Origin of the sequence: Mycolicibacterium wolinskyi str. Jessa 2025 (assembly GCF_049241375.1) — a bacterium.
Lineage (GTDB): Bacteria > Actinomycetota > Actinomycetes > Mycobacteriales > Mycobacteriaceae > Mycobacterium > Mycobacterium wolinskyi.
The window spans coordinates 6,680,425-6,911,110 of sequence record NZ_CP185960.1 but is presented as its reverse complement, the minus strand read 5'-3'; the positions used below and the strand labels follow the sequence as shown (position 1 = coordinate 6,911,110).

208 protein-coding genes and 2 pseudogenes (2 of these 210 running past the window's edge) are annotated in these 230,686 nt (G+C 65.6%); 126 read left to right on the top strand and 84 right to left on the bottom strand.

Annotation, left to right across the window (positions count from 1 at the left end; genetic code table 11):
• On the bottom strand, window positions 1-10,558 hold the 5' portion of the coding sequence (locus ACOI2T_RS34170; protein WP_409506387.1) for an SDR family NAD(P)-dependent oxidoreductase. The gene continues 437 nt to the left of window position 1, outside the view; the window shows 10,558 of its 10,995 coding nt (coding positions 1-10,558); the start codon lies at window positions 10,556-10,558; its stop codon lies beyond the left edge, outside the window.
• 242 nt (window positions 10,559-10,800) lie between these two features.
• Here ACOI2T_RS34170 and ACOI2T_RS34165 point away from each other — a divergent pair, with 242 nt between their 5' ends.
• The 4 genes from ACOI2T_RS34165 (at window position 10,801) to ACOI2T_RS34150 (ending at window position 18,254) form a co-directional block, all read left to right on the top strand.
• The gene (locus tag ACOI2T_RS34165) at window positions 10,801-12,222 is read left to right on the top strand and encodes a condensation domain-containing protein (RefSeq protein ID WP_409506388.1); all 1,422 of its coding nucleotides are present in this window, start codon (window positions 10,801-10,803) and stop codon (window positions 12,220-12,222) included.
• A gap of 63 nt (window positions 12,223-12,285) precedes the next feature.
• Window positions 12,286-15,297 (top strand): MMPL/RND family transporter, encoded by a 3,012-nt coding sequence (locus tag ACOI2T_RS34160; RefSeq protein WP_409506389.1) that lies wholly within the window; start codon window positions 12,286-12,288, stop codon window positions 15,295-15,297.
• Between the two features lie 57 nt (window positions 15,298-15,354).
• On the top strand, window positions 15,355-16,503 hold the full coding sequence (gene pe, locus ACOI2T_RS34155; RefSeq protein WP_409506390.1) for an acyltransferase PE: 1,149 nt from the start codon (window positions 15,355-15,357) through the stop codon (window positions 16,501-16,503).
• A complete protein-coding gene (locus tag ACOI2T_RS34150) occupies window positions 16,503-18,254 on the top strand; it encodes an AMP-binding protein (RefSeq protein WP_409506391.1) in 1,752 nt (583 codons plus the stop codon). Before pe ends, ACOI2T_RS34150 begins: the two co-directional genes overlap by 1 nt.
• A gap of 6 nt (window positions 18,255-18,260) precedes the next feature.
• Here ACOI2T_RS34150 and ACOI2T_RS34145 read toward each other — a convergent pair whose 3' ends face one another.
• Window positions 18,261-18,914, bottom strand: a complete 654-nt coding sequence (locus ACOI2T_RS34145; RefSeq protein WP_409506415.1) for a GAP family protein — start codon at window positions 18,912-18,914, stop codon at window positions 18,261-18,263.
• A 101-nt stretch (window positions 18,915-19,015) separates the two neighbouring features.
• Between ACOI2T_RS34145 and ACOI2T_RS34140 the strand changes: the two genes are divergently transcribed.
• The gene (locus tag ACOI2T_RS34140) at window positions 19,016-19,501 is read left to right on the top strand and encodes a flavin reductase family protein (protein WP_409506392.1); all 486 of its coding nucleotides are present in this window, start codon (window positions 19,016-19,018) and stop codon (window positions 19,499-19,501) included.
• 12 nt (window positions 19,502-19,513) lie between these two features.
• Here the strand turns inward: ACOI2T_RS34140 and ACOI2T_RS34135 are convergent, their stop codons facing one another.
• The 5 genes from ACOI2T_RS34135 to ACOI2T_RS34115 form a co-directional block, all read right to left on the bottom strand.
• Window positions 19,514-19,675 (bottom strand): hypothetical protein, encoded by a 162-nt coding sequence (locus tag ACOI2T_RS34135; RefSeq protein WP_110883647.1) that lies wholly within the window; start codon window positions 19,673-19,675, stop codon window positions 19,514-19,516.
• A 290-nt stretch (window positions 19,676-19,965) separates the two neighbouring features.
• The gene (locus ACOI2T_RS34130) at window positions 19,966-20,715 is read right to left on the bottom strand and encodes a succinate dehydrogenase/fumarate reductase iron-sulfur subunit (protein ID WP_067848152.1); all 750 of its coding nucleotides are present in this window, start codon (window positions 20,713-20,715) and stop codon (window positions 19,966-19,968) included.
• A 1-nt stretch (window position 20,716) separates the two neighbouring features.
• A complete protein-coding gene (locus ACOI2T_RS34125; RefSeq protein ID WP_067848149.1) occupies window positions 20,717-22,627 on the bottom strand; it encodes a fumarate reductase/succinate dehydrogenase flavoprotein subunit in 1,911 nt (636 codons plus the stop codon).
• A 30-nt stretch (window positions 22,628-22,657) separates the two neighbouring features.
• A complete protein-coding gene (locus ACOI2T_RS34120; protein WP_067848146.1) occupies window positions 22,658-23,479 on the bottom strand; it encodes a succinate dehydrogenase subunit SdhC in 822 nt (273 codons plus the stop codon).
• A gap of 52 nt (window positions 23,480-23,531) precedes the next feature.
• Window positions 23,532-23,828, bottom strand: coding sequence for an Rv0250c family protein (locus ACOI2T_RS34115; protein WP_067848143.1), 297 nt, complete (start codon window positions 23,826-23,828; stop codon window positions 23,532-23,534).
• 111 nt (window positions 23,829-23,939) lie between these two features.
• Between ACOI2T_RS34115 and ACOI2T_RS34110 the strand changes: the two genes are divergently transcribed.
• Window positions 23,940-24,701, top strand: a complete 762-nt coding sequence (locus tag ACOI2T_RS34110; RefSeq protein ID WP_409506393.1) for an isocitrate lyase/PEP mutase family protein — start codon at window positions 23,940-23,942, stop codon at window positions 24,699-24,701.
• A gap of 85 nt (window positions 24,702-24,786) precedes the next feature.
• The gene (locus ACOI2T_RS34105; RefSeq protein WP_409506394.1) at window positions 24,787-25,290 is read left to right on the top strand and encodes a hypothetical protein; all 504 of its coding nucleotides are present in this window, start codon (window positions 24,787-24,789) and stop codon (window positions 25,288-25,290) included.
• Window positions 25,291-25,349: 59 nt separating this feature from the next.
• On the opposite strand, the gene ACOI2T_RS34100 is transcribed toward ACOI2T_RS34105, so the two are convergent.
• Window positions 25,350-26,258, bottom strand: coding sequence for a DMT family transporter (locus ACOI2T_RS34100; RefSeq protein WP_409506395.1), 909 nt, complete (start codon window positions 26,256-26,258; stop codon window positions 25,350-25,352).
• On the opposite strand from ACOI2T_RS34100, the gene ACOI2T_RS34095 reads away from it, so the two are divergent.
• The 3 genes from ACOI2T_RS34095 (at window position 26,257) to nirD (ending at window position 30,732) form a co-directional block, all read left to right on the top strand.
• Window positions 26,257-27,669: an aminotransferase-like domain-containing protein gene (locus tag ACOI2T_RS34095; protein WP_409506396.1), complete on the top strand. Its 1,413-nt coding sequence runs from the start codon at window positions 26,257-26,259 to the stop codon at window positions 27,667-27,669. The two genes, ACOI2T_RS34100 and ACOI2T_RS34095, sit on opposite strands and share 2 nt — an antisense overlap.
• 115 nt (window positions 27,670-27,784) lie before the next feature.
• Window positions 27,785-30,364, top strand: coding sequence for a nitrite reductase large subunit NirB (gene nirB, locus ACOI2T_RS34090; protein WP_409506397.1), 2,580 nt, complete (start codon window positions 27,785-27,787; stop codon window positions 30,362-30,364).
• A complete protein-coding gene (gene nirD / locus ACOI2T_RS34085) occupies window positions 30,361-30,732 on the top strand; it encodes a nitrite reductase small subunit NirD (protein ID WP_409506398.1) in 372 nt (123 codons plus the stop codon). Before nirB ends, nirD begins: the two co-directional genes overlap by 4 nt.
• On the opposite strand, the gene ACOI2T_RS34080 is transcribed toward nirD, so the two are convergent.
• The 11 genes from ACOI2T_RS34080 to ACOI2T_RS34030 form a co-directional block, all read right to left on the bottom strand.
• Window positions 30,733-30,963, bottom strand: a complete 231-nt coding sequence (locus ACOI2T_RS34080) for a Fur family transcriptional regulator (protein WP_409506399.1) — start codon at window positions 30,961-30,963, stop codon at window positions 30,733-30,735. It lies immediately after the preceding gene.
• A 681-nt stretch (window positions 30,964-31,644) separates the two neighbouring features.
• Entirely contained in the window at window positions 31,645-32,340 is a 696-nt protein-coding gene (locus ACOI2T_RS34075) for a sirohydrochlorin chelatase (RefSeq protein WP_409506400.1), read from the bottom strand.
• Complete coding sequence (locus ACOI2T_RS34070) at window positions 32,337-33,497, bottom strand: uroporphyrinogen-III synthase (RefSeq protein ID WP_409506401.1); 1,161 nt, start codon at window positions 33,495-33,497, stop codon at window positions 32,337-32,339. Before ACOI2T_RS34070 ends, ACOI2T_RS34075 begins: the two co-directional genes overlap by 4 nt.
• A gap of 34 nt (window positions 33,498-33,531) precedes the next feature.
• A complete protein-coding gene (locus ACOI2T_RS34065) occupies window positions 33,532-34,947 on the bottom strand; it encodes a nitrate/nitrite transporter (RefSeq protein WP_085146057.1) in 1,416 nt (471 codons plus the stop codon).
• A gap of 99 nt (window positions 34,948-35,046) precedes the next feature.
• Window positions 35,047-35,622, bottom strand: a complete 576-nt coding sequence (locus tag ACOI2T_RS34060; protein WP_067848111.1) for a GNAT family N-acetyltransferase — start codon at window positions 35,620-35,622, stop codon at window positions 35,047-35,049.
• Between the two features lie 9 nt (window positions 35,623-35,631).
• Complete coding sequence (locus ACOI2T_RS34055; RefSeq protein WP_409506402.1) at window positions 35,632-36,543, bottom strand: 5-oxoprolinase/urea amidolyase family protein; 912 nt, start codon at window positions 36,541-36,543, stop codon at window positions 35,632-35,634.
• A gap of 9 nt (window positions 36,544-36,552) precedes the next feature.
• Window positions 36,553-37,227 carry a 5-oxoprolinase subunit B family protein gene (locus ACOI2T_RS34050; RefSeq protein ID WP_409506403.1) on the bottom strand — a complete coding sequence of 225 codons (675 nt, stop codon included), beginning with the start codon at window positions 37,225-37,227 and terminating at the stop codon, window positions 36,553-36,555.
• 74 nt (window positions 37,228-37,301) lie between these two features.
• Window positions 37,302-37,985, bottom strand: a complete 684-nt coding sequence (locus ACOI2T_RS34045; protein ID WP_409506404.1) for a queuosine precursor transporter — start codon at window positions 37,983-37,985, stop codon at window positions 37,302-37,304.
• 446 nt (window positions 37,986-38,431) lie between these two features.
• Window positions 38,432-39,385, bottom strand: a complete 954-nt coding sequence (locus ACOI2T_RS34040; RefSeq protein WP_409506405.1) for an ABC transporter substrate-binding protein — start codon at window positions 39,383-39,385, stop codon at window positions 38,432-38,434.
• A 27-nt stretch (window positions 39,386-39,412) separates the two neighbouring features.
• A complete protein-coding gene (locus tag ACOI2T_RS34035; RefSeq protein ID WP_409506406.1) occupies window positions 39,413-40,117 on the bottom strand; it encodes a maleylpyruvate isomerase family mycothiol-dependent enzyme in 705 nt (234 codons plus the stop codon).
• 9 nt (window positions 40,118-40,126) lie between these two features.
• Window positions 40,127-40,729, bottom strand: a complete 603-nt coding sequence (locus ACOI2T_RS34030) for a TetR/AcrR family transcriptional regulator C-terminal domain-containing protein (protein WP_085146063.1) — start codon at window positions 40,727-40,729, stop codon at window positions 40,127-40,129.
• A gap of 90 nt (window positions 40,730-40,819) precedes the next feature.
• On the opposite strand from ACOI2T_RS34030, the gene ACOI2T_RS34025 reads away from it, so the two are divergent.
• The 4 genes from ACOI2T_RS34025 to ACOI2T_RS34010 are packed head-to-tail and all read left to right on the top strand — an operon-like array spanning window position 40,820 to window position 45,812.
• On the top strand, window positions 40,820-41,803 hold the full coding sequence (locus ACOI2T_RS34025) for a nitrilase-related carbon-nitrogen hydrolase (RefSeq protein WP_409506407.1): 984 nt from the start codon (window positions 40,820-40,822) through the stop codon (window positions 41,801-41,803).
• A complete protein-coding gene (locus tag ACOI2T_RS34020) occupies window positions 41,800-42,816 on the top strand; it encodes an agmatine deiminase family protein (protein ID WP_409506408.1) in 1,017 nt (338 codons plus the stop codon). Before ACOI2T_RS34025 ends, ACOI2T_RS34020 begins: the two co-directional genes overlap by 4 nt.
• 1 nt (window position 42,817) lies before the next feature.
• Window positions 42,818-44,458 (top strand): amidohydrolase, encoded by a 1,641-nt coding sequence (locus ACOI2T_RS34015; RefSeq protein ID WP_409506409.1) that lies wholly within the window; start codon window positions 42,818-42,820, stop codon window positions 44,456-44,458.
• Between the two features lie 10 nt (window positions 44,459-44,468).
• On the top strand, window positions 44,469-45,812 hold the full coding sequence (locus tag ACOI2T_RS34010) for an APC family permease (RefSeq protein WP_409506410.1): 1,344 nt from the start codon (window positions 44,469-44,471) through the stop codon (window positions 45,810-45,812).
• A 20-nt stretch (window positions 45,813-45,832) separates the two neighbouring features.
• On the opposite strand, the gene ACOI2T_RS34005 is transcribed toward ACOI2T_RS34010, so the two are convergent.
• Window positions 45,833-46,252 (bottom strand): organic hydroperoxide resistance protein, encoded by a 420-nt coding sequence (locus ACOI2T_RS34005; RefSeq protein WP_085146067.1) that lies wholly within the window; start codon window positions 46,250-46,252, stop codon window positions 45,833-45,835.
• A 117-nt stretch (window positions 46,253-46,369) separates the two neighbouring features.
• Here ACOI2T_RS34005 and ACOI2T_RS34000 point away from each other — a divergent pair, with 117 nt between their 5' ends.
• Complete coding sequence (locus ACOI2T_RS34000) at window positions 46,370-46,825, top strand: MarR family winged helix-turn-helix transcriptional regulator (protein ID WP_409506411.1); 456 nt, start codon at window positions 46,370-46,372, stop codon at window positions 46,823-46,825.
• Here ACOI2T_RS34000 and ACOI2T_RS33995 read toward each other — a convergent pair.
• From ACOI2T_RS33995 to ACOI2T_RS33985, 3 genes are all read right to left on the bottom strand, one after another.
• Window positions 46,812-48,767, bottom strand: a complete 1,956-nt coding sequence (locus ACOI2T_RS33995; RefSeq protein ID WP_409506412.1) for an MFS transporter — start codon at window positions 48,765-48,767, stop codon at window positions 46,812-46,814. The two genes, ACOI2T_RS34000 and ACOI2T_RS33995, sit on opposite strands and share 14 nt — an antisense overlap.
• A 177-nt stretch (window positions 48,768-48,944) precedes the next feature.
• Entirely contained in the window at window positions 48,945-49,970 is a 1,026-nt protein-coding gene (locus tag ACOI2T_RS33990) for an alcohol dehydrogenase catalytic domain-containing protein (protein WP_409506413.1), read from the bottom strand.
• Between the two features lie 2 nt (window positions 49,971-49,972).
• Complete coding sequence (locus ACOI2T_RS33985) at window positions 49,973-51,880, bottom strand: flavin-containing monooxygenase (protein ID WP_421875292.1); 1,908 nt, start codon at window positions 51,878-51,880, stop codon at window positions 49,973-49,975.
• Window positions 51,881-52,174: 294 nt separating this feature from the next.
• Between ACOI2T_RS33985 and ACOI2T_RS33980 the strand changes: the two genes are divergently transcribed.
• The 3 genes from ACOI2T_RS33980 (at window position 52,175) to ACOI2T_RS33970 (ending at window position 54,897) form a co-directional block, all read left to right on the top strand.
• Window positions 52,175-53,029, top strand: coding sequence for an alpha/beta fold hydrolase (locus tag ACOI2T_RS33980; RefSeq protein ID WP_409505260.1), 855 nt, complete (start codon window positions 52,175-52,177; stop codon window positions 53,027-53,029).
• Window positions 53,019-53,837 (top strand): methyltransferase domain-containing protein, encoded by an 819-nt coding sequence (locus ACOI2T_RS33975; protein ID WP_409505259.1) that lies wholly within the window; start codon window positions 53,019-53,021, stop codon window positions 53,835-53,837. The genes ACOI2T_RS33980 and ACOI2T_RS33975 overlap by 11 nt, the downstream gene beginning before the upstream one ends.
• A 376-nt stretch (window positions 53,838-54,213) precedes the next feature.
• Window positions 54,214-54,897, top strand: coding sequence for an HAD family hydrolase (locus tag ACOI2T_RS33970; protein WP_409505258.1), 684 nt, complete (start codon window positions 54,214-54,216; stop codon window positions 54,895-54,897).
• A gap of 11 nt (window positions 54,898-54,908) precedes the next feature.
• Here ACOI2T_RS33970 and ACOI2T_RS33965 read toward each other — a convergent pair whose 3' ends face one another.
• Window positions 54,909-55,976 (bottom strand): diaminopropionate ammonia-lyase, encoded by a 1,068-nt coding sequence (locus tag ACOI2T_RS33965; RefSeq protein ID WP_409505257.1) that lies wholly within the window; start codon window positions 55,974-55,976, stop codon window positions 54,909-54,911.
• A 107-nt stretch (window positions 55,977-56,083) separates the two neighbouring features.
• On the opposite strand from ACOI2T_RS33965, the gene ACOI2T_RS33960 reads away from it, so the two are divergent.
• The 11 genes from ACOI2T_RS33960 to ACOI2T_RS33910 all read left to right on the top strand — a co-directional run bounded on the left by ACOI2T_RS33960 (window position 56,084) and on the right by ACOI2T_RS33910 (window position 66,521).
• Window positions 56,084-56,998 (top strand): LysR family transcriptional regulator, encoded by a 915-nt coding sequence (locus ACOI2T_RS33960; protein ID WP_409505256.1) that lies wholly within the window; start codon window positions 56,084-56,086, stop codon window positions 56,996-56,998.
• A 76-nt stretch (window positions 56,999-57,074) separates the two neighbouring features.
• Window positions 57,075-57,836, top strand: a complete 762-nt coding sequence (locus ACOI2T_RS33955) for a LamB/YcsF family protein (protein ID WP_067848038.1) — start codon at window positions 57,075-57,077, stop codon at window positions 57,834-57,836.
• An 11-nt stretch (window positions 57,837-57,847) separates the two neighbouring features.
• Window positions 57,848-58,468, top strand: coding sequence for a 5-oxoprolinase subunit B family protein (locus ACOI2T_RS33950; protein ID WP_421875287.1), 621 nt, complete (start codon window positions 57,848-57,850; stop codon window positions 58,466-58,468).
• The gene (locus ACOI2T_RS33945; protein ID WP_409505254.1) at window positions 58,468-59,343 is read left to right on the top strand and encodes a 5-oxoprolinase subunit C family protein; all 876 of its coding nucleotides are present in this window, start codon (window positions 58,468-58,470) and stop codon (window positions 59,341-59,343) included. The genes ACOI2T_RS33950 and ACOI2T_RS33945 overlap by 1 nt, the downstream gene beginning before the upstream one ends.
• A 104-nt stretch (window positions 59,344-59,447) precedes the next feature.
• A complete protein-coding gene (locus ACOI2T_RS33940; RefSeq protein ID WP_084356568.1) occupies window positions 59,448-60,401 on the top strand; it encodes an LLM class flavin-dependent oxidoreductase in 954 nt (317 codons plus the stop codon).
• On the top strand, window positions 60,398-61,363 hold the full coding sequence (locus ACOI2T_RS33935; RefSeq protein ID WP_409505253.1) for a CoA transferase subunit A: 966 nt from the start codon (window positions 60,398-60,400) through the stop codon (window positions 61,361-61,363). The genes ACOI2T_RS33940 and ACOI2T_RS33935 overlap by 4 nt, the downstream gene beginning before the upstream one ends.
• On the top strand, window positions 61,360-62,175 hold the full coding sequence (locus ACOI2T_RS33930) for a CoA-transferase subunit beta (RefSeq protein ID WP_409505252.1): 816 nt from the start codon (window positions 61,360-61,362) through the stop codon (window positions 62,173-62,175). The genes ACOI2T_RS33935 and ACOI2T_RS33930 overlap by 4 nt, the downstream gene beginning before the upstream one ends.
• Window positions 62,172-63,068, top strand: a complete 897-nt coding sequence (locus ACOI2T_RS33925; RefSeq protein ID WP_409505251.1) for an FAD binding domain-containing protein — start codon at window positions 62,172-62,174, stop codon at window positions 63,066-63,068. The genes ACOI2T_RS33930 and ACOI2T_RS33925 overlap by 4 nt, the downstream gene beginning before the upstream one ends.
• Complete coding sequence (locus ACOI2T_RS33920) at window positions 63,065-63,559, top strand: (2Fe-2S)-binding protein (RefSeq protein WP_067848028.1); 495 nt, start codon at window positions 63,065-63,067, stop codon at window positions 63,557-63,559. The genes ACOI2T_RS33925 and ACOI2T_RS33920 overlap by 4 nt, the downstream gene beginning before the upstream one ends.
• Window positions 63,556-65,943 carry a xanthine dehydrogenase family protein molybdopterin-binding subunit gene (locus ACOI2T_RS33915; RefSeq protein ID WP_409505250.1) on the top strand — a complete coding sequence of 796 codons (2,388 nt, stop codon included), beginning with the start codon at window positions 63,556-63,558 and terminating at the stop codon, window positions 65,941-65,943. Before ACOI2T_RS33920 ends, ACOI2T_RS33915 begins: the two co-directional genes overlap by 4 nt.
• A complete protein-coding gene (locus ACOI2T_RS33910; protein WP_421875281.1) occupies window positions 65,940-66,521 on the top strand; it encodes an SRPBCC family protein in 582 nt (193 codons plus the stop codon). Before ACOI2T_RS33915 ends, ACOI2T_RS33910 begins: the two co-directional genes overlap by 4 nt.
• A 98-nt stretch (window positions 66,522-66,619) precedes the next feature.
• Here the strand turns inward: ACOI2T_RS33910 and ACOI2T_RS33905 are convergent, their stop codons facing one another.
• Complete coding sequence (locus ACOI2T_RS33905; RefSeq protein ID WP_165766030.1) at window positions 66,620-68,278, bottom strand: PucR family transcriptional regulator; 1,659 nt, start codon at window positions 68,276-68,278, stop codon at window positions 66,620-66,622.
• A gap of 140 nt (window positions 68,279-68,418) precedes the next feature.
• Between ACOI2T_RS33905 and npdG the strand changes: the two genes are divergently transcribed.
• Both npdG and ACOI2T_RS33895 read left to right on the top strand, forming a co-directional pair.
• Window positions 68,419-69,159 (top strand): NADPH-dependent F420 reductase, encoded by a 741-nt coding sequence (gene npdG, locus ACOI2T_RS33900; RefSeq protein WP_409505248.1) that lies wholly within the window; start codon window positions 68,419-68,421, stop codon window positions 69,157-69,159.
• A 200-nt stretch (window positions 69,160-69,359) separates the two neighbouring features.
• On the top strand, window positions 69,360-70,682 hold the full coding sequence (locus tag ACOI2T_RS33895) for an MFS transporter (protein WP_409505247.1): 1,323 nt from the start codon (window positions 69,360-69,362) through the stop codon (window positions 70,680-70,682).
• 74 nt (window positions 70,683-70,756) lie between these two features.
• On the opposite strand, the gene ACOI2T_RS33890 is transcribed toward ACOI2T_RS33895, so the two are convergent.
• Both ACOI2T_RS33890 and ACOI2T_RS33885 read right to left on the bottom strand, forming a co-directional pair.
• On the bottom strand, window positions 70,757-73,444 hold the full coding sequence (locus ACOI2T_RS33890) for a molybdopterin-dependent oxidoreductase (RefSeq protein WP_409505246.1): 2,688 nt from the start codon (window positions 73,442-73,444) through the stop codon (window positions 70,757-70,759).
• A complete protein-coding gene (locus tag ACOI2T_RS33885) occupies window positions 73,441-74,274 on the bottom strand; it encodes an FAD binding domain-containing protein (RefSeq protein ID WP_409505245.1) in 834 nt (277 codons plus the stop codon). Before ACOI2T_RS33885 ends, ACOI2T_RS33890 begins: the two co-directional genes overlap by 4 nt.
• A gap of 121 nt (window positions 74,275-74,395) precedes the next feature.
• On the opposite strand from ACOI2T_RS33885, the gene ACOI2T_RS33880 reads away from it, so the two are divergent.
• From ACOI2T_RS33880 to ACOI2T_RS33860, 5 genes are all read left to right on the top strand, one after another.
• On the top strand, window positions 74,396-76,300 hold the full coding sequence (locus ACOI2T_RS33880) for a PbuX/PucJ/PucK family nucleobase permease (protein ID WP_409505244.1): 1,905 nt from the start codon (window positions 74,396-74,398) through the stop codon (window positions 76,298-76,300).
• A gap of 65 nt (window positions 76,301-76,365) precedes the next feature.
• Window positions 76,366-76,818, top strand: a complete 453-nt coding sequence (uraD, locus tag ACOI2T_RS33875; RefSeq protein ID WP_421877468.1) for a 2-oxo-4-hydroxy-4-carboxy-5-ureidoimidazoline decarboxylase — start codon at window positions 76,366-76,368, stop codon at window positions 76,816-76,818.
• Window positions 76,815-77,138: a hydroxyisourate hydrolase gene (gene uraH / locus ACOI2T_RS33870; RefSeq protein ID WP_409505242.1), complete on the top strand. Its 324-nt coding sequence runs from the start codon at window positions 76,815-76,817 to the stop codon at window positions 77,136-77,138. The genes uraD and uraH overlap by 4 nt, the downstream gene beginning before the upstream one ends.
• A gap of 3 nt (window positions 77,139-77,141) precedes the next feature.
• A complete protein-coding gene (gene pucL / locus ACOI2T_RS33865) occupies window positions 77,142-78,041 on the top strand; it encodes a factor-independent urate hydroxylase (protein WP_409505241.1) in 900 nt (299 codons plus the stop codon).
• Between the two features lie 19 nt (window positions 78,042-78,060).
• Window positions 78,061-79,425 (top strand): guanine deaminase, encoded by a 1,365-nt coding sequence (locus ACOI2T_RS33860; protein WP_409505240.1) that lies wholly within the window; start codon window positions 78,061-78,063, stop codon window positions 79,423-79,425.
• Window positions 79,426-79,431: 6 nt separating this feature from the next.
• Here ACOI2T_RS33860 and ACOI2T_RS33855 read toward each other — a convergent pair whose 3' ends face one another.
• The gene (locus ACOI2T_RS33855; RefSeq protein WP_409505239.1) at window positions 79,432-80,943 is read right to left on the bottom strand and encodes a serine hydrolase domain-containing protein; all 1,512 of its coding nucleotides are present in this window, start codon (window positions 80,941-80,943) and stop codon (window positions 79,432-79,434) included.
• A 204-nt stretch (window positions 80,944-81,147) separates the two neighbouring features.
• On the opposite strand from ACOI2T_RS33855, the gene ACOI2T_RS33850 reads away from it, so the two are divergent.
• Complete coding sequence (locus ACOI2T_RS33850) at window positions 81,148-81,315, top strand: hypothetical protein (protein WP_409505238.1); 168 nt, start codon at window positions 81,148-81,150, stop codon at window positions 81,313-81,315.
• Between the two features lie 53 nt (window positions 81,316-81,368).
• Here the strand turns inward: ACOI2T_RS33850 and lysE are convergent, their stop codons facing one another.
• From lysE to ACOI2T_RS33815, 7 genes and pseudogenes are all read right to left on the bottom strand, one after another.
• Window positions 81,369-81,968: an L-lysine exporter gene (lysE, locus tag ACOI2T_RS33845; protein ID WP_409505237.1), complete on the bottom strand. Its 600-nt coding sequence runs from the start codon at window positions 81,966-81,968 to the stop codon at window positions 81,369-81,371.
• A 295-nt stretch (window positions 81,969-82,263) separates the two neighbouring features.
• Window positions 82,264-83,456, bottom strand: a pseudogene (locus tag ACOI2T_RS33840) (helix-turn-helix domain-containing protein).
• A 39-nt stretch (window positions 83,457-83,495) separates the two neighbouring features.
• Complete coding sequence (gene lpdA, locus ACOI2T_RS33835) at window positions 83,496-84,890, bottom strand: dihydrolipoyl dehydrogenase (protein ID WP_409505235.1); 1,395 nt, start codon at window positions 84,888-84,890, stop codon at window positions 83,496-83,498.
• An 11-nt stretch (window positions 84,891-84,901) separates the two neighbouring features.
• Window positions 84,902-86,422, bottom strand: a complete 1,521-nt coding sequence (locus tag ACOI2T_RS33830) for a dihydrolipoamide acetyltransferase family protein (RefSeq protein WP_409505234.1) — start codon at window positions 86,420-86,422, stop codon at window positions 84,902-84,904.
• Window positions 86,419-87,450 (bottom strand): alpha-ketoacid dehydrogenase subunit beta, encoded by a 1,032-nt coding sequence (locus tag ACOI2T_RS33825; protein ID WP_409505233.1) that lies wholly within the window; start codon window positions 87,448-87,450, stop codon window positions 86,419-86,421. Before ACOI2T_RS33825 ends, ACOI2T_RS33830 begins: the two co-directional genes overlap by 4 nt.
• A gap of 12 nt (window positions 87,451-87,462) precedes the next feature.
• A complete protein-coding gene (locus tag ACOI2T_RS33820) occupies window positions 87,463-88,425 on the bottom strand; it encodes a thiamine pyrophosphate-dependent dehydrogenase E1 component subunit alpha (protein ID WP_409505232.1) in 963 nt (320 codons plus the stop codon).
• Window positions 88,426-88,847: 422 nt separating this feature from the next.
• Window positions 88,848-89,447 carry a TetR/AcrR family transcriptional regulator gene (locus ACOI2T_RS33815; protein ID WP_409505231.1) on the bottom strand — a complete coding sequence of 200 codons (600 nt, stop codon included), beginning with the start codon at window positions 89,445-89,447 and terminating at the stop codon, window positions 88,848-88,850.
• Window positions 89,448-89,792: 345 nt separating this feature from the next.
• On the opposite strand from ACOI2T_RS33815, the gene ACOI2T_RS33810 reads away from it, so the two are divergent.
• The 15 genes from ACOI2T_RS33810 to ACOI2T_RS33740 all read left to right on the top strand — a co-directional run bounded on the left by ACOI2T_RS33810 (window position 89,793) and on the right by ACOI2T_RS33740 (window position 104,610).
• Window positions 89,793-90,977, top strand: a complete 1,185-nt coding sequence (locus ACOI2T_RS33810; RefSeq protein WP_421875272.1) for an LLM class flavin-dependent oxidoreductase — start codon at window positions 89,793-89,795, stop codon at window positions 90,975-90,977.
• Window positions 90,974-91,837 (top strand): enoyl-CoA hydratase/isomerase family protein, encoded by an 864-nt coding sequence (locus tag ACOI2T_RS33805; RefSeq protein ID WP_409505229.1) that lies wholly within the window; start codon window positions 90,974-90,976, stop codon window positions 91,835-91,837. The genes ACOI2T_RS33810 and ACOI2T_RS33805 overlap by 4 nt, the downstream gene beginning before the upstream one ends.
• 3 nt (window positions 91,838-91,840) lie before the next feature.
• Window positions 91,841-92,647: an enoyl-CoA hydratase/isomerase family protein gene (locus tag ACOI2T_RS33800; RefSeq protein WP_409505228.1), complete on the top strand. Its 807-nt coding sequence runs from the start codon at window positions 91,841-91,843 to the stop codon at window positions 92,645-92,647.
• Complete coding sequence (locus ACOI2T_RS33795) at window positions 92,641-93,507, top strand: branched-chain amino acid ABC transporter permease (RefSeq protein WP_421875268.1); 867 nt, start codon at window positions 92,641-92,643, stop codon at window positions 93,505-93,507. Before ACOI2T_RS33800 ends, ACOI2T_RS33795 begins: the two co-directional genes overlap by 7 nt.
• Complete coding sequence (locus ACOI2T_RS33790; protein ID WP_409505226.1) at window positions 93,504-94,493, top strand: branched-chain amino acid ABC transporter permease; 990 nt, start codon at window positions 93,504-93,506, stop codon at window positions 94,491-94,493. The genes ACOI2T_RS33795 and ACOI2T_RS33790 overlap by 4 nt, the downstream gene beginning before the upstream one ends.
• A 26-nt stretch (window positions 94,494-94,519) precedes the next feature.
• Window positions 94,520-95,278 carry an ABC transporter ATP-binding protein gene (locus ACOI2T_RS33785; RefSeq protein WP_409505225.1) on the top strand — a complete coding sequence of 253 codons (759 nt, stop codon included), beginning with the start codon at window positions 94,520-94,522 and terminating at the stop codon, window positions 95,276-95,278.
• Entirely contained in the window at window positions 95,265-95,984 is a 720-nt protein-coding gene (locus ACOI2T_RS33780) for an ABC transporter ATP-binding protein (protein WP_409505224.1), read from the top strand. The genes ACOI2T_RS33785 and ACOI2T_RS33780 overlap by 14 nt, the downstream gene beginning before the upstream one ends.
• 49 nt (window positions 95,985-96,033) lie before the next feature.
• Window positions 96,034-97,272: an ABC transporter substrate-binding protein gene (locus ACOI2T_RS33775; RefSeq protein WP_421875263.1), complete on the top strand. Its 1,239-nt coding sequence runs from the start codon at window positions 96,034-96,036 to the stop codon at window positions 97,270-97,272.
• 2 nt (window positions 97,273-97,274) lie between these two features.
• Window positions 97,275-99,182, top strand: a complete 1,908-nt coding sequence (locus ACOI2T_RS33770; RefSeq protein WP_409505222.1) for an AMP-dependent synthetase/ligase — start codon at window positions 97,275-97,277, stop codon at window positions 99,180-99,182.
• Between the two features lie 8 nt (window positions 99,183-99,190).
• Window positions 99,191-99,946, top strand: a complete 756-nt coding sequence (locus ACOI2T_RS33765; protein WP_409505221.1) for a creatininase family protein — start codon at window positions 99,191-99,193, stop codon at window positions 99,944-99,946.
• Window positions 99,947-99,971: 25 nt separating this feature from the next.
• A complete protein-coding gene (locus tag ACOI2T_RS33760) occupies window positions 99,972-100,493 on the top strand; it encodes a flavin reductase family protein (RefSeq protein WP_409505220.1) in 522 nt (173 codons plus the stop codon).
• Window positions 100,490-101,605, top strand: coding sequence for a 3,4-dihydroxy-2-butanone-4-phosphate synthase (locus tag ACOI2T_RS33755; protein ID WP_409505219.1), 1,116 nt, complete (start codon window positions 100,490-100,492; stop codon window positions 101,603-101,605). Before ACOI2T_RS33760 ends, ACOI2T_RS33755 begins: the two co-directional genes overlap by 4 nt.
• Window positions 101,606-101,644: 39 nt before the next feature.
• Entirely contained in the window at window positions 101,645-102,001 is a 357-nt protein-coding gene (locus ACOI2T_RS33750) for a VOC family protein (RefSeq protein ID WP_409505218.1), read from the top strand.
• Window positions 102,002-102,092: 91 nt separating this feature from the next.
• Entirely contained in the window at window positions 102,093-103,754 is a 1,662-nt protein-coding gene (locus ACOI2T_RS33745; RefSeq protein ID WP_409505270.1) for a long-chain fatty acid--CoA ligase, read from the top strand.
• A 40-nt stretch (window positions 103,755-103,794) separates the two neighbouring features.
• Window positions 103,795-104,610, top strand: a complete 816-nt coding sequence (locus tag ACOI2T_RS33740) for an SDR family oxidoreductase (RefSeq protein ID WP_409505217.1) — start codon at window positions 103,795-103,797, stop codon at window positions 104,608-104,610.
• Between the two features lie 454 nt (window positions 104,611-105,064).
• Here ACOI2T_RS33740 and ACOI2T_RS33735 read toward each other — a convergent pair whose 3' ends face one another.
• The 3 genes from ACOI2T_RS33735 to ACOI2T_RS33725 form a co-directional block, all read right to left on the bottom strand.
• The gene (locus ACOI2T_RS33735; protein WP_409505216.1) at window positions 105,065-105,919 is read right to left on the bottom strand and encodes an IclR family transcriptional regulator; all 855 of its coding nucleotides are present in this window, start codon (window positions 105,917-105,919) and stop codon (window positions 105,065-105,067) included.
• A 361-nt stretch (window positions 105,920-106,280) separates the two neighbouring features.
• A complete protein-coding gene (locus ACOI2T_RS33730) occupies window positions 106,281-107,342 on the bottom strand; it encodes a 2-oxo acid dehydrogenase subunit E2 (protein WP_409505215.1) in 1,062 nt (353 codons plus the stop codon).
• Entirely contained in the window at window positions 107,339-109,690 is a 2,352-nt protein-coding gene (locus ACOI2T_RS33725) for a thiamine pyrophosphate-binding protein (protein ID WP_409505214.1), read from the bottom strand. The genes ACOI2T_RS33730 and ACOI2T_RS33725 overlap by 4 nt, the downstream gene beginning before the upstream one ends.
• Before the next feature lie 267 nt (window positions 109,691-109,957).
• Here ACOI2T_RS33725 and ACOI2T_RS33720 point away from each other — a divergent pair, with 267 nt between their 5' ends.
• The 10 genes from ACOI2T_RS33720 to ACOI2T_RS33675 all read left to right on the top strand — a co-directional run bounded on the left by ACOI2T_RS33720 (window position 109,958) and on the right by ACOI2T_RS33675 (window position 118,781).
• Window positions 109,958-110,443: an Lrp/AsnC family transcriptional regulator gene (locus ACOI2T_RS33720; protein ID WP_409505213.1), complete on the top strand. Its 486-nt coding sequence runs from the start codon at window positions 109,958-109,960 to the stop codon at window positions 110,441-110,443.
• Window positions 110,444-110,630: 187 nt separating this feature from the next.
• Complete coding sequence (locus ACOI2T_RS33715; protein ID WP_165766040.1) at window positions 110,631-110,798, top strand: hypothetical protein; 168 nt, start codon at window positions 110,631-110,633, stop codon at window positions 110,796-110,798.
• A gap of 191 nt (window positions 110,799-110,989) precedes the next feature.
• Window positions 110,990-112,126 carry an FAD-dependent oxidoreductase gene (locus ACOI2T_RS33710; RefSeq protein WP_409505212.1) on the top strand — a complete coding sequence of 379 codons (1,137 nt, stop codon included), beginning with the start codon at window positions 110,990-110,992 and terminating at the stop codon, window positions 112,124-112,126.
• Between the two features lie 258 nt (window positions 112,127-112,384).
• Window positions 112,385-112,972: a type II toxin-antitoxin system RelB family anti-toxin gene (locus tag ACOI2T_RS33705; protein WP_409505211.1), complete on the top strand. Its 588-nt coding sequence runs from the start codon at window positions 112,385-112,387 to the stop codon at window positions 112,970-112,972.
• A 10-nt stretch (window positions 112,973-112,982) separates the two neighbouring features.
• Window positions 112,983-114,116 carry an ABC transporter substrate-binding protein gene (locus ACOI2T_RS33700; RefSeq protein WP_409505210.1) on the top strand — a complete coding sequence of 378 codons (1,134 nt, stop codon included), beginning with the start codon at window positions 112,983-112,985 and terminating at the stop codon, window positions 114,114-114,116.
• A gap of 14 nt (window positions 114,117-114,130) precedes the next feature.
• Window positions 114,131-115,030, top strand: a complete 900-nt coding sequence (locus ACOI2T_RS33695) for an ABC transporter permease (protein WP_409505209.1) — start codon at window positions 114,131-114,133, stop codon at window positions 115,028-115,030.
• Complete coding sequence (locus tag ACOI2T_RS33690) at window positions 115,027-115,827, top strand: ABC transporter permease (protein WP_067857929.1); 801 nt, start codon at window positions 115,027-115,029, stop codon at window positions 115,825-115,827. The genes ACOI2T_RS33695 and ACOI2T_RS33690 overlap by 4 nt, the downstream gene beginning before the upstream one ends.
• Window positions 115,817-116,950 (top strand): ABC transporter ATP-binding protein, encoded by a 1,134-nt coding sequence (locus tag ACOI2T_RS33685; RefSeq protein WP_409505208.1) that lies wholly within the window; start codon window positions 115,817-115,819, stop codon window positions 116,948-116,950. Before ACOI2T_RS33690 ends, ACOI2T_RS33685 begins: the two co-directional genes overlap by 11 nt.
• Before the next feature lie 30 nt (window positions 116,951-116,980).
• Window positions 116,981-118,396 carry an NAD(P)/FAD-dependent oxidoreductase gene (locus tag ACOI2T_RS33680; RefSeq protein WP_409505269.1) on the top strand — a complete coding sequence of 472 codons (1,416 nt, stop codon included), beginning with the start codon at window positions 116,981-116,983 and terminating at the stop codon, window positions 118,394-118,396.
• A gap of 28 nt (window positions 118,397-118,424) precedes the next feature.
• Complete coding sequence (locus tag ACOI2T_RS33675; protein ID WP_234791022.1) at window positions 118,425-118,781, top strand: cupin domain-containing protein; 357 nt, start codon at window positions 118,425-118,427, stop codon at window positions 118,779-118,781.
• Between the two features lie 27 nt (window positions 118,782-118,808).
• On the opposite strand, the gene ACOI2T_RS33670 is transcribed toward ACOI2T_RS33675, so the two are convergent.
• From ACOI2T_RS33670 to ACOI2T_RS33660, 3 genes are all read right to left on the bottom strand, one after another.
• Window positions 118,809-119,381 (bottom strand): Uma2 family endonuclease, encoded by a 573-nt coding sequence (locus ACOI2T_RS33670; RefSeq protein WP_067857920.1) that lies wholly within the window; start codon window positions 119,379-119,381, stop codon window positions 118,809-118,811.
• Window positions 119,382-119,471: 90 nt separating this feature from the next.
• Window positions 119,472-120,272, bottom strand: coding sequence for a bifunctional hydroxymethylpyrimidine kinase/phosphomethylpyrimidine kinase (thiD, locus tag ACOI2T_RS33665; protein ID WP_409505207.1), 801 nt, complete (start codon window positions 120,270-120,272; stop codon window positions 119,472-119,474).
• Between the two features lie 45 nt (window positions 120,273-120,317).
• Window positions 120,318-121,166, bottom strand: coding sequence for an alpha/beta fold hydrolase (locus ACOI2T_RS33660; RefSeq protein ID WP_409505206.1), 849 nt, complete (start codon window positions 121,164-121,166; stop codon window positions 120,318-120,320).
• Window positions 121,167-121,263: 97 nt separating this feature from the next.
• On the opposite strand from ACOI2T_RS33660, the gene ACOI2T_RS33655 reads away from it, so the two are divergent.
• The gene (locus ACOI2T_RS33655) at window positions 121,264-121,686 is read left to right on the top strand and encodes a winged helix-turn-helix transcriptional regulator (protein WP_067857912.1); all 423 of its coding nucleotides are present in this window, start codon (window positions 121,264-121,266) and stop codon (window positions 121,684-121,686) included.
• A pseudogene (locus tag ACOI2T_RS33650) lies at window positions 121,671-121,808 on the top strand (IMP dehydrogenase); the annotation flags it as partial. The gene ACOI2T_RS33655 and the pseudogene ACOI2T_RS33650, both read left to right, overlap by 16 nt.
• Here ACOI2T_RS33650 and ACOI2T_RS33645 read toward each other — a convergent pair.
• The 5 genes from ACOI2T_RS33645 to ACOI2T_RS33625 form a co-directional block, all read right to left on the bottom strand.
• Window positions 121,794-123,506 (bottom strand): glycosyltransferase family protein, encoded by a 1,713-nt coding sequence (locus tag ACOI2T_RS33645; RefSeq protein ID WP_409505205.1) that lies wholly within the window; start codon window positions 123,504-123,506, stop codon window positions 121,794-121,796. The pseudogene ACOI2T_RS33650 and the gene ACOI2T_RS33645 sit on opposite strands and share 15 nt — an antisense overlap.
• Window positions 123,430-125,349: a cellulose biosynthesis cyclic di-GMP-binding regulatory protein BcsB gene (locus ACOI2T_RS33640; protein WP_409505204.1), complete on the bottom strand. Its 1,920-nt coding sequence runs from the start codon at window positions 125,347-125,349 to the stop codon at window positions 123,430-123,432. The genes ACOI2T_RS33645 and ACOI2T_RS33640 overlap by 77 nt, the downstream gene beginning before the upstream one ends.
• 20 nt (window positions 125,350-125,369) lie before the next feature.
• Window positions 125,370-126,818 carry a glycosyltransferase family 2 protein gene (locus ACOI2T_RS33635; RefSeq protein ID WP_409505203.1) on the bottom strand — a complete coding sequence of 483 codons (1,449 nt, stop codon included), beginning with the start codon at window positions 126,816-126,818 and terminating at the stop codon, window positions 125,370-125,372.
• Window positions 126,815-128,260 carry a hypothetical protein gene (locus ACOI2T_RS33630; RefSeq protein ID WP_409505202.1) on the bottom strand — a complete coding sequence of 482 codons (1,446 nt, stop codon included), beginning with the start codon at window positions 128,258-128,260 and terminating at the stop codon, window positions 126,815-126,817. Before ACOI2T_RS33630 ends, ACOI2T_RS33635 begins: the two co-directional genes overlap by 4 nt.
• A gap of 571 nt (window positions 128,261-128,831) precedes the next feature.
• The gene (locus ACOI2T_RS33625; protein ID WP_409505201.1) at window positions 128,832-129,131 is read right to left on the bottom strand and encodes a hypothetical protein; all 300 of its coding nucleotides are present in this window, start codon (window positions 129,129-129,131) and stop codon (window positions 128,832-128,834) included.
• A 256-nt stretch (window positions 129,132-129,387) separates the two neighbouring features.
• Here ACOI2T_RS33625 and ripB point away from each other — a divergent pair, with 256 nt between their 5' ends.
• Entirely contained in the window at window positions 129,388-130,041 is a 654-nt protein-coding gene (ripB, locus tag ACOI2T_RS33620) for an NlpC/P60 family peptidoglycan endopeptidase RipB (protein WP_409505268.1), read from the top strand.
• On the opposite strand, the gene ACOI2T_RS33615 is transcribed toward ripB, so the two are convergent.
• Window positions 130,042-131,013, bottom strand: a complete 972-nt coding sequence (locus ACOI2T_RS33615; protein WP_409505200.1) for a L,D-transpeptidase — start codon at window positions 131,011-131,013, stop codon at window positions 130,042-130,044. It abuts the gene before it with no gap.
• Window positions 131,014-131,142: 129 nt separating this feature from the next.
• Between ACOI2T_RS33615 and ACOI2T_RS33610 the strand changes: the two genes are divergently transcribed.
• Genes ACOI2T_RS33610 through ACOI2T_RS33595 form a run of 4 tightly spaced genes read left to right on the top strand, consistent with a single transcriptional unit; the run spans window position 131,143 to window position 134,106 of the window.
• On the top strand, window positions 131,143-131,886 hold the full coding sequence (locus tag ACOI2T_RS33610) for a DsbA family protein (protein ID WP_409505199.1): 744 nt from the start codon (window positions 131,143-131,145) through the stop codon (window positions 131,884-131,886).
• Window positions 131,883-132,770, top strand: a complete 888-nt coding sequence (locus ACOI2T_RS33605) for a cytochrome c biogenesis CcdA family protein (protein ID WP_409505198.1) — start codon at window positions 131,883-131,885, stop codon at window positions 132,768-132,770. Before ACOI2T_RS33610 ends, ACOI2T_RS33605 begins: the two co-directional genes overlap by 4 nt.
• Before the next feature lie 32 nt (window positions 132,771-132,802).
• Window positions 132,803-133,177, top strand: coding sequence for a BlaI/MecI/CopY family transcriptional regulator (locus ACOI2T_RS33600; RefSeq protein ID WP_409505197.1), 375 nt, complete (start codon window positions 132,803-132,805; stop codon window positions 133,175-133,177).
• Window positions 133,174-134,106 (top strand): M56 family metallopeptidase, encoded by a 933-nt coding sequence (locus ACOI2T_RS33595; protein ID WP_409505196.1) that lies wholly within the window; start codon window positions 133,174-133,176, stop codon window positions 134,104-134,106. The genes ACOI2T_RS33600 and ACOI2T_RS33595 overlap by 4 nt, the downstream gene beginning before the upstream one ends.
• Before the next feature lie 9 nt (window positions 134,107-134,115).
• Here the strand turns inward: ACOI2T_RS33595 and ACOI2T_RS33590 are convergent, their stop codons facing one another.
• From ACOI2T_RS33590 to ACOI2T_RS33565, 6 genes are all read right to left on the bottom strand, one after another.
• Window positions 134,116-134,523, bottom strand: a complete 408-nt coding sequence (locus ACOI2T_RS33590) for a pyridoxamine 5'-phosphate oxidase family protein (protein ID WP_409505267.1) — start codon at window positions 134,521-134,523, stop codon at window positions 134,116-134,118.
• Between the two features lie 71 nt (window positions 134,524-134,594).
• Window positions 134,595-138,050: a protein kinase domain-containing protein gene (locus ACOI2T_RS33585; protein WP_421875246.1), complete on the bottom strand. Its 3,456-nt coding sequence runs from the start codon at window positions 138,048-138,050 to the stop codon at window positions 134,595-134,597.
• Window positions 138,051-138,143: 93 nt separating this feature from the next.
• Complete coding sequence (locus ACOI2T_RS33580; protein WP_409505194.1) at window positions 138,144-138,887, bottom strand: SDR family oxidoreductase; 744 nt, start codon at window positions 138,885-138,887, stop codon at window positions 138,144-138,146.
• Window positions 138,888-139,067: 180 nt separating this feature from the next.
• Window positions 139,068-139,268 (bottom strand): cytochrome c oxidase subunit II, encoded by a 201-nt coding sequence (locus tag ACOI2T_RS33575; protein WP_409505193.1) that lies wholly within the window; start codon window positions 139,266-139,268, stop codon window positions 139,068-139,070.
• 17 nt (window positions 139,269-139,285) lie between these two features.
• Window positions 139,286-140,497 (bottom strand): acyl-CoA dehydrogenase family protein, encoded by a 1,212-nt coding sequence (locus tag ACOI2T_RS33570; RefSeq protein WP_409505192.1) that lies wholly within the window; start codon window positions 140,495-140,497, stop codon window positions 139,286-139,288.
• 27 nt (window positions 140,498-140,524) lie between these two features.
• On the bottom strand, window positions 140,525-141,130 hold the full coding sequence (locus ACOI2T_RS33565; protein ID WP_067857867.1) for a TetR/AcrR family transcriptional regulator: 606 nt from the start codon (window positions 141,128-141,130) through the stop codon (window positions 140,525-140,527).
• Between the two features lie 305 nt (window positions 141,131-141,435).
• On the opposite strand from ACOI2T_RS33565, the gene ACOI2T_RS33560 reads away from it, so the two are divergent.
• The 14 genes from ACOI2T_RS33560 to ACOI2T_RS33495 are packed head-to-tail and all read left to right on the top strand — an operon-like array spanning window position 141,436 to window position 155,554.
• A complete protein-coding gene (locus ACOI2T_RS33560) occupies window positions 141,436-142,818 on the top strand; it encodes an MFS transporter (RefSeq protein WP_409505191.1) in 1,383 nt (460 codons plus the stop codon).
• Between the two features lie 29 nt (window positions 142,819-142,847).
• Window positions 142,848-144,074 (top strand): CaiB/BaiF CoA transferase family protein, encoded by a 1,227-nt coding sequence (locus tag ACOI2T_RS33555; RefSeq protein WP_409505190.1) that lies wholly within the window; start codon window positions 142,848-142,850, stop codon window positions 144,072-144,074.
• Complete coding sequence (locus ACOI2T_RS33550; RefSeq protein WP_409505189.1) at window positions 144,071-144,862, top strand: enoyl-CoA hydratase/isomerase family protein; 792 nt, start codon at window positions 144,071-144,073, stop codon at window positions 144,860-144,862. Before ACOI2T_RS33555 ends, ACOI2T_RS33550 begins: the two co-directional genes overlap by 4 nt.
• A complete protein-coding gene (locus ACOI2T_RS33545; protein ID WP_409505188.1) occupies window positions 144,859-146,082 on the top strand; it encodes an acyl-CoA dehydrogenase family protein in 1,224 nt (407 codons plus the stop codon). The genes ACOI2T_RS33550 and ACOI2T_RS33545 overlap by 4 nt, the downstream gene beginning before the upstream one ends.
• Window positions 146,079-146,831, top strand: a complete 753-nt coding sequence (locus ACOI2T_RS33540; protein ID WP_409505187.1) for an SDR family NAD(P)-dependent oxidoreductase — start codon at window positions 146,079-146,081, stop codon at window positions 146,829-146,831. The genes ACOI2T_RS33545 and ACOI2T_RS33540 overlap by 4 nt, the downstream gene beginning before the upstream one ends.
• Before the next feature lie 18 nt (window positions 146,832-146,849).
• Window positions 146,850-147,728: a 3-hydroxyacyl-CoA dehydrogenase family protein gene (locus tag ACOI2T_RS33535; RefSeq protein WP_409505186.1), complete on the top strand. Its 879-nt coding sequence runs from the start codon at window positions 146,850-146,852 to the stop codon at window positions 147,726-147,728.
• Between the two features lie 8 nt (window positions 147,729-147,736).
• Window positions 147,737-148,618, top strand: coding sequence for a 3-hydroxyacyl-CoA dehydrogenase family protein (locus ACOI2T_RS33530; RefSeq protein WP_409505185.1), 882 nt, complete (start codon window positions 147,737-147,739; stop codon window positions 148,616-148,618).
• Between the two features lies 1 nt (window position 148,619).
• On the top strand, window positions 148,620-149,396 hold the full coding sequence (locus tag ACOI2T_RS33525; protein WP_409505184.1) for an enoyl-CoA hydratase-related protein: 777 nt from the start codon (window positions 148,620-148,622) through the stop codon (window positions 149,394-149,396).
• A complete protein-coding gene (locus ACOI2T_RS33520) occupies window positions 149,393-150,448 on the top strand; it encodes an acyl-CoA dehydrogenase family protein (protein ID WP_409505183.1) in 1,056 nt (351 codons plus the stop codon). Before ACOI2T_RS33525 ends, ACOI2T_RS33520 begins: the two co-directional genes overlap by 4 nt.
• Window positions 150,449-150,457: 9 nt before the next feature.
• Entirely contained in the window at window positions 150,458-152,125 is a 1,668-nt protein-coding gene (locus ACOI2T_RS33515) for an AMP-binding protein (RefSeq protein WP_409505182.1), read from the top strand.
• Window positions 152,122-153,249 carry a CaiB/BaiF CoA transferase family protein gene (locus ACOI2T_RS33510; RefSeq protein WP_409505181.1) on the top strand — a complete coding sequence of 376 codons (1,128 nt, stop codon included), beginning with the start codon at window positions 152,122-152,124 and terminating at the stop codon, window positions 153,247-153,249. Before ACOI2T_RS33515 ends, ACOI2T_RS33510 begins: the two co-directional genes overlap by 4 nt.
• A 30-nt stretch (window positions 153,250-153,279) precedes the next feature.
• Window positions 153,280-154,263 (top strand): NADPH:quinone oxidoreductase family protein, encoded by a 984-nt coding sequence (locus tag ACOI2T_RS33505; protein ID WP_409505180.1) that lies wholly within the window; start codon window positions 153,280-153,282, stop codon window positions 154,261-154,263.
• Window positions 154,263-154,715 carry a MaoC/PaaZ C-terminal domain-containing protein gene (locus tag ACOI2T_RS33500; protein ID WP_409505179.1) on the top strand — a complete coding sequence of 151 codons (453 nt, stop codon included), beginning with the start codon at window positions 154,263-154,265 and terminating at the stop codon, window positions 154,713-154,715. Before ACOI2T_RS33505 ends, ACOI2T_RS33500 begins: the two co-directional genes overlap by 1 nt.
• The gene (locus ACOI2T_RS33495) at window positions 154,712-155,554 is read left to right on the top strand and encodes a 3-hydroxyacyl-CoA dehydrogenase family protein (RefSeq protein WP_409505178.1); all 843 of its coding nucleotides are present in this window, start codon (window positions 154,712-154,714) and stop codon (window positions 155,552-155,554) included. The genes ACOI2T_RS33500 and ACOI2T_RS33495 overlap by 4 nt, the downstream gene beginning before the upstream one ends.
• Window positions 155,555-155,558: 4 nt before the next feature.
• Here the strand turns inward: ACOI2T_RS33495 and ACOI2T_RS33490 are convergent, their stop codons facing one another.
• Window positions 155,559-156,248, bottom strand: a complete 690-nt coding sequence (locus tag ACOI2T_RS33490; RefSeq protein WP_409505177.1) for a histidine phosphatase family protein — start codon at window positions 156,246-156,248, stop codon at window positions 155,559-155,561.
• Between the two features lie 96 nt (window positions 156,249-156,344).
• Here ACOI2T_RS33490 and ACOI2T_RS33485 point away from each other — a divergent pair, with 96 nt between their 5' ends.
• Window positions 156,345-157,091 (top strand): FadR/GntR family transcriptional regulator, encoded by a 747-nt coding sequence (locus ACOI2T_RS33485; protein WP_067857824.1) that lies wholly within the window; start codon window positions 156,345-156,347, stop codon window positions 157,089-157,091.
• Window positions 157,092-157,104: 13 nt separating this feature from the next.
• Here the strand turns inward: ACOI2T_RS33485 and ACOI2T_RS33480 are convergent, their stop codons facing one another.
• From ACOI2T_RS33480 to ACOI2T_RS33460, 5 genes are read right to left on the bottom strand one after another with little or no spacing between them, the layout of a single operon-like run.
• Window positions 157,105-158,319, bottom strand: coding sequence for an MFS transporter (locus ACOI2T_RS33480; protein ID WP_409505176.1), 1,215 nt, complete (start codon window positions 158,317-158,319; stop codon window positions 157,105-157,107).
• Window positions 158,316-158,945, bottom strand: a complete 630-nt coding sequence (locus ACOI2T_RS33475) for a GntR family transcriptional regulator (RefSeq protein ID WP_409505175.1) — start codon at window positions 158,943-158,945, stop codon at window positions 158,316-158,318. Before ACOI2T_RS33475 ends, ACOI2T_RS33480 begins: the two co-directional genes overlap by 4 nt.
• Before the next feature lie 45 nt (window positions 158,946-158,990).
• A complete protein-coding gene (locus tag ACOI2T_RS33470; protein WP_067857816.1) occupies window positions 158,991-159,551 on the bottom strand; it encodes a type 1 glutamine amidotransferase domain-containing protein in 561 nt (186 codons plus the stop codon).
• A 54-nt stretch (window positions 159,552-159,605) separates the two neighbouring features.
• The gene (locus ACOI2T_RS33465; protein ID WP_067857813.1) at window positions 159,606-160,022 is read right to left on the bottom strand and encodes a DUF5313 domain-containing protein; all 417 of its coding nucleotides are present in this window, start codon (window positions 160,020-160,022) and stop codon (window positions 159,606-159,608) included.
• Window positions 160,023-160,041: 19 nt separating this feature from the next.
• On the bottom strand, window positions 160,042-160,533 hold the full coding sequence (locus ACOI2T_RS33460) for a MarR family winged helix-turn-helix transcriptional regulator (RefSeq protein ID WP_409505174.1): 492 nt from the start codon (window positions 160,531-160,533) through the stop codon (window positions 160,042-160,044).
• 106 nt (window positions 160,534-160,639) lie between these two features.
• Here ACOI2T_RS33460 and ACOI2T_RS33455 point away from each other — a divergent pair, with 106 nt between their 5' ends.
• A complete protein-coding gene (locus ACOI2T_RS33455; protein WP_067857808.1) occupies window positions 160,640-161,488 on the top strand; it encodes a class I SAM-dependent methyltransferase in 849 nt (282 codons plus the stop codon).
• A gap of 81 nt (window positions 161,489-161,569) precedes the next feature.
• Window positions 161,570-162,043, top strand: a complete 474-nt coding sequence (locus ACOI2T_RS33450) for a DUF4442 domain-containing protein (RefSeq protein WP_409505173.1) — start codon at window positions 161,570-161,572, stop codon at window positions 162,041-162,043.
• Here ACOI2T_RS33450 and crp read toward each other — a convergent pair.
• The 7 genes from crp to ACOI2T_RS33415 form a co-directional block, all read right to left on the bottom strand.
• A complete protein-coding gene (gene crp / locus ACOI2T_RS33445; RefSeq protein ID WP_067857802.1) occupies window positions 162,040-162,714 on the bottom strand; it encodes a cAMP-activated global transcriptional regulator CRP in 675 nt (224 codons plus the stop codon). The two genes, ACOI2T_RS33450 and crp, sit on opposite strands and share 4 nt — an antisense overlap.
• A 145-nt stretch (window positions 162,715-162,859) precedes the next feature.
• Complete coding sequence (locus ACOI2T_RS33440) at window positions 162,860-163,522, bottom strand: response regulator transcription factor (protein ID WP_409505172.1); 663 nt, start codon at window positions 163,520-163,522, stop codon at window positions 162,860-162,862.
• Entirely contained in the window at window positions 163,519-164,712 is a 1,194-nt protein-coding gene (locus ACOI2T_RS33435) for a sensor histidine kinase (RefSeq protein WP_409505171.1), read from the bottom strand. The genes ACOI2T_RS33440 and ACOI2T_RS33435 overlap by 4 nt, the downstream gene beginning before the upstream one ends.
• Before the next feature lie 77 nt (window positions 164,713-164,789).
• Complete coding sequence (locus ACOI2T_RS33430) at window positions 164,790-165,038, bottom strand: hypothetical protein (RefSeq protein ID WP_085146259.1); 249 nt, start codon at window positions 165,036-165,038, stop codon at window positions 164,790-164,792.
• A 123-nt stretch (window positions 165,039-165,161) separates the two neighbouring features.
• Window positions 165,162-166,295: an ABC transporter ATP-binding protein gene (locus ACOI2T_RS33425; RefSeq protein WP_409505170.1), complete on the bottom strand. Its 1,134-nt coding sequence runs from the start codon at window positions 166,293-166,295 to the stop codon at window positions 165,162-165,164.
• Window positions 166,296-166,325: 30 nt separating this feature from the next.
• On the bottom strand, window positions 166,326-168,125 hold the full coding sequence (locus tag ACOI2T_RS33420; protein WP_067857790.1) for an ABC transporter permease: 1,800 nt from the start codon (window positions 168,123-168,125) through the stop codon (window positions 166,326-166,328).
• A gap of 25 nt (window positions 168,126-168,150) precedes the next feature.
• Window positions 168,151-169,122, bottom strand: a complete 972-nt coding sequence (locus tag ACOI2T_RS33415; RefSeq protein WP_157894423.1) for an ABC transporter substrate-binding protein — start codon at window positions 169,120-169,122, stop codon at window positions 168,151-168,153.
• A gap of 10 nt (window positions 169,123-169,132) precedes the next feature.
• On the opposite strand from ACOI2T_RS33415, the gene ACOI2T_RS33410 reads away from it, so the two are divergent.
• The 21 genes from ACOI2T_RS33410 to ACOI2T_RS33310 all read left to right on the top strand — a co-directional run bounded on the left by ACOI2T_RS33410 (window position 169,133) and on the right by ACOI2T_RS33310 (window position 188,528).
• A complete protein-coding gene (locus tag ACOI2T_RS33410) occupies window positions 169,133-169,459 on the top strand; it encodes a hypothetical protein (protein ID WP_421875228.1) in 327 nt (108 codons plus the stop codon).
• On the top strand, window positions 169,453-170,466 hold the full coding sequence (locus tag ACOI2T_RS33405; RefSeq protein ID WP_421875225.1) for a PhnD/SsuA/transferrin family substrate-binding protein: 1,014 nt from the start codon (window positions 169,453-169,455) through the stop codon (window positions 170,464-170,466). The genes ACOI2T_RS33410 and ACOI2T_RS33405 overlap by 7 nt, the downstream gene beginning before the upstream one ends.
• A 6-nt stretch (window positions 170,467-170,472) precedes the next feature.
• Window positions 170,473-171,723 carry an MFS transporter gene (locus tag ACOI2T_RS33400; RefSeq protein ID WP_409505167.1) on the top strand — a complete coding sequence of 417 codons (1,251 nt, stop codon included), beginning with the start codon at window positions 170,473-170,475 and terminating at the stop codon, window positions 171,721-171,723.
• Window positions 171,724-171,777: 54 nt separating this feature from the next.
• Complete coding sequence (locus tag ACOI2T_RS33395) at window positions 171,778-173,547, top strand: thiamine pyrophosphate-binding protein (RefSeq protein WP_409505166.1); 1,770 nt, start codon at window positions 171,778-171,780, stop codon at window positions 173,545-173,547.
• On the top strand, window positions 173,544-174,983 hold the full coding sequence (locus tag ACOI2T_RS33390; RefSeq protein WP_409505165.1) for an aldehyde dehydrogenase family protein: 1,440 nt from the start codon (window positions 173,544-173,546) through the stop codon (window positions 174,981-174,983). The genes ACOI2T_RS33395 and ACOI2T_RS33390 overlap by 4 nt, the downstream gene beginning before the upstream one ends.
• Before the next feature lie 16 nt (window positions 174,984-174,999).
• Complete coding sequence (locus ACOI2T_RS33385; RefSeq protein ID WP_084356984.1) at window positions 175,000-175,878, top strand: MurR/RpiR family transcriptional regulator; 879 nt, start codon at window positions 175,000-175,002, stop codon at window positions 175,876-175,878.
• Complete coding sequence (locus tag ACOI2T_RS33380) at window positions 175,868-177,097, top strand: CaiB/BaiF CoA transferase family protein (protein ID WP_409505164.1); 1,230 nt, start codon at window positions 175,868-175,870, stop codon at window positions 177,095-177,097. The genes ACOI2T_RS33385 and ACOI2T_RS33380 overlap by 11 nt, the downstream gene beginning before the upstream one ends.
• On the top strand, window positions 177,094-178,302 hold the full coding sequence (locus tag ACOI2T_RS33375; RefSeq protein ID WP_409505163.1) for a CaiB/BaiF CoA transferase family protein: 1,209 nt from the start codon (window positions 177,094-177,096) through the stop codon (window positions 178,300-178,302). The genes ACOI2T_RS33380 and ACOI2T_RS33375 overlap by 4 nt, the downstream gene beginning before the upstream one ends.
• On the top strand, window positions 178,299-179,054 hold the full coding sequence (locus ACOI2T_RS33370) for an enoyl-CoA hydratase/isomerase family protein (RefSeq protein ID WP_409505162.1): 756 nt from the start codon (window positions 178,299-178,301) through the stop codon (window positions 179,052-179,054). The genes ACOI2T_RS33375 and ACOI2T_RS33370 overlap by 4 nt, the downstream gene beginning before the upstream one ends.
• 15 nt (window positions 179,055-179,069) lie before the next feature.
• A complete protein-coding gene (locus ACOI2T_RS33365; protein WP_409505161.1) occupies window positions 179,070-180,218 on the top strand; it encodes a thiolase family protein in 1,149 nt (382 codons plus the stop codon).
• Complete coding sequence (locus ACOI2T_RS33360; protein WP_409505160.1) at window positions 180,215-180,667, top strand: Zn-ribbon domain-containing OB-fold protein; 453 nt, start codon at window positions 180,215-180,217, stop codon at window positions 180,665-180,667. The genes ACOI2T_RS33365 and ACOI2T_RS33360 overlap by 4 nt, the downstream gene beginning before the upstream one ends.
• On the top strand, window positions 180,664-182,178 hold the full coding sequence (locus ACOI2T_RS33355; RefSeq protein ID WP_421875219.1) for a UbiD family decarboxylase: 1,515 nt from the start codon (window positions 180,664-180,666) through the stop codon (window positions 182,176-182,178). The genes ACOI2T_RS33360 and ACOI2T_RS33355 overlap by 4 nt, the downstream gene beginning before the upstream one ends.
• Window positions 182,175-183,092 (top strand): TIGR03619 family F420-dependent LLM class oxidoreductase, encoded by a 918-nt coding sequence (locus ACOI2T_RS33350; protein WP_409505158.1) that lies wholly within the window; start codon window positions 182,175-182,177, stop codon window positions 183,090-183,092. Before ACOI2T_RS33355 ends, ACOI2T_RS33350 begins: the two co-directional genes overlap by 4 nt.
• Complete coding sequence (locus ACOI2T_RS33345; RefSeq protein WP_409505157.1) at window positions 183,089-184,441, top strand: MmgE/PrpD family protein; 1,353 nt, start codon at window positions 183,089-183,091, stop codon at window positions 184,439-184,441. The genes ACOI2T_RS33350 and ACOI2T_RS33345 overlap by 4 nt, the downstream gene beginning before the upstream one ends.
• Window positions 184,419-184,895, top strand: coding sequence for a hypothetical protein (locus ACOI2T_RS33340; protein ID WP_409505156.1), 477 nt, complete (start codon window positions 184,419-184,421; stop codon window positions 184,893-184,895). Before ACOI2T_RS33345 ends, ACOI2T_RS33340 begins: the two co-directional genes overlap by 23 nt.
• Entirely contained in the window at window positions 184,892-185,485 is a 594-nt protein-coding gene (locus ACOI2T_RS33335) for a UbiX family flavin prenyltransferase (RefSeq protein ID WP_409505155.1), read from the top strand. Before ACOI2T_RS33340 ends, ACOI2T_RS33335 begins: the two co-directional genes overlap by 4 nt.
• Entirely contained in the window at window positions 185,482-186,456 is a 975-nt protein-coding gene (locus ACOI2T_RS33330; protein ID WP_409505154.1) for a TAXI family TRAP transporter solute-binding subunit, read from the top strand. Before ACOI2T_RS33335 ends, ACOI2T_RS33330 begins: the two co-directional genes overlap by 4 nt.
• Window positions 186,457-186,474: 18 nt before the next feature.
• Window positions 186,475-187,224, top strand: a complete 750-nt coding sequence (locus ACOI2T_RS33325) for an SDR family oxidoreductase (protein ID WP_409505153.1) — start codon at window positions 186,475-186,477, stop codon at window positions 187,222-187,224.
• Window positions 187,225-187,304: 80 nt separating this feature from the next.
• Entirely contained in the window at window positions 187,305-187,928 is a 624-nt protein-coding gene (locus tag ACOI2T_RS33320) for an FMN-binding negative transcriptional regulator (RefSeq protein WP_067857743.1), read from the top strand.
• 128 nt (window positions 187,929-188,056) lie between these two features.
• Entirely contained in the window at window positions 188,057-188,314 is a 258-nt protein-coding gene (locus ACOI2T_RS33315) for a hypothetical protein (RefSeq protein WP_409505152.1), read from the top strand.
• A gap of 31 nt (window positions 188,315-188,345) precedes the next feature.
• On the top strand, window positions 188,346-188,528 hold the full coding sequence (locus tag ACOI2T_RS33310; protein ID WP_409505151.1) for a hypothetical protein: 183 nt from the start codon (window positions 188,346-188,348) through the stop codon (window positions 188,526-188,528).
• Here ACOI2T_RS33310 and ACOI2T_RS33305 read toward each other — a convergent pair.
• Window positions 188,517-190,037 carry a gluzincin family metallopeptidase gene (locus tag ACOI2T_RS33305; RefSeq protein WP_409505150.1) on the bottom strand — a complete coding sequence of 507 codons (1,521 nt, stop codon included), beginning with the start codon at window positions 190,035-190,037 and terminating at the stop codon, window positions 188,517-188,519. The genes ACOI2T_RS33310 and ACOI2T_RS33305 overlap by 12 nt on opposite strands.
• Before the next feature lie 214 nt (window positions 190,038-190,251).
• On the opposite strand from ACOI2T_RS33305, the gene ACOI2T_RS33300 reads away from it, so the two are divergent.
• Both ACOI2T_RS33300 and ACOI2T_RS33295 read left to right on the top strand, forming a co-directional pair.
• Window positions 190,252-191,955: a YCF48-related protein gene (locus ACOI2T_RS33300; RefSeq protein ID WP_409505149.1), complete on the top strand. Its 1,704-nt coding sequence runs from the start codon at window positions 190,252-190,254 to the stop codon at window positions 191,953-191,955.
• Between the two features lie 9 nt (window positions 191,956-191,964).
• Window positions 191,965-193,320, top strand: a complete 1,356-nt coding sequence (locus ACOI2T_RS33295; RefSeq protein ID WP_409505148.1) for a ferritin-like domain-containing protein — start codon at window positions 191,965-191,967, stop codon at window positions 193,318-193,320.
• Between the two features lie 38 nt (window positions 193,321-193,358).
• On the opposite strand, the gene ACOI2T_RS33290 is transcribed toward ACOI2T_RS33295, so the two are convergent.
• Window positions 193,359-194,828, bottom strand: coding sequence for an amidase (locus ACOI2T_RS33290; protein ID WP_409505147.1), 1,470 nt, complete (start codon window positions 194,826-194,828; stop codon window positions 193,359-193,361).
• A 37-nt stretch (window positions 194,829-194,865) separates the two neighbouring features.
• On the bottom strand, window positions 194,866-195,858 hold the full coding sequence (locus ACOI2T_RS33285) for a LacI family DNA-binding transcriptional regulator (RefSeq protein ID WP_409505266.1): 993 nt from the start codon (window positions 195,856-195,858) through the stop codon (window positions 194,866-194,868).
• Between the two features lie 147 nt (window positions 195,859-196,005).
• Between ACOI2T_RS33285 and ACOI2T_RS33280 the strand changes: the two genes are divergently transcribed.
• From ACOI2T_RS33280 to ACOI2T_RS33270, 3 genes are read left to right on the top strand one after another with little or no spacing between them, the layout of a single operon-like run.
• Window positions 196,006-197,424, top strand: coding sequence for a sugar porter family MFS transporter (locus ACOI2T_RS33280; protein WP_409505146.1), 1,419 nt, complete (start codon window positions 196,006-196,008; stop codon window positions 197,422-197,424).
• 6 nt (window positions 197,425-197,430) lie between these two features.
• Entirely contained in the window at window positions 197,431-198,450 is a 1,020-nt protein-coding gene (locus ACOI2T_RS33275) for a Gfo/Idh/MocA family protein (protein ID WP_409505145.1), read from the top strand.
• Window position 198,451: 1 nt separating this feature from the next.
• Window positions 198,452-199,324, top strand: coding sequence for a sugar phosphate isomerase/epimerase family protein (locus tag ACOI2T_RS33270; RefSeq protein WP_409505144.1), 873 nt, complete (start codon window positions 198,452-198,454; stop codon window positions 199,322-199,324).
• Between the two features lie 106 nt (window positions 199,325-199,430).
• On the opposite strand, the gene ACOI2T_RS33265 is transcribed toward ACOI2T_RS33270, so the two are convergent.
• Window positions 199,431-200,054, bottom strand: a complete 624-nt coding sequence (locus ACOI2T_RS33265) for a DsbA family protein (protein WP_409505265.1) — start codon at window positions 200,052-200,054, stop codon at window positions 199,431-199,433.
• 208 nt (window positions 200,055-200,262) lie between these two features.
• Between ACOI2T_RS33265 and ACOI2T_RS33260 the strand changes: the two genes are divergently transcribed.
• Window positions 200,263-201,138 (top strand): LysR family transcriptional regulator ArgP, encoded by an 876-nt coding sequence (locus ACOI2T_RS33260; protein ID WP_409505143.1) that lies wholly within the window; start codon window positions 200,263-200,265, stop codon window positions 201,136-201,138.
• Here the strand turns inward: ACOI2T_RS33260 and ACOI2T_RS33255 are convergent.
• Window positions 201,135-204,455: an NAD-glutamate dehydrogenase domain-containing protein gene (locus tag ACOI2T_RS33255; protein ID WP_421875210.1), complete on the bottom strand. Its 3,321-nt coding sequence runs from the start codon at window positions 204,453-204,455 to the stop codon at window positions 201,135-201,137. The genes ACOI2T_RS33260 and ACOI2T_RS33255 overlap by 4 nt on opposite strands.
• A 383-nt stretch (window positions 204,456-204,838) precedes the next feature.
• On the opposite strand from ACOI2T_RS33255, the gene ACOI2T_RS33250 reads away from it, so the two are divergent.
• Together ACOI2T_RS33250 and ACOI2T_RS33245 are read left to right on the top strand one after the other, a co-directional pair.
• Window positions 204,839-206,302, top strand: coding sequence for a purine-cytosine permease family protein (locus ACOI2T_RS33250; RefSeq protein ID WP_409505142.1), 1,464 nt, complete (start codon window positions 204,839-204,841; stop codon window positions 206,300-206,302).
• A gap of 34 nt (window positions 206,303-206,336) precedes the next feature.
• Window positions 206,337-207,752, top strand: a complete 1,416-nt coding sequence (locus ACOI2T_RS33245) for an amidase (RefSeq protein WP_409505141.1) — start codon at window positions 206,337-206,339, stop codon at window positions 207,750-207,752.
• Between the two features lie 9 nt (window positions 207,753-207,761).
• Here the strand turns inward: ACOI2T_RS33245 and ACOI2T_RS33240 are convergent, their stop codons facing one another.
• Window positions 207,762-208,655 (bottom strand): LysR family transcriptional regulator, encoded by an 894-nt coding sequence (locus ACOI2T_RS33240; RefSeq protein ID WP_409505140.1) that lies wholly within the window; start codon window positions 208,653-208,655, stop codon window positions 207,762-207,764.
• 203 nt (window positions 208,656-208,858) lie between these two features.
• Between ACOI2T_RS33240 and ACOI2T_RS33235 the strand changes: the two genes are divergently transcribed.
• A complete protein-coding gene (locus ACOI2T_RS33235) occupies window positions 208,859-210,016 on the top strand; it encodes an iron-containing alcohol dehydrogenase (RefSeq protein WP_409505139.1) in 1,158 nt (385 codons plus the stop codon).
• Between the two features lie 30 nt (window positions 210,017-210,046).
• Here the strand turns inward: ACOI2T_RS33235 and ACOI2T_RS33230 are convergent, their stop codons facing one another.
• Both ACOI2T_RS33230 and ACOI2T_RS33225 read right to left on the bottom strand, forming a co-directional pair.
• The gene (locus tag ACOI2T_RS33230) at window positions 210,047-210,628 is read right to left on the bottom strand and encodes a TetR/AcrR family transcriptional regulator (protein WP_067858266.1); all 582 of its coding nucleotides are present in this window, start codon (window positions 210,626-210,628) and stop codon (window positions 210,047-210,049) included.
• Between the two features lie 13 nt (window positions 210,629-210,641).
• On the bottom strand, window positions 210,642-211,604 hold the full coding sequence (locus ACOI2T_RS33225) for an oxygenase MpaB family protein (protein ID WP_409505138.1): 963 nt from the start codon (window positions 211,602-211,604) through the stop codon (window positions 210,642-210,644).
• 92 nt (window positions 211,605-211,696) lie between these two features.
• Here ACOI2T_RS33225 and ACOI2T_RS33220 point away from each other — a divergent pair, with 92 nt between their 5' ends.
• The gene (locus ACOI2T_RS33220) at window positions 211,697-212,185 is read left to right on the top strand and encodes an OsmC family protein (protein ID WP_409505137.1); all 489 of its coding nucleotides are present in this window, start codon (window positions 211,697-211,699) and stop codon (window positions 212,183-212,185) included.
• A gap of 351 nt (window positions 212,186-212,536) precedes the next feature.
• On the top strand, window positions 212,537-213,037 hold the full coding sequence (locus ACOI2T_RS33215; protein WP_409505136.1) for a DUF5994 family protein: 501 nt from the start codon (window positions 212,537-212,539) through the stop codon (window positions 213,035-213,037).
• A gap of 60 nt (window positions 213,038-213,097) precedes the next feature.
• Here ACOI2T_RS33215 and ACOI2T_RS33210 read toward each other — a convergent pair whose 3' ends face one another.
• Both ACOI2T_RS33210 and ACOI2T_RS33205 read right to left on the bottom strand, forming a co-directional pair.
• Window positions 213,098-213,301 carry a cold-shock protein gene (locus ACOI2T_RS33210; RefSeq protein WP_067858278.1) on the bottom strand — a complete coding sequence of 68 codons (204 nt, stop codon included), beginning with the start codon at window positions 213,299-213,301 and terminating at the stop codon, window positions 213,098-213,100.
• Between the two features lie 129 nt (window positions 213,302-213,430).
• Entirely contained in the window at window positions 213,431-214,495 is a 1,065-nt protein-coding gene (locus ACOI2T_RS33205; RefSeq protein ID WP_409505135.1) for an NAD(P)H-dependent amine dehydrogenase family protein, read from the bottom strand.
• A 127-nt stretch (window positions 214,496-214,622) separates the two neighbouring features.
• On the opposite strand from ACOI2T_RS33205, the gene ACOI2T_RS33200 reads away from it, so the two are divergent.
• On the top strand, window positions 214,623-215,321 hold the full coding sequence (locus tag ACOI2T_RS33200) for a TetR/AcrR family transcriptional regulator (protein WP_234791037.1): 699 nt from the start codon (window positions 214,623-214,625) through the stop codon (window positions 215,319-215,321).
• A gap of 48 nt (window positions 215,322-215,369) precedes the next feature.
• Window positions 215,370-216,101, top strand: a complete 732-nt coding sequence (locus ACOI2T_RS33195) for a hypothetical protein (protein ID WP_067858423.1) — start codon at window positions 215,370-215,372, stop codon at window positions 216,099-216,101.
• On the opposite strand, the gene ACOI2T_RS33190 is transcribed toward ACOI2T_RS33195, so the two are convergent.
• Together ACOI2T_RS33190 and ACOI2T_RS33185 are read right to left on the bottom strand one after the other, a co-directional pair.
• Entirely contained in the window at window positions 216,098-217,051 is a 954-nt protein-coding gene (locus tag ACOI2T_RS33190) for a DUF808 domain-containing protein (RefSeq protein WP_067858285.1), read from the bottom strand. The genes ACOI2T_RS33195 and ACOI2T_RS33190 overlap by 4 nt on opposite strands.
• Before the next feature lie 59 nt (window positions 217,052-217,110).
• The gene (locus tag ACOI2T_RS33185; protein WP_409505134.1) at window positions 217,111-218,523 is read right to left on the bottom strand and encodes an NCS2 family permease; all 1,413 of its coding nucleotides are present in this window, start codon (window positions 218,521-218,523) and stop codon (window positions 217,111-217,113) included.
• A gap of 244 nt (window positions 218,524-218,767) precedes the next feature.
• On the opposite strand from ACOI2T_RS33185, the gene ACOI2T_RS33180 reads away from it, so the two are divergent.
• Complete coding sequence (locus ACOI2T_RS33180) at window positions 218,768-219,385, top strand: sigma-70 family RNA polymerase sigma factor (RefSeq protein ID WP_067858291.1); 618 nt, start codon at window positions 218,768-218,770, stop codon at window positions 219,383-219,385.
• An 18-nt stretch (window positions 219,386-219,403) separates the two neighbouring features.
• Here the strand turns inward: ACOI2T_RS33180 and ACOI2T_RS33175 are convergent, their stop codons facing one another.
• Window positions 219,404-220,006: a sigma-70 family RNA polymerase sigma factor gene (locus ACOI2T_RS33175; protein ID WP_409505133.1), complete on the bottom strand. Its 603-nt coding sequence runs from the start codon at window positions 220,004-220,006 to the stop codon at window positions 219,404-219,406.
• 325 nt (window positions 220,007-220,331) lie between these two features.
• Here ACOI2T_RS33175 and ACOI2T_RS33170 point away from each other — a divergent pair, with 325 nt between their 5' ends.
• Window positions 220,332-220,748, top strand: coding sequence for an MmpS family transport accessory protein (locus ACOI2T_RS33170; protein ID WP_409505132.1), 417 nt, complete (start codon window positions 220,332-220,334; stop codon window positions 220,746-220,748).
• Window positions 220,745-223,630, top strand: coding sequence for an MMPL/RND family transporter (locus ACOI2T_RS33165; RefSeq protein ID WP_409505131.1), 2,886 nt, complete (start codon window positions 220,745-220,747; stop codon window positions 223,628-223,630). The genes ACOI2T_RS33170 and ACOI2T_RS33165 overlap by 4 nt, the downstream gene beginning before the upstream one ends.
• 121 nt (window positions 223,631-223,751) lie before the next feature.
• Here the strand turns inward: ACOI2T_RS33165 and ACOI2T_RS33160 are convergent, their stop codons facing one another.
• The 4 genes from ACOI2T_RS33160 to ACOI2T_RS33145 are packed head-to-tail and all read right to left on the bottom strand — an operon-like array spanning window position 223,752 to window position 226,365.
• Window positions 223,752-224,072: a hypothetical protein gene (locus ACOI2T_RS33160; protein WP_409505130.1), complete on the bottom strand. Its 321-nt coding sequence runs from the start codon at window positions 224,070-224,072 to the stop codon at window positions 223,752-223,754.
• Between the two features lies 1 nt (window position 224,073).
• On the bottom strand, window positions 224,074-225,081 hold the full coding sequence (locus ACOI2T_RS33155) for a WD40 repeat domain-containing protein (protein WP_409505129.1): 1,008 nt from the start codon (window positions 225,079-225,081) through the stop codon (window positions 224,074-224,076).
• Window positions 225,078-226,073, bottom strand: coding sequence for a CobW family GTP-binding protein (locus ACOI2T_RS33150; RefSeq protein ID WP_085146286.1), 996 nt, complete (start codon window positions 226,071-226,073; stop codon window positions 225,078-225,080). Before ACOI2T_RS33150 ends, ACOI2T_RS33155 begins: the two co-directional genes overlap by 4 nt.
• A complete protein-coding gene (locus ACOI2T_RS33145) occupies window positions 226,057-226,365 on the bottom strand; it encodes a hypothetical protein (protein ID WP_409505128.1) in 309 nt (102 codons plus the stop codon). The genes ACOI2T_RS33150 and ACOI2T_RS33145 overlap by 17 nt, the downstream gene beginning before the upstream one ends.
• A 109-nt stretch (window positions 226,366-226,474) precedes the next feature.
• On the opposite strand from ACOI2T_RS33145, the gene ACOI2T_RS33140 reads away from it, so the two are divergent.
• The 3 genes from ACOI2T_RS33140 (at window position 226,475) to ACOI2T_RS33130 (ending at window position 229,364) form a co-directional block, all read left to right on the top strand.
• Window positions 226,475-227,614 (top strand): acyl-CoA dehydrogenase family protein, encoded by a 1,140-nt coding sequence (locus tag ACOI2T_RS33140; protein WP_409505127.1) that lies wholly within the window; start codon window positions 226,475-226,477, stop codon window positions 227,612-227,614.
• 108 nt (window positions 227,615-227,722) lie between these two features.
• The gene (locus tag ACOI2T_RS33135) at window positions 227,723-228,523 is read left to right on the top strand and encodes a carboxymuconolactone decarboxylase family protein (RefSeq protein WP_409505126.1); all 801 of its coding nucleotides are present in this window, start codon (window positions 227,723-227,725) and stop codon (window positions 228,521-228,523) included.
• Between the two features lie 43 nt (window positions 228,524-228,566).
• Window positions 228,567-229,364: an acyl-CoA thioesterase gene (locus ACOI2T_RS33130; protein ID WP_409505125.1), complete on the top strand. Its 798-nt coding sequence runs from the start codon at window positions 228,567-228,569 to the stop codon at window positions 229,362-229,364.
• Window positions 229,365-229,367: 3 nt separating this feature from the next.
• Here the strand turns inward: ACOI2T_RS33130 and ACOI2T_RS33125 are convergent, their stop codons facing one another.
• Window positions 229,368-230,686, bottom strand: the 3' portion of a protein-coding gene (locus tag ACOI2T_RS33125) for a PucR family transcriptional regulator (RefSeq protein ID WP_409505124.1). Its footprint extends 151 nt past the window's final position; 1,319 of the gene's 1,470 nt are visible here — the last part of the coding sequence; its start codon lies beyond the right edge, outside the window — the gene reads right to left on this strand; the stop codon is at window positions 229,368-229,370.

The following is a 230,686-nucleotide window of genomic DNA, read 5'->3' as shown; positions in this document are numbered from 1 at the left end:
GTGCGCTCAACGCGGCGGACGGTTCCAGTGGAATAAGGCCCTGCGCACTGATATTGGCGGTCGCGGCCTCCGACGACGCCATGCCGCCCTGCGCCCATGGGCCGAAGTTGACGCCCGTTGCGGGCAATCCTTGCGCCCTTCGCCGCGCGACGAGGCCGTCGAGCAGTGCGTTGGCCGCCGCATAGTTGGACTGACCGGGCGAACCGAACAGACTCGACACCGAGGACGAGACGATGAAGAAGTCCAGCTCGTCGTCGTTCGTCAACCGGTCGAGGTGCAGAGCTCCGAAGGCCTTGGGCGACAACGTGGTCCGGAACCGCTCGAGGTCCTGCTGACCCAACAACGCGTCGTCGAGCACACCGGCCAGATGAGCTATGCCTGCGAGCGGCGGCAACTCCCCGCGGATCCGCTCCAAAAGTTCGGCGACCTCGGACTCCTCGCCGACATCGGCGGTGAAGACGTGGATGCGGGTCTTGTAGCGGTCGGTGATCTCGTCGATGACCTGTTGCGTGTCGGCGTCAGCAGCACGCCGGCTCGTCAACACGATGTCACCGGCACCACGCTGCGCCAGGTACGACGCGGTGTGCAGGCCGATCGCGCCGAGCCCGCCGGTGATCAGGTAGCTCCGATCGGGCCGGGGCTGCAGTGGATTCGGGATCTGCACGACGATCTTGCCGATGTGCCGCGCCTGCTGCATGCGACGGAATGCGGTCCTCGCCTCGGTCAGCGGGTAGATCTCGGCGGGCAGTGGCTTCCACCCACCCCCGGCCAGTCCCTCCGACACCTCGGTGAGCAAGTCGCGAATACGGTCGGGTTCGGTGAACATCACCGTGTCCAGCGCGACGATCTCGTAGGCGACGTCGGGCCGGGCCTGCGCCATCTGCTCCGGTGACCAGATGTCGCGCTTGGCGATCTCGGCGAACCGTCCGTTCTGGGCGGTGGCCTTCAGCGTCGCCTCGATGAACCCCTCGCTCGTCAGGCTGTTCAGCACCACGTCCACGCCGGCGCCGTCGGTGTCGGCCAGTATCTGGTCGGCGAAATCCGTTGTGCGCGAGTCGTAGACGTACTTCACGCCAAGCGTGCGCAGCGTCGCCCGCTTGAACGTGCTGGCCGTGGCGAACACCTCGGCCCCGCATTGCTGGGCCATCTGGATGGCCGCCAGCCCCACACCGCCGCTCGCGGCGTGGATCAGCACCTTGTCGCCCGGCTTCAGTTGTGCCCAGTCGAACGCGAGCCGGACCGTCAACGCCGCCGCGGGAATGGTCGCGGCTTCGACCGCGCTCACCCCGTCCGGGATCGGCGCAAGGAACTGGGCGGGCACGTTGAACCGGCTGGAGAAGGCGCCCTGCATGGATCCGTAGACGCGCTGGCCCACTTCGACTCCGGTGACGCCCTCGCCCAATTGCGTGACGACGCCGGCGAAGTCACCGCCGATCGGGCCCGGGTCGCCGGGGTACAAGCCGAGGACGTTGAGCACGTCGCGGAAGTTCAGGCCGGCTGCTTCGACGCGGACCTGCACGTAGCCCTCGTCCGGTGGCGGCACGTCCTTCTCGGTGATCCGGAGGTTGTCGATCGCGCCGCGTTCGGTGGGCGCCAGGGCGTAGTCGCCGCCGCGTGGCACCGTGAGGTTGCCGCTGCGTGCCCACGGCAGCAGGCGCGAGGCGAGCAGCTTCCCTTGGCGCACCGCGAGTTCCGGTTCCTCCACCGGCGTGGCCAACAGATCGGCCAGCGCTCGTACGGCCTCGGGTGAGCCGTCGCAATCGACGAGCCTGGCGCGCAGCGCAGGTTCCTCGTTGATCGTGGTGCGGCCGAAACCCCACAGCGACGCCTGCACGGGGTCGACCGGCTCGCCCGACTCGGTGGCCACGGCACGTTCGGTGACGATCCACAGGCCGTTGGGAAGTTTCAGGCCGCCCTGCACGGTGTGCACGGCGTCGAGAAGGTTCGCGATCTCCGCTTCGAGCCGGGCCGCGGCCTCGGCGCTGGACTCCGCGGCGGCCGGACCGGCGGCCCGCCACACGACGCCGGCGAACGGCACACCACGTTCGGCGGCCTGAGCCAGCACCTGTCCCAGGGGCTCGGAATCGCCGCTCGGGTCGAATGGGATGCACCCCGGCACGTTCGCGGCCAGTTCGTCGAATCCGGCGATCAGCCAGGTGCCGCCGGGCGTCCCGGTCTCATCGGCCTGCGGCGGCGAAACCTCATGCCAGCCGAGGGTGTAGAGCAATCGCGTGGCATCGCCGCCGAGGCCGCGCAGCAACGCCTCGCGCGGTGCGCGTTTGACCGTGAACTCGCGGATGCCGCCCAGGTGACGGCCATCTCGGTCGAGGTAGTCGAGATCGAACACCTGAGTTTCGCTGTCGAGGGCGCTTTCATGCCAGCGTGCCCGACAGTAGAACCGCCGAGGCATCTTCTCCTTCAACGTCACCTGCCCGTACCGCAGCGGCAGGAACAGATCGTTGACGCCCTGCTCGGCCGCGAGAAGTGCGGGGAACGCGGGGAAGGCGACCCCGGTGCACAGGTCCATCAGCACCGGGTGCATCGGCTCCGACCCGAGTTGTTCGGCGAGTTCCTCCCCGACGAGGATGTCGCCGACGGCCTCGCCGTCACCGAGCCACAGCGACTTCAGCGAACCGGACCACGTTGGGCCCCAGGCCAGTTCCAAGTCGGCGAAGGTCTCGAACAGCTCCTGCGGACGCATGCGATTCATCCGCTCGATCGCTTCGTCGATCGGCGCCGCGTCCTCGGCTGCGGGCTCGTCGCCGTCGTCGGCGGCACCGCTCACGACGGTTCCCTCGGCGTTCAACGACCATTCGGCGCCGCGTTCGCCGTACGGACGGCTGTGCACCTGGAACTTCCACTCCCCGTCGTGCACGGGATGCAGCGTCAGCTGCACCTCACGAGACGCCTTCTCCGGCAGGATGATCGGCTCGTAGAAGAAGACGTCTCTGGCGTGCGCCGGGGTTCCGACCGCGGCCAGCGCCATGGCGGCATACGTCGCGCCGGGCACGACGACGGTGCCGTAGATGACGTGATCGGACAGCCACGGCTGCGACCTGACCGACAGTCTGCTGGTGTAGATCGAGTCGCCGGACGCCAGATCCTTGCCGCTGCCGAGGATTCCCGACCCGGCGGGGCCGTCGACCGTGATGGCCGCGGACTTGGGCCAGAAGCGGCGGCGCTGGAACGGATAGGTCGGCAACTCCAGCTTGCGGCCGGACCGGCGGTGCAACGCAGCGAAATCCGGTCGGTGACCGCCGACGTAGGCCGCGGCCAACGCATCGGCGATCTGGCGCCGATCGTCGATACCCTTGCGCAGCGAGACGATCGCCCGCGGCGCGGCCAGGTGCTCGGGCCAGACCTGCACGGCCGCCCCGGTCAGCACGGGTTGCGGACCGATCTCCATCAAGACCGAGCAGCCAAGCGCCGCCACGGTGCGCACGCTCTCCGCGAACTGGACCGGCTGGCGGGAATGACGCCGCCAGTATTGAGCGTCGATCGGGTTCTGGGCCGTGAGGACGGCGCCGGTGCGGTTGCAGACCAGCGGCAACGTGGGGGCATTGAACTGCAGCTGTGCTGCGAAGGATTCGAACTCGTCGAGCACCGGATCCAGCAATTCCGAGTGGAACGCGTGGCTGGTCTGCAGCCACGTGCAGCGGATGCCCTCGTCCTCGAACTTGGCGACTGCTCGTTCGAGGTCCTCGGCCGGGCCGGAGAGCACGGTGTTGGGTCCGTTGTAGGCACCGACCGACACACGCGGGAATTCGCCCGCGATCGTCTCGACGTGCTTGGCGTCGCTGAAGACCGCGACCATGCGCCCGCCGTCGGGGAGGCTGCCGAACAACCGGCCGCGCTCGGCGATCAGCCGTGCGCCGTCTTCGAGGCTGAACACTCCGGCCACGCATGCCGCCGCGTACTGGCCCACGCTGTGGCCCAGCACCACGTCGGGTTCGATACCCCAGGACTGCCACAGCCGGGCCAGGCCCATCTCGACGGCGAAGAGTGCCGGTTGCGCAAAGGACGTGTGCCGCAGGCGGTCTCCGAGCTCGCGATCGGTGGCGAACATCACGTCGAGCAACGGGTGGGGCAAGATGCCGTCGACCGCGTCGGCGCAGCGTTTCACGGTTTCGGCGAAAACCGGCTCGGCGTCGAACAACTCACGCGCCATCCCGGGATACTGGCTGCCCTGTCCGGTGAACAGCCACGCGGTCGTCGGGTGGTGTGTGTGCTCACCGCGCACGACACCGGGGCGCGTGCGGTTCTCGGCCAGATCGGCCAGTCCCTGACGTGCGCTCTCGATCGAGTCCACCACCAGTGCGGCGCGATGCTCGAAGTGCGAGCGGCCCGTGCCCGCGGTGCGGCAGATGTCGGCGAGGTCGACGTCCGGGTGGGTGCCGAGCCAGGCGCCATACCGCCGTGCCAGTTCGACGAGTGCTTCCGGTGACCGCCCGGACAGGGCGAGGACATGGACGGGAGCGTGGGCGTCGGGCTCCGTGGGCTCGGGGGTTGCCGCGTCGTCGGCGGCCGCCGGCGTCGGGGGCTCCTCGATCAGCACGTGCGCGTTGGTGCCGGTGAATCCGAAGGAGCTGACGCCCGCGCGCCGTGGTCTGCCGTTGGCCTGCCATGGAACGGCCTTGTCCAGCACGCGCACCGGCAGGGAATCCCACGGGATGTGCGGCGACGGATTGTCGAAGTGCAGGCTCTGTGGCAGCACCTCGTGCTGCAACGACAGCACGACCTTGATCAGACCTGCTGCGCCCGAAGCGGATTCGGTGTGACCGATGTTGGTCTTGACCGATCCCATGAGCAGTGGCCGGTCCGCGTCCCGCGCGTCGCCGTAGGCGGCCGCGGCCGCCTGAACCTCGATCGGGTCACCCAGCGGGGTGCCCGTCCCGTGTGCCTCGAGGTAATCGACATCGCCGCCGGTCCAACCCGCACGAGCCAACGTCGTCCCGATAAGGCGTTGCTGCGCACCACCATTGGGAACGGTCAACCCACTGGATGCGCCGTCCTGGTTGACCGCGCTCCCGGGGATGACCGCGCAGATACGGTCCCCGTCACGCTGTGCGTCGCTGAGCCGCTTGAGTACGAGAATGCCGCAGCCCTCACTGCGCACGTAGCCGTCCGCGGAGGCGTCGAACGTCTTGCAGCGTCCGACGGGGGAGAGCATTCGCGCGCGTGATGCGGCGACGACCGTCACCGGGCTCAGCAGGACGTTCACCCCGCCGGCCAAGGCCAGATCGCAATCGCCGGCGTGCAGTGCCTGGCAGGCCTGGTGGACCGCGACCAACGCCGAGCTGCACGCGGTGTCGACTGCCACTGCGGGGCCTTCGAAACCCAGCGCGAAGGCAACGCGCCCGGAGATGGCGTTGAGGGCGTTGCCGGTGATGAAGTACGGCTCGATCTTGTCGATGGATTCCGACGACAGCAGGTGCGCGTACTCATTGGCGGCCACGCCCGCGAAGATGCCGGTTCGGCTGCCGCGCAGTGCGGACGGCGCGTAGCCGGCCCTTTCCAGACCCTCCCACACTGTTTCGAGCATCAGCCGCTGCTGGGGTTCGATCCATACGGCCTCGCGCGGGGATATGCCGAAGAACTCCGGGTCGAATCCGTCTATACCGTCGAGGAATCCGCCGAAGCGCGTGTAGGTCTTGCCCGCGGTCTCCGGGTCGGGGTCGTAGAACTCGTCGATGTCGAAGCGATCTTCCGGAACCTCCCGGATCGCGTCGATACCGCCGGACAGCACCTCCCAGAAGGCTTCCGGGTTGGGTGCGCCGGGGAATCGGCATGACACCGCCACGACCGCGATCGGTTCGTCCGTGCGCGTCGCGGCTTCCGTGGCGGGTTTCTTCGCGGATGCCTGGTCGTTGAGGCCGAGCACCTCCCCGAGCAGGTAGTCGGCCACGTCGGAGATCCGGGGGTGATCCATCACCAGCGTGATGGGAATCTCGTGGCCCACACCCTGTTCGATGCGGCGCCGCAACTCGACGGCCATCAGCGAATCCATGCCGAGGTCGAAGAACCCGGCGTCCTCACGGATTTCCGCGTCATCGACCCGCGTCACCTCCGCCACCGCGGCACGCAGGTAATCGGTGAGAAGTTTCTTGCGTTGCTGCACCGGGGCATTGGTGAGCCGCTCGACCAGTTGGGTCTTACCCGAAGGGGTCGCGGTCGGCGCCGTGGGCGTCGACAGGGCGGGCACCTCGCGCTCCAACTCCGACAGGAACGCCCGTCGCCCCGCCTGCTGGTAGAGCGGCAGGAATCGGGCCCAGTCGATCCTGGCCACCACTCCTTGGACCGGACCGGCCGCCTCGGCGGCCGATACGACGTCCGCCAGGCCGGCAAGCGCATCGGCCGGAGCCAGTGTGCGAATCCCGCGCTGTTCCAGGCGCGCACGGGCCTCCGCGTCGGCCATACCGGCCGACCACGGACCGAAGTTGACGCTGATACCGGCGATACCCTGCTCACGCAGCCGCCAGGCCAGCCCGTCGAGGAACGCGTTCGCCGCACCGTACGCGGTCTGGCCGTATCCACCCCAGACCGAGGCGATCGACGAGGTGTTGATGAAGAAATCGAGCTTCAGGTCGGCGGCGGCCTCGCTCAAATGCCAGGCACCCCAGACCTTTCCGGCGAACACTCGATCCACCTCGGCTTGTTGCGAGTCGAAGTCGAGGTCGCCGAGCGGCGTGGTGCCGATCTCACCTGCGGCATGGACGATACCGGCAAGCGGCGGCAGCTCAGCCTGGATGGTGGTCAGCAGGCGCGCGACGTCGTGCGCGTCAGCGACATCGGCGGTGATCACCCGGAATTCGCAGTCGTACTGTGCGGCCAGCGCGTCGATGCGGTGTTGTGCGGTATCGCCGGGCGCGCGTCGGCTGGTCAAGACCACGTGCTTGGCACCGTGCCCGGCCAGGTATCCGGCGATCTCCCGACCGATCGAACCCAGGCCCCCGGTCACCAGGTAGGTTGCGTCATCGCGCAGTTCGAGCGGAGCGCCGGTCGGTTGGTCGCCTCGTCGGACCAGCCGGGGCACGTGGACCGCGCCATCGCGCACTGCGATCTGGTCTTCCCTGGCCGAGGCGCGCGGCGCCGAGATGGCATCGACGATCCGGGACCATTCGTCGGCCGTACCGCCGGAGAGATCGGCGAGTCCGCCCCATACCTGCGGAAGCTCGAGCGCTGCGGCCCGACCGAAGCCCCACAGGCAGCTCTGATCCGGTGACACGGTGTCGGTGTCGGTGACCCGCTGTCCGCCGCGGCTCACCATCCAGATCGGTGCGCTGACCTCTGCTGCGACGGTGGCGCGGAAGAGACGCCTTGTCCCGCCGAGGATTCGGTGCTGCATCCGCAGCAGCGATCGCATCGAGGGGACGGCCTTGGCGCTCTGGTCCGCATCGACAGCCGCGACATGCAGGATGCGCAGGCTCGCGCCGTCCGCCGCGGCGGTGCGCAGCGCGTCGGCGAGCCGATGCTCGTCGGCGTCTGATGCCGGCAAGCCGAGGAATCGATGCTGCTGACCGAGTGCGGTGAGCGTGTCGACCAACGGCTGCACCGCCGGGGACTCATCACCGACGATGATCCAGGTGGCTGTGGTGTCTGCGTCCATAGCGGTGCGCGGAGCCTGGGACTTCTCCCAACGGAACTCGTAGCGGTCGTCTGCGATGGATTGCGTTGTTCGTTGCCGATTGTGCTGTTGCGCAAGCTTTCTCAGCACGGCCAGGGTCTGGTGATCGCCGTCGGAACCGTCGAGCAGCGCCGCGAGTTCCTCGATCTTGCCGTCCTCGAGAAGCTGCACGGCCTGGGTGCGTGCGGCGACCGGTGCCTGCGGGGTGGCGCTGTCCCGATCGCCGTTTCGGTTGTCGGAGAACCAGTACTGGCGGCGCTCGAACGGATAGGTGGGCAGGTCGAGCTTTCGTGCGTGCGGCTGCCGGAAGGCAGCGAAGTCGGGCACGTGGCCCAAGACATACGCGTCGGCGACGGCTTCGATGATCTGCCGATGATCGGCGGTGTTGCGGCGCATCGACGTGATGGCGCGCGGCGCGGTGGCCGGGTCGGGCCACGCGCTCAGCGCGGTCGCCGTGAGCACCGGCCGCGGGCCGACCTCGATCAGCACCTTGCAGTTCAGCTCGGACAGGGTGCGCACGCTCTTGGCGAATTCGACCGGTTGGCGGGCATGACGGCGCCAGTAGGCACCATCGAGTTTCACACTCCTGCCGAGCGCGGCACCGGTGCGGTTGTCGATGAGAAGCCGTTGCGGCGCGTTGAACGTGAACTGCCCGGCGTACGCCTCGAATTCGTCGAGGATCGGGTCGAGCAGCGCGGAGTGGAACGCGTGGCTCGTGTCGAGCCAGTCGCACCGGATGCCGTCGGCGGCAAGTCCGGCGACGGCCTTCTCCAGGTCTGGTGCGGGGCCCGACAGCACGGTGTTGGCGCCGTTGTAGGCGGCGACGGAAAGCGCCGGGTACTCGTCGGTGAGGCTCTCGACCCGCTCGGCGGCCGCGAACACCGCGACCATCCGGCCACCCGCCGGCAGGCTGCCGAACAGCCTGCCGCGTTCGGCCATCAGCCGCGCGCCGTCCTCCAGGCTGAACACGTCGGCCACGCAGGCCGCCGAATACTGCCCGACGCTGTGGCCCAGCACCACGTCCGGATCGAAGCCCCACGACTGCCAGAGCCGCGCCAGGCCCATCTCCACCGCAAACAGGGCGGGCTGCGCGTAGGACGTTTGCCGCAGAGTCTCTTCGGCGTCTGCGCTGTCGAGATCGAAAATGACGTCCAGCAACGGTTTTTCGAGTACGCCATCGACCGCGGCCGCGCAGCGCTTCAGCGTCTCGGCGAACACCGGCTCGGTGTCGAACAATTCCCGTGCCATGCCGGGGTACTGGCTGCCCTGACCGGTGAACAGCCACGCCGTCTTCGGGGTGTCGTGGGATTCTCCGCGAACCAGGCCGGGTGCTGGGCGGTCGTCGGCGAGCGCGCCGAGCAGTTCGATCGCGGAATCTCGCGAATCGACCACCAGTGCGGCGCGGTGCTCGAGGTGTGCCCGTCCCACGCCGGCGGTGAAGCACACGTCCGCCAAGGTGGCCTGCGGGTGTGTGCGCAGCCAGTCCCGGTATTGCGCGGCGATCTGGACCAACGCGGCGGGCGTGCGCGCGGACAGCGGAAGGACACTGAACCGCGCAGCCGCGGCGGCATCCGGCGCGGGTTTCTCGGCCGGGTCCGGTTCCGCGGCAGGCGGTTCGGGAGCTTCCTCGATGATGACGTGTGCGTTCGTCCCAGCGAACCCGAATGAGCTGACACCCGCGATGCGGGGCCTGCCGTTGCGCGTCCACGGAACGGTCTCCTTCACCACCTCAACCGGCAGGCGGTCCCACGGGATGTGCGGAGACGGGTTCTCGAAGTTGAGGTGCTTCGGCAAAGTCTCGTTCTCGAGCGACAGGATGACCTTGATGACGCCTGCGATGCCCGCGGCTGCTTCGAGGTGTCCGATGTTCGTCTTCGCCGAGCCGATCAGCAGCGGTTGGCCGGGATCGCGTCCGGCGCCGAGCACCGCACCCGCGGCCTGGGCCTCGATCGGATCGCCCAGCGATGTCCCGGTGCCGTGCGCCTCCAGGTATGTGATGTCGCGAGGCTCCAGATCGGCACGTTTCAAGGCATCGGCGATAACCCGTTGCTGGGCAACACCATTCGGCACCGTCAGACCACCCGAGGCGCCGTCCTGGTTGATCGCGCTGCCGCGGATCACCGCCCGGATGCGGTCACCGTCGCGAACCGCGTCTTCGAAGCGCTTGACGACGATCACGCCGCATCCTTCGCCGCGCACGTAGCCGTCCGCCGCCGCGTCGAAAGTCTTGCACCGCCCGTCGGGCGCCAGCATGTGCGCGCTTGAGAACGTGATCATCGTGGCGGGGGTCAGCAGGACGTTCGCGCCACCGGCCAGCGCGAGGTCACACTCACCCAACTGCAGCGCCTGGCACGCCTGATGTATCGCCACGAGCGACGAGCTACAGGCCGTGTCGACGGCGACTGCAGGACCCTGCAGGCCCAGCCGGTAGCTGATCCGGCCGGCTGCGGCGGCATTCGAGGTGCCGATGGCCATGTAGGCCTCGATCTCGGGATAGGTCAGCTCGTCGGATGCCATGCCCAGGTAGTCGTGGGTCGCCAGACCGACGAAGACACCGGTGTTCGTGTTCGCGAGAGCTGTTGGCGCGGTACCCGAATGTTCCACCGCGCGCCACGCAGTCTCCAGCAAGATGCGGTGCTGCGGGTCCATGAGCCTGACCTCGCGTGTCGACATGCCGAAGAACGGCGCGTCGAATCCGGTCACGTCATCGACGAAACCCGCGCGACGGGTTACGACCTTGCCGGGCGCGCCGGGCTCCGGGTCGAAGAATTCATCGACGTCCCAGCGGTCATCGGGAATCTCCGACACCGCGTCGCGACCCTCGCGCAACACCTCCCAGAACCCATCGGCGTCCGGAGCGCCAGGAAAGCGCGCAGCGTAGCCGACGATGGCAAACTTTGGCGCCCGCCTGTTCGGATGTGCGGTGGAACCCATGCCGTTGTCCTCCTTGCATCGGCGGCCTCAAGTTGACTCCGCGATGACCCCGCGCGTCCCCCGAAGCGCGTGAAGATCGACCCGACGACACTATTGCACGCAGACCCGTCGCGTGTGGGGTTCGCTTCCTCGCGCGAGCCTCTGCGGTACCGCTGTGCGGGAACCGAGGGTACGTTGATGCCGCGGGGGGATCTGCCGGAATCGGCGACGGCTGTGTGGAGCGTACGTGGGAGGATCAGGTTTTGCGCATCGGGAAGATAACTGTTGGCGCACTTGATGAATGGTCGTTGAGTCCGGGTTCGGTCACGTCGTGGCACCCGACAGCGGCGGCTCAGGAAATCGCGAGCCGGGCTCCGGTCAGCTCCGTGCCGGTTAGCTACATGCAGAGCCAACATCTACGTAATTACCGTGATCGGAGTGCCGCGGGACTGAACTTCTCCCGGCAGATCATCGCGAGCTGTGAGGTGCCTGGGCAATGTGACATCGCGGCGATGGACCATGCCGTCAATGCGTACCTCCGTCGCCACGACACATTCCGCAGCTGGTTCGAAGAGACCGACTCTGGCAAATTCGTCAGGCATAGCATCGAGGATCCGGCTGATATTGAATTCGTGGCCGTCGATCACGGTCCCATGACGGTCGACGAAATACGCGAACACGTCGTCGCGATCCCCAATCCATTGGAATGGGGCTGCTTCACCTTCGGAATTATCCAGAACGACAATTTCTTTACATTCTTCGCGGCCATGGATCACGTGCACGGCGATGCGACGTTGATCGGCACGACGATGATGGAAGCCAATGGCATGTATTCGGCGCTGAGTGGCAGCGGTCAGGCCCTTTCCCTGCCCGATGCCGGTAGCTTCGACGATTTCTGTGTCCGCGAACGCGAATACGCTTCGGCGCTGACCCTGGATTCGCCCGGTGTGCGCGCATGGCTCGACTTCGCCGAGAACAACAGCGACGGCTTCCCGGAATTCCCGCTCCCCCTGGGTAACCCGCATGAGTCGACGCGAAGTGACATGACGTCAGAACTCCTGATGGACGCGGCCCAGACCGAACGGTTCGAATCAGCGTGCACGGCGGCAGGCGCACGCTTCGTCGGCGGCTTGTTCGCCTGTCTGGGCCTGGTGGAACATGAGTTCACCGGTGCACTCACGTATTACGGGCTCACCCCGCGGGATTCGCGCACAGCCGGTGACAATTTCATGACGCAGGGTTGGTTCACCGGCCTGATTCCGATCACCGTTCCGGTTGCCGCGACGTCTTTCGGTGAGGCCGCCTGGGCAGCGCAGTCCTGTTTCGATTCGAGCCTCGACATGGCGAGAGTTCCGTATTACCGCGTACTGGAGTTGGCGCCGTGGTTGAACTGGCCACGACCGAACTTCCCGGTGTCGAACTTCTTGCACGGCGGTGCGGCGCCGCTAAACGCCATCCTCACCGCGGCCGACATGGGCCTCGCGAACAACATCGGCATCTACCCGGACGGGCGGTTCTCCTACCAGCTGACGATCTACATCTTCCGCTACGGCGAAGGCACGGCCATGGCGATCATGCATCCGGACAACCCGATCGCGAGGAAATCGGTCACCCGATACCTGAACGCGATGAAGTCCGTGTCTTCGCGGGTTGCTGACGTCGGGCACTGGGGACGCGTCGCGTAGCGGGGAGCAAAACGATGGCGATGGATTTTCCGCGATGCACCCCGGCGCGAGGGTGAGGACGATATGCGACGGCTAGCTGATCTCGTGGTGCGATGGCCCTGGGCGGTAATCGGGGTGTGGGTCGCGATGCTGATCGCTCTGCCGCTGTCGTTTCCGTCGCTGGGCGAGATGGCCCAGAAACATCCTCTCGCCGTTCTTCCCGGCGATGCGCCGTCGAGCGTCACCGCGCAGAAGATGACCGAAGCCTTCCAGGAACCCGGCAACGACAACCTTCTCCTGGTCGCGCTGATCAATGAAAACGGGCTGGAACCCGCCGACGAGGCGGCCTACCGCAAACTCGTCGACGCTCTCCGCGACGATCAGGCGGACGTCGTGTCCGTGCAGGATTTCCTCAACACTCCACAACTGAGGCAATTCCTCACGAGCGAGGACAAGACGACATGGGTCTTGCCGGTGAGCCTCGAAGGCGAGCTCGGGACGCCGCGCGCGTTCGAGTCGTTCAACCGAGTGGCCGAAGTCGTCAAGACCAACACCGCGGGCAGCCCGCTGGAAGTGCACCTGACGGGTCCGGCGGCCACCGTCGCCGATCTCACCGTCGCAGGCGAGACGGACCGTCTGCCGATCGAGATCGCGATTGCGGTGCTCGTGCTCGGTGTGCTGTTGCTCGTCTACCGCAGTGTCGTCACGATGCTGTTGCCGTTGGTGACGATCGGGTCGTCGCTGCTGATCGCGCAGTCACTGGTGTCGGGCTTCTCCCAACTGACCGGCGCGGGAGTCTCCAACCAGTCGATTGTGTTCCTGAGCGCGATCATGGCCGGTGCGGGCACAGATTATGCGGTCTTCCTCATCAGCCGCTATCACGACTACCTGCGGATGGGCGCCGACTCCGATGAGGCGGTCAAGAAGGCGATGATGTCGATCGGGAAGGTGATCGCCGCATCCGCCGCCATGGTGGGCATCACCTTCCTCCTGCTGAGCTTCGCCAAGATGGGCGTGTTCAGAACGGTGGGCGTGTCGTCGGCGATCGGTATCGGCATCGCGTTCCTTGCCGGCGTGACGTTGCTGCCCGCGATCCTGACGCTGGCCGGACCGCGCGGATGGGTCAAGCCCCGGCGCGAACTGACCGCCGGCTTCTGGCGGCGGTCCGGGATCCGGATCGTTCGCCGCCCGGTGCCGCATCTTGCTGCCAGCCTGCTGGTGCTGGCACTGCTTGCCAGCTGCGCGATTTTCGCGGAGTACAACTACGACGACCGCAAGGTGGTGTCGCCGTCGGCGCCGAGCTCGATCGGATACGCCGCCGTGGAACGCCATTTCCCCATCGCACAGTCCATCCCCGAATACATCCTGATCCAGTCGCCGCACAGTCTGGTCAATCCCCGGTCCCTCGCCGATCTGGAGCAACTGGCCTCGCGTGTCGCGCAACTGCCGGACGTCGGTCTGGTCAGCGGCATCACCCGGCCCCTCGGGGAAGTGCCCGCCGAGTTCCGGGCCACGTTCCAGGCCGGCATCGTCGGTGACCGGCTGGCCGATGGCTCCGCCCAGATCGGCCAGCGCACCGGCGACCTCAACAGGCTGGCGGCCGGCGCCGACACGCTCGCCGACAGCCTGGCCGACGTCCGCGCCCAGATCAACCAGATCGCCCCCAGCCTCGCGAGCATGGTGAACGCGTTCTCCTCGGTTCGCACCGAATACGGCGGTGACAAGCTGGTGCGCGACGTCGAGACCGCGGCCAAGCTCGTGCAGAGCGTCAATGCGCTCGCCAATTCGATGGGCGTCAACTTCCGCGCGGTCAAGGACATGTTCGGTTGGATCGGCCCGGTCCTCACCGCGCTGCAAGGCAACGCGGTATGCGATGCCAATCCCTCCTGCCGCGACACCCGCATGCAGTTCCAGCGGCTGGTCGACGCGAACAACAACGGCAGCCTCGACCAGATCAACCAGCTCGCGCAAGAACTCCAGGGCGTTGATGACGCGCAGTCACTCAACTCGACGATGAAAAGCCTGAACACCGCCCTCGCCAGCGTCAACAAGGCCGTCAACGCCATGGGGCTGAACAAGCCCGGCGGCCCGCAGGCGGGCTTGAAGGACTTGCAGCAGGGCGCCAACCGCCTGGCCGGCGGCAGCCGGGAAGTGGCAGGCGGCGTCGACGAACTGGTCAAGCAGGTCAAGGTGATCGCGGCCGGGCTGAATGAGGCATCGGCGTTCCTGTTGACCATGCGGCACAACGCCGCGGATCCGTCGCAGGCCGGGTTCAACATTCCGCCGGAAGTGCTGGGTCTGGCCGACTTCCAGAAGGCTGCCTCGGCCTACGTGTCGCCGGACGGCCGCTCGGTGCGCTATCTGGTGCAAACCAAACTCAACCCGTTCAGCTCCGAGGCGATGGACCAGGTCAATCAGATCCAGGACATCGCCCGCGGGGCGCAGCCGAACACCACGCTGGCCGACGCCACGATTTCGATGGGCGGGTTCCCTGCGGCACTGCGTGACACCCGCGACTACTACCAGCAGGACATCCGGTTCATCATCGCCGCGACCCTCATCGTCGTCCTGCTGACAATGATGTTGCTGTTGCGGGCGGTCATCGCGCCGCTCTATCTCGTCGGTTCCGTGGTGGTCTCGTACTTCGCGGCGATCGGTATCGGGGTCCTGGTGTTTCAAGTCTTCCTCGGCGAGCAGCTGCATTGGAGCGTGCCTCCGCTGGCCTTCGTGGTCCTGGTCGCGGTGGGCGCCGACTACAACATGTTGCTGGTGTCGCGAATGCGCGACGAGTCTCCGAACAGCATGCGGTACGGCATCATTCGCACGCTCGGTTCGACGGGCGGTGTGATCACCGCGGCGGGGTTGATCTTCGCCGCGTCGATGGGTGGTCTGTTGTTCTCCAGCATCGGCATGGTGGTCCAAGGCGGATTCCTGATCGGCGTGGGCATTTTGCTGGACACATTCGTGGTGCGCACCATCACGGTGCCCGCCATCGCGACCCTCGTCGGTAAGGCGAACTGGTGGCCATCGAGGTTGGAGTCGCGGAAGCCCCGCGCACGGCCACCGGCCGAGAGTGCGTCGGCAGTTGCCGAGTGAGCGGGCACTCGTCATGTATGTGAAACTACGAACCGAAGCGGGCGATCAGGAGTGGCCATGAAGAAACTCCTTGCAGGACTTGCAGTGTTGATGACGACCAGCGTCAGCGGGGCGTTCGGCGTCCTTGGGACTGCGTCGGCCGACGAGACCCTGCTGCCCCCGCCACCGCCGCCTCCCGGCGGCCCGGCTGCCGGGACGCCGGAGAACCCAGGGACCGCGTACGCCTTGGGCGGCGCTCACGTCCTCGGGATTCCGTACGACGAGTACATCCGTATGACGGGCGAGCACTGGTTCCCCGGCATGAGGCGGACGAAGGTCGACTATCCGGCAGGTCAGGTTCAGGGGCACACCCTGGAACGGATATTCCCCGGTATCGGTGCGCTCGGAGAGCAGATCTATCCCGGCATCGGTCTCGACGGGCCGGACATCGGCGAGTCGGTCGACGAGGGGGAAGGAAACCTCGACGCAGCGATTCGCAACGGTGGCAAGGGAACAGCGATGGGGCTTTCCGAGGGAGCGCTCGTGGTCAACGCCGTGAAAGCGCGTCTGGCCAACGATCCGACCGCTCCGCCGCCGGATCAACTCAGCTTCGCGACGTTCGGTGATCCGATTGCCAAGCACCCGTTCGGCGAGAGTTTCCTGACCCAGAACTTTCCCGTCGGCAGCGTCGTGCCGTCTATGGACTACCGCATACCGCCTCCCGTGGAAAGCCAGTACCACACGGATCAATTCATCTCCGCCTACGACAGCATCGCCGACTGGCCGGACCGGCCCGACCACTGGATGAGCGTGATCAACTCGATCGCCGGGTTGGCCACCGGTCACACCGCGATCGCCTTCACCAATCCGAGCAATGTTCCGCCGCAGAACATCAGGACCACGGTCAACTCCAGGGGCGGGACGACGACGACGTACCTGGTTCCCGAGGAGCACCTGCCGCTGGTGCTGCCGTTCAAATACCTCGGCTACGACCAGGGCACGCTCAACAAGCTGGACGCGGTGCTGCTGCCCATGGTGGACGCGGGTTATTCGCGCAACGACAATCCGGCGACCGCACCGATCACGGTGGACCCGGTGAACGGCTTCGACCCGGCGGAGGTGACCGCACCGGCCAACGAGGCGACCTTCGGCGGCGGCACCGATCCGATGTCCGAGCTGGTCAACACCGCCCTGTCGCTGCTGAACCCGCAAGGGGGTGGCTCGTGATGTCCACCCAGTCAACGATTCTTTCGATGCTGCACGGGCGTGCCAGCCTGCGCCCCGACGGCGAGGCCTTCACGTTCACCGACTACACCCATGATCCGGACGGTGTCTCCGAGACCCTGACCTGGTCGCAGCTGTCTCGGCGAACGATGAACGTCGCACGCGAGATCAGTGCGCACGGTTCAGCCGGTGACCGGGCGGTGATCCTGGCGCCCCAGGGCCTCGAATACATCCTGGCGTTCCTGGGATCCATGCAGGCCGGACTCATCGCGGTTCCGCTGCCACTGCCTCATCGCGGCTCGAGTCACGACCGGGTGAGTGCGGTGTTCGCCGATACCGCGCCGTCGGTTGTTCTCACGACGTCCTCGGTCGCCCAGGATGTCGGCGACTATGTGGACCAGTCCCGCCTGGACACCGCACCGAAGATCGTCCAGATCGACTCGTTGGATCTCGATGCCCGAGACGGATCAGACGCTCCGAGTCTCGGCGTTGTCGAGTACCCGGATACGGCGTATCTGCAGTACAGCTCGGGTTCCACGCGGCTGCCGACCGGTGTGATGATCTCGCATCGCAACCTGCAGGCCAATTTCGAACAGTTGATGCGCTGCTTCTTCACGGATGCAGACCGGACGTCGACGGCGAACGCGACGATCGTGTCGTGGTTGCCATTCTACCACGACATGGGCCTCGTACTGGGTGTCTGCGCACCGATCCTGAGCGGCTATCGCGCCGTGTTGACGAGTCCCGTTGCGTTCCTGGAGAAGCCGGCCAGGTGGGTACGAGCGCTGGCCGAGAACCCCCATTCGTTCTCGGCAGCGCCCAATTTCGCCTTCGACCTCGCGGCTCGCAAGACCAGGGACGCGGATCTGGCCGGGCTCGACCTGGGCGGCGTGGTGGGCATCATCAACGGCGCCGAGCGGGTCGAACAGGCCACCTTGGAGCGTTTCGCAGATCGGTTCGCCCACTTCGATTTTCGGGACCACATGCTGCGTCCGTCGTACGGACTGGCTGAGGCGACGGTGTTCGTGGCCACCGGTACGTGGAGCGAGTCGTCGGACGTTGACAGCTTCGATGCCAACGAACTCTCTGCCGGCAGGGTCCGGCGGTGCGAATCCGGAACCGGCACTGCGCTGGTCAGATACAACCTGCCGCAGTCACCCATGGTGCGCATCGTCGACGTCGAGTCGCGCCGGGAATGCGTGCAGGACGTGGTCGGCGAGATCTGGGTCCACGGCGACAATGTCGCGGCCGGCTACTGGAGCCGCTCACCGGAGGAACAGCAGTGCTTCGGCGCCACACTCGTCGACCCCACGCCCGGCACGCCTGACGGATCCTGGCTGAAAACCGGTGACCTGGGCTTCATCTCGGATGGTGCGCTGTTCATCGTCGGGCGCATCAAGGATCTGCTGATCATCCGCGGACGGAATCACTACCCCGAGGACATCGAGGCCACGGTCCAACAGATCACCGGTGGCCGGGTTGCGGCGATCTCGGTACCGGTCAACAGCACCGAGAAGCTGGTGACCGTGGCCGAGGTGAAGAAGCGGGAAGAGTCGACCGTCGAGGCGGTGCACTGGCTCAAGGAGATCAAGAGCAATGTCACGTCCGCGATCTCCAACGCGCACGGGTTGAATCTCGGGGATCTCGTCCTCGTGTCTCCGGGATCGATTCCGACGACCACGAGTGGCAAGGTTCGGCGTGCTGCTTGCGTCGAGCAGTACCGGCAGGACGAATTCACCCGGTTGGACGCCTGAGCGCGCTCAGAGACCGGCGAACCCCACGGCGAGCAGTACCAAGCCGACCGCGGCCAGCAGGACGGCCACCCCGCGGCGGCGCCGTGCCTGCAGCCAGTCGTTCAGTGCCGACAGGGTCGCGCGGGTGCGGTCCGGCGCGATCAGGAATGAGATCAGCGGGATCTCGACGAGCCCGAACGCCACCACGTTGAACAGCAGCAACGCGCCGACCTGGGTCGCGGCCGCGGCACCGGACGCGACGATGAGCGCCAGCGCCGCGAGATAGTCGACCGACGGCAGCGCGATACCGAGGCCAGCCGCGCCCGCCGTCCACAGCGAACGGCCGTTGAGCAGTTGCCGGGCGCGCGTCGCGAGCAGCCCCGGTTCCCGGGGCCCGGGTTTGGGCTCCAACACACCCGCAGCGACCACCGCAGCGGTCACCAGCACCACCACGCCGACCACGATCTGCACCCGGGGCAGGGTGAAATGTGCCGACCCCAACGCGGGCCGCAGCAGGAACAGCACGATGACGCCCACCGCGGTGCCCATCGCGAACCCGCCTACGAGGAAGGTCAGTAGTTGCAACAGCGGACGGGGCCGGTTGAGCATCACGACGGTCATCCCGATCCGAAACGGTTCCAGGCTGACCGCAACGGCCATTGCGAGCAGCGGGATCCACATGATGCGGGTCAGGTTACCGGCAGCCGGGTCGGAGGCAGTTGCGTTCACAACGATTCCGAACCTGGCAGGCGCACACCCGCACGTGTGAAGATGGAGGTGCTATGAGCGCAACAGATCTGAGCCCGACATCGCTGCGTGAGGCGTTCGGCCACTTCCCGACCGGTGTCATCGCGATTGCGGCGGAGGTGGACGGCACCCTGGTCGGCCTCGCCGCCAGCACGTTCGTGCCGGTGTCCCTGGATCCGCCGCTGGTCTCGTTCTGCGTGCAGAACTCCTCGACCACGTGGCCCAAGCTCAAGGATCTGCCGTCGCTGGGTATCAGCGTCCTCGGCGAGTCTCACGACGCGGCCGCGCGCACTCTGGCCGCGAAGACGGGGGACCGGTTCGCCGGACTGGAGACCGAGTCACGCGAAAGCGGCGCCGTGTTCATCCACGGCACCAGTGTGTGGCTGGAGAGCGCAATCGAACAACTGGTGCCGGCCGGCGATCACACCATCGTCGTGCTGCGGGTCAGCGATATCACCGTGCACGACGATGTGGCACCAATCGTGTTCCACCGCAGCACGTTCCGCCGGCTCGGCGGTTAGCGCACCAGGCGGCTACGGACGCTGCGCGAGCTCTTCGCGATATCGGGCGATGCGCTCTTCGATCTCATTCGCATCAGCTGTGCGGCCCTCCTTGCGGGCCAACTGGGCCCGGGTCGACAACTCCCGGATCGCAGTGCGAATGTCGTTGACGCTGTGGGTATGTCCCATACTCATGAGCTGCCTTTCGACGGTGATTGGCTGCTGTGTCGAGCCTACGCGCGTCTCATACCCCAGTCCGCGAATGCGAAAACGACGGAGCATACCTTTCTGACGTTGTGAATACGGGGTTCGGCTCCGGGTTCGGCATTCTCTTCCATGCACTGTGCCGAACGTGCAGGCTTTTGCGCTCCCGAGCCGAGATCAGCACAACAGGTTGCACGCTCGTCACAGCAATCGACCCACCACATACCGACAGACTCTTCGCGCAAGCGCTCATCGGTGTTGTCTGCTCTTCGCGCAAGCGCTCATCGGCGGAACAGCTTGTTGCCCAACCAGACAATCGGGTCATACTTCCGGTCCACCACGCGCTCCTTCATCGGAATCAGCGCGTTGTCGGTGATCTTGATGTGCTCGGGGCACACCTCGGTGCAGCACTTCGTGATGTTGCAGAAGCCGAGCCCGAACTCGTCCTGAGCCATGTCCTTGCGGTCGAGCGTGTCGAGCGGGTGCATGTCGAGTTCGGCGACGCGCATCAGATACCGCGGGCCGGCGAATGCCTGCTTGTTCTCCTCGTGGTCGCGCACCACGTGGCAGGTGTTCTGGCACAGGTAGCACTCGATGCACTTGCGGAACTCCTGCGAGCGCTCCACATCCACCTGCTGCATGCGGTATTCACCGGGCTGCAGTTCCTTCGGCGGGGTGAACGACGGGATCTCGCGTGCCTTCTCGTAGTTGAAGGACACGTTTGTCACCAGATCCCGCATCACGGGGAACGCACGAAGCGGGGTCACGGTGACGGTCTCGGCCGGGTCGAACGTCGACATCCGCGTCATGCACATGAGCCGGGGCCGGCCGTTGACCTCAGCCGAGCACGACCCGCACTTGCCTGCCTTGCAGTTCCAGCGCACGGCCAGGTCCGGGGCCTGGGTGGCCTGCAGTCGGTGAATGATGTCGAGCACCACCTCGCCGTCGTTGACCTCGACGGTGAAGTCCTGCAGGCCGCCGCCGGTGTCGTCGCCGCGCCAGACTCGCAGACTTGCTTCATAGGCAGCCATCTCAGCCCTTCCGTTCCGGGTGCTCGGCCAGTTCGGCGTCGGTGTAGTACTTCTCCAGTTCGGAGAGCTCGAAACATCCGAGCAGGTCAGGCCGCATCGGAACCTGCGGCTCGGGCGTCACCGACACGTCGGGCACGACGGAATCGTCGTTGTCGACCGTCCGGCACACCAGCAGCGTGTTGCGCCACTTGGCGTCCATCTCCGGATAGTCGTCGCGGGTGTGCCCGCCCCGGCTCTCGGTGCGTTGCAGCGCCGCCTTGGCGACGCATTCGCTGACCAGCAGCATGTTGCGCATGTCGATCGCCAGGTGCCAGCCCGGGTTGAACACGCGGCCGCCCTCGACCGTGACGTTGGCGTAGCGGGCCTTGAGCTCGGCGAGCTTGGTCAGCGCCGCTTCGATCTCTTCTTCCTTGCGGATGATGCCCACGAGGTCGTTCATCGACTGCTGCAGTTCGGCGTGCAGGGTGTACGGGTTCTCGGGGTTGTCGTGCTTGTCGAACGGCGCCAGTGCCATGCGGGTCGCGTCCTCGACCGCGGCCTCGGTGACCTTCGGCCGGTCGGCCAGCGCGCGCACGTACTCGGAGGCACCCAGGCCGGCACGGCGGCCGAACACCAGCAGATCGGACAGGGAGTTGCCGCCCAGCCGGTTCGAGCCGTGCATGCCGCCGGAGCACTCGCCCGCCGCGAACAGGCCGGGCGTGGCGCCCGCGCCGGTGTCCGGATCGACCTCGATGCCGCCCATCACGTAGTGACAGGTCGGGCCGACTTCCATCTCATCCTTGGTGATGTCTACCTCGGCCAGCTCGATGAACTGGTGATACATCGACGGCAACCGGCGCTTGATCTCCTCGGGAGGCATGCGCGACGCGATGTCGAGGTAGACGCCGCCGTGTGGTGAGCCGCGGCCCGCCTTGACCTCTGAGTTGATGGCGCGGGCCACCTCATCGCGGGGGAGCAGGTCAGGGGTGCGCCGGGCCGAGTCGTTGTCCTTGAGCCACTGGTCGGCCTCCTCCTCGGTCTCGGCGTACTGGCCTTTGAACACCGAGGGGATGTAGTCGAACATGAAGCGCTTGCCCTCGGAGTTCTTCAGCACTCCACCGTCGCCGCGCACGCCCTCGGTCACGAGGATGCCCTTGACCGACAGCGGCCAGACCATGCCGGTCGGGTGGAACTGGATGAACTCCATGTTGATCAGACTCGAGCCGGCCCGCAGCGCCAGGGCATGCCCGTCACCGGTGTACTCCCAGGAGTTGGACGACACCTTGAACGACTTGCCGATGCCGCCGGTCGCCAGCACCACCGCGGGCGCCTCGAACAGCACGAAATTGCCCGTCTCGCGCCAATAACCGAACGCACCCGCGATGCGGTCGCCGTCCTTGATCAGCTCGGTGATCGAGCATTCGTGGAAGACCCGAATGCGCGCGTCGTAGTCGCCGAGTTCGCGCTTGTCCTCCTGCTGCAGCGAGACGATCTTCTGCTGCAGCGTGCGGATGATCTCCAGGCCCGTGCGGTCACCGACGTGGGCGAGCCGCGGGTAGGTGTGGCCGCCGAAGTTGCGCTGGCTGATCCGGCCGTCCTTCGTCCGGTCGAACAGCGCACCGTAGGTTTCGAGCTCCCACACCCGGTCGGGTGCCTCTTGCGCGTGCAACTCGGCCATTCGCCAGTTGTTGAGGAACTTGCCGCCGCGCATGGTGTCGCCGAAGTGCACCTGCCAGGAGTCCTTGGTGTTGACGTTGCGCATTGCCGCGGCGCAGCCGCCCTCGGCCATCACGGTGTGCGCCTTGCCGAACAGCGACTTCGTCACCACCGCGACCCGCAGACCCCGTTCACGCGCCTCGATCACCGCGCGCAAACCCGCCCCGCCGGCACCGATCACGACAACGTCGTAGGAGTGCCGTTCGAGTTCAACCATTAATCCTCACTTGCTCTTTGAGTGTTATTGCTAACCAATGAATCTCAGGTCGGAGATGGTTCCGCTCGCCACCAGCATGATGTAGAAGTCGGTGAGCACCAGGGTGCCGAGCGTGATCCAGGCGAACAGCATGTGCCGGGTGTTGAGCTTGCTCACCTGGGTCCACATCCAGTACCGGACAGGGTGTTTGGAGAAGTGCTTGAGCCGGCCGCCGGTGACGTGCCGGCACGAGTGGCACGACACGGTGTAGACCCAGAGCAGGATCACGTTGACGACGAGGATGACGTTGCCGAGGCCGAATCCGAATCCGCTGGGCGAGTGGAACGCGACGATCGCGTCGTAGGTGTTGACCAGCGAGACGAGGACGGCGGCGTAGAAGAAGTACCGGTGCGCATTCTGCAGGATGAGCGGAAAACGCGTCTCTCCGGTGTATTTCGCGTGCGGCTCGGCCACTGCGCAGGCGGTCGGCGACTGCCACACCGACCGGTAGTAGGCCTTGCGGTAGTAGTAGCACGTGAGCCGGAAGGCGAGCAGGAACGGCAGCGAGATGAACGCCATCGGGATGAACCACGGCAACTCGCCGACCCACTGCCCGAAGTGGCTCGACCCCGGCGCGCACGCCGTGCTCACGCACGGCGAGTAGAACGGGGTGAGGTAGTGGTAGTCCTCAACCCAGTAGGCACTGCCCCAGAAGGCCCGCACCGTGGCGTAGACGACGAACGCCGCGAGCCCCAGGTTGGTCAATAGTGGTGCTTGCCACCACCGATCGGTCCGAAGCGTGCGCTGTGGGATCTGGGCTCGTGTGGTCGAGAAGACCCCGGTAGCGCGACGGTCAGCGGTGGGTGCGCTCACGGTTCCCTTTCTGAGGTTCAGTTGTTGCGGTGGGCGTCAAACGCCCACGCGCTCATCGATATCCGCCGAGTCCTTCGTCGGCGACGTCCTGCCAGAAATCGCTTCCGTACTGGGTGTCGGGAATGGCGATTTTCTCGGCGCCCTGCCGCTGCCGGGTGACCCCGTGGCGCATCTCCAGCTCTTCGGCGTCGATGTCGAGTCGCTCTATGTCGTTGAGGATTCTTTCGGCATCATTGACGACGCGACGCATGGCCGGGGAATCCCCGTACTTCGAAGCAAGCGTGGTGACGCAACGACGCATATCGCCGATCAGATTGTGCAGTTCGGCGAATTCGGTGGTGCTGGACAAGTGACCTCCTTGGGCTGAAGGGTGTCATGGCTCACAGTACGACAACCAATGCTAGCCACGTCACCGAGTTGAGAGTGACACAGGTCACGTTGAGGAGTCGGAGGTTTTTGCATGTTGTCTCAACAGGTTTTGCAGGAGCGGGCGTCGGCGCTGCTGGCGCTGCACCGGCCGGGCAACCCCGGCGTCCTGCCCACCGTCTGGGACGCCTGGTCGGCCAATCTGGCCGTCGAGGCGGGCTTCGCCGCACTCACCGTGGGTAGCCACCCGGTGGCCGATTCAATCGGCAAGGCCGACGGCGAGGTGATGTCGTTCGACGACCTGCTCACGCGCGTTCGTCAGATCACCGACGCCGTGGATGTTCCCGTGTCCGTGGACGTCGAATCCGGTTACGGCGAGGCACCGGCCCGCATCATCGAGGGTTTGTTGGATGTCGGCGCGGTCGGCTTCAACCTCGAGGACACCGTGCACAAGGACGGCGGCCGGCTGCGTACCTCGGCCGAGCACGCCGCGTTGGTGGGTGAACTGCGTGCCGCGGCCGACGCCGCCGGAGTCCACGTCGTGATCAACGCACGTACCGACCTCTTCCTGCGCAATGACGGCGAGGACGCCGATCGCGTGGACCGCGCGATCGCGCGCCTGACCGAGGCGGCCGGCGCGGGCGCCGATTCGCTGTTCCCGGCCGGACTGAAGGATCCGGAAGGGTTGGCGCGCTTCACTTCTGCGGTACCACTGCCCGTCAGCGTGACCGTACCTCCGGACTCCGCCGATCGGACCGAGCTCGCGGCTCTCGGGGTCGGCCGCATCACCTTCGGGCCGTTTTTGCAGTGGGCGCTCACTGCCCAGGTCAAGGAGATCCTGTCGCGCTGGACCTAGCCCGGCGGGGGTAGCCGCGCCGGATGTGTCCTGCCCGTAAATAATGTGGCCGTGGGGGTCACGACGAACAGGCAGGACATACGCCATGGGTAGGCGCAGGAAATACGCAGCGACGATGGTGCCCGTGGTGGCGACCGCGGCGATGCTGAGCGGTATCGGCGCTCAGACCGCCGCGGCCTCGGGAATGACGATGGTGCCGCTCCAGAACGTCATCCGGCAGTGCGATTTCGTCATGGAGAACTTCCTCGTCGGCCACGGCAGCGGCACCGGTTCGGGATCCGTCGAGATCGGCGCGCCCGATTCCGGCACCGTGCGCGCCGACGTGCGTATGCAGACCGCGGATCCGAACACCGTCTACCAGGTACGGCTGATCCAGACGCCGCGGTCGTCGGCGGCCACGTGCAACGCCGGTGATCCCGGTGTCGCGACCGGGGTGTTGCACACCGACGGCGCGGGCACCGGTTTCACCACGGTCACGGGTCCCCGGCAGCAGGGTTCGACCGGCGCGTGGGTGGTCGTCGAGGGCCCGCCTGCGCCCGGCAAGGTGCGCGGTGAGGTCTACAGCACGACGCTGCTGGTGAATCTCTGATCGCCGGATAGCCGAAAGCCGGTGGAACCCTCAGGGTTTCACCGGCTTCGTTCGGCGGATCAGCCGAGCCTGATCCGAACTGCCAGCCCCGCGGATGCGATCACCGCGGCGCCGCCGAGCACGGTCACCCAGGTGAGACCCTCGTGCAGCATCAGCGCCGCCCAGCAGATGGTCATCACGGGCTGGACGAGTTGCACCTGGCTCACCTGGGCGATCGGACCGATGGCCAGGCCGCGGTACCACGCGAAGAAGCCGAGATACATGCTGACCGCGGCGAGGTAGGCGAACGCCGCCCACTGATTGGCGGTGGCGTGTGGCGGCTGCTGTATGACCGATACGGCGGTCAGCACGACCATGACCGGGGCTGCCACCACGAGCGCCCACGACACCGTCTGCCACGCGCCGAGTTCACGCGCGAGCAGCCCGCCCTCGGCGTAGCCGATGGCCGCCGCGACGACGGCTCCGAACAGCAGCAGGTCGGCCCAGCTCAGATGCCCGAAACCGCCGCCGTGGATCATCGCGAACACCACGGCGGCGACGGCGCCGATCCCGACCGTGACCCAGAACGCCAGCGGCGGACGTTCGCGCCCGCGGAGCACGGCCGCGACCGCGGTCGCCGCGGGCAGCAACGCGATGACCACGGCGCCGTGACTGGCGGGCACGGTCGTCAGCGCATAGGAGGTCAACAACGGGAAGCCCGCGACGATGCCGGCGGCGACGACGGCGAGCCGTATCCACTGCCTGCCGCGCGGCAGGGCCTGCCTGGTCAGGACGAGCGCGGTGGTGGCGAGCAGCGCGGCGACCACGGCGCGTCCGGCACCGATGAACAACGGTGACAAGCCGCCGACCGCGACGCGGGTGAACACCACGGTGAACGAGAAGGCCGTGACGCCGAGCAAACCCCACCAGAGACCGGCGTGCGATAGCGGTGACCGCGACTGGGTAGTAGCGCTACTCTGATCCAACATGGATAACGATAGCACTGAGCGGATCGTCACCGGTCTGCGGCAGTGGATCGCCACCGCACCGTCCGGTGCGCAACTGCCGTCGAACCGGGCGCTGGTGGCCCGGTACAACGCGAGCCCGGTCACGGTCGCCAAAGCGATGCGCACACTGCGTGGCCTCGGTTTGGTGGAAAGCCGGCCAGGTGTCGGCACGTTCGTGCGGGCCGTCCGTACCGCCCGCCCACCCGATTACGGTTGGCAGACGGCCGCGTTGCGATCTCCGCACGCCCGCATCCCGGCCCTGTCGACACCCCTGCGCAGCAGCGCCCCCGACGTCATCGGGCTGCACTCGGGCTACCCCGACCGCGAACTCCTGCCGCAACGCCTCGTGCGGGCCGCCGTCGCGCGGGCCGCGCGCGGCGACACCGCACTCAACCGATCGCCTGCGCCGGGCCTGCCGGAACTGCAGGCGTGGTTCGCGCAGGAGCTTGCCGAGGCGAGCCCGGCGAACGTCAGCGCACCGTCACCGCGCGACGTGATCGTCCTGCCCGGCAGCCAGAGCGGGCTCAGCTCGACGTTCCGTGCGTTGGTCGGGTTCGGACAACCGTTGCTCATCGAATCGCCCAGTTACTGGGGTGCGATTCTCGCGGCCGCACAAGCGGGGGTGCGGCTGGTTCCGGTGCCGAGCGGCACGAGCGGGCCCGATCCCGACGAGCTTGCCCGGGCCTTCGCCGAGACCGGCGCCAGGGTCTTCTACGCGCAACCCAACTTCGCGAATCCGACTGGCGCGCAATGGACCTCCGAGCGTGCCCAGCAGGTGCTCGACGTCGTGCGCAAGCACGGCGCGTTTCTCGTCGAGGACGACTGGGCGCACGATTTCGGTATCGACACGACCGCGCGGCCGGTTGCCGCGCACGACGACGGTGGTCATGTCATCTATCTGCGTTCGCTGACCAAGAGCGTGTCGCCGTCGATCCGGGTGGCGGCGATCATCGCCAGGGGACCCGCGCGCGAGCGCATCCTCGCCGATCGCGGCGCCGAGTCGATGTACGTCAGCGGGCTGTTGCAGGCCGCGGCACTCGACGTGGTGACGCAACCGGCCTGGCGCACCCATCTGCGTGATCTGGCCGAACAGCTGAAAGCCCGCCGCAATCTCCTGATCTCGTGCCTGGACGAACACGTCCGCGACGCGCACCTCGACCAGGTGCCCCGCGGTGGGCTGCACGTGTGGTTGCGGTTGCCCGATGCCACCGATCTCGAGCGCCTGGCCCGCGATTGCGAAGCCGACGGGGTGCTGGTCGCGCCGGGTTCGGAATGGTTCCCCGCCGAGCCGGCAGGCCCGTTCCTGCGCTTGAACTACTCGGGCCCGGATCCGGCCCGGTTCGACGAGGGTGCGCGCGTGATCGGGCAGGCCCTCGCACGCCAGCACGGCTAGCCGCACCTCACCGGCCCGCGACCTCACAGGTGCGTTCGGCAAACCGTGAGCACACCGTGATGGGCGCTTCACACAGCGCGACATTTCGGCAATATCGGCTTTTTAACCTCGCCGTATGCAGTCAACAAGAAACGTCGTCGTCGTGGGCCACGGCATGGTGGGCCACCGCTTCGTCGAGGCGTTGCGGGCCAGGGATGAGCAGGGCACCTGGCGGGTGACCGTCCTGTCCGAGGAGGCCGACGCCGCCTACGACCGCGTCGGGCTCACCGGCTACACCGAGCACTGGGACCGGGCCAGGTTGGCGCTTCCGGGCAACGACTATGCGGGCGACGACCGCGTCGAGTTGAGGCTCGGCAGCGCGGTGGTCGAGATCGACCGCGCCGCCAAGACGGTGCGCACCGCCGACGGCGACTCCATCGGATACGACACGCTGGTGCTGGCGACCGGTTCGTACGCGTTCGTGCCGCCCGTGCCGGGCCACGACCTGCCGCACTGCCACGTCTACCGGACCCTCGACGATCTTGATGCCATCCGCGCCGGAGCACTCGCCGCGGTCGACACCAAGACGCCGGTCGGCGTGGTGATCGGCGGCGGGCTGCTCGGCCTGGAAGCCGCCAACGCGTTGCGCGCGTTCGGGCTGACGACCCATGTGTTGGAGATGTCGCCGCACCTGATGGCGGCCCAGCTGGATCCGGCAGGCGGCGCACTGCTCAACCGGATGATCCGCGGTCTCGGTATCGAGGTGCACACCGGGGTCGGCACCGAGAGCATCCAGCCGGTCCAGCGGAACAAGCCGCTGCGCAAGTCCGACATCGACGACTCCGTGCGGCTTTCGCTCAATGACGGCAGCAGTATCGACGCCGGCGTGGTCGTCTTCGCCGCCGGTGTGCGCCCGCGCGACGAACTGGCCCGCCAGGCCGGTCTCGACATCGCCCAACGTGGCGGTGTGCTCACCGATCTGTCGTGTGTCACAAGCGATCCGAGTATCTACGCGATCGGTGAGGTGGCCGCGATCGAGGGCCGCTGCTACGGCCTGGTCGGCCCCGGCTACACGAGTGCCGAGGTCGTCGCCGACCGGCTGCTCGGCGGAGAGGCCGAATTCCCCGAGGCCGACATGTCCACCAAGCTCAAACTGCTCGGCGTCGATGTGGCGAGTTTCGGTGACGCCCAGGGGCGCACGCCCAACTGCCTGGACGTCGTGGTCAACGATCCGGTCAAGAAGACCTACGCCAAGCTGGTTCTCTCGGATGATGCCAAGACGCTTCTCGGCGGCATCCTGGTGGGCGACGCGTCGGCCTATGGCGTGCTGCGCCCGATGGTCGCGAGCGAGTTGCCCGGCGACCCACTGTCGTTGATCGCGCCGCCCGCTGAAGGTGGAGCCGGGGCGTCCGCTCTCGGCGTCGGCGCACTGCCCGATATCGCGCAGATCTGCTCGTGCAACAACGTGACCAAGGGTGACTTGAAGGAGGCGATCTGCGGGGGCTGCACCGATGTCGCCGGCCTGAAGAAGTGCACGCTGGCCGGCACATCCTGCGGATCCTGTGTGCCGCTGCTCAAGCAGTTGCTTGAGGCCGAGGGCGTCGAGCAGTCCAAGGCGCTGTGCGAGCACTTCACCCAATCCCGGGCCGAGCTGTTCGAGATCATCAGCGCCACCGAGATCCGCACGTTCTCCGGTCTGATCGAGCAGTTCGGTACCGGAAAAGGTTGCGACATCTGCAAACCCACGATCGCGTCGATCCTGGCCTCGACGAGTTCCGACCACATCCTGGATGGCGAGCAGGCCTCACTGCAGGACTCCAACGACCACTTCCTGGCCAACATCCAGAAGAACGGCAGCTACTCAGTGGTGCCGCGGTCGCCGGGCGGTGAGATCACCCCGGAACAGCTGATCCTGATCGGAGAGATCGCAAGGGATTTCGACCTTTACACCAAGATCACCGGCGGGCAGCGGATCGACATGTTCGGTGCTCGCGTCGAACAGCTACCGGAGATCTGGCGGCGGCTGGTCGAGGGCGGAATGGAGTCCGGCCACGCGTACGGCAAATCGCTGCGCACGGTGAAGAGTTGCGTGGGCAGTACGTGGTGCCGGTACGGCCAACAGGATTCGGTGAACATGGCCGTCGAGATCGAGAAGCGCTATCGGGGTCTGCGTGCGCCGCACAAGATCAAGATGGCCGTCTCGGGCTGTGCGCGCGAATGTGCCGAAGCGCAGAGCAAAGACGTCGGCATCATCGCCACCGAGCAGGGCTGGAACCTCTATGTGTGCGGCAACGGCGGAATGTCGCCGCGGCACGCGCAGTTACTGGCCGGCGACCTCGACGACGAGACGCTGATCCGCTACATCGACCGCTTCCTGATGTTCTACATCCGCACCGCGGATCGGCTGCAGCGCACCGCGCCGTGGTTGGAGGCCATGGATGGCGGGCTCGACCACCTGCGCGACGTCGTGTGCAACGACTCCCTCGGCCTGGCGTCGGAGTTCGAGGCGGCCATGGAGCGCCACGTCGCCGGCTATGCCTGCGAATGGAAGGGCGTGCTGGAGGATCCGGAGAAGCTCTCGCGTTTCGTGTCGTTCGTCAACGCGCCCGACGTGGCCGATCCGACCATCACGTTCACCGAGCGCGCCGGCCGCAAGGTGCCGGGCGCGACCGATATCGGGATGCCGAAGGTTCGCGGATTCCAGGAGGCGAAATGACATTGCTCGACGATCGTGAAGACTCCCATGCGCAAACCCTTTCGGAGTGGACGACAGCGTGCCGCTACGACTATCTGATGCCGTGCCGCGGCGTCGCGGTGTTGTTGCCGGACGGCTCTCAGGCGGCATTGTTCCGACTCGATGACGGTTCGTTGCACGCCGTGGGCAACATCGACCCGTTCTCGGGTGCGGCGGTGATGTCGCGCGGAATCGTCGGGGACCGGGGCGGCCGGGCAACCGTGCAGTCACCGATCAAGAAACAGGCGTTCGCGTTCGACGACGGCAGCTGCCTCGACGACGCGGCGGTGTCGATTCCCGTTTACCGAACCCGGGTCACATCCGCGGGAATCGTCCAGATCGCGGCTTGATCAGTCGGCGCGCGTCCAGTGGGCGTCGCGACCAGGAAGTTTGCGGCGGCGCACGTCGCCGCGCCGTTCGAGAACCGTCAGATTCCGGTACACCGCCTCGATCACGACGGGTTCCCGGAAGTGCTCGTGGATGTGGTCGCGCAACTGCGCGGTCGACATGGGTTTCTTGCTGCTTTCCAGGGCGCTGAGCAGGTTCTGACGCAGCCGCTCCGCAGGTGCTGAGTTAGGCACTGGCACAGCAGTTTTGGCCATTATCACGCGCTGCGCAGCCCGGTCTTGTCACCTGCAACCTACCCATACCCCCGCAAACTCCGGCCAATGATCGACATAACGATAGCTGAGTACAACTCGCATATTCACTCGGAGAGCCGCCACGCGCGCGTCAATAACTTGGGTTACAAAGTTAACCACCTGCACAGGCCGTGTTTTGATCGTGATCTTTGCCAAAGTGAACAACAGTTGAACAACGGTGGCGGTGCCGGGTGATGCCCAACTGGCTAACTAGAGATGTTCGCTGGAGATGTTTAGACTCGCACCCGAGGGGGAACCTTCGAACGGGGGTGATGAGTAATGCTCGGGCGGTCGATCCTGAATCTGCTGGGCGCGTCGGCAGTGCTCGGCGCGTTGGTTGCTGTGGCGCTGCCGCTTGGCCTGAACGCGGTCGATCGGACGGGGCAGCCCATCCCGTGTGGCAGCGCCTTCAGCCCCGATTACGAGGTCGCGGCCAAGCAGGATCTGCTCAACCTCGACCAGCACACCCTGGCGGGGCCGGCGTTCGCTATGAGTGACTACGTCGCGCAGTGTGCTGGATTGGTCACCGATCGCAGAAATGTCGCGCTGTCGGTCGGCGGCGGCGGTGCCGCGCTGTTGCTGACGGTGTTTGCTGTGCCCTACGCGGTCAAAATGGTGAGCTCACGCCGCGGCAGGAAGGCTGAGTACGCCCGCCCGGCGGAACCGGTTCGCGATCAGTCTGACCATGCCCGGATGGGTGCCCAGTGGGTCACTCACCAGGTCGGCACCGGAAGCACGCAGCCGATCCTGGAAAAGTCCGTCGGCGAGCAAATAGGAAGCAACAACTACGCGGCGCTCGCTGCGGCGGCGTTGCGCCGCGACGGCGTCGGCCACGCTGGGGGCGCCGGTGGCGGCGTAGGCCAGTTCTACGCGGTCGCCGGTAACGGCTGACAGCATCGCCGCGGTGCGGCGCAGATCGGACTGTGCGCTCGGGTCTGACGTTCCCGCCGCGGCCAGGATCACCGAATCCCCTGGGCGCCAGCCCGACTCGACCAGACGGTCGGCGATGACGCGCACGGTGCCAAGACAGGGGCCAAGCGGAGGCGTGACGCTGACCAGCGGATGCCCGCTGGCAGCGACGTGGGCGGGCACATCGACGCGGACGTGGTAGCCCGCGGCCAGGAACGCCGGAACCAGGACCGCGGGCCGGTCCGTCGGCAGCGTGGCGAGCACCTCTGCGGGGGTCGGCCCGAGCACGTCGACGAACGAGACGTGCACCCTGCGGTCGAGCAGCCCGGCCACCCGGTCGGCCAGATCGCCGATCATCGCGACGCCGCCGGGCTTGCGGGTTCCGTGTGCGACCAATACCAGGCTCATAGCGCCCGCGCCATATCTGTCATCTCGGCGTCGTCGACGGCCAGGCGGTAGCCCCGCTTCACCACAGTCGACACGATGTTCTTGTCGCCCAGGGCCGTTCGCAGCCGGAGCACGGCCGTCTCGACGGCGTGGGTGTCGGTTCCGCTGCCCGGCAGCGCCCCGAGCAGGTCGAACCGCGACACCACCGCACCCGGCCGATGTGCCAGCGCGCGGATGGTCGCCATGGCCGCCGGGGACAGCGACTTGACGACGCCGTCGACGAGCACGCATGTACCCCGGATCTCGAGCACATGGCCGGCCACCCGCACCGTGCGGGACTGCAGCAGCGGCAATTCGTCGGTGATGTGACGGGCGAGGGCGCCCAGTCGCATGCGTTCGGGCGCCGACGTCGGCACGCCGAGCCGAACCAGCGGGCGGGCGGTGACCGGGCCGACGCACATCGCGTGCACATCGGTGCGCAGGGCCGACACCACCCGGTCGGCGATCCCCATCTCGGTCGCCCGCATCAGGACCGACGCCACCGCGGGCGCCGAGGTGAAGCTGACGGCGTCGAAGCGGCGTTCGGCGATGCCGGCCACCAGTTGATCGAAGTCCCCGTCAGCGGGCGCGGGATGCCAGCGATACACCCGGATCGGCACCACCTCGGCGCCGGCCTCGCGTAGTTCGTCGAGGAATTCCGGGAACGGATCCCACTCGTCGGTGGCGCCGTGCAGCTGGACGGCGATGCGTTGGCCGGCGACGCCGTGCTCGACGAGATACCGCACGACCTCGCGCGAGGACTCCGACTCCGGTGACCATTCCTCGGGCAGCCCGGCTGCCCGCAGCGCGCCGGTGGCCTTCGGGCCGCGGGACACGATGCGGGCCTTACCGAGGGCGTCGGTCAACTCGTTCGCCAACCCCCAGCCGTCGGCCGCGGCGATCCAGCCCCGAAACCCGATGCCCGTCGTGGCGACCACGATGTCGGGCGGCAGGTCGATCAACGACTCTGTGTGCGAACGCAGTTCGTCGTCGTCGGGCAGCGGGACCATCGTGATGGCGGCTGCGCTCGTCACCGTCGCACCCCGCCTGCGGAGCAGCGCAGTCAGTTCGTCGGCACGGCGGGAAGAGGTCACCGCCACCCGAAAACCGGTGAGCGGTGCCCAGTCGGGCTCACTCATGGTTCCTGTGTATGCAGGCCGTGTTTCCAAGTCGTTACCCGGCGATTGCTGAGGCGTGTCGCTGCGATTCGTCCACTGTGACCTGGGTCGCAACCGGGCGACGGACGTAACGCACCCACGTGACCACCGACGCCAGCACGTAGAACGCCAGGAAGATCCAGAACGCCGCGGTGGCCGATCCGCTCGACAGGTAGGACTGCCGCAGCGCGAGGTTGATGCCGACGCCGCCCAGGGCGCCGATTGCACCCGCGAAGCCGATCAACGCGCCCGACATCGACAGCGACCACTTCTGCCGCTCTTCCTCGCTGACCTGCAGCGAGTGGCTGCGCGCCTCGAAGATGGACGGGATCATCTTGTACACCGAGCCGTTGCCCAGCCCGCTCAGCAGGAACAGGGCGATGAACCCGATCACGTAGCCGGCCATCATCAGGCCGGTCGCCGCGCCGGTGCTGTGGTCGTCGACCACGCTGATCGCGACCAGCAGGCCCGCGGCCAGGATCATGCCGCCGAACACCGCCAAAGTGACTCGGCCACCGCCGATCCGGTCGGCGAGCTTGCCGCCGTAAACCCGCGACAGCGATCCGAGCAGCGGCCCGATGAACGCGATCTGGGCGGCATGCAGCGAGGCCTGCGCCGGAGTCTGGCCGCCCGCGGCGAAGTTGATCTGCAGCACCTGGCCGAATGCGAACGCGAATCCGATGAACGAGCCGAACGTCCCGATGTAGAGCAACGAGATGACCCACGTATCCCGCTCGGAGAGAATGGCTTTCATCGCGCCGAGGTCGATCTTGTGCTGTTCGAGGTTGTCCATGTACAGCGCGGCGCCGATGCCTGCGACGGCCAGGGCCACGAGGTAGATCGCGCACACCCAGTACGGCGCCCGGTTGCCCGCGGTCGCGATCACGAGCAGGCCGACGAGCTGGATCATCGGCACGCCGATGTTGCCGCCGCCCGCGTTGAGCCCCAACGCCCAGCCTTTGAGCCGCTGCGGGTAGAAGGCGTTGATGTTGGTCATCGACGAGGCGAAGTTGCCCCCGCCGAAGCCCGCGAGCGCCGCGCACAGCAGGTACGGCCACAGCGGCAGGCCGGGGTTGGCCATCAGCACGAGGGTCATGGTGGTCGGCACCACCAGGACGAACGCCGAGAACACCGTCCAGTTGCGGCCACCGAAGGTGGCGGTGGCCAGCGTGTAGGGAATCCGCAGGCAGCCACCCACCAGCGTGGCGGTGGCGCCGAGCAGGAACTTGTCACCGGCGGAGAAGCCGTACACCGCCTCGGGCATGAACAGCACCATCACCGACCAGATGGACCAGATCGAGAAGCCGATGTGCTCTGCGAACACCGACCAGATCAAATTGCGACGCGCGACGAACTTGTTTCCGGCCTCCCACGCGACCGTGTCCTCGGGATCCCAGTTGGTGATGCGGTTCGACTTCAACAGATTGGGCATGAGGAAACGCTAGAAAGCGTTTATTGCCCGAAAGCTGCCCGCGGTGACTCGGCCGTGAACTTCCCCTCACCGGGTCATCACGTCGGGTGTGAGGCCGCTTTACCAGACGTCGCCGTCGCGCCAGTCGCACGCGATCGCCGCGGTGGTGTCCAATTCGATGCCCATCGGCAGCACGAACACCCCGCCGTCGTCCTCGGCGGTCCGAACCAGGCCCGAGGGCGCGAGCACCGACGTCGGCCCCTGCCATGGCAACCAGCCACGAGAGGTGTACATCTGCCGGCCGACGTCCGAGGCGCTCAGCGCGCCGAGCTGATAGGCCCCGCGCAGCACTTGTTCCAAGGCATCCATGACGGCGGTGCCCAGCCCCTGGCCGCGCCAGTCCTCGCGGACCGCCACGCCCTCGATGTAGCCGCATCGCAGGGCGATATCGCGGTACAGCATCCGGCGTTGAACAACGGCACCGTGCGCGATGAGCGCACCATGGTGGCAGATCAGCGCATGCATGCCGCCGAGCGAGTGTTCCCAGTCGGCATCCGTGAAATCACCGTCGAACGCGTCGATGACCATCTGGTGCGCGCCCTCGCGGGTCTCGTGGTCGAGGTCGGAGGTGTGGACCAGGCGTGCAGTATGGAGAACCCCGCGCACGTGAGGAGCGTAGGTATTCGGGGAGACCACACTCTTGTTTTACCAGCGCTCTGCGTAAGTGTCTTGACTAACCTCGAAAGGTTGACGCGGGTAGGCCCAGTGCAACCGGACCGTCTGTCCGGGACGCACCTGTCCCAGTTTGTCGATGTCCTCGTCGATGACGACACCGATCACGGGGTAACCGCCGGTGACCGGATGGTCCGGCCCCAGAATCACCGGAAAGCCGTTGGGCGGTACCTGAATTGCACCCCTGGTCGCCCCCTCGCTCGGCAGCTGCCGATCTGGCCACCGATAGTCCATCGGCATTCCCACCAGCCGCATGCCGACCCGGTCGCTGCGGTTGGTGACGAGCCAGTTGGTGCGAGTGAGGATGTCGGGGTCGACGAACCAGTCATCACGTGGCCCGGGCACCACCCGGAGTTCGACGATGTCCTCGCTGATCGCGGCCACCGGCGCCTGGTCGAGCTCGGGGAACTCATCGGTATGCTCACCGACCGGCAACACGTCGCCGGGGCGCAGCGGTGCCGGGCCGATCGCCGACATCACGTCGTAGCTGCGGGAGCCCAGAATGGGCTCGACGGCGATTCCGCCGCGCACCGCCAGGTAGCTGCGCAGGCCCGAGTGCGGGGCTCCCAGCGAGATGACCTGACCGTCGTGGACGTGATGAATGCTGTTGATGCCGAACGGAACTCCGTTCACCGCCGGATCGGTGTCCGCTCCGGTGACGGCGATCGCGACGTCGCCGCCCCGAACGCGGGCCGAAAACCCGCCGAACGTGACCTCGATCGTGGCGCGCTCACCGGGATTGGCGACGAGCCGGTTGGCCAACGTGTGCGACCGCCGGTCGGCTGCGCCGGAGCGGCTGACGCCCATGTGCGCCAAGCCGGGCCGGCCGAGGTCCTCGACCAACGCCAATGGTCCGGTGCGCAGGACTTCCAATGTGGTGGTCATCTGAGCCTCCTAACCGATCGCCCGGAACTGCACCCACATGCCGGGGGTGAGCAGCGCCGGGCTGTCTCGATTCACGTCGAACAGCACTGCGTCGGTGTGGCCGATCAGCTGCCAGCCGCCGGGCGACTTGCGCGGATAGATCCCGCTGAACTCACCAGCCAGGCCGACGGCTCCGGCGGGCACGTTGGTGCGCGGTTCGGCGCGGCGGGGAACCCGCAGCCGTTCGTCGCCGTCGACGAGGTAGGCGAAGCCGGGCGCGAACCCGCTGAAACCGACCCGCCACGGGCTCCCGGTGTGAGCCGCGATCACCTGTGCCGGCGTCAGCCCGGTCAGTTCCGCGACGTCATGCAGGTCGGCGCCGTCGTAGACCACGTCGATGGTGACGTCCACCCGGTCGCCCGCCGGTGGCCCGGCCAGTGCGCCCGGTTGTAGCTGCAGCTTGCTCAGCCGCTGCCGCGTCGGCGCCTGGTACCGGTGCCCGTCCAGCTTGATCAGGATCGTCCGGGAAGCCGGGACGATGTCCATCACCCCTGGCAGGCCGGCCTCCCGCAGCGTGTCCGTCCAGGCCAAAACCTCGGCGGTACTTGCGAACTCAAGCAGCAACGCCTGATCGCCATAGTCATGTGGAGTACCGGGGCCGGTTTCTGCACCCCGCGCGTCCATCAAATCCGATGCCACACTCATGGCATGAAACTACCCGCGAGTAGCTAATAACAACACGGGTTTGTGAAGGTTGCCAGAGCTGCCTTATCGAAGCCTCACACAGCGAGCTGATACGTGGGCTCACGGCGCTTGATGAAGGCGATCACGCGGTAGGTCACGGGGAGCAGGACGGCCTCGATCACAGTCTTGTAGATCCAGCCGATCGCGGCGTAGACCGCGAAGGACCCCATGTTGCCGAATCCGATGATCGGTGCGGCGATCGCGCAGAACACCAGCGTGTCGGCGAACTGCCCGACCACGGTCGACCCCAGCAGGCGCGCCCACAGGTGCCGCTCCTTGGTGCGCTGTTTGATCATCACCACGATCGCCGCGTTCACCAGCTGGCCGGAGAGGAACCCGGCCAGGCCTGCCGCGGCCAGGCCGGTGATCGACTCCACGGTGGTGGCCAGCGCGTCCTGGTTCGCATAGTCGGGTGCGGCGGGCAGGCGCACGGTGGTCCACAGCACCACCACCGCCAGGGCCTGCATGGCGAAACCGATGAGGATCGCCCGGCTCGCGGCCTTGAAGCCGTACACCTCACTCAGCACGTCGCCGATCACGTACGTGAGCGGGAAAACGATGAAGCCGCCGTCGGTGAGCAACGGGCCGAACGCGACGCCCTTGGTCGCCGCGACATTGGAGATCAGCACCAGGGCCGTGAACACCGCGACGAGCGTCGGATAGTAGGCCGAACCGATGATCGCCGTACCGCGGTGCTCGTGTTCCTGGGTGCTTGTCACCGGGCAATCTTGTCAGTCGACCGCGGACTCGGGCCAGCGCGGTGCTTGGCCTCGCCGGGCCTGCGCTACTGGCGTGCACGATGACGTCGCGTCGTCGCGCTGTCGGGGCCAGGTGCCATCCCGCCCGCATAGCAGCGACAATGTCGCTGAAAAGGCCTCGTGCGCAACACCATTCGCTTGAGTCCCACGCCGGCGATCGCACCTGTCACTCTGGCCCCGTCGGCCTCTTCGGTCACGCGATTTCCGCTGCCCACCTATCAGCGACAAAGTCGCGCGCATGCGGGCGCGTTACTGCAGAGGCCGATGCGGCGGGACGATGCTTGTGTGCTGCATGTGATTTGACCAGAGCGGCGGACGGTGCCAGTGGGGCAGGTGAGTCGGTTTCCGCGACTTTGTCGCTCGTAGCCGGGCGAACCCACACCACGTCCGCTCGCCGTGCCGGGCGGCTAACCCAGCACGCGCGAGAGCAGGGGCGGCAACTGGTCGGCGACGACGGGATACGACAGTGGCGACGCGAACGCGATCGCGCCGGCGAGCTCCTTCGTGGTGAAGATGTTGCGGTTACCCACGGTGGCCTTCAACTGCGCGATCGTGGGATCGGCGAGCAGGGCGTCGCGCTCCTGGTCGCTTTCGGTGGTCCAGATCAGTACATCGGCGGTGTCGAGCACGGATGCCCACTGATCGCGCGGTATGAGGGCGGGCACGTCGGGGGCGGTGAGGCCCATCTGTGTGAGGAACTCGGTGCGCCACCCGGGTGGCCGGGCCTGCAGGCTGTCGCGATACAGCGTGCCGCTCAGCAACACTGCCTTCTTTCCGGTGAACTGAGGGTTGTTGGACGCCACGGCCGTGAACTTGTCCTCGACGCCCTTGATGAGTCCCGACATCTCGTCGTTCTTGAACACGGCCTGGCCGATGGTCGTGGCCTGGTCTTTCCAGGGTTCGAAGAACGCGTCGCGTCCGGACTGCGCGATGGTCGGCGCGATCCCGGAGAGTTTGGCGTATGTGTCGGCATCCAGGCCGGCGTTGGTCGCGACGATCAGATCGGGTTTGAGCGCCGCGATCTGGTCGACCTGGACGCCGTCGGCGAGGCTCAGCACGGTCGGCTGAGCGCCTGCCAGTTTGGGCTGGGCCCACGGCCACACCGCGAACGGTTCACCACCGAACCAGTCGGTCACCGCGATCGGGACGACGCCGAGGGCGAGTAGATCGTCCTGCTCGGTGAACCCGGCACTGACGACCCGCTGCGGTGGCGCCGGGATCTTCGTCTCGCCGAAGATGTGCCGGACGGTCACCGACCCGTCTTTGGCGACTTCGCCCGGCTTTTGCGAACCACACGCGGCAACGAGCGCCACTCCGGCGGTGACCGCCAGAAACCCACGCCGTGACAAGGTTGTCGGCACTTCGCCAGATTAGCGGCAAACCCGACGCTAGGGCGTGAGCGCGTGTGCCAGCGCCGCCCGTGCCGCGCCGTCATCGCCGTCGATCTCCGACCTGTCGAGGAGGTTGATCCGTTTCCACAGGCCGAGGTAGAGCGTGGCGGCGTCGGAGGTCACCGTCGCGACCGGTTCCCCGTCTCCGAGGGTCCACTTGTCGCCAGTGTCGTTGGCGCAGAACTGGATCGGTGCGGCGATCGGCTCGGTGCGGCCGAATCGGACCTGGCGTGGATAGAACACCGACAGCACCTCGTCCACCCCGTCGGCGGCGAACGCCGGATCGAAGCGGAGTGGGTCGCTTCCCAAGGCAGTGATGAGGTCCACGCGATGTATCGCGTGCTCGTGCGCTTGGCGGCGGCCCCAGAACCCGGCCAGCCGGGGCGGCGGCCCGAAGTTCCAGCACGCTTCCTCGGGGCTGATGGCTCGCATCGCGGTCAGGTAATCCGGGATGCCGTCGACGAAATCGGCGACGGCCCGCGTCGGGTCGGCGGCCGGTTCACGCTCTTGCGCCACCTCGCGGGTGCGCAGGATCTCGCGGACCCAGCCCTCGACCGACCACAGATGGCCGAGCAGGTCGGCGACGGTCCATCCCGGGCACGTGGGAACCGGTCGGCCGAGGTCACCGCCCTCGGCCAGCGCGACTGCTTCTATCGCCATCAGGTCGGTTTGCAGCCGGCTCAGAAACTCATTGTGGTCCACCCGTGCAGATTACGGTTCGGCCAGTCCCCGTAGCAGCACGGCGAGGCCGAATTCGAACGCATCGTCGGCGCGCGCGGGCTTGGGCGCGCCGGTGGCCAACGCCGCCGCGAGCTCGGGCCCGACCTCGGCCCCGGATTCCCACGGTTCCTCCGGCGCGGCGAGGTCCAGCGCAGAGCCGAGGACATAATTGTCGAACATCGTGATGATCCGCAGGGTGTCGGCGGGATCGAAACCGGCCCGGGCCAGCGTGACGGCCAGTGCGTTGTACATCGTGAACGCCTGGGTGCTGTTCACGGCGTAGAGGGTGAGCAGCGGGATCAGCCGCGGATAGCGAGCAAAACTGCGCCGGTAAGAGCGCATGACGTCGGCCACGATGTCGGCCCAGGGCCGGTCGGCGTCGATATCGGGCAGATCCACGTCTGACATCGCGCGCTCGCGCAGGAGCTCGACGATCTGTTCACGCCCGGACACATGGTTGTACAGCGACGACGGGCTGACCTTGAGCTTGCGGGCCAGCTCCGGGATGGTGAACCCGCCCGTTGCGCTCACCAAATCCAATGCTGCAGAAGCAATCCGGTCTGACGACAGGATCGGTATCGACGGACGTCCCATGGCCGGTTCCCCCTAGTTTTCGTCCCACCGCTTTACAACACGGTGGTCCGCATCACACAATAAACGAACTGCATTCGTTTTAGGAGTCTGATGATCACCCTGACGGCCACCGCGCCCGAACCGCTGTCGCGTACCACTGCGTCTCAGCGGCCGCCGCTGCGAGTCGGGCTCGTGCAACACCGCTGGCGCCCGGACGCCGACGAGTTGGCCAAAGTGCTGCGTGACGGCATCGACCGCGCCGCGGGCGCGGGTGCCACCGCGGTGTTCCTGCCCGAGATCACGCTGCTGCGCTACCCGGCAGACACGCCGGCGGGCCCCAACCCGGGCGACCACGCCGAGGATCTGACCGGCGGGCCGACCTTCGCGCTCGCTGCCGAAGCCGCGCGCGCCAACGGCATCTTCGTGCATGCATCGCTGTACGAAAAGGCGCCCGCAGCAGGCGGTCTCGGCTACAACACGGCCATCCTGGTCTCGCCGTCCGGCGAACTCGTCGGACGCACGCGCAAGATGCACATCCCGATCTCGGCGGGCTACTACGAGGACACTTACTTCCGGCCCGGCCCAGCTGACGACAATCCGTACCCTGTCTACAACCCCGAGGGCCTGGGTGCCCGCCTCGGCATGCCGACCTGCTGGGACGAATGGTTCCCTGAGGTGGCGCGCAACTACTCGCTGGGTGGCGCGGAAATCGTCGTGTATCCGACCGCGATCGGCTCGGAGCCCGTGTTCCCCGCGTTCGACACCCAGCCGTTGTGGCAGCAGGTGATCGTGGCCAATGGAATCAGCAGCGGCCTGTTCATGGTGGTGCCCAACAGAACTGGCGACGAGGGCACGGTCTCCTTCTATGGGTCGTCGTTCATCTCCGACCCGTACGGCCGCGTCCTCGTGCAGGCACCGCGCGACGAGGAGGCGGTACTGGTCGCCGATCTCGACCTCGATCAGCGGCGGGACTGGCTCGAGCTGTTCCCGTTCCTGCTCACGCGCCGCCCCGACAGCTACGGACCGCTGACCGCACCGGTCGACCCGTCCCGTCCGTACGGCGCCGGCCATGCGGCCACCGCGGTCGTCAAATGACCCGATACGTCATGCCCGCCGAGGGCATGCCGCAGGATCGGGTGTGGATGGCCTTTCCCTGTGAGGGCTACTCCCTGGGTGACACCGAGCAGGAGCAGCACGAGGCACGGTCCACCTGGGCTGCGGTCGCACATGCGATTGCACAGTTCGAGCCGGTGACGATGCTCGTCGACCCCGCCGAGATGAACGCTGCGAAACAATATGTGTCCCAACAGGTCGAGCTGGTCGAAGCGCCACTGAACGACGCCTGGATGCGCGATATCGGCCCGACCTTCGTGCACGCCGCCGACGGTTCGGTGGCCGCGGTCGACTGGGTGTTCAACGGGTGGGGCGGCCAGGACTGGGCGCGCTGGGATCGCGACGCCAAGATCGGCGCCACCGTAGCGGAGCTGGCCGGGGTCGAGTTGGTGTCATCGCCCCTCGTCAACGAAGGCGGCGGTATCCAGGTCGATGGTGAGGGCACCGTACTCGTCACCGAGACTGTGCAATTGGATCCCGGCCGCAATCCGGTGGCCACCAAGGCCGGCGTCGAGGCGGAGTTGGCGCGCACCATCGGCGCGACCGATGTGGTGTGGTTACCGCGGGGGTTGACCCGCGACAGTCAGCGGTTCGGAACGCGTGGACACGTCGACATCGTCGCGGCCTTCACCCAGCCGGGCCGGCTTCTGCTGCACACTCAGCAGGACGAACAGCACCCGGACAGCGTGGTGTCCAAGGAGATTCGATCCGTTCTCGAGGACCGGTTCGACATCGTCGACATGCCGGCTCCCGCGACTCTCACCGACGCCGAGGGGTACGTCGATTACAGCTACATCAACCATCTGGTGGTCAACGGTGGCGTGATCGCCTGCAGTTTCGACGATCCGCGTGACGCCGACGCGGTGGCGATCCTGGCCGAGCAATATCCGGGCCGGGAAGTGGTCAGTGTCGACGCCCGCCCGCTGTTCGCGCGTGGTGGCGGAATCCACTGCATCACCCAACAACAACCATCCCCGATAACCACCCGGAGTTAGTGTGAACGCGCGTAATGTGCCGACCGTGCTCGACACGGCGGCCACCCTCTTTCATGGCGGAACCATCTGGACCCCCATGACGACGCCGACCGATGCGCTGTTGATCGCCGACGGCGTCGTACGGGCGGTCGGGGAACAGGCCAAGGCGCAGCACGCTGACAAGCAGGTCGATCTCGACGGCGGCTTCCTCATGCCGTCGTTCGGCGACGGGCACGCGCACCCACTGTATGGCGGTCTGGAATCGGCAGGCCCGCCGGTGCGGCAGTGCCAATCGATCGACGAAATAGTGCTGGCCGTCAAGGAATACGCCGCTGCCCACCCCGAGCAGGAGTGGATCGTCGGCGCGTCGTACGACGGAAGCCTGGCGCCCGGCGGCTTGTTCGACGCGCGGTGGCTCGACGCCGCCGTCCCGGATCGCCCGGTTGTGCTGCGGGCCTGGGACTATCACACGTTCTGGGTCAACTCGGTGGCGTTACAGCGGGCCGGCATCACGGCCGACACTCCCGAACCCGTGCTCGGCGAGATCCCGCGCCGCGAGGACGGCTCGCCGCTCGGCACGTTGCGCGAATGGGGTGCCACGGATCTGGTCGCGGCGGTGATGCCCGCCCGTGACGAGGCCGTGCGCGTCGGTGCTCTGGGTACTGCGGCCGACTATTACCTCGCCCACGGTGTGACGTGGGTGCAGGACGCCTGGGTCGAACCTGCCGACGTCGACACCTATGCCGCCGCGGCCCAGCAGGGTGCGCTGCGCATGCGGTTCAATCTGGCCTTCTATGCCGATCCGCGCCATTTCGATTCGCAGGTCGAGCAATACGCGGCGGCCAGGGACCGCGTACAGGCGGCCGGGTCGCCGCTGCTGACCGCGCACACGGTGAAGTTCTTCGCCGACGGCGTCGTGGAGAACGAGACCGGTGCCCTGCTGGCACCGTACTGTTCGGGCCTGCACAACCACGGCATGCAGTTGTGGGAGGGCGATTCGCTCGCCCAGGCGGCGCGCCGTGTCGATGAACTGGGCATGCAGATCCACATTCACGCGATCGGCGACGCCGCGGTGCGCCAGGCCCTGGATGCCATCGAATACGTTGTGCGGCAGAACGGTCCGCGTGACCGCCGCCCGGTCATCGCGCACGCGCAACTGGTGGATGACGACGACATCGGCCGGTTCGCCGAACTGGGCGTGATCCCGAACATGCAGCCGCTGTGGGCGCAGATGGATGCCTTGATGACGGTGCTCACCATCCCGCGCCTCGGGCCGGAACGGTCCGACAAGCAATACCGGATGCGCACGCTGGAGAACTCCGGCGCGGCACTGGCTTTCGGCTCGGACTGGCCGGTGTCGTCCGGTGCACCGCTCGACGGCATCGCCGTAGCGGTCTCCCGGCGTACGGCCGAAGGCGATCCGGCAGGTGGCTGGACGCCCGATGAGATCTTGCCGATCGAGCCTGCCCTCGCGTCCTACACCGGCGCGGTTGCGTTCCAGGCATTCGCCGAGGCGGACTGGGGACGGATCACGCCGGGCGCGAGTGCCGACCTGGTGTGGCTGGACCGTGACCCGCGCACCGTGTCCCCGCTGGAGTTGCCTGCGGTGCAGGTTCGTGCGACCTATTTGCAGGGCCGCCAGGTCTATTCGGCCGCGGATTGAGAGGAATGACATGTCGAACACCACGGAGGTGACCGAGGGGCAGTTGCGCCGGGCGCTCGGCCTGCCGTCATTGGTCTTGTTCGGTTTGGTGTACATGGTGCCGCTCACGGTGTTCACCACCTACGGCATCGTCACGCAGACCAGTGGCGGACGCCTTCCGCTCGCCTACCTGGTGACCTTGGCGGCGATGGTGTTCACCGCGCGCTCCTACGCCAGGATGGCCGTCGCGTATCCCGTTGCGGGGTCGGCATACACGTATACCCAGAAGTCCTTCGGCGCCCCGGTGGGTTTCCTCGCCGGCTGGTCGCTCATGCTGGACTATCTGTTCTTGCCGATGATCAACTACCTCGTCATCGGCATCTATCTGGAGGCCGCGTTCCCGGCCGTACCGGCGTGGATCTTCATCCTCATCGCGATCGCGATCGTGACGGTGCTCAACATCGTCGGCATCGTGTCGGTGGCCCGCGCCAACTTCGTCATCATCGCGATCCAGGCGATATTCATCGTCACGTTCCTGGTGCTGGCGTGCTCGAAGGTGTTCGGCCTCGGCACCGTTGACCTGGCCGCGCCGTTCACCGGTGACGGTACCGCGCCCGGGTTCAGCCCGATCTTCGCCGGTGCGGCGATCCTGTGCCTGTCGTTCCTGGGCTTCGACGCGGTGTCGACCCTGTCGGAAGAAGCCAAGGATCCCAAACGGACTGTCCCGCAGGCCATCATGATCGCCACCGTGGTGTCGGGCCTCATCTTCGTGGTGCTGTCCTACCTCGGGCAGCTCGTCTTCCCGTCCAACGAGTTCGCCGATGTGGATTCCGGATCCCTCGACGTGATGGTGACCGCAGGTGGGCAGTTCCTCGAAACCTTCTTTACCGCCGCATATGTGGCAGGCGCATTGGGATCCGCGATCACGTCGCAGGCCTCGGTGGCCCGCATTTTGTACGCGATGGGGCGCGACGGCATCCTGCCCCGATCGATCTTCGGCTACGTGTCACCGCGTTACTCGACTCCGGTGTACGCGATCCTCGTGGTGTCGGTGTTGTCGTTGCTCGCCATCGTGATCGATCTGGCCATCATGGCGTCGCTCGTCAGTTTCGGTGCGCTCGTGGCGTTCTCGGTCGTCAACTTGTCGGTCATCAAGCATTACTACGTCGACAACCACGAACGTGCGGGAGGCCAGGTGATCGGTAGTCTGGTGTTGCCGCTGATCGGATTCCTGTTGACCGTGTGGCTGTGGACGAGCCTGTCCGGTCTGGCGCTCATCATCGGTTTGTGTTGGCTGGCAGTGGGATTCGTGTGGCTGGCCGGGGTCACCCGCGGGTTCCAGCAACCGACCCCGGTGCTGGACATGAAGGAGTAGACCCCGGCCCGCTACGAGTGTCAGGCCACGTTCAGCGTGACGTCGACGTTGCCGCGGGTGGCCTTCGAGTAGGGGCACACCTGGTGTGCATCGTCGACGATCGCCTGCGCGGTCTCGCGATCGACGCCGGGGATGGTGACGTTGAGCCGCGCCTGAAGCGAGAACGCCCCGTCGGTGTTGAGAAGATCGACTTCGGCGTCGACGGCGGTGTCGGCGGGCAGCTTCACGTTGTGCTTACCGGCGGTCAAGCCCATGGCGCTGAGGAAGCACGCAGACCAGCCGGCGGCGAACAGCTGCTCCGGGTTGGTGCCCGAACCGTTTCCACCCGGCGGGGTCAACTGGATGTCGAGGTTGCCGTCCGAGCTGTAGGACTCGCCCTGACGTCCACCAGTGGTGTGGGTCTTGGCGGTGTAGACGACATTCTCGGTCTGTGTGGCCATGTTGGTCTCCTGTTCATCTTTTAGTCGGATCCGATTGAATCGGATGCGTTAGACATTAACACCGAAAACCGCGATGTCAATCCCATCCGATTGAATCGGATCCGATAGAATATGGGCGTGACAACCAAGAGCCCGCGCTTGGCCGACTTCATGTGCTTTGCGATCTATTCGGCGAACCTCGCCTACGGCAAGGCCTACAAGCCGATCCTCGAGCCCCGCGGCGTCACGTACACGCAGTACATCGTGTTGGTCGCCTTGTCCGAAGAGGATCACCAGACGGTCGGCAGCCTCGGCGAGAAACTGTTCCTGGAATCCAACACCTTGACCCCGATCCTCAAGAAGCTCGAATCGCTCGGTTATGTGACGCGCCAACGAGATCCGAAAGACGAACGCCAAGTCGTCATCAGCTTGACCGACGCCGGCCGCGCGCTTCGCGAAGAGGCCTTGGAGATGGACCTCGTCGCCGCGACCGGGCTCTCGCTCGACGAACTCAAGACCATGCAGCGCGGTGTCGCGGCGCTACGCGACAACCTGCGCAAGCACGTGCAGGAAGGTGCCGCTACTCCGGAATGACGAGAACGGGCGTGGTGGCGTGCGCGACGACGGCTGCCGCCACGCTGCCTTCGAGGTGTCCCAGCAGTCCGCTGCGTCGGTGCGGTCCGATCACGATGAGGCTCGCGTTGTGTTCGTCGGCTGCCTTGACGATGCCCTGCCACGTGGGCGCGCCTTCGACGGCAACACTGCGGGCCACGAATCCGGCCGCGCCCGCGAGTTCTGCTCCGTGCGCAGCCGTCCGCGCGGCAGCCTGCCGCACCTCGGTGGCCTTGTCGGCGTCGAAATGTGTTCCGCCGGTGGGGGTGAAGCCGACATCGACGGGCTGCCAGACACACACCACGACCGCGTCACGCCGAGGCGCGAGCTGCGCTGAAGCCTGTCTGATCGCACATGCGGCGCGTTCCGTTCCGTCGTAGGCGAACAGCACCGGCCCCGTCGAGGCCGACGTGGACCGGCGTTCCGGAACGAGGAGGGTTGCGGCCCGTTCGGCGGGAATCGTCGGCGCCGGCAGGCCCCGACGGATCCGCGCGAGAAGCGGCGGCGAGTACCACGCCGGCGACTCGCCGTCGAGGAAGCGATCGAGATCGGGCGTTTGGGGCCGCGCGCCGCTGAGCGCGTAGACCGCCACACCGAACAACGCGCCACCGACGGCCAAGCCGAACCCCACCCACAACGCATCCCCGGTACCTGCCGTGAGACCGCCCGACGCGTTGACGGCGAAATGCGCGAAGATCGGCGCGACCATGAACGCGGCCACCGCCCGCAGCAGCTCGATGATCGCGAAGACACGCTGAAGGCTGTTGGACTGCAGCGAGAATCCGGCGACGAACAATGCCGGTGCGACCGTGGCACCCAGCGCGAGGCCGGTGAGTGCGGACGCGATGAGTGCCAACGGTTGATTGGCGGGCAGCGCCAGCCGGAAGACGACGATCCCGGCGGCGAGCAGTGCCATGCCGACCAGCGGCAGATAGTGCATCGCACGTCGCGTGATGACGAAGCCGAAGACGAAGGCCATGACGATCGCGCCGCCGAGCTCGGGCAGATACAGCAATCCGACCTGCACCGGGCTGTAGGTCTGCAGGAACACCCCGGCCGTCAGCGCGGTCGCCGCCACCGAAGCCGCCGCGGCGAACAGGGCCACGCCGACACCGGCGACCGGGATGGCACTGGTGAGCATCGCCCGGATGGTCAGCAGCGGTCGGCGTGCCTTGAACTGGTAGACGATGAGAACCACGATCAGTGCCAGGCCGCCGAGCATCGGCACGGTGACCGCGGGGTCAGAGAAATTGTGGCTGGTCAGTTGTGAGGCACCGATGAAGGCCGCGGCGCAGCCGACCGAGGCCAGGCCGATCGCCGTCAGGTCACGCGGCGCGTCGAGATCGGCGGGCGGGGCGTCTTCGAACGTCAATGCCGCCATCACGAGCGCCAGAAGCGCGATCGCAGCCACCACCCAGAACAGCGGCCGCCACGAATTCGCTTCGGCCTGAACGCCGCCGATGAACGGGCCGAGGGCGACGGCCCCGAACACGCACATGTTCATGATGACGGCGGTGTGGCGAAGCTTGTCTCGCGGAAACCCGATGGTCAGCGGCGGTGCCGCGGCGATCAGCAGCATGCTGGTGGCCAGGCCCTGCAGTATGTGACCGCAGACGAACATGACGCCGTTCTGCGCCGACGCCGCGATCACCGAGCCGATGACGAGAACCACCGCATACAGCAACAGCATTCTGCGTTGCGGCAAGTGTTGGGCGAACTGGACGGCCAGCACCGTACCGACCGCATACGCGGCGTTGCCCAGACCGGAACTCAGGCTCATCGCCTGCTCCGACATGTGCAGTTGCTCGCAGATGATCGGTACCAGCGGGTCCAGCGCGGCGGATAACGCCAGGTAGGGGATCAATGCGAGGGTGACCATCGTGGCCACTGCGGGATAGCGACCGGCGAGGGGGCCTTGGCGCATCAGCTGCGCCCGGTGTGGGTGGGAAGGGGTGTGCGCACGTGTCCGTGAAACGACCAGTGGCGTGACCGCTATTCCATTTTTCGCGAGAACATTCCCAATGTGGGCACTGTCACGAAAAAGTGTCGGACAGTAGGCCTTTCAACAAGTTCACAGCGAACTGGTAGGAAACTGTACGGTTTACGGATTCAGTCGGACCTTGAGATGCTCGCCGGATCGTGACATGGCGGCTGTGTATCCGTCGGCGGCCTCGTCCAAAGGCAGTGTGTCGGTGAAAATCCCGTCGACATCCAGCCGGCCGGCCTGCAGCAGCGGAATCAACTCCGGCCACGTCTGCTGCACGGGCGCGGTCGTCATGCGGATGGTGAGGCTGCGCAGCAGGCACGCAAGGGCGGGTAGGGGGTAAGGCTGCAGGTCATGCACACCCACGATCGACACCGTGCCGCCCGTGCGCAGGGCATCCAGCGCGTCGTTGATCGACGTGTCGGTGCCGACGGCGTCGATGACCGCATCGACACCCAGCCCACCGGTGGCTTCTCGGATCGGCTGTGCGGATGGCGCCGTGATCCCTTTCGCGCCCCAAGCTTCTGCTCGCTTGCGCCGAGCCTCGACCGGGTCGACCGCGAAAACCGTTGCTGCACCGAGCGTCAACGCGCTGCGCAGCGCGCACATGCCCACTGCGCCCAATCCGATGACGGCCACCGTGCCGCCGATGGGGATGTCGGCTCGCTTCGCTGCGGCCCAACCGGTGGCCAGGTTGTCGGTGAGCAGCAGGGCCTGTTCGGTGTCGATGCCGTCGGGCATGGTCAGTAGCTGAAAGTCGGCAGCAGGCACCGCGAGTAGTTCTGCCTGTGCGCCGCCGAGGATCCCCGAGCCGAAGATCTGCGGGCCTTGCACACATTTGATCGGGTCGTGGGTCGCGCAGCCGGCACATCGGCCGCAACCGGCGACCGAGGACACCAGCACTCGGTCGCCCTTCTGGAATCTCGTTACCTCCGAGCCGGTTTCGACGACCGTACCGACGGCTTCGTGGCCGAGGGAGACCGGGTCGGCGATGGGGTAGTGGCCTTCGAGGAAGTGCAGGTCCGAACCGCAGATCGACGCGGCCTCCACTTGGACGATCGCGCCATCCGGACCGGGCAGCGTCGGGTCGGGCCGGGTGTCGACGTGGATCTCACCGGCGTTGTCGACGACGACCGCGCGCATCTTCAGGCCTCCATGATGAAGTCGGACCAGACGGGTTCGTCGATGGCGGAGCGGTATTCGCTGAGCCGCCACGGGCTGACGGTGTGAATCTCCCCGTCGGTGTTCTTGAAGTACGAGTGCTTGATCGACGGGTGTGCCCACACGGTCTTGCGGATCTCTTCTTGAGAACGCTTGTGCCAGGCCCTGGTCGGCTCATCGCGTGGTTCCATGGTTTTCAGCCCGTTGGTGACGAGATGTTCGAGGCACTGGTTGATGTAGCGCATCTGCAGTTCCGAGTTGAGGATGAGGCTGCCGCCGTGCGCCAGATGCGTGCCGGGGCCGTACGTCATGAAGAAGTTCGGGAAGCCCGGCACGGTGATGCCGCCATACGCGTAGGGGCGTTGTCCCCAGAGCTCACGCAGATCGATGTCGTCGCGGCCGGTGATGGTCATCGGGAACAGCACGTCGGTGGCGCGAAACCCGGTGGCGTACACGATGATGTCGACGTCGTAACGGGCGCCGTCTTCGGTGACGATGCCCGTCGGGGTGATGCGTTCGATCGGCGTGCGGATCAGGTCGACGTTGTCGCGCTTGAGGGTGCCGAGCCAGCTGCCGTTGTCTTGCAGGGTGCGCTTCCCGGTGGCCGGGTAGTCCGGCAATACTTTCGCCAACAGGTCGGCATCGTCGCCGACCTGGGTGGTGATCCAGTCGGTGAACATGATGCGCGCGACGGCGTTGATGTCGCTGACGGCGTTGCCCTGGTCGGTGTAGTAGGGGTCGACGCGTGCGGCGTCGAGACCTTTGTCGGCGCCCGGCCACAACAGCAGAAACCGGTACCAGCGGCCGTAATACGGCAGATGCTCCATTGCCCAACGGACGCCGTCGTGGACCGGCTCGTGGTACATCGGGTTCGGGAACATCCACTGGGCGGTGCGCTGGAACACCGTGAGGTGCTCGACTTTGTCGGTGATGGCCGGGGCGATCTGAAAGCCACTCGCCCCCGCGCCCACGAGGGCAACGCGCTTGCCGGTGACGTCGACGCTGTGGTCCCACGCGGCGGAGTGAAACGACGGGCCGTCAAACGTTGCCGCGCCGGGGAATTCGGGGATATGCGGGCGGTTGAGTTGGCCGACTGCGGTGATGACGGCGTTCGCGGTGTAGGTCTGGTCGTCGGTGGTCACCGTCCATGCATCGTCGTCCCAGCTGACCGAGCGGACTTCGGTATTCCATCGGATATGCGGCTCGAGCCCGTGGCGGTCGACGACGTCACGGAAGTACTGACGCAACTCGGGTTGCTCGGCGAAGAAGTGATCCCAATGGTTACTGGGTTCGAAGCTATAGCAATAGAAGTGGTTGGCCACGTCGACGCGGGCGCCCGGATAGCTGTTCTCCCACCATGTTCCGCCGGGACCGGCGTTCTTCTCCAGGATAGTGAACGGGATGCCGGCTTGCTTTAGCCGGACGCCGGCCAACACCCCTGATTCGCCGCAGCCGATCACGATCACGTGGAAGTCGTTTGCCTGCTCGGGGTCGAGTGCGTTCGGCCGGCGCGGGTCGACACCTTCGAGGTCGAGTTCCTCCAGAACCAATGGGAGATTGTCGTCATCGACCGGTTCACACGCCGCCCAGTCCAACATCTCTTTCACGAGTTCGGCCGGCAACGGATCTGGCACCGGACAGCCACGCTCTCGGTAGTCGGCGATCACCGGTAGTGCGGCCGCTCGGGCCCTGGCCTTGTCCTCTTCACTCATGAAGCCCTGGACCTCATTGAGGAACAGCCCGGCCTGCTTGAACTCCCGGATGAACCGCGGATCACCGGTGATGTGCACGAGCGAGAGCAGCAGCGTCGGGATGCTGACGTCCTGCAATGCCGCCTCGATGTCTGCATCCGACGTGGTGAACGGCTGGCCGACATGGAAACTCCGGGTCACAGCCGGTTACGCTACTCACCGTAGCGATATGTGACAAGGGTCTGAACTGGGATGGCCGCCGCGTGTTTATTGGCCGACCGACTTCGTGGAAGTGTTGACCTTGCCGTTGCGGCAGCTTCTAGCGTGGGAGGTCGACCGGAGTCAGGCGTCGGCGAGTTGAGTCGGATGAGCAGGTGACATGTATGTCGCGAGTGACGGCACATTATTTGCGTTTTCGCGAGGCGGTAATCAGCTGCGTCCTGCCCGTCCCGCTCCGAGTGCTATCGATGGTCGAACAGACGCTCGGAGCGGTTCATGGACATCGTTGAATACGATCAACTGCCGTCGCGACGCGTTGCGGTTGATGGCGGCGAGATGTTTTCGATCGATGCTGGCACCGGCCCAGTCGTTGTGCTGGTGCATGGCAGTCCGCTCTTCTCGCTGGAGTTCCGAGGGACCATCTCACGACTGCTGCCGGATTTTCGCGTCCTCGCACCCGATCTGCTGTCATTCGGTCAGTCGTCGGGGCCGTCGCACGGGGCCGACTTCGCCCAACAGGCTCGTGCGCTGCGAAGCTTCCTTGACGCGCTCACACTCGATCGCTTTCACTTCGTGGGCCATGACTGGGGTGGGCCTATCGGCCTTGCAGCGGCGGCCCGGCGGCCCACGCAGATCGACCGGTTGGTGCTGTTGAACACCACTGTGCGCGCGGACTTCCGACCACCGATGTACTGGCGGCCCCTGACCGCTCCGTACCTTGGCGAGGCGGCATTGGTGCCCGCCAACCTCTACTCCCGCGCTTTGCCGCTGTTCTTGCGAGCGGCGCACCGTGACAATGTTCTTCAAGCACGTTATCGGCAGCCGCTTGATGAGTTGGCCACCCGCCGAACGATTCTCAGGCTCGAGCGCCTCGAGGGTTATGTATCCGAATGCCGGCTGATCAAGCGGAGATTGCCGGAGATCGCTGGCCCAAAGTTGATCATCTGGGGCAAGCCGGAGCCCTACTTTCGCCGTGAGGGTCCGCGATTGCGTGCGTTCTTGCCGGAAGCACAGTTCATCTACTTGCCTGGCGCCGGTCACTTCGCGGCTGAAGACGCGCCGGATCGAGTCGCTGAGGAGATCCATGGGTTCCTCAAGTCACCGGATCACCAATCGTTGTGTGGCCAGTGACGAAGTCCTGCCGGAAATCGGGTCGATCGTCATCTGCCGGCCTGACAGGATGAGCGGCACCATGGACCTTCCCCGTATCTTCACCATCCGCGAGACCAGCCACCGCATTCACAACCCCATGACTGCCGCCAAGTTCGCCGCCTTGGGTGACGCGCTCCGCTTGCCTCCTGGTACACGCGTGCTTGACCTGGCCTGCGGCTCGGGCGAGATGTTGTGCACCTGGGCACGTGACTTGGGCTTTAGGGGCACAGGCGTGGACATCAGCACGGTCTTCATCGAGCAGGCTCGGGCCCGCGCGATGGAGCTCGGCGTCGCCGACCGGGTGGAGTTCGTCCACGGCGACGCCTCTGGTCATGTGGCAGACGAGCCGGTCGATCTAGCCGCTTGTGTCGGTGCCACCTGGATCGGCGACGGCGTCGCTGGAACGGCCGAGTTGCTGAGCCGCAACCTTCGCCCGGGAGGCATGATGCTTATAGGCGAGCCGTATTGGCGTCAGATCCCGCCGGATCTGAAGGCTGCGCAGGCCTGCCACGCCACCAGTCTGTCCGACTTCTTGCCGCTGCCCGAGCTCATCGAGAAGTTTGGCGACCTCGGCTACGACATCGTGGAAATGATGCTCGCCGACCAGGACAGCTGGGACCGGTACGTCGCGGCGCAGTGGCTCAACCTCCGTCGCTGGCTCGACGAGAACCCCGACGACGAACTGGCGCCCGAGGTACGAGACGAGCTCAGTTCCGAGCCTGCACGCTACGTACGCTACATGCGGGAGTTTCTCGGTTGGGGGATCTTCGCCCTGATGCAGCGATGACCTCGTAGTGAGGGTGCTGTAATAGGCTGTCGCACAATCGGTTATAAACCGCAAACCTATGACGTCCCGTAGAGACGCAAAGGCCTGCGCAGTCACCGTTGCCACGTCGCCGCTGAGCCCCGCGATCGGTGGGCCGCCACGTTGGTGAATGACGTTGGCGAGCACAACAACGTAGATGTCTGGTCCCGGGCGGTGGCGATATTCCATCCGTCACGGAGTTTGAGAACCGACAGCAGGTTCTCAGACTCGGTGTCATATGCTCCTTTGAGATGCACGTCGATGCGCTACATGACTCGAAGTTGAGACGACTTGGTTCGTCGCGGTATGGCATGCGCATGATCGCTCGCCGTATGGCCGTGTTACGGCAAGGATCGCGATGATCAAATACGTATTCTTCGACTTCTTCGGCACACTCGTCGACTACAACCCGTCGATCCATCCGGACTACAACGCGCCGTTGGCATTTGCGCGGCGTGCCGGGTCGGAGATCTCCGAGAGTGCTTCCAATGCATACTGGCAGATGGCGTGGGACGATCTCGATGCCGAGGCTGTAAGGTCAGGGCGAGAGTTCTCCATGTACCAAGTGGCGCAAAGGTATTGGCGTTCGATCGGATCGCCACCGCTTGTCGTGGGGGCCATCGACACGCTCATAGCCGAGTATCTCGACGCATGGACGGCGAATGTCTCGCCGGCGCCGCATGCGCTCGAGTGTGTCGCCGATCTGTCGTCTGATCATGCGCTGGCGATCGTCAGCAACACCCATCATCCGGATCTGGTTCCGCGCCTGGTGCGACAGTTTGGTCTACACACGTCCATCGACCGCATCGTCGCGTCGGTGAATGTTGGCTGGCGCAAGCCTCACCCGCTCATCTTCGAGGCTGCTCTGCGTGAAGTTGGTGCTGCTGCGCAAGAAGTCGCGTTTGTCGGCGACAACTGGGATGCCGACATCGAGGGTCCTCGACAGGCGGGAATGGCTGCCGTGTACGTGGGTCGTGCCACCGAACACCGGCCCAGCGCAACTCTCAAGGAACTGCCGGGCATTGTCAGGTCACTGACATGACGGCCCGATACTCAAACCGAAGCTGACTGTCCGGCCGCACTGGAGCCTTCGGTGTTGAGCAACAGGACCGTTGCATCAGTGCCCAGGCTAAGTCGCGAACGGGCGGGTTCGGCTGCCAAGCTCCGTAACGCGGCCAGGCTGGCGGCACCACACGGGCCGGCGTCGACACCGAGTTCGGCGAGCGTTGCCATGGCCTGTTCGGCTTGTCGGTCGTCGACCGCCACGGCACCGGCCAGACCCTTCTGGAGATCGGGCCACGCGAGGTAGGACGGTGTGCCGCAATTGAGTCCGGCCATGCTGGTCTGGCCGGTCGGCACCGACATGAGCGCACCCGCGGCCAGGCTTGCGCGCAGACAGTCGGCGACCATTGGTTCGACAGCGACAACCCGGCAGTGAGGGCGCGAACGGCCGAAGGTCACCGCGGCATGGGCGAGGGACCCGACACCGGCGGGCACGACGATGAGATCGACATCCGCGCCGACTGCTGCCACTTGATCAGCCGCTTCATCGAACAGAGTCGAATAGCCGTCGACGATCCACTGCGGGATGTCCTCGTAGCCGGGCCATGAGGTGTCTTGTACGAGCAGCGCGTCGGGGTCGGCGTCGGCCAGCGCGGCGGCCTGCCGGACGGCGTCGTCGTAGGCCACCTCGAGGACCCGGACATCGGCGCCTTCGGAACGGATCAGCTCGATGGCTCGCTCCGAAACACCTTGGGGCACAATGATCGTGGTCGGAATATTCAGGAGCGCGCCCATCCGGGCCACCGCGCGGCCGTGGTTGCCGTCGGTCGCGGTGATCAGGCGGGGCCGCGCGCGATCGGTCGACCGCAGCGCTCGATGGACGGCCCAGGACGCGCCGAGCATCTTGAACGCCGGAAGCCCGAGCCGCAGCGACTCGTCCTTGACCATCACCGCTGCCAAACCGAGCGCGCCCGCGACCGTCGGCAGCGGAACCAGCGGGGTCACCGCGTAGCCCGGCAGGGTCTCGTGGAACCGCCGGATCTCGTCGGTCTGCCGAGGTTCGGCGGTGCGGCCGGGGGACCAGCCGGGGTTGAGCAAGAACGATTCGGTCGTCAGCACGGAACACCTCCTGACCGGAACACTAGGCACTGCGGCGGCACGGCAACATCACCGATTCCTGCCGTCAATCCGGCAGCAGAACTGAAGTGTTTTCCTACAATCGGGTGATGTTGGACGTCCGGCGATTGCGTTTCCTCGTGGAGCTGAGCCAACGCGGCACGATCGCGGCGGTGGCCGATGCCCTGCACATGAGCCCGTCGGGGATCTCTCAGCAACTGTCCCTGCTCGAGCGTGAGGCCGGGGCGGCGCTGCTGGAGCGGATCGGTCGCGGAGTACGCCTCACCGAGGCGGGCAGGCGGCTTGCAGAGCGTGGCGCCGACATCCTGGCGGCGCTCGAAGTGGCGCACGCCGAGCTGCGCTCCGGTGAAGAGCCGCCGACGGGCACGTGCCGGGTGGCCGCGTTCGGGAGCGCGGCCCGCGCACTCGTCCCGGCTCTGCTGGAATGCCAGAAACGGCATGAGGGTCTGCGGGTCGAGCTCGTCGAGTCGGAGCCGGAGGTCGCGGTTCCGGCGCTGCTCAGCGGTGAATTCGATCTGGTGGTCAGCGAGGAGTACCCCGGCGGCGCCCCGTCGCTGCCCCGGCACGTGCACCGTGAAGTGCTGGCCGAGGACGCTCTGGAGATCGTGGTCGCGGCCGATCTGCTGAGGGGGCGCGACGTTGTGCAGGCGGGCAGCGCCCTGCCGTGGGCGCTGGAACCCGTCGGCGCCGCCTCCCGGGCCTGGTCGGTCCAGCACTGCCTTGGGCTCGGCTTTGCGCCGACCGTGCAGTTCGAGTCCTACGACCTCGACCTGCTCTTGCTGGTGGTTCGCCAGGGTGCTGCCGCAAGCATTCTGCCGCGTCTCGTCCTGCCGCCGCGGCGGGAGGGCACGGCCCTGGTCCGGCTCGAAACCGGATGGTCGCGCACCCTCGTCACGTTGGCGAGGCAGGCCAGAGCGGGTGACCCCTCGGTGCGAGCCGTCCGGCGGTCGCTACACGGCCGATTCGGCGAATCGGCAGTGTCGCTGACGAATGAGCGTCAGTGACCGAAGCTGTTCCTCACTCCGCGCGGCGGGAATACTCGGACCGAGACGATCTAGTCGAAGCAGGCAGGAGGAGCCCATGGCGCCACGAGTAGCGTTGACAACCGACATCGGTGAGGGGCTGGGCCGATGGAGCCTCGGCGACGACGATGCGTTGCTCGAGATCGTCACGAGCGCCAACATCGCGTGCGGATTTCACGGCGGTGATCCGGGCATCATGCGACGCACCTGTGCGATCTCGGTCAAGAACAACGTTGCGATCGGTGCGCAGGTGAGCTACCGCGACCTCCACGGCTTCGGTCGTCGCTACATCGCTGTCCCGGGTCCGGAGTTGCGTGACGATCTGCTGTACCAGATGGGCGCGTTGGAAGTCTTCGCCCGATTGGCCGGCGGCAAGGTCGACTACGTACGGGCCCACGGTGCACTCTGGAACGTCGCCACCAAGAACACCGAGCACGCGCAGGCCCTCGTCGACGCGACACTCGAATTCAACAGGGACCTACCGCTTCTCGCCGCCGTGGACACCGAGGTGTGGCGGCTCGGCACGGACGCCGGACTCCGGATGGTCGCGGAAGCGTTCGTAGACCGCGCCTATACGCCAGAGGGGCTGCTTCAGTCCCGCAGCGAGCCGAATGCACTGTTGACCGATGCCGACGCCGCCGCGGCGCGCGCCGTGCAGATGGTCACCGAGGGGCACCTGACCGCCAACGACGGCAGCGAGGTCAAGGTGACCGCCGACGCGCTGCTGGTGCACTGCGACACTCCCGGTGCTGTCGACATCGCGCGCAAGACCCGCGCCGCACTGGAGGCCGCGGGTGTCGAGCTGTATCCCATTCGGTGACAGCCGGTTCGGTGTCCGTGCCCCAATTGCGGCCGTGCGGTGAGGAGGCCTGGCTGCTCGACCTCGACGACAACCGGATGGTTCATCGGTGGGCGGCAGCCGTGCGACAGGCCGACCTGCCGGGCGTGCGAGAGGTCGTCCCGGGCCTGACCACGCTGCTCGTGACACTCGACCCCGAGTCGACGAACGCAACCGCGCTGCGGGCGGCGCTGGAAAATCTGCGACCCAGCCCCGAACAGGCTGATGACCGAGGGCATCACGTCATCGAAGTGCGTTACGACGGTGAGGATCTCGCCGAGGTGTCCCGCCTCACCGGGCTCACCGTCGCCGAGGTGGTGGAAGCGCACACCGGCACGCCGTGGCGCGTGGCGTTCTGTGGCTTCGCCCCCGGATTCTCCTACCTGGTCGGCGGTGACGCGCGTTTGCGGGTACCGCGCCGTGGCGAGGCACGTATCAGGGTGCCGGCAGGCGCGGTCGCGATCGCCGGCGCGTTCTCGTCGGTCTATCCCCGGGTGTCGCCCGGTGGGTGGCAACTGTTGGGGCACACCGATGCGGTTCTCTGGGACACCGCCGCCGAGCCGCCCGCAGTGCTGCGTCCCGGTGCGACCGTGCAGTTCCGCGACGTGGGCTGATGAGCGCGCTCACCGTCACATCCGTCGGCGTGCAGGCGCTGCTGCAGGACCGCGGGCGAAGCGGTTTCGCCCACCTGGGCGTGGGACAGTCGGGCGCCGCGGACCGCACCTCGTACGACCTCGCGAACCGCCTGGTCGGGAATCGGCCAGGCGCGCCCTGCATCGAGGTCACGCTGGGGCGCATGGCGTTCACCGTCGACGCGCCCGTGTTGATCGCGGTGACGGGCGCACACGTCGCCGTTGCCTGCGGTAATCGGCGGCACGGGCCGAACGCCGCATTCGCGGCGCGCCCCGGGGACACCATCACGCTCGGACCGGCCACCGAAGGGCTTCGCACGTACGTCGCCGTGCGCGGGGGGCTCGTCGGCCGGTGCGTGCTGGGATCGATGTCGTGGGACACCATGGCCAAACTCGGCACCCCGCCGCTGCGGGCAGGCGATGCCTTGCGCATCGGAGGTGCTGAGGACGACTGGCCCGCAACGGATTCGGCGCCGCTGCCGGCAATGGACACGCGATCGATGAAACTTCCGCTCATGCTCGGCCCGCGTGACGACTGGTTCTGTGACGTGACCCGGCTTGCCGACCATGAATTCACCGTCACCGCCGACGCCGATCGCGTCGGCATCCGCCTCGACGGTCCCGACATACCCAGATGCCGCAGCGGAGAACTCGCCAGCGAGGGTGTGGTGCTCGGCGCACTGCAAGTGCCGACCAAGGGACGGCCGACATTGTTCCTGGCGGATCGGCCGGTAACCGGCGGTTATCCGGTGCTTGGCGTCGTTCCGCGGGCGGGTGTTGACCTCGCCGCCCAAGCCGTCCCGGGGACGCGTATTCGGTTCATGCCATTCCGCGCGCAATTGAATGGCAATCGGTGACAAACATGGCTCGGTCGGTTGGCTAGCTCTGACATGGAACAGGGCAGGGGATTGGCATAACGTGGCGCCTCACAGCCCTCATCCGCAACAGAGAGGACGACGCCTTGCCCGCGACCTTCGGGTTGGCCATAGAGAATTTCACCTCGGCCGACAAAACCCCTCAGATCAACGAGTTGCTCAGTACGGCACGGCGCGCCGAACAACTCGGATTCACCTCACTGTGGGCCTGGGATCATCTGTTCCTCGGTAGCCGCCAGCCCTTTCCCCAGTTGGAAGCGCTCACGACGCTTGCGGTGCTGGCAAGTCACACGACCACCATCACGCTGGGCACCGGCGTGCTGGTGCTGCCGATCCGGGATCCGGCGCTGTTGGCCAAGACCGCCGCGACCATTCAAGCGGTGTCCGACGGCCGGCTGCGGCTCGGCATGGCGGCCGGCTGGTATGAGCGCGAATTCGATGCCACCGGAACGCCGTTCAAGAATCGCGGCAAGATCTTCGAGCGCAATCTCGAAGTCTGCATGAACCTGTGGACCCAAGACGAGGTGACGGGCACCTGGGACGACCTCTCGTTTCGCCGGGTCAAGATGTTGCCTCTGCCCAAACCGCGTCCCCAGGTTCTCATCGGCGGCTATGTCGACCGCGTGCTGAAGCGGGTCGCCACCCTCGGCGACGGCTGGCTGACCTACTTCTACACCGCAGAGGCGTTCGCCGAATCGTGGGCCAAGATTTCGCGGTTCGCCGAACAGGCCGGCCGAGATCCCGACCAGCTGCATTCGCTCAACCAGTTGCCGATCTGCATCGGCTCGTCGAAAGAACAGGCGCAGGCGCTGACCGGGCCGTGGCTGGCCTCGTACTTCGACACCCCGGAGTGGAGCAATGCCACGCCCGACAGCGCGATCTGCGGAACCCCCGAGGACTGCGCCGAACAGATCGCCGCCCATCTGGACGCCGGTGTGCGGGAGATCTGCCTCGTACCCCATGCCTACGACCCGGAGCAGGTCGAGCGATTCGCCGCCGAGGTGCGCCCGCTCCTGGGCAGTCTGGTGGGTGCGGCATGAGCGGCCGTCTGATGACGCCAGGCGCCATGGAGGCGCGCCTCGAACTCGAAGGGCTCACGCGCACAGCCGATGACAAGGTCACCACGGCATCCGATGCCGTGCGGCGGCTGGTCGACAACGATGCGGTGATCGGTGTCGGCGGCACTAACCACGCCCGCACCCCCATGGCGCTGCTGATCGAGATACTCCGCCAGGGGCGTTCAGGCCTGACGATGACCCGCCCGCTGTCGTGTTTCGAGGCCGAGCTCATGCTGGCCACGGGCACCGCCGAGCGAATAATGACCAGCTGGGTCGGTATCGGCCACGGGTGGGGCCTCGCGCCGGTCGTGCGTAACCTCGTCGAGCAGGGTCGCCAGGTCTTCGAGGAATGGAGCCATCTCGGTATCGGGTTGCGCTACAAGGCCGGAGCCATGGGTGTGCCGTATCTGCCCACCCTGAGCATGCTGGGCTCCGACATCGACGTACGGCTCCGCCTCGCGAAGGTCGACTGCCCCTACACCGGGCAGGTTCTCAACGCGGTGCCCAGCCTGAACCCCGATGTGGCGCTGATCCACGTCCAGCGCGCCGACGCGGCGGGAAACGCCCAGATCGACGGCTATCAACTGATGGACGCAGACCTGGCGCTGGCCGCACGCCGGGTCATCATCACCGCCGAGGAGATCGTCGCGACCGACGAGTTCCGTTGCGATCCCGGCCGCACGGTGATTCCCGGGTTCGCTGTCGACGCGGTCGTGCATCAGCCGATGGGTGCCTATCCGCATGAGTGCTACGGGCACTACGAGGCCGACCTCGACGAATTCACCGCGTATATGCAAGCTGTGAAGAGCGGCGGCATCGAGGGTGCCCGGGCTTACGTCGAGGCACTGACCGCCCACGCCGACCACGACGCGTATTTGGCCTCGATCGACCCCGATCGGCTCGCGGCCGCGCGACGTACCGCTGAGGAGATGCTGCCCCGATGACCGACTCCTTGACCCGCCCGGCGACCGGCGAACTGCGAGCCGAACAGCACCCCGACGCCCGGCCCGACGAGATCATGACGATCGCCGCGAGCCGGTTGCTCGAGGACGGCAAGGTGCTGTTCGCCGGGATCGGCCAGCCGCTCGTCGCCGCGGCGATCGCCAAGCGGCGCCAGGCACCCCACCTCACGGTGCTCCTCGAAGGCGGCATGATCGGCATCGAGCTGCTGGCCGGCGAACTGCCCGCGTCGACCAACGAGGTCCGCGCCGCGGTCGGCGCCCAGATGCTCACGACCGCGACGGACATCTTCCTGATGGCTCAGCGCGGATTCTTCGACTATGGCTTCATCGGCGTCGCGCAGGTGGACCGGTTCGGCAACGTCAACACCAGCATCGTCGGTGACCCCGAAAACCCGTCGGTGCGGCTGCCCGGTCCCGGCGGTGCCAACGACATCGCATCGATGTGTAACCAGGTCGTGGTCGTGACCCAACACGAGCCACGCCGCTTCGTCGAGAAGGTCGACTTCGTCACCAGTCCGGGCTTCCTGGCCGGTGGAACCAGCAGGCGCGACAGCGGATTGCTGTACGGCGGGCCGCGCTGGGTGGTCACCGACCTGGCGCTTCTCGACTTCGAGCCGGATTCCCGCCGCATGAGGGTACGCGGCCTGCAGGCCGGCGTCACACTCGAGCAAGTGCGCGCCGCAACGGGTTTCGAGTTGCTCGTCCACGACGAGATCGACGAGCTGCCGCCGGTAGACGATGCCGAACTCACGCTGCTGCGTCACCTCGTCAACGGTGGGGAGGCAGGCCGATGACGGTGCAGGAGACGATGCCGACAACCGCCGGGCGTACCCCGGCGAGCTGCTTCGAATATCAGCGGGCCGAATCGTGGTCCGACGCAATCGAACTGCTCGACCTGTGGGATGGCGAGGCCAAGATCCTGGCCGGCGGGCAGAGTCTGATCCCGATGCTGAACCTGCGCCTTGCCGCGCCTGGCGCGCTCATCGACGTCAACCCCATCCCGGCCGCCGCGCCCAGGGTCGACGGTGGGCACATGGTGATCGACGCCAACACCCGTCATCGCGAGCTGACGACCTCCGACGTCGTGCGCACGCATGCGCCACTGCTCGCGCACGCCGTGCAGTTCGTGGGCAATGTCCGGGTCCGCAACCGGGGCACGTTCGGCGGCACACTCGCTCACGCGGACCCGACCGGGGAGATCGCCGCGGTCACGATCGCCATGGGGGGTGAGATCGTCGTGCAGGGGCCGACGGGCACGCGCACCATCCCGGCTGACGAGTTCTTCCTCACGTACCTGACCACCGCGATGGAACCGAACGAGGTGATCGTCGGCGGGCGCATCCCGGTCGGGGCCAGCAGCCGCTGGGGTTTTCACGAAGTCGTCCGTCGCTATTCGGATTTCGCGACGGTCAGCGTCACGGTCATGGCACGCGCCGCCGCCGACGTTCGTGTGGTGCTTGGCGGCGTCGCGGTCCGGCCGTTGCTGGTCGACGGGGAATACCTCGTACCGGCGCTGTCGGACCCCGGCAACCCGGACCGGGCCCGCGAGAGTGCCGACGCGATCGCGGCCTCGCTCGACCCGGACACCGATCTGCATGCCACGGCCGAGTACCGACGCCGGCTCGTCGCCGTGCACACCCGCAGGCTCTTGGAACAGGTGCTCGCTGAGGAGGGCCGCACAGCATGATCCGTACGCAGGTGGTGCTCCGCGTGAACGACCGCGACCACGAGGTGTGGGTGCGCAACGACCGAACACTGCTCGACGTCCTGCACGACGACCTCGGTATGCCCGACGTGCGGTACGGCTGTGCCGAAGGTGTCTGCGGCACCTGCACGGTGCTGATGGACGGCGATCCGGTCAGCGCGTGCTGTGTCTATGCGGTCCAGGCGGAGGGCCACGACATCGTCACGTTGCGGGGATGGTCGGATCCCCAGGACGAACCGCATCCGCTGCAGAAGTGCTTCTTGGAGCGCGGGGCCTCGCAGTGCGGGTTCTGCACCCCTGGCATGTTGCTGACCGCGGCCACCTTGGCCGAACGCAATCCGGACGCATCGCGTGAGGAAATCCGCCACGAGCTGGTCGGCAATCTGTGCCGCTGCACGGGCTACCAGGCCATCGTCGACGCGGTCGAGGACTACCTGCACGCGCCGGCAGTAGAGAGGGGAGGCGCCCAGTGACGACCGTAGAACCGGGAACCACGCCGGACACGACCGAACCGCCCAGCGCCCCAGCCGAATTCGACCCGGACGCCGACTCGGGTCCGGAGCCCCGCGAGCGCGACTTCCGGGTCGTTGGACAGTCGCCCGCCCACCACGACTTCGTCAACAAGGTTCGCGGCACGCTGCTGTACGCCGCGGACTGGAACCTTCCCGGCATGATCCACGGCAAGGTCGTCCGATCCGATGTCGCACCCGCGAAGATCGTCAGAATCGACACCTCGGCCGCCGAGCGGCTCGAAGGGGTGGTGGCGGTGCTCACCGCTGCCGACGTGCCGCACAACGCCGTCGTCGAGCATGCCAGCGGGGGACTCGGTGAATTGACTGTCGAGCAGCCCGTACTCGCGCGCGATCGGGTCCGCTACGTCGGAGAGCCGGTCGCGGTGGTGGCCGCGACGGATCCGGAGACCGCAGCCGAGGCGGCCGACCTCGTGGAGGTCGAATACGAACCGCTACCTGGCGTCTACCGCCCCGAAGACGCACTGGCCGACGGCGCACCCCTCGTGCACGACGAAGGCAACGTCCTGGTCAACTGGCACCTGGACCGCGGCGACGTCGATGCGGCGTTTGCCGAGGCCGACGTCGTCGTCGACCACACCTACCGCAGCCAGCACGTCGAGCACGCGTACCTCGAAACCGAGGCAGGTGTCGGGTGGATCGAGAACGACGTTGTCACACTGCGTATCTCGACTCAGGTGATCGAGCACGCGGTCGAGATCGCGACGATCCTCGGGCTACCCCAGAGCCAGGTCCGCGTGATCGCCTCGTACATGGGCGGCGGCTTCGGCGGCAAAGAGGACATGACCGTCGAGCCCTACATCGCGCTGTTGGTCTGGCGGACCCGCAGGCCGGTGCGGATGATCTGGTCGCGCCAGGAATCGATCCTGGCCAGCACCAAACGCCATCCGTTCACCATGCACTACCGCACCGCGGCCACGAAGGACGGAAAGATCCTCGCGGTCGACGCCGACATCACCGGCGATGCGGGCGCCTACCCGTGCCTGAGCGCCCGCGTGCTGTTCGCCGGCGCGGCCCTGTCGCCCGGCCCGTACAAGGTTCCCGCGGTTCGCATCCGGTCGCGGGCCGTGTTCACCAACAACGTGCCCACCAGCGCTTTCCGCGGTTTCGGCGCCATGCAGGTGACCCTCGGCTACGAATCGCAGATGGACGCCCTGGCGGCCGAGCTGGGGCTCAGCCGCCAGGAGATCCGCGACCGCAACTACATCGAGAAAGGCGACCTCCTGGCCGGCGGCGAACCGATCACAACGGCCGTCGCGGTTCGCGAGACCCGGGACGCCGCACTCGAAATGCTCGGTGCGCCAAGCCGTCCCAGCGGACCCAACAAAGTCGTGGGGCAGGGCTTCGCATGCGGCATGCAACCGTACGGCCGCTCCATCTGGTTCCGCGATCATGCCGCGGCGTGGGTGACGCTGCAGGCCGACGGCACCTTGCTGATCCGCAGCGGCGTCACCGATCTCGGTGCCGGGCAGGCCGCGAGCCTGTGCCAGATAGCCTCGGAGATCCTCGGTGTCGCGCTGTCCGACATCAGCGTCTACATCGGGGACACGGCGCTGACTCCGCCCGCCGGTGGCACCTACGCCACCCGCCAGCTGTACATGTCGGGCAATGCGATCCTGCGGGCCGCCCGCAAGTTGCGCGACCAGTTGACTCCAGTCGCCGCAAAGGAACTCGGCGTTCCCGAAGATGCCCTGGTGTGGGTCGACGGCATGGTGCGCACCGAAGACGGAGCGACCGGCCTGAGCCTGCCGGAACTCGTGCGCGCCGCCAACGAGGCACGCGTCGACACCGCCGTCCTCAACACCTGGCGTGCCCGATCCGGTGGTTTCGATCCGCAGAAGGGTCAGGGGCACACCTACCCCGACTACACATTCGGCACCCACGCGGCCGAGGTGGAAGTCGATCTGGAAACCGGTGACGTTCGATTGCTCAAGTACGCCGCCTGTCACGATGTCGGACGAGCGATCAACCCGACCCGGGTCGAAGGCCAGATCATCGGCGGAGCCGCGCAAGGTATCGGCTATGCGCTCACCGAAGACTGCGTGACCGATGCCGGCCACCCGCTGTCGTCACTGTTCGCCGACTACCTGATCCCGACAGCGATGGATCTGCCCGATATTCGGGTGGCGATCATCGAAAGTGGCGAGGGCCGTGGACCGCTCAACGCGCGCGGTATCGGGGAACCTCCGATCGGACCGCCGGCGGCCACCATCGCCAGCGCCGTCGAGGCGGCCGTCGGCATCCGGCCCACCCAACTACCGATCACCGCGGAACGGGTCCTCGCGCTGCTCGACCAGCGGGACCTCGAAAGGGGAAAGAGCGCATGAAACTTCAGCATCGGACCGAGGTCGGCGCCCCGCCCGACGAGGTGTGGGCATTCCTTCAGGACACTCCCGGCGTCGTCGAGTGCATGCCGGGCGCTGAACTCGTCGACGATCTGGGCGACGACAGATACGAGGGCGTGCTGCGCGTGGCCATCGGGCCCCTGAAGATGAACTACGCGGGACGCGCATCGGTGATCGAGCGTGACCCCGCCGCGCGCAGGATAGTGCTCGACGCGTCCGGCCGCGACAAACGCGGATCCGGTTCGGTCGTGGCCCATGTCGCGCTGCAAGTCGAAGCGGCCGAGGCGGGCAGCCGCATCGATGTCGTCTCGGATATCGACCTCACCGGCCGAATCGCCTCGCTGGGCCGTGGAATTCGCGACGTGTCCAACCAGATGTTCGTCGACTTCGCCGGTGAGCTGGGCAGCCGTATCGAGCAACCGGGCCGCCGGCGCCGGTATCGGTCGGCGGCAGTGCGCAGCAGACCGCGGCCGCGACGTCGGTGGCCGCACCCACGTCACCCGCAGCCGCCAAGCACGGCGGCGGCGAAATCAAAGTGCTGCCGCTCATCTGGGCTGTGACGCGGGAACGTCTCGCCGACTTCCTGGAGCGGCTCAGCGCCCGCGTACGCCCGAACTGACTCAGCGGGCGGTTCACGAACGACCGAACGCCCGGTCCATCATTTCGACCGATTCGCCAGAATCTTCTGCATCTCGTTGATCTGCAATGCCACTCCGATTTGGATTGCCACCGGCGTGCTGGTGCTGAACGGGCCGAGGAGCCGTTCGAGTTTCGCGAGCCGGTACCGCAGCGTGTTGTAGTGGTAGTGGAGATGCCGTGCTGCCTCGGCCATATTCATGTTGTGTTCGATGAGCGTCTCCAAGGTCTGGAACATCTCGGACCGTTCGGGTTCGCTCATGCGAAGGACAGGTCCGAGTTTTTCCTCAGCGAATGCCCGTAGGTCATCGTCACTGACCTGCGCGAGCAAGCGGAACAGGCCCAACTCACCGTAGGCAGTGACCGCGCCGGCCCCCGAAACGCGCGGTCCGAGCCGCAGGGCTGTGCGTGCCTCCTGGTATGCGATCGAGACACCCGCCGGCCCAACGTAATTGCGGCTGACCCCGATTGCGTACTGACCATGTGTGAAGTGCGCGACTTCGTCTTGGATAGCGCGTGCGACGGTGATCGCGTCCTGGTCGGCGCCGATGACAGCGACCAGTTCGGAGCCAAGGCCCGCAGCGGCCGCCAATCGGTCTCTGCTGCGTACCGCGGAGGTCCAGAATTCGATGGCGCGATCGTCTGCCAGACGAGACAGGCGCTTATTTGCCCGAGATTCGTCAGTGGTGCCCTCCCTTCGGCCCACCAGGACGACGATGTCGCGTTCGAGGTCCCATCCGAAGCCAGAGCCCAACGAGGCGTATTCATCAGATTCGGATTCGCTGCCCGAGATCAGTTCGAACAGGGCGTTGGACGAGAAGCGGCGCTCGACTGCTCCCACCGCGAGGTCACGCGTGATCTCCAATGCAGCCACGATCGCTGCCTGTCCGACTGCCACCAAGGTGAATTCGCCGAACGATCGCTCCGCCTCAACGGCAACCACGAAGCCGTGGTGGAGTCGCCCGGCGCGAATCTCGCGCGACGCCCACCGCTTGCCGGTGCGCTTGTCGGTGTGCAGACCGGTCAAGCCCAGTCGTAACAAGTCGGCTGACGTCGTCTTCAGGAAGCGCAGATCCACCAGGGGGGCTTCATCCCCCGCCAGCGCGAGAACGGTGCCCTGATGATCAGTGATCACGACACTCGCTTCCCCGAGCAGACCGGACAAGCTGTTCGCCAACTCAGCGAGACCTCCACCGGACAGGGTGATCGCGAGAAAGGAGTGGTGAATCTCTTGTGCCTTCGCCAATGCCGAGGCTTGGCGGTTGACGATGATGGCGAACGCCCTGCTCAGGATGTCGTCGAAGCGGATGCGTTCCGGGATGACGACGAGGGGTAGGCCGAGACGGTCGGCGACGTCGATCATTCCCTGTCCTAGTTCGGGCATGTAGCGGTCGAGTTTTATGCCGATGCCTGCCAGACCCAGTTGGTGCAGGTCGGTCAACAGCTTGCCTTGATCCTCGTCATCACGCGGAAGCGGATAGCCGGTGGCGAGCAGGAACTCGTCCTGCCGAACCCACCTGCCGATATCGGGAACCGTCATCACGTTCACGGCACTGATCGCCCGGTCCAACCCGGAATGCCCCGCGATCAACTCGGCGCCGGCGAGTACTTCGTCGGCGAGCAACTCACCGAGAGTGAGAGTTTCGTTCGACCTCGGAGCCGCGGCATCTGGCGCGTTCATAGGCGGCAAGCGTAGCGCTGACCGACAACTATTGCGGTGATCTTTGGCATGAGTAGCCATGGGTCACCCGGGTCCCGAGTTTTTATGGTTTCCGTACCCGGGCCGGCCGGCTGTGGGCGGATCCGATGAGGAGGAGCACCGTGGCACCAAGTTCGAAATCTCCCGCAGCAACTCATGATGTGGTCAGCGAGACGGTGTCCATCCTGGGTGGAACCGGAAATCTGGGCTTCGGCCTTGCGCTACGACTCGGCGTCGTGGGGTACACGGTCTGCCTCGGCTCTCGCGATGCCGACCGCGCCCAGCGTGCTGCTGAGCTGGCCCACGAGCGCGTCGGCGGCGGCAAGTTCATCGGGTGCCGAAACGGCGAAGCAGTGGCGCGAGCCGATCGACTGGTCGTTGCGGCGGTACCGTTCGCCAGCCACGTCGCGATACTCAGAGGCGTCGCCGACCAGTGGCGTCCTGGTCAGGTGTTGCTCGACACGACGGTTCCACTTGCCACCGCCGTGGGCGGACGGCCTACACATCTGATCGACCCTTGGCACGGTTCCGCTGCCCAACAGGCCCGTTCGGCGATCGATGACCAGGTTGCGCTCGCGTCGGGTCTACACACGATAAGCGCGGCCGCGTTGCGCAACCTTGCCCGCCCCCTCGATCAGGACACGCTGATCTGCGGCGAGCCGGAGGCCAAGCAGGTGGCTGCCGCGGCGTTGGAGCGTATCGCGGGACTGCGTGTCGTCGACGCGGGATCGCTTGAGATGAGCCGTCTTCTTGAGGGGCTCACGCCCGTCCTGATCGGGATCAACATCCGGCACAAGACCCACGTCGGCATTCAGGTCACCCACCTCGGCACGAGCACCAAGCAGCAGGCCGCCCTGGCTTGATGCCGACGAACCTCGGCCACGCTCTTTCGGTGTCGGTATGTCTTCCCGGGAGGGTGTCATCGACTGCCAAAGATCTCCCGTCGAACTTGTCTCCTCGGGCCGTGTGCTTCCGAGGTCGTCACCCCTAGCGTGATTGATCTCACGCCTCAGCTCCGGTCACGTATTCCCCTCAGGTTTGAGGGCGGCAGAAAGGCTCCCCGATGCTCACGCCCGCAAAGAAGGCCACGCTCGGCAGTTTCGTCGGCACGACGATCGAATGGTACGACTTCTTCATCTACGGCACGGCCAGCGCGCTGATCTTCCGCCACGTGTTCTTTCCCTCTCATGACCCGCTGGTCGGCACCCTGCTCTCGTTCGCGACCTTCGGCGTCGCCTTCGTTGCCAGGCCGCTCGGCGGGCTCATCGTCGGCCATTTCGGCGACCGTGTCGGACGCCGGCCCATGCTTGTCATGACGCTCATCGTCATGGGCACGGCGACCGGCGCGATCGGCTTGCTGCCTACCTACGAGTCGATGGGGGTCATGGCTCCGTTGCTCCTCGTGTGTCTCCGTTTCGTGCAAGGACTTTCGGTCGGCGGTGAATACGGCGGGGCCGTTCTCATGACCGTCGAACATGCCCCTAAGCACCGACGTGGGCTGTATGGAAGCTGGGTCCAGGCGGGATCGCCGGCCGGCCAGATCATCGCCAACGGCGTCTTCCTGATCACCACGGGCATGATGTCGGAGGAACAACTTGTCGCGTGGGGCTGGCGCATCCCGTTCCTGGCGAGTTTTGCACTGGTCATCGTGGGTCTCGTCATTCGTCTACGCGTCGAAGAGAGCCCCGAGTTCAAGCGGCTGGAACGGCGTAACGAGAAGGAAGCCAGCCCGCTGATGAGCGTGCTGCGCCAATACCGCAAGCAAGTAATTCTGATGGCCGGTGCCTACCTTGTGCATGGCGTCGTGATCTACGGTGCCGCGGTCTACAGCCTCAGCTACGGAACAACCACTCTCGACTTCAGTTACAGCCAGATGCTGTTGCTGATCCTGCTGTGCCAAGTCGTCACGCTGATCCTGATTCCAACCTTCGCTCATTTGGCCGACCGCGTGGGCATCAAGAAGGTGTTCTTGATCGGGAACATCGGCATGGGCCTCATGGGCGTTCCGTGGGTGCTACTACTGGATACCGGCAATTTCGGCCTCGCGCTGCTGGGCTACTTGCTGATCTTCACTCCCTACGCCGCGACTTACGGAACCATGGCGGCCTTTTTCGCCAGCATCTACGACAGCCGGGTCGGATACTCGGGAATCTCTATGGGCTACCAGCTCGGCTCCATCTTCGGTAGCGGTTTCACCCCTCTGGCCGCAGCTGCGCTGATCGCCTCCACGGGCACTGTGCTCGCCTTCGCCGGTTACATCGCAGTGGCCGCAGCACTGTCAGTCGCCGCAACGATCTGGCTCACCGCATTCAAGGACGAGGAGTCGGACGAGACCCCGAGGCCCGCCACTCCCGCGGGCGAAGCGGCAGTGACGCACAGCAAGTGATCCACGGACTGTCGAAACTACCGACGGTTGGTTGAAATGGAATGCGTCGCAGTCAGATCCCTCGCATCTGTGTCTCAGGCATCACCGGGAGCGCAGTGCAATGCGCGCCAGATTCTTGCGGGTGTCATCGGCAGTTCCCGAGGGCGGATTCGGCAGGCGCGCGCGATCGCGTTCGCGAGTGCCGCGGCGACGGGGTTATACGGCGATTCACTCATCGACTTGGCCCCGAGCGGTCCTAGCTCGTCGTACGTGTCGGCGAAGTAGACCTCGGTGCGCGGTACGTCAGCCAATTGGGGGATGTGGTAGTTGCGGAGCGTTCGAGTGAGGACCGTGCCGTCGGTCCCGATGTGCATCTGCTCGTACAGTGCTGAGCCGATAGCCTGTGCCACACCACCTTCCACCTGGCCTCGGCACTGTTCGGGGTTGAGCACGACGCCGGCGTCGGCGGCCTGAACGGACTGCAGTATCCGCACCTCCCCGGTGTCGGGGTTGACCGCCACCCGGAAGGCGTGAACGTTGAACGCCACCGAGCGGGGCGTGCCGTCGTGGTGACCGGTCGCGGTCATCGGCAGCGCGAGCTCGGCGAACGGGACGAATCGGGTGGCGCACTGCACACCGTGGGGGCCCACCACGCACGATTGCGGGTCGGTTCCGGTGAGTTCGGCGGCCGCACGCTCGATCCCGGCGCGCAGGGTTTCGCAAGCGGCCAGCACCGCGCGGCCGGCCACGACGATGCCCGCGGAACCGAATGCTCCGGTGTCATAACCACATACGTCGGTGTCGGATTGCCGGATGTGGATCCGGTCGGTGGTGGAGTTCATCACGGTGGCGACGAGCTGTTGGTGCACCGTGGTGGTCCCATTGCCGAATTCTGCAGTGCCGAACGATAACTCGTACTGCCCGTCGGGGCGCAACGACAGTGCGGCTTCGGCGAAGTGCCCGCGTGGCGGAATGGTGGCGATCATGGCGATGGCCATACCCTCGCCGACCTGCCAGCCGACTGGTGCGCAGGCCTCGTTGCCGGCGGCAAGCGCGGTCTGGGCCAGATCGAGGCATTGGTCCAAGCCGTAGCTGCCGAATATCAGATCGTCCGATACATGCGCGTCCACCAGAACGTCGCCGGGCTTGACCACATTGCGGCGGCGCAGATCGAAGGGGTCGATGCCCAAGCGCTGTGCGAGCTCGTCCAGTGCGGATTCGACTGCGAAGATGACCTGTCCCAGGCCGTATCCGCGGAACGCACCGGATGGCAGGTTGTTGGTGTAGACCGCTTGTGCGTCGACGCGCTTGTTCGGGCAGCGGTACACCGAGATCGACTCGGCGCAGCCGTGAAACATGACGCCAGGACTGTGATTGCCGTACGCGCCCGCATCGACCAGTACGTCGATCGTCAACGCCGTCAGTGTGCCGGCGCCATCGGCCGCCGCGGTGACGTCCACTCGGAATGGGTGACGGCACGGTGCGACCGTGAACTCGTCGGATCTGCTGAATTCGTAGCGCACCGGCAGGCCGAGTCGCAGCACGGCCAGCCCGACGAGGTCTTCGGTCAGCATCTCTTGTTTGCCGCCGAAGCCACCGCCCACGCGCTTGGTGAACACGTGCACGGCGTCGCGTTCCAGGCCGAAGATGCGGCACAGTTCATCGCGGACCAGGAACGGCACCTGAGTGCTGGTGCGAATCACCAGCCGCCCGTCGTCGTCGCGCCATCCGGTACAGCCGTGGGTTTCCAAGTGCGCGTGCTGTACCCGTTGGGTGTGGTAACGGCCGCGCACGACGGTGTGTGCGGCGGCCAGGGCGCCTTCGACTTCGCCGACGCCGCCGTGCAGTTCGGCGACGATGTTGCGCGACGCGTCGGCGACGCGGGCCTCGGGTCCCTTGTCGGCGTGCAGCAGCGGAGCCCCGGCGGAACGAGCCAGCTCAGGATCGAACACCGCCGGTAGCGGCTCGTAGTCGACAATGATTGCGCGGCAAGCTTGTTCGGCGAGCGAGAGGCTGTCAGCGACGACGGCGGCCACCCGCTGGCCGACGAACCGGACTGTGCTGTCGAGAATGTAGGTGTCGTCAGGGTCGTCGTCGCGGATTTCGTGGCGGGCGGAGGAGAACGCGATGCGCGGCACATCGAGGTGGGTCAGTACGAGGCGTACGCCGGGAATCGACGCTGCGGCGCCGGTGTCGATGGCGGCGATGCGCGCGTGCGCCACCGGACTGCCCAGTACCGCCATGTGCAGCAAGCCGTGCGGCAGGTGGTCCATGGTGTACTGCTCGGTGCCGGTCACGACTCGCACGGCTGCCGGCGCGGCCACTGAATGTCCTGCACCGCCTGACTTTTCGACGTTGTTGGCGCCGGCCAGCGCGTCGGTGATCGCGCGGTAGCCGGTGCAGCGGCACAGATTGCCCTTGAGGTTCTCGGGCAGGTCGTCATGCTGTTGTTCGGTGAGAGTCGAGGCGGTGGTGATCATTCCCGCCGTGCAGAAGCCGCACTGGAACCCGGCCGCTTCGACGAATCGGCGCTGCAGGGGATGCAGGTCAAGTGCGGTGCCCAAACCGGCGACGGTGGTCACGCTGTGGCCGTCTGCGCGAAAGGCCGGGACAACACAGGAATGGACCGCGACGCCGTCGATCAGGACCGAGCATGCCCCACAATCTCCGGCGTCACATCCCTTTTTGACTTCGAAGTGGCCGTGGTCTCTCAGAAAAGTTCGCAGACACTGGCCCGCCCGGGGCACCCCGGGCATCACCTGGCCGTTGACCGTGACGCTCACGCCAGCTCCGAGTGGACCTGTTCGGCCAGCACCAGCGTCACTGCCCGCCGCCAGTCCGGATCTCCGTGTGCGTCCTCGGTCCACGCGTCGAGCGGAACCGACGCGTGTGCATCGTGCACCGAACGCAGGTCGGGTACCTCGGAAAACGTGAACACGTAGGGGCGCACGGTCGCCCCGGTCACCGAGAGTACGAACCGGCCACCGTCGGGTGCGGTGTCGCGGCGACCGATCACCACCACGCCGGAGCGGCCCAACGGAGACGGCGCGAGCTTGCGGTAGGCGGTGCGGCCACGCAACGCCGCGGCCGGCAGGTGCACGCAGCGCAGCACGTCCGTCGTGGCCAGTACGTTGGTGCCGACACCGGTGACGAGGTCTGCGACGGGCAGTCGGTAGTCGCTACCGTCGGCCCGCCACACCGTGGCCTCACCGTCCAGCGCGACGGCCAGCGAGATCATCGCCCCCGCCGGCAACGAAAGGCAGATGTTTCCACCGAACGTGGCGTGATGCCAGATCTTGAATGACGCCAGCAACGCAGTGCAACACTGACGTAACAACGGCGCGGCCGCCCAGTCCGGCCGATGGGCGCTCAGGCTGTCCGAAAGCTGCGACACCTCGGCCACGGTGCATGTCGCGGACAGCTCGATCCCGCTGTCGTGCAATGTGATCGGAGTCCAACCGAGCCCGGTGATGTCGACCAGCCGACGTAATTGCGGCTGGGGTTCGGAGAACAGCCAGGTGCCGCCGGCCAGTATGGCGTCACCCGTTGCGAGCGGCCACAACTCGTCGCGACGGGTCGGTCGGTCGACCACCTCGACGGTGTTGAGGTCCATTCACGGACGGTAATCAATGCGACCGTACCGTGCAGCGTGAACAGCGAACTCGCCAAGCGGTACTGCGACCGGCCCGGCCACTCGGCGTGCGAACTGCCACAAACTGCCCCATCCTTGGACGATGGCGGGACCGATCACCCAGAAGCGCAAGAAGCGTGTGCATCCGGTCGACGAGGTGCCACCGGTTCCCAAGCTCGCCACCTACGGCTTCCAGCACGTCGTGGCCTTCTACGCGGGTGCCGTGCTGGTGCCGATCCTCATCGCCAACGCCATCGACCTACCTACCGAAGACCTCGTCAAGCTGATCACGGCCGACCTGTTCACCTGCGGTATCGCATCGATCATCCAGGCGGTCGGGTTCTGGAAGATCGGCGTGCGACTGCCGTTGTTGCAGGGCGTGACGTTCGCCGGGGTGTCACCGATCATCGCCATCGGGCTGGCCCACGGCGGGGGCTCGGCGAGCCTGCTCTACGTCTACGGCGCTGTGATCGTCGCCGGGATCTTCACCTTCCTGATCGCCCCGGTCTTCATAAGGTTGCTGCGCTTCTTCCCACCTGTGGTCACGGGAACGTTGATCACCATCATCGGCCTCTGCCTGGTTCCGGTCGGCGCGCATGACGCCGTCACCAACCCGCACACCGGTGAGGTGGATCCTGGCAACCTGCGGTGGCTGCTGTACGCGCTGGGCACCATTGCCGTCATCGTCGCGATCCAGCGGGTGTTTCGTGGATTCCTGGCGACAATCGCCGTCCTACTCGGCCTGATCGCCGGCTGCGTGGTGGCATTCGTCCTGGGGGACATGAACTTCGACGACGTCAGACAGGCGTCGGCGGTGGGCTTCACCCAGCCGTTCCTGTTCGGATTGCCCAAATTCGACGTCGTTGCCTGTCTGACGATGATCATCGTGCTGATGATCACCGCCGTGGAGTCCACCGGAAGTACCTATGCCACGGGTGAAATCGTCGGCAAGCGCATCAAAGCGTCCGACATCGGCAATGTGCTGCGCGCCGACGGTCTGGCCACCGCGATCGGCGGTATCTTCAATTCCTTTCCTTACACCGCGTTTTCGGAGAACGTCGGCTTGGTGCGGCTGACGGGGGTCAAGAGCCGCTGGGTGGTGGCCGCCGCCGGCGCGATCATGATCCTGCTGGGCTTTCTGCCGAAGGTCGCCGCCGTGGTGTCCTCGATACCCCAACCCGTGTTGGGCGGGGCGGCGCTGACGCTGTTCGCGACGGTAGCGGTCGTCGGTATCCAGACGCTGGGCAAGGTGGACTTCACCGACCACCGCAACCTCATCATCGTCACCACCAGCCTGGCGCTGGCGCTGTGGGTGACGTCGTATCCCGATGTGGCCCAAGCACTGCCGGCCGGCATCGATCTGCTGTTCGGCAGCGGCATCAGCATCGGCGCAATCGCCGCGATCCTGCTCAACGTCGTGTTCTTCCACCTCGGTGGGCGCGGCGCCCCGGTGGCCGGCGGTGGAACGATAACCCTCGATGAAGTCAACACCATGACCGAGCACCGTTTCACCGAGGTATTCGGCGGTGTGGTGCAGAACGTCGAGTGGGTTCTCGACCGGGTATTCGAGCGCCGGCCGTTCACCGACACCAACGCGCTGCGAGAAGCCTTCCAAGACGCACTGCTCACCGGCTCCTCCGAACAACAACTGCAATTGATCCGGGCGTTTCCCGACCTCGGCGCAGAAGACGAAACCGGCCGGGCGCTGGCCGTCGACCACGTTGCGCTGTCCAATCTCGATGAGGATGACCACAACGACGTCGTCGCACTGGCCACCGCCTACCGCGAACATTTCGGATTCCCGCTGATCATCTGCGCCCGCGAGACTGAGCACTTCGACCGTGTCCTGCAGAACGGGTGGGCGCGGATGGACAACTCTCCGGGTGCGGAGAAGGCGTTCGCGCTGATCGAGATCGCCAAGATCGTCAACTACCGGTTCGGTGACCTGGTTGCCGACGCCAACCCGATCGCGGCGGCACGGTTCGGCCGCCTCGGCGATCTACGCTGACGGGCATGCCCACCCACCGTGCGCTCGGCATCGCCGGATTCAACCAGCTCAGCGACCGGCAACGCATGCATATGCTGTTCGAGGTGTGCACGTCGCCGATCTGGGCACGACGCGTGCTGGCGGGTACGCCGTTCCGGAACGTCGATGCGCTGCTGGACCGAGCCGACCGGGTCCTCGCCGAACTACCCGACGCCGAGATCGACGCCGCGCTCGACGGTCATCCCCGTATCGGCGGACGGGTCGACAACGCGTCGTCGGCGCGTGAACAGGCCGGGGTGGCAGACGCCGACGACGCAGTCCGCGCCGAACTGGCGGCGAAAAACCAGGCCTACGAAGACAAATTCGGTTACGTGTACCTGGTGTGCGCCAGCGGGCGCTCCGCGGAGGAACTTCTCGCCATCCTGACCGAGCGGCTGTGCAACGATCATGAGACCGAACGCCGGGTGATGCGCAGCGAGCTGGCCAAGATCAACCGACTCCGTCTACAACGTCTGTTCACCGAGGAGGCGACGACGTGACCCACATCAGCACCCACGTTCTCGACGCCGTCACCGGCCGACCGGCCGTCGGGGTGGCGGTGACACTGATTGGAGCCGACGGCGCCGTGCTGGCGCAGTCCGCCACCGACAGCGACGGAAGGATCGCCGACTTGTACAGCGGTCCGGTGCCCGATGTATGCCGGTTGTGTTTCGACACCGCCGCCTATTTCGCTGCGCACGGAGTCGACGCCCTCTACCCGGAAGTCGTGGTCGCCGTATCCATCGATGACGCCTCAGACAGGTATCACGTGCCACTGTTGTTGGCGCCCTTCGCCTATTCGACGTACCGAGGGAGCTGATTCATGTCGAATGTCATTCTGGGCAAACACCAGTACGGTAAGGCGGAGAACCGCGTGGTGCGGATCTACCGCGACAGGCCCCGCCACGAGATCCGCGACCTCAACGTATCGACCTGTCTGCGCGGCGATTTCAGCGCCGCCCACCTCACCGGTGATCAATCCCGGGTGCTACCCACCGACACACAGAAACAGACTGTGTACGCCTATGCCAAACAACCCGGTATATCGACCATCGAGGACTACGGCCTGGCGCTGGCCCGCCACTTCGTGAATGACGTCGAACCCGTCGATGCCGCCCGTATCGAGATCGACGAATACGCCTGGCAGCGAGTGGTTGTCGACGGCTCCGAGCACGACCACACCTGGATCCGCCGGGGGCAGGAGACGCGCACCGCAGCGGTGACCGTCGACGGTGACGGCGAATGGGTGATCGGCGGACTGAAAGATCTGGTCATCCTGAAGTCGACCGGCTCGGAGTTCGCCGGCTTCCTCACCGACGAGTACACGGTGCTCGAACCCACCCATGACCGCGTCATGGCGACTTCGCTGATCGCGCAATGGCGCTTCACCACCACCGATGTGGCCTGGGACGAGATGTATGACGGCGTCAAGGCCCGGCTGACCGAACAGTTCGCCGTCGTACACTCACTGGCGTTGCAGCAGAGCCTCTTTCACATGGGGAAGGCCGTGCTGGAGAGCTGTCCCGAGATCGCCGAAGTGCGGTTGTCGGCGCCCAACAAACACCACTTCGTCTACGACCTGACACCGTTCGGGCTGCAGAACAACAATGAGGTGTTCCACGCCGACGACCGCCCATACGGGCTCATCCAGGCCGCCGTCACGCGCGACGACGCCCCGCCACCTGGTCCGGCCTGGGATCTCCAGCAGGGCTGGCTGGCGTGACCAATACCGGGTGAACGGGATGACGCGGGCGTATCGCGGGCACCTGATGCACATCGGCGGCAACCCTGAGCTGGCCGACGTACGCGATTGCCTGGTCAGCGAGCCCGACGGCGTGGTGGTGGTCGACGACACCGGACGCATCACCTACAGCGGTGCGTACGCAGACCGGCCCGGCGATGACGCCGAAACTGTAGATTTCCGGCCCGCCTTCCTGCTACCCGGGTTCGTCGACACGCACATCCACTTCCCGCAGACTTACTGCACCGACGCCTACGGCGGCGGCCGGCTCCTGGATTGGTTGGCGCGCTGCGTATTTCCAGCCGAAGCCAAACTGGCCGACCCCGCCTACGCACAGCAGGCGGCGCGAGACTTCTGCCGCCGCCGAATCGGCGTCGGCACGACGACGGCACTGGTGTTCGGATCTGCTTTTCCCCACGCTCAGGATGCTCTGTTCACCGAGTCGATCCGGACCGGGTTGCGCACCATATCGGGCCGTGGCATCCAGACCGTGGGACCGCCGTCGGCCGGGCCGTTGCTCACCGACGAGACGACGGCGATCTCGTTGGCGGTGGCCGAAATCGACCGGTGGCACGGTGCCGACACCGGCGATCCGGTGACTGCACTCGTGCACGCCGCGGTGGTGCCACGGTTCGCCCTGTCGGTGACGGCGCAGACCCTCCACGCGCTCGGCGAGGTCTACGATTCGGTCCGCGATCAGGGCGTGTACTTCCACACTCACCTCAACGAGAACGTCGACGAGGTCGCGGCGGTACACGAAACCTACGGTGTACGAACCTATCTGGACACCTACGACGGCAGATTCGGTGAAGGCTCGACACCGGCGGGCAAGACGCTGCTGGGCCCACGCAGCGTGCTGGCACACGCGGTGCACTGCACCACCGACGAATTGGCCCGCATGGCCGACACCGCGACGTCGATCGCGCACTGTCCAACCTCCCAGCTGTTCCTCGGCAGCGGCGTCATGCCGTGGCGCTCCACGGTGCGCAGTCGGGTGAACGTGTCGCTGGGCACCGATGTGAGCGCCGGCGACGAGTGGCTGATGCCCCGTGTGCTCAACGACTGCTTCAAAGTGCACATGTCCGAGCCGGGAGACCATGCGGTTGCGCTGCATCCGGCCGAACTGTTGTTCACCGCGACGCTCGCCGGGGCGCGTGCGCTCGACCTGGAAGCGCGGATCGGCAACCTCGACGTAGGCAAGGAAGCCGACTTCGTGGTGGTCGACCCCCACCACCAGGAACTGCTGGCCGAAACACTGGCCCAGATCGAGGACGGCGACCGCGACCGACTGCTGTTCACGCTGTTGATGGGCATGAGAGACGACGCTGTTGTGCAGGTGTACGTCAAGGGCCGCAAGCTCGGTTGAGGTTGGCTACGTCCCATACAGATGCAGGGCCCGTGCGGTCACTGTCGCGATTTCGCCGCTCAGTCCCGCGATCGGTGGGCCGCCGCGTTGGTGGATGACGTTGGCGAGAACGACAACGTAGGTGTTTGATCCGGGGTCGATCCACAGCGTCACGCCGGTGAATCCGGTGTGGCCGAAGCTGCCGATCGGGAAGATCAGACCACGTGGTCGGGAATGCGCGGTGTCGATGTCCCAGCCGAAGCCGCGGAGATCTTGCCCGGCGATTGCAGGATAGTGCGGAGCAAGCAGGGGATCCGTTGTGTTGGGCGAGTTTTCGATCGCTTCGCGGGCGGCGTTGTTCGCGGCTGCCAGTTGCGCGGCGGTGCGTCCGGGTTGCTGTGGCGTCGTCATCAGTTCCAGGGTCGAGCGCGTCAGCGGGAACGCGCTCGGCCGGCCGGCGAGGCGATCGAGTAGAGCCTGCGCGAACAGGCCGACGTCGTGGACAGTCGAAAACACCCCGGCGCTTCCTGATATGCCACCCATGCGCCGGGCCGTCGGGTCATGGACCGTGCCGCGCAACAGGTGACCGAAATCGGGGTTGAGGCCCGGAGTGTCCCCGTCCACCGCGGTGGGGGCGACACGCGTCAAGAGCTCGGTATTCCAAGTGCCCGGCGGGCACTCGTCAACTTCGGGCGCGCCTGGATCGAGAGCGATCGCGGTTCCCCGGATCTGGTGTGGGCCACATGCTTTGGCCGCGGGCAGATAGTAGGTGTCGTTCATACCGAGGGGCTCAAAGACGTTGTGCCGTATGTAATCTTCCAACGGCTCGCCGGTGATCTTCTCGATCAGTGCGCCGAGAATGATGAAGTTGATGTCGGAGTAGTGGAACAGTTCGCCAGGGCCGAACACCACCCACGCGCCGAGTGCACGGCGAATGCCATCGACCATGTCGGCCTTGTCCAGTCCCCACGGCCCGTCGAGGCTCAGATCTCCTGCAATGCCCGACGTGTGAGTGAGCAACATGCGCAGCGTCACCTGTGCCCGGCGCGGATCGTCAGCCGGGTTGAAGTCGGGAAGGTAGGTCTGCACGGGTTCGTCGATCTGAACCTTGCCTTGTTCGTAGAGCTGCATGATGGCGGTGGCCGTCGTGAGGCTCTTCGTCAGCGAGGCCAGATCGAAGATCGTGTCCGCCGTCATCGGCTCGGCGGGCGCGGGCGTCCCGTCCAGTCCCGGTTCGTCGGCGAGCTTGCGCGAGCCGAACGCCTGACGGAAGACGATGTTGCCGGCGTGCCCGACCTGAACCACCGCACCCGGCAACCGATGTGCCGCAATCGCATCGTTCACGAGTTTGGCGACCGGCGAGAAGTCACCCATAGGAACGACGGGCGGTGTCGTCGTCACCGCTGCGGCAGGTGCCGTCATCGCCGGCGTCGTCGGGTCGGGCTGTGGCTGCGTGGCCTGTCCGCACGCGGCGAGCGTGAGAATGACGGCCGCAGCCGCGTAGACCCGGGCAGCACGTGATCGAGACACCGTCACCACCTAAACGTTAGCCGGGGCCCCCGACGGTCGCGCCCAGAATGTTCGGTTTCTGCCAGGTGGCGGTCAATTTCTGCCAGTGGAATTAACCGTGTTGGGCGGGCTGTTGTGGGTGTCAGACCGGGTAGGAATCCCCCGAACCGGTGGAGGAGACATCCGAACCGCGACATCTGCCACGGCTCGAATCTGAGACAGAAGGGCTTTGCCATGAAGAAGTTTGGATTTGCCGGCGCCATCGTTACCGGTTTTGCTGCCGCTCTGGTTGGTTTGGCGGCGCCGGCTGCTGCTGATGTGACCCATCATCAGTGGGTGCATGACATTCAGCATCAGGCCACGGTCGGTGACATCACGCCGACGTTCGGCAACGGCCGCTGACGCACGACGACACAGAGGCGGGGCACCTTGATCGGGTGCCCCGCCTTTGTTGTTCAGGAGAGGGCCATGCCGATGCCGAGGGCGATCATCATGACGGCGATGATGGCGTCGAGGATGCGCCAGGTCATGGGGGTGGCGAAGAGGCCGGCGAGGCGACGGGCACCGAGGCCGAGGCTGGTGAACCACAGTGCGCTTGCCGCGACCGCGCCGACGCCGAAAAGCCAACGCTGGCTGTGGTGTTCGTTGGCCAGGGTGCCGAGCAGTACGACGGTGTCGAGGTAGACGTGGGGGTTGAGCCAGGTGAGGGCCAGGCAGGTGATGAGGACTTCGGCGAGTCGGGCGGGGGAGCGTTCGGAGGGGTTGAGGGTTGAGGGGCGCCAAGCGCGGCGGGCGGCGAGCACGCCGTAGCCGATGAGGAATGCTGCGCCGCCGAACTTCGCGACCGTCACGGCGTCGGGGTGGGCGGTGATGAGTGCGCCGACGCCGGCGATGCCGGCAGCGATGAGGATGAGGTCAGAGATCGTGCAGACCGCGATGACCGGCACCACATGCTCACGGCGAATGCCTTGGCGCAGTACGAAGGCGTTCTGTGCGCCGATCGCGGCGATCAGCGCCATGGTCGTGAGGAAGCCGAGCAGCACGGGGGAGTTCACACCTCCGACGGTAAGTACGCCAGTCGTGCAAGTACAGCTAATGATTCTTCATTGGCATTAGAAGTATTAATGATTGGTTGCCGCTGTTCAGCATGACGTTTACAGGAGCTGAGCTGTCGTTTCTCAAACGAGATGTCACAGTCTCAGTATCTGTGTCAACTGGATGTCATTTCTGACATGGGTATGAGACGACGATCCGCGTTGGAAAGACGTGTTGCTTAGGGACAGTCCGCGAGTTCGGACGACTCGCCGCCCGCTCCGAGATGACGATCGACATCAGCGACTTGTCTCGGCCTCAGGCCGGCTCGAGGCCGGTGAGTACACGTACGACGACCTGGTCGGAGAATCGGTAGGGCTGCCCGGTGATGATGGCACCGAGACGTTTTCTCAGGCGTGAGATCTCCGAGCGAACGGCCACGGTGTGTTCGGTGTTGCCGTACAGCGCGATGCTGAGGTCGGTTGCGTTGACGCCCTGCCCAGTGTTTTGGGCGAGCATCCGCAGGATCTCGGCGTGGCGGGGGGAAAGTCCGCGTGTCCAGGTCACGTCGCCACGAATAGTGGCTCAGGTGTGTCGCCGAGGTCGAGCTCGAGTTCTACGTGCGCGTCGACCTGCTGCGGACGAAGGATCCAGCCGTGGCCAAGCGGTTCCGGGACCGTCAAGCCGAGCCCAGGAACGAATACGGCGGTGCCGGGTGACGGGGCTGCGATGCGCCCGGGATTCTCCAAACCTCGCGCGCAGGCGACCCAGCCGCGTTCGTCGACGACCAGGGCCGGGGCTGCGCCGGCGAGCAGGGCGGCGCTCTGCTCGCACAGGCGGTCCAGGCTTTCTCGATGCAGCCGCCACAAGGTGGCTTCGGCGAGCCTGGCGGCTGATTGCGCCAGCCCGGCCGTCGACGGATGCAACGTCATCGCGGGCCCACTGATGTCGATCACGCCGAGGATGTCTCCGGAGCGCGGATCGCGTACCGGTTCACCGATGCAGTACCAGCTGTGCTGGCGGCGGGCGTAATGCTCGGCGGAGAACAGCGTGATTCCGGTGTTCTCGATGAGGGCGGTGCCGATCGCGTTGGTGCCGACCTCGTTTTCTGCCCAGCTGGCGCCTTCCACGAAGCCGAGTTGATCGGCGGTGCGGCGGATGGTCTGTGCTCCTTCGCGCCAGAGAACGACTCCGTCGTTGTCTGCGATGACCACCACGAAGTCGGCAGAGGCGGCCGCGGACCCGAGGACCGCCCGCAGGTCGGGCAGCACCTTCCGCAAGTCGCTTCGGCTCCGCCGGTTCTCGACCTCGGACAAACTCACCGAGGTCGACCGCGCGCAGTCGTCAGGAGAAATGCCGTGTGTGCACAGCCGCTCCCAGGATCGGGCGACCAGCGGGCGCGGCTGCCGGGATGGCTGTTGGCCGGACAGCACCGCTTCGCGGATTTCACTCAGCAATCGAGCGTGCCGGACCAGATCGACGGACGCTCCTGTCGCTGCAGGGCGAGTCATGGTGTTCACAGTAGCTTGAACCTCCAGCAGTCCTCGCCCTCAGCTGTTGAGCGGTTTGCCGAGGGCCGCGAGCACGGATTCGTGCATGGCTTCCGAAAGCGTCGGATGGGCGAAAATCACGTCCGCGAGGTCATCAGCGGTGGCTTCGAGCGACGCGGTGATCCCAAAGCCCTGGATCAGCTCGGTGACGTCTGGGCCCACCATGTGTGCGCCGAGCAGGGCTCCGCTGTCGGCATCGAAGATCGTCTTGACGAAACCGTCGGCTTTCGCGATGGCCAGGGCCTTGCCCGAAGCCTGCAGGTCGAAGGTGCCGACCTGCAGGCGGCGTCCGGTTGACCTTGCCTGTTCTTCTGTCATCCCCAGGCTCGCCACCTGCGGGCGGGCATACGTGCAGGCGGGAACCAGGTTGGTGTCGAGCGGTCTCGTATGGGACATTCCCGCGATGTGCTCGACGCACAGCACCGCTTCGTGGCTCGCCTTGTGTGCCAGGCACGGCCCGCCCGCGACGTCGCCGATCGCGTACGTGCCGAATGCCGTTGTGCGACACCATTCATCGGTGACGATCGTGCCGCCTGACGTCTCGACGCCGATATCCTCGAGTCCCAGCCCTTCGATGTTGCCCTGGATTCCCGCCGCCACGAGAACCCGCTCGGCAATCACATTCTCGGGACCGCCGGGTGCGTCGATGGTGAGATCGACTCCGGTGTCGTGGATTGTCGCGGCCGTCACGCGAGATCCTGTGTAGACACCGATTCCGCGCTTCTCGAAGCGCCGTCTGACGAATTCGGATACGGCCGTATCCTCCGCGGGCATGATCCGCGGCGCCATCTCCACGATTCTCACGTCGGTGCCGAGGTCTCGGTAGAGACTGGCGAACTCGACCCCGATGGCTCCAGAGCCGACTACGACAAGCGAACGCGGCAACGTGGACGGCTGTAACGCATCGAAGTATGTCCAGATTCGTTCACCGTCGGGAGTGAGTCCGGGGACGGTGCGCGGCCTGGCGCCCGTTGCCAGGATCACGTGGTCGGCGCGGTAACGCTGGACGCCTGCGTCGGTGCTGACGTCGACGACGCCCTTGCCGGCCAGCCTGGCGGTACCGGTGATGACGGTGACGGCGTTCTTGCGCATCAGGTACTCGACTCCGCCTGAGAGTCGCGCCGAAACGTTGCGGCTGAACTGCACGAGCTTCGAGATGTCGAATTCGACTGCACCGATGGTGAATCCCACCTCGTGGGCATTGGCCAGGGCATGGGCGACATCGGCGCCGTGCAGCAACGCCTTGGTGGGAATGCAGCCCCAGTTCAGACAGATTCCGCCGAGACGGTCACGTTCGACGAGGGCGGTGTTGAGGCCCAGCTGGGCGGCCCGGATGGCGGCCACGTAGCCGCCGGGGCCGCCGCCGATCACCAGGACATCGAAGTTGTCGGTCATTTCGGAATCTCCTAAACCAACATCAGGGCGGGGGATTCGACGTAAGCCCGCAACTGCTGGAGGAACCTCGCTCCCGTGGCGCCGTCGATGACCCGGTGATCGCACGACAAGGTCACGGACATAATGGTTGTCGAAACAAGTTCGCCGCCGGCGATCTCCGGCCGATTGGTGGCGGTTCCGACGGCCAGGATCGCGCCCTGGGGCGGGTTGATGATCGCGTCGAACTCCCTGACGCCGAACATCCCCAAGTTCGACACAGTGAAGGTGCCCCCTTGGAATTCGTCGGGTTGTAAGGTGCCGGCTTTCGCCTTCGTCACCAATGTGGCTATCTCGGCCGATATTTGGGCAAGCGACCGTCCGTCGGCGCCGCGCACGATCGGTGTGATGAGCCCAGCGGAAAGAGCGACGGCGACAGAGACGTCCGCGGACGTGTAGCGCAGTACCGACTGCGCCTGCTCGTCGTACTGGATGTTGACATCGGGCACCTTGACCAGCGCCATGGCGCAGGCTTTGACGATGAAGTCGTTGACCGACAGTTTCACACCCGCGACGGTCGCGTTGATCTCGTCGCGCAGCCGCAGCAGGTCATCGATCTTGAGATCCACGGTCAGCCGGAAATGAGGAGCGTTGCGTTTCGATTCCTGCAGTCGTGAAGCTATCGCCCGCCGCATGGCAGACAGCGGAATCGTCTCGTGGTCGACGGCAGCGGTGGATGACGGCGCGTTCGGCGAGGCAGCGGGTTCGGGGCTGAATCGCCGCGCCGCGTCGCGTACGTCTGCTTCGCAGACCCGGCCCCGCGAACCCGTTGCGCGGCAGTCGTGCAGATTAACCCCGAGTTTCCCAGCCAGCCGACGCGCGACGGGAGTGGCGGCGACACCACGGTCGTCGCGGGTCGATCTACCCGGGATGCCACTGCGCACGGCCGGGGCCTTGGCGGCGACCGTCCCGCCCGCGTCGAGGATGGCCTGCTCGACGTCGGTGACCGAGATACGGCCGCCCCGCCCGGTGGGAGTGACGCGTGCCAGATCGATCGACAGCTCGTCGGCCAGGCGCAGGGCGTGACGGGTGGCGAACACGTCACCTTGGGTCTTGCCGTGCAGCACGTCGGGGACGACGGTGGCGCGACCAGCCGGCGTGGCCGGCGACGTCACCGGGGTTGCGACCGGTAGCGACTGCACGACAGGAGAAGTGGCGGTTGGGGCGGGCGCGAGTTGCGGTGCGGGTGACGCCTCGCCTGTCGTCTTTGCGAGGTCGGCGGCGAAGCTGTCAACCTCGGCATCGCTGACCGACATGGGCGCACAGATCGCGATGGGCGCGCTCACGGGGAGAGTGTCACCAGGTTTGGCGAGGATCCTTCGCAGCAGCCCGTCGAACGGGGCTTCAAGTTGATTGGTGATCTTGCTGGTCTCGATCTCGCACAACAAATCACCCTTGGTGAATGCGGTGCCCTCAGTGACGAGCCACTCCACGACGGTGCCTTCTTCCATCGAGAGTCCCCATTTCGGGATCTCGATGACGGCCAGGTCACTCATGCCGACACCGCCCGGCGGATGGCGTCCTCGACTCGGCTGACCGAGGGCAGCCACTCTTTCTCGAGCGCCGGTGAGAACGGCACAGGCGTATGCGGTGGTGTGACGAGCTCGATCGGCGCCTTGAGCGACCAAAAGGCCTTCGTTGTGATGAGTGCGGCCACATCGTGCCCAAACCCGCACCGCGCCGCGGACTCGTCGACGATGACCGCTCGGCCGGTCGACGCCACCGATTCCAGGATGCTCTCCTCGTCGAGCGGGGACACCGTGCGTGGATCGACCACCTCGACGGAGATACCCTCGGCGGCAAGGGTATCGGCAGCATTGTTGGCGACGTTCACCATCGCCGACAGGGCGATCACGGTGACGTCACTGCCCTCCCGGGTGTAGTTGGCGACACCGAGTGGGATGGTGTAGGACTCTTGCGGTACTTCGCCTTTCATGTCGTACAGCGTTTTGTGTTCGCAGAAGACGACCGGATCGTCATCACGAATCGACTGAATCAGAAGTCCTTTGGCGTCATAGGGATTCGAAGGCGCCACCACCTTGAGGCCCGGCACGGCGGCGAATACGTTGTAGGGCGACTGGGAGTGCTGCGCGGCTGCGGAGAATCCGGCACCGATCATGCCGCGCACCACCAGCGGTGTACGGGCCTTGCCGCCGAACATGTATCGGAACTTCGCGGCCTGGTTGTAGAGCGCGTCGTAGCAGACGCCGAAGAAGTCCATGAACATCAGTTCGGCAACCGGCCGCAGACCTGTCAACGCCGCACCAGCCGCCATGCCGATGATGGCCGATTCAGTGATGGGGGTGTCGATGACGCGTTCTGACCCGAACTCGCTCCACAGACCCTTGGTGACACCGAGAACGCCGCCGAACGCTTCGACCTTCTCGGTGGCCAGTGCCGGATTGCTGCCACCCTGGCCGCCGCGCAGATCCTCGCCGATCTGCACGACCGTCGGGTCACGTCGCATCTCCAGCGCCAGCGCGTCCTTGACTGCCTCGCGGTAGGTGATGTTCGAAAGGCTCATCGTGTTTCTCCCTCAGTACGCGACGTAGACGTCGGTGAGCAGGCTGGATACCGGCGGATAGGCGGCGGCGCGGGCCTCGGCCACGGCTGTGTCGACAAGCTCACGAGCTGCCCGGTCGATCTCGTCGAGTTCGTCAGCATCTATGGTCTTCGCGACCGATGCGCGGAACTTCTGCAGTGGGTCGTCGGTGGTGCGTAGCTCGGCGACTTGCTCGGGTGTCCGGTACAACTGGGCGTCGCCCTCGAAGTGGCCGTGGAATCGGTGCGCTACGGCCTCGATCGTGGAGGGGCCTCCGCCGCTTCGGGCACGCTGCACCGCCTCGCGGGTGGCGTCGTACACGGCGAAGAAGTCGGTCCCGTCCACGGTGGTTGCGGGCATGCCGAAGGACGCGGACCGCTGGGCGATGCTGGTCGTCCCGACGGCGTAATCGCGTCCGGTGGCCTCACCGTAGCCGTTGTTCTCGATCACGAAGACGATCGGCAGATCCAGCACGACCGCCATGTTCATGGCTTCGAACACAGTTCCCTGATTCGACCCGCCATCGCCGGTGAAACTTGCTGCCACACAGCCGTTTCCAAGATTTTTGGCGGTCAACGCGGCGCCGATCGCAAGAGACGGGGCGCCGCCGACGATCGCGTTCGCTCCCAGCATGCCGACGGACAGATCGGCGATGTGCATCGAGCCGCCCTTACCGTGACACAAGCCATCGTCTTTGCCGAAGATCTCGGCCATCATTGCCCGGATGTCGCAGCCCTTGGCGATACAGTGCCCGTGCCCGCGGTGCGTCGAGCCAATGTAGTCACGGTCACCGAGGTTTTCGCATACACCAACCGCGATCGCCTCTTGACCCGAGTACAGGTGGATGAATCCCGGAATATCGCCCGTTGCGTTCTCTTCGTGCAGGCGATCCTCGAATGCCCTGATCTCGGCCATCTTGCGATATGCGTGTAGCAACTCCGGCTTGGTCAACGCCATGTCTCTCCTTCGCAATTCGGCCAGAGCTGCTCTGGCCGGTGCCTCGATACCGACGCCGCGCGGTGGTTCTCGCCGGCGTCGGTCGCGGTCACAGATGCTATGGAGATGAGAGCGCGGTCACTACCGTTGCAAGAGATTGCAACGCGCGTCCAGAACCCATAGGCACTGGCTGGATGGTCGAGCTGTCACGTCGGGCCACCCCGCGAGCACGGACATCGACGCGGCCATCGCGCGCCGTCCCGGCAGCCGAGGGCGTTGATTGCCGCGATGAACGTCGTGGGCAGAGCAGCGCAAACCCCATGAAATGGAGCTGAGCTTAGGCATATGGGTTACCACGCCACCCCACCACGGCGAAAAGTGGAGCGCTATACCGAATTCCGGCAGCGAAATCTCTTAACACGAGCGCTTGGCTGGCCGGTATGTCATTCTTCGCTGGGTGAGGTGAGCGCCTTAATCGCTGCGGTCGACATCGTTTTGACGATCGATTCCTGGTCCAGGCCCTTGTTCAGCGTTGCCACCACATTGAGCATCGAGAACACTGCCTGGGTGAGCAGTCTCACTTCTGGTTCGGACAAGTCGGGCCGCAGTGCTGCGACGATCGAAATCCATTCCTCGGCATAGAGATTCATCTCGCGCCGGATACGGCGCCGGTCCTTCTCGGGCAACGCATGCTCGTTCTTCATGAAGATCAACGTCGTTGGAGCTGCGCCGATCACGCTTCTGATGTGGAAGTCGACGAGGATCTCCAGTGCGGCGCGTGGATCGGGCTCCGACTCCGCGGTTTCCCTGGCGAACTGATGCAGGGCGGCCAGGGGGCTCTCCACTACGGCGATCAAGAGAGCCTGTTTGTTCTCGAAGTGGTTGTAGAGACCCGGCCCGGAAATTCCGGCCGCGGTGCAGATCATGTCCACGGTGACTCCGTCGTAGGAGTTTCGCAGGAACAAGTCGGCGGCCACCTTGAGCAACACATCTCGGCGTGAGGTGCCGGTGGACGGCTCGTGCGCCGCATCGTCAGTGGTCATGGCCAACAACATAACCACGGTGGGTAGACGCCGCCGCAACCAGGAAGCGGTGGAGCAGTGCAGACCATGTAATAGCGGCGTTAGAACCGCTATGGCAGACGAAGCGAGGCAGCCACATTAATGACCATTAATATGTCGAAGAGCCCAGCTTCTGCTGGAGGGGTGTCGGAGAGATGACGAAGCGGTCGGGCGTGGCCGGTTAACAATGCGTTAAACAGCGCATATGCACCATCTGGACTGGGCTGATGGCTGGTTCGTTAGCTGGCGTTGACAACCGGCGTGATGCGCCTTACGTTAAGAAGCGTTCACCTAGTGGAAAGTGGTGTGAATATGCGGTTCATATTCATGAGCGAAGGCGAGACGGTCCCGGGGCATACCCATGAGCACCGCTACCGGGAGCTCGTGGACGAAGTCCTACTTGCCGAGGAGGTGGGGTTCGACGCGTTCGGGACATCCGAGCAGCACGTCGCGATCGGTACGGCGACCACCTCCGCACCCGAGGTCATCTACCCCTACCTGATGGCGCTGACCAAGCGCATCCGGTTCATGCACTTGGTCACTCTCTTGCCCACGCGCATCAACCATGCTCTTCGCGTCGCCGAAAGGTTGGCAACAGAAGACATCCTGTCCAGCGGCCGAGTGGAACTCGGAGTTGGGCGAGGGAACACGACACTTGCGCTGCGCGCCTTCGAAGTCGAGCCAAGCGAGAACAAGGCCCAGCTCATCGAAGGCCTGGAGGTCATTCGCCGGGCCCTGCACAATGACGTGTTCTCCTACGTCGGCGAACATTACAAGATCCCGCCACGAAGCCTCGTACCCAAGGCAATTCAACATCCGTATCCGCCCATCTCGATGGCTGCCGGAAGTCCCGAGTCGGTTCGCAAGGCCGCCGAGCTCGGCATCGGAGCGATCGTGGGTGGCTTCTACTTGGGCTTCGAGTTTGTCGAGAGCATGTTGCGCATCTACGACGAGGCCCTCGACGGCGCTACGCACTCCTATCCGCTCCAAGCGCAGAAGCTCGTCGCGGTCGGAGGCGGGATGCACTGTGCCGAGACGCGTGCGGAAGCCCTCAAGTGGGCACGGAATCTCAAGGAGACGGTGGCTCTTTCGACCGACGCGTATGAGCGCCTGTCCAAGTTGTCGGCCGACTACCAGTACATGGGTGCGGTGCGAAACGTCGACTTCGACGATGAGCGGTACATGTTCGAGGACTCGTCCGGGTTCATCGTGGGCGACCCGGATGACTGTGCGGCACAGGTGCAGCGGTTCGCCGACCTTGGCGCAGACGCGATCGTCATGAGAATCGACGGACTCCCGCACAAGGAACTGATGAAGTCGATCGAGCTCTTCGGCAAGTACGTCATCCCCAGGTTCAAGAACCCGCGGGCGGTGGTGCGGCCCGCTGACGCGATTCTGGCCGACATCCGCACGGCCCGGCCCGCTCATTATGCGGAGGTCGAAGCGTTCGAAGAGTCGAAATCCCAATCGAATTCCCACAAAAGTGTTGTCACAGTAGGAGAGACCCGATGAGCAAATTGGCCGCTGACGACGTTTTCAGCCGCTACCCCGAGGAAATCCTGATCGAGCGCAGACCCAACGGCGTACTGCTCATCACGATCAACCGACCCGACCGGCTCAACGCCTTGACGATGCCGATGTTCGATCATCTGTCGGACATCTGGGTGGACGTCGACCGAGACCCGGACACTCGGGTTGCCGTCATCACGGGGGCGGGCCGTGGCTTCTGCACGGGCATGGACGTACGCCAGCCGGAGCCCTCGCTGGACGAAGCGGTGGCGCTCATGGAGGGCGAGCGCAGGCGGATCACGGCCATCCTCAACATGGACAAGCCGCTCATCTCGGCGATCAACGGCCCGGCCGTCGGCTGGGGTTTGTCGATGGCGCTTCTGGCCGACATCAGCGTGGCTGCCGAGGATGCACTGCTTCGAGACGGACATACCCGCGTCGGTGTGGTCGCCGGCGACCATAGTTCGCTCATCTGGCCGTTGCTCGTGGGGATGGCCAAGACGAAGTATTACCAGTTGACTTCGGCGAGCATGACCGGCATCGAGGCCGAACGAATCGGCTTGGTGAGTCTCGCCGTGCCGAAGGAGAATGTGCTGGATCGCGCACTGGAGATCGCTGACGAACTCGCGCAGGGCTCGCAGCAGGCGATTCGCTGGACCAAGCGGTCGCTGAACACCGGATGGCTCACCAACGCCCTTCCGCAGCACGAGCTTTCCGCTGCTCTGGAGGTCATCGGCTTCGCGAGCGCAGACTATTTCGAGGCCCGGCAGGCCTTCCGCGAAGGCCGCCCGCCGGAGTTTCCGTCCGCACGCGGCGAAGGGCGTTCTGTGCTCGGACCGCGACCGGCGAACGCAGCCAGGTGACCGATGAGCGCACTCGCGACAGGCCAGTCCGCCACCCTCCGCACCACTGACCACGATGGCGTTCTGGTGGTCACGCTGGACAGGCCTCCGGCAAATGCGATGAACCGTGAGCTCATCCACGATCTCGCGGGCCTGTTCGCGGAACTCGGCGCCGGGCCCGACGCACCACCGATCGTGCTCACCGGTCAGGGTGAGCGGTTTTTCAGCGGCGGAGGCGACATCAAAGAGCTCGAAGGTGCGCATGCCGACGAAATCGCTTTCCGCATGCGGGAATTCCACGCATTGCTGGTCGCGATGGACCGCTACCCGCGGCCGATGGTCAGCGCGATCAACGGACATTGTGTTGGTGGCGGTATGGAGGTCGCGCTCTTCTCGGACAGTGTGTTGGCGGTCGACTCGGCGCGCTTCGGGTTTCCGGAGATCAATCACGGACTGCTGCCGGCGGACAAGGGAATCCAACGAGCCAACATGGTGCTCGGTGTGCGCGTCACCCGGCGAATCATCCTGTCCGGTGAGCTCTTCGACGCGCACCACGCTCAAGACATCGGCCTCGTCGACGAACTTGTCGCCGATCACAAAGCGCTGATTGCTAGGGCCGTCTCAACGGCGCGCGCCGCCGGCTCGAAGGCGCCCGTGCTTTATGGTGCCTTGAAGAGCAGCGTCAACGATCCGGACGATGTAACTGACGATGCGTCCCTTCAACGGACGCTGAAGGCCGCCGCCGACTACTTCGACGATCCGCTCGCACGCGAGCTGCGGCAACGATGGAGTGGCCGAAGGGCTTCCGCAGACAAGGCGCAGTCGTGTTGATCGTCGTCGTTGCCGGACTGGTCAGCGGCGCGGTTCTGCTGCTGGCCACGGTGGGCTTCGAACTGCTGCGCCGGGTCGAGGGTTTTCTGAACATCGCGCATCCGCAGCTGATCGTGCTCAGTGGCTTCAGCGCATACGGGTTCAACGTCTTGGTCGGGTTGCACTGGATCGTGTCGTGCGTCCTGGCGATCGTCGTCACGACATTGGTGGGAGTGGTGACTGCGAGAGCGATCTTCTGGCCGATGCGTCAACGCCCCCACTATATTCCGATGATCGCCTCGGTGGGCCTCGCATTCTTCCTGCACGCGATGATCGAGCTCTTCACCGGATTCGGCGTGAAAACGCTGGATGTGCCACTACAGAAGACCATCAGTGTCGGTGGTGTCGCGGTCGCAGGGGCCGACCAGATCGCTGTCATCGGCACCGCTGCATTAGTCGTTGTGGCATTGCACTTTTGGCTTTCGAAGTCCTACAGCGGCCGGGCGTTGCGGGCTATGGCGAACAATCAGGCGCTTGCACAGATTCGGGGGGTGAACACCTCGTATCTGCAGTACCTCACCTGGGCCGTCGCCAGCGCACTTGCGGCGCTGGCCGGGACTCTGATTGCGCTCACGGCACGCATCTATCCCGAACTCGGCTGGGATCAGGTACTGGTCATCTCCGCCGCCGCGATCATCGGCGGGCTCGGCAGCATTTACGGTGTGATGCTTGCCGCCATTCTGGTCGGTCTCACCTCAAGCTTGGCAACCTTGGCAATCCCTTCGGAGTACACCCAGATGGTGGTCTTCGCCGCCATAGCCCTGGTTGTCTTCGTCCGGCCCGAGGGCCTTTTCAGCGGTCCGAAGGAGCGTGTCGCGTGAGCACTCTGCTGATCGTCGGCGGGCTGGCCATCCTGATCGGTATCTATGCGGTCGCAGCTCTCGCGTTGAACTTGCAGTTCGGTTTCGGCGGAATGGTCAACTTCGGCGTGGCAGCATTCTTCGGAATCGGAGCGTACGCCTACGCGCTCACAGTGATGCCCGCCCAATCCGGTTCGTATACCTACATTCTCGGCCTGGGCCTGCCTTGGTGGGCCGGCACCATCATCGGTGGTCTGGCAGCCGCGCTTCTCGCTCTCGTCGTGGGATGCGGCCTGCTGAGGATCGGCGGCGAGTATCTCGCGGTAGTGTCCCTGGCATTGGCCGAGGTCATGCGTCAGCTCTTCATCAACCAGCCGGCGATCGCAAATGGTGCACGCGGTCTCCTGGATGCACCTGTGCCCAGTCTTGACAGCATTCCGGGCCGAGCCCAGTCACTGTATGTCGCGGCACTTGTGTTGGTGATACTCGGAATTAGTTTCCTTGTCTTCCGGCGTGTGACGCAATCCGCGTACGGTCGGAGCCTGCTCGCCGTCAACCAAAACGAAGCCGTTGCGCGCTCGCTCGGAGTGAACGTCTACGCGGTCAAACTCAAGGCCTTCGTGTTCGCCTCATTCTTCATGGGCCTGGCCGGAGTCATGTACGTCTGGTACTTGTCGATCCTCACGCCGACCTTCTTCAACGTGAACATCACCTTCACCGTCTTCATCGCATTGATCATCGGCGGGATCGGCAGCAACGCGGGTGCGGTGCTCGGCGCGGTGGTGCTTCTCGGCCTACGAGAGGGGCTCACCTACATCGAGGCCGGCTTCCTCACCTCTGAAGTCATGGCCAGTCTGCAGGATGCCCTGCAGGGACTGGTCCTGATCCTGATCCTGCTGTTCTGGCCGGGTGGTCTGTTCCGGCCGCGTTTGGCCAGCTACCCGAGACCCGGCACCACCAACCTGTCGGCACCTGTGCTGGCCACCACCGCGGCGGGAGGCCGATGATGCCCACCCCGGATCCCTTACTCGAAGTGTCCGCTCTGGTAAAGACTTTCGGCCAGTTACGGGCGCTCGACGGTGTAGCGATGAAGATCAGCCCGGGCGTGGTTACCGGCCTGATCGGCCCGAATGGCTCCGGGAAAACAACACTGTTCAACGCGATCTCCGGGTTTCTCCGGCCTGACATGGGCGCGGTGATCTTCAACGGCCGTGACATCACGGGTGCGCCGACGCATCGGCTTGCGCGGATGGGCCTCAAGCGGACATTCCAGAACACCGCCGATTTCACCGACATGTCGGTTCTGCAGAATCTGCTCACCTCGGCGCGCTCGGCGCCAGGTGAGCGTCTCTGGCGCCTCTTCGCGTCACCACGCGGTGTGGCTGCCGGTGAACGCATCCTGGTCGGACGTGCCTGGGATCTCCTGGACCGCATGGGACTGACCGAACTGGCGAACACTCGCGCAGGCGATCTGTCGATTGGGCAAGGGCGTCTGCTCCAGATCGCCCGTCTGCTCATGGAGCCGCCGTCGTTGCTGATGCTGGATGAGCCGTCATCTGGGCTCAACCCCGACGACCAGCATCGGCTGTCGATGACCGTGCGGGATCTGTGCACCGACGACAATATGACGGTCCTGGTGATCGAGCACAACATGTCGTTCATAAACGCGATCTCCGATGCGCTGTATGTCATGTACGACGGCCGGGTCATCGCGAACGGTCCGCCGGCCGAGGTCATCAGCAATCCCGTCGTTGTCGAGACCTATCTGGGAGCGCGCCATGCCACTGCTTGATGTCGAGAATCTGACCAGCGGATATGGTCGCAACAACATCATCCGGAGCGTCACCCTCAGCGCCGAACACGGGTCCATCACCGCCATCATCGGCCCCAACGGGGCGGGTAAGACGACACTCGTCCAGACCATCGCCGGAGTGGTCGATGCTCGCGGCGGGTCTGTAACGCTCGACGGGGAGAATCTCGAAGGGCTGTCCGCGCGCGAGCGGGCACGCCGCGGCCTTGGCTATACCCCTCAGTTACGCAACGTCTTTGGGGCATTGTCGGTTGAGGACAATCTCGAGGTTGTCACGCGCGCGATGCGCCTGCCACGTGAGCGGCTCGACGAGGTCTTCGAGACCTTTCCGATCCTTGCCGAGCGGCGCAAGCAACGAGCGGGAACACTCTCCGGAGGCCAGCGTCAGCAGCTCGCGATCGCCTCATCCTTGCTGATGCGACCACAACTGTTGATTCTCGATGAACCAACGACGGGTCTCGCTCCCCAGATTGTCGATTCACTGATCGAACAGATTTGTCGCATCGAGCGCGGTGGGACCGGTGTCCTCTGGGTGATCGAGGAACACCCGAGCCAGATTCTCCCCTTGTGCAAGAGAGTGTTCCTGATGGATTCAGGTCAGATCCGGCACGAGGCGAGCGGACCGGAGCTGTTGGCCGACCCGAACTTCGCCGAGATTTTCTTGGGCGCCCGAATTCCCACAGCCTGATTCGGTTCTGGTACAGGAGATTTGAGAGATGGACAGACTCGGTACGGCAGTGCGCAAGCTGTCGGCGATGGCCGTCGCAGTGGCTACGGGCGCAACGCTCGTCGGATGTGGTGAGGGCGACGGCACGGCAGTGATCGGTGTCGCCGCGCCGCTGTCCGGAGAAGCGGCGGTATGGGGCGGCCCCGTCGATTCGATTACCCGCGCGGTCGTGAACCATGTCAACGATCTTGGTGGCATCAACGGAACCAAACTGAAAGTAGTGAGCGAGGACGAAAAGTTCAACGCGGAGGACGGCGTCCGTGCCGTCACCAAGCTCATCAACAGTGACAACGCTCAGTTCATCGTCGGGCCGACATCGGCGACCTTCATGGCAACGCTCAATCAGGCGGAGCGAAGCGAAGTGGTGATCGCGTCACCTTATGCAGGCATGGTCGAATTCGACGCCCGAGCCAATCCATACACCTTCCGCACTGTCGGACCGGACACCTTCGACGGTCTGACGGTGGCGAAGAACATCTGGGATCAGGGTTTCAAGACTTTGTCGATTCTGTACGAGAACGTGGACTCTGCGCGTAGTACATCTAATTGGGTCGAGGACTTCTACACGAAGCTCGGCGGCAAGGTCGTCGCGAAGGTCGCGTTCAACGGTGGTCAAAGCTCTTACCTCCCAGAGGTCCGCAGCGCGTTCGAGCCCAAGCCCGACATGGTGTTCCTCGCGGGCTCTGTCGAGCCTGCCGTGCCGATCTTGCGTGAGTGGGCACGGTTGCGCCTTCCCGGCAATTGGTCGTTCATCTCCGAGCTGACCTACCCGGTCCTGATCAAGGAGGTGGGTGCTCAATACTTGGAAGGCGCGTTTGGTCAGACTCCCATGGCCGCCGATTCCCCGGCCATCGCGGGAATGCGGGAGCTGCTGACCGAAGAGTACGGAGAGCAAGAAGGCAACGAGATTGCCGAACAACCGACGGCCGGCCTCACCTACGACGCAATCGTCTCGGCGATCTTGGCGATGGCGGCCGGGGGAGAAGCCACCGGGGTCGCGATCGCCGAAAACTTGCACAAAGTCACCGATTCGGGCGGTAAGCCGGTCTACACGCTGGATGATGGTCTGGAACTACTGGCCAAAGGCGAGAAAATCGACTACCAGGGCGCATCCGGTCCGGTGGACTTCACTTCGACCAACACCGCGGCCCCTGATTATGGAGTTTTCCAGGTCATCGACGGCCAGTGGCAGGTCACCCGCCGCTATACCGGCACCGAACTCTATGACCTGGCTGAGGAATTGGGCTGAATATGAAGATGCAGAACTCAAGTGCGCCGACGTCGTCGGCGACCGGACCCGACGAGGTGCCAGTGCTGAGAACACTGGCGGGTTTCGAGGCAGTGAATCGAACTTTCGCACAGATGCTCTGCGACCGCGCCGAGCGCGAACCGGACGTGGTTGCGTATTGCAGCTGGGTGGACGGGGTCGCCCACCCGACCACCTGGAGGGAGTATCTCCAGCAGGTACGAGAGATCGCCCTTGGTCTACATGGCCTCGGCGCTGCGCCCGGTGACCGGGTGGCCATCGCGTCGGCGACCCGCCAGGAGTGGGTCATCGCCGCGCTGGGGATCCTCAGTCTTGGTGCGGTACCCGTGGGTGTGTATCCCACCAGCTCAGTCGCGGAAGTCAAACAGGCGCTGGAGAGTTCCGAGGCCACCATTGTTTTCGCAGAAACCGCAGCAGACGCCGCGAAGGTGGCCGCTGTAGCGCACGACTTGCCTCGACTGCGTGCGACGGTCGGTCTCGACACCGAACCCCAGGGGCTACCGGCGTCGGTACGGTCCGTGCACTGGAGCGAACTATGCGATCGCGGCCGATCCCTCGCCCTGGCAGAGCCGGAATTGTTTGCAACGCTGGTCGGGGCGGGCGACATCGACCAGCCAGCGGCTCTGTTCTATACATCGGGATCTACCGGTGCGCCGAAGGGTGTGATCCACACACATCGGACTCTGCAGTACTCCGTGCTGGCCTTCGCCATGTCGTACCCGGAGGTCGGCAGGGTCAGGCACGACCTCGTCGCGTTCCTTGGTCTCTCACACGTTGCGCCCGCGTTGATCGGGGTGTTCACCCCGATCATGACTCGCCTCGTCATTACCTATTGCACCATGGATCAACGGCTGGACGCGCTCGTCGGCGTGCGGCCGACAGCAGTCCTGTGGCCACCCCGGATGCACGAGAAGCTCGCCGGAGAACTGCTCCAGCAGCTCTCGGAGTCTGGTTTTGCCTTCCGCATGCAGTACGCGATAGCGATGCAGATCGCCCGCAGAGTAAGCGACATGCGCTGGAAGAATCGTGATGTCCCTTGGTATATCGCGCTTCTCTACAACGTCTGTCTCCGTCGCGTGTTCATTCCCCTGCGTGCCAAGGTCGGTATGGACCGCATCCGGGTCGGCTGGACTGCCTCGGGCAGCATGTCTCCCGAGGTGACAGCGTTGTGGCAGACATGGGGGCTTGACCTTCGCGAGCTTTTCGGCACAACAGAGACCTGTGGATCGGTTATCGCCCAGTGGGATCGGGCGTTCCCGGCGCCCGGAACGATCGGGAAATGCATGCCCGATCCACGGTGGGAAGCGCGGGTTTCCGGCGAGGGGGAGCTGCAGCTGCGCAGCCCATGCCTCTTCCGTGGTTACCTGAACGATCCCGAGGCGACTGCCGCTGCGATGGATGACGGCTGGTATCGCACAGGTGATCTGGTGGAGATGGCCCCCGACGGGGAAGTGCGGATCATCGGCAGGATCAAAGACATCATCAAGACCAGCGGAGGAAAAACCGTCAGCCCACAGCCAATCGAGCTTCGCCTCAAGGCCAGCCCGCACATCGATGAGGCGATCGTCGTGGGTGAGGGACGCAAGTATCTGACGGTGCTGGTCGGCCCGAGCGAAGAGGCACGGGCCATGACTACCGCTGAGCGGGATGCCGTGTTGACCGCGTGGATCGACGAAGTCAACTCCGAACTCTCAAGACCGTTGCAGTTGAAGAAGTTTCGTGTACTGCCACGACTGCTGTCGGCTGCCGAGGGTGAGTTGACGCTCAAAGGGACCATACGGCGCTCCGCAATCCTCGCGTCGTTCAGTGACCTCGTCGACGATATGTACGACGTTGGCGAACAGGGGGAGATTGCCCGCCAGGCTCGCTTCGCCGGCGGGAATCCGAGCTAGGGGAATCGATGGACGAGATTCGGTTCGAGTTCATGACAAGCGCCGAGATCACCGCGGCGGTCGCGGACGGAGCCCGCACAGCAGTCCTCCCACTGGGCGCGGTGGAACAGCACGGTCAGCACCTACCGCTGTCGATGGATGCCGACCATGCCGACGAGCTCGCGGTGCGGGTCGCGCGCCGTCTTGGGGGCGCGTTGGTTCTGCCGACGGTTCGCGTGGGATATTCACCGCACCACCTCGGCTTCACCGGCACCCTGTCGCTTCGCGCGTCCACGCTGGAGGCGGTCTGTCACGACTACTGCAGCCACCTCGCCGAACATGGATTCGAGCGAATCGTCATGTTCTCCGGGCACATCGGCAACCATCCCGTAATGCGCGACTTCGAGGTGCGACTCGCGGCAGCACTCGCGCCGCTGACGGTCATCGTCTTCTCCGATACCGAGGCCATATTGAACGCATGGCAACTGGCGGCCGAAAGCGTGGCGTCTCTGGGCGCCAACGTGGGCGGGCATGCTGACGTCGCAGAAACATCGGTGATGCTCGCATTGCATCCGCAGAAAGTCCGCCTCGACCGGTTCACCCGCGGCTACGCCGGCAAGGTGGACCAGCAGCTACTCGATCGCGCATTTCAAGACGGAATTGGAGCAGTGTCTCCCAACGGCGTTCTGGGAGACCCGGAAGGCGCGTCGGAATGGATTGGGGCGGCGTGCCTCGACGCGGTGACATCCCTCATCGCGGATTACGCCCGCGCCCGCGGCGCGTGACATCCACGAGAACGGAGTACAAGCGATGACCACCCTCGATCCCGTTTTGTCTGGGGACTCTGACCGGGATGTGTCGAAACTACGCAAACTTTACGGTCGCTATCCGACCGGCGTCGCCGCGGTGTGCGCACTGCGCGATGGACAACCGGTCGGGATTGTCGCCACTTCGTTCACACCGGTCTCCATCGATCCGGCGTTGGTGTCCATCTGCGTACAGCACACGTCAACGACCTGGCCGCTACTGGCTGACGGACGCCATCTCGGTGTCTCCGTCCTGGCGTCGCGGCACGAAGCCGCGTGTCGCCAGATTGCGTCCAAGAATGTGGATCGATTCGCCGGGGTCTCCTGGTTCGCCACTGAAACCGATGCGGTGCTGCTGACGGACGCCGCGGCGCACCTCGATTGCGAGATCTCCACGTCCATTTCTGCCGGCGACCACGACGTGGTCCTGCTCGAAGTCAAGGCGGCCGCGACGAACGAGGGCGTGCCGCCGCTTGTGTTCCACGACAGCAGTTTTCGAATGCTCGCGGTTGGCCACGACTCATGACAGCGCACAGTTGTGCGGCACGGCGATCTATCGATCGAGCCGTTGACGCCCTGCACGATGGCACTCCGATTCTCGTTCTCAGCGGGACCGACGACCGCGTCGTGGCCGATGTCTTGATCGCCGCTGCTCACGCCACACCGCATTGGACGGCATGGCTGGTGCGGTTCACCTCCGGGTTGATCTGCGCCGCCCTACCCGCACGTCGCGCAGCCGAACTCGATCTGCCAACCATGGCCCGCGGTGGCGACTCCGACGATGAAGCGCCGACGTTCGCGGTCGCAGTAGATGCCGCGTACGGGATCAGTACCGGTATCAGCGCGGCCGACCGCGCCCGTACCGCTCGCGTGCTGGCAAGCAACAGCTCCCGTCCCAGTGATCTAGTGCGGCCCGGTCATGTCCTCCCGGTGAAGACCGCCGGTTGCGGAGTTCTCACGCGCCAAAGGAGTGCCGAAGCGGCGGTGGATCTTTGTGTCATCGCTGGGCTTCCGCCGGTGGGTCTCACCGCTGCGCTGTTGGACGAGGACGGCGAGTTACCGCGGGAGCCCGCCATCCGTGCGTTCGCTCAGAGACACAATTTGCCGATGGTGCACATTGACAGTGTCGTTCACCACCGCCTTTATCACGGTGATGGCCGTTGTAAACGGGTTCTGCTCGTTCAGAATCGGGTGGACCAGTCTGCGGGTAAGCTTGTCCGGGCAGTCGATTTCGAAGACCAACTGACGGGCGCCCGGCATACGGTCTTCATCGGTGGCTCGACACCCGGGCCTGCGGATCCAGTGGTGTCTGTTGTCGTCGAATGTGTACATCACGACCCACAACTCGCCGCTGGTTGCAGTTGCAGACTCGAATTCGACAGGTGGCGTGGGCGTCTCGCAACAGACGGCGGAGTTGTCGTGTATCTACGGCACCCCATCACGTCTGCCCCGCGGTTGTCCGTGTCGGAATCAGAGTTGATTCACGGTTGCGTTACGGCAATGCTCATTGAGCTCGGTTTTACCGCAGTGACTTTGGCCGGCGCGGAGAACGTCCGTCGAGCGTCCGCGTGCGGCCTGACGGTGTCTGCGCTTCCCGCCGTACCGGAACCACGCGGACTCTCTGCCGTAGCGCTTTGATTTCATTGGCCCCTTACGGATTCGAAGGAACCTATGCAAATGGCACATGTCACCCGCGCGTCGATCGGCAATGTTATGTACCGGGTCGCCGATGTTGCGGCCGCCGCTGAGTTTTACCATCGAGCATTGACGCTGCCCGTCAAGTTCGTCGATGGGGTGCGGTTTGCGATGCTCGATGCCGGGACCCCCCTCGCGCTCGCCGGCCCAGGGGAGGATGTCGCAGGAACTTCGGTTGTCGCGTCTTTCAAGGTCATTGATGTAAACGCCTCCTTAGAAGCGATCCTGGGCGCCGGCGGGACATTGCGTGTCGCGCCCAGTGCGGGTCCGCACGAAACTCGAGCGGTGGCCGAGGATCCATGGGGCAACGCGTTTGTGCTCTACACCTCCCGGAGTTGAGAACGGGTCTTCATATCCGTGTGATTCACAGCCTGACTGTTACTTCGCGCGTACGGCGCGACAGATGATCGGAAAAACCACACCTATGACCATGCGCGCCACCATGCAGAACGTCCCGCTCACGCTGACCGCGATCCTGGACGGGATCGATGGAACCTTCGGTGATTCCGAGGTCATCACCTACACAGGTCCGAACACCGACGCACGCGTCGCCACATACGCTCAAGTCGCAACGCGTGCGGCTCAGCTGGCCAACGGGCTGGCTGCACTCGGCATCGGTGCCGGTGACCGGGTTGCGACCTTCATGTGGAACAACCAGCAGCACCTCGAGGCATACCTCGCCGCGCCATGTTCCGGCGCAGTCCTGCACACACTCAACATTCGCCTCACCGCTGAGCAACTCGGCTACATCGCCACCCACGCCGGCGACAGGATCATCATCGTCGACGCCAGTTTGCTCGACACGCTGCGGCCGGCGTTGCCACTGATGCCGGAACTGGCCGCTCTCGTCATTGCCGGTGGTCCGACCGACGCTCAACTCGCTGAGGTATCAGGTCTGGTACCCAACGTGGTGACCTACGAGCAACTCGTGGACAGTCAGTCCGCCAGCTTCGCGTGGCCGGCGCTCGACGAACACAGCGCAGCGGCAATGTGCTACACCAGTGGAACCACGGGGGATCCCAAAGGTGTTATCTACAGTCATCGGTCGGTCTATCTGCACGCCCTCGCCGTCTGCACGGCCAACGTTGCGGGTATCTCCTCTCGCGACCGGGTGCTTCCCATAGTGCCCATGTTTCACGTCAACGCGTGGGGCATTCCGTACGCGGCACTGATGGCCGGCGCAACACTGATATTGCCGCACCGCCACCTCAAACCCGACACGCTCGTGGACATGATCGGCACGCACGGCGCCACGCTGTCTGGTGGTGTCCCTACGGTTTTCAACGACATGCTGCAGTGGTTGCGCGACAACCCCGGCCATCGCATCGACTCGTTGCGTCGGGTGTTGTGTGGCGGCTCCGCGGTGCCGGCATCCCTGGTCGCCGCGTACCGTGACGAGTTCGCCGTACCACTGGTCCAAGCGTGGGGCATGACCGAGACCAGCCCGATCGTCACCATCGCCGACACTCCCGACGGTGTGCCGACTGCCGATCAGCAGCGAAAGCTCAACAGCACCGGCCGATTCCTGTTCGGCACCAAAGGACGCATCGTCGACGACGCGGGTACTGTTCTGCCCCGCGACGGCCAATCGGTCGGCGAAGTGCAAGTGCGTGGCCCATGGATCACCGGTAGCTACCACCGTGGCATCGATGCCGAGAACTTCTCTACCGACTCCGACGGGCAACTCTGGCTCCACACAGGCGACATCGGACACATCAGCGCGGACGGATACCTGACGCTCACGGACCGAGCCAAAGACGTCATCAAGTCCGGTGGCGAATGGATCAGTTCCGTTCACCTCGAGACCACTCTTGTCGGTCATCCCGATGTGGTCGAAGCTGCCGTCATCGGTGTACCTGACACCCGTTGGGATGAGCGACCACTCGCATTGGTGACACTGCGCCCCGGCTCCGCCTCGCGCGTCGAAGACCTCAAGGCCTGGCTCGGCGAGCGGGTGCAGCGATGGTGGCTGCCCGAGCGGTGGGCCGTGGTCGACACCATCGCGCGCACAGGCGTTGGCAAGTACGACAAGAAGCTGATGAGGCAGCGCTACCACTCCGGCGATATCTCCGTCACCGTGCTGCCCCGCTAGATAGCGAACACATGCCTGGTGTGACGGGAACGGGGTCAGAATGCAGATCGAGAACAAGGTTGCCGTCGTCACCGGCGGCGGATCAGGAATCGGCCGCGCACTGGCGATCGAGCTAGCCAGGAATGGAGTGCAGGTCGTGATCGGCGACCTCGATGAGCATAAAGCCACGGACGCTGCGAAGCGCATCGGTGACGCCGCAACGAGTGTTCAGGCGGATGCGTCGGCCGTTGACGGCATCACAAGCTTGATCGCTGGCGCCGAACGGCACTTCGGGCCCGTCGACCTCTTCGTCGCCAATGCCGGCATCATGGGCGCTGCAGGGCTCGGCGACTCCGGTGACTGGGACAAGATCCTTGCGATCAATCTGCGCGCTCATATCAATGCAGCGGAGCTGCTGCTGCCGGGATGGCTCACCCGGGGCAGCGGCTACTTCGTGTCGGTCGCATCGGCAGCCGGCCTGCTGACTCAGCTCGGTTCTGCTGGGTATGCCGTCACCAAGCACGCCGCGGTCGGATTCGCCGAATGGCTCGCAATCACACACGGCGAGGACGGAATAGGCGTGAGCTGTGTGTGTCCACTGGGAGTGGATACGCCCCTCCTTGACGCGGTGTGTTCCTCTCAGGGGCCCTCGAGTCAAATCGGCGCGCAATCGATTATCAAGTCCGGCAGGGTCATCAGCGCAGCGGAGGTTGCGGCGGAAACGATCGACGCCATACGAGAAGACCGCTTCATGGTTCTGCCGCACCCGCAGGTCCTGGACATGTTTCGCGGCAAGGGTGCGGACTATGACGGTTGGGTTGCGCGAATGCGTCGTGTGCAGCGTTCCCTGCGCCGCCATGTCACCGAACCCCAGTGAGGGTTAGCGAACGCGAAGTCCTCCTTGCCAGTTAATTCGACACGGGAACAATGGATTTCGTTGTGGCGGGCACCCTCGGCCATCTGCGTTGTGCCGATGCTGCGGTCAGACATGTTGGCGTACAAAGCACTCCAACCGGCCTCCGCGGAGACCGCGACGAAAACGGATCCGAAATAGTCGGACAACTGATGACGTGCCTCATATCTCACGGGCATTGTGGCTCCCGTCACTATCAATGGCCTTCCGGAGTGCCGGCGGGCCGGTACCTCGATGGGAGAACACTATGGGAGCGAACACTATTCGGCGCGTCATCGGAAGCGTCAAGACGCTGTCGGCTGTGATGGGTGCGGCAGCGGCTGTAGCGATGGGTGCGATGTCCTTCACTCATGGAAGTGACGTCACCGGCAGCAATGTCGCGCGCAACGATGATGCGCCGGTGACCACGGTGACGCGGTCAACGGGTCCGAGGGAGCTGGCAACCCCATTTGCCCGGCCGACCCACACCGCCACACCGTGTCCCGCGAGAGCCACCATGCCGTGCTGACAAGCGGTCTATGAGCGTTTCAGCACGGCGGAACCTCGTTCTGTATGACGAGGCTACGGCTGTCCGTCGGGCGATACGGCAGTATTCTTCACTCCGATTCAGCAGTCGTTCCGTCGGCACGCTGATCGACAAGGCTGCAATCGCCCGGTGGTCACGTTGATAAATGCCTACGGCAACGCACGACTGGCCCGGGAAGGTCTCACCGTACTCCATCGCAACGCCGTCGCGTCGAGCGGAGATAAGCTGGGCCCGAAAGATATTCACGTCATCCACCGATTTCTCCGTGAATTTTGGCAATCCGCTTCGTTCGATCCGTTCTTCTACCGTCGGCCACGGTAGCTGCGCCATGAGCAGTTTTCCGAGTGCCGAAGTGTGACCGGAGATATGGACTGCGTCAGTGACTATCGGCTCGGTGCCGTCCGTTGACGCGTTTGCGATACAGACGACACCTTGGCCGTCCCATACACCGATGGTGACCACAGCTGACAGCTGGTGGGCGAGCACCGCCACGCGGCGATTCGCGTTTGCGTCAAGGCAGCTGGAACTCATGAGCCGACGACTGATGTGCAGAACGCGCCAGCCGAGTCGATAGCGGTCGCCTGAAGTCTGTTGCAGCATACCAATCGCTGCGAGACTGGCCATGATGTCGAAGGTCGTCGACTTCGGCAGCTGCAGTCTTGCGGCAACCGCCGTCACACCCCACTCAGGTGTCTCAGCCGTGAAGAGATCGAGCACCTTTCCCGCGCGGTCGATAGTGTTCAGCACGTATGCGGCCTCTCGTGCGAGGGGGCATTGGGTTTCCGTTGTCAGGAGTTCGGCGGGTGACCGGCCGAACGAGTGCGCATTCGATCGGAAAGGCTCAGAGCGGCGAGTTTGGCTAAGCACAGCCCGATCACACGTTCTCGTTCAGATTCGCCCATTGCCGGGGGTGGTGCTTCCCGGACGAGTGCCAGCACTCGACGATAGAAAGTCGCCGGTGCCATGCCGAACTCCGGCAGAATGTACTCATCACCGTGATCGAATGGTCCCCACCGCGCCACAAACGACACCATACGGCTGTCTTCAGTAGGCCAGTTGCCGCTCGTAGCTCGTGACAGTGGAGGCCTTGGGGTTGAGGGTTCGTTGATCATCGAAGATCCGCGTCGTCGAAGCCTCGTTCGAGTCGCTCACGCACCGTGGCGAGGTAGCGCGCGGCGTCGGCGCCGTCGATGATCCGATGGTCGTAGGACAACGAAAGATAGGCCATTGAACTGGTTTTGACCAGGAGGTTGCCAAGCTCGTCGCGTGCAGGTACGAGTCGTTCGACCACTGTGCCGACACCCAGGATGGCCGACTGGGGTTGGTTGATGATCGGGGTGTCGAACAGCGCACCGCGGCTGCCGGTGTTGGTGATGGTGAAGGTTCCTCCGGACAGATCGTCAGGTCGTATCGTGCCAGATCGCACCGCCAGGGCCGATGTCGCGATTGCCTCTGCCAAGTCGGCCAACGTCAGTGATTCGGCATTGCGGATCACCGGCACCATCAGGCCCTTGTCGCTGTCCACGGCGAGCCCGAGATGGACGGCACTGTGGTAGGTGACTTCGGTGCAGTCGGCGTTCAGTGAGGAGTTGATAACCGGATGTGCGGCAAGGCCTTCCACAGCAGCGCGGACGACGAACGGCAGATACGACAGCTTATGACCGGTTCGGACGTGGAATTCCGCCTTGTTGCGGTTGCGCACCGCTGCGACATTGGTCAGGTCGACTTCGATCACGGTCGTCAACTGCGCCGATGTCTGCAGTGATGTGAGCATGCGTTGGGCGATTGTGCGCCGGATCCTCGGGAGCTTTTCGACTCGGCCCGTTGGTTTTTCGGCTGGCTGGGGTGTCGGCACCGGCTCGGCAGCCGCCGGAACGTTCTCCGGCTCAGGAGGCCCGTCCTCGATGGAAGCTGGTGCGGCCGCACTGATCACCGCAATGACGGCGCCGACCTCGACCACGGCGTCCTCCGGCTCGATGATCTGAGCCAGGATCCCGGCTGCGGGCGAACAGACTTCGGTGTCGACCTTGTCGGTGGCAACTTCGAGCAGGGGTTCGTCGTGCTGGATCTCATCGCCTACTGCCTTGAGCCAGCGGGTGATGGTGGCCTCGGTCACCGCCTCGCCGAGTGCAGGTAGCTCGACGCTGGTAGTGCTTGTGGTGGTGGTCATTTCACGTTCCGTTCGGTCAGGTCGAGCGCTGCGCTGACAATGCTGTCGGTGTCGATGCCGTGATACCGGTAGACGTCATCGAGCGAGCCGACCTGTCCGAAGCGACTCACCCCGAGAGCGGCTCCCGTCACATTGTTGATACCGGTGAGGAACGCCAACGTATGCGGGTGCCCGTCGAGCACTGTCACCATGGGGGCGGCTCGATCGGCCGGGAAAACCTGATCGAGAATCCACGATGGGCTCTCGGAAAGTCCTCGGCGAGATTGCAATCCGTCGAACAGCAGTCCGGGGCTGGTCACGCATATGACGTCGGCGGCGATGCCTTGCTCGGCCAGTCTATCGGCGGCATGCAGGGCTTCGGTGATCATCGCTCCCATGCCGACCACAGTGACTTGGGGTGTGCCACCTGCGCGGCGCAGCAGGTATGCACCGGCGACAACGTGTTTTCTCCGGCGTTCCCGGGCGGCGGGATCGTTGGGAACCGACGCCAAAGTTTGATCCACAGGCCGTGTGGACAGCCGCACATACGACGAGGAGCCGTCCGGCCGCCCCAACCGGCCGATGCATGAGAGCAACGTCCATTCGACATCGATGGCGAATGCCGGCTCGTAGCTGATGCAGCCGGGTTGCTCGAGTCCGATCGATGGTGTCTTGATGGATTGATGCGCACCGCCCTCGGCTGCGAGTGACACCCCAGATGGCGTCCCGACCAGAATCGACTGCCCGCCCGCATAAATGCCGTAGGACCACGGCTCGAGAGCCCGCTCCACAAACGGGTCGTAGACCACACCGATCGGAAAGAGGGGCTGGCCCCATCGGCTCCACGTCGCGCCGAGCTCACCGATCAGGCCGACGAGATTGGTCTCCGCGATGCCGAGTTCCATGTGCTGTCCCGTCGGTTTCTCCCGCCAGTGCATGATCGTCTCCGGGTCGTCGTCGAACCAGTTCCGACGTTCATTCGGTGACCACACGCCGACCTTGTTGAGCCAACCCGCCAGGTTCGTCGTCGAACTGACGTCGGGGCTCACAGTGACCACGCGCTTGGCTGCGTCAGGAGCTTGACGGCTCAGGTCGAGCAGAACCCGGCCAAGCGCGGCCTGGGTCGACGACGTGCCTGACGGCGTCCGACCCGTATCGACGGGAACGGCCGGGGGAGTCGACAGCGCCACCGGCTCACGCCGCAGCCTTTCGGCAGCCTTGGTGCAGAGCTCTGCGGGTGCGCTACCGGTGTCGAAACGTGACCAAGGATTGTTCGGGTCCATTCCGAGTTCGGTGGCGAACTGCTCGTACTGCTCGATCGTGAGCAGTGACGAGTGGTTCTGGGGGTGGCCCTGGGTGGGCAGTCGGTGGCCTTTGATGGTGTAGGCGATGATCACCGTCGGCCGGGTGTCATCGATTTGGGCGTAGGCGGCTCGCAGTGCGCCCAGATCGTGACCGCCCAGATTGCGGATCGCGGCCAGCAACGCGTCGTCCTCGAGGTTGCTGATCAGTGTGGAGATCTCGTCGGCACCTATTCCGTTGCCGGGCAGCCTGTCCCGTAGTTCTTCGGCTGAGCAGCGCAGCAGACGTTGGTATTCGGGGTTGGGCATCTCCAGGATGCGGGTGCGCAGTGCCGGCCCACCGCTCTGTGCGAACAGCGACTCGAGCTGGGCGCCGAACTTCACATTGATCACTTGCCACCCGGCGGCCGAGAACATCGACTCCAGCCTTCCGGCCGCGATGTTGGGCACGACGCGGTCGAGTGACTGGCGGTTGAGGTCGACAATCCAGACGATCTCCCCGAGTTCGGTAACGGAGTTGTCCAAGATGGCTTCCCACACCGCCCCTTCGTCAAGTTCGGCGTCACCTACCAACGAGTACTGACGACCTTTGCCCGCCGCGCCGATTTGTGTGTCGACGTAACGGCGCGCGATCGTGCCCCAGATCGGGGCAGTCGCGCCAATTCCCACCGAACCGGTCGAATAGTCAACGGGATCAGGGTCTTTCGATCGACTTGGATAAGACTGCAGACCGCCGAATTCCCGCAACGTGGTCAGGTACTTCTGATCGAGTTCGCCCAGCAGATAGTTGATGCTGTGCAGTACGGGGGAAGCATGCGGCTTCACCGAAACCCGATCGCCCGGTTGGAGCTGTTCGAACCACAGCGATGTCATGATCGATGTCATAGAGGCACACGAGGCCTGATGGCCGCCCACCTTCAGGCCCGTCGGGTTGGGCCGAACACGGTTGGCGTGGTGGATGATCGATGTCGACAGCCACAGCACGCGGTCCTCGATTTCGCGGAGGGCGGCGTCTGCTGACGTGTCGGCGACATGAGTCCATGCATCGACTGATTGCGAGCGGTCCATCGGTGGCTTCCTTGCTTGCGAGTTCTGAGATTGTTCGACCGGCCTTCGCCGTGCTCAGGTCGTGAACACGGCGAAGACCCGTCGTGGTACGCGGGCTCGGGTGAGAGCACAGGCGCTGCGGGGCGGGCTGACATGGCCGTCGGAGCTCTAAGGGGTGCAGAACTCACTATTAAGTCGAGCATCGAACTACACTTTGGACAAGTTCGAGCCGCTAGATTGGGCATTTTGCTCAGATGGCGGTCGGTCCATCGGTTGGAGGTTGTCATTTTGTCCACGGAAACCAGGGTCGACGCCCTTGACGCTCGGATCCTCAAGGCGCTCAACACGGATCCCCGGGCCACGGTGATCGCGTTGGCCGACAAGACACAGTTGTCGCGAAATACCGTCCAGGCACGCATCAACAAACTGGAACAGCTCGGCGTGCTGCGCTCGTTCGAGCGGCGTATCGACCCAGCCACCCTGGGCTACCCGTTGACCGCGTTCATCCTGACCCGCGTCACGCAGCGCAAGCTAGCGGACATAGCCCAGGCGCTGGAACAGGTTCCCGAGGTGATCGAAGTACAAGGGCTTGCAGGCGCAACCGATCTGCTGATCCACGTGGTGGCCCGCGAGGCCGATGACCTCTACCGAGTAGCAGGCCAGATACTCGACATCGACGGCGTCGAGCAGACGAACACATCGCTGGTCATGCGCAAGCTCGTCGACTTCCGGCTGACGCCGCTTCTGGAGAAGCTCGCTGAGACAGAAAAATAGGTACGTCTGGCCGACGTTTGAGTGTTCGGTTTCTGCCAGGTGGCGGTCAATTTCTGCCAGTGGAATTAACCGTGTTGGGTGGGCTGTTGTGGGTGTCAGACCGGGTAGGAATCCCCCGAACCGGTGGAGGAGACATCCGAACCGCGACATCTGCCACGGCTCGAATCTGAGACAGAAGGGCTTTGCCATGAAGAAGTTTGGATTTGCCGGCGCCATCGTTACCGGTTTCGCTGCCGCTCTGGTTGGTTTGGCTGCGCCGGCCCAGGCCGATGTGACCCATCATCAGTGGGTGCATGACATTCAGCATCAGGCCACGGTCGGTGACATCACGCCGACGTTCGGCAACGGCCGCTGACACGCGACGACACAGAGGCGGGGCACCCTTGATCGGGTGCCCCGCCTTTGTTGATCAGGAGAGGGCCATGCCACGCAAAGAACGAAACCCTTGCAACGCAACCGGTTCAGCGAGTGCGCGACGAACCCTCGTTGCCGTCGCCAACCGAGGTAGTGCAGTATCACGGGGTGCGGTCTGCGATGAAATGTGTGGTGATTGGTGCCGGAGCGTGGGGTCTGCCCACTGCCGCCGAGCTGGTGAGGCGGGGCCATCGGGTCACGCTCGTCGACCGGTATGGGCCACTCAACGCGGAGTCGTCGTCGTCTGGCCCGACGCGGCTGTGGCGGATCGCCGACCCCGATCCGGTGCGGGTGCGCATGGCATTGCGGGGCATCGAGTCGATGGAGCGTCTGGCCGAGCGATCGCAGTCAACGGTGTTCCTGAAGCGCGGATTGCTTTGGCGTGATGACGAATCCCTGCCGGGCCTGGTCGCCATGATGCAGCGGTTCGACGTCGACCACACGGTCGTCGACGACGGTGACGTCGCGACGTTCTTTCCCGGTCTGCGGCCGGATGGGCGAGCCGCGGTCTGGCAGCCTGCGGCCGGGGTGGTTCTCGCCGAAGAATCGCTGCGGGCTCAGGAGCGGTTGTTTCTGGCAGGCGGGGGTATGGAGTCGTTCGGTCGCACGGTGACGAGCATCGATGCGGGTGGTCGCGGTGTCCGGGTGCAGTTCGACGATCACACCGCAGAGAACGCCGACGTGGTGGTGGTCGCGGCCGGCCCGGGAACGCCCCGATTGCTCGAGACGATCGGTGTGGATCTACCCCTGCATCCCTATCTCGAACAAACCGTGCACTTCGGTGATCCGGAAAACCCCACTGCGACAGACGATCACCCGTGCCTGTTCGACGGTCCGCGCGGTGACATACCGGGCATCTACGCCATGCCGTCTCCCGGTATCGGCTACAAGATCGGCCTCGACCTGCCGTTGCGGCCCTACGATGACGCAGACCTCGATCGCACACCGGATGTCATGCGCACGGCACTGCTGAGAGACCGCGTCGAGCGGGACTTGGCGTCGGTGAAGCCCACAGTGCTTGGCGCACATGTCTGTTCGTGGACCGATTCGCCCGACGGCAAGTTCGTCATCGACGCGTTGCCAGACGGCGTCGTACTCGCCTGTGGCGATTCCGGGGAGGGGTTCAAGTACTCGGCCCTCATGGGCGAGGTGCTGGCCGATCTGGCCGAGGGCCGAACCGCTGATCCCGACGTCGCGGCGATGTCGATGGCTCGCTTCGAAGCCGGGTTGCCGGTGCATACCGGCCCGCACGCCCTCGGTAGGCACTGACGCGGTAGGTGTTCGACGCGCGCGCGTTCGCGCGTTGACGTACATTTCTCGCACCACACGTCAGCCAGTCACCCGCTGACCTTTCGCCGGTTCGGCGCATTATTCACCTGGGCGTTCCGTGCTGCCCGTGAGACCCCCGTCACAACCCGCGCAAGCGTAGGGGTTGCGTCACAGCATGCAATCCCCTACGTTCAACGAACAACTTGTTTAGTGAGACAGAAACTCCGATCTACTCACACGAACGGACGTTCCATATCCATGCAATCTGAGCACGCGGATGCGGCCACGAAGCCCGCGGCGGCAGAGTCCGACCTGGGTGCCCGCATTCGGGAGTTCCGCCTGGCGCGCAAGCTGACCCTGCGTGACCTCGCCACGCGTGCGGCGACATCTCCCGGTTTCCTCAGCCAATTGGAACGCGGGCAGGTCAATGCCAGCGTGGGCACGTTGCGCCGGTTGTGTGAGGAACTCGGCGTCACGCTGCCCGACCTGTTCACCGACCATCACGCGAACGGCGCGCGCATTCTGCGCAAGCGGGACCGGCCCGAGATCCACGTCTCGGATACAAGCGCGAAATACCTTCTCTCCCAGAAGCCATTGCGCAATCTCGAGGTGTACGTCGCCGAGTTCGCGCCCGGAGGCACCGCCGGAGAGGCCTACGTTCACGACGACTCGCAGGAGATCTTGCTGGTCATCGCCGGCAGCATCGTGCTCGAGCTCGACGGCGTGATGCATCACCTGGAGGCCGGCGACAGCGCCGAATACCGGACATCTGTGCCGCACACCGTTCACAACCAAAGCAGGGAGCCTGCCGAACTGCTCTGGATCGTCAGCCCGCCCACAATATAAGGAGTTATCCGTGGCCGCTTTCTCACCACGCCGACACCTGCCACTGGCCGCCGCGTCGTTGTTCGTCACGACGGTCATCGCCGCCGGATGTACCCCGGCCGGGCCGGGCAGCGCCGCAGACGTTGATCTGGGCAGCGGTCCGCCGCAGGCTGGAACCGTGAAAGCCGATGCGCTGAAAGGCGTTACGCTCACCTTCGTCTCGTACGGCGGCATCTACCAAGACGGCCAGATGAAAGCCGCGGTCGATCCCTTCGCGCAGGAGTCCGGCGCCCGCATCCTTCAAGACGGGCCGACGGACAACTCGAAGATCAAGAGCCAGGTGGAGTCCGGAAACGTCACCTGGGACGTCATCGACTCGACCAACGTGTTCACCGCGCGCAACTGCGGCGACCTGTTCGTACCGATCGACACGAGCATCGTTGATGTCAGCAAGATTCCGGCTGGCGCCAAGACCGACGACTGTTCGGTGCCCGCCATGCAGTACGGGCTGATCGTCATCTACAACACCGAAAAGTACGGTGCCAACCCGCCGAAGAGCTGGGCCGATTTCTACGACACGGCCAAGTTCCCCGGAAAGCGCGCCGTGCAAGGGATTTCCGGCGAAGTAGACCCGGGCGTGTTCGAAGGCGCCTTGCTGGCCGACGGTGTCGCACCCGATCAGATGTATCCGCTCGACGTGGATCGCGCACTGCGCAAGATGTCGAGTATTCGCGACGACAGCGTGTTCTGGACCACTGGAGCTCAAGCCCAGCAGCTCGTCGAGTCGGGGCAGGTCGACATGGCCGTGCTGTGGAGTGGCCGCGCGTACGCGGCCGTGAAGAACGGCGCACCGTTCGCTCCGATGTGGAACCAGTGGATGCCCGAGGCAGACACCATCGCGGTGCCGAAGAATGCCAAGAACCCGAAGGCGTCCATGGCGCTCATCAACTTCTATCTCGGTGCCCAGCAGCAGGCGAAGCTCGCCGAGCTCACCTCGTACAGCCCGGTCAACGTCGACTCCAAGCCGCAACTCGACGATCTGGCCAAGTCGTATCTGACCACGACACCCGAACGGGAGAAGGACAAGTTCCCGATCGACCTGCCCTACTGGGCTGAGAACCACGACAAGCTCGTCACCGCATACACGGACTGGCTTGCCGGCTAACAGGATTCGACGCTATGACCGTAATCGATGCCTTGTCGGGACCGAGCACGTCCCGCCAAGCACCCGATGAACTGCCGGTCGGTGCCAAACGACGACGCGGCGGCACCCTCGGATTGCTTCTCCCCGCAGTGGTTCTCGTCCTCGGCTTGTTCGTCGTGCCACTCGGCATCATGCTGTGGCGAGCCCTCAGCGAACCCGAACTGGGTTTGGGCAATTTCGCGTGGTACCTGACCGATCCCGTGCAACGTGACGTGCTGGCCAGGACGTTCACCACGGGGCTGATCGTCACCATCGTCTGCCTGGTGATCGGGTATCCCTACGCGTACGCGATGGTCGCGTTCGGGCCCAAGGTGCGTGCGTTACTGACGATGCTCGTGCTGGTGCCGTTCTGGACGAGCCTCATGGTCCGAACGTTCTCGTGGGTGATCCTGTTGGCGGACAACGGCCCGGTGCACTCGGTGCTGACCGCGATCGGCCTGGGCGACGTGCATCTCATTCGCACCAACCTCGGTGTGGTGATCGGCATGAGCCAGATCTTGTTGCCGTTCATGGTGTTACCGCTCTACGCGGTGATGGCCGGTATCGATCGCCGGCTCGTCCTGGCTTCGTCGAGCCTGGGCGCGCGGCCCATCGTCTCGTTCCTGCGGGTGTGGGTACCGCTGACGCTTCCGGGCGTCGGCGCGGGTTGTCTGATGGTGTTCATCAGCAGTCTCGGCTTCTACGTGACCCCGGCGTTGTTGGGCTCGCCCGACAACGCGCTCATCAGTCAGCAGATCTACGCGCAGGTCAGCAGCTTGTTGCAGTGGGGTAAGGGCGGAGCGATGGGTGTGGTGCTGCTGGTCCTGACGTTCCTGGTGCTCGCGGTGCTCGCGTTGGCGCTGCGTCGGGCGAACCGGCAGGGGCTGCGAGCATGAACAGTCGACTGAACACCGTGTGGCGGACCCTTCTGTTGCTGTTCTGCGGCATTGTCGCGCTCTGGCTCGTCGCGCCGTCGCTCGTCGTGATCCCGCTGAGCTTCACCGATCGTCCGACGTTCACGTTCCCGCCCGAGGGCTGGTCGACGCAGTGGTACGCCAACTTCTTCTCCGATCCCTCCTGGATGGCGGCCCTGCAGGCGAGTATTCAGGTCGGCGTGCTGGTCGCCATCGTGGCGACGGTGTGCGGTACCGCAGCGGCCCTCGCGCTGAGTCGGACCCGCTTCTTCGGCCAGCAAGGCCTCAGGGCGCTCCTGCTGGCGCCGATGTTGGTGCCGGTCATCGTGATCGCGATCGGGCTCTACGCGTTGTTCCTGCGGCTGAACCTGCTCGGTACGACCTTCGGATTCGTTGTGGCGCACAGCGTTCTGGCCCTGCCGTTCGTCATCATCCCGGTGATGGCCAGCCTGCAAGGATTCGACCGGCGCCTGGAAGACGCCGCCGCGATCTGCGGGGCCGGGCGATGGACCGCGTTCCGTACCGTGACCTTGCCGCTCGTGGCGCCGGGCGTGTTGTCCGGGGCGGTGTTCGCTTTCGCCACCAGCTTCGACGAGGTCGTGCTGTCGCTGTTCATCCAAAGCCCATACCTGCAGACGTTGCCCGTGCGGATGTACTCGTCGGTGACTCGCGACACCGACCCGACCATCGCGGCCGCGGCAACGCTCATCCTTGCCCTCACGACCGTCGTCACGGTCCTTGCGAGCATCTATGCGACGAGGAGACGAAATGTCGGATGACCGCTCACCCCAGGGCGCTTCGATCACCATGCGTAATCTGACGAAGCGTTACGGGGACTTCACCGCGGTGGACTCCATCGATCTGGAGGCCCGCCCGGGAGAGTTCTTGACCCTGCTGGGGCCCAGTGGCTCCGGTAAGACGACGACGCTGAACATGATCGCGGGATTCGCCGACGTCACGTCGGGGGAGCTGCTCATCGACGGCCGTGCGGTCACGAATCTCCCGCCGTACAAACGGAATATCGGCATGGTGTTCCAGCACTATGCGCTGTTTCCGCACATGACAGTGGCGCAGAACGTCGAGTATCCCCTGCGGCAGCGCAAGATCGCCGCGGCCGAGCGGCGCACGCTGGTCGCACAAGCGCTGGAGATGGTCGGCCTCGGCCACCTCGGCAAGCGCAGGCCCAAGGAGCTGTCGGGTGGTCAACAGCAGCGCGTCGCGCTCGCCAGAGCGATGGTCTACAGCCCCCGTGTGCTGCTGATGGACGAACCGCTCGGCGCCCTCGACAAGAAGCTGCGTGACTCGTTGCAGCTGGAAATCAAGCGCATCCACTCAGATCTCGGCACGACGTTCGTCTACGTCACCCACGACCAGGACGAGGCGTTGATCCTCTCGGACCGCATCGCGGTGTTCAACAACGCGCGTATCGAACAGATCGGTTCTCCCACTGAGCTCTACGAGTACCCGAACACCCTGTTCGTGGCGCAGTTCCTCGGCGAGTCGTCACTGTTCCACGGGGTGTCCGATGGCGGCCGCGAGGCCGACTCCAACGGCCATCACCTCTCCGCGGTCCGTGGCCTCGAGCACGCCCGCGGTGCCGGTGTCGCCGTGGTGGTGCGGCCCGAACGGATCCGCATCGAGCCCGACGGCCCACGGCCTAGCTCGGTCAACGCGGTACCGGGCACCGTCGTGCAGCACATCTACCTCGGAAACTCCCGCAAGGTCGAGGTCCGTCTCGATGACGACACGATCGTGCTGGTGCGCGAAAGTGCCGGTGCCATCAGCTCCGCGAGTGCCGGTGACCGCATCTGGCTCACCTTCCACCCCGACGACGCCGCGATTCTCGCGTCCGGTGACCCGCAGCCGGCGGCGCCGAAGCAGGCCGCGACCGCGTCCCTCTGACGACCACGCATGACGAACAGGAGCACACCCATGCCCACCGGCGGCAGCACAGTCGGCGATCCGACGAAGTTCATCAACGGCGACGTGTCGTTCTGGTACCGCTCGATCGGCCTGCCGAAGCGGCGACCGGCGCTTCCGGGAGACCAGGAGGCCGACGTCTGCATCGTCGGCGCCGGTCTGACGGGTCTGTGGACTGCCTACTACCTCAAGCGAGAGCAGCCGGATCTCCGGATCATCCTGCTGGAGCGCGAATTCGCCGGCTTCGGCGCGTCCGGGCGCAACGGCGGATGGCTGTCGGCGGAGCTGGCCGGTAGTCGCGACGCCTACGCCTCGACCCATGGCCGCGAGGGCGTCGTCGACCTCATGCGGGCGATGCGGGGCGCGGTCGACGAGGTCATCTCGGTCGCCAAGGCCGAGGGTATCGACGCTGACATCGCCAAGGACGGGCTTCTGCACGTCGCCCGGACACGCGCGCAGCTGGGCCGCCTCTACGAGTCGGTGCGCTACGAACAGCAATGGGGCGCAGGGCCGGAGGATTTCGTCGCGTTGAGCCGCGACGAGATGGACGACCGGATCCGCGTCGCAGGCGCGTTGGGCGGAATGTTCAGTCCGCACTGCGCACGCGTGCAACCCGCGAAACTCGTGCTCGGTCTGGCCCGGGCCGTGGAAGCGGCCGGCGTCACGATCTATGAGGGCACCACGGTCACCGGGATCGAGCAGGGCCGCGCAATCACTGACCGTGGTGTCGTGCGCGCGCCGATCGTCCTGCGGTGCTTGGAAGGTTTCACGGCCACCCTCGAAGGACAGCGCCGTGATTGGCTTCCGATGAACTCGTCGATGATCGTCACCGCACCGCTGACGCCGGAAGCGGCTGACCAGATCGGTTGGCGCGGCGCCGAACTGCTCGGCGACTACGCACACGGCTACATGTACGCCCAGCGCACCGCTGACAATCGAATCGCGCTGGGCGGTCGCGGGATTCCGTACCGCTTCGGCTCGAAGACCGACACGAATGGGGCCACGCAACAGTGGACCATCAATGCGCTGACCGAGCTCATGCACGACATGTTCCCGGCGACGGCGTCGATTCCGATCGTGCACGCCTGGTGTGGTGTTCTCGGCGTGCCGCGAGACTGGACGGCCACCGTCGACCTCGACCCGGTGACGGGTCTGGGAACGGCAGGCGGCTATGTCGGTAGCGGCTTGACCACCACCAACCTTGCCGGGCGCACACTCGCCGACCTGGTCCTCAAACGCGACACACCCGTGACCCGGCTGCCGTGGGTCGGGCGCCGAGTGCGCCGGTGGGAGCCGGAGCCACTCAGATGGCTTGGCGTGCAGAGCATGTATGTGCTCTACCGGATGGCCGACCGTCGAGAAACTGAACGTGACCTGCCCAAGACCAGCCGGATCGCCCGGATCGCCAACATGATCACCGGTCGCTGACCACGGCGAGAATACGAAGGAGGGAACTGTGTCAGTCGATTTCAACGTCAGCCTGCGTCATGCCCCCGCGGAAGGGACCGATCTTCCCGCAGCGCAACCCAAGCCGACGAGCAAGAGCAACCAGATGGAGTCGTCGCTGGACCTGTGGGGCGACGGTGAGACCTCGGTCGGGATCTGGGAGTGCGGACCGGGCGAATTCACGGCCGACCGCAGCAAGGCGACCGAGGTGTGCCACATCGTGTCCGGGCACGGCACCGTCACCGGCGAAGATGGCTCATCCGCTGACATTGGCCCGGGGTCACTGCTCGTCCTACCCCGCGGATGGCGCGGTACGTGGGTTGTCCACGAGACGATCCGGAAGTCGTTCGTCTTGATCGACGCGTAGCAAGCGCGTTTTCTGCGAGGTCGGGCGTCAGGGTCGGGTCAGGTCCTCAAGCGTGAAGTCCAGTGCGAGAGGCTCTTCCGTTCGTACTCGGTCCTCGTCGAGGGATCCAACTCGGTGATAGGCGTCGCCCCGCAGAACGTGGGCGAGGAACCGCTCGTCCGGGTCGGTGTCGAGATCGACGATCCAGTAGTGCTCGATGCCGGCCTTCGCGTACTCGTAGGCCTTCATCACCCGGTCGGTTCGACGCGAACCGGGTGAAACGATCTCGACTACCAGAACGACGTCTGACGCGTCGATGCGGACCGGATTGCGATCTACCACACTGCGTTTGACCACAACCAAGTCGGGGTCGCGCACGGTTGGCGGGAAGCGCGCCTCGACCGTGACCTCGACTTCGAGCAGCACCGCCAGCGAAGCAGGCAGCGCCGCCCGGATCACTTGCGCAAGATTGAACGACACCACTTGATGAAGCGGACGCGGCCGCGGTGTCATGACGATGCCCCCCTCGACGAGCTCCCAGCGACGCGCCTCGTCCAGCTCAAGCGCATCCCACTCTTCGAGCGTCACCAGGTCACGCGGAAACTCGGCCAATCCTGCCACCGTGCACCTCCACATCCCTTCAGAGCAGGTTACGCCTGCTCACGGCTTCGCTCGAAACGAAGCATCCCAGCTGGCACCGACAAGAAACACCTACCTCCCGCTGGCACCCTGCCACACCGCGTCGAATGGCGTATTGCCGCTCACCCGGTCGACGATCCCGGCGGTGGTGAACTCTTTGGCCCGAGAGACGGCGTCGCCGACGTCGGTGCCCTTGGCGAGTTCGGCGGTGATGGCAGCCGCGAGTGTGCATCCCGCACCGGCGACGCGTGCGTGGCCGACCTTGGGCGCACGCAGGATTTCGGCGTCGCTGCCGTCGAAGAAGACATCGACGGCGTCGTCGCCGGGGAACTCGACTCCGCCTTTCACGACGACGTAACGCGGACCGAGGTCGGCGATGCGTCGAGCGGCTTCGACGAGATCATCGACCGTCGAGATCTCGTCCATACCGGCCAGCGTGCGAGCCTCGAACAGATTCGGCGTGGTGACAGTTGCGAGCGGCAGGATCTGCCGACGGAGCGCGGTGTCGGTGTCGAGGGCGGCGCCCGGTTCCTGGCCTTTGCAGATCAGGACGGGATCGACGACGACGTGCTGCCAGGACTGACCCGCGAGGGCCTGTGCGACGACGTCGATGGTGGCCGGCGTGCCCAACATGCCGATCTTGACGACATCGAGGTCGTAGGCGGATGTCGCCGCTTCGATCTGGTCGGCGATGACCTGCGGGTCGACGGGTACGAACCGGTGGCCCCAGTTCGCCTTGGGATCGAACGACACGATGCACGTCACGGTGCCCACGCCGTACGTACCGAGCTGCTGGAACGTCCGCAGGTCAGCTTGGAGTCCGGCACCGCCGGTAGCCTCGGATCCGGCGATGACATATGCCTGGTCAACCACGTCATCGAGCCTACGACACCGTTCAGCTGAGCCGTGTCGGCACAGCTAAGTGCCCGACAAAAAACGCAGCAACAGCGCATTGAGAAGGGCGGGCCGGTCGAGCGGGATGATGTGGCCGCAGTCGGCGATCACGTGCTCGGTGAGATCGTCGGCAAGGGGCCGCAGTTGACGTGCGAGCGCGTCGCCCACGGGATGTGAACCGATCGCAAGGGTCGGCACGGTCAGACGACTCTTCGCTGTCGCTGCGGCGATCTGGCGCGCGGTCGCCGGCATCGCGCGGTAGTGGGCGAAGGCGCTGCGGAGCGCGCCACGGCCCGTGTATGCATTCACGAAATGGCGATGGATGTCCGGCGGGACTCCACGCCCGAGGGTTCCGGCGGACAGAAACCAGCCGATGTAGGACGCTTCGTTGCCGGTCAGGACGGTCTCGGCAAGGTCCCGTGCCTGGTGGAAACCGAACCACCAGGGTGGTCCGCCGGCCAGGAAGTCCTCGGCGCCGGGCAATGTCCCCAGCACGGATTCCATCACGACGAGCCGCCTGACTCGGCTTGGGCGGCGCATCGCCAGGAGAAATGCCGGCGACGTGCCCAGATCAATTCCGACGACGTCGGCCTGCGGTTCGCCGAGCACGTCGAGCAGTCCCTCGGCGTCGGTTGCCAAGCTGGCGGCGTCGTAGCCGTCGACCGGGCGGGTACTCGCGCCCAACCCCCGAAGGTCGGGGGCGATGACGCGATGATGGCGGGCCAGCGCCGGAATGACGTCCGTCCAGAGCCGCCAGGTGTGGGGAAACCCGTGCAGCAATAGGATTGCCGGCCCTTCGTCGACGATCGCCGTGTTGGCGACGATGCCGTTCGTTTCGATCTGCTGCAAAGACCACTCAGTGATTGCCGGCACCAGCCCTCCATGTGGTTACCATTGGTTACCAGGTAACCGTAAGAAACGAGCGGGCTGCCGAGAAGACGGCACTTTGACGACAGGTGGTGAGCTTCAGGTGACCTCCCCAGCGACCCGGCAGGCGAAGCAGGCTCGCGGGGACCTGTTCGATCCCGACTGCCCGACGCGCCGCCTGCTCGATCGCATCGGCACCAAGTGGACGTCAATGGTGATCAAGGTCCTTGCCGATGCCGGTGACGGTGAAGTGAGATTCGCGGACTTACGGCGCCGAACTCCAGGGGTCTCGCAAAAGATGCTGTCGGTAACCCTGCAGAGCCTGACCCGCGACGGTTTGATCGCACGTCGCGTCGAACCGACCGTTCCGCCCAAAGTGCATTACCGCCTTACCGATTTGGGGCGCTCCCTCAACGTTCCACTGACCGCGCTGCGGGACTGGGCCGAAGCCCACATGGTCGAGATCGATCGAGCCAATGCCGTGCAATCAGCCGAGAGCACTCGAGGTGCGAACCGATCGACCTGATCTGGAACCGAAAGATCGACCCCGGCAAGGTGTTCGACATGACCCTGCCCCTACCGGAGGCGGCAGACGGCTACCGGGCGATGGACGAACGGCGGGCCGTGAAGGTGCTACTCACCACCTAGAGCGTCGGTCGGTATGGGCCGCGGCGGACCGAGCACCTCGTAAACACGTCGGCGTTCGTCTCCGCCGGGACCTTTGACCGAGTAGACGAGCCGGGCGAATCCAGCCCCGGTGTCCCACATCGTCGGGTGACGGACGTGCACCGCGTCGGCGTCGGACAGCGCCGGGTTGCTGACCACGATGTACCGAATTCCGAAATCCCACGGGCGATTCAACGCCGCGGTGAAGTCGTAGTCACTGGTGACGACGAATTGCTTGGGGTTGTCGGACGCGAGCCAGATGCCCCAGCCGAAGAACGTGTCCATCAGTACCGATCCGTCAGGCAGGTGCTTGCGGTCGAGAAACTCCGCGAGCAGGCGATCGTCGACGAGTTCTCTGCGATACCACTGTTGTTCGGCCGGGTACTTCTCCGGGTCGAGGAGCGACTTGAGCCCGAACTGCAACGGCTGATTGCCGATGTTCTCGTTCAGCATGGAAACCGTGGTCACGGGTATCGCGACGACGATCGACAGTGACAGCAATGCCGCACCGAACCGCAACCCGACGTCGCGCGCTGCACCCCATCCGGTGACTGCGATGACGATCACCATCGGGATCGCCGGGAGGTAGTACCGGAACAACCCGAAGGTGGTGCCCGAATAGTGGCCCCAGACAGCGAAAGTCAACACGGAACCGAACACCACCACCGGGACGAGGGCGTCGACCTTCCTGGCCAACACGGCCACGAGCGCGGCCAGGCCAACCGCGATGCCGACCAGTGGCTGCATCGCCAGGACCCGCGCGGCGACGAGCCACCCGTCTGCGGTACCGGAATGCGCGGTGCCACCGCGCGCCAGCGCCGCCGCTACCTGGCCCTCGTTGCCGTAGCGGGATGACAGTTGGGCGAACAGTTCGCCGCTGACGATCCACCCGGTGACGGCCCAGGTGACGAATGCCACGGCGATGGGAAACATGACGATGAGCACGCTGAGGATCGTCGTCTGGATGCGATCGGCTCGGTCGGCCCGTGTGAAGGCCACCACGGCGACCAGCACGGCGACACCGACTGCGGCCGGGATCATCTCGTAGCGGGCGAGATAGCCGACTCCCAATGCGATGCCGGCCCAGGCCAAATCGCTCACCCGTCGCGTATCGAGCCATCGCAGTAAGTATCTCGTGCACCACACGAGGCAGAAAATTTCTGCCGCCTCGCTCATCCCGGATCCGCCGTAGATGACGATGACCGGGTTGAGGGCGAATCCGCCGATGGCGGCCCAACGCCACCGGCTGGGCAGACCACGGTCGAGGGCGATTCGCCGCACCATCAGCGCCGCGCCGGCCATGAAGAGCGCGCTCTGAATCACGCCCGCCAGACCATGCGTCTTCAGTTCGGGCCACCAGGGGTGCAACGCCACCAGCGGGATCTCCACCAGACTGGGCAGGGGATTCCAGACAAACCCGATCGCCGACAGGTGGGGATCTCGGCTCATCACGGTGTAGCCCGCGTTCGCGACGCGACTCGGTGCGTCCGGGTCGAACAGGTTGTACCGCACGAGCAGGATCCGGCGACGGCGAAGTAGATCCCCGACAGTGCTGTGAAGATCGCCGCCGCCCGCCAACGCGGTGGCGACGACGTCTGCTCGGTCACGCCCGGGCGCGTCGGCGCCGAACGACCAGGACGGCGGTTGCCACGGCGACGATGAGGACCGCCGCGCCGGCACTCAGCGTTGCCCACCATTTCCAGGCGTCGTCGACATGCGGTTCGTACGGCATCGGACCGCCGGAACGCACAACGAGGTTCACGGTGTCGCCGTCGGCGCCGGTCGCCACGACATCGCCGGTCAATGACGCCCACCGGCGATCGAGTCCGCGGATGTAGTCGAAGCTGCGGTCCACCAGCGACCAATCGCCCATGGCGCTGATCGCCAGCACGCTGCGATCCTGAGCGGTGAACGCCTGGACGATGCCGAGCGGCCCTGCCAAATCGATATCGGTGGCAGGCTTTCCGTTGACCCCGACGGTCGTGCCTGCGCCGGGCAGGAGCGGTGGCGACATGCCCGCGTCACGCAATTGCTCGCCGTTGGCCACCGTGATCAGCGGCGTGCGCGAGGCGGCCGCGTCATCGAAGGTCACGAGACGCGGCAATAGCGCCACCGCAGACTGCTGTCCCATCAAGTTGATCGCCTGGGCCGCGTAGCGGATCTGGTCCGGACTGTCCACAGCCACGTCGACGTCGGGCGTGAACGCCATTGGCAGCACTGGGAATCCGCCCCGATTGTGTGTTCCCGGCGTGACGGTGAGCGTCGAGCGAGGGTCGAGCGCGAAGGTCATGCGGTCGGACAGCGGGGCGCATTCGTGGCGGGGAACATAACGCAGTTCCAGTCCGAGACCGATGTTCGAGGCCACGGCTTCGGCCGGGATGTCGGCGGTCAGATCGACCGTGCCGGAGCCGTCGAGTGACCGTGAGGCAAGAATCGTGGAGCCGGCCCGGATAAGCAGCGAGCCTTCACCTTCGGTGACCGGGGTGTAGTTGGCGAGTAGATGCAGCCGCGCGTGTTGGATTTGGCCCGTGCCGAACTCGCCGATGTCGAACCCGGTGTACAGGGTTGTGGTGCCCAAGACAGAAGCCTCACCGGCCACCCCGAGTTGAGCAAACGTCAGGGTGTTCGATGACTGCGGGCGGTCAGAGGTCGCCGAAACCACTGAGGCGGAATCGGATTGAGCCAGTTTCGCGCGGCGATCGGCGAACAGGTCGACCTGTCGCACCAGATCCTCGCCGTTGCCCGAGATCACCAATGCCGCCGCGGGGGTGCCGCCATTTTCCACTGACAGCCCGGGCTTGCCGCCGTCGCGAATCTCGATGACCCGGCTGGAACCGGCGCCCGGGTGGGCCGGGGTGCCCGACGTATCGACGTCCACCCGTACCGGTATCGGGCGGTACAGATCGGTGAGGCGTGCCACCAGATTGAGCGCCGCCTGTTGTTGAGACGGTGAGGGGTCCGCTCCGACCCGGACGTTGACGCGGTCCAGGTAGCCCGGCAGAAAGTCGGACACCGTTCTCGGGTTGGGTGACGCGCCCGAGTAGCTCGTGGACAGTTGGCTCAGCGTGATCGATGGCATCTGTGCGCAGCTGTTGGCAGGAGCGTCCGCGTTTCGCAGGACGAAGCTCAGCCGCGCCGTGTTGTCGGTGACTTCGGCCGCGGAGATGTCGACCGTGAAGGGTTCGCTCGCCAGCGCGGTGGGTGCGTTGATGGCGCCGAGGAAGGTACCCCGTGAGTCGAGCACATCGACACGCCCTTCGGCCGCGTCGACGACCGACCCGATCTGGCCACTCAGGGTTGTTGGTGTAACTCCTTGCGGGACAGGGACCTCCACGTAGTTTCGCTGGTTGTCCCCTAGGAGCACCAGTTCATCGGACAGCCCGAGCTGTCCCCAACCGACGGCCGGTGTGCTCGAAGGGTTGATCTGGTTCTGTAGCGGGTCGGCCGAAGCCGCGGGCGCAGCGAGTGTCCCGATGAGTATGGTCGGCACGGCGAGCAGTGCCAGCTTGCGCAGGCGGTTCATGGCGTCCTTGTCCTGGAGATCTATGTGGCGGGATTGTCGAGTGTGTGGTTGGTCGATGTGGTGGCCCGGGCAGGGACATGGGCAAGTCCATGCACGGTCTTCTCCCAGAAGAAGGGCCGAAATATCAACTGGTAGATGGCTTTGACGGCAGCGACGGACTGCAGCAGCCAGTACATCGGCGCCAGTAGCGCCGCCCACCAGAGATGAGGCTTGCCGAGCGCGGAGGTGACGATGAGGCCGATGAACACCGACAGTGGTGCTCCGACGAGAAACAGCGCCAAGCATGTGTAGTAGGTGGGTGGCGGGAACAACGCGTTGACGACCGCGGGCCTGCCGATCACCCAGGTCAGCATCGTGAACCAGAACAGCAGGTTGAGCGCATTGGTGAGCGGTATGGCGCCGGTCATGTTGACGAGTCTGAGCACTGCGGTGGTACCGATCTCGCGCCGTAGCCCCACCGGATGCCGCAAGTGCACGATCATGGTCTGCAGGTAGCCCTTGTACCAGCGCGACCGTTGCCTAATCCAATTCACCACATCGGAGTTCGCCTCTTCGAGCGTGATGGAGTCGAGGATGAGGGTGCGGTATCGATGCCTCGCCAACCGGACACCGAGATCGGCGTCCTCGGTGACGTTGAACTCGTCCCATCCGCCGACTTCGCGCCACACCCGGGTACGAATGTGGTTGGACGTGCCGCCGAGCGGCACCACCCCACCGGACGCCTCCACCGCAGGCAGGACGACGCCGAACCACTGGTCGTATTCGAGCGCGAACCAACGGGTCAGCAGATTCTGCTTTTCGTTGTAGTAGCCCAATCGTGCTTGCAGGCAACCGACGTCATCCGGTAATCGCCGGAACGCCGCCACCGCCTTGCGTAGCTGCAGCGGATCGGGAATGTCCTCGGCGTCGTAGATGGTCATCAGCTCGCCTTTGAGGTCAGGCAGCGCCATTCCGTAGTTGCAGGCTTTCGGTTTGGTCTTCGGCAGGCTGTGGGGGACCACCACGATGCGGATGCTCTGCAGCGCCAGGTCCTTGACCGCGGCTTGGGTTGCGGTGTCGTCTTCCTCGACCAGCAGAAGCACTTCGAGCTTGTCGCTGGGATAGTTCAGTTGTCCTACGCCGTTGACGAGGTTCTGAACGATCGCCGGCTCGTGATAGACGGGCAACAGGACGGTGTAGACCGGTAAGTCGGCATCGGGGATCGCAAGGGCCTCTTGGTCATCGACTCGTACCAGCGCCGACGAACGAAGACCGTTGAGCAGTAGGTAGTTCCGATCGATCGTGGAGACGAGGTAGAACACCGCCACCAGCGTGGTGAGCGTCGCCGGAATGTGGTGGGGCAGGGCGATGATCAGCGCGGCCACGATCGCGGCGAGCACTGCGATACGGATCAGCGATCTGCGTCCGAGCGCGCTGCGGGCCGACATATGGGCAGGCAGCGCCGGCAGTAAGCCGACTTCCGTCGTCATCGCGGTTGTGCCGCAGTGGTCAGCACGCGAGCCACCTGTGCGGCACGCTGGAGCACAGTTTCGTCGACACCACCTGCGGCGGACGGCTGTTGGCGGGTCAGCCACAACGTCGGCGACACGATGCTGTCGGACAGTGTCAGCGGCCGTGGTTCCGCAGGGCTGTCGGGAGAGTTCGAGTTCTGATTGATCACGATCGTGACCTGTTGATAGCGCGCCTGCGAACGCCATACCCAGGTCACCGCATACCACTGCCGGCTTGCGTCGCTGATGGCCGAGTCCGAATTGCTGTGGACGATCCTCGCGTCGATGGGCAACTGGAGGTGGTCAGCGGCTGTGTAGCTCGTGGGTTCTTCGGAGGGATACCAGACTGCGTCCGAGAAGTCCTGCAGCGCAGCTAGGTTGGAGGTTGCGATGACGTCGACAGCCGCACTGGGCATGCCGGGCGCCGGTGGCATGCTGTACCGCGTCAGCGTCGCATCAGGTCCCAGGAACCGGGAGGCGAACGTCATCGGTGTCGCGTCGAGCAATCCGGCGCGTTGGACCCAGTCCGCGTTGACCTCCGGCGGATCGGGGATTCGAGTCGCGGCCGGATGTCCCATAGCGAGGGCTGCGGCGAGAACCAGGAGGATGGCGATCTGCCTGGGTGAGCGCCGCGGCACCACCTCCGGGCCGCCCGATATCCCAGGGTTGGTTGCACGCAGGTGCAGCACCGTCAACGCGAAGACGACGGGTATGACCCCACCCGCCACGACGACCATGAGCAAGAGCCCGACGGGCTGCTCCAGCCAGGCTATGACGATCAATGCGGTCGCCAGGCAGCCGATTGCGCTACCCAGTCGCCACCACACCGGTACCGCATGCGCAGCCAGAAACACCGCAACGGCTCCGACGCCGGCCGCGACGCAAGCCGCCGCAGTGTCCGAGCCACCCAATGTGGCCACGGCCAGCAGATACGGCAGCGGGGACACGGTGCACACCAGGAAGATCCACAACGGCCACATCCGTAGCGCGTAGCGCACGCCCAGCAAGATCGCAGTACAGCTGGCGGCCCAGATCACCGCGCCCTGTAATTGCACATGCCACAAGCCGGCCAACGTCGGCATGCGCTGCGCTACCAGATGCACACCACACAGGCCGGCGGCGCCGACAAGGCAGGCAATGATCCAGTCGGATTCATCATCACCCACGCCGCCGGGTGCCCGCCGGTACCCGGCGATGATCACCACGGTCAGGACTGGCAGCACCAGCAGGTAAGCGGCGCGTGACTGGACGACAACGTGCTCGACGGTGGCAGCGAAAACCGTCAGGTACGCCACTCCGGTCAACAACCCGACCAGCGCAATCCGCGGCCAGAAACCGAACCGGATGAAGGGCGGCATCTTGATGTCGGGACGGGGAAGAGAACGTGGGGCGACATCGCCACGGACGTAAGTCTCTGACACGAGTCCTGCCTGACAGGTAATGGTGTCTAATTACATCGCTGTGACAACACTGGCAACGTCACTTGGAGAAGTCGACAACCTCGGTAACTGAAGTTATGGCCAGATCATACGAGGTAATTGGCGTATCCACAAATTGACGCCGGATGAAAATGTCAGCTGTAGACAATTTCTTGACCGTTGCTGTATCAACACAATCGGGATTTTGTGCGAGTAACGGAATGGCCGCTCGCCGCGCATGGCTGTGCCCGTCGCGCATTCGGGTTACTGCGACGAGTTTGCTGACTGAGGGGCGTCGCCGCGGTGAAAAGTCACGCGGGATGAAAGCGGGCAGCGCTACCGAAGCGGGTGGACATACGGGAAACGATGATGCACATCGTCTGCCCGCTCGAAGGGCGTCGGCGGATACTGCCCCAACTGATTTGGGATCGAAAGATGAATCGAGGCAAAGTCTTCGGTGTGAAGCCTGACGGGGGCGAACGAAACTACCGGCCTTGGATGAAGGGGCGGCGGTGAAAGTCGTTCTCAAGAAATCAATCTGATAGGCCTCACGGCCGTCAGCGCTTGTTGGCTATCAGGGCGCCTGGTCGGTAGGGCTGTCGGTGTTGTGCAGGTACCAGAGCCCATCGTCGTGCTGCTCGCAATACCAGTACTTCAGAAACTCGTCGTCATCCGGATTGTCCAAATGCATATCGGGGCCGTCTTTGAGGCAAGCGGCCTGGTCTGGCCAGCTCCAGGGAATGCCATTGGCCGGATCGCGAACCACCACGTCATCGGCGTGTGCGATGCCCGTGGAAGTCGCCAATGCGCCAACCACCGCCAGCGCCGCGGCGGCAACCAATCCCACCCTCACAGCCATCTCCTCATATGTCATATCCGTCCACCGTCAGGAGTTGCACAGACCGTACGTCGGAGGCCTCCACGCCGCTTTCGAAAAACCAAAGGCGCTTCCAAGATTCGATGAGCGGGCCGGTGTGACGGGTTACCGAAGCGCGACATATTCGTTATCGCTGACCGCGTCAACATAACCTACTGTCTAACTACGTACGTAATAATTACGTAGAAAGCCGATCGGGGGAGGTCCGCCCGTGCGTCGCAGGGATGCAATTTCGGCCGGGGGCCTTGTCGCGCTGTCGCTGGCCGTCGGCTTCTCACCCGGAGTCGCCGAAGCGGACTCGGAGCAATGGGATCCGACGCTGCCTCGACGGGGCAGCGCCGGGGCGCCCGGTGATCCGGTGGCGATTGCCAATGCGTCGCTGGCGGCGACGCGGCTGGCGGCGGACACGACTCTCGGCCTGGGGCGTCAATTCCTTGGCAGTCTAGGGATTTTGGATGATCCCACGCCGAGTCCTGCCGCGTTGCGCACCGGCCGGGTCCGCGGTCCGCAGGCGATCGAGTATGTGATAAGGCGAGCCGGTTCGCAGTTGGGTGTGCCGTATTCATGGGGTGGTGGCAGTCTCACCGGTCCCAGCAAGGGTGTGGACTCGGGTGCCGATACGGTGGGGTTCGACTGTTCGGGACTGACACGTTTCGCGTTCGCCGGTGTGGGCGTGCTGCTCCCGCGTTGGTCGGGCGATCAGTACACGGCCGGCCGGCAGGTGTCGCGTTCGCAGGCCAGACGTGGCGACCTGTTGTTCTGGGGGCCGGGCGGAAGTCAGCACGAAGCGATTTATCTGGGCGGTGGCCGGATGATCGAGGCGCAGCAAACTGGTGTGCCAGTGAAGGTTTCGCCGGTCCGCCTTTCGGGGATGACGCAGTATGTCACTCGGGTGATCGAGACCTGACTAGCGCAATGCGCTACCGGCGAGCCATTGGTCCCATGGCACGCTCCAATCGCCGTTCTGCCAGATCGGCAACGGGTCGCCGCCGGTGTTGCGCACCTCGAACACGTCTCCGGGTTGTGAGAAGTCGTAGAACCAGCGGGCGTTGTCGGCGTTGACATTTAGGCAGCCGTGGCTCGTGTTGGTGTTTCCCTGCGCCCATACCGTGCTGTCGAGTTGGTGCACGTAGATTCCGCTGTTGGTAAGGCGCACGGCGTAGTTGACTGTCAGCTTGTAGCCCAGCCGGGACTCGACGGGCAACCCATAGGTCGACGAATCCATGACGACGGGGTTGGCCTTGTCCATCACCGTGTAGACCCCAGGCTGCGTCCAGAATGAAATCGTATTCCCGCCAATGGTTTCTGATCCGCCCATGCCCATGGACGTGGGTATCGTCCGGAGCAGTTCGCCGTTGCGGTACACGCTGATCTGTTTGGTGGTGTCATCGGCAATCGACACATGAGAGTCCCCGATACGGAACGAGACCTGGCTGTCCAGCCCGGGGTCGACGATGACCTGGGTGCCCGGACGGTAGTAATCCTGTGGCCGCCAATGGGCGCGCTGATTGTCCATCCAGTACCAGGAGCCGGCTACTGGCGGAACGGTTTTGACCGAGAGTTGCCGCTCGGCGGCGACGCGGTCGGAAACGGGGCGGTCGAACTTCGCGACGACAACCGTTCCGACGCCGTATGTTCCACCCTCGGTGAGCTCGGCGCCTGATGTCGTCGTGAATGTCACCGGTATCTGCCGACGCGGCATGGGGGTGGAGGACATCTGCGGCGGCGGGGGCGGTGTCGTGACTGCGGCGGGCGCCGCCGGCGGTGGTGGCGTCAGCGGCTGAACCTCGGCGTGCCCGGTGCCCGGCCTGGCGAGCAGCCAGGCCGTGGCGGCTCCGAAGGTGATAACCAGCACCAGGCCGACTGTCGCTGACCGCATTTGGTGTGTCTTGGTCGACACGGTTTCCGGCTCCCCTCTGTCGTTCGCGTTCTGGTTGCTGGGTGTGCTACAACGGGTCTACGTATCTACGCCGTAGGTACGTAACCGAGGTTAGCATGGAGGTGGCCGGTGAGTGCTCGGCGAGACAGTGTCAGCAAGGATCTCATCTTCATCGGAGGCCTCGTTGTCATTGCCGTCGCGCTGATCCTCTATCTGGTCTTGGGATCTGACCACGATGCGGAGGCCGGAGCCGGCGCAGCGGCGTCGGGAACCTCGGCGGTGACGGATTCGGGCAAGGTCGCGCCGTCGGAACAGAACGCGAAGACCGGAGTCGAACGTCGACAGCCGGGCGACCCGTTCGCCTTGGGTGACCCCGATGCGCCGGTTGCGTTGGTGATGTTCTCCGACTATCGATGTCCGTTCTGCGCCAAGTTCAGTCGTGACACCGAACCCGAGCTGATCGAGCGCTTCGTCGACTCGGGCAAGCTCCGCATCGAGTGGCGTGACTTTCCCATCTTCGGCGAGCAGTCGATGCTCGCCGCTCGAGCCGGACGCGCGGCCGCCGCGCAGGGCCGGTTCTGGGAATTCAACCGCGCCGTCTATGCCGCCGCGCCGGAACGAACGAAGGCCGAACTGACCGAACCGGCGCTGATCGACTTCGCCGGGAAAGCCGGTGTCCCCGATATCAACAAGTTCATCAACGGGATGCGGGGGAGCACATTCGACGCCGCCATCAACGGTGACCTCGCGCAGGGCACGAGCATTGGCGTACCTAGCACTCCGGCGTTCTTGATCAACAACGTTCCACTGCTCGGCGCTCAGCCCACCGACGAGTTCGTGCGTGCCATCGAGAACGCGTTGACCGAACCGTGACCGGCGTCGGCCTCCTCGGCGCCTTCCTCGGCGGGTTGGCGTCGCTGCTGAGCCCATGCTCGGCGTTGCTGTTGCCCTCGTTCTTCGCCTACGCCTTCGACCGCGTACATCAACTGATCGGCCGCACGGCGGCGTTCTGGGCCGGCCTGTGCGCCGTGTTGGTGCCCTTGGGCGCCGGTGTCGGAGTGCTGGGCAACGTCGTCACCCGCTACCGCGGCGAAGTCACCGTCATCGGCGGTCTCGTGTTGATCGGCTTCGGTCTCATGGCCTTGCTCGGCAAAGGGTTCGGGCTCCCCGCCGTGCAACGAGCCACAGCCCGGATCAACATCTCCAGCACCGCGTCGGTGATCGCCCTCGGGGCGGTGTACGGGCTCGCCGGCTTCTGCGCGGGTCCGCTGCTGGGAGCGGTCCTCACCATGTCGGCAATGGGCGCCGATCCGTTCTACGGGGCACTGCTCATGGCGGTCTACGCACTGGGCATGGCGGCCCCGCTGTTTCTCCTCGCCTGGCTGTGGGACCAGTTCGATCTCGCCAAGCGGTCGTGGTTGCGGGGGCGGCCGATACGGCTCGGGCCGCTGCAGACGCACACGACGTCGCTGATCACCGGGGCGGTGTTCATCCTTCTCGGCGGGGTCTTTCTGTTCACCGACGGCACCGCGAACCTTGGCGGCGTCTTGACCGTCGACGCGCAGTATGACCTGCAGGTGTGGATGAGCCGGCTCTCGTCACACGCGAGCGATCCCTGGGTGATCCTGGGTGTCGTCGTCGCTCTCATCGGGTGGCGGCTCTATCGGCTGTGGCGCCGGCGCACGCGATCGAGCACCGACACCGACGATGCGGAGCCGTCACCGAACGGTCCAACGAGCTACTATCGCGCTACATAGGTTTGAGCAGGCCTTGACGGACGGTAATGGGCATGGGAATTAAGGGCTTTGGCGACCTCGAAGCCGTCGTGATGGACGTGCTGTGGTCCCGCTCGGAGCCGTCGACGGTGCGTAGCGTCCACGATGAGCTCGTCACCCAACGTCAGATCGCCTACACGACGGTGATGTCCACCATGGACAATCTGTTTCGCAAAGGATGGCTCCTGCGCGACAAGGTGGGCCTGGCGTACCAATACCGTCCGGTGATGAGCCGTGAGGAGCACTCGGCGAAACTGATGCGCACGGTTTTCGAATCCGGGGGCGACAGCGAACTGATCCTCAACTTCTTCCTGGAACAGATCGCCGACGACGACTCCGTGAAGCTTCGACAGGCGCTTCAGCGGTTCACCAAGGGCAAGTCACGATGAACGCGGTCACGTTCCTGCTCGTCTATGCCGTGGCTCTGAGCTGGCTGGCGCCGGCGGTGCTCACGAGCCCGATGCTCGCTGACGTGCATCCGCGACTGTCCATCTCGGGGTGGTTGGTTGCGGTCGCCTCGGCATTGTTCGCGTGGAGTGCGGCCTTGGTGATCCTGGTCGTGGGGGCCGTCCACAGCCTGGCCACTCACACCGCGCTGACGTTCTGCGTCGAAACCCTCGGAATCACCGACGCCGTGCACTTGTCGTCAACGGTCGCCACCGTCTTGGTCGTGGTTTTACTGACACTCACTGCCGGGGTCGCGCTCTACACCGCACGGCGGGTGATCGTGGCGTTGCTCAAGACTCGGCGCTCGAATTGCCAACACGCGGAGGCCGTTCGCATCGTCGGCCGCCCCACCGAGGACGCCGACGTCGTCGTGATCACCGCCGATCAGCCGACGGCATACTGCGTCTCCGGCGGTCGGCGAAGCGCCATCGTCCTCACGACCGGTGCCCTTGATCTTCTGAATCCGGCCCAATTGGCAGCGGTTCTCGCTCATGAGCGGGCGCACCTGCGCGGGCGGCATCACCACATCGTCGCGACGCTCAATGCTCTGTCCGCCGCGCTGCCGCGCCTGCCCCTCATGCGTGCCGCCGCGCGGTCCGTGCCGGCATTGCTGGAGATGTGCGCCGACGATGCGTCGACCCGGAGCTATGGCCGTGCGCCACTGCTGGCCAGTCTCGTCGCGCTGAGCATGCGACACCGTCTGCCCGACGGCGTGCTGGCAGCAGCAGGCACCGCGGTGATGGACCGTGCGCTGCGGCTCATGCAACCTCCGCGCACGACGTTCTGGCACCCTCAGGCGTTGGCGATGTCCGTCGTGGTGCTTGTGACACTCACCGCACCCGGCCTCGCATTCATGCTCTGCACGCTGTGATCGACTGGCTCACTTCGAATAATCGGTGCTCAACCACCGACTGGGCTTCATCCGGATGATGACCGAGGTCTCGGTGAAGTTCTCGTCGGTGAACTTGTTGCCCTCGTCCGCACCGAAATAGCGGACCGCGATAGCGCGCACCTCGGCGTCCTTGGCAGGCTCGATCGCGGTCACGTCACCTTCGGCCGTGACGTAGCGGTACGGCGGTTGCTCGTCTTGGACGGTGATCGAGAACCGGCCCGCGGCCCGGATCAAATTCTCCTTCACCGACCCGGCCTCGGTCCACAACAGGACGTCGCCGCCCGGTTGGTACCCGTACCAGATCGGCACGGCCAGCGGCGCCCGGTCAGGGCGTTCGACCGCGATCACCCCGACATGAAGAGCGGCCAGATAATCCTCACGTTCCGCTTCCGACATCTTCGGCACAAGCGTCCTCCGTTCGTTTCTCATACCGAACCCGTCAGGTGGCCGTGTTATTTCGCGGAATGTCAGATGCGCTGTGGCACCGCCGCCGCGAGGGCCTGGTCGAGGAACTCGCCCGGTACTTCGGGCCAGTCGAGCGACCACCGCCCGGCCTGCTGGTCGGCCCGGAGTTCGGCCAGGGTGGCAACGACATGCGGACCACCGTCGACGAGGTAGCGCAGCATGCGTAATTGTGCGCATTGGGCGGCGACGCCGGCGAGCGTGGCTTTCGCTTCGGCGGTTTGGCCGTCGGCGGCGAGACATGCCCCGAGCAGGCGCCGGGCCCGCAACAATGCCTGCGGGTGATTGCGCGTCGTGAGCCGGTCGACCCATTCGCGGGCCCAGCGGCAGGCGAGGGCGCGCTTGTCGGGATCGTCCGCGGCGATCAGCATGCGGATCGCCGAGGCCTCCTCGAATTGCACGGCGATCTCGTCCATGGCATCGACCGGTTGCCGGCGAGCGTCGTAGGACGTCAGCGGCATCGGGCCGAACTCCGGATGGGGCGGCAAGCCGAGGCGGATCCGCTCGTGCTCGGCGAGTGCCCGCAGCCGGTTCAGTGACAGGTTGCGCGCGACACGCGTCGCCTCGTCCAGCCGTTGCGCCGCCGCCAGCCGGTCACCCTGGAGCGCTTTGATCCTGGCGTTGATGACGTAGCGGGCGATCTTGAAGTCGACGGAACCGCCTTCGGGGCCGAGTTTGTAACCCTCGTCGAGCAGGCGCTCGGCTTCGGCGAGATCGCCGCGCTCGTAGAGCAATTCACCGAGAAGCGAGCTCGCCAGCCGCGCGGTGTAGGAATGAATGCCGCTGGATCGCTTGGCCGTTCGCAGGGCACGGCGGAAGTACTTTTCCGCCGCGACGTTGTCGAGCATCAGATGGTGTGCCAACCCGGTGAAGCACAATCCGTTGACGATGCTGAACGCATCCCCGCTGCGTTCGTAGTACGGTGCGGCCCACGTCTGGATCCGCTCGACCTCGTCGAGGTCGTACCGATAGGCCGCCGCGAACGTCGCCACGTTCGCCGCTGACGCAACGGTGAACGGCCGCAGGCGGTCTCGGCGTTGTAGGCACGGTGCGATGTGCTCGTCGATACCCGCCAGCCGGTCCGCGCGGAGGTCAACCACGCCACGTACGACGCCGACATCGGCACGCACATCCTCGATCTCGTCCGCGGACAACCCCGAGGTATCCAGCGTGGCATCCACCTGGGCCAGCGCCTGTTCGGCGGCCGGTATCCGATGCAGGACGATGTTGGCCCAGGCCAGGGCCAGTTGCAGCCGCGGATGGGATTGCACTGCCGCAGAAGGCAACTTGCCGGCCAAGCCGATCAGGGTGGCCATCTGGGAGTTGGCGACGAGCGAGATGCCGTCGTTCTCGACCAGGGTTACCGCACGCTGCTCGTCGCCTGCGGCGAGCGCATGATCGACGGCCTCCCGCACCAGGTGGTGTTCGGCGAACCACTCCGACGCCGTGCAGTGAAGCGCGACCACCCGTTCGGGCGAGTCCCGGCTCAGCCGGTGCCGCAGGAAGTCGCGGAACAGTTGGTGGTAGCGGAACCACTGCTCGTCGACACGGTGCAGGAACAGGTCTCGCTCCTCGACCTGTTCGAGCATGGCCAGCCCGTCCGGCACGCCGCTCAACGCCGAGGCTAGCTCGCCGGAGACGCGTTCGGGAATCGACGTGGTCAGCAGGAAATCGAGGATGGACGGTTCGAGGGTGTCGAGCACATTCTCGGCGAGAAACTCGCTGATCGCGTGGTGGCGTCCGGTCATCGTCCCGATCAGCCGGACCGGATCCTCGCGGTCACGCAGCGAGAGCGATGCCAATTGCAACGCGGCCACCCAGCCGTCGGTCTTGGCGGTGAGTTCCTCGACGTCGTTGTGGTCGAGGTCGAGGCCGCCGAGCTCGACGAGAAACGACTCGGACTCGCTGACGTCGAAACGCAGTGCGGTGGCGTCGATTTCGATCAGCTCGTCCTGCATGCGCATCCGGCTCATCGGTAAACCGGTCTGATTGCGGCTGGTCACCACGATGGTCAGGCCCGATGCGACATTGTCCAGCAGGTAGCGCAGGGCCGCGATTGTCGCCGGATCGGTCACCCGCTGCCAGTCGTCGATGACGAGCGTCATCCGCGTGTCGGTGGCGTGGATCTCGTTGATGAGTGAGGTCAGAACGTAACGCTCGGCCTCGTCGCCATGTTCTTCCAGTACTTCGCCGAGGTCGGACGCGAGCGCGGGTGTCACGGCGCGGATGGCCTCGATGAGGTGCGCCAGGAACCAGACGACGTTGTTGTCGTCATGGTCGACGGTCAGCCAGGCCACGGCCACGCCGTCGGCCCGCAGGAGTTTCGCCCACTGTGCGGCGAGCGTGCTCTTCCCGAAACCGGTCGGGCCGTGGATCACCGTGAGCTTCTTGTTCCGTTGCGCCCGTAGGACATCGATCAGCCGGGCACGCTCCACGAGCGCCTTCGCCGGCATCGGCAGTTGGAAGCGACTGGCGGGCGCGGGCGGCGTCATCGTCCGCACCCGATAGCCGGTAGATGGTGTGCCTGGCGTTGCCGGGTCGTAGCGGACAGCCGGGGCTGGGATAGGGACCGGCATGTCGTCGACCGGTAAGCCGTGACGACGTTGCAACTCGCGCAACTGTTCGCCGAACGCTTCCGCGCTCGCGGGGCGGTCCTTGACGTCGCGGGACATCGCCTGCTCGATCACGCCGCAAATGTCGGCCGGCAGGCCCGATTCCCGCAGATTCGGTATGGGGTGCTGGGTGATCCGCAGGAACTGCGCGACCATCTGCTCACCCTTGCGACGCTCGAACACCGCGTGCCCGGTGCCGGCACTGAACAGCGTCGACGCGAGGCTGTACACGTCGGAGGGGACGCTGGGCGGCTGACCGAGCAGCACTTCGGGAGCGGTGTAGGCGGGGGAGCCCATGACCGCGCCGTCCCCGGTTTCGAAACCGCCGATGATGCGGGCGATACCGAAATCGGTCAGCTGGGGTTCGCCGTACTCGGTGAGCAGGATGTTCGCGGGTTTGACATCGCGGTGCAGCATGCCCCGGCGGTGGGCGGTCTCCAGCGCGCCCGCCATCTTCACTCCGATGCGCAGCGCGTCGCGCCAGCCGATGGGTCCGCTGTCGGCGATCTTCGTGCCGAGCGAACCGTGCGGGTGGTACTGCATGACGATGTAGGGCCGGCCGCTCGCGGTGGTGCCGACCTGAAAGATGTTGACGATGTTCGGATGGCCGGACAGTTTGCCCATGGCGACCTGCTCGCGCATGAACCGCTCGAGATTGTCCGGCTCCAGATCGGCGGTGAGAACCTTGACCGCGACGGTGCGGTCCAGCGTGCCTTGGGTGCAGCGGTAGACGACGCCGAATCCGCCCTGCCCGATCTCCGCCGGATCCTGGAAACCGGCTGCCTCCAACTCCGCCGGAATCCCGGCGGGCAGGTCCCGTTGCGTGGGCAACGGGTCGTTGCGCCCCATCGTTCGCCTCGAAACTCCAGTGGCGTCATGGCAGCAGCACAGCCGCCTAACCGAGCATAACGCCGGATTTGCCAGCAGGCGGGCGAAACTGGGCTACGCCGACATCCGGTCCAGGTAGTCGGGGCCGCCGACGTAGACGATCCCCGACGGATGGGGCGTCGTCGCCGCGTTGGCGATCGCGGCCGCGAATTCGCTCACGGTGGGCAGCGGTGACTTGCTGCGGCGTGCTTCGACGGCCGATGGATCGCGACGCTCCAGGAGTTTGATGATGATCGTGCCGTCGATCATGTCGCCGGAGACCACGGTGAAATGGACTCCTCGCCGGTCGAATTCGTGGCGCATCGTATAGAGCGCGGTCTCGCCGGCTCGTTTGCTCGCCGCGATGGGTGCATAGCCCTTCGGCACCGCTTTGTGCGGGAAGAAGTGGGCTTGGTGGCTCGTGACGAACACGATGTGCGCGCCCGCAGGCATCAGCGGCATGGCCAGTTGCGCAAGCCGACGCTGCGCGTCGCGGTTGAGGCGCATGGCATAGCCCGGGTCGGCGCCCAGCTCGAGCCCGCCGGAGGCGTTGAGCACCAACACATCCAGCTTGCCGAACCGGTGGGCGACGTCATCGATCATCGCGGCGGCAGCGGCCTCGTCGGAGATGTCGGCGCCGAGCGTGGAGGCGTGGCCTCCGGCGCTGCGGATGGTGTCGGCAATCGTGTCCGCGCGTTTGGCCTTCTCGCGGTAGTTGACGATGACGTGGGTGTCGGGGCCGGCGAGCTGCTGGGCGACTTCGGCGCCGATGCCTCGCGATGCTCCGGTCACCAGGGCGATCCGTGCGTTCTCGTGCATGTCGGGTTCCTTCCGTCACTGCCGATGCGGTCTGCGCTCTGACGAGAGGCCACGACCGCTATGAGGACCCACCGTACACGCTCTTTAAGAAAAATAAGAGCAACTTAAGGTCACGGTAAGGCATAGGAAGGGCGGCGTCCACCGCTACCTTGACGTCGAGAAACCGCGGTAAGGACTACGTCACGACCGCCGGAAACGCCATGCGGCGTACGCGATGGCGGCGCCCACCACCAGGATGATCGGCCCGAGGATCGACCACGTGGTGGTGTTGCTCATCGGGCTACCGCCCACGACACCGAAGCCCTGCAGTGCAAAGAGCAGACCGCACAGCGCGATGAACACACCGACAATGCCGAACACGACGACGAGAGCCCTGCGCACAACGCCGACAGTACTCGCTACCTGATCGACAATCCGGTCAGCGCGCGCGAGATCACCAGGCGCTGAATCTCGCTCGTCCCTTCGAAGATCGTGAAGATCTTGGCGTCGCGGTGCATGCGCTCGACCGGATAGTCGCGGGTGTAGCCGTTGCCGCCGAGGATCTGGATGGCCTCGTCGGTCACGTAAACGGCGGTCTCGCTGGCCACGAGCTTGGCCATCGACCCTTCGGCGGAGTCGAAGTTCTGGTTGTTGCGGGCCATCCAGCCGGCTCGCCACACCAGTAGCCGGGCGGCGTCGATCCGGCTCTTCATGTCGGCAAGCTTGAACGCGACAGCCTGGAACTCGCCGATCTTACGGCCGAATTGCTCACGCTGGCAGGCGTAGTCGAGGGCGTACTCGTAGGCCGCGCGCGCGACGCCGACCGCCATGGCACCGACGCTGGGCCGGGTGCGCTCGAAGGTCTTCATCGCGGCCTGTCCGCGCGCCGACGAACCGGACTTGACGCGGGCGATCCGCTCCTCGAACTTCTCGCGGCCGCCGAGGATGAGATCTTCCGACAACCGGACGTTGTCGAGCACCACCTCGGCCGTGTGCGATGCCCGGATGCCGTGCTTCTTGAATTTCTGTCCCTGCACGAGGCCGTGCGTGCCGGGCGGGATGATGAACGTCGCCTGGCCGCGGGAGCCGAGTTCGGGGTACACCGACGCAACCACGATGTGGACGTTGGCGATGCCGCCGTTGGTGGCCCAGGTCTTGGTGCCGTTGAGTACCCACTCACGCGTTGCCTCGTCCCACCGGGCCCGGGTGCGAATGGCGCCGACGTCGGATCCCGCGTCGGGTTCCGACGAGCAGAACGCGCCGAGCTTCGGTTCGTCGGAGGTGCCGAACATCTCCGGCAGCCAGCGGCCGAGTTGTTCGGGAGTTCCGTTGCCCGCCAAGGCCGCTGCGGCCAGTCCCGTGCCCAGAATCGACAGTGCGATGCCCGCGTCGCCCCAGAACAACTCCTCGAAGACCGTGAGCATGCCGAGGCCCGACGGCTCGGCCGCCTGCTGGGCGAACAGTTCGGGGGAGTAGAGACCGACCTTGGCGGCCTCCTGGATCACCGGCCACGGCGTCTCTTCGCGCTCATCCCATTCCGCGGCGGCGGGCCGGACGACGTCGGCGGCGAACCGGTGCACCCAGTCTCGGACCTCGATCACGTCGTCGCTGAGTTGTAGTGAGAACGTCACGGCTTTACTCCTGAATATGGTTGGGGTTCAACGGTTGTGCAGTCGGTGTTGTTCGATGAGGCTGACCGTCTGGACCACCCACGCCTCGAAGTAGCGGTCGTGGTCGACGTTGCCGGGGGAACGCCCGGTCAGCGCCCGCAGTGTCGCGGCGTAGGAGAGTGATGCGATCGCGACCGCCGCACTGGCCTCAGGGTCGGGAATGTTCGTGCGGCCGGCGCGGTTGGACGCCGTCAGCTCGTCGGCGAATCGTTGGTAGGCGTTGTCGGTGATGACCTGCCACGTCTTCTGATCGAGTTCGCCGAGTTCGTGCGGCTCGCGCAACATGACCCTGAGCAGTTCCTCGCTCTGGGTCAGATTGGTCCAGATCAGTTCGCCGGCGCTGCGCACGGCGTCCTCGACCGACCGGGGCTTGCCGGAATCGAACTCTTCGCGCGCGGCGACGATGCTGTCGATGCGGTGCGTGACGGCGGCCTCGAGAAGTTCGCGCTTGGAGCCGAAGTGCTTGTACAGCGCGCCCGACCCCGGCGCCAAGCCGGACTCCTGTTGGATCTCGGCCACCGACGTCGCCGCGTAACCCTTGGCGGCGAACAGCTTGAGCGCCGCGGCCAAGAGCCGGTCTCGTCCGGTGGGCATGGTGAGAGAGTACTCACTCACCTTTGTGCGCGCACGACGGGTGGCCGGTAGCAGCCTCCGAGCAGTCGATGAATGTTGGACATTACGCTGAGCTCACATTCGACCGGATCGCATTTGTGCAGGTAAGGGCTATTTAGTCGGATGCTCCGATGAGCACGAGGAGCATCGACGACGAACCGCAATGTAAATGTTGGACCTTGCACCAAATGTCCAACAGAAGTTATGGTGTCGAATGTAGACGTGGTCCGCGTTACACCGGTGCCGAATTCCGCACCGGGTCATACTTCGTCAAGAGAGGAAGCGGCGTGGCAAACGCAACGAAGCGTCCGGACACCTCGATCTCCCGTGTGGCCGCCGCCAGCCTGGTCGGCACGACCATCGAGTTCTTCGACTTCTTCATCTTCGGGACAGCTGCGGCCCTGGTCTTCAGCAAGCTGTTCTTCCCGGATCTGAGCCCGCTCATCGGAACGCTGTCGTCGTTCGCGACTTTCGGCGTCGCATTCGCTGCCCGACCGCTCGGTGCCTTGATCTTCGGACACTTCGGTGACCGGATCGGCCGCAAGCACATGCTCGTCATCAGCCTGCTGATGATGGGTGTCGGCACCGTCGCCGTCGGCCTGCTACCCACCTACGAGCAGGTCGGCATCCTGGCGCCGATCCTGCTCGTGGTGTGCCGGCTCCTGCAGGGCCTCGCGCTCGGCGGTGAATGGGGCGGTGCGGTCCTGATGGCAGTCGAGCACGCGCCCAAGGGCAAGCGGGCCTTCTACGGCAGCTGGCCCCAGGTCGGCGTGCCGTTCGGCCTCGTACTCGCGACCGCGATGTTCTTCCTCGTCCAGTTACTCCCCGAGGACGCCATGATGGCGTGGGGCTGGCGAATTCCGTTCATCTTCAGCGCCGTTCTCGTCCTGACCGGCCTCTACATCCGGCTCAAGCTCGAAGATTCGCCCGCGTTCCGTTCCCTCAAGGAAAACCGGCAGGAGGAGCGATTCCCGGCGGGCGTGGTGTTCCGCAGAGCGTGGAAGGGTGTCGTCCTCGGTGCCCTCTCGATCGCGGCAGCCAACATCCCGTTCTACATGGCCACGGTGTTCGCGCTCACCTACGGCGTAGGTGACGGCATCGGCCGCAACACGGTTCTCGGCGCGGTCTGCGTGGCCTCGGTCCTGCAGATGGCGACCATTCCGATGGCCGGGATGCTGTGCGACCGGTTCGGCAGGCGACCGCTGCTCATGGTCGGCGCGGCCGCGACGATCGCGTTGGGATTCCCGTTCTTCTGGCTCATCGACACGCACAACACCGCCGCAATCTTCTTGGCACTGGTGCTCGCCCTGCCGATCTGCCACACCCTCACCTACGCTCCGATGGCGAGTTTCCTGCCCGAGATCTTCCCGACGCAGCTGCGCTACAGCGGTGCCGGCATCGCCTACACGATCGGCGGCCTGATGTTCAGTGCGCCGGTGCCGTTCGTGGCCACCGCACTGTTCGGCACTTTCGAGGCCGCGTGGCCACTGTCGGTCTACATCATGATCGGCGGCGTGCTGACCTTGTTCGCCGTGTGGGTGTCGCGGGAAACCGTCAACGACGACATCGACTGGGTAACCCGTCCGACTGTGAAAGACGTTCTGCGCACGAACGATTCACTGCAAGACGAGATCACCGGCGAGCCGGTGCCGAGCGCGCGGGCGAAATGACAGCGAAACCGTCAGGAAGAAACAGCACCATGACCTCCACCACCGCCGGCCCGCTGAACGGCGTCAAGGTCGTCGACATGACGACCTCGTACGCCGGACCCACTGCCGCGATGTATCTGGCAGACCTCGGCGCCACGGTCGTCAAGGTGGAGCGTCCCGGACACGGCGACGACGCCCGCAGTTGGGGCCCGCCGTTCGTCGACGGAACCTCGGCCTGGTTCGCATCGGCCAATCGCAACAAGCAGTCACTCGTGCTCGACCTGCGCACCGACGGCGGCCGCGATGTGCTTTTGCGCCTGCTCGACACCGCCGACGTCTTCCTGCAGAACATGAACCCGGCCAAGCTGGTGCGCATGGGCATCGACGCCGACACGCTGCACGCGCGCAACCCCCGCCTCGTCTACTGCGCGATGTCGGGGTTCGGCCTGGACGGCCCGGACAGTGACCTTCCCGGTTACGACCTTGTGGCTCAAGCACGTTCGGGCCTGATGTCGGTCACCGGGGAGAAGGGCCGCAGTCCGCAGCGAGTGTCGACCGCACTGTCGGATGTCGTGACGGGCATGTGTGCCGCGATCGCGATCAGCGCCGCGCTGGTGCGCCAGACTCGATCGGGTGAGGGCGAGACGATCGACGTCTCGTTGCTCGACACCGACCTGGCCCTGATGGCCCCGCGGATCGCGGCCTTCCACGCGGGCGAGCCCGAGCCGGCACCTAGCGGCGGCACGGACTCGGTGCTGGCGGTGTATCAGCCGTTCGAAGCGGCCGACCGCACGATCGTGGTCGCGATCGGCAACGATGCCATGTGGCAGCGGTTCTGCGCGGCCGTCGACCTGCCTGACCTGGCGGCCGATCCGGCACTGGCCGACAACGCCGGCCGACGCGCGCACCGGCCCAGGATCACCGCGGTGATCGCCGAGCGGCTCGCGACGCGCACCGCCGCGGACTGGGTCCGCATCCTCGGTGAGGTCGATGTGCCGGTCTCGCTGGTCCAAACTCTCTCGGAAGTGGTCAAGGATCCACAAGTGGTATCGCGGGGTTCACTGATGCCGGTGCCCGAATCCGCCGAACGCCTGGTCACCGTCCGCAGCCCGTTCCGGCTCGGAGGCGTCGCCGTTCGCAATGAGCGATTCCCGGACCTCGGTGCCGACTCGCGCCGAATACTGGAAGAACTAGGCTACGGTTCGGACGACATAGCCGGGCTCCTCGCCGCGGGCGCTGTCGCGGAGCCCGACCTCACCCGGGAGGCGGTCTCGTGAGCACGCTGAACATCGATCGCGTCGGCGACATCACGACGCTGACCATCAACCGTCCCGAAGCGTTCAACGCCCTCAACAGCGAGGTCGTCTCGGGTCTCGCGGCCGCGGTGCGCGACGCCGCCGACGATCCAGGGGTGCGTGCTGTCATCGTCACCGGGTCGGGGGAGAAGGCGTTCAGCGCGGGCGCCGACCTCAAAGAGCTCGCGGGTATGGGACCCGATCTGGCACACGAGACGATGAGCCGCGGTCAGCAGGCGTTCCGCGCCATCGAGCGGGCCGCCATCCCGGTGATCGCGGCGGTCAACGGCGTCGCGCTGGGCGGCGGCTTCGAGCTGATCCTGGCATGCACGATTCCGGTGCTGTCGACGAAGGCCTCCATGGGCCTGCCCGAGTCGGGGCTCGGCCTCATTCCCGGTTACGGTGGTACTCAGCGGCTTCCGCGGGTGGTTGGGGAGAAAGTGGCCGCTCATTTGATGCTCACCGGAACCAGGATCGACGCCGACCGCGCCTATTCATTGGGGTTGACCCCGGTGCCGCCGGTCGAGTCGGCGGAACTACTGTCGACCGCGACGGCTGTCGCGGAGAAGATTGCCGGGCAGGGGCCACTGGCGGTGCGCGCGATCCTGCATGCGCTGGACGTGGGCCGCGACGGGCCGATCGATACCGGACTCGGCGTGGAGACCGGCCTGGCCGCCCTGGCAATCTCGGGTGAGGAGTCCACCGAGGGCATCGCAGCGTTTCTCGAACGCCGGCCGGCGAAGTTCGCCAATCCGGAAGGACGGATGTGATCATCGAGCCACTCGATCTCGATACCGACCCAAAGGCCTACATCGGCCTGCACACGCTGCTGGACGAGCCGGCCGCCGATGCTGCGCTCAGCGACCGTGAACTTCAGGTGCGCACGCTCGTGCGTGATGTCGTCGCCCGCGAGACCGCCCCGCGTGCGGCTCATCTCGACCGTACCCACGAGTTCGCGCACGACAGCGTGCAGGCACTTGCCGCAGAAGGCTTGTGCGGCTTGATCTTTCCCGAACATCTCGGCGGTACCGGCGATACGAATGTCGCGTACGCGGTGGCAATGGAGGAGATCACCGCCGGATGCGCGGCGACGAGCCTGGTGTTCATGACACAGATGCACGTCGCCTACCCGATCATGCTGGCGGGCTCGAAGGACCTGCAGCAGCGCTACATCCCCGGACTGCTCGACGGTTCGCGCTACGGTTCGCTGGGCATCACCGAACCCGATGCCGGCTCCGACGTCTCGAGTCTGACGACCACCGCAACCCCAACCGCGGACGGCTGGTCGATCAGCGGCCAGAAGACCTTCATCACCACCGGTGACCGCGGAGACGTCATCATCTGCTTCGCCACCGTGGACCGGACCGCGGGCCGTAACGGCATCACGGCCTTCGTGGTCGACGGCAGCTGGGACGGGGTCGGCCACGGCCGGCCGTTCGAGAAGATGGGCATGCACGGGTCCAGCACTGCGGAACTGTTCTTCGATCAGGTGGCGGTGCCCCGAGACCATCTGCTCGGCGAGGAGGGCCGGGGCTGGTCGGTCGTGATGAGCTCGGTCGTGAAGTCCCGGATCAGTGCCGCCGCGCAGGGCGTGGGGCTGGCCCGCGCGGCGTATGCCCGGACACTGGCAGCCTTGACCCGCATCCACGGAACACGCCTGCCGGATGAAGACACCTTCGCACTGGCGGACCTGCGCGGCCGAATCCTGCAGGGCCGCTTGTTGTTACACGCGGTCGCCCGTCAGGTCGACATCAATCCGGACGTCACGCCGGGCCAGATCGGCATCATGAAGCAGAGCTGCACCGACCTGGGCTTCACGGCCGCGGTACAGGCGTGCCGGATCCTCGGCCCGTACGGCGACCTCGAAGTACTCGGCGTCGAGCGGTGCCTGCGTGACGCCAAGGTCACCCAGATCTACGACGGCACCAACGAGATCCAGCGACTGCTCGTCGGACGCGAGATCACCCGCGCGATAGGGGAATTGGCATGACCGATCTGACCGGAAAAGTAGCGATCGTGACGGGTGCCGGACGTGGCCTCGGCCGGGCGATGGCCCACGGGCTGGCGCGGGCCGGCGCTGCGGTCACGGTCGCGGCTCGGACGGCAAGCGAACTCGACAGCTTCGTCGACGAGGTGAAAGCAGCCGGCGGCCAGGCCCTGGCCTGCCCGACCGACATCACCGACGAGGCGTCGGTCGAGCGCATGGTCGACGCGACCGTCGAGACCTTCGGCCGCATCGACGTTCTCGTGAACAACTCGGGCATCGTCGCATCGACACCGCTGATCGACCAAGCCGCCGACGAATGGGACCGTGTGGTCGCCACCAACCTGCGCGGCACCTTCCTCGCCACCAAGGCCGCCGGGCGTCACCTCGTCGCCCAGGGGTCCGGCAAGGTCGTCAACATCGCCTCCAACTTCGCCCTGCAGGGGGTGGCCAACCACGCGGCGTACTCGGCGTCCAAGGCCGGTGTCATCGCCTTCACCCGCTCGATGGCCATCGAATGGTCCCGGCACAACATCCAGGTGAATGCGCTCGCGCCCGGTTACTTCGCGACACCCCTCAACGCGGAGATGCGTGCCGACGCCGACACGCTGGCCAAGGTGGTGCGGGCGATCCCGGCCCGCCGGATGGGCGAACCGGACGAACTCACGTCATGGCTGCTGCTACTGGCAAGCCGCGCATCGGACTTCATGACCGGCGAAGTGATCGTGATCGACGGCGGCCAGAGCGTCCGCTGAGACAACCAGGAGACAAACGTGACCAACGACAAGAAGACCGTCGCGGTCCTCGGCGCGGGAACCATGGGCTCCGGCATCGCCACGGTAATGGCCCGCGCCGGACATCGCACCATCCTCTACGACATCGACGAGACCAACCTCAAGCGCGGCATCGATACGGTGCACGGCTTCTTCGACAAGAGCGTGCGCATCGGCAAGCTGGACGAGGCGGCAGGCCGTGCAGCCAAAGAAAGCCTGTCCGGCAGCACCGATCTCAACGACCTGTCACCGTGTGACGTCGTGGTGGAGGCGGTGTTCGAAGATCTCGCCCTCAAGAAGGAGACGTTCGGCAGGCTCGACGACATCGTCTCGGCGTCCACGCTCTTCCATACGAACACCTCCACGCTGCCGGTGACCGGAATCGCCTCGGGCTCAAGGCTGCCCGAACGGGTTGTCGGCACGCATTACTGCAATCCGGCGCCCCTGATGAAGCTCGTCGAGGTGGCCGACGGCAGGCACACCGCCGACTGGGCGCACAAGGCGACGGTCGAGTTCCTCGCGTCGCTGGGCAAGACGAGCGTCGTGACCAAGGACCGGCCTGGCTTCATCGTCAACCGGTTCCTCATCCCCTGGGAGAACTCCTGCATTCACGCGCTGGAGGCCGGCTGGGGTACCAAGGAGTCGATCGACGCCGCGGTGCTCGGTGCCCTGGGCCACCCGATGGGTCCGTTCCGGCTGCTCGACATCGTCGGTATGGACATCCACCAGCAGGTCGCCACCCGGCTGTACGAGCAGTTGCGCGATCCGCGTTTCTTCCCGCCGCCGATGGTCGAACGGATGGTCGCAGCAGGCGATCTGGGCCGCAAGACCGGCCGCGGATTCTACGAGTACGACGACACCCGGCTGTTCGGGTCGTGAGGAGTGAGATGAGCGCCGCCGCTACAGAATTCACCACCGTCGGACTGCTGGGGCTCGGCACCATGGGCGCAGGCATCGCCCAGGTGTTCGCCGCCTCGGGTCGCGACGTCGTCGTCCTGGAAACGGATCAGGACCGCATCGCCGCGGGGCTGGCTGTCATCGAGCGCTTCCTCGACGGCGGTATCGCGAAAGGCAGGATCACCGAAGCCGACAAGGCCGCTGTCCTCGCCCGGATCAGCGCCACCACCGAGGCGGCCGATCTGGCCTCCGTCGACCTCGTGGTGGAGTCGGTCACCGAGGACCCCGACATCAAGAAGGCACTGCTCGGCAAGGTCGCCGAAATCGTCGGCGATCAAACACCGATCTGCACCAACACCTCGGCGCTGTCGGTCACCGATCTGGCTGCCGCACTGCCGAATCCGGCACGCGTAGCGGGGTTGCACTTCTTCAACCCGGCACCGCTCATGCGCACGGTCGAGGTGGTCCGGGCACTGCAGACCGACGACGCACTCGTCGACCGTCTCGTCGCACTCGTCGACACGTTCGGTGACAAGGACGCCATCGTGGTCAAGGACCGGCCGGGCTTCCTTGTCAACGCCCTGCTGCTGCCCTACCTCAACGACGTCATCACCGAACTCGACGACGGGCTGGCCACCGCCGAGGACATCGACACCGCGATCAAGCTCGGGCTCGGCTACAAGGCCGGCCCACTGGAACTGCTCGACATGATCGGCCTCGACGTGCAGCTGCATGCGACCGAGGCCGCCTACGCCGCGACACGCGATCCGCGCTACGCACCGCCGCCACTGCTGCGCCAGATGGTGGCCGCAGGCCGGCTCGGGAACAAGACCAACAACGGATTCCGCACCCACGATTCGGAGAACAGCTGACATGAGCTACGACGACATCCTGACTCAGACCGACGGCCCGGTGCTCACCATCACCATCAACCGGCCGGAGGCGGGCAACAAGTTCCGGCATCAGACGTGCCTCGAGTTGTTCGACGCGCTGCAGAAGTTCCGCCTCGACCGTGACCTGCGCGCGGCGGTACTCACGGGTGCCGGCGAGAAGTTCTTCTGCATCGGCGGCGAACACGATCCGGTGACCTCACTGGACCAATCACAGGTGTTGCCGATCATCGACGTGTACCAGGCGATCGACACCATCCCGAAGCCGATCATCGCGGCGGTCAACGGTTTTGCCGTCGGCGGCGGCAACGTGCTCCACACCGTGTGCGATCTGTCGATCGCCTCGAGCAACGCGGTGTTCCGGCAGGTCGGCCCGATGGTCGGGAGCTTCGATGCCGGTTACGGAACCTGGTACCTCGAAGACACGATCGGCCGTAAACGCGCCAAGGAGATGTGGTACCTCAACAACAAGTACACCGCCGCGCAGGCAGAGGCCATGGGATTGGTCAACGAGGTTGTCGAGCCGGGCGAACTGGCCACCCGGGCCACCGAAGTCGCTCGAGAGATCTCGACCCGCAGCCCGCTGGCGATCGGCGCGCTGAAAGGCGCGTTCTCGGCGCGCCACAACGGCGTATCGGGCCAGGCCCGGATGGCCCACGACCAACAGCTCACCCTGTACCTGCAGACGCAGGAGGCGCATGAGGTCAGTGCCTCGTTCGGCGAGCGCAGGCAACCCAAGACCGAGAGCTTCTGGTCGTGAGCGCTTCGGCGCGATGGTGGGGACCCGCGGTCGACGACGATGGCCGCGGCCTGCAGACCATGCTCGATGAATTCATCGCCGCGCACGCACCCGTGCTCGACGACGATTCCGCGGCGGTCGCCGCGCTCGTGCGAGAGCTGGCCGAACTCGGTGTCTGGACCCTGGGCACTGCCGAATCGGCCGGCGGCGGCGGAGCCGACCGCACCCTGACAACGGTGGCGTTCGAACGCCTCGGCCGGTCCTGGCCCGCACTGGGCTGGGCTGCGGTGCAGACGCATACCGCGGTCGACGTGCTCGCGGCCGATCCCCGGTTCAGCAGTCTGGTCGCCGATCTGCACGCCGGCATGGCTGCGGTGGCGGTGGTCGACGCCGAATCACCCCATGTCCGCCTGGAGTTCAGTGGCGATGCGATCAGCGGGACGGTGGACCGGGTCGACGCCGCGGCCGAGGCTCCGTACCTGCTCGTGCTGCTCGACGCCACCAGTGCCGCGCTCATCGAGCCCGCGGCACTCACCCCGGAGGCGTTGCGCCGCACCGGTTTGAGTGGTGCGCTCACTCGATCCCTGGAGGTCGATGCGAATGACACGCACGTGCACCGACTCACCGCGGTGGATGTCGACGCGGCCCGGGTGCGGATGCGCCTCGGGGTCGCCGCGGTAGCCGCGGGCATCGCCGGGGTGTCAGCCGATGCGGCGGCCGCCTACTCGGCGGAACGCCGGCAGTTCGGTGACACGCTCACGGCGATCCCGACCGTGCGCCAGTCGTTGATGGAACAGACCGCGCGTGCCGTTCTCATCCTCGGCGCGGTCCTCGGCGCCGGCGAAGACCCCGTGCAGGCCGCCTCGGTCGCCATGCACGCACTCGACAGCGCGATCGATGTCGCGGCCGGAGCACTCCAATCCCACGGTGGTTACGGCTATCTCGTCGAATACAGCGCCGAGCGGCATCTTCGTGACGCCGTGTCGTTGCGGGCCGCGGCCGCCATCATGGGACAGGTCACCGCGGCCGCCCGAACACTGGTCGGCGCCACTGCGAAAACCCTCGCGAAGTAAGGACACATGATGACAGCACCGACCCAGCGCCGGTTGGCCGACGTGCTCGACGGGCAGTACACGCCCATCGACGACACCACTGCCGCGCGGTGGCGCGCCGAAGGCTGGTGGGAGGACCGCACGATCCGGTCACTGCTCAGCGACGCCGCGGCCGCCCATCCGGACCGCGTGGCGTTGGTGGGCCACCGCACGCATGGCGACAAGGTCACCCGCACCTACCGTGAGTTCGACCGCAACGCCAATCATGTCGCGAGCGTCCTGGCGTCGCTGGGCGTGCAGGCCGGTGACGCGGTCGTGGTCATGCTCCCCAACTGGGTCGAGTACCCGGAGTTCATCTTCGGTATCAACGAGATCGGCGCCATCTACGCGGGGATCCCGGTCGCCTACGGCGAGCAGCAGGCGGCCGCGATCCTGCGGCGCAGCAAGGCCAAGGTTCTGGTGATACCGCGGCGCTGGCGCAGCAACGAGCATCTCGAACTGTCCCGCCGGTTGCGTGCCGAGATCCCGACCCTGCGCCACGTGATCGTGCTCGACGACGACGGATCCGATCTGCAGGCCGGGGAATCGCGGTGGGCCGATCACTCTGACGTACCCGCGCGAGAATTCCCGGCGCCGGACCCGGACCGGATCTGCTACCTGGGCTTCACCTCGGGCACCACGGGAGAACCCAAGGGCGCCATGCACAGTCACAACACCCTGGTGTACGCCGTGCGCAGACAGGCCGAGCACGTCGGGCCGAAACTGTTCGGCGATCCGATGGTGCACCTCGTGGCCTCGCCGATGGGACACCACACCGGGTTCGCGTGGGGTGGCGTGCTGACCGTCCTCCTCGCGGGGACGGCAGTTCATGTCGACCGGTGGGAACCGGAATGGGGAACCCGGGTGATCCGCGAGGAAGGTGTCACGGCATTCTTCGGCGCACCCACGTTCCTGCAAGACATGGTGCGCACCGACCTGGCCGGTGATCCGGATTGCCCGCTGCGGTGCCTCGTGATCGCCGGTGCCCCGGTGCCGCGCAATCTACCCGCGCAGGCGGGAGAGGCGTTGGGCGCCTACATCTGTCCGGCCTGGGGCCTGACCGAGTGCAGCATCATGAGCTCGTGCACACCGCACGAGCCGGAGGCGATTCAGCGCACCGACGGGTCCATCTTCGCCGGCTCGGAGGTCAAGGTCGTCGATGAGAACGGCGACAGTGTGCCCGCGGGCGTGGTGGGCGATCTGCTGATGCGAGGTCCCGGCGTCGTGTACGGCTACTACGACCGGCCCGATGCCACGCGCGACGCCTACCTGCCCGACCTGTGGTTCAAGACTGGTGACCGTGCCGACCTCGATGAGAACGGCTGGCTGCGCCTGCGCGGCCGCAGCAAGGACATCATCATCCGCGGCGGGGAGAACATCCCGGTCACCGACGTCGAATCGGTCATCTTCGATCATCCCGACGTCCTCAACGCCGCGGTCATCGGAATACCCGACGACCGACTGGGTGAGCGGGTCTGTGCGGTGCTGGTGGTCAAACCGGGCCGCCCGGAACTCACGGTCCAGACGCTGTCCGATTACCTTCTCGCGCAGGGTTTGTCGAAGCACTACCTGCCCGAGAAGGTCGTGCACCTCGACGAGCTGCCGATGACGCCGAGCGGAAAGATCCAGAAGTTCAAGTTGAGGGAGACCTACTCGTGAGCGCCACGTTGCCGCTGGCGGGAGTGAAGGTACTCGATCTGTCCACGTTGTTGCCCGGACCGCTGGCCACCCTGATGCTCGCCGAGGCCGGAGCCGACGTGGTCAAGCTCGAACGGCCCGGGCGCGGTGACGAGATGCGCAGTTACGAACCGAAGTTCGGTGAGGCGAGTGCCAACTACGCGGTGCTGAACCGCGGCAAGCGAGCCTTTGCGGTCGACTTCAAGGATCCGGTTCAACGGGATCGCGTGCTCGAACTGGCGGCCGAAGCCGACGTCGTGATGGAGCAGTTCCGGCCGGGCGTGGCCGATCGCCTCGGTCTCGGTTATGAGGCGATGAGGGCACGTAATCCGCGCGTCGTGTACTGCTCGATCACCGGCTACGGTCCCACCGGCCCGAAGGCCTCGCACGCCGGCCACGATCTGAATTACCTTGCCTCCTCAGGTCTGCTCGGCGTGGTCACCGACAGCACGGGCTCGCCCAACCTTCCGGTCAGCGTTCTCGCCGACATCGCGGCGGGGACTTATCCCGCGGTCGTCAACGTTCTGCTCGCCCTGCGGACGGCCGAGCGGACCGGCAGCGGAACTCATCTGCAGATCTCGATGACCCACAACCTGCAGACACTGGCCTACGGCTACATCGCCGCCCATCAGGCCGGTGGCTCCTGGCCACCACCGGGAGCCGAGCAGCTCACCGGCGGCAGTCCGCGCTACCAGATCTACCCCACCGCCGACGGCAGGCATGTCGCCTGCGCGGCGCTGGAGCAGAAGTTCTGGGACCGTCTCGTCGAAATCGTGGGCCTGGAGGACAAGTTCCACGACGACGCCGGCCAGGAACAGGCCGTGATAGCCGCGCTCGGTTCGGTTTTCGAGGCCCACCCGGCTCAGCACTGGCGCGACCTGCTGGACGGTGAGGATGTCTGCACCGTCGTCGTCAACACGTGGGACGAGGCGGTGGGCGCGGGTCTGGTCGACGTCAACGCACCCGAACGGGTGTCGCAACCCGGCAACCCCGCGGTGTCGGTCCCCACCCTGCCGAGCTCGTTGGCTCCGGACCTGCGGAGCACGGGGACCACCAAGGCGTATCCGGCGCTCGCCCCGTTGCCCGCCACATCCCCCTGGGCCTGAGCCCACAATCGTTCGCCGAAAGGACATTTCATGCGTGCTGCACTGGTCAAGGAATTCGGGCCACCCTCCAGCATCGTGGTCGAGGACGTCGCCGACCTACATCCCGGTGCGGGCGAGGTCTTGATCGAGGTCGGCGCCGTCAGCATCAATTTCCCGGACATCCTCGTCGTCGAAGGCACCTATCAGAACCTGCCGGCGCGGCCGTTCAGCCCCGGTAAAGAGGCCGCGGGCCGCGTGATCGCGGTCGGTGACGGCGTCAGCCGCGTGCGCGTGGGTCAGCGCGTACTCGCCCTCGTGGAGTACGGCGGCTACGCCGAACAGCTCGTGGTGCCGGCGGATCTGGTGATGGAGTTACCCGACGGCATGTCGTATGAAGCCGCTGCCGCGTTCGGGTTGGTGTACTCCACGGCCTACTTCGGCCTGCTGCGCCGCGGACAACTCAAACCCGGTGAGACCGTGCTCATCACCGGTGCGGGCGGCGGCGTGGGTTCGGCGGCCGTGCAACTCGCGAAGGCCTCGGGTGCACGCGTCATCGCCCTGGCCCAAGACGAGGCCAAAGCCGAGCTCGCGCGCAGTCAGGGCGCTGACATCGCGCTGACATCGAAACCCGATACCCTGCGCGACGATCTGTTGGCCGCCACCGACGGTAAGGGCGTCGACGTCGTCATGGACATGCTCGGCGGTGACTTCTTGACCCAGATCATCCGGGCCACGGCATGGGAGGGCCGCATCGTCATCGTCGGATTCGCCTCCGGCAGCCAGAATCCCATCAAGCCGGGTCACATCCTGGTCAAGAGCATCAGTGTGATCGGGCTGCAGAGCAGCGACTATCGCGATCGAACCCCCGATTTGATGCGGTCATCGATGGCCGAGATGTTCGCGCTCTACGAGCAGGGCAAGCTCGATGCCGCCGTCGACACCACGTTCCCGTTGGAGAAGGTCGGGGATGCGCTGCAATACGTGAAGGACGGACGCGTGCGGGGCAAGGTCGTCGTCACGACCGGCCGCGGCTGATGACGCTCTGGTTCGACGACCTGACGGTCGGCCGTGCGTGGTCGGGTGCCTCGCGCACCGTGACCGAAGCAGACGTCGACGGTTTCGCCGAGTTGACCTGGGACCGTTTTCCGCTGCACACCAGTGAGGAATTCGCCAAGCGGACAGCCTTCGGCACCCGCATCGCGCACGGTCTGCTGGGGTTGGCCTTCGCGCACGGCCTGATGTGGGCGAACACCCATGAACTCGATGATTCGGTAATCGCGTTCATCGGCATCCGGGATTGGAAACTCCTGGGCCCCATTTACTTCGGTGACACCATGCGTGTCGAGTACGAGGTCGTCGAACAGCGGCGGTCCACCACCAAGCCGGACCGCGGTGTGATCGAGTTCGCGGTACGGGTCATCAATCAGCACGGAGATGTTGTCCAGCAGGGCGTCAAGACGATGCTCATCGGATCGGAGAAGCAATGAATCTGCCTGTGCAAGTGGGGGTGTTCGGCGGGGGGCGAATGGGTGCCGGTATCGCGCACGCGTTCCTGGTCGCCGGTGCCGCGGTGACGGTGATCGAAGCCGACGACGAAGCCGCGGTGGCGAGCGGTGAGCGTGTACGGGCCGGCCTTGCGAAGGCGGCTGAGCGGCATACGCTTTCGGAACCGCTCGACGACGTCGCGGCACGCCTGACGGTCACGCCTGATGTGGCTGCCTTGGCCGGTGCGGCCCTGGTGGTGGAGGCCGTTCCCGAGGTCGTGGACTTGAAGACGACGATCCTGGCCAAGGTGGAAGAGGTGGCGCCCGAGGCCGCCCTGGCGACCAACACCAGTTCACTGTCGGTCGATCGGTTGGCGTCCAATCTCAAACGCCCTGAGCGCTTCATCGGCCTGCACTTCTTCAACCCGGTGCCGGTCAGCGAGCTTGTCGAGATCGTCGTGGGTTCCAAGACAGCGTCCGATCTGGTTACCGCAGCGCAGTCCTGGGTGTCGTCGCTCGGCAAGACCGCGATCACGGTGACCGATTCGCCGGGCTTCGCTTCGTCGCGGCTGGGCGTCGCGATCGCGCTGGAAGCCATGCGGATGCTCGAGGACGGCGTCGCGACCGCCGAGGATATCGACACCGCGATGACGCTGGGTTACAAGCATCCGATGGGTCCGCTTCGCACCACCGACGTCGTGGGGCTCGATGTGCGCCTGGCCATCGCCGAGCATCTCGCCCGCGAGGTGGGACCGCGGTTCGAACCCCCGGCGATCCTCCGGGACAAGGTCGCTGCCGGTCACCTGGGACGCAAGTCGGGCCAAGGCTTCTATACGTGGTGATCCGCTAGCGGAACGTCATCATCGCCCGCGCGCCCGTGGCATCGGGAACGTCGAGGTGCGCGTGCTCGTTCACCGACACCACGGACACCCCCGTCGATCCCACGATCAACTTGGTGATCGACGCGTTGATCATGGTGCGGGACAAGCGGATCCAACTACTGGCAGGCAGATCCCAGATCTGGGCGAGGATCTGGGCGATCGTGCCGGACGAGGACACCGCCACGACCGTCTGGCCTGGCCCGGCGAGCTCGCTGACCGACTGCAGTGCGAGAGCGCACCGCCGCTGGTAGTCCTCGTAGGACTCGGCCACGGAGTACGGCAGTCCTTGCGGCGTGGTCCAATCATGCAGGGCCGCATCGACACTGGATTGCAGCTCGCGTCCGGCGCCCGTGGTGGCCAACTGCCCGCCGCCCAGGATCGCATCCATGTCGTACTCGTTCCAGTGCGGATTGCTCACCGGAGTTCCTTCGTGCGCGGCGGCGCGCAGGACGCATTCGAGCGTCTCCTCCTGTCGGGCAAGGTCGCCCGAAATCGCGGCGGTGATCGAATCCACGCGGGAGGCGAGGGCTTTGCCGGTCGATGTGGCCTGCGCACGGCCGAGCTCGGTGAGCCCGCCGTCGGCGCGGGACCGGGCGGCGGCGCCGTAGGCCTGTGCGCGCGCCTGGCCGTGTCGCACGAGATAGACGACGCCCACCGCGGTCCTCCTTCTGTACAAACGTAGGCCGCTGAACGGCCCTCATGCTAATGTCGAACATTAAGTGATATTGCTGTGACGTTCAAAGGGTGGGCTATGGTCAGCGGGGCAACCAACGGGTCCAAGCAACGAATGATCGGGCAGGCTGTCCTGCGTCCGCGGCAGCAGGTCGAGGAAACCATCAGGGCCGCGATCCTGTCCGGCGAGCTGCAGAGCGGTGAGATGCTGCCGCCCGAGGCGGAGTTGGCTCGGCAGTTCAACGTCAGTCGCACCACGTTGCGCGAGGCGTTGCGGGTCCTTACCTCCCAGCATCTGATCACCAAGATCCCGGGTGCGCGTGGCGGCAATTTCGTGCAATCCGTCGACTATCACTCGCTCGGGACGGTCATGACGGAGGCGGTCGACAACCTGCTCACGCTCGGCAGCATCCGCTTCGACGAGGTCGCCGACGTCCGCCAGTATCTCGAGGTGCCCGCGGTCCGGCTGGCTGCGATCCATCGGTCCGAAGACGACCTTGCCGGACTCACCGAGATCGTGGAACGGCAGAAAACGGCGTCGGTCGATGATCCCGAGATCCCCGACCTCGACCGCAAATTCCACACCTTGATCGCACGAGCGTCGGGCAACCGCGTTTTGGCGTCGTGCGTGGCCGCGCTGCATCACGCCACCGAACCCGTTCACTATCTCGATCTTTCGCCGGAAGTCGGAAAGCAGACGGTCCGCCAGCACGCCGCGATCCTGCGGGCGATCGACAAGCGCGACGCCGATGCCGCGGAGGCCGCCATCGTCGACCACCTCACCTACCTACGCAAGCACATCGTCGCGCACCAGGCCGCGGAGTGACCTGAGTTCGCGGTCACGCGGTGACCGTCCGCGGTTCGAGGTGCTTGGACCATCCCGATGCGCACAGCGCCGCGCACACGGCCGCCAGCAGTCCGAGTGCGGTCAGCATGACGGGGTAGCTGAAGAAGTGGGCGAGCGCGGCCAGTGCTGCCGGCAGGAGGAAGCCGACGTAGGCCAGTGAGTAGTAGACGCCCGAGATCCCGGCGAGTTCGTCGGGTTCGGCGATGCGCTGGATCTCCAAAAGCCCGGAGACGATGGCGATTCCGTATGCACTGCCGAGGAGCATCGCGACGAGCACGGCCACCAGTGCCGACCGCGTGATCGCGGTGGCGACCGCGGCGAACACCCCGAGGGCCATCAGGACCATCGACACCACGACGGCTCGGGCGCTTGAATGGTCGTCGAGCCGGCGGGCGATCGGTTGCACCAGGACACCGCATCCGAGTGTCAGCACTGTCAGGCCCGCGGTGTAAAGCAAAGCCCACGAGCCGAGTTCGTCGGCCACGAGCGCGGGCACGATCGCGTAGGCGATACCGGCCGAGCCAAAGATCCACGGCGCCATGGGAACAACGACGCGCAGGAAGCGGCGGTGACCGGCGGCGGGTACCCGCAACCCGTGCAGGATGCTGCCGGTGGCGCCCTCGGTGCGTGTCTCGACGGTGCGGCGCTGCACGGCCCACAGTGCGGGCAGGCACAGGACCGCATGGACGACATAGGTCAGCACAAGCGGTAGCGGCGCGAACGCGGCGAGCAGCCCCGCGCACAGCGGGCCCACGCCGAGGCCGAGCGAGAGGCAGATCGAAGCGCGGCGCGCGCCGGTGCCGGGCGCTGTGTCGTCGAACGGCGGTCCGGACAGTTCGGCGATCCAGGCCGATCCCACGGCCATCGCGATGCCGACGGCCAGACCGCTCAACAGCCGACCGGTGAACAGCGCTGGAAAACCCCAGACGTCGCCGATGGCGATGATGACGCTGCCCAGCGCGGAACTCACCACCCCGGCCGCCATCACGGGCCGGCGGCCATGGCGGTCCGACAGCGTCGATGCGATGAGCAGGCCGGGAACGAGACCGAGCACGTACGCGCCGAGCAGAACATCGACGTCGACGCGCGTGTAACCGGAATGCTCGGCATAGGCGATGAGCAACGGCGTGAACTGATTTCCGCCCCACCCGATGCAGAAGGCGGCGATCGCGACGGCCACCCATGGATGGACGCGCGTGCGGGTCATCCGAGCACCACCCGGTACGTCGCCTCCAGATGAGCCAGCAGGGCGGCCTCGAATTCCGCGACATCGCGTCGGCCGATCGCCTCGGCGAGCCGGCCGTGCTCGTTGACGAGTTCGGTCAACCGGGCGGAATCCGACCGTGCGGCGTCGGCCATCATGCGGCGTTGCCGATCGCTCAGCGAACCGTAGAAGCGTTGGGCGATCGAGTTGCCTGCCACCTCCACGATGCGCCGGTGAAACGCGTCATCGGCGGCCGCGAACTGCTGCGTGTCACCCGCGACCCGGCGCTGCTCGGCCACGAGCTCGGTGAGCTCGGTGAACAGTTGCTCGACCGTTTCGGGTGAACGGCACAGCCGGCGCACAGCCGCGGTCTCGAGCGCGAGGCGCATCTCGAGAAGGTCGGTGGCCTCACGCGAGGGCACGGGTATGACGACCGCGCCGCGGCGGGGCAGCAGATCCAACAGATCCTCGGCCGCCAGCCGCAGGAACGCCTCGTGCACCGGGGTTCGGCTGATGCCGAGCTGACCGGCGACCTCGACCTCACTGAGCAGCTGACCGCCGCGGACCTCGCCCGACAGAATCTGGTCCTTGGTCAGTTGGTAGGCGCGCTGGCTGCTGGAGCTCTCCATGGCGCACCACTGTACGCGCTTGCATGCAACGATGCATGCAAGCACTCAGGATTGCGGCGCACGCTCCTTCGCGAAGGCCTCGACGATGGCCGCGCAGAACGCGGGCAGGTCGTCGGGGGACCGGCTGGTCATCAGGTTGCCGTCGACGACGAGTTCCTGATCGACGACGTTGGCTCCGGCATTGCGCAGATCGGTGCGCAGGCTGGGATATGACGTCAGCGTGCGACCTTTCGCGACACCCGCCTCGACGAGCGTCCACGGGCCATGGCAGATGACGCCGACGGGCTTGCCCGATTCGACGAAGTCGCGGACGAACGACACGGCGTCCGAGTCGGACCGCAGCTTGTCGGCGTTGACGGTGCCGCCCGGGATCACGAGTCCGTCGAACTCGTCGACCTTGGCCTTCGCGACCGGACGGTCGACGTCATATGTTCCGGCCGGCTGCAGGTCGTGGTCGCGCGCGTCGATCGCGTCGCTCTTGAGTGACAGCAGTTCGGTTGTTCCGCCTGCGTTGCGGACGGCATCGCGAGGCTCGGTCAGTTCACGACGTTCGACACCGTCGGTCGCCAGGATGGCGATCTTCTTGCCGTCGAGTACTTGGGACATAGGTGGCCTCCCTTTTTTCGTGGTTCGAATGAGGCCTACCCATTGCGGAGCGTTTTAGAACGGGCTGCTGTTCTGCTGGTATTTGGCTTCCTGAGGCCGAGGTCCGAAGCGCCGGATGTAGTCCTCGTGAATGTGTGCTTCCTTCTTGTACTTGATCTCGTCGACGAGGTTGGGGTCCAGATTGTGCTGGGCCAGGCGATGGCGGCGCCAGACCTTGTTGAGCGCGAGCGCCATCAGGAGCGCCCAGATGTAGATCGGCACGGTCATCTCGATGTGCACGTACAACGAGGCAGGCAGCAACCAGAACGGAGCGAGCACGAACAGCGGCGGGATCGCCATGCGGATCATGTGCCTGCGGATCGCGCCATGGTCGGCCAGATCGTGGGCAACCCAGTCGCGCATCGAGTCGGGCAGCCGTTTTCCGTACGAATAGGCGATGTACTGAAAGAGATTGGGCTTGGTGGCGGCCATGATGAGTCCTAGCGGTTCGTCAGTGGGTGAGAGCGTTGGCGGCGAGCGCGGCACTGTTGATGCGGGTCAGTACGCGATGGAGTTCTTCGAGTTCGGCCATGTCGACACCGAGTCGGGCGACGACGGCGGGCGGGATGTCCAGTGCGCGGTCGCGAAGTTCGATCCCGGCCCCGGTGAGTGCGATGTCGGTTGCGCGTTCGTCACCGGTGCTTCGGGTGCGGGTGACGAGCCCGAGCGCCTCCAGGCGCTTGAGCATGGGCGACAGTGTCGCGGAGTCGAGCTGAAGTGCCGCGGCGATCTGCTTGACCGACAGCGGGGGAGTGCCGCCGGAGTTCGACCGGTGGTGGTCCCACAGCGCGAGCATGACCAGGTATTGCGGATGGGTCAGGCCCAGCGGCTCGAGCAGTGGCCGGTACACCGACAGCACCGCCCGGTTGGTGACGGCCAACGCGAAGCAGACCTGGCGCTCCAGGGCCAACGGATCGATGTCGACCTCGGTCGATGTGGACATGACTAAATCGTACGCCAATAGTTAGGGCACTAACAATGTCTGGGCGCTCACATCCGCGGCGAAAATCATTGGCCGGTGCCGGGTGATGGATGTGAGGGTGTCCAGCATGGGTGAGTTGGACTCGACCGGGGCCGCGATCGCGTCGAACCGGCAGAACTGGGATGACCGCGCCGAAGTTCACGTGCGCTCGAAGTTCTATGACGTGGACGGTTTTCTGGCCGACCCGACCGATATCTCCTCGGTCGTGCGCAACGACCTGTCGGTGCTGACGCCACATCTGCCGGCCGCCGGCGTGCAAGGCCGCTCACTGCTACATCTGCAGTGCCACATCGGCACCGACACCGTCTCGTGGGCCAGGCTCGGCGCCGTGGACGTCCACGGGCTCGACCTGTCCCCGAACTCGCTGCGCCACGCCGAACGGATTGCCCGTGCCGACAACCGCGACATCACCTGGATCGAGGGCGACGCGCGGTTTGCGTCCAGCCTGATCGATCGCCGTTTCGACACGATCGTCACCAGTGCGGGCACGATCGTGTGGCTGCCCGAACTCCGGAACTGGGCGCGGTCGATCCACGACCTACTCGAGCCCGGCGGGCTGTTCATGATCCGCGACGACCATCCCATCCTTGGCGCGATGGAGTACGGGCTCTGGGAGATCGCCGATGACTATCTGTCCGGGGGCGGGCCTCGCACGTACGAGGATGCGGGCACCTACACCGAGGATTCCGACGGGCAGATCGCGCACCGCACCAACCACGAGTGGCGCCACGACCTCGGCGAGATCGTCGGTGCGCTGTTGGCCGCCGGGTTGCGGATCGAAGCGCTCGAAGAGCTGCCGTACATGGACTGGCCGGCGTTCCCCATCCTGCAGCCATCCCCGCAGGGCTGGGAACTGCCGTCGGGAACGCCTCGGATCCCGTTGAACTTCGCGGTCGTCGCCAAGCGCGTCGACTGAAACCCTTTCCGCGAAAGCGCCGACAACAGCTGTTGATCGGCTGTCTATTCGGTATTCACAGCCTGATGCCAGGCTGGCCAGATGGATCTGACCACGCTCGCGCGCGAGCTGCTCGAACCGCTGCCGGCGCACCGGACCGTCGGTGTCGAGGTACTGCGGGCCGCCGACGGAGAGGCCGAGATCTCCTCGCGGACAAGCAAACAGCTCACGAATGTGATCGGTTCGCTGCACTCCTCGGGCCTGATCGCGCTGATCGACGCGGCAGGTCTGGCAGCGATCATCGCCGGAGCGCCGAACAAGAACGCGATGGCCGGGATCCTGCCGTTGGGGCGGACCGCGTCCGTCGAGTTCCTCGCTCCGGCGCGCGGGCGTCTACTGGCGACCGCCGCCCTCGACGACGAGGCCCGCCACGCGCTCGAGCCGCTGTGGGCCGGTGCCTCGGATCGGGCCCGATTCTCGACCGTCGCCCAGATCATGGACAGCTCGGGCACCGTGGTCAGTCGCGGCAGCTTCGACTGGAGTGTGCGGCGCGTGCCCGTCGGCGACGAAGGCTAATTGGCCCGGCGCGCCAGCCGTTCGGTGTTGTCGATGAGAATGCTCTTGCCCTGCACCCGAATCCAGCCGCGTTGTGCGAAATCGGAGAGCGCCTTGTTGACGGTCTCGCGCGACGAGCCGACGAGCTGCGCGATCTCCTCCTGCGTGAGCTCATGATCCACCCGCAGCGAACTGCCCTCGCGGCTGCCGAATCGCTGCGCGAGGTACAGCAACTGTTTGGCGACCCGGCCGGGCACGTCGGTGAAGATCAGGTCGGACAGGTTGTCGTTCGTGCGGCGCAGCCGGCGGGCCAGCACCCGCAACAGCTGCTCGGCGATCTCGGGCCGGTCGGCGATCCAGCTGCGCAGCACACTGCGGCTCATGGTGACAGCGTGCACGTCGGTCAGCGCGGTGACAGTCGACGTCCGCGGGCCGGGATCGAAGATCGCGAGCTCGCCGAACATGTCGGATGGGCCCATGAGGGTGAGCAGGCTTTCACGGCCGTCGACGGTTTTCCGGCCGATCTTCACCTTGCCCGACGTGATGATGTACAGCGTGTCACCCGGCTCGCCCTCGACGAATATGACCTTGCCGCGGGGAAACGACACCGGTTCCAGTTGTTGGGCGAGCGCGGCCACGGCGCTCGGTGAAACGCCCTGGAAGATTCCGGCACGCGCCAGCACCTCGTCCATGCTGTCCCCTGTTCTCGTACGTGCCGGCTATCGCTGCTTCAGTAACTAACGAAGCTGACCGTGGTTTCGTCATGTCGGCGTCCGGCGTCGACCGCACTCGGTCCTAATCTCTTCTACCACGAGTGTGGGTCTGCTCACCTTTGAGTTATTGCGGGGTCACCAGCCCGGTGTCGTAGGCGTGGATGATCGCCGCCGCCCGGTCGCGCAGGTCGAGCTTGACGAAGATGTGGCCGATGTGGCTTTTGACGGTCAGCCCCGAGATGCTCAGTTCGTCGGCGATCTCCGAATTGGACCGGCCTTTGGCGATCAGCGTCAGGACATCGAGTTCCCGGGCGGTGAGGTCACCGACCGCTTCGACGCGGCGCGGCGCGGCGGCTCTGCGGTAGGTCGTCAGCACGCGGGAGGTCACGGCCGGATCGAGATAGCTGTCGCCCTGTGCCACGGCGCGGACCGCTCTGATCAATTCTTCAGCCGAGGAGTCTTTGAGCACGAAGCCGGCCGCCCCGGCGCGCAGCACCCCGGACAGCAGTTCGTCGTCGTTGAACGTCGTCAGGGCGAGTACGGGCGGTCCGGCCGCGGCGGTCAGGCGGCTGGTCGCCTCGATGCCGTCGACGCGCTTCATCCGCAGATCCATCACCACGACGTCGGGGTCGTGCCGGGCGACCGCGTCGGGCACCTCGTCGCCGTCTGCGCATTCGGCGACGATCGTGAACCCGTCCTTGCGCCGCAGAATCCTGCGCAGCCCGGAGCGCACGAGGTCCTGGTCATCGGCGAGGAGGACGGCGATCTCGCCGGCGCGGTCCGTCATGACACCAGGGGGCATGGCCGTAGGGACTCGTCGTCCAGCGGGATGTTGGTGCGCACCGCCCAACCGTCGCACGTCGGGCCGACGCTGATGATGCCGCCGAGCAGTTCCACGCGCTGACGCATGCCCCGCACGCCACGGCCCTCGGCCGCCGCCGCGGGGCCGGTCATCTCGTTGACGACGGTCAGGGTCGCCGACGTCCGGGAGATGCGAAGGCGCACAGTGGATTGTGCCTCGGGGGCGTGTTTGGCGATGTTGGCCAGCGACTCCTGGGTGATGCGGTAGAGCCCCAGCCCGACCGCGGCCGATACGGTGTCGGTCGGTCCGCTGGCATCGAGGGTGACGTTCAGGCCGGCGCGGACGAAGTCGTCGACGAGACCTCCGATGTCGTCGATGCCGGGCTCGGGCGCGATGCTCATGGGGGCACCGTCGAGCAATCCGACCGTGCGGCGGATGTCGGTCATCGCCTGGCGGCCGAGACGCTCGGCCTGTTCGAGTGCGTCGACCGCGTCGTCGATGTCGCGGTCTTCCTGCAGTCCACGCCTGGCGCCCGTGAGGTGCAGCAACGTGATACTCAGCGAGTGCGCGATGACATCGTGCACCTCACGTGCGATGCGGCGCCGCTCGTCGGCCGCCGCGTGCCGGGTCAACGCGGCCTGCGCCTGCTGCTGCTGTTCCATGAGGTGCTGTTGGGTGTGCATGAGATAGCCGACGAGCCATCCCATTCCGAGGATGCCGAGATAGAGCGGCAGGTTGTCGAGACGGTGCAGCGCCGAGGCCGCCAGCAGCAGACCGGCCGCCGCGACCGAAGTCAGGAATCCGCCGACAACCCCGGTGAGCGAGGCGACCTCACCCACCATCATCACCATGAGCAGCGGTGCGAAATCGCTGGCGATGGGCGTCGACGTGGCGAACAGGAGCAGGGCGGTCGCGCCGGTCAACGCCGCCCAGAGGATGGGGGCTTTGAACCTGAGCCCGTACGTGTAGGACAGGGGCAACGGTGCGACAGAGATCAGGAGCGCCAGCAGGGCCACCGGGAGGTCTGCCGTGCTGCGCTGCAACACGGCCACGACGCCCGCACCGACGAGGGTGGCGTCCATCGCGACGACGGATGCCCAGTTGTGGCCGAGGGGGATCATCTCGCCCCGTCGGCGCAGCTGCTGCCGCACGCGGTGTGCCATCGCACCCAGCATCTTCTGATGGTAGAAGGATCGCTCGCCGCCGCGCATCATCCCGTGGTGGCAAGGCGGAGTCCTACCAGGGTCGTAGCTCAGAGCCGGAACATCTCCCGTCGCATCGCGGCCTCTTCCATGAAGCTCTCGCGCAGCGGTGGATGGTATTCACGCTTGGGCCGGGTCTTCGGTGTGTCCGTCGTGGATTCCGCGCGGACGGCCGCCCGGATCCGGCGCAGCAGGTCGGCGATCCGGTGGCGAGGTTCGTTGCGCGGCAACGCTATCGCCGGCCACGCCCGCGTGACGCCGGCCAGTGGGTTGGCCTGTGAGGGCTGTGCTCGTGTCATGGCTCGACGCTACGAAGCGCACGGGCCACCCCACATCGCGCTGATGTCCGATCTTGATTTACGACCCTGGTAGTAGTTGTAAACCGACCGCGGTACCAGGTTCGGGCGGTTCGACCGCGGGGATCAGTCCCCGATCGGCACGAGCGTCAGGCTGGCCGGCGCCACGTGCAGCGTCACTTTCGTTTCCGGGGCATAGGAGACCGACGGCTCGCAACGGGCCCGGATGTCCTGGTCGCCGACCCGGACGATGTGGTCCACCGCGTCGCCGAGAAAGCTGCGGGTCACGATGCTGCCGGTCAGCTGATTGGGCCCGCTGACCGTTGGCGGTTCGTCGATCAGTGTCACGGCTTCGGGGCGGGCGGCCAGGATGACGGACTCGCCGATCCCGACCGACAATTCGCTTGCGACCATCAGGCGTCCGTGGCCGGTCTCGACGACGAGGTGGTTGTCCTCGCGTCCGGTGACAGTGCCGTTGACGAAGTTCGAGGTGCCGATGAACTCGGCGACGAACCGGTTGGCGGGCCGTTCGTAAATGTCGCGCGGCGGGGCCAGTTGCATGATCTTGCCCGACCGCATCACCGCGATGCGCGAAGACAGGGCCAGCGCCTCGATCTGGTCGTGGGTGACGTAGATGCTCGTGATACCCAGATCGTGCTGCAGCCGTTTGAGTTCGAACCGCAAAGACTCCCGTAGTTTGGCGTCGAGATTCGACAACGGCTCGTCGAGCAGCAGCAGTGGCGGCTCGGTGACCAGTGCGCGGGCGAGCGCGAGGCGCTGCTGCTGACCGCCCGACAGCTTGGTGGCCTGCCGCCCGGCCAGATGTGCGAGTTCCATGGTCGCGAGCACGCGTTCGACCTTCTCGGCAATGGTTCTCTTGCTGGGCCGCTTCCGGCGCGGCAGGACCTGCAGCGGGAACGCGACGTTGTCGAAGACCTTCATATGGGGCCAGATCGCGTACGACTGGAACACCATGCCGAGACCGCGTTCGTTGGTCGGCATGTGAAAAGCCTTGGCCCCGGTGCTGTTGAACATGACCCGGTCAGCCACCTTGATGGTGCCAGAATCGGGGCGCTCCAGACCCGCCACCGAACGCAGGGTCGTGGTCTTGCCGCATCCGGACGGTCCGAGCAACGTGAACAGTTCCCCTTCCTTCACGTGGATGCTCACATCGTCGATCGCCCGTACCCGGGCGGCGTCCTTGGTGTTCGGTTGTTTATCCCCGTCGAAAGTCTTGACGAGATTGGTGATTTCGAGCATGTGTCGTCCTTGCTTCGGGTCGGGGAGGGGTTAGTCGGTGCGCAGCCCGACGTTGGCGCCGAGCTTGTAGGCGATCGTCACGAACGCGACCAGGGTGGCCACCATCAGCACACCGAGCGCGGCCACCGCAGACATCTCGCCCTTCTCGTAGAACTGGAATGTCACGATGGCCAGCACCTCGTTACCGGGGCTGTACAGCAGGATCGAACTGGACAGCTCGCGGATCGACACGATCACGATGTAGATCCAGCCGGCCACGATGCCCGGCATCATGAGCGGCAGCACCACGCGGCGTACGGCCTGGAACCAGCTGGCCCCCGACACCGCGGCGGATTCCTCGAGCTCCGCCGAGATCTGCGTGAGTGACGAGGTGGCATAACGCATTCCGTACGGGAGGAACCGGGTGACGTAGGCGATCATCAGGATCAGCAGGGTCCCGTATACCGGGACCGGCAGCGGGTTGCGCAGATACACGAACGAGATAGCGACGCCCATCACGAGCCCCGGCACGATCAGCGGCAGGAACGTCAGCTGGTCCACGATCTGGCGGCCGGGCGTCCTGGTGCGGATCACCAGCCACGCGGCCAGTGCGGTCAGCACCATCACCACCGTGGCGGCCCCGGCGCTGAGGATCACCGAGTTGACCACCGACCGGGTGAAGATGCGGTTGTCGAACAGTGCGGTGTAGTTGCTGAAGGTGAAGTCGCCGAACGATGCGAACGAAAACCCTTGGTAGTAAGGCACCAACGAGTTGTAGAGCATGACGAGCACCGGTAGCACCGTGGTCACGGCGAAGTAGAGCACCACGAGCGCACCCACGGGTCCGCGAGCGCGGCCGAGATCCAGCGGACGCGGCCGGAAACCCTTGCCGGTCACCGTCGCGTATTCCTTACCCTGACCGCCCAGCTTGCTGACCGCCCAGACACCGACGACCGAGATGACCACCAGGCCGATCGACAGAGCGCCTGCGGCGCCGTAGTCGTACGGATACTGCCGCAGGGTGTCGAAGATTTCGCTGACGAACACGTTGATGCGGTCGGGCAGGCCGAGCAGGACCGGCACCTCGAAACTGGTGAGCGCGTTGACGCCGGTGACCAGCAGCGCGCCGGCGATGGCAGGCCGGGTGAGCGGCAGGGTGACCCGGCGGATCATCGTGAGTTTGCTTGCGCCACAGACCAATGCCGACTCTTCGAGGGCCGGGTCCATCGAGCGGAATGCCGCGACCATGAAGAGGAAGACCAGCGGGGCCGAGTGGGTACCCTCGACCCAAATCATGCCGGCCATGCTGAAGATGTCGAAGAACGGGCGCCCGATGAGGGCGTTGGAGAGTTGATTGAGGATTCCGACCCGCTCGCTGCTGAGCATGATCCAGGCGATCGTGTAGAGCAGGCCCGGGATGATGAGCGGCACCATCGCGGTGGCGACCAGCAGCGGCCGGAACGGCACATTGGTGCGCACGGTCACGTACGCGAGAAACGTCCCCGTGACGAAAGACAGCAGCGTGGCACCGACGGTGAAGATCAGCGAATTGCTGATCAGCGACGGCAGTTCGGGGTTCGTGTAGGCACGGGCGAACCCGCCGAAGGTGAAGCCGCCCTTGTCGAAGAACGTGCCGTACGCCAGGTACAACAGCGGGGTCAGGGTCAGGTAGCCGATGACGATGACGACGGCGAGCAGGATGAACGAGCGCGGGGCGATGAAGGCTTTGAGCCACCGCCGCATCGGGCCGTCGGCGACATCGGCTCCAGATGCCGGAGGCCCCGGCGGAGGGGAATCCGCCGGCGCCTGCCGAATGCCTACCGCGGTAGTCGAACTGGGTGTGGGGCTCATCGTGGTTCAGGCAGTCCTTTCCGGGTCAGCCCTGGCCCAGCAGTGCGTCGAACCGCTTGGTCCATTCGTCGCGTTCAGTGGTGAACTTCTTGAAGTCGACCGAGGTCAGCTTCTCCTGCGGGATGCCCTCGAGTGGTCCGCCGGGCTGGGGGATGGCGGTCGGCGTGCGGTCCTCGCTCGCGAGCATCTGCTGACCTTCGGTGAGCAGGAAGTCGACGAAGAGCATGGCCGCCGCGGGATGCGGTGCGTTCTTGAGGATCGTGGCGCCCTGGGCCTGGAAGATGAGCGGCTCGATGAAGCTTCCATCCTTTTTGCGCCATGCCACCGGGGCCTTCGGATCCTTTTCCAGAAGGCGGTCGATCGACTGCGTGTACACCGACAGCGACACCGGGTACTCACCGGCGAGCAGCAGCTGCGCCTGCACGGTGTGGCCGGCGTTCAGCGTGGAATAGGAAGCGAGCGTGCGGATCATGTCGTCCACCTGCTCTTCGGACCACCCCTTCTGGGTGGTGTAGTAATCCATGACGCCCGTGTACCAAATCCAGTCGCGTGGATCGAGCGAAAGCTTGCCCTTCCACTTGGGGTCGGTGAAGCCGTCGAGGGTGTCGGGGAGCTCGTCCTCGTTGACGAGGTTGGTGTTCCAGCCCTGCGTGTACACGCTGAGCCGGGTCGCGGCCACGTTGGAGGCCTGGTCGTACCCGGGGATCTTGTCGGTCAGCTCGGGGTTGACGTACTCGTAGGTCATGCCCTGTTCGGAGATCGAGAACGATTCGGAGTCGTCCATCACGTCGGCTCCGTAGAAGCCTGCCCCGTACTCCTGGAGGATGCGCTGCAGCACGGTGTCGGACTGGCCCGAGTACATCTCGACCGGGATGTCGTACTTCTTCTCGAACGCCTCGACAATCGGGTCCATCCCGGAGCTCGCCGTGTAGAAGACGACCGTTCCTTCTTTCTGGGCCTCGGCGACCAGTGCGTCCGTGCGCTCCTTGCCCGTCATGGCGTTGAACTTGTCCAACGTCGCCGCAGCGCTGCCGGGCCCGCTGTCGGCGCCGGAATTTCCGTTTTCGCTGCCACCGCAGCTCGTAACGACCAAACTGGTTGCAACACCTATTGCGGCAACTGTCTGGACGAACCGCCTGCGGCTCATCCACGGGCTGCTCTTCGGTGTTGGGACTAACTGCATCGTCACTCCTCATGGCTTCGGGGCGGGCGCGCATGTGGTCTGCGTCTCATGGCAGCATTGCAGCAATGAATGTTGCGGTCAATACCTCGCTGCGGATAATATGTGCCGCAATGTGATCTGGATTACCGACCGGAAAGAGCTGCCGTGCTGAGTCTGTCCTTTGCATCCGCGGTGAACGAACGCACCAGGCCGATCATGGAAGGCGCGGTCACCGCAGAGGGCATCACGCTCAACCCGCTGGTATCCGATCCCGCCGAAACGTTCTGGCGGATGTTGCGTTTCGGTGATTTCGACATCTGTGAGATGTCGATCTCGTCATTGCTCATGGCAGTCGAACGGGGTGCCGACCTGGTCGCGATTCCCGCTTTCCCGTCGCGGCGGTTCATGCACATCGAACTCGTGTGCCATCGCGACTCGGGCATCGAGAAGCCCGCGGATCTGGCGGGGAAGCGGCTCGGGGTAGGGGAGTACCAGCAGACCGCGGCGCTGTGGACGCGCGGCATCCTCGATCACGACTTCGGCGTATCGCAGTACGACATTCAGTGGTACATGGAGCGGACGCCGGACCGCAGCCACGGTGCGGCAACGGGTTTCGAGCCGCCTGAGGGCATCTCGCTGAGCTTCGTGCCGCCCGACAAGAGCCTGGCGACGATGCTGGCCGCGCACGAGATCGACGCCGCGCTCGTCAAACGCGCCATGCGCAAACCGGCATCCAACGTCGTCGAGCGGTCCGCGCACATGAAGGTCTCCCCGGCGGAGTTCCGGAAGGTGACCAGGCCGGTGTTCGCCGATCCGCTCGCCGAGGGCCAGCGCTTCTACCGCGCACACGGGTTCGTCCCGGTCAACCACACCTACGTGGTGCGAGGAGACGTGGCGCGTGAACACCCGTGGGTGCCCTTCAACATCTATCAGGCCATGCTGCGCGCGAAGGATGTGGCCGAACGCGATCTGGTCAAGGCCGTGCCGCTGAGCCTGATCTTCCCAGAACAGTATCTGCAGCAGACCGAGGAGCTGTTGGGCCCCAACCTGTTTCCCTACGGGATCGAGGCCAACCGGGCAGCGCTGGAGACCATCGCCGACTACTCGCACGAGCAGGGCCTGACGAAGAAGCGCGCCGACGTCAACAGCCTGTTCGCGCCGAGCACGCTCGACCTCTGAGCGGTCGTGGGGTGGGGGCTGAGCGAACGGGTCGCGGGCGCCTGGCAGCGTTCCGTGCGGTCGTTGCGCGTGCGCAACTATCGGTTGTTCTTTTTCGGTCACGCGGTCTCGGTCGCCGGTACCTGGATGCAGCGCGTGGCGCAGGACTGGCTGGTCTACCAGATCACCGACAGCCCGATCGCGATCGGTGTCGCGCTCGCCCTGCAGTTCAGCCCGATCCTGGTACTGGGCATCTGGGGTGGCGTGCTGGCCGATCGGGTCGATCGGCGCGTGGCGCTCATCGTCACCCAAATCGTCCAGCTGGTACTGGCTCTCGTGCTGGGTGTGCTGGCGATCGCCGACGTCGTCGAACTCTGGATGGTCTATGTCCTTGCTCTGCTGCTCGGCCTGGTGACAGTCGTCGATCAGCCGGTACGGCAGTCGTTCGTCGCCGATCTGGTCGACCGCGACAGCTACGCCAATGCCCAGGTGCTCAATTCGACCGCTCAGAACCTCGGCAAGTTCGCCGGTCCGGCGTTGGCCGGCGGGGTGATCGCGTGGCAGGGCATCGGTGCGGCGTTTCTGCTCAATGCACTGTCGTTCGTGGCGATGCTCATCGGGCTGGCGATGATGCGGCGACAAGAACTGTTGCCGCAGCCGAGGCTGCAGAGCGCCCGCGGGCAGGCGCGGGCAGGCATCGCGTATGTGTTCGGCCATCCGCAACTGCGTGTCGCGATGCTGCTGTTGATCGTGGTTTCGGTGCTGGGGCAGAACTTTCGCGTCGTCTTCCCGCTCATGGGTTCGATGTTCGGGGGCGGCGCCGACGCGTACGGAACGTTGATGGCCATGGTCGGCCTCGGCGCATTGGTCGCCGCGGTGTTCACCGCGGCGCGGGAGACGGCGACGCTGCGCGGACTCGTCGTCGCCGCAGCGGCTTTCGGCGCGGTGAGTTGCGTGCTCGCCGGCAGCCGAACCCTGGTGTTCGCGTTCGTCGCCACGGTGGCGCTCGGGATCACGAACTTCGTGTTCAACACCGTCGTCCGCATCGTCATGCTGCTCGTGTCGGAGCCGTTGATGCAGGGGAGGGTACTGGCCTTGCACGGTCTGGTGTTCCTGGGCAGTACGCCGATCGGCGGGCTGGTGATCGGCTGGGTGTGCCAACACTGGGGCGTGCGGGCGGGTCTTCTGACCGGCGGCATCAGCGTCTTCGCGGCGGCGCTCGTCGCGGCCGCAATGTTGTGCAACGCCAAGCGGAACAGCAATGCCACCAACCATTGACAGCAGCAATATTTGCTGCATAAAGTCGAGTTAGACGGAAGAGGAGATGCAACGATGCGGATGGTAGACGCGCTTGCGCAGTGGTTCGAAGCAGCGGGTGTCACCCATTACTACGGCTACGCGGGCGGCGCGGTGTGGCCGCTGCTGGACGGCTTGGTCGATCACCCGTCGATCCAGGGCGTGCAGGCCAAGCACGAATCGCATGCCGTGCATCAGGCCGACATTCACTGGCGCGTCAACCAGAAGATCGCGCCGGTGATCGTCACCAAGGGGCCGGGTCTCCTCAACTGTGTCGGCGGCGTCGCGAGCGCGATGCACGACGGGATCCCCCTGCTCGTGATCGCGGGCTCCGGCGCCACGCACTTCCTCGGCAAAGGCGGTATGCAGGAGCTGTACTACTCCGGATTCGACGACGCCGTCCCGGTGTTCCGCCCCATCACCAAGGGCTCCTGGCTCGCGGTGCGGCCGGATACGGTGATCGACCTTCTCAATCACGCACTGCGGGTGGCGACCAGCGGCAAGCCCGGACCCGTCTTCATCCAGCTCCCACTCGACGTGCAACTCGCCGCGCTCGAGGGCGAGGTCGAAGCGCCGGTGCGGCGTTCGGTGCGCCAACGCACTCGGGTCGATGTCGCGGACGTCGGCGAGGCAGGCAATCTACTGGCCGAGGCGCAGCGCCCGCTGCTGCTGGCCGGTGGCGGCCTCGTGCGTTCTCCCGGTGGCGCACAGGCACTTCGGAGTCTTGCGGAATCCCGCGGCATCCCGGTCGTGACCACGCTGCCCGGCAAGGGCCTGCTCGACGAAGAGCATCCGCTGTCACTCGGCTGCGTGGGCCGCTCGGGTACCGAATGTGCGGCTCGCGCGACGCGTGAGGCAGACCTGATAGTCGCTGTCGGGTCCCGGTTCTCCGACAACCACACCAACAACTGGCGCAAGGGCGCGATCTACGACATGGAGCAGACCAAGCTCGTCCAGGTCAACGTCGACCCGGAGGAGATCGGACGCAACTACTCGGTGGAGCAGGGTCTGGTCGGCGACGGTGCGGCCTTCCTCGAGGATCTCCGCGCGGTGACCGACGGCGCTCCCGACGCCTATGCGGACTGGGTCGGGAAGGTCAGCCAATTCCGTTCGGAATGGCGCGATTCCATCGTACCGGTGCTGACGGCGCCGACGTCTCCCATCCACCCCGGCAGGATGTGCTACGAGGTTGGTGGGGTGCTCGCCGAGCGCGGCCGCGTGTTCGTCGACATCGGTGATGTCATCCAGTACGCCGAGCCCTACATGACCGTCCGGCGTGCGGGTGCGTTCCATATCAGTCCCGGTATGGCCGAAATGGGATGGGCCGCACAGGGAGCGACTGGCGCATGTCTGGCGGCTCCCGGTGAGCCCGCGGTGGTGCTCACCGGCGACGGCGCGTTCATGATGGGGCCACAGGCGGTGGCAACCGCAGTCGAGTACGGCGCGCCGGTGGTCTGGGTGATCCTCAACAATCTGGAACTGGGTATCGAGCGCAAAGGCGCGGACGGGAAATTCGGTCGCAGCCATCCGTGGTACTCGTTCACGGTGGCCGCGACCGGCGAGCCCTACACCCCCGACTTCGCGGCCCTGGCCCGCTCGTTCGGAGCCGAGGGCGAGCGTATCGACGAGACCGGGCAGTTCCGGCCCGCGTTGGAGAAGGCGGTGGTCAGCGGTCGCCCCACGGTGCTCGATGTGGCGATAGACACGTCGATCCCGAGTTACTTCACCAAGGGCCTCGATCGCTACAACCCCGACCACTGGGGCCAGAGTTACCCGTCCTACGGCGGCCTGAAGTTGGCGAAGTGACGTCGGCGGACTCGTCCCCGGTCCCGATTCTCGTCGGGGGCCGATGGGAATCCGACGGCACGCCGCTGACCGCGCGTGCCGCCGGCGACGGGCGCGTCATCGGGCACACGTTCGGGGCGACACCGGACCAACTGGACCGTGCCACCGATGCCGCCGTGCAGGCTTTCAGCCAGACGCGCCGGCTCGCATCGTTCGAACGCGGTGAGATGTTGCGTGACATCGCCGACCGGATGCTCGCCGACGTCGAGGGGCTGGCGGCAACGCTTGCCGCCGAGATCGGCAAGCCGATCGGCGATGCGCGCCTTGAGGTTCGGCGCACCGCCGGTGCGTTCCGGATGGCGGGCGAGGAGGCCGAGCGCATCGGCGGCGAGGTCATGCCGCTCGATCTGCTGCCGACGTCGCGTGGTCGCTGGGGAATCACGCGGCAGATGCCGCTCGGCCCGATCGCCGCCATCTCACCGTTCAACGTGCCGCTGAGCCTGTCGGCACACAAGGTCGCCCCCGCATTGGCGGCAGGCTGCACCGTGGTGCTCAAGCCCGACTCGCGCGCCGCGCTGACCCTGCTGCGGCTGGCCGAATTGATCGTCGAGGCGGGAGTGCCTGCCGGCGCGGTGAGCGTGCTGCCGATGAGCACGGAGGTCGGTGACCGCATGGTGACCGACGACCGCTTCCGGATGGTCAGCTTCACCGGTTCGGTTCAGGCCGGATGGGACATCCGGTCCAGGGCAGGCACCAAGAAGGTCGCACTCGAGCTCGGCGGCAATGCACCGGTGATCGTCGACGAGACCGCCGACGTCGCGCATGCCGCAGCGCGCACGGTGGCGGCGGGCTTCAAGTACGCCGGCCAACTATGCATCAGCGCCCAGCGCGTATTCGTCCATCGCGCTGTCGCAACGGAATTCGTGGACGCTCTGACGAAGGGGGCGGCCACGCTCAAAGTGGGGGATCCGCTCGACGAGACGACCCAGGTCGGCCCGATGATCTCGGTGGACGCGGCGGACCGCATCCGGTCCTGGATCGACGAGGCCGTGCAAGGCGGCGCCCGATTGCTCACCGGGGGCGAGGGATCCGGCGCGTTCGTGACGCCCGCGGTGCTCGACCAGGTCCCCGACACGGCGCAACTGTCGTGCCAGGAGGCGTTCGGGCCGGTGGTCGTGGTCAACACATTCGACGATCTCGATGCCGCGTTCGCCGCGGCGGACGGTACCCCGTACGGGCTGCAGGCCGGCTACTTCACCCGTGACCTGCACCGGGCCTGGCGTGCCTACGAACAACTCGAATTCGGAACCGTCGTCATCAACGACGCCCCGGCCTTCCGCGTGGACAGCATGCCGTTCGGCGGGGTGAAGAAGTCGGGGCTGGGCCGGGAGGGTATCCGGTGGGCAATCGCCGACATGACCGAACCACGTCTGCTCGTGCTCGCGCCCGAGGCCTGAGAAGGGGGATTTCGCAATGACCACAGCACCTTTGGACGATGTCACCGAGACCGTCCGTGGCAAGTACGACAAGCTGACGAACTCGCAGAAGCGGATCGCCGAGATGATCATCGAGGATCCCGAGTTCGTCGCGTTCGCGACGGTGGACAAGCTGGCCAGTCGGCTCGATGTGGCGGCCTCTACCGTCGTGCGGTTCGCCTACAAGCTCGGCCTCGACGGGTATCAGGATCTGCAGGAGCGCATCCGGCGGCAGATCCGTGAACAGTACCGGGCCGTCGGTGAGGAAGGCGCGACTCCGACGAGTCACCTCGCCGGAACACCGTTCCAGGCGTCGCTCGACAACGACTTCTCGCATCTGCAGCGGACCGCGCGCGCATTGGACCGTGAGGCCCTGGAGAAGGCGGTCACAGCGCTGGCCGAGGCCGAACACGTCTACATCACCGGTGATCTGACCTCCTACTGCCTCGCGTACTTCACCGCGATCGCGGTGGGACGAGCCCGCGACCGAGTGCGGCTCGTGCGCGCCGACGCCGAGGGGGCCACCGCTCTGCTGGAGATGGGTCCTGACGACGTCCTGCTGGCCTTCACCTTTCCGCCGTACTCACGCAACGTGCTGCGCGTCGTCGATTGGGCGGTGCGCAGGCGGACCTTGACGATCGGTGTCACCGACGCCGCCATTTCCCCGGTGGGACAACGGGTCTCGATCGTGCTGTCGGTGATGGCAGGCGGTATCGGCCCGCAGAACACCCTCGTCCCGGGCATGGCGGTGGCCAATGCCCTGGTGAACGGCCTGTTCGAGCGGAACGAGGACGTGTCGGTGGATCGGTACAAGGCGGTCGGATCACTGGCCGCGGACTGGGATCTGTTCGTGTTGGGACCCGACAATGGCAGCTGACCATACCGGGCCACTGAACGGGATCCGCGTGCTGGATCTCGCCGATCCGCTGGCCGCCTACGGCGCCCGGCTGCTCGCCGATCTCGGGGCCGAGGTGATTCGCGTCGAACCGGTGACCGGTCGCAGCACAGTGGATCGGCCCCCGTTCTGGCTCGCTCCCGACAGCCCGGCGGTGAGCCTATTCGAGCGATTCGTCAACGCCGGCAAGCGATCCGTCACCCTCGACATCACGGTTCCCGAGGCCGAACCGGTGCTCGCTGACCTGTTGGCGTCGGCTGATGTCGTCGTCGAGAGCCCGGCTCGGATGCTTGCCGACAGCGGGTGGTCCGATGAGCGGGTTACGGCCGCGAATCCGGCGTTGATCCGCGTCCAGGTGTCGCCGTACGGCCGTGATGCCGTCGGCGATGCACCCGACGACGATCTGGTGCTGCTCGGTGCGGGCGGGCTGCTGCACATGGGTGGTTATCCCGACATCGGCCCGGTCGCGGTGTATGGGCAACAGAGCACCTACATGGCCTCGATCTTCGCGGCCGTCGCCGCCATCGTGGGCCTGATCGGCAGGCAACGCACGGGTGCCGGGATGACCGCCGACGTATCCGCCCAGGAGTGCATCGCCCAGGCATTGGAAGAAAGTGTGATGCGATATGCGCTCACCGGCGAGGTGCGGGCACCGCAGGGCGACGTGGCCAAAGAGGCGGGCACCGGAACCTACCGGTGCGCCGACGGATACGTCAGCATGGTCGCCGGACGGTTGGGCACGGCAGCGGCCTGGACGTCTCTGGTCAAGTGGATCACCGAATCCGACGGCACAGCAACAGAGCTGACCGACGATGGGTGGTCGAAGTTCGAGTTCCGGCAACAACCCGACGCCATCGAGACGTTCCGCAGGATCTTCGAGCGGTTCGCCGCGACCCGTACCCGCCAAGAGCTCTACCGCGGCGCGCAGGAACGCGGGATCGCACTGTCACCGGTCAACGATCTGGCCGCAGTTCGCGAGGACGCCCAGCTGAACAGCCGCGAGTTCTTCGTCGGGGTCGAAGATCCGGAACTCGGCTGCACGATCACCTATCCCGGGCTGCCGTATCGCATGAGCGGAACGCCGTTGCCGGGTCCACGACCGGCACCCCGGCGCGGCGCCGACAACGTCAGCGTCTACGTCGACGGGCTCGGCCTCGGCGTCGACGAGTTGGAGAGCCTGTCCGCACGGGGCGTCCTGTGACCGCGCCGCTGGCCGGACTGCGCGTCCTCGATTTCGCCTGGATCGGCGCGGGAGCGCTGGTCACCAAGGCCTTGGCCGAGCTGGGTGCCGATGTCATCCGCATCGAATCACGCGTCCGTCCCGACAATCTGCGACAGTCCCCGCCCTTTCGTCCCGGCACCACGGGCCTCGACGCGTCCGGCTACTTCGCATCGCGGAACCCCGGCAAGCGCAGCGTCGCACTCAACATGAAGCATCCGAAGGCCCGCGAGATCGCGTTGTCGCTGGCCGCCCAGTCCGACGTGTTCGCCAGCAACTTCCGAACGGGGGTGCTCGAACGGTGGGGCATGGCGTATGCCGATGTGCAACAGGTCAATCCGCGCATCGTCTACCTGACGATGCCGATGCAGGGCCGCGACGGACCACACCACGACTACGTCGGCTTCGGGTCGACGATCGCGGCGCTGGCCGGTTTGGTGCACACCACCGCGGCACCCGGCCGCCCACCGATCGGCACCGGCACGCATTATCCCGACCATGTGCCCAATCCGGGCCACGCCCTGGTCGCGCTGCTCGCCGCGATATACCACCAGCAGCGCACCGGTGAAGGCCAGTACGTCGAACTGTCCCAACTGGAGTCGACGGTCAACGTCGTCGGGCACGGCATCGTGCACAGCTCGCTGGGTGCCGACGTGTCGCCTGCCGGCAATCACGCGCCCGGCTGCGCTCCACGCGGCGCGTATGCCTGCGCGGACGGTGAATGGCTCGCGGTGTCCTGTCAGACCGAGGAGCAGTGGAACGCACTGGCAAAAGTCGTCGACCGCACCGACTGGCTCGCCGATCACCGGTTCGGCACAGTGCTCGAACGGCTTCGGAATTCCGACGCCCTCGACGCCGAACTCGGTGAGGTTCTGTCCGCGCGGCGCCGGTCGGCGGTGGTGACCGAACTCGCCAACGCCGGAGTACCCGCCGGTCCGGTGAACAGCTCCAAGGACATGCTGGACGATCCACATCTGAGCGCACGCGGATTCTGGGAGTCAGTGCAGCACAAAGTGATCGGCGAGGTCCCGATGTTCCACCTGCCGTTCCGGCTGGATGACGGCGACCGCCCGTCGATGTCACCGCCGCCGCTGTTGGGCGAGCACACCCGCGAGGTGGCGACCTCGGTGCTCGAACTGACCGACGACGAATACGAAGAATTGGTGGCAGATGGGCTGTTCCAGTGAACGACGCCGTCGAATGGGAATGCCGCGGGCCGGTCGGCTGGATCCGGCTCAACCGGCCTGCACAGCGTAACGCCATCAACCAGGCGGTGCGGTACGGGCTCGCACAGGCATTCGCCGAGCTGGAGGCCATCGACGAGGTGGGCGTCATCGTGCTGACCGGTGCCGGCCCGATGTTCTGCGCAGGCGTCGACCTCAAGGAGAATCGCCCCAAACGCGGGCTGCTCGATCTCGGGGAGCCCGTCAGCGCCCCGGTCGACCGGTGTACGCGTCCGGTGATCGCGGCGCTCAACGGGCCCGCGGTGGGCGGCGGATTCGAGCTGGCGCTGGCGGCCGATCTGCGGGTTGCGGCGCGCTCGGCGTGGTTCGCACTCACCGAACTGCGTATCGGCAGCCTCCCGGGCAGTGGTGGCACACAGCGGCTCTTCGACGCCCTGCCGTCAGCCGTCGCATGGCGAATGCTCTTGAGCGGTAAGAGAATGCCCTCCGAGGATGCTGAGCGGTTCGGATTGGTGAGTGACGTCTTCGACGACGAGACATTCGAATCGGATGTCGAAGAGTTGGTGTCCACACTGGCGCAGGCGGCGCCGCTTTCGATGCGGGCGGCCAAGCTGGCCCGCACTGCCGCCGAATCCGTCGGTGCGGGCCTGGCCATGGAACGGGTGTTGTGGCGAGTGCTCGCCGACACCGAAGACCGCGACGAAGGACGGGCGGCATTTCGCGAGAAGCGCCCGCCCCGCTTCCGGGGTCGCTGAAAGGAGCTGGATCAGATGGGATGGCGGAAGGCGGCCATCACGGGTGTCGGTGTCAGCCGTCAGGGGAAGTTTCCCGACGAGACTCCGAATTCGCTCGCGGCAGAGGCTTTCGTGGCGGCACTCGACGATGCGGGTCTGCGCCGTGAAGACATCGACGGCCTGCTCACGATGCCCGGTACGAAGTCACCGGAAGGCGCCAAGCACTATCTTGCGCTCGGCGAGCTTCTCGGCATCAATCCCGTTCTCACCGGTAGCCTTTCGATGGGCGGCGCGACAGCGGGTGCACTGATCCAGCAGGCCGCGTTGGCGATCGAGGCCGGGATGGCGACGACCGTGGCCTGCGTGTTCGGCGACACCGCCAAAACCGGCGGCAGCCGCTTCAACGCCGACGCCGGAACCGAAGGCGACTCCTGGGGCATCTGGGGCATGTTCGGCAACGCGGCCAACAGCGCCTTCGGAGCCCAGCGTCACATGGCGCTGCACGGCACGACGAGTGAACAGCTCGGCTGGATCGCCGTCACCACGCGCAAGCATGCGTCGATGAACCCGGCCGCGATCATGCGCAAGCCCATCACGATCGACGATCACCAGGATTCCCGCATGATCGTCGACCCCTTGCACATGCTCGACTGTTGCATCATCTCCGACGGCGCCGTCGCGATCATCGTCACGTCCGCTGAGCGCGCGAGGGACAACGCCAGCACCCCGGTCGACGTGTGGGGTATGGGTCAGGGGCACACGCTGGTCAAGCTCGGCACCCCCGACTGGTGGTATCTGCCGCACCAGGCGGATTGCATCAGCCGCGCCTACCGCATGGCAGGGGTGTCGCCCGACGAGATCGATGTCGCCCAGTTGTACGACAACTTCACCATCTCGGTGCTGTTTTGGCTGGAGCACGCCGGCTTCTGCAAACCCGGTGAGGCCGGCCCGTTCGTCGAGGGCGGCACGCGGATCACGTTCGGTGGGGAATTGCCGATCAACACCGCGGGCGGCAACCTCTCGGAGTCCTACATGCAGGGTTGGCTGCACGTCGTCGAAGGCGTCAGGCAGATCCGCGGCGAGTGCGGGGAGCGTCAGGTCGACGACGCGCAGCTGTGTCTGGTGACCGGTCGCGGCATGACGCTCAACACCGCGAGCTGCCTGATCCTCGGAGGTGACCGATGACGAGCGGATTCATCAAACCCGAACTCACCGACACCAATCGTGGATTCTGGGACGGGGCTGCCGAGGGCGTGCTCGCCCTGCAGCGTTGTGACGACTGCGCCGAGCTGCGTTATCCGCCCGCACAGCGCTGTCCGCGATGCCTGAGTTCCGACGCCACCTGGCAGCCGATCTCCGGGCGCGGAGAAGTGTTGTCCTACGTCGTCATCCACCAGCGGTATCACGCCGCGTGGGCGGACCGGGTGCCCTACAACGTCGCGCTGATCCAGCTCGCGGAAGGCCCCAGGATGATCAGCAACGTCGTACCGCTGGACCGACCCGACGTATCGGTGGGCATGCCCGTGCAGGTGGTGTTCGACGACGAGGACGGCCTGCGAGTCCCACGCTTCATCGGTGTCGACGAGGATCCCGCCGCCTACGGCAACCCAGCAAAACCCCAAGGAGAGCAATGATGTCCGACCACTCGCGTGTCGTCGACGGCAAGCCCGTACGGATGGTGCCCTACCGCGACTCGGCGAACGGCGAGATGCCGGTCGTGCCGCGCGACACCCGCCAGTGGCTGGCCCGCGCCGCGGCGATGGGCGAACTGCGCGTACTCGAAGGCGTCGACTGCGAGCGTGGCATCGGTGAGATCACCGAGATGCTGCACCACGACGACGACGCGCCCGCCGTCCTGTTCGACAACATCCCCGGCTATCCCGCGGGCTACCGCATGCTGGTGAACACGCTGTCGCGGCGCAACCGGCTCGCGATGACCATCGGCCTTGACGAAAACACCTCCGCCGCAGGCGTTGTCGATGCGTGGGAGCAATGGCTGACCGACGTCAAGCCGCTGCCCGTCAACGTGGTCAGTGAAGGGCCGATCACCGAGAACATAGATACCGGCGACGACGTCGACCTGCTGAAGTTTCCCACGCCGCTGTGGCACCAGGAGGACGGTGGTCGCTACATCGGCACCGCAGTCGCCGTCGTGACCCGCGACCCCGACACCGGCGTCGTGAACTACGGCACCTACCGCGCGATGATCCACGACCGCAACCACACCGGCCTGTACATCTCCCCGGGTAAGCACGGCCGCGCGCACCAGGAAGCATGGATGTCGCGCGGCGAACCGATGCCGTGCGTGATGCTCGTCGGCCTGTCCCCACTGCACTTTCTCGGTGCGGCCCTGGAGATCCCGGAAGGCGTCAACGAGCTCGAGTGGCTCGGCGGAGTCACCGGCGAGCCGGTGGACTGCATCGAGGGCAAGCTGACCGGGCTGCCCATACCAGCCGGTGCCGAAATCGCCTTGGAGGGCTACGTTCTGCCCGACGAGAAGCGCCTGGAGGGGCCGTTCGGTGAATGGACCGGCTACTACGCGTCGAAGGAGCAGGAGCAGCCGGTGTTTCGGGTCGACGCGGTCTATCACCGGAACGATCCGGTGATGCTGGGCTGTCCACCGCAGAAGCCGCCATACGAGGGGCAGAAGTTTCAGCAGTACGGGCGCAGCGCCAATCTGCGGCGCGAGTTACGGGCGGCCGGCGTGCCCGACGTGGTGGCGGCATGGACTCACAGCGTCGGTGGGTGCCGGTTGTTCAACGTGGTCTCGATCAAACAGCGCTATGCCGGGCACGCCACTCAGGCCGGCCTGGCGGCCGTATCGTGCCGCCAGGGCACATATCTGGGCCGCGTCGTCGTCGTGGTCGACGAGGACATCGACGTCACCGATCTGCACGAGGTGATCTGGGCGGTGTGTACTCGCCATGACCCCGAGCGCGATGTGCAGATCATCAAACGCACCACGAGCGGCAACCTGGACCCGGCCATCGAACCCGGCAAGAAGGGCTACAACAGCAGGCTCGTGATCGACGCGACCCGGCCGTTCGAATGGCGCGACAAGTTCCCCGACCCGATCGGGCCCAACCCCGCCGAGAAACTCAAGGTCCGTGAGAACTGGGACTGGATCCTGCGGAGCAACGCGTGAAATTCGGTCTGGCGCTTGCGAACAAGGGGCATGGTGCGGGTCCGGAGTCTTTGGATGCCGGTGGGTCGGCCGCCGAGCGGTTCGGCTGGGACAGCGTCTGGGTGACCGATCACCTGTTCGTCCCGAACGGGCCGGAGGCCGCCGAGTACGGGTCGATGCTCGAGGCGCTGACCGCGCTGACCTACGTGGCGGCGCGCCATCAGCGGGTACGCATCGGAACCAGCGTCGTGGTTCCCGCGATGCGCGACGCCCCGTTGCTGGCCAAGGAACTCGCCACGATCGACGTCCTCAGCGGCGGCCGGTTGGTGGTCGGCATCGGTGTCAGCGACAAGGGCGATCTGCCCGAGTACACGAACCTCGGCAAGGCCGAGCGGTTCGGTCGCCGCGGCGCGTACCTCGACGAGGCGGTCGCGTTGTGGCGCCACCTGTGGTCGGGCCGCACCGACCGGTTCGAAGGCGAGTTCCACACGTTGAGCGACTACGTCTTTCAACCGTTGCCCGCACAGGGCGCCGCGATCCCGGTGTGGTGCGGCGGGCGCAGTGAGCGGGCATTACGCCGCACCGCCGAACTCGCCGACGGCTATCACGCCGCCCAGACCGGGCCGGCCGACCTCGCCGCCCGGGTACCGCGACTGGCCGAGTTGACGACGCGACTCGGCCGCCGGATGCCGACACTGTCCGTACGCGCCCGTGTCGAGTTCGGACCGTCGACCCGCAGTGTCTACACGCTGCACGGCACCGAGCAGGACATGCTCGCCGAAGTGGAAGCGTTCGCCCGGGCGGGGATCGACGAGCTCATCCTGGTGTTCGACGCGGTGCGGCCCGACGACGTCACGCAGGCCGTACAGCGTTTCCACCGGTCGGTCGTCGAGCCGTTCCGCGAGCGTGCGGTGGCGGGAGCGCTGTCCTCGTGACTGAGGTCGAGACCGAGCTCAGCCGCTTTGTGGCAGAGACGAACTGGGACGCATTGCCCGAGGCGATCCGCAACCGGGTCAACGACATCTGGGCCGACACCGTGGCCAACGCACTGGCCGGTCGGCGAGCGGCGAACACGCCCGCCGTGGAAAGTCTGGCGGCTCGACTGACCGGCCCCGGCGACAGCGTCGTCATCGGTGGCGCCTCGTCCTCAATGACCGGGGCGGCACTGATCAACGGCTTTCAGATCACCGCCTTCACGATGTGCGACGTCTACCGGCCCGCGCTGTGTCACATCACGCCGGAGGTGGTACCCGTCCTACTCGCACTGGCCGATGACGGTCGTGACCTGCTGGTGGGGCTGGCCGTCGGTTTGGAGCTCACGGCACGGCTCGGACTCGGGCTGGATTATCCGACTTTTCGTGGCCGCGGTTGGCATGCCCCCGGTGTCATCGGCACCATCGGCGCGGCGGCTGCCGGCGCCAGGGTGCTGGGACTCGACCACCGCCAGATCCGAGCAGCCATGGGTCTCGGCGCGAGCCAGGCGTCGGGAACGTTCGCCGCGCTCGGCACCGCGGCGGTGAAGTTTCATCAGGCGCGCGGTGCGGTGTCGGGATTGTGGGCGGCGCTGTTCGCCGCCGACGGATTGGGCGGCAGCCAACGTGGGCTCACCCATCCCGACGGCGGTGTGCTCACGACCTACACCGACGGCGGCCGACCGGATCTGATCCTCGACGGTCTGGGAGAGCGGTGGGAGCTCGAACAGATCTCGCTGCGCCGCTGGCCGGCCGCGAGTTCACTGCAGTCGCTGGTGGCCGGGCTTCTCGACTTCACCGACGTCGGTACCGAATCCGTTCGATCGGCCCAGCTCGAGTTGCCGCCGTCCTCGTACGCCATGTGCGCCGAGATGGGCTGGGAAGACGAGCTTTCGGCGATGCAGTCAGCGCGCTACGTGACCGCGGCGGTACTGGCCGACCGGCGCTGCTGGACCGAGCAGTTCAGCGCCGAACGGCGCGTGGACCCGGCCATCAACCAATTCGCGTCCGACGTCTCGGTGCGCCAGGGCACCGATCTCCCGCCCTCCGGCGTGCGCATCCGCCTCACTCGCACCGACGGCACGGTGGTGGAGACCACGCGCGACACCGCGCCGGGAGAGCCGTCCGACCCGTTGACTCGCCCGCAGATCATCGACAAGCTGCAAGCGGCCGCAGTCACCACGCCGGTGAGCGGCGGAGACCTCGTACGCGTCGTCTACGCCACCGACGGGTGTGATGGCGCGTCGGTGCGGGCGGCGCTGTGCGCGCCAACCGCGGAGAGGAGCGAGCGTGAGTACGCACAGCAGCACTGAACCGAAGCTGCCCCAGCCGGTCGCCGACCTCGTGAACGGCTCCGATCTCGACCACAAGCTCGGGCACACCTTGCAGCTGGTGACGGTCGACGACGCGGGCTGGCCTCGGCTGAGCCTGTTGAGTGTCGGTGAGGTACTTGCCGGCCCGGGTGATGACATCCGACTGGCGCTGCACACCGGCAGCCGAACCACGGCCGCGCTGACGCAGTCCGGAAAAGCTCTCATCACCGTCGTGCTCGGCCCGACCCACTACAAGATCCACCTCGCGCTGACCCGGATGAACCCCGACGGCGCCGGTCCGCTCGCGTTCTTCTCGGGGAGCGTCGTGCACGTGGACGAAGACCGCGTCGGTTATGCCGAGCTGACGTCCGGTATCACCTACCGTCTCAATGAACCCGTCGATGTGCTCGCGCGGTGGACGCGGCAGATCGATGACCTGAGGTCGCTGCCATGACCACCGGGCGGCGTCGGCGCGTCATCGTCGGTATCACCGGCGCAAGTGGGTCCATCCTGGGTATCCGGATGCTCGAGCGGCTACGAGAACTCGACATCGAATCCCATCTCATCATGAGTGCGTGGGGTGCCCGCACGCTTGAGCACGAAACCACTTGGACCGCGGCCGAAGTCAGACAACTGGCGGACTTTACGCACAAGCCGGGCGACCTCGGGGCATGTGTATCGAGCGGTTCCTTCCACACCGACGGCATGATCGTCGCACCGTGCAGCATGAAGACGCTCGCCGGGATTGCCTGCGGCTATACCGAGGATCTCGTGGCACGCGCGGCCGACGTCGTGCTCAAAGAACGCCGCAGGCTCGTGCTGCTCGCGCGGGAGGCCCCGCTGAGCGAGATCCACCTGGAGAACATGCTCAAGCTCGCCCGGATGGGTGTGTCGATCGTGCCGCCGGTGCCCGCGTTCTACAACCGGCCGAAAACCCTTGACGAAGTGGTGGATTACATTGTCACCCGCGCACTCGACCAGGTCGGCATCATCTCCGAGGAGGCGCCCCGCTGGGAGGGGAACATGACGAAGCAGCGCCCGTGACGGCAGAACCCGAGCGCTACCCCGAGCAGCGGCTGCGCGCCGCGACCGTCCGCTCGCGGTTGATGCTCGAAGTGGCCTCGACGTTGGCGGGAGATCCGGATTGGCCGGCTCACGAAGTCCGCGTCGACATGCGCGCGCCCGGTGGTGAGCGCTGGTCCGCGTCGCTATCGGGCAGTGACGGCACCGATGCGGTCGACGCGGTGCTGGAGCGGCGCAGCACCTTCGCGATCGTCAATCCCGCCACGGCGATCACGTCGGCATTGCTCCGCCGACCGGGCACGACGGGCGACGAGCTGGCCGCGATCGCCACCGTGCCGTCCTACGATCAGCTGGGCCTGGCCGTGCCGGCCGGACTGGGTGTGCACACGCTGTCCGATCTCGTGGAAGCCCAACCGACGCTTACCGTCTCGTTGCGTGGCAACCGACCGAACCATCTCGTGCACCAGGTGATCGACGATGTGCTGGCGGCCGCCGGAATGTTGTTGGACGATCTCCGGTCCTGGGGCGGTGTCGTGCGATATGACGACGGGCTGCCGCACAAGGCCACTCGTATGGGCCTGCTGCGTGACGGTGTCGTCGACGCCATCTTCGATGAGGGCATCTACAACTGGGCGGAACCGGCCGTCGAGGCGGGGCTGCGGCTCCTGTCCATCCCCGACGACGTCATCGCGAAGTTGTCCGCTATCGGATACCGGCCGGGAGTCCTTACCACCCAGCGGTTTCCGGCGCTCGACGCCGACGTCCGCACCATCGACTTCAGCGGCTTCCTGATTTTCACCCGCACCGATACCGACGATTCGACGGTGCGCAGATTCTGCACTGCGCTGCTGGCCGCACGGGACCGGATCGGCTGGCAGGGCGGGTCCACCTTGCCGCTCGAGCGCATGTGCGCCGACGCGATCGACGCGCCCGTGCCGATCGCGTTTCACCCGGCTGCAGCCGAAGTCTGGCGCGCGAACAACATCGTCTGAGCAAGAAACGCAACTTCGTTGAGTCCCCGCCCCATTGCGCTCATCACCGGCTCATCGCGCGGTATCGGTTTCGGTATCGCTCGTGGCTTGATCGCGGCCGGATATGACGTGGTGCTCAACGGCCGCACCGAGAGCCAATTGCGCTCCGGCAAGCAGCAACTTGAGGAAATTGGCGGCACCGCACACGTCGCGACGTTCGACGTCGCGGACGCCGATGCGGTGCAAGCGGCCGTCGAGAACATCGAATCCGGTGTCGGACCGATCGAGGCACTGGTCAACAGCGCCGGCGTCGTCACCCGCACGCCGCTCATCGACCTGAGCCTCGAGCAGTGGAACCGGACACTGGAGGTCAACCTCTCCGGGTGCTTCGTGGTGAGCACGTGCGTCGCGCGGGGCATGATCGTGCGGGGGCGCGGAAAGATCGTCAACATCGGCTCGGTGCAGTCGGCACTCTCGCGCGGTGGGCTGGGCGCCTACGCCGCCAGTAAGAGTGCGCTCGCGAGCCTCACGCGCACGATGTGCGTCGAGTGGGCCGGCCACAACATCCAGGTGAACGCGCTGTCGCCGGGCTATGTCTTGACGGACATGAACGCCGAGATTCGTCAGGACGAAACCCTCGATGCGTGGGTGGTGGGGCGGACACCGGCGGCCCGCTGGGGCACCGTGGCCGATGTGGTCGGGCCTGCGGTGTGGCTGTGCTCGGAGCAGGCGGCGTTCGTCAACGGGCAGACGATCTATGTGGACGGCGGCATCACCGCGGCCATTTGACTGCCGCAGACGATCCCCGAGCATGCACGATAATCGGTTGGGCCGGTGGGTACGCTCAGTTCGAAGTGATGGAGTCCGCTATGTACCTGCCCCCGAAGTTCGCGTTGACCGCCGAGGAGACCGCCGCCGCGTTGGAACAGGCGGGTTTCGCGCATCTGGTCAGTTATGCGTCGACCGGTCTGGTCGTGACCCCGCTACCACTGCTGTATGACAGCGAGCGGCATTCGCTGGTCGGCCATGTCGCGCGGGCGAACCCGCATTCGCAGGCGGCGGATGCGGAGTCGGTGGCTGTCTTCGCCGGGCCGCAGGCCTATGTCTCGCCGGGCTTCTATGCGACCAAGGCCGAGACCGGCAAAGTGGTACCGACGTGGAACTACGAGGTTCTCAACGTGTACGGGCGCCTGGAGGTGCACGACGACCCCGAGTGGGTCCTCGACATGGTGACCAAGCTGACCGACCGGCATGAGCAGGACCGACCGGAGCCATGGCGGGTCAGCGATGCACCGGAGACGTTCACCCGGGGCCAGCTCAACGCCATCGTTGGAGTGGAGTTGCCCGTCGAACGCGTCGAGGCAAAGGCCAAGATGTCGCAGAACCAGCCCGCACGTAACCGGGCCGGCGTGATCGCCGGGTTGGCGACGTCGGATTCGCCGTCCGATCTGACGGTGTCCGAACGCGTCGCCACGCTGAACTCCGACCACTGATCGTCGCTCGGCAGGCCGCTCGCCCCAGTTCGCCGTAAACTGGCTAACAGAGCCGGTTTTGCTGGCTGCAGGGTGTTGAAACGCAAAGTGAATGGCGGGTAACAGAATTCCGTCGTTAGCGTTACGCAGTGAGAGAGGTAGCCGCAAAGGTGGACGAGTTCGATCGCCACGTACTCAATTTCGTCCTGACCTGGGCACCGTTCGGCGGACACACCGACGACGACGCGTTTCCGGAGTTCGGCATGAGCGCACATCAGCTGTGGACCCGGTTCGCGGAGGTCACCGATGCCGCTGAACTGCAGCTGTCGGAACTCGGTGAGTGGGACGCGCTGCTGGTGAACCGTGCCCGTCAGGTCCTGCTGACGCAGCGGCGCACCGCGGGGTAGCGCGGTAGCGTGGTGGCGGGAGGTGAGCCGCTTGACCACCAAACGAGACGATGCCGACCGCAGCGAGAAAGAGCTCTTCGAAGAGTCTCTGCGCGAGCACGGTCAGCTAGCCCATGCGGAGTCCGACGAGCTGCCGCCGGGCGCCACCCACGAGGAGACGACCGACGAAACCGGTGAGCGCACGGTGCGCCGGAAGCGGATGTCAGCGTTCTGAGCGGGCGGCGCCGCACGCGAAGCGGACCCGTTGAAGCTCCTGCTTGCGTCCGCGCTTTCTGACCGTGTGCGTCGTAACAGTTGCGCTCTTGTCCGGTGCCTTGACGGCGCGCTTCTTGGCCGCGGGCGCGGCACCGAAATCGACCTGATCGTGTTTCACCAGGCTGCCGACGAAATCGAGCACCTCCGACGACGCCGCACCGGCACGCGGTGCCGTCATGAGCGCCGCGGCCCCGCCCGAGTCGCCGACCAACGCCACCGAGTCGACGCCGGCGACCACGCCCCGTAGCCGCTTGTCGACCTTGTCCAACGCCACCTCGTCGTGGATGGTCACGTTCGCCATGGTCGCCCCGCCGAGCTCCACGAGGCTCACGCTGGCGGCGGCCCTGGCACCGGCGCCGACGCGGCGACGCAGATCGCTGATCGTCGCCCGTTCCAGCGATACGCCATCGGGGCTCAAGGTTGGCGAGCCGCCGGCGAGCGGAAGCTCGGGGGCCAGGAACGCTTGCGCCCCAAGCGCGATGCCGTGATCGAAGAACGCCTTGCCGATGATCTGGCTGTGCGCGCCGTCGTTGAGCGTGTTGTCGGCGAGCACCATCGCCCGCCCGAACGCCCGGAAGAACCGCGGCACCGCAGGTGCGGTGCGGGCGGCTTCGTAGACGAGGGCAGCGGTCGTCTTGGTCGCCTTCCACAGCCCGGCCGCGGTCTGTCGATCGCCCGCGACGAAGATTCCGCGCAGGACGTCGTAGAAGCAGCCCGAGATGATGCGGCCGAGGCTGTGGACTTCGGCGATCATCACGTCGGGCCCACCGGATTGCGGCATGGTCTGCGGCAGCTGCCATTTGAAGGTGTTGAGGGCCCGCCGCGGCTTGGCCGCAGAGAAGTTCGCACCGAACAGATGCCGGGCGGTGTCGGCGAGGTCCTCGGTGATCGCCTCGACGAAGTTGGGTTCACTCAGATCCGGAGATACATCGAGCAGTGCCTTGCGCGTCGGTTCGTCGCGCAGCGCGGTGAGGATCGAGGTGATGTCGCCGAACGCTTCGTGAAAACTGCCCACTTCCAGCAGGTTGACGAACCACAGATCCGGGCGCAGCGCGTCGAGTACGCCGTGTCCGACCTCGTGGGCCACCACATCGGTGCTGGCGCCGGTGAACGTCGTGCCGCGGCCGTTGCTCGCATGGAAGAACGACAGGCTTTCGCGGTCGTAGTAGGCGTTGACCTCCTCGCCGGCGTCGGGGATGAGCATCAGCGCTGCGGGGTTCACCGCCTCCTGCGCCCAGGACGTCAACGGCTCGCCGAGCACTTCTTCCCAGGCCTCGACCGCCAGGATCGCCGCCTGACGGGCTTGCCACGCGACGAAATCCGGGTGGCCCGGATCGAACGTGCCCTCCGCGGCGTTGCTTGCCACCGTGATCCCGGCGGCGCCCGCGCCGCGATCCGGGCGGGCGGCCACGCGGCGCATGGGGATGACGTCTACGACGAGCGGATCGTTCGGAATGAAGTTGATCATGTCCACTCCTGCCTTGGGCTGATGCGGCAGACGCTAATCCTCCTGTCCCGACAGCGAACGAGTAGCTGACTACTCGACTTTCGCGTCAGCCGGCGACGGCTCCTCCGATCCGGACGGCGGCGCGACAGGACGTCCGAGCGAATTCGAGTAGTCACCTACGCGTGCCGACGGGGATGGCGCGGCCGGACGCTTGACGGAATGAAGGAGGCCCACAGTGAACCGTTTTCAGCGTGTGATCGACATCCTCGACGAGTCGATCGGCGGTCCCGACGCCGGCTTTGCCGGACACGGCCCGTTCTGGCGTGAGTTGACCCGCGACGAATTCGTGGCGTTCAAAGTGTTCGGCGTTCACGATCTCCTCGTCGTCGGCGACGGTGCGGCTTCCAACCTCGTCCGGTCGCTGCGGGGCGAGTTCCCGTTCGGCGAGGATCTCGACGACCCACCGCCCGGTGCGCGCTTCCCGCGCATGCCGGTCGGGCTGGATCCGGTGTCCGACAACGACATCGGATTCATCGAATCCTGGATCGACGACGGCTGCCCGGAGGTTGACGACCCGCTGGCCGGTGGGCTCGCCTGGCGGCCCACGACCGCTCCGCCGGCACAGCGCTACGACGACATCTGGTTTCTCACCACCGAACTCGGCTGGGCGGTCAACAGCGCAGGCCAGATTCTTCGTACCGCTGACGGTGGAAAGCACTGGGAGATCCAATTCCAGGCCCCGGTCGAGCTGTCCAGTCTGTGGTTGCGCAGCGTCGGCTTCGCCACCGAGAACCGTGGGTGGGTCGGCACCACCGCGGGTGAGGCACAGCTGTTCGAAACCAGCGACGGCGGCGCGACCTGGACCGCGGTCGATCTGCCCGCCGATGCCCCGGCGAAGGTGTGCGGAATCTCGGTCGTCGACGAATCCGTGGTCTATGCCTCCGGAACCAACGAACCAACCGACACACCGCGGATCATGAAGACCGTCGACGGTGGTCTGAGCTGGCAGGCGCGGGACATGACCGCGCACGCCTCGATTCTCATCGACATCTACTTCACCGATCCCGACACCGGCTGGGTGGTGGGTGGATTGCAACACCCCGTCACACCGGCCGACCGCCAGTGCCGCAGGAACCTCGCTCGCTCGAAGATCAAGCCGGTGGTGTTGCACACCACCGACGGCGGTGAGACCTGGACCAATCGACTGGCCGGGATGGAATCCCAGTTCCCGCTGGGGGAGTGGGGTTGGAAGATCTTCTTCTTGAACCCGCGGGTCGGCTTCGTCTCGTTGGAGAACTTCTGCGAGGGAGCCATCCTCAAGACCACCGACGGCGGCGTCACCTGGACGCGCCTGCCGATCAACGACGCGAACAAGAACGCCAACCTGGAGGGCATCGGTTTCGTCGACGAGAACCGCGGCTGGGTCGGTGGTTGGGGCACAACGGCTTTCCCGAACCCCAACGGACTGAGCAGCGAGACCGCCGACGGTGGCCAGACCTGGACCAGCATCGACTGGGGCGAACCGCAAGCCGGCGAGTTCCTCAACCGCTTCCGGTTCGTGGGTGATCCGCCCGCTGTCGGCTACGCGTCGGGAAGCACGATCTACAAGTACAGCACCGAATCCGCTGCGGCACCGGTCGGTGCGCTGCCACCGGCACCGTCGCTGTTCACCGAGCCGGGACCGCGTGCGACGGGACGCTCCGTGCGGATCGGTCTGAACGTCCCGGCTGACGCCGCCGAAATGTCGGTCGACGTATGGAATCGCTTCGGGGCCCATGTCCGGCAGTTGGCCCGCGAATCCAGCCCGGCGAGTGGGGAACGGACCATCGCGTGGTCGGTCGACGATGCGGCCGGCGATCCGCTCGAGCCCGGCTACTACATGGTGCGCGCGACGATCGACGACCGTACCGACAGCACGCTGCTGCGGGTCCAGGAGTAAGGAAAAGCCATGGTAACGCCGGACTTTGAGTGGGTGACGTACGCCGTCGCGCGGCCGGGGCGCGCGGGTGCGATCGCCACCGCCGACGAGGTGACGATCCCGGATCTGGGTAACTGGCCCACTGCACGCGACAAGATGCGCATCCTGCTCGAAACGGCCGCCGAGATCGAACATGCGCTGCTGGTGCAGTACCTGTACGCGGCCTTTTCGCTGAAGGCCCGCGGCGAGGTGAGCGACGCCGCACAGAAGGCCGCGCTGAAGATGTGGAAGGACCTGCTCGTCGAGACGGCCACAGACGAGATGGGCCATCTCATGACGGTGCAGAACCTGCTGCTTGCCGTGGGTCTGCCGCCCAATCTGGAGCGCGAGGACTTCCCGCCGCGCAAGGATCTCTATCCCTTCACTCTGCATCTCGAACCACTCACGCAGCGCTCGTTGGCCAAGTACGTTGCGGCGGAGGCTCCCCGGGACGCCGACATCGACGACATCGTGGCCCTCGCCGCCGATGCGGCCGGGACGGCGGTCAACCGCGTCGGTGCGTTGTACGGGCTACTGGGCGTGGTGTTCTCGACCGAGCAAGAAGTGCTCGACGGCGGGTCGATAAGCCAGGACTGGGACGACACCTTGCGTCTCTACGCTGGAGCGGCCTACGAGCAGGATCCCGACCGCGCGTCGTGGCACCTCACCGACGACGTCATCGATCGCAACACCCTCGTCTGGCAAGGAGACGGAACCGACTGGCTGAACAACGGAGTGCCGATTCACCGGATCGCCGACCGTACCGGAGCCCGCAGTGCGATTCTCGACATCGCGGTGCAAGGGGAGGGACCGTCCGAGGGCGGCATCGAGTCCCACTTCGACCGGTACCACAACATGTTCGCCGGCCAGAATGGTGTAAAGAAGTTCCCGCCAGACGATTTCGTCGCGACCCGGCCATTGCCGGTCGATCCCATCGCGTCGTCGTTCACCGAACCCCGCACCCGTGCGTGGGCTGAACTGGCCGATCTGCGTTACGAACTGATGCTCGGTTTCATCGAGCATTACCTGCTCACCTCGGACGTCGACGAGCGCCGGAAGGCTTCCTCGTGGGCGCTGGAGGAGATGTTCCAACTGGCCGCCATGAACGAGGCCTTGGTCAAACTGCCCGGGCCAGGGGTCGTCGCATTCGGCTTACCGCCCACGCTGCACCTGCCTGCCGATCCGGCCGAGCGGTGGGCCCTGCACCGAGCACGCACCGAGAAGTCGTTGGCCCACGTCGCACAGATGAGGCTGGAGCCACTCGATACCGCCCACCCCATTCTGGCGTCCTTGTCCGACGAGGACACCAGACGGCTCGCGGATATGCCCGTCCCGCTCGCTCAGTGAGAACCGCGACCAAGTACAAGACTGTGTCTGAGTGGGGTTCAGATCGGCGCGATGCGCTCCGCCCACGGCAGTGCTTGCTCAAGTTGGGCGGCGAGCTGAATCAGCAGCGATTCACCCTCAAGCGGGGCGACGAACTGGACACCGAGCGGCAGGCCATCCGCCGTCCAGTGCAGCGGCAGTGAAATCGCGGGGCGGCCAGTGAGATTCGCCAACTGGGTGTACGGCACCCAGCCGAGGTTCTTGTCCACCATGTCATCGATGATCTTTGTGTAGCGCAGCAACCGTGCCAGACGGGTCTTGAGCAATGCGTCGGCGGCATGTTGAAGAACGGCCGGAAGATCGAACTCGCCGACCTTCGGCGGCGGCGTCGCCAACGTGGGAGTCAGGAGCAGGTCGTAGGACTCGAAGAAGGTGCTCAGCCGCCGCGTGTGTTCCTGGCGGCGCTGGACCGCATCGACGTAGTCGACACTGCTCGTCGACCGGCCCAAGGCGGCCATGATGAGCGTGTCCCGCTCGAACGACTCGTCGCCGGCGCCCGTCAGTCGCTTCGCCTCGGCGAGTTCCCATGCGGCGTAGACGAACCAGGTCAGCAGGAAGTCGCGAGCGAGCGCGGCATCGTCGAACGGCGCCTGGGGCAGCTCCTCGACATGGTGGCCGAGCTCGGTCAACGCTCGCATGGTTCCTTCGACGGCCGCGACCGCCTCGCGGTGCGGAGCCGGGGTGATCGCCGAGGGCACTCGAACGCCGATCCGCAGCTTGCCGGGCGCTGTCCGCACGCATGACGCGTACGACGACCCGGGCGCGGCCGCCACATATGGTCCCCACGGCTCGCTGCCGCTGATCACGTCGAGCATGGCCGCGGTGTCCCGGACTGTCCGCGACACGACACCCTGCACGGCCGCGCCATGCATGGATTCAGCTGTTCCCGGCCCGAACGGCGTCAACCCGCGACCGGGTTTCAGGCCGACCAGTCCGCAGCACGCCGCCGGGATGCGAATCGAACCGCCACCGTCGTTCGCGCCCGCGCACGGGACGATGCCCGCCGCGACCGCGGCGGCCGATCCACCCGACGAGCCGCCCGGCGTGCGAGTCAGATCCCATGGATTGCGCGCGGGTCCCCACGCGACCGACTCGGTGATCCCTTTCGCGCCGAACTCGGGGGTGTTGGTCTTGCCGAAGATGACCAGTCCCGCATCGAGCCAGCGCTGGACGATCGTGGAATGCTCGGCCGCTCGCAGCGACATCTGCGCACGCGAGCCTGCCGACGTGGGTAGCCCGGCATAGTCTTGCGCGAGGTCCTTGATGAGGAACGGAACGCCGGCGAAAGGTCCGTTGCGCTCGTCGGCCGGTTCGGCGGGTACGTCGCGGACGATCGCGTTGATCCGCGGATTCACCGCCGACGCCCGCTCCTGCGCCAGCGTGAGAAGTTCCTTGGGCGAAACCTGCTTGTCGGCAACCAGTTCCGCCAGCCCGGTGGCATCGTATGCGCGGTACTCGTCGAAGTTCACGGTCTGAACGTAGCCCGTGCACACGCGCGGTAGTGGGCTATCCGGGCGGTGCCGTCGTCGATCGCACGACCAGTTTGGGCTCGAGGACCACGTCGATGGGCTCGGTGCGTCGGCCCTCGAGGAGCTCCACGGCCAACTCGACGGCGTGCTGCGCGAGCTCGGGAGCGTCCTGATGGATGGTGGTCAGGTCGATGCGCGGGTTGTCGGACAGGTGGCTGTCGTCGTAGCCCATCAGTGACAGTTCGCCGGGGATGTCGATGCCGGCGCGCGTGAAGCCGTCGAGCAGCCCGAGCGCACACCGGTCGTTGCCGGCGAGTACCGCCGTGGGCAGGTCGCCGGCGGCAAGCATGGCCTGCGCTGCCGCCGCACCGGCCGCTTCGTTGTGGGCGCCGGGGACGACGGCGATGTGGCCGGCCAGGCCGTGATGACGCATTGCCGCGCGGTACGCGCGACGGCGGTCGGCGGAGCCGGGGTCGTCCCCACCGTCGACATGATGGATGGCGCGGTGCCCGAGCTCGGCCAGGTAGTCGACGGCCAGCCGGATGCCCTTCGCGTCGTTGGTGCGCACAGTCGCGAGCATGCCGGCCGCATGCGTCATGTTGGCGAGCCGCCGGCCGACCACGACCGTCGGAACCCGCTCGGCCAGTTGTTGCAGATGCTCCTGAGATGACCTGGGGCCCAACAGGATCAAGCTGCCGCACCGGTGGCTGAGTAGCGACTCGACGAACGTCTCCTCGGGGTAGCCGCGGAGATTGGCCGACAGCAGCATGTCGTAGCCGCGCCGTTCGGCGGCGGGGTAGATGTTCGTCACCAGCTCGGCCTGAAAGAGCTGGTGCACGTCGGTGAGCACGCCGATCGTGCGGCTGCGGCCCTGCGCGAGCAGGCGTGCCGCCGCGTCGGGGCGGTAGCCGATCTCGTCGGCGATGGCGAGCACGCGTTGCCGGGTCTCCTCGCTGGCGCCCGGCTTGCCGTCCAGGATGAACGACACCAGCGTGCGCGAGACGCCGGCTCGGGTCGCGACATCGGCCATCGTCGGTTTGCGGTGGCCCGCGCGCGGCGCCGGCGTCACCGGACTTCCCGCGAAAGTGACGGTTGACACAGTTCGGTCACACACTCATAGTAGACCTCACGCGCGTTACTAACGCGCGTTAGTACGAGGCTCGAAATGAGGTCCGATATGTCTCGCACACCCGATGGCTCACCGGCCGGCGGCAGATTCCTCACCAAACTCACGGTGATCGCCACGTTGGGCGGGCTGCTGTTCGGTTACGACACCGGCGTGATCTCCGGCGCGCTGCTGTACATGAAGGACGACCTGGGCCTCACCGCCTTCGGCGAAGCGACGGTGGTCAGCTGCCTGCTGTTCCCCGGGGCGGCGTTCGGTGCACTGTTCGGCGGGCGGGTCGCCGACCGGATCGGTCGCAAGCGCACGCTGTTGGTTTGCGGCGCGCTGTTCCTGGTGGGCGCACTCGGGTGCGCAGTGGCGCCGAACGTGCAGATCATGGTCGCGGCCCGCATCGTCCTGGGGCTCGGGGTGGGCGCGGCGGCAGTCACCTGCCCGCTGTACCTGGCGGAGATGGCGCCCGCAGATCGGCGAGGCCGCATGGTCACGATCAACGAACTGATGATCGTGACGGGCCAGATGCTGGCCTTCGCCACCAACGCGTTGCTCGACCGGCTCATCCACGACCCGCACGTGTGGCGCACGATGCTCGCGGTGGCCGCCATACCCGCGGTCGCGCTGCTCTTGGGCATGTTGGTATTGCCAGACTCGCCACGTTGGTACGGCCTCAAGGGCCGCATGTCGGAAGCCCGGGCGGTGCTGGGGCTGAGCCGTCCGCCCGTCGAAGCGGACGCCGAATACGACTTGATCGTCGAGCACACCGCACACATGCTCAAGAGCACCGCCCCGTCGATGTCGGTCATCCGGGACGTGCCATGGATCCGGCGGGTGGTGTTGATCGGCTGCGGGCTGGCGGTCGTGCAGCAAGCCACCGGAATCAACACCGTGAACTACTACGCCCCAACGATTCTCGAGGGCAGCGGGCTGGGCGTCAGCGCCGCTCTGGTCGCCACGATCGCCGTCGGTGTCACCTCAGTGGTGACCACGATCATCGGAATCATCCTGCTCGGCTTCGTGGGACGCCGCACCATGCTGCTCATCGGGTTCGCGGGCGTCGCGGCATCGCAGGCCGTCCTGTCGCTCGTGTTCCTGCTGCCCGAAACGACCACCCGCAGCTACGTGATCCTGGCGTGCATGGTGGCGTTCGTCGCCTTCGTCCAGATGTTCATCGGAACGTGTGTGTGGCTGCTGCTCGCCGAGATCTTTCCGCTGAGTATCCGCGGGTTCGCCATGGGCGTGGCGGTTTTCGTGCTGTGGTGCACCAACGCCATCATCTCGTTCCTGTTCCCGCTGCTGAACTCCGCGCTGGGATCGACCGGCACCTTCGCGTTGTTCGTCGTCGTCAACATCGCCTCGTGGCTGTTCGTCCGCCGCTATGTCCCGGAAACCAAGGGCACCACCCTCGAAGAACTCGAGGAGCGCTTCGAATCTCACGGCACCGCACCGGTCGCCGTCGCATCGAGAGGAATCTGAAAAGCCATGTCGGATCTACGTGTCGCCGTTCTCGGCGTCGGCCTGATGGGGGCCGACCACGTCGCTCGGATCACCAGCAGGATCTCCGGCGCCCGAGTCGCGGTGGTCAACGACTACGTCGCGGAGAAAGCCGAGGAGATCGCGGCGGGCGTACCGGGGTGCCGGGCGATCGCCGATCCGTTGGACGCGATCGCCGACGCCGACGTCGACGCGGTCGTACTGGCCACCCCCGGTTCGGCGCATGAGAAGCAATTGCTGGCCTGCCTCGAACACGGCAAGCCGGTGATGTGCGAGAAGCCGTTGACCACGGATGTGGAGACGTCGCTTGAGGTGGTGCGCCGCGAAGCCGAACTCGGCAGGCGACTGATCCAGGTGGGTTTCATGCGCCGATTCGACGATGAGTACCAGCACCTGAAAGCCCTGCTGGACAGCGGTGGGCTGGGACGCCCGCTGGTGCTGCACTGCACGCACCGCAATCCCGCTGTGCCGCACGGGTTCGGCAGCGCGATGGTGGTCCGGGATTCCCTTGTGCACGAGGTCGACGTCGCGCGGTTCCTGCTCGACGAGGAGATCGCCTCGATCCAGATCATCAAGCCTGCCCCGAATCCATCTGGCCCGCAAGGTCTTGCCGATCCGCAGATCGCAATCCTGCGTACGGTGAGCGGTCGCCACGTCGACGTCGAACTGTTCGTGCACACCGGTGTCGGCTACGAGGTCCGCACCGAGGTGGTCGCTGAGAAGGGTTCGGCCATGATCGGTTTGGATGTCGGGCTCGTCCGCAGGAACGCACCGGGCACCTGGGGCGGCCAGATCACGCCCGGCTTCCGTGAGCGGTTCGGCCGCGCCTATGACACCGAGATCCAGCGGTGGGTCGACGCCGTCCGCGACGGATCGAACGTCGACGGACCCACGGCGTGGGACGGCTATGCCGCCGCGGCCGTCTGTGAGGCCGGCGTGGAATCGCTGAACTCCGGCGGCCCCGTAACCGTCGAAATGGTTGCCCGCGAATCCATCCCAGGAGCCTGACATGAAGATCGCGCTTGATCCCACGCCGTTTCACCACTCGCACAGCCTGTTGGAGTTTCCGCGGCTGGTGGCCGAACTCGGCTATGAATACCTGCAATTGACCCCGCATCGGGATTTCATCCCGTTCTTCAATCACCCCCGCGCCGACGATGCGTTGGTCGCGGCGTTCCGCAAGGCATGTGCCGACGCGGGCGTCGGCATCGCCTCGGTACTTCCGGTGTTGCGGTGGTCGGGACCCGACGAGGACGCCCGTGAAGCCGCCGTGCGCTACTGGAAGCGCGTCATCCAGATCACCGTCGATCTCGGTGTCAACGTGATCAACACCGAGTTCTCCGGGCGCCCGGAGAAAGCCGAGGAGTCCGAGCGGGCGTTCTTCCGCTCCATGGAAGAACTCGTGCCGATCTTCGAACGTGAAGGGATCGATGTGCGCATCGATCCGCACCCCGACGACTTCGTCGAGGACGGCATGGAGGCCCTGCGGATCATCCGCGGCGTCAATTCGCCCAATATCGGCATGGTGTACGTGGCGTGTCACACCTATCACATGGGTGGCAACATGCTCGACATCATGCGGGCGGCCGGTGACAAGCTGCGGTTGGTACACGTCGCCGACACCATGGACCACCATGCCTCACACGGCCTGCGCTACATCACCAACCCGCCGGGCAACCCGGTGCGGGTACACCAACACCTCAAGATCGGTGACGGCGACATCAACTGGGACGAATTCTTCTCGGGCCTGGCTGAGATCGGCTTCTACGACCGCCCCGACACCGTCATGGTGTCCTCGGTCTTCGCCGAAGACGAGAACGCGCGCGACGTCTCGCGCTACCAACTCGCCGCCATGACGGAGTACGTGAACAAGTACCGCTGAGTTTTTCGGCGAGCAGACACGCAGGTACCCGGTACGCCACTGTTCCGGGTACCCAAGTGTCTGTAGGCGGCGATGGAATGACGGAGCGGGCCAGGCGCGAATCTGGTCAGCGCGGCAGCTCGTCGAGCCAATCGGAGTTTCCGTCGACGGGCCTGCCGTCGATAACCGCAAGGGGCACACCAGCTTCGGGGAACGTCCTCAGGAGCGCAAGGTTGTTCGCCGCGATCGCGCGAGCGTCGTAGGGCATCGGTAATCCTAGCCCAATCATGGCCTGGGCCGTCGCGGGCGCACCGACGCGGCGAGCCAGATCGACGAGCTGATCGTTGCTCAGATCGGTTGCGCCTCCCTCTTTCGGCTGTTGGTCGGCGGCATAGATCTGCTGGATGAACTGCCACGTGACGTCACTCGAGCGTGAGTGGTCGGCGACGATGTAGGCCGCGTAGATTGCCCGGCTGTCGTAGGTGCCGCTTGCCGAGTACTTCTCGAGGAAATTGACGAACCGCAGAGTGATGTGAAGCTTGCCGGCTTCGACGCGTCGGCGGATTTCAGTCCCCTGCTCTTGAATCATTTTTCCGCTGTAGGGGCACAACGGATCAAGGTAGAGCTCGACTTGCCCGGGCGCCGCGGGGTCGCCGATAGAGATGACATCCCCGGCCTGCGCTGCCGGGGCCGCGTACGCACGACCACTGGGACCCCACACCAGTACCGTCGCGAGCACGACGCCCATCATGGCGATCTGAATCGGTCTAACTGCTCCGCTCAGGCTCACTTTCATGATCTCCATCATGGCAAATGGAGATTCAGCCAGCTCTTTCCATGGCGAGTTCCTTGGCGAGCAGACGTGTAGGCCCCCAAAAATATGGTCCGCGGGGTGCCTGCGCGTCTGCTCGCGCATGAAGGCGAGCTGACTTGATGGGAATCGCATTAGCATTGCTAATGTGCAGATCGACGGCCAACAGCTCGCCGCGTTCGCCGCGGTGATCGAGCTCGGGAGCTTTGATGCCGCGGCGCAACGGTTGCATGTAACCCCGTCGGCCGTGAGCCAGCGGATCAAAGCGTTGGAACAGCGGGTCGGCCAGGTGCTCGTGGTGCGAGAGAAGCCTTGCACGGCAACGCCGGCCGGGGTTCCGTTGTTGCGTCTGGCGGCCCAGACCGCGTTGTTGGAATCAGAGACGCTGACGGAGATGAGCGGAGGGTCGGCGCATCGCACGCGGATTGCGTTGGCTGTCAACGCCGATTCGATGGCGACGTGGTTCACCGGAGTGTTCGGGCAGCTGCCGGAGGTGCTTTTCGACATCCGGATCGAGGACCAGGACTTCTCGGCGCGGCTGCTGCGCGAAGGCGTGGTGATGGGTGCGGTGACGACCGAACGGACCGCGGTGACGGGCTGTCGCGTGTATCCGCTGGGGGCGATGCGCTATGTGCCCGTAGCCAGTGTCGAGTACGTGGAACGCCACTTTCCAGACGGCTTCACCAGGGACGCCGCCGCCAGGGCTCCGTCGCTGGCGTGGAATCGCGATGACACGCTGCAGGATCAATTGGTTCGCAAGACGTTTCGTAGGGACATCACCCGACCGACACATTTCATTCCGACGGCGGAGGGATTCGGAGCCGCGGTGAAGACCGGGCTGGGATGGGGAATGTACCCGGAAGAGCTCATCGATGAGTCCTTCGTACCGATAACTCCGCATCACCTCGACGTCCCGTTGTTCTGGCAATGCTGGAAGCTCGACAGCCCGACGGTCGCCGCCATCACCGACGCGGTCCGGTCAGCCGCACGGAATCTGCGGCTGACCGGTAGGCCACGACGTTAGACCCGAGCACCCGTGAGCCTGCGCAGCTGTGCCGACGCGACGGACAGTACTGCGAGATCGGGCTCATCGGTCTCGAGGAACTCCTGCAGGGTGCGCCGGGCCCGGTCGAGCCGTGGCCGGTTGTACGCCTCGAATTCCTCGATGGTCTCGGTGATGTCGGCTGGCTCCGCGGCGCGCCTGCTGACATCGAGCGTGAGATCACGTAGGGAGCGGTAGAGATCCTCGCGCAGTGCGAGTCTTGCCAGCGCGTGCCAGCGACCGCCTCGGGGAAGCGAGGAGACCGCCAGCAGCAGGCTGTCGACACCGAGATGGTCCGACAGTTCGAAGTAGATTCCCGCCAGGTGAACGGGATCCACACCGTCGGTGTCGGCGATCTCGATGATGTCGAGAAGACTGAACGCGTAGAGCGATTCGCTGATGTGCTTGGCGATCGTGGTGGGTACGCCACGTTCGGTCAGTTCTTCGCGAGCCTGTGTGACCGCCGCCAGTTCGTTGCCGCGCAACATCGAGCCGAGGCGGCCCCGCAGGGTAGCCACCGCACGGCCGAACCGCTCGATCTCCAGACCGACGTCGAGTGGCTGCGGGCGGTTGAGCAGGAACCAGCGGGACGCTCGGTCGAGGAGCCGCCGCCCTTCGATGATCAGGGTGTTGGTCAGCGCGGGGGATAGTTCTGCGGCGTGGATGTCCGACCACAGGGTGTCCAGGTCGAAGACATCGGACACGATCGCGTGCGCACGCACGATATCGCTTGTGGTCGCGGCCGTTTCATCGGCGAGACGGAACGCGTAGGTCAGCCCTGAGGTTGCGAGCACGCGGTTGACGATTGCGGTGGTGATGATTTCGCGCCGTAGCGGCTGGTCGGGCAGGGGCTCGCCGAGGCGATGCCGCAGCGTTGCGGGGAAGTATCGCGTCAGGGTCGCCACAAAGTAGGGATCGTCGAACGTGTCGCTGCCGAGAAGATCGGCTTTGAGGTCGAGTTTGACGTGGGCCATCAACGTCGCGAGTTGCGGCGCGGTGAGGCCCTGCCCGCCTTTGACCAGTTCGGCGAATCCGGCCTTGCTGGGCAGGTTTTCCCGTTCCCGGTGCAGGCCTCGGCGTTTCTGAAGGTCGGCGGTCATTCGCGCATGTACGTCCACCATCTGCGGTGCGTTGAACCGTGCGTCACTGAGCAGCCGGTTGTGGTCCTGATTGTTGGTGAGGACGAGTTGGGCGACCTCATCGGTCATTTCGGCGAGCAATCGGTTTCGTGAGTTGTTGGCGATCACGCCGGACCGGGTCGCCGAGTCGAGCAGGATCTTGATGTTGACTTCGTGGTCGGAGCAATCGACGCCGGCTGCGTTGTCGATGGCGTCGGTGTTGATCAGACCGCCACGGCGCGCGAACTCGATACGTCCGCGCTGCGAGACGCCGAGGTTGCCACCTTCGACGATCACCCGGGCGCGGACATCGCCGGCATCGACGCGAACCGGGTCGTTGACCTTGTCGGCCACCTCGGCATGTTGTTCGTCACCGGCCTTGATGTACGTCCCGATACCGCCGTTGAACAGCAGATCCACCGGCGCGCGCAGGATGTGGGCGATCAGTTCGTTGGGCGTCAAGGTCGTATCGGATCCGGCGATGCCCAGGGCGTCGCGCATCTGCGGCGTGGTTCGGATGGTCTTCGCGGTGCGCGGCCACACACCGCCGCCTTCACTGATCAGTGCGCGGTCGTAACTGTCCCACGTTGATCGGGCGAGGCCGAACAGCCGGCGTCGTTCAGCGAAGGCGCGTTCGATGTCAGGGCGTGGGTCGATGAAGATGTGGCGGTGATCGAACGCGGCCACGAGGGTCAGGCCGCGCCGCAGCAGCATTCCGTTGCCGAAGACGTCGCCGCTCATGTCACCGATGCCGATCGCGGTGAATGTGTCGGTGCGCGAATCGATGCCGAGTTCGGCGAGATGGCTGTCGCCGCTCACCCAGGCGCCGCGCGCGGTGATGGCCATGGCCTTGTGGTCGTACCCGGCCGATCCACCCGAGGCGAACGCATCGCCGAGCCAGTAACCGCGCTTGAGGGCCACCGCGTTGGCGGAGTCGGAGAACGTCGCGGTGCCTTTGTCGGCGGCCACCACCAGATAAGGATCGGGTCCGTCATGGCTCACCACACCGCCGAACCTCGGCCGCCCATCGGTTTCGGTGGTGTTGTCGACGACATCGAGCAGCGCGGCGATGAACTGTTGATAGCAGCGGAGTCCCGGTGTGCGCATCGCGTCGCCGTCGAGCGATGCGGGGGCCTTCACCACGAACACGCCCTTGGCGCCGGCCGGCACGATCATCGCGTTCTTGACGGCCTGAGCCTTGACCAGGCCGAGGACCTCGGTCCGGTAGTCGTCGTGGCGGTCCGACCAACGCAGGCCGCCACGTGCCACGAGACCGAAACGCATGTGCACGCCCTCGAATTCGGGCGAGTACACGAAGATTTCGGACAACGGGCGGGGCTGCGGCAGCTCGTCGATATCGCGGGCCCGCATCTTGTGCACCAGATATGGCGTGGTGACGCTCAACGCGTCCGGAGCGAATGCGTTGGTCCGCACGGTTGCGTCGACGAGGCAGCGGTAGGCCCGCAGTATCCGGTCGGCATCGATGTGCAATACCTGGTCGATCTCCGTAGCGACAACTTGCTCGGCCGCGGCGACACGGGCGACCCGGTGCGGGCTGTCGGCGGGCTGCTCGGTCCGGGCGAACCGCGCTTCGAACAGCGCCATGAGCGCCCGTGTCGCCACTGGATTGTCCAGCAATACGCGCTGAATCCGGCTCTGTCCGTAGGGCAATGGCAACTGACGCAGATAACGGCTGTAGCTCCGCAGGACACACACCTGGCGCCAGTCGAGAGCGGCGCACAAGATCAACGCATTGAATCCGTCCGACTCCGCGCGTCCGGCCCAAATCGCTTGGAACGTCTCGCAGATACGTGTCTCGGTCGCAGCGTCGTGCCGAGCCAGTTCATCGGCGGCGTCGCTTCCCGCCTGCAGAACGAGGTGATAGACGTGGCACACCCGCCCATCGGCACGCGTCCACGAACCGGCCTGCTCCTGGAGCACTTCCAGGTCCATGGTCTGTAGGGCTGGCAGCATCCGGCGCAGCGGGACGGGTTCCAACGCCGCAAGGGCGAACCGCAGGCGGCCGTCGTCATGGGCTTGCTCGAGACCGACTGCGATCGCGTCCCCGACGAGCGCGTCGAGCTGCTCGGCGTCGATGAGTCGTTCGGGGACGGACGGTGGCAGGTCGTCGGGATTCGTCAGGGAACGGTGAGTGACGGCTTTGGCGCTCGACACGTTCACGGGGCGTGCTCCTCGTTGTTGGAGTGATCGTTGGGGTCGGTGGACGGCGATGGACTAAGCCTCGATTCGAAAGCAGCCACCCGCGGTGTGCAATGCGTAAACGAGTTGGGCGCAATGCTTACAGTTTGTAGCCGCCGTTCAACTCCGACGCCGACGCCGGACCGACGAAATTGCGCGCAGGCGCGTGCATTTCTGCACTTCGGAGTGCAGCACTGTTCGTTGACTTACCTCTCTTCGCAGGTTGGGATGTAATTCACATCGCAAGGACGCGCAGCCACCTGACCGGCATCGCCACAGTGCACCTGCGGTCTTGATTCGGATCGATCTCCTCCCGCGTGCGCTGACATCGGCGTGTGCACGGGAGGCGGGAAAGGACTCACGCGTTGAGCCTCAGCAGTTACTTCCACGGCCCGGCGACCAGCCTGGATGATCAGATCGAGAGCTACGCCACCACGCGGGTGCCCGACAGCCAGCGCTGGCGCCGGCCCGCCATTCTGCTCGTGTTGACCGGCAATGTGACGGCGATGTTCTGGTTCGCGCTGGGCGGCCAGATGGGCTTTCTGGTGGGGTGGCCCGCTCTGCTCATCCCGATCGCGTACATGGTCATCGGTGCGACGGTCGTCGGTGCACTGGTGATGCGGATCGCCAGCCAGGAGGGCTTGTCGCTGCCGCTGCTGTCGCGGGGCTTGGGTTTCGGTGCCCGCGGGTCTGCGATCGCGTCGTTCGTCTACGCGGTGAACTACGTCTTCTACTTCATCTTCGAGGGCAGCATCGTCTCGCACGGCCTGAGCGAGATCGCGGGTATCTCAATCGATTCGGCCGGTGCGAGCGTCGTGTTCGCGATCGTCGCCCTCATCGCGTTGTACTACTCGTGGCGCGGTATGCACTCGATGAACATCCTGCAGCGCTTCGGTATGCCGATCTTCCTGATCCTGTTCGTGATCGGCATGGTCATGCTGGCCAACGGCTATGTGCTCGTCGGGCCGGGGGAGTGGGCCGTTCAGGACGGCGTGACCGCCACGGCGATGTGGCAGGCGCTGAGCCTGGCCAACGGCCAGGTGGTGTTCCAAGCGCTCATCGCCACCGACTACGGACGGTTCGTGAAGAGGTCGGTCTCGTACGCCGGTACAGCCGGGGTCATGCTCGTCGAGCTGCTGATGATCGCCGTCGTGATGGTGCTCGGTGTGTTCCTCGGTTTCACCATGATCTCGCATTTCGACGGCACTCGCGGTGAGCGGGAACTGGCCGCCACGGACCCCGGGCTGATCTTCGCGGTCGTAATGGGCGTTCTCGGCGTCATATTCGCGATCCTGACGCAGGTCCGGATCAACGTGATGAACCTGTACTCGGGCTCGCTGGCCCTGTCGAACGCGTGGGATGTGCTGTCTCCCAAGAAGATCGGCAGGCAGTGGTGGATGGTGCTGCTCGTGGTCCTTGGCGTCGTGCTGTATCCGATCAACGTGCTGCAGTACACCGACAAGTTCCTTGCGGTGACCGGCATCATGACCAACACCTGGATCTTCATCCTGCTCAGTGACTATTTCGTGTGCCGCAAACTGTTCAAGCTGGCCCCCAGCAGCCAGATCGAATACCGCGAGGGTCGGGTCAAGGACTGGAACCTGTGCGGTATGGCGGCGTTGGCGGCCGGCCTGGCCGTGGGGGCACTCGGTGTCGCAGGCGCGTATCCGATGCACTTCGCTTCGTTCGCGGCCATGCTGGTGGGGCCGATCGTCTACATCCCCCTGGCGCTCCTCACCAAGGGATCGCAGTATGGTTCACCGACGCAGGTTGCCGACGACGACGTGCCTGATGGCCGCAAGACCGAGGTGGCCGAAGCGGTCGAGTGAACCGAAGTAGTTACGGTACAGAAAGATTGACGAGATGACTGAAACACCCGCTGACGCATTGTATTACCGCGAGATCTGCGAACTGGTTGATCTGCTGGACCGCGGAGAAGTCACCGCACGGCAACTGACCCAGTCGACCCTGGATCGGATCGCCGAAGTCGATCAGCGGCTGGGTGCGTATGCGTTCGTCGCACCGGACGAAGCCATGGCCAAGGCCGTAGAATCGGACGAGCGCCGCGCGGCCGGCGCAGCGCGGGGCCCGCTCGACGGTATTCCCCTGGCCATCAAGGATATCTACGACAAGCAGGGATGGCGCACCGAAGCCGGTATGGCCGTGCGCTCCGGTCAGGTCGCGAGCAGCACCGCAACGGTCGTCGAACGCCTCGACCAAGCCGGTGCGGTGATCGTCGGCAAGGTGCACACCACCGAAGGTGTGTACACCGAACACACGCCGCCGTTCCGGGCCCCGTTGAATCCGTGGGATCCCAACCGCTGGGTCGGAGTGTCCTCCAGCGGCAGCGGCGTCGCACCGGTGGCGGGATTGTGTTACGGCGCACTGGGCTCCGACACCGGCGGATCGATCCGCATGCCGTCGGCCTCCAACGGGGCGACGGGCTTGAAGCCCACGTGGGGACGCGCCAGCCGCGCCGGTGTCGTCGAACTCGCCGCGACGCTGGATCACGTCGGCCCGATCTGCCGCTCCGCTCGCGACGCCGGGCTCATCCTCGGTGCGATCGCCGGCGCGGATCCCCGAGACCCGACGGCGTCGTTGCGGCCGGTTCCCGAGTTCAGCACCACCACACCGGCATCGCTGAGTGGTGTGCGGATAGGCATCGACCCGGAGTGGAGCTATCGCGACGTCAGCATCGACGTCGAGAAGGCGCATCAGGAGGCCGAGCAGGTGTTGCGCGACCTCGGCGCCGAACTCACCCCTGTCACGTTGCCGGATCCCACCGAGGCCATCACCGACTGGTTCGGGGTGTGTGCCGTGCAGACCGCTCGGGCACATCGTGGCCTGTATCCCGAGCGCAAGGACAGCTACGGGCCGGCGCTGAGCGAGCTCATCGATCGCGGAATCGCCATGTCCGGCATCGAGTACGACGAACTGCTGCAACGGCGATTGATCTTCAAAGGCCAGATGGAGGCCGCCCTCTCCAGCGTGGACACCGTCCTCATCCCGGCGATGTCGTTCATCGCGCCGCCGGTGGAGAAGATGATCCGGATGGACGAGGAGACGACCGCCGGAGTACACCGGTTCACCGTGCCGTTCACGTTGTCGCAGTTGCCGACCATCACGTTCCCGGGCGGCTTCACCACAACCGAAGCGGGTCATCCGTTCCCCGTCGGCCTGCAGATGGTCGGCAGCGCATTCGACGAGCGCCGACTTGTCGATGTGGTCGGCGCGTTCCAGGCCGCCACCCCGTGGAACAAACAGCATCCCAACCTGTGAGTGCCTGACTCACGCAGGTGCGGTGAGGTACGGGTTCGTCGCCACAGTCGATCGCAGGAACTGTGCGACGGCCCGCACCCGCCCGACCTGCTGCAGCTCGCGCGGGATGACCAGCCAGTAGGTGCGACGCACCGAGAACGACTCGGGCAGAACGATCTTCAGCGACGTGTCCGGCTCGCCGATGTACTGCGGCAGCGGAGCGATGCCCAACCCGCTGCGGGCCGCCGTCCAATGGCCGGTGATGTTGTTGGTCTGAACCGCTACCCGCTGCTTGTGCGGTAACGAGTCCAGTATCCGCAGTGGCGCCACGTCGAGCAGCGCATCGATGTACCAGATCAACGTGTGATCGGTCAGATCCGCCAGCTGGGATATCGGCGGAGCGGACGCGAGGTACTCCGGTGCCGCATACAGGCACAGGTCATAGCCGGCGAGCCGGTGCACCTGCACGGCACGAGGCAGCGGCTCCTCAAGCGTCACCGCGATGTCGAACTGGCGGGCCGACAGCGAACCGTGCTCCGTCGCGGTGACGAGTTCGACGTCGAGATGGGGATGGGCGCGCCGCAGTTCGACAAGTCGCGGAGCGACGACGAATGCCCCGAACCCGTCCGGCGCCACCATGCGAACCGTCCCGGTCAGTGGCCCGGCTGCCGTGGTGCGCGCGTCGTAGGCGGCGATCACGGCCGACTCGACCGATTCGGCGCGCGGCAGCAGATCCGCACCGGCCTCCGTCAGGTGCCAGCCGCCCGGTGAGCGGTCGAACAGCCTTACCCCGAACGCCTTCTCCAGCGCGGTGATTCGCCGCCCGACCGTCGTGTGATCGACCGCGAGGTTGCGGGCGGCCTCGTTGAGTCGTCCGGTGCGTGCGACTTCGAGGAAAAACCGAAGGTTGTCCGCGCTTTGCATGCGGTTAAACCTACACGTGCAATTTTGCACCGCAATGTGCAGCTTTGGCGGTTGACCAATGCATCGATGCCCATTGAGCATGGATGTATGACGGAGACCACGCACGCAGGCGAGACGCAACCGATCCCACATTGGTTGAACAACAAGCTTTTTCCGGCCCCCATCAACCTCGGCTGCCCCGAAAACAAGTGAGGACTGGCTACATGGTCACCGACATCGCACTCCCGCGCTTCGCCAAGATCGGTGCGGGTGCAATCGACGAACTCGGATCGGTTGTCGCACAGCTCGGCATCCTGCGGCCGATGCTGGTCACCGACAAGTACTTGTCGGAAACCGGTCAGGCCGAACGCCTTGTGAAGACTCTGCACGCCGCGGGGGTGGAGGCCGCCGTATTCTCCGAGACCGTGCCGGACCCGACGGTGGCGTCGCTGTCCGGCGGTCTGGATCTCGTCAAGGCCCACAACGCCGACGGCATCATCGGATTCGGTGGAGGCAGCCCGATGGACACCGCCAAGGCGCTCGCGGTGTTGTCGGCCAACGGCGGAAGCATCGCGTCCTACAAGGCGCCGAGCAGCTATACCGGACCGGCACTTCCGATCGTCGCTGTCCCGACGACGGCCGGAAGCGGTTCGGAGGCAACACAGTTCACGGTCATCACCGATGGCGAAACCGACGAGAAGATGCTGTGTCCCGGTTTGTCGTTCCTGCCGATCGCGATCGTCGTCGACTTCGAGCTGACCGTCTCGATGCCGGCTCGCCTGACCGCCGATACCGGGGTCGATGCGCTGACCCACGCCATCGAGGCGTACGTCAGCAGGCGTGCCAGTCCGTTCAGCGACGCACTCGCGCTCGCGGCCATGCGCTCGATATCGCAACACCTGCGCCGCGCCTACGCCGACGGCGCCGACCGGCAGGCTCGCGAGGCGATGATGCTGGCGTCCACGCAGGCGGGGATGGCGTTCTCCAACTCCAGCGTCGCGCTCGTGCACGGCATGAGCCGGCCCATCGGCGGACATTTCCATGTCGCGCATGGGCTTTCCAACGCCATGCTGTTGCCTGCGATCACGAAGTTCTCGATCGAATCCGCGGTGGACCGCTATGCCGATTGTGCGAAGGCGATGGGTCTCGTCGCAGAGTCCGCCGCGAGCGCCTATGCGGCAGGCGCTTTGGTGGCCGAGCTTGAGCAGCTGTGCAGGGACGTCGAGGTGCCGACTCCGCAGTCCTACGGTGTGGACAAGGACGACTGGGAGGCCCGGCTGGAACTCATGGCCGAGCAGGCGTTGGCGTCGGGGTCACCGGGCAACAACCCGCGGGTTCCCACGAAGGACGAGATCGTGGAGCTGTACCGCGAAATCTACTGAATCAAGCTGCAAGGCTGCCCTCGTCGGGAACTACCAGACGAGGGCAGCCAGATGCTGACGCGCGTAGGCGCGGACCGCGTCGTCGTCGGTCACATCGAGCACCGGTGTCGGAACTTGGGCGAGTGAGCTGGCGAGCCGGATGTGCAGTTCCGCCACGGCGAGCAGGTCGGCATCGGGCATGGTCGCACCGGCCGCCCGCAACGCCTTGGCCATGGCAGCAGACGCGCTACTCAAAAGGGTCTGCACCTCGTGGTACGCGCCGGCGACTGCGGTGAAGTCACTGTCGAGCCGGAGGAAGCGGCGCATCACGGGTTCGGTGGTGAGCAACCGCAACCCTTCGCAGAACGCCGCCACCGCGGCCTCGTTGGGGCCCGAATCTATTGCCACGGTACGCAACCGGTTCATCGCGGCGTCGAACGTGCGCCGCCCGAGCTCGGTGATCAACGTGTCACGGGTGGGAAAACGCCGGTACAGAGTCCTGCGGCTGACGCCGGCCTGCTTTGCGATCACGTCGAGGCTTGCACGGCCGAGGCCGACGAGCGCAACCTCTTCGGCAGCCGCCTTGAGAATGGCGTCTTCCTGCTCGGACTGGCTGGCGTTGCTTCGTGGCATTCGTACCAGTGTGTCAGTTGGCGGCCGGGCAGCCCAGTGGAGCGAACGAATCGAGCGCGACCGAGCGGTGCAGCCGGACCAGCTTCTCGTACTGCAGGCGGTTGTATGCCAACGGCACGAGAAGCAACCGGTCGGGTAACAGCCGCCAGGCGATCTGCAGCATTCGCGTGTACAACGCGAATTCGAGGTTGTGGCGATCTTGCCAGCGGAAGCCGGTCAACTCTCGAACTCCGGGATGCATGATCCCGAACGAACACACCTTGATCACCCGGCCGGCTCCCGGTCGGACCGCCAACCACAACGGGGTGAGAGCGAGCCGCACCGGCCCGGGGATCAACAGCGTCGGGAGCGGCAACCGCGTCAGCCCGGTCGTCACCCGATCGAGGAATTGGTTGGCCTGCAACTGGTTCTGCACCATGTCGTCGTAATAGCGAGTCGCTTCGGCATAACTCGCAGGCAGTTTCGCCGACGCCCCCGGCAACTCCAGGGCCCGAAACGCCTCGATGAGCTGACGGTACGCCGCCTCGCGTTCGGCGGGCGTCATGGTGATGCCGGTGGCGGGGGTGAACGAATGCAGGATCATGAAGATCCCACTGACCGCTATCCAATTCCACAGCCCCGGATTGAGTGCGCTGTATCGGGTTTCGGCGAAATCACCTTTGCCGGTCCCGCGCACATCGCGATGGAGCACTTTGAGGCGCTCGCCTTCGGCCGCGCGGTCCTCGGCATCGCCCCAGATCGCCAACAGCGTTGAAAACCCGCCACGTAGACCGCGGTCGAGGAAGTTCTTCTCGAAGCGCCCACTCCGATCGACGGCGGCAGCCACCGGCACCAGCGCCACCTCGTCGAACGCGGACGCGGCGAATGCTCCCGACAGGATGCTGCCCGAATGTCGGCGGAAATCCCTCAGCACATGTGGCCGCACACGATCGTTCTCGTCGGTCTCGACTGGGCCGGATTCCGCGACGGTGCTCATGGGAGCCTCCTTACTGGGCGCGTGGCACAAAGACTATCAATGTGTGCCAATGTGTCAATGGGCTCTGTGTCGGACTTGGTATCTTCGCGAGCATGGCGCGCAGTCATCGTTACGAGGTGCAGGTGACCTGGACCGGCAACACCGGCTCGGGAACCAGTGGGTACCGAGATTTCGCGCGGGATCACGAGATCGCGGGGGTCGACGTGGCCGGCAAGCCCTCGATTCCCGGAACGTCCGACCCGGCCTTTCGTGGCACTGCCGAGCGGTGGAATCCAGAGGAACTTCTGGTCGCCAGCCTGTCGCAGTGCCACATGCTGTGGTACCTGGCGCTGTGTGCGCACGCCGGCATCGTCGTGACCGCGTACAGTGATCGCCCGGTCGGGGCGATGGACGAATCCTCGGACGGCAGTGGAAAATTCACCGAGGTGACGTTGCACCCGGAAGTGACGATCGCGAACCCGGACCGGCTGGCGGATGCCAGAGACCTGCATGGGCAAGCTCATCGGATGTGCTTCATCGCCAACTCGGTGAACTTCCCGGTGCGCACCGAGCCGACGATGCGAACTTCCTCTGGCGCCTGAAGTTTTGACTATTCGCCACTGCATTTCAGCGAGGCAGGCTGTGCCGGCGGTCGTGCGCGTGTAAATTCGTGGGTAGCCGCGTACCTCGACTGGGTCAACCATGGTGTTCCTGCTGTGGCTTTCAACGTTGAACGGCCAGCCTGCGAATCTCTTGTCGCGCGCTCTCAACTACACGTGCGGACCAGATCCGCACTTCTCAAGGAAACGCTTTATGGATTCGTACAACTTGTTTTCACATTCGGAAGAGCCGGCGCGCATCGCGAATGCCGACAACTCAGTGGAGCCGGTCGCGGTGCCGATTTTCTCGGATCGCCCTAAGTCCCAGCCTCGCTCCGATGCATCTCGATCATCGTGAACGGCCTGACCGGGACACGACGTGTGGCCAGCCCCGTCCGGCTCACGCTCGCCAAGCAGGTGGGCGCCGATATCGACGGTGCTTGGTGGCCTCATACCGATTCGGTGGCGAATGAACTGCCCGAACTGGTGGGCGTGCTCCATCGGCGATTGGGCGAGATCGTCGATATCCGTATCAACTGGTCTGCCGCCGAGGGGCAGTTGGATCTGAACACGATCGTCACCGGCAACAAGTGGACGGTCGGGGCTAAAGCGCGGCGGCCCCGCTTGATGTCGGTTGCCGGCCGGGACACGTGTGTGAAGCTCCTTGTCGTTCCCTGCAAGACATCGCAGGTACTCGGGGGCTTGGTGATGCGCTGTGCCGCAGCGATGCCGGTGGACGAGTTGGCGCGGCAGACGCCATTCTTCGAAACCGCCGATTGCGTGCTGCGTGTCGCTCAGGCGGAGTCCGCTCGATGGCTGGGCCGTATGCAGAACCCGGCGGGAACACTCGCCTGAAAACGACGAATGGGCTGGTGCAGCGGGTACGCGCACCAGCCCATCATGATGTCTAGTCGATCAGATTGCAGTGACTCCGACTGCCTGGGGGCCCTTGGCTCCCTGCGTGACCTCGAACTCGACTCGCTGATTCTCCTCGAGTGACCGGAAACCGTTTCCGCTGATCTCGGAGTAGTGAACGAAGACATCCGGGGCGCCGCCGTCAGGGGCGATGAAGCCGAAGCCCTTTTCGCCGTTGAACCATTTCACAGTTCCCTGTGTCATATTTTGCTTCTCTCATTGTTCAAACTGGACGTACCAAAAACGCCCAAGAACATTATAGCAGACGACCCCCGCTGACCATAAAAAGTCTTGCGGCAGTGGAGTTTTCGTGTATGCAGCCCGCTTGGTCGATTAACTGGTCGGTACCACGCCTCGTGGCAGGATCAAGGGCAGATCGTTGTAGGTGACGATGCCCGGTGCCGCTGCCACCACCGCGGGGATGGCGTTGAGTGGAGGGGTTGCCGTCATGATATGGCCGAGCACCATGAACTCCTCCAGGGTGGTGGCCTCGAAGTCGGGCGGGGGAAGGAAGCCGACCTTCATCGTGACGGTCGGGCGGCCGGCGACCTCGATGACCCAGCCGTCCTGGTCGATCTTCCAATCAGGTTCCAGCGCTTGGCCTTTGCGCCATCGGACATTGATCTCCACCCGGGTCTGACCGTCGACGATACCTTTCCAGCTGGCATACACGCCGGCCACGCAGCCGGCCGGTATCGTCCACGAACCGAGATCGAGATCCGCTGTGGTCTGGGCATATTCGGCATCGCACCGCACCTCGTCGAGCTCGATGCCGAGCGCGTCGGCGACCATGCGTACGGCTTCGCCGAACACTCCGGTGCCGTGGGCGGTCATGGCCTGAAGGTCTGGATGGTCGATGGGTTGGCCGAAGCCGACCGGCTTTTCGGTCGCGGGGGAGTCGTAGAAGGTGGTGTCGGCCGCTTCGTTCACGGTGATCTTGTCCACGCGGTCGCAGATGCCCGCCGCGACCACCGACAGCTGGTTGACGTAGCCGGGGCTGATGCCCGAGCCGAACATCGTCGATCCGCCCCGGGCGCACGCGTCGGCGATCTTGTCGCGGCCGTTGCCCTGGTTGTGGCCGGTGATGAAGGACGCGGTCGCGACCACGTTGACGCCGGCTTCGAGAATGCGGACGAGTTCGTCGACATCGATCCACATGGGGTTGTAAACCACGACGTCCGGCTTGAGTGCGAGGAGGGCGTCGACATCGTTGGTCGCCGTGACTCCCAGCGGCTCGATGCCGCACAGCTCGCCGACATCTTTGCCGGCTTTGTCGGGCGACCAGGCGTAACAGCCGATGAGTTCCAATGTCGGGTTCTTGGCAATTGCCGCGACCGAGCTCTTGCCGACATTTCCGGTGGTCCACTGAACGACCCGGTACGGAGCACTGTTTGGCACCTGAACGACTCCCTTCGTCGGCACCCTTTCGTGCCGCACACGGATTTTTCCACGGGCGTGAGAAAACTAACACGCGATGTCAAGAGCCGGCTCACGTCACACCGCGCGTGCGGCTACTGTTGCTGCAGTGACGGCCGAGAGCGTGGACAGCACCGGCGGCGTCGACGATGGTTCAGCCCGTCGGCGCCGGGGACGCCCACGCCGGATCGACCGCGATCAGATCCTGGCGGCGGCGCGGAATATCGCCCCCGAGGATCTGACGATGCAGGCAGTCGCCGACGTGCTCGGCGTGGATCGCACGGCACTGCACTACTACGTCGGCGACCGCGACGGCCTGCTCGAACTGGTCGTCGCCGATCTGTTCGACACCGAACTGCGCTCGATCGAGTTGCCTGACGACGCGGCCTGGCAGGACGTGCTGCGCGCGTACGGCAATGCCATCCGCCAGGGCGTCCTCAAGTACGGGGCGACCGGCATGAACTTCCGGATCAGCGGCATCGGCGGTGCCGCGAGCCTCGGCCTGGCGGAACGGGTGCTGGGAGCGCTGACGGCGGCCGGTTTCGACATCGACGACGCCGGGCGCATCCTCACGCTGGTGTCCGGTATTGCCATGTCGGCTGCCCACGACGTCCTGGGGGCCGCAGACTCGCGTCTGCATCACCAGACCCCCGAAGTGGCGCGGGCGCTGGAAGACTTTGCGGCAGGCGAGTTTCCACTATTGAGCGCGGTCGTCGCCGACCGCAGTGTGCCCGGTGCTGACGATTTCGAGTTCAATCTCGCCATAGTGATCGCGGGTCTCGAACAGCGCCTCACGGCAAACCGCTGATTCGCGCCTGCCTCCGCGCGATCGGGGCCCATGCTTCAAGATGGCGGCATGGATCTCATGCCGAAAGCAGACCTGTCCGATGCGGATGTTGCCGAAGCGCTGGGACGTGCCGTCGGTGTGATCGACCTGATCCTCGACGTGTTGTCGGAGACGGATCCGCTCGGACTGCGCCGGCGTACCCACGATCGGGATTCCGCCGATTCGCTGGTGGACAGGCCGTTGAACCTGCTGGCCGGGCTGCTCGACTGTGCCGACGTTCCCGGAACCAAATCGTGGGCACGAAAGGACCGAGCCGGCCGCATTCGCTGGTGGGTGCGTCGCGTGGGCGCGCTCGACACCGTCGTCGTGGCCTTCCCCGGAGTCTTCGGCGTGCTGGCCGACCGCTTGCCGTTGCAGGATCTGTTCGGCTTCACCAACCAGGCGATCGTGTTGTGCGCGGTCGCCCGTGAGTACGGCATCACCGATCATCAGACGCAGGTGCGGCTGTTGGCGGCGGTGTTGTGCGGCCGCGAGCTCACCGATGAGGCCGGCGCCGTGCCGCCGCCCGAACCGGATGCCGATTGGTCGCAGATGTCTCTGGTCAAGAAGCTGTGGCAACTCGTCGGCATCATGAACGCGATCGGTGACGAACTCGGGAAACGGCCGCATCCGCGCCGGCTGTTCCGTTACTTCGGCATGCTGCCCTGGATCGGCGCGGTCGCCGACTACTTCGGCGAGTACGGTGCGCTGGTGCGGGCCGCAGACGCCGCTCAGATCTGGATCACGAACAACACCCGCTAGGCGTGGGTTTCGTGCTGCTGCTTCTTCTTGCCGAAGGGCAGCACGTGCATGATCGCGACGACGACGGCGCCCACGACCAATCCGATGACTGCCGACGCCGCGGTGTTGGTCAGCCACGCCAGCACCGCGCCGACGCCGGGCACCGCGTGGTGGACCCACTCCTCGGCGTGGTGAACGATGCCGTAGAGCGTGTGCCACCCGAGGGTGTCGGTGCCGACCAACAGGATGTGGCCGCCGACCCACAGCATCGCGATGGTGCCGATGATGGAGAGCGCCGACAGCAGCTTGGGCATCCCGGCGACGAGTCCGCGGCCGATCTTCTGCCCGAACCGGGATTTGCGCTGGGTCAGGCTGAGTCCGATGTCGTCCATCTTCACGATTCCCGCGACGACGCCGTAGACCGCGGCCGTGATGACGAGCGCGACCACCACGAGAATGACGAGGCGCGGCAGGAACGGCTGGTCGGCGACTTCGTTGAGCGCGATCACCATGATCTCGGCCGACAGGATGAAGTCGGTGCGGATGGCGCCCGTCACCATGAACTTCTCCGCGTCAGGTCCTTCGGTGGCAGCGGGCGCGGCGTGGGCGTCGTGGCCGGTGATCCAGCCCCATACCTTCTCGGCGCCCTCGTAGCAGAGGTAGGTCGCACCGAGCATCAGGATGGGTGTCAGGAGCATCGGCGCAAACTGGCTGAGCAGCAACGCCGCGGGCAGGATGAACACGATCTTGTTGCGCAGCGATCCGATCGCGATCCGCTTGATGATCGGCAGTTCGCGGTCGGCGGTGATCCCGTGCACGTACTGTGGCGTCACCGCGGTGTCGTCGATCACGACACCGGCGGCCTTGGCCGTCGCGCGGCCCGCTGCGGCGCCGATGTCGTCGACCGAGGCGGCCGCGAGCCGCGCCAGCGCCGCGACGTCGTCGAGAAGACCGAACAGACCAGCGCTCACCGGTGTTGTCCCTCTTCGCGCAGCGGTGTCGTCCTCATGTCTGTGAAGGCTACCGGCCTTCACATGCCGATGAGCGACTCAATCCAGCCCCGCGCGAAATACAAGACAAATCCCGCGGCGACCACCCACAGCAGCGGGCTGACCTCACGGGCCTTGCCCGCCGCCGACCGCAGCACGGCCCACGCTACGAACCCGACACCGATGCCGTTGGCGATGGAGTAGCTGAAGGCCATGGTCGCCACGGTGAGCACCACCGGCAGCGCGACCGAGAACTCGGAGATGTCGATGTGGCGGAGGTGGCTCACCATCATCGCGCCGACGATCACGAGTGCCGCCGCAGCCACCTCGGTCGGCACGATCGAGGCCAGCGGTGCGACGAACATCGCGGCCAGGAACAGCACGCCGGTGATGAGGTTGGCGAACCCGGTCCGGGCGCCCTCCTCGATGCCGGCGCCCGATTCGATGAATACCGTGTTCGACGACGCCGAGGAGGCGCCGCCGACGACGGCGCCGGTGCCCTCGACGATCAGCGCCGACCGCAGCCGCGGGAACGTACCCTGCGGGTCGGCCAGCCCGGCCTCGCGCGACAGTCCCGTCATCGTGCCCATCGCATCGAAGAAGTTCGCGAACACCAGGGTGAACACCAGCATGATCGCGGCAAGCGCACCGATGCGGCCGAAGCTGCCCATGCTGAACTCGCCGACCAGTGACAGGTCGGGCAACGCGAACGGCGAGCCGGACAGTGACGGCACCGAGAGCCCCCAGCCGCCGGGTTTGTCGACGGCCGAACCGAGATGCCAGATCGCCTCGATGATGACCGCGACGACAGTGCCGGCGACGAGTCCGATGAGGATTCCGCCGCGTACCCGGCGCGCGACCAGGATGCCGGTCACCAGAAGGGTGAACACGAACACGACCGTGGGCACCGTGTTGATCGAGCCGACGCCGCCGGTACCGAGGCCCACCGGGGGTGACGGCAGACCGGTGGAGCCGACGAAGCCGGCGTCGACGAGGCCGATGAAAAGGATGAACAGACCGATACCGGCGGTGATCGCCAGCTTGAGCTGCATCGGCACGGCGTCGAAGACCAGTCGCCGCAGGCCCGTCACCGCGAGCAGCACGATGATCAACCCGTTGATGACGACCAACCCCATCGCCTCTGGCCACGTGACCGACCCGACCACGGTGGTCGCCAGAAACGAGTTGATGCCGAGACCGGCGGCAAACGCGAACGGTAACCGCGCGAAGATGCCGAACAGGATCGTCATGACGCCCGCGGCCAGCGAGGTGGTCGCCGACACCTGAGCGAACTCCAGCCGGTTGCCGTCGACATCCGGTGCGCTGGACAGGATGACCGGATTCAGCACGATGATGTAAGCCATCGCGATGAACGTGACAAGACCACCGCGGATCTCGGCAGCGAACGTCGACCCACGCGCCGAGATTTCGAAGAAGCGATCGAGGCGATTCATAGTTGATGACCCTAAGGTGGCGCCTCGCTTCTCACCTGCCTAACAGAGTGTGTCGGACGTGACGCCGATGGAGCTCCACGGAGCGCTTGACCTGAAGTCCACTTGAGGTGTGATGCTGGCGGTTGTGCGGGAAACCTTCCGAAGTATGGAGGTTAACCCCGTGGGGCGGGCTCGGCGAGCGGATTAGGTTTTCGATCAAGGGCCCTCCAGTACGGATTTACTACCAGTGGCAGGGAGCGGGGTCATGCCAACCATCGTTGAGGCGACCGAGATTGTGGACGACGATCGACACGATCGATTCGTCCGCGACGCACTGCCGCTGCTGGACCAGTTGTACGGTGCGGCGCGTCGATACACCAGGAACCAGATCGACGCAGAAGACCTTGTCCAGGAGACGATGGTCAAGGCGTACGCCAGCTTTCACACGTACCGCGACGGCACCAACATTCGTGCCTGGCTGTTCCGGATCCTGACCAACACGTGGATCAATGCGTATCGCACCGCGCAGCGGCGACCGGACGAGGTTTTCGCCGAGGCCATTACGGATGCTCAACTTGCGGCGGTGGCGCGACGGTCGTCGGTGGAACTGGCGTCGGCCGAGCTCGCCGCACTCGAAGTGATGGGCGACGACGAGGTGCGACGTGCGGTGCAACTGTTGCCGGACTTTCAGCGAATCGTGGTGTACTACGCCGATATTGCGGGGTTCCAGTACAAGGAGATCGCGCAGATCCTCGGCGTTCCGGTGGGAACCGTGATGTCGCGGCTGCACCGAGGGCGCCGTAACCTGCGTGAGTCGCTTGCCGGGACGGCGGTGGCCCGAGGCTATGTCGGCCCACCCGAAACCGGCAGCAGCGCGGCGTAATCCGTATTCGACGGCGGTTCAGCAGGTAGCGGAATGCCTCGCCACGCCTCGCTCGTAGGCCACATCGGCCAGTAGTTCGCGCAACCGGCGACGGCCACGGTTGAGCCGCGACATCACGGTTCCGACGGGAGTTCCCATCAGCGAAGCGATTTCGCGGTACTGGTAACCCTCGACGTCGGCGTAGTACACCACCATCCGGTTCGCTGCGGGTATCGCCGCGAGGGCGTCGGCGATCTCGTCGTCGCGAAGAGCCTCCAATGCCTCGACCTCCGCCGAACGCAGACCTGCGGCGGTGTGGCCGGCCTCGGCGGAGAGTTGGCCATCGGTGAAGTCTTCGCACAGTTGCTCATTCGGGCCGCGCTGACGAGCGCGATATCTCGATACCCAGGTGTTGTACATGATGCGGAACAGCCAGGCGCGCACGTTCGACCCCTGCCGGAATGTGTGAAATCCGCTGTAGGCCTTGAGTAGCGTCTCCTGCACGAGGTCTTCGGCGTCGTACTTGTTGGGCGTGAGCCTGCGTGCTCCGCGTTCGATCTGATCGATGCAGGGAAGTATCGCCTCTACGAAATCGGTCGCCCCGCTCGGATCGGCCGTTCGTGGCTCGCACTCCGCATGCATGGCGCGACCTCCGACTTTGTATAGAAAACCTATGCATAAGTGTAGTTCATCTATGTAGCCAGAATCCACTCCACCGGGGTGTGAGTCCGGCAACTCCGGTCGTCCGAACTGCTGCGGAATGCTCCGCGTACAGCGATTTTGTAGGGAGTTCACAGGAAATAGACCCAGGCTGCAGGCTGTTGTCGGCGTGTGTAAAGTTCCTCAACGCTGTACATAGGTATACGAACTAATTCGCCGAGCCCGCGCCAATCGAACCTCAAGACGGCTGCTCGGACGTGTTCGGGTGGTCGGGAGGTGTCGGGTGAGCAGTAGTCTGCGGTCTCGCATGGTCAAGCGAGCGTGGATCCCCGTGGTCCTCGTCGTCGCGCTGGCCATCTCGGGCCTCGTGGTCTCGCGGCTGCACAAGATGTTCGGATCCGAGGATCTGAACGCCAACGCGGGCGCCGGCATCGAGATCGTCCAGTTCAATCCGAAAGTCTTGGTGTACGACGTCTACGGCCCACCGGGCACGAGCGCTCAGATCAGTTACTTCGACCCCGACGCCAAAGTCCATCAGGTCACGGCGAGCCTTCCGTGGTCGATCACGCTGTCGACGACGCTGCCGACAGTCAGCGCGAACCTGATGGCGCGGAGCGACAGTGATCAGATCGGCTGTCGTGTCACGGTGAACGGCGTTGTCCGCGAGGAGAAATCAGCAGATGGTGTCAATGCCCAAACGTACTGCCTGGTGAAGTCGGCATGACGAAACCCGCTCATGCACAGCAGAACCGGCCGATCGTCGCACATGGTCTGCGCATCCTGGCCATTCCCATCATCATCTTCTGGGTCGCGTTCGCCGTCGTGGTGAACGTGATCGCCCCGCAGCTCGAGATCGTCGGCGAGGAGCACTCCGCGCCGATGGCGCCCGAAGACGCGCCGTCGATGATCGCCATGCACCGCATGGGGGAGAACTTCCACGAGTTCGACTCCAACAGCACCGTCATGGTCGTCGTCGAGGGGCAGGACGCCCTTGGGCCCGATGCGCACAAGTACTACGACGAGATCATCCGCAAACTGCGCGAGGATCCCGAGCACATCCAGCACATCCAGGACTTCTGGGGCGACACGCTCACGGCGGCCGGCGCGCAGAGCGCGGACGGCAAGGCGTCCTACGTGATGCTGAATCTGGCTGGGCAGCAGGGGCAGACGTTGGCCAACGAAGGTGTGCAGAAGGTCCGCGAGGTCATCGAGGACACCCCGGCTCCGCCAGGCGTTCGGGCCTATGTCGCCGGACCGGCAGCCCTGACCGATGACATGCACGTCATCGGCAACGCCAGCCTCGGAAAGATCACGCTGTTCACCCTGGTGGCCATCGCGATCATGCTACTGATCGTCTATCGGTCGATCATCACCACATTGATCCAGTTGGTGTTGACGGGTGTGGGGTTGCTCGCGTCGCGCGGTCTCATCTCGGTGTTGGCGACCCACGACGTGTTCGGCCTGACCACGTTCGCGGGCAACATCCTCACGATGCTGGCGATAGCTGCGGCCACCGACTACGGCATCTTCCTGTTCGGTCGTTACCGTGAGGCGCGCAGTGCGGGCGAGGACCGGGAAACCGCCTACTACACCACGTTCCGGTCGGTGGCACCGGTCATCATCGGGTCGGGCCTGACGATCGCGGGTGCCACCTACTGCCTGAGCTTCGCCCGGCTGCCGTACTTCAGCACGATGGGCGCACCGGTCGCGATCGGCATGCTCGTCGTCATCGCGTCCGCGGTCACCATGGGTCCGGCTGTTCTGTTCCTGGGCAGCAAGGTCGGCTTGTATGAAGCGAAACGCGCGGCCAAGGGCCGGTTCTGGTACAAGGTCGGTACCGCGGTCGTCCGCTGGCCGGCCCCGATCCTCGTCGCCAGCGCGTTCGTCGTGCTGATCGGCGTGGTGGCCGTTCCCGGTTACAAACCCGCGTACAACGATCGTTGGTATCTGCCGACGGATGCGCCGGTGAACGTCGGATTCGCCGCCGCGGACCGGCATTTCACGCAGGCCCGGATGAATCCGGACATCCTGATGGTCGAGTCCGAGCACGACATGCGCAACCCCGCCGACATGCTGGTGCTGGACCGCGTTGCCAAGAACATTTTGCACACCGAAGGTATCGCGATGGTGCAGAGCATCACCCGGCCGCTCGGTATTCCGATCCAGCACAGCTCGATTCCGTTCCAGACCAGCATCCAAGGCCAGACGAGCAATCTGAATCTGCCGTTCCAGCGGGAACAGTTGTCCAACCAGCTCAGGATGGTCGATGCGATGAACGTCTCGATCGACATCCTGGAGCAGCAGTATCAGCTGTCGCTGCAACAGACACAGCTCACTCAGGACTCGGCGGCCAAGTCGCAAGAGCTCCTCGAGGTCACGAAGAAGATGCGGGACAACATCGCGAACTTCGATGACCAGTTCCGGCCCCTGCGCAATTACTTCTACTGGGAACCGCACTGTTTCGACATACCCATGTGTTCGGCCGCGAGGTCGGTTTTCGATGCCCTCGACGGTATCGACGAGCTCACCGACATCACTGGGTCGGTACAGGTCAACACTGATCAATTGGCCGATCTGGCACCAAAACTCACTGCGCTCCTTCCGCAGACGATCGCGTCGATGAAAACCAGCAGGGACCTGTCGCTGGCGTCGTACAACTCGCAGAAGGCCCTGCTCGACCAGATGCAGGCGATGAACGACACCGCGCTGGCGATGGGGCAGAGCTTCGACGACGCGAAGAACGACGACCTGTTCTACCTGCCGCCGGAGGCTTTTCAGAACCTGGACTTCGAACGCGGCCTGAAGATGTTCCTGTCGCCCGACGGCAAGTCCGCGCGGATGTTCATCACTCACCAGACCGATCCCGCGACGCCCGACGGCATCGCGCGAGTCAACGCCGAGCGCACCGCCGCGCAAGAGGGCCTGAAGATGTCCTCGCTGTCGGACGCGAAAATCTTCCTCGGCGGCGTCGCGGCGACGTACAAGGATATGAGCGACGGCGCTCGCTACGACCTGATGATCGCTGTGGTGTCAGCATTGACGCTGATCTTCATGATCATGCTGATCCTCACCCGCAGCGCCGTGGCGGCCCTCGTCATCGTCGGTACCGCGGCCAGTTCGATCGCGGCATCCTTCGGTATCTCGGTGCTGCTGTGGCAGGACCTGCTCGCTATCCACGTGCACTGGCTGGTCATGTTGATGTCGGTGATCATCCTGTTGGCGGTCGGGTCGGACTACAACCTGTTGCTGGTGTCCCGGTTCAAGGAGGAGATCCACGCCGGGCTCAAGACGGGCATCATCCGATCCATGGGCGGCACCGGCGGCGTGGTGACCTCGGCGGGTCTGGTGTTCGCGGCCACCATGGCCGCGATGCTCGGCAGTGACCTGGTCGTGTTGGCGCAGATGGGCTCGACGATCGCGATCGGTCTGCTTCTGGACACGCTGATCGTGCGCTCGCTCCTGATGCCGTCGATCGCGACCTTGCTCGGCCGGTGGTTCTGGTGGCCGCAGGTCGTCTATCCCCGCGGCGACAACCACTTCCGCAAGCCGCAGCGGCAGCAGCGCGACGACGACGAGGACACCGCGGCCATCCCGGTGCCGAGCTAGATCACACCGGCCTCACCAGCACCTGCCAGGAAAGCGGGGATGGGTTGGAGATGCGATATCACCGGCGATAGCGCACTTCCGAGCGTTGGCACTGTGCGCCGAGATCAGACGGATTTGCCGTTCATGACGGCGACGGCAGCGGTGCGGCCCAGTGTCCCTGGTCGAGCCAGTCGCGGAGCTGTGCGGCCGACCCGGCGTCTTCGATCGGCCCGAACATCAACGCTGGGCCGGTTGGGGTGCGATCGAATGCGCACGGTTGCACCAACACCATCACGCCGTCGGTCCGGCCCACGCAGCGGATCTGATCCAACAGGCACCCGGATGAGATCAGCATGCCGTGCGGCGCGCGGCGCACCGCCGCGCGTAACTCGTCGAGCACGGATTCCGCCGAGCTGCAACGGCTACAGACAACAGCGGTGAAACCTGCGGTCGGGTATGGCATTTCAGCTCCTGTCGACTACATGCGCTGCGACGGTCGCATCGGCCCAGCCGACGAGCAACCGGCCCGTGGCATCCCACCCGACGGCCGTTGCGGGTGATGCCCGGTTCAACGAGTCCAGCGGTGTCAGCGGATGGCCGGGAATCGCGGCGCGTGGCGACCACACCGCTGCCCGGCCACCCTCGGAGGTTGCGGCGAGCAGGCCACCGTCGGCCGACCACGCGATCGCCGTGACCACGGCGTCGTCACCGCGCAGGATCCGCGGCGTGCTGCCACGCGGACCGCGCCCGGTGAAGTCCCAAACGGTCACATCGGAGCCGCCTCCAGAGGCCAGCAGCGCCGAGTCGGGTGAGTACGCCAGTGCGGTGATCTTCGTCGGATACCCGGACATGGCGAGTTCGTCACCACGCCGGCCGATCCGCCAAACATGCAGCGTCGCATCTTGATTGCCGCTGGCCGCCCACTTCCGGTCCGGGCTCACGGCGAGGGTCAGCAGTGAACCGGTGAACGGCAACACGTCCGGCGCCGAACCGCGGGTGACCGGATGGATGTGCACGCCGCCGTAGGCGGCACTGGCCACGCGACGGTTCACCCATGCGACGCCGGTGACGGTGCTCGAGTGCTGGGCGCTGAAGAGTTCGGTGCCGGCGGAGTCGAGCACGACGGTGGTCCGCCCGACGCCGGCGGCCAGTCTCGACCCGTCGAAACTCCATGCGACCGAGGCGCACCAACCACCGCGGTGCCCGCCGATGACAGCGCCGGCCGCGTCGAGCACGTCCACGCCGTGTATCGATCCGACGGCGACACGGTCGCCGGTTGGGGACCACGCCACCGTCAGGCAGCCGAGCGAAACCTCTTGTCGCGACTCGATGACCCCGTCGGCCGCGAGAATCGTCACCGAACCTTCGGCCCCCGCGACCGCGATCCGGCCGTGCGGCGAGGCCGCAAGCGCCGCGACCGCGTCGTCGACACCCACGCGCCAGGTGTCACCGGCCAGCACCGACGGACTCACCGGGCCACCAGGCACGACCGGAAACCGGACTCGAGTTCGTCGCGATCCAGATTGCGGCCGATGAACACGAGCCGGTTGGTGCGTGGCTCGCCGTCACGCCACGGCCGGCCTTCCGTGCCGTCGAACAACATGTGCACGCCCTGGAAGACGTACTGCCGGGACTGTTCGGCCAGGGCCAGGATGCCTTTGCTGCGGAAGATGTCAACACCCTTGGTGGACAACAGTTCTCCGAGCCACGCGTTCAGCTTCTCGACGTCGACATCGCCATCGAGCCGGATACCCACCGAGGTGACCGTCTGGTCGTGCTGGTGATCGCTCTCTTCCAGGAACGCGGGGTCGTCGGTGAGAACCCGCTGCAGATCGAACGCCCCGACATCGAGGATCCGGTCGAGTTCGACCTTCGCATTCTGGGCGTGCACGATCTCGGCACCGCTGTTGATACCGCGTAGCCGCGCTTCGACGACACCGAGATGATCAGCGCTGACAAGGTCGACTTTGTTGAGGATCATCCGGTCGGCGAAGGCCACCTGCTCGATCGCCTCGTTCTCGACGTCTGCGGGTTTGGCGTCGTCGAGGTGGTCGAGGACATGTGCGGCGTCGACCATGGTGACGATCGCGTCAAGCCTCAACTGGCTTCGTATCTCGTCGTCGACGAAGAACGTCTGAGCGACCGGCGCCGGGTCGGCGAGCCCGGTGGTCTCGATGAGGATGTGGTCGAAGCGGTCTCGCCGGCGCATCAGCGCGCCGAGGATGCGGATGAGATCGCCGCGCACCGTGCAGCAGATACAGCCGTTGTTCATCTCGAAGATCTCTTCCTCGGCATCGAGGACGAGGCCGTCGTCGATCCCGACCTCGCCGAACTCGTTCTCGATCACCGCGATTCGTCTGCCGTGCTGCTCGGTGAGGATGCGGTTGACCAGCGTGGTCTTGCCGGCACCGAGAAATCCGGTGATGACGGTGACGGGTACCCGATCGTCAGTTGTGGTCGGCATGGTCGTGTCCTTCCGGGTGCTCGGTGATGAGGCGTTGCAGGTCGGTGACAGCGATGTCGGCAGTGGGTTTGGGGATTTTCCACGTGGTTCTTCGGCTGGAGAGGACCGCAACCACGGTCTCCACGGGCGGACAGCCCGGTTCGGCGCAGGCCAGCTGCTGGACGAGCACCGTGGTGTCGCGCGGGATGTCGAGAGTCGTCCGCACAACGGCTTTGAGGTCGTCGACATGCGCGGCTGATGCTCTGGGTGCGGTCGAGCGCGCATTCCCTCCGGGGTTCACCAGGCCGGCCATCGCACCATCCTTACTGAAAACGATTATCATTAACGTAGCATGTCGCCCCGGAGGCCGTCTTCCGCCCTCCCGCTTTACATATCTGCCGTCAAGTGTCACGGTGAGGGGTATGGACTTCTCCACGGTCGAGTTGTCGCCTGACGACCAGGCGTTCCAGCGCGAGTTGCGCGACTTTCTGGCTGCGACCGTCACCGACGAGGTCCTCGCCCGTGATCGGGAGACCGGGGAGAACTTCGACGAGGGCGTGCATCTCGCGCTCGGGGGCGCCGGATACCTGGCCGCGGACTACCGCTCGGCGGCCGACGGTGGTTTCAGTGCGGTGCGCCGCCGCATCTGGGAACTCGAGATCGGGCGGGCGCACACGCCGTGGTTCCACTGGGGCACGACCGCGATGGTCGCGCACACGGTGGAACAATTCGCGTCCGCCGAGTTGGTCGACGAGGTGCTGCCCGGCGTGCTGGCCGGCCGGCTGCGGCTGTGCCTGGGCTATACCGAACCCGAGGGCGGCTCGGACGTGGCCACCTGCAAGACCCGTGCCGTGCGGGACGGTGCGGACTGGATCATCAACGGCTCCAAGATGTTCACGTCCAACGCGCACAACGCGCAGTACGTCTTTTTGGTGACCAACACGGATCCCGAGGCGCCCAAGCACAAGAGCCTCACGATGTTCCTGGTACCGCTCGACGCGCCGGGTGTCGAGATCCAGGGCATTCGCACGGTCGACGGCGACCGCACCAACATCACGTACTACAGCGATGTCCGGGTCGCTGACCGGTACCGCGTCGGAGAGGTCAACGCCGGGTGGGCCGTCCTGCGCGGGGCGCTCGACGTCGAACACGGGACGTTCGAAAGAGACGCCGCGGGCCTCCAGAAGATCGCGACGATGACCGAACACATCACGCTGATGGCCGAAGCGGTGGATCGGGTTGCGGCAGCGGTTCCGGACGACGAGGCGGCGAGATACCGGCTCGGCCGCGGAGTCGCCCGACTGGAAGCGGCGATGAGCACGCCGCAGATGTACGGGCGAGTCGCGATCGCCCAGACCATGCGTGACGTCTCGCCCGATCTCATGGACATCCTCGGTCCGGCCGGATCATTGACGGACGGCGTCGAATACATCTTCCGGCTCGCCGGTCCGACGGGAATCTACGGCGGCACACTCGAAGTGTTCCGCAACATGATCGCCCAACATGGGCTCGGCCTGGGCAAGCCGAATTATTCGCCGCCTGCCGCAAAGCAAACGCACTGACTGACGAGAACGAGTGTCGCTGAGGCGGCCCCTTCCCGCCGACCGGTAACGGTGTTACTCTGACGCTACGGTAACGGTGTTACTGGCGGCAGGAGGCAACGAGTGGGCATGGTCGACCGCCGGAAGCGTGGCCTTGAAGTTTTCCGTGACGTCATGACCGCGCCGGTGCCCGACGATGACAGCCCTGTCGCCGATGGGCTGCTCGACTTCGTGTTCGCCGAGATCTGGACCCGCCCGGGTCTGAGCCGCCGTGATCGACGGTTCGTGACGCTGGCGTGTGTGGCCGCGGCAGATGCGCAAGAACCCCTCGAGCAACACGTCTATGCCGCGCTCAACAGTGGCGACATCTCGATCACCGAAATGCGCGAGGCAGTCTTGCATTTCGCGGTGTATGCCGGCTGGCCAAAAGCGTCGCGGTTCAACATTGTGGTCGACCTGCAATGGCAACGCATCCTCGACGAGCGTGGCGAGTCTGCGGCACCGCCCGAACCGCTGCTGCCGTTGCCCACCGAAAGTGATCCCGAGAAACGGCTGCAGGGCGGCGAGAAGACCTTCATCGAGGTCAACTGCATCCCCTTTGCGCCGTTGCGCGACAACCCCTATCAGGGGGCAGGCATTCTCAACTTCGTCTTCGGTGAGATGTGGCAGCGCCCGGGGCTGGGGATGAAAGAACGGCGCTTGATCACTGTGGCGTGCGTGGCTTTTCAGGACGCGGAGATTCCCATCCTGTCGCACGTGTACGCGGCGCTGAAGAGCGGCGACGTATCGTTCGACGAAATGGACGAGCTCGCACTGCATTTCGCGGCCTACTACGGGTGGCCCAAAGGTAGTCACCTCAACCAGGTCGTCGCCGATCAGAAGCAACGTGTCATCGCTGAAGGTGGCCCCAACACATCGGACGCGGCCTGAGGCTCCACGGCACCCCGCCCGATCGCCTGAGTACCCTGATCGGGTGAACTTCTTCGACAAGGCCCTTGACCTCGATTCCACTGATGAAGGGCACTTGCGAGGGCACACGCTGCCGGAATGGGCGAACATGGTGGGCCCGTTCGGCGGCATCACCGCTGCCACCCTGGTGCGAGCCATCGAAGCCCAGCCCGACGTGCACGGTCAACCTGTCGCGCTCACAGTGAACTACCTGGCCCCGATTGCCGATGGCGACTTCGACATCCACACCAGGGCAGTCAAGACCAACCGCTCGAATCAGCACTGGATCGTCGAGTTGAGCCAGGACGGTGAACCGAAGACCTCGGCCACGGCGGTGTTCGGGCTGCGTCGCGATACGTGGGCGGACACCGAGATCACTGCGCCGCGGGCGCCGGCGCCTGAGGAGATCGAGCGAGCGCAATCCCCGTTCGGCGTGGTGTGGTTCGACAACTACGACCTCCGGTTCGTCGACGGCGCGATGCCCGTCGACGGCGCGGCGTCCGACTCCTCGACCACGACGCTGTGGGTGCGCAACAATCCGCCCAGGCCAATGGATTTCGCGTCGCTCACCGCGGTCAGTGACATCTTCTACCCGCGAGCGTTCCTCCGCCGCGGCCAGTTCATGCCCGCCGGCACCATATCGATGACGGTGTACTTCCACGCCGACCCCGACGAGATCGCTGCCCAGGGTGACGGTTTCGTGCTGGCGACGGCGCGGGCACAGCGATTCTCCCGCGGATATTTCGACCAGTCCGCGCAACTGTGGGGCCACAACGGCACGCTCTTGGCCACCACGCACCAGATCGTCTACTTCAAGGATTAGGCGTCACTGCGGGTGTAGCGATTGCAGCGCGATCCAGGCACTGACCCTGGTCTGCGGATCATCGAGCTTTCCCGGCAGAAGTGCCTCGATCGCGTCGAGCCGGTTGCGGACGGTGTTGCGATGCAGCCCAAGCTCTTCGGCGACCTTGAGGCGTGAACCGTGGTGGCGCAGAAAGCAGCGCAGCGTCTCGAGCTGTTCAGAATCCAAACCAGAGAGCCACGATTCGGCGAACGCAGTGGCCCGATCCGGATCGATTAGCCCCAGCGGGCCGCCGTCGACGACGCGATCCCAGACAACGATGCCCGCGGTCGGGGTGGTCTGAGCGAGTGCGAGACCGGCAGTCCGGTAGCCGGTCTCGCCGTCCTGCAACGAAACCGCCCCGCCGATCCCGACCTGCAAGCCGGCGTCGACCAGGCCGGCGCCGAGGGCTTCGGCCTTGTCGGGTGGCGCCACCGCGCACACCTCGTCGGCGTACGGGGCCGCCAGGATCCCCCGGTGCTCAAGGGCGGGCAGCGCGTCGCGGCGGTCTGATTCGCTTCCACTGGCCCGCAGGAACCGGACCCGCTCGGTGAGGGTGGGCGCCGGCGCGTCCAGATCGAGCACCAATCGTGCTGTCCTGGAATCGTTTCCGGTAAGCAGCTCGATCGCCCTGCTGCGCACGTGCCGACGGGTCGCGGCACGGCTGCGCTGCTGCTCGTCGACGAGCCCCAGAACCGCGACCGCCGTGGTCACCGCATGGCGTTGCCCGTCGGAGAGCCGGGTGGGGCCGGTCGTCGCGAGGTAGGTCGACGGCCTGCCACGTAACCCGATGGGGTGCACCGAAACCGACATCGCGGGCCGCGACTGGGCGGCGGCCGACCGCAAGCCGTGGGCCTGCAACCGTCGTACATCGGCGGCCACCTCGTCGAGCGGGAAGTCGGCGCGCCGCGGGCCCACCGGGCCAGTGAGGACCCGCCCGTCCGGCGTCAACAGGCACGCCGCGCCGCCGACCGCCTGCGCGAGCGCGGTGACGACCGCGGCCGCCGGGTCCGACTTGGCCGCTGCCGAGATCAGGCGACGCTGAGTCTTGAAGGCTTCGCGGGCCGCGATCGATTCCTGCTCTTGCAGTAGGTGGGCAACGTGGCGGCTGATCGCGACGAATGTGGTGCGCCGCGGCACCTCGAACAGGTTCACCCCGTGCTTGCGGCAGGCGTCGACGAGTTCGCCGGGCATCCGTGCGTGGGTGAGCCCGATGCCAAGGCCCACCGCCGACACCGCGGCTCCGGCGAGCCGGCCGATGTACTCATCCCACTCGTCGTGCCAGGCGCCGGTCTCGAGTCCGG

Coding starts and splice junctions, on each gene's coding strand:
- ACOI2T_RS34160 (WP_409506389.1), top strand. CDS start 12,286: ATGCGACGGCTAGCTGATCTCGTGGTGCGATGGCCCTGGGCGGTAATC.
- pe (WP_409506390.1), top strand. CDS start 15,355: ATGAAGAAACTCCTTGCAGGACTTGCAGTGTTGATGACGACCAGCGTC.
- ACOI2T_RS34150 (WP_409506391.1), top strand. CDS start 16,503: ATGTCCACCCAGTCAACGATTCTTTCGATGCTGCACGGGCGTGCCAGC.
- ACOI2T_RS34145 (WP_409506415.1), bottom strand. CDS start 18,914: ATGTGGATCCCGCTGCTCGCAATGGCCGTTGCGGTCAGCCTGGAACCG.
- ACOI2T_RS34140 (WP_409506392.1), top strand. CDS start 19,016: ATGAGCGCAACAGATCTGAGCCCGACATCGCTGCGTGAGGCGTTCGGC.
- ACOI2T_RS34135 (WP_110883647.1), bottom strand. CDS start 19,675: ATGAGTATGGGACATACCCACAGCGTCAACGACATTCGCACTGCGATC.
- ACOI2T_RS34130 (WP_067848152.1), bottom strand. CDS start 20,715: ATGGCTGCCTATGAAGCAAGTCTGCGAGTCTGGCGCGGCGACGACACC.
- ACOI2T_RS34125 (WP_067848149.1), bottom strand. CDS start 22,627: ATGGTTGAACTCGAACGGCACTCCTACGACGTTGTCGTGATCGGTGCC.
- ACOI2T_RS34110 (WP_409506393.1), top strand. CDS start 23,940: ATGTTGTCTCAACAGGTTTTGCAGGAGCGGGCGTCGGCGCTGCTGGCG.
- ACOI2T_RS34105 (WP_409506394.1), top strand. CDS start 24,787: ATGGGTAGGCGCAGGAAATACGCAGCGACGATGGTGCCCGTGGTGGCG.
- ACOI2T_RS34095 (WP_409506396.1), top strand. CDS start 26,257: ATGGATAACGATAGCACTGAGCGGATCGTCACCGGTCTGCGGCAGTGG.
- ACOI2T_RS34100 (WP_409506395.1), bottom strand. CDS start 26,258: ATGTTGGATCAGAGTAGCGCTACTACCCAGTCGCGGTCACCGCTATCG.
- nirB (WP_409506397.1), top strand. CDS start 27,785: ATGCAGTCAACAAGAAACGTCGTCGTCGTGGGCCACGGCATGGTGGGC.
- nirD (WP_409506398.1), top strand. CDS start 30,361: ATGACATTGCTCGACGATCGTGAAGACTCCCATGCGCAAACCCTTTCG.
- ACOI2T_RS34075 (WP_409506400.1), bottom strand. CDS start 32,340: ATGAGCCTGGTATTGGTCGCACACGGAACCCGCAAGCCCGGCGGCGTC.
- ACOI2T_RS34070 (WP_409506401.1), bottom strand. CDS start 33,497: ATGAGTGAGCCCGACTGGGCACCGCTCACCGGTTTTCGGGTGGCGGTG.
- ACOI2T_RS34065 (WP_085146057.1), bottom strand. CDS start 34,947: ATGCCCAATCTGTTGAAGTCGAACCGCATCACCAACTGGGATCCCGAG.
- ACOI2T_RS34055 (WP_409506402.1), bottom strand. CDS start 36,543: ATGACCACCACATTGGAAGTCCTGCGCACCGGACCATTGGCGTTGGTC.
- ACOI2T_RS34050 (WP_409506403.1), bottom strand. CDS start 37,227: ATGAGTGTGGCATCGGATTTGATGGACGCGCGGGGTGCAGAAACCGGC.
- ACOI2T_RS34030 (WP_085146063.1), bottom strand. CDS start 40,729: ATGGGACGTCCGTCGATACCGATCCTGTCGTCAGACCGGATTGCTTCT.
- ACOI2T_RS34025 (WP_409506407.1), top strand. CDS start 40,820: ATGATCACCCTGACGGCCACCGCGCCCGAACCGCTGTCGCGTACCACT.
- ACOI2T_RS34020 (WP_409506408.1), top strand. CDS start 41,800: ATGACCCGATACGTCATGCCCGCCGAGGGCATGCCGCAGGATCGGGTG.
- ACOI2T_RS34010 (WP_409506410.1), top strand. CDS start 44,469: ATGTCGAACACCACGGAGGTGACCGAGGGGCAGTTGCGCCGGGCGCTC.
- ACOI2T_RS34005 (WP_085146067.1), bottom strand. CDS start 46,252: ATGGCCACACAGACCGAGAATGTCGTCTACACCGCCAAGACCCACACC.
- ACOI2T_RS33995 (WP_409506412.1), bottom strand. CDS start 48,767: ATGCGCCAAGGCCCCCTCGCCGGTCGCTATCCCGCAGTGGCCACGATG.
- ACOI2T_RS33990 (WP_409506413.1), bottom strand. CDS start 49,970: ATGCGCGCGGTCGTCGTCGACAACGCCGGTGAGATCCACGTCGACACC.
- ACOI2T_RS33980 (WP_409505260.1), top strand. CDS start 52,175: ATGGACATCGTTGAATACGATCAACTGCCGTCGCGACGCGTTGCGGTT.
- ACOI2T_RS33970 (WP_409505258.1), top strand. CDS start 54,214: ATGATCAAATACGTATTCTTCGACTTCTTCGGCACACTCGTCGACTAC.
- ACOI2T_RS33960 (WP_409505256.1), top strand. CDS start 56,084: ATGTTGGACGTCCGGCGATTGCGTTTCCTCGTGGAGCTGAGCCAACGC.
- ACOI2T_RS33955 (WP_067848038.1), top strand. CDS start 57,075: ATGGCGCCACGAGTAGCGTTGACAACCGACATCGGTGAGGGGCTGGGC.
- ACOI2T_RS33945 (WP_409505254.1), top strand. CDS start 58,468: ATGAGCGCGCTCACCGTCACATCCGTCGGCGTGCAGGCGCTGCTGCAG.
- ACOI2T_RS33935 (WP_409505253.1), top strand. CDS start 60,398: ATGAGCGGCCGTCTGATGACGCCAGGCGCCATGGAGGCGCGCCTCGAA.
- ACOI2T_RS33930 (WP_409505252.1), top strand. CDS start 61,360: ATGACCGACTCCTTGACCCGCCCGGCGACCGGCGAACTGCGAGCCGAA.
- ACOI2T_RS33925 (WP_409505251.1), top strand. CDS start 62,172: ATGACGGTGCAGGAGACGATGCCGACAACCGCCGGGCGTACCCCGGCG.
- ACOI2T_RS33920 (WP_067848028.1), top strand. CDS start 63,065: ATGATCCGTACGCAGGTGGTGCTCCGCGTGAACGACCGCGACCACGAG.
- ACOI2T_RS33910 (WP_421875281.1), top strand. CDS start 65,940: ATGAAACTTCAGCATCGGACCGAGGTCGGCGCCCCGCCCGACGAGGTG.
- ACOI2T_RS33905 (WP_165766030.1), bottom strand. CDS start 68,278: ATGAACGCGCCAGATGCCGCGGCTCCGAGGTCGAACGAAACTCTCACT.
- ACOI2T_RS33895 (WP_409505247.1), top strand. CDS start 69,360: ATGCTCACGCCCGCAAAGAAGGCCACGCTCGGCAGTTTCGTCGGCACG.
- ACOI2T_RS33885 (WP_409505245.1), bottom strand. CDS start 74,274: ATGGACCTCAACACCGTCGAGGTGGTCGACCGACCGACCCGTCGCGAC.
- ACOI2T_RS33880 (WP_409505244.1), top strand. CDS start 74,396: ATGGCGGGACCGATCACCCAGAAGCGCAAGAAGCGTGTGCATCCGGTC.
- uraD (WP_421877468.1), top strand. CDS start 76,366: ATGCATATGCTGTTCGAGGTGTGCACGTCGCCGATCTGGGCACGACGC.
- pucL (WP_409505241.1), top strand. CDS start 77,142: ATGTCGAATGTCATTCTGGGCAAACACCAGTACGGTAAGGCGGAGAAC.
- ACOI2T_RS33860 (WP_409505240.1), top strand. CDS start 78,061: ATGACGCGGGCGTATCGCGGGCACCTGATGCACATCGGCGGCAACCCT.
- ACOI2T_RS33850 (WP_409505238.1), top strand. CDS start 81,148: ATGAAGAAGTTTGGATTTGCCGGCGCCATCGTTACCGGTTTTGCTGCC.
- lpdA (WP_409505235.1), bottom strand. CDS start 84,890: ATGACCGACAACTTCGATGTCCTGGTGATCGGCGGCGGCCCCGGCGGC.
- ACOI2T_RS33830 (WP_409505234.1), bottom strand. CDS start 86,422: ATGAGTGACCTGGCCGTCATCGAGATCCCGAAATGGGGACTCTCGATG.
- ACOI2T_RS33825 (WP_409505233.1), bottom strand. CDS start 87,450: ATGAGCCTTTCGAACATCACCTACCGCGAGGCAGTCAAGGACGCGCTG.
- ACOI2T_RS33820 (WP_409505232.1), bottom strand. CDS start 88,425: ATGGCGTTGACCAAGCCGGAGTTGCTACACGCATATCGCAAGATGGCC.
- ACOI2T_RS33815 (WP_409505231.1), bottom strand. CDS start 89,447: ATGACCACTGACGATGCGGCGCACGAGCCGTCCACCGGCACCTCACGC.
- ACOI2T_RS33810 (WP_421875272.1), top strand. CDS start 89,793: ATGAGCGAAGGCGAGACGGTCCCGGGGCATACCCATGAGCACCGCTAC.
- ACOI2T_RS33805 (WP_409505229.1), top strand. CDS start 90,974: ATGAGCAAATTGGCCGCTGACGACGTTTTCAGCCGCTACCCCGAGGAA.
- ACOI2T_RS33800 (WP_409505228.1), top strand. CDS start 91,841: ATGAGCGCACTCGCGACAGGCCAGTCCGCCACCCTCCGCACCACTGAC.
- ACOI2T_RS33780 (WP_409505224.1), top strand. CDS start 95,265: ATGCCACTGCTTGATGTCGAGAATCTGACCAGCGGATATGGTCGCAAC.
- ACOI2T_RS33770 (WP_409505222.1), top strand. CDS start 97,275: ATGAAGATGCAGAACTCAAGTGCGCCGACGTCGTCGGCGACCGGACCC.
- ACOI2T_RS33765 (WP_409505221.1), top strand. CDS start 99,191: ATGGACGAGATTCGGTTCGAGTTCATGACAAGCGCCGAGATCACCGCG.
- ACOI2T_RS33760 (WP_409505220.1), top strand. CDS start 99,972: ATGACCACCCTCGATCCCGTTTTGTCTGGGGACTCTGACCGGGATGTG.
- ACOI2T_RS33755 (WP_409505219.1), top strand. CDS start 100,490: ATGACAGCGCACAGTTGTGCGGCACGGCGATCTATCGATCGAGCCGTT.
- ACOI2T_RS33750 (WP_409505218.1), top strand. CDS start 101,645: ATGGCACATGTCACCCGCGCGTCGATCGGCAATGTTATGTACCGGGTC.
- ACOI2T_RS33745 (WP_409505270.1), top strand. CDS start 102,093: ATGCGCGCCACCATGCAGAACGTCCCGCTCACGCTGACCGCGATCCTG.
- ACOI2T_RS33740 (WP_409505217.1), top strand. CDS start 103,795: ATGCAGATCGAGAACAAGGTTGCCGTCGTCACCGGCGGCGGATCAGGA.
- ACOI2T_RS33730 (WP_409505215.1), bottom strand. CDS start 107,342: ATGACCACCACCACAAGCACTACCAGCGTCGAGCTACCTGCACTCGGC.
- ACOI2T_RS33725 (WP_409505214.1), bottom strand. CDS start 109,690: ATGGACCGCTCGCAATCAGTCGATGCATGGACTCATGTCGCCGACACG.
- ACOI2T_RS33715 (WP_165766040.1), top strand. CDS start 110,631: ATGAAGAAGTTTGGATTTGCCGGCGCCATCGTTACCGGTTTCGCTGCC.
- ACOI2T_RS33705 (WP_409505211.1), top strand. CDS start 112,385: ATGCAATCTGAGCACGCGGATGCGGCCACGAAGCCCGCGGCGGCAGAG.
- ACOI2T_RS33695 (WP_409505209.1), top strand. CDS start 114,131: ATGACCGTAATCGATGCCTTGTCGGGACCGAGCACGTCCCGCCAAGCA.
- ACOI2T_RS33690 (WP_067857929.1), top strand. CDS start 115,027: ATGAACAGTCGACTGAACACCGTGTGGCGGACCCTTCTGTTGCTGTTC.
- ACOI2T_RS33685 (WP_409505208.1), top strand. CDS start 115,817: ATGTCGGATGACCGCTCACCCCAGGGCGCTTCGATCACCATGCGTAAT.
- ACOI2T_RS33680 (WP_409505269.1), top strand. CDS start 116,981: ATGCCCACCGGCGGCAGCACAGTCGGCGATCCGACGAAGTTCATCAAC.
- ACOI2T_RS33640 (WP_409505204.1), bottom strand. CDS start 125,349: ATGAACCGCCTGCGCAAGCTGGCACTGCTCGCCGTGCCGACCATACTC.
- ACOI2T_RS33635 (WP_409505203.1), bottom strand. CDS start 126,818: ATGACGACGGAAGTCGGCTTACTGCCGGCGCTGCCTGCCCATATGTCG.
- ACOI2T_RS33625 (WP_409505201.1), bottom strand. CDS start 129,131: ATGACATATGAGGAGATGGCTGTGAGGGTGGGATTGGTTGCCGCCGCG.
- ACOI2T_RS33615 (WP_409505200.1), bottom strand. CDS start 131,013: ATGCGGTCAGCGACAGTCGGCCTGGTGCTGGTTATCACCTTCGGAGCC.
- ACOI2T_RS33600 (WP_409505197.1), top strand. CDS start 132,803: ATGGGAATTAAGGGCTTTGGCGACCTCGAAGCCGTCGTGATGGACGTG.
- ACOI2T_RS33595 (WP_409505196.1), top strand. CDS start 133,174: ATGAACGCGGTCACGTTCCTGCTCGTCTATGCCGTGGCTCTGAGCTGG.
- ACOI2T_RS33590 (WP_409505267.1), bottom strand. CDS start 134,523: ATGTCGGAAGCGGAACGTGAGGATTATCTGGCCGCTCTTCATGTCGGG.
- ACOI2T_RS33585 (WP_421875246.1), bottom strand. CDS start 138,050: ATGGGGCGCAACGACCCGTTGCCCACGCAACGGGACCTGCCCGCCGGG.
- ACOI2T_RS33580 (WP_409505194.1), bottom strand. CDS start 138,887: ATGCACGAGAACGCACGGATCGCCCTGGTGACCGGAGCATCGCGAGGC.
- ACOI2T_RS33565 (WP_067857867.1), bottom strand. CDS start 141,130: ATGCCCACCGGACGAGACCGGCTCTTGGCCGCGGCGCTCAAGCTGTTC.
- ACOI2T_RS33555 (WP_409505190.1), top strand. CDS start 142,848: ATGACCTCCACCACCGCCGGCCCGCTGAACGGCGTCAAGGTCGTCGAC.
- ACOI2T_RS33540 (WP_409505187.1), top strand. CDS start 146,079: ATGACCGATCTGACCGGAAAAGTAGCGATCGTGACGGGTGCCGGACGT.
- ACOI2T_RS33530 (WP_409505185.1), top strand. CDS start 147,737: ATGAGCGCCGCCGCTACAGAATTCACCACCGTCGGACTGCTGGGGCTC.
- ACOI2T_RS33525 (WP_409505184.1), top strand. CDS start 148,620: ATGAGCTACGACGACATCCTGACTCAGACCGACGGCCCGGTGCTCACC.
- ACOI2T_RS33515 (WP_409505182.1), top strand. CDS start 150,458: ATGACAGCACCGACCCAGCGCCGGTTGGCCGACGTGCTCGACGGGCAG.
- ACOI2T_RS33505 (WP_409505180.1), top strand. CDS start 153,280: ATGCGTGCTGCACTGGTCAAGGAATTCGGGCCACCCTCCAGCATCGTG.
- ACOI2T_RS33500 (WP_409505179.1), top strand. CDS start 154,263: ATGACGCTCTGGTTCGACGACCTGACGGTCGGCCGTGCGTGGTCGGGT.
- ACOI2T_RS33495 (WP_409505178.1), top strand. CDS start 154,712: ATGAATCTGCCTGTGCAAGTGGGGGTGTTCGGCGGGGGGCGAATGGGT.
- ACOI2T_RS33485 (WP_067857824.1), top strand. CDS start 156,345: ATGGTCAGCGGGGCAACCAACGGGTCCAAGCAACGAATGATCGGGCAG.
- ACOI2T_RS33480 (WP_409505176.1), bottom strand. CDS start 158,319: ATGACCCGCACGCGCGTCCATCCATGGGTGGCCGTCGCGATCGCCGCC.
- ACOI2T_RS33475 (WP_409505175.1), bottom strand. CDS start 158,945: ATGGAGAGCTCCAGCAGCCAGCGCGCCTACCAACTGACCAAGGACCAG.
- ACOI2T_RS33470 (WP_067857816.1), bottom strand. CDS start 159,551: ATGTCCCAAGTACTCGACGGCAAGAAGATCGCCATCCTGGCGACCGAC.
- ACOI2T_RS33465 (WP_067857813.1), bottom strand. CDS start 160,022: ATGGCCGCCACCAAGCCCAATCTCTTTCAGTACATCGCCTATTCGTAC.
- ACOI2T_RS33460 (WP_409505174.1), bottom strand. CDS start 160,533: ATGTCCACATCGACCGAGGTCGACATCGATCCGTTGGCCCTGGAGCGC.
- ACOI2T_RS33455 (WP_067857808.1), top strand. CDS start 160,640: ATGGGTGAGTTGGACTCGACCGGGGCCGCGATCGCGTCGAACCGGCAG.
- ACOI2T_RS33450 (WP_409505173.1), top strand. CDS start 161,570: ATGGATCTGACCACGCTCGCGCGCGAGCTGCTCGAACCGCTGCCGGCG.
- crp (WP_067857802.1), bottom strand. CDS start 162,714: ATGGACGAGGTGCTGGCGCGTGCCGGAATCTTCCAGGGCGTTTCACCG.
- ACOI2T_RS33440 (WP_409505172.1), bottom strand. CDS start 163,522: ATGACGGACCGCGCCGGCGAGATCGCCGTCCTCCTCGCCGATGACCAG.
- ACOI2T_RS33435 (WP_409505171.1), bottom strand. CDS start 164,712: ATGCTGGGTGCGATGGCACACCGCGTGCGGCAGCAGCTGCGCCGACGG.
- ACOI2T_RS33430 (WP_085146259.1), bottom strand. CDS start 165,038: ATGACACGAGCACAGCCCTCACAGGCCAACCCACTGGCCGGCGTCACG.
- ACOI2T_RS33425 (WP_409505170.1), bottom strand. CDS start 166,295: ATGCTCGAAATCACCAATCTCGTCAAGACTTTCGACGGGGATAAACAA.
- ACOI2T_RS33420 (WP_067857790.1), bottom strand. CDS start 168,125: ATGAGCCCCACACCCAGTTCGACTACCGCGGTAGGCATTCGGCAGGCG.
- ACOI2T_RS33415 (WP_157894423.1), bottom strand. CDS start 169,122: ATGACGGGCAAGGAGCGCACGGACGCACTGGTCGCCGAGGCCCAGAAA.
- ACOI2T_RS33395 (WP_409505166.1), top strand. CDS start 171,778: ATGCGGATGGTAGACGCGCTTGCGCAGTGGTTCGAAGCAGCGGGTGTC.
- ACOI2T_RS33385 (WP_084356984.1), top strand. CDS start 175,000: ATGACCACAGCACCTTTGGACGATGTCACCGAGACCGTCCGTGGCAAG.
- ACOI2T_RS33380 (WP_409505164.1), top strand. CDS start 175,868: ATGGCAGCTGACCATACCGGGCCACTGAACGGGATCCGCGTGCTGGAT.
- ACOI2T_RS33365 (WP_409505161.1), top strand. CDS start 179,070: ATGGGATGGCGGAAGGCGGCCATCACGGGTGTCGGTGTCAGCCGTCAG.
- ACOI2T_RS33360 (WP_409505160.1), top strand. CDS start 180,215: ATGACGAGCGGATTCATCAAACCCGAACTCACCGACACCAATCGTGGA.
- ACOI2T_RS33355 (WP_421875219.1), top strand. CDS start 180,664: ATGATGTCCGACCACTCGCGTGTCGTCGACGGCAAGCCCGTACGGATG.
- ACOI2T_RS33335 (WP_409505155.1), top strand. CDS start 184,892: ATGACCACCGGGCGGCGTCGGCGCGTCATCGTCGGTATCACCGGCGCA.
- ACOI2T_RS33320 (WP_067857743.1), top strand. CDS start 187,305: ATGTACCTGCCCCCGAAGTTCGCGTTGACCGCCGAGGAGACCGCCGCC.
- ACOI2T_RS33305 (WP_409505150.1), bottom strand. CDS start 190,037: ATGATCAACTTCATTCCGAACGATCCGCTCGTCGTAGACGTCATCCCC.
- ACOI2T_RS33295 (WP_409505148.1), top strand. CDS start 191,965: ATGGTAACGCCGGACTTTGAGTGGGTGACGTACGCCGTCGCGCGGCCG.
- ACOI2T_RS33285 (WP_409505266.1), bottom strand. CDS start 195,858: ATGGCCGATGTCGCGACCCGAGCCGGCGTCTCGCGCACGCTGGTGTCG.
- ACOI2T_RS33280 (WP_409505146.1), top strand. CDS start 196,006: ATGTCTCGCACACCCGATGGCTCACCGGCCGGCGGCAGATTCCTCACC.
- ACOI2T_RS33275 (WP_409505145.1), top strand. CDS start 197,431: ATGTCGGATCTACGTGTCGCCGTTCTCGGCGTCGGCCTGATGGGGGCC.
- ACOI2T_RS33270 (WP_409505144.1), top strand. CDS start 198,452: ATGAAGATCGCGCTTGATCCCACGCCGTTTCACCACTCGCACAGCCTG.
- ACOI2T_RS33265 (WP_409505265.1), bottom strand. CDS start 200,054: ATGATGGGCGTCGTGCTCGCGACGGTACTGGTGTGGGGTCCCAGTGGT.
- ACOI2T_RS33245 (WP_409505141.1), top strand. CDS start 206,337: ATGACTGAAACACCCGCTGACGCATTGTATTACCGCGAGATCTGCGAA.
- ACOI2T_RS33240 (WP_409505140.1), bottom strand. CDS start 208,655: ATGCAAAGCGCGGACAACCTTCGGTTTTTCCTCGAAGTCGCACGCACC.
- ACOI2T_RS33235 (WP_409505139.1), top strand. CDS start 208,859: ATGGTCACCGACATCGCACTCCCGCGCTTCGCCAAGATCGGTGCGGGT.
- ACOI2T_RS33230 (WP_067858266.1), bottom strand. CDS start 210,628: ATGCCACGAAGCAACGCCAGCCAGTCCGAGCAGGAAGACGCCATTCTC.
- ACOI2T_RS33225 (WP_409505138.1), bottom strand. CDS start 211,604: ATGAGCACCGTCGCGGAATCCGGCCCAGTCGAGACCGACGAGAACGAT.
- ACOI2T_RS33220 (WP_409505137.1), top strand. CDS start 211,697: ATGGCGCGCAGTCATCGTTACGAGGTGCAGGTGACCTGGACCGGCAAC.
- ACOI2T_RS33210 (WP_067858278.1), bottom strand. CDS start 213,301: ATGACACAGGGAACTGTGAAATGGTTCAACGGCGAAAAGGGCTTCGGC.
- ACOI2T_RS33195 (WP_067858423.1), top strand. CDS start 215,370: ATGGATCTCATGCCGAAAGCAGACCTGTCCGATGCGGATGTTGCCGAA.
- ACOI2T_RS33185 (WP_409505134.1), bottom strand. CDS start 218,523: ATGAATCGCCTCGATCGCTTCTTCGAAATCTCGGCGCGTGGGTCGACG.
- ACOI2T_RS33180 (WP_067858291.1), top strand. CDS start 218,768: ATGCCAACCATCGTTGAGGCGACCGAGATTGTGGACGACGATCGACAC.
- ACOI2T_RS33175 (WP_409505133.1), bottom strand. CDS start 220,006: ATGCATGCGGAGTGCGAGCCACGAACGGCCGATCCGAGCGGGGCGACC.
- ACOI2T_RS33170 (WP_409505132.1), top strand. CDS start 220,332: ATGGTCAAGCGAGCGTGGATCCCCGTGGTCCTCGTCGTCGCGCTGGCC.
- ACOI2T_RS33165 (WP_409505131.1), top strand. CDS start 220,745: ATGACGAAACCCGCTCATGCACAGCAGAACCGGCCGATCGTCGCACAT.
- ACOI2T_RS33160 (WP_409505130.1), bottom strand. CDS start 224,072: ATGCCATACCCGACCGCAGGTTTCACCGCTGTTGTCTGTAGCCGTTGC.
- ACOI2T_RS33150 (WP_085146286.1), bottom strand. CDS start 226,073: ATGCCGACCACAACTGACGATCGGGTACCCGTCACCGTCATCACCGGA.
- ACOI2T_RS33145 (WP_409505128.1), bottom strand. CDS start 226,365: ATGGCCGGCCTGGTGAACCCCGGAGGGAATGCGCGCTCGACCGCACCC.
- ACOI2T_RS33140 (WP_409505127.1), top strand. CDS start 226,475: ATGGACTTCTCCACGGTCGAGTTGTCGCCTGACGACCAGGCGTTCCAG.
- ACOI2T_RS33135 (WP_409505126.1), top strand. CDS start 227,723: ATGGTCGACCGCCGGAAGCGTGGCCTTGAAGTTTTCCGTGACGTCATG.